208 protein-coding genes, 1 tRNA gene and 2 pseudogenes (1 of these 211 cut by a window edge) are annotated in these 209,957 nt (G+C 60.3%); 87 read left to right on the forward strand and 124 right to left on the reverse strand.

What is annotated here, in order from left to right:
• Window positions 1-174, reverse strand: the start of a protein-coding gene (locus ACQZ60_RS11120) for a LysR substrate-binding domain-containing protein (protein ID WP_020808472.1). Its footprint begins 780 nt before the window's first position; the window shows 174 of its 954 coding nt (coding positions 1-174); its start codon is at window positions 172-174; its stop codon lies beyond the left edge, outside the window.
• An 87-nt stretch (window positions 175-261) separates the two neighbouring features.
• On the opposite strand from ACQZ60_RS11120, the gene ACQZ60_RS11125 reads away from it, so the two are divergent.
• The gene (locus ACQZ60_RS11125) at window positions 262-1,227 is read left to right on the forward strand and encodes an MBL fold metallo-hydrolase (RefSeq protein ID WP_448735230.1); all 966 of its coding nucleotides are present in this window, start codon (window positions 262-264) and stop codon (window positions 1,225-1,227) included.
• 59 nt (window positions 1,228-1,286) lie between these two features.
• On the opposite strand, the gene ACQZ60_RS11130 is transcribed toward ACQZ60_RS11125, so the two are convergent.
• Window positions 1,287-2,600, reverse strand: a complete 1,314-nt coding sequence (locus ACQZ60_RS11130) for an MFS transporter (protein WP_448735231.1) — start codon at window positions 2,598-2,600, stop codon at window positions 1,287-1,289.
• A gap of 303 nt (window positions 2,601-2,903) precedes the next feature.
• Window positions 2,904-3,473 carry a GNAT family N-acetyltransferase gene (locus ACQZ60_RS11135; protein ID WP_035220162.1) on the reverse strand — a complete coding sequence of 190 codons (570 nt, stop codon included), beginning with the start codon at window positions 3,471-3,473 and terminating at the stop codon, window positions 2,904-2,906.
• A gap of 296 nt (window positions 3,474-3,769) precedes the next feature.
• Here ACQZ60_RS11135 and ACQZ60_RS11140 point away from each other — a divergent pair, with 296 nt between their 5' ends.
• Window positions 3,770-4,762, forward strand: a complete 993-nt coding sequence (locus ACQZ60_RS11140) for a glutathione S-transferase family protein (RefSeq protein WP_448735232.1) — start codon at window positions 3,770-3,772, stop codon at window positions 4,760-4,762.
• A 13-nt stretch (window positions 4,763-4,775) separates the two neighbouring features.
• Here ACQZ60_RS11140 and ACQZ60_RS11145 read toward each other — a convergent pair whose 3' ends face one another.
• Entirely contained in the window at window positions 4,776-5,267 is a 492-nt protein-coding gene (locus ACQZ60_RS11145) for an NUDIX domain-containing protein (RefSeq protein ID WP_448735233.1), read from the reverse strand.
• Between the two features lie 66 nt (window positions 5,268-5,333).
• Here ACQZ60_RS11145 and ACQZ60_RS11150 point away from each other — a divergent pair, with 66 nt between their 5' ends.
• Window positions 5,334-6,284, forward strand: coding sequence for a metallophosphoesterase family protein (locus ACQZ60_RS11150; protein WP_448735234.1), 951 nt, complete (start codon window positions 5,334-5,336; stop codon window positions 6,282-6,284).
• Between the two features lie 213 nt (window positions 6,285-6,497).
• On the opposite strand, the gene leuA is transcribed toward ACQZ60_RS11150, so the two are convergent.
• The 4 genes from leuA to ACQZ60_RS11170 form a co-directional block, all read right to left on the reverse strand.
• Window positions 6,498-8,207 (reverse strand): 2-isopropylmalate synthase, encoded by a 1,710-nt coding sequence (gene leuA / locus ACQZ60_RS11155; RefSeq protein ID WP_020808479.1) that lies wholly within the window; start codon window positions 8,205-8,207, stop codon window positions 6,498-6,500.
• Between the two features lie 317 nt (window positions 8,208-8,524).
• The gene (gene brnA, locus ACQZ60_RS11160) at window positions 8,525-8,767 is read right to left on the reverse strand and encodes a type II toxin-antitoxin system BrnA family antitoxin (RefSeq protein WP_020808480.1); all 243 of its coding nucleotides are present in this window, start codon (window positions 8,765-8,767) and stop codon (window positions 8,525-8,527) included.
• A complete protein-coding gene (locus tag ACQZ60_RS11165; protein ID WP_031233333.1) occupies window positions 8,724-9,017 on the reverse strand; it encodes a BrnT family toxin in 294 nt (97 codons plus the stop codon). Before ACQZ60_RS11165 ends, brnA begins: the two co-directional genes overlap by 44 nt.
• 36 nt (window positions 9,018-9,053) lie before the next feature.
• Window positions 9,054-10,232 (reverse strand): benzoate/H(+) symporter BenE family transporter, encoded by a 1,179-nt coding sequence (locus ACQZ60_RS11170; RefSeq protein WP_448735235.1) that lies wholly within the window; start codon window positions 10,230-10,232, stop codon window positions 9,054-9,056.
• A gap of 277 nt (window positions 10,233-10,509) precedes the next feature.
• Here ACQZ60_RS11170 and ACQZ60_RS11175 point away from each other — a divergent pair, with 277 nt between their 5' ends.
• The gene (locus ACQZ60_RS11175) at window positions 10,510-11,592 is read left to right on the forward strand and encodes an esterase-like activity of phytase family protein (protein WP_448735236.1); all 1,083 of its coding nucleotides are present in this window, start codon (window positions 10,510-10,512) and stop codon (window positions 11,590-11,592) included.
• 63 nt (window positions 11,593-11,655) lie between these two features.
• Here ACQZ60_RS11175 and ACQZ60_RS11180 read toward each other — a convergent pair whose 3' ends face one another.
• Window positions 11,656-12,300, reverse strand: coding sequence for an NrsF family protein (locus ACQZ60_RS11180; RefSeq protein ID WP_448735237.1), 645 nt, complete (start codon window positions 12,298-12,300; stop codon window positions 11,656-11,658).
• The gene (locus ACQZ60_RS11185) at window positions 12,297-12,845 is read right to left on the reverse strand and encodes a sigma-70 family RNA polymerase sigma factor (protein ID WP_448735238.1); all 549 of its coding nucleotides are present in this window, start codon (window positions 12,843-12,845) and stop codon (window positions 12,297-12,299) included. The genes ACQZ60_RS11180 and ACQZ60_RS11185 overlap by 4 nt, the downstream gene beginning before the upstream one ends.
• A 185-nt stretch (window positions 12,846-13,030) precedes the next feature.
• On the opposite strand from ACQZ60_RS11185, the gene ACQZ60_RS11190 reads away from it, so the two are divergent.
• On the forward strand, window positions 13,031-13,300 hold the full coding sequence (locus ACQZ60_RS11190; protein ID WP_448735239.1) for a pentapeptide MXKDX repeat protein: 270 nt from the start codon (window positions 13,031-13,033) through the stop codon (window positions 13,298-13,300).
• 72 nt (window positions 13,301-13,372) lie between these two features.
• On the opposite strand, the gene ACQZ60_RS11195 is transcribed toward ACQZ60_RS11190, so the two are convergent.
• Complete coding sequence (locus ACQZ60_RS11195; protein ID WP_003523060.1) at window positions 13,373-13,954, reverse strand: ATP-dependent Clp protease proteolytic subunit; 582 nt, start codon at window positions 13,952-13,954, stop codon at window positions 13,373-13,375.
• A gap of 236 nt (window positions 13,955-14,190) precedes the next feature.
• On the opposite strand from ACQZ60_RS11195, the gene ACQZ60_RS11200 reads away from it, so the two are divergent.
• The gene (locus ACQZ60_RS11200) at window positions 14,191-14,781 is read left to right on the forward strand and encodes a HupE/UreJ family protein (protein ID WP_448735240.1); all 591 of its coding nucleotides are present in this window, start codon (window positions 14,191-14,193) and stop codon (window positions 14,779-14,781) included.
• Window positions 14,782-14,881: 100 nt separating this feature from the next.
• Entirely contained in the window at window positions 14,882-15,625 is a 744-nt protein-coding gene (locus ACQZ60_RS11205) for a DUF2076 domain-containing protein (protein WP_448735241.1), read from the forward strand.
• 25 nt (window positions 15,626-15,650) lie between these two features.
• Here ACQZ60_RS11205 and queF read toward each other — a convergent pair whose 3' ends face one another.
• The 4 genes from queF to ACQZ60_RS11225 form a co-directional block, all read right to left on the reverse strand.
• Window positions 15,651-16,115: a preQ(1) synthase gene (queF, locus tag ACQZ60_RS11210; protein WP_174057156.1), complete on the reverse strand. Its 465-nt coding sequence runs from the start codon at window positions 16,113-16,115 to the stop codon at window positions 15,651-15,653.
• A gap of 16 nt (window positions 16,116-16,131) precedes the next feature.
• A complete protein-coding gene (locus ACQZ60_RS11215; RefSeq protein ID WP_448735242.1) occupies window positions 16,132-17,034 on the reverse strand; it encodes a cation diffusion facilitator family transporter in 903 nt (300 codons plus the stop codon).
• A gap of 155 nt (window positions 17,035-17,189) precedes the next feature.
• A complete protein-coding gene (locus tag ACQZ60_RS11220; protein WP_304981521.1) occupies window positions 17,190-17,591 on the reverse strand; it encodes a glyoxalase superfamily protein in 402 nt (133 codons plus the stop codon).
• A 67-nt stretch (window positions 17,592-17,658) separates the two neighbouring features.
• Window positions 17,659-18,765 (reverse strand): branched-chain amino acid ABC transporter substrate-binding protein, encoded by a 1,107-nt coding sequence (locus tag ACQZ60_RS11225; RefSeq protein ID WP_065655678.1) that lies wholly within the window; start codon window positions 18,763-18,765, stop codon window positions 17,659-17,661.
• A 285-nt stretch (window positions 18,766-19,050) separates the two neighbouring features.
• On the opposite strand from ACQZ60_RS11225, the gene ACQZ60_RS11230 reads away from it, so the two are divergent.
• On the forward strand, window positions 19,051-20,226 hold the full coding sequence (locus ACQZ60_RS11230) for a DUF3095 domain-containing protein (protein ID WP_448735243.1): 1,176 nt from the start codon (window positions 19,051-19,053) through the stop codon (window positions 20,224-20,226).
• A gap of 130 nt (window positions 20,227-20,356) precedes the next feature.
• On the opposite strand, the gene ACQZ60_RS11235 is transcribed toward ACQZ60_RS11230, so the two are convergent.
• The 4 genes from ACQZ60_RS11235 to ACQZ60_RS11250 form a co-directional block, all read right to left on the reverse strand.
• On the reverse strand, window positions 20,357-20,677 hold the full coding sequence (locus ACQZ60_RS11235) for an ArsR/SmtB family transcription factor (protein ID WP_003524068.1): 321 nt from the start codon (window positions 20,675-20,677) through the stop codon (window positions 20,357-20,359).
• A gap of 545 nt (window positions 20,678-21,222) precedes the next feature.
• On the reverse strand, window positions 21,223-22,269 hold the full coding sequence (gene choV, locus ACQZ60_RS11240) for a choline ABC transporter ATP-binding protein (protein ID WP_035260963.1): 1,047 nt from the start codon (window positions 22,267-22,269) through the stop codon (window positions 21,223-21,225).
• Window positions 22,266-23,117: a choline ABC transporter permease subunit gene (gene choW, locus ACQZ60_RS11245; protein ID WP_059754593.1), complete on the reverse strand. Its 852-nt coding sequence runs from the start codon at window positions 23,115-23,117 to the stop codon at window positions 22,266-22,268. Before choW ends, choV begins: the two co-directional genes overlap by 4 nt.
• A 285-nt stretch (window positions 23,118-23,402) precedes the next feature.
• Window positions 23,403-24,305 carry a choline ABC transporter substrate-binding protein gene (locus tag ACQZ60_RS11250; protein WP_371259706.1) on the reverse strand — a complete coding sequence of 301 codons (903 nt, stop codon included), beginning with the start codon at window positions 24,303-24,305 and terminating at the stop codon, window positions 23,403-23,405.
• Here ACQZ60_RS11250 and ACQZ60_RS11255 point away from each other — a divergent pair.
• From ACQZ60_RS11255 to ACQZ60_RS11270, 4 genes are all read left to right on the forward strand, one after another.
• On the forward strand, window positions 24,304-24,594 hold the full coding sequence (locus tag ACQZ60_RS11255) for a hypothetical protein (protein ID WP_174056934.1): 291 nt from the start codon (window positions 24,304-24,306) through the stop codon (window positions 24,592-24,594). The genes ACQZ60_RS11250 and ACQZ60_RS11255 overlap by 2 nt on opposite strands.
• A gap of 98 nt (window positions 24,595-24,692) precedes the next feature.
• The gene (locus tag ACQZ60_RS11260; protein WP_020812127.1) at window positions 24,693-25,274 is read left to right on the forward strand and encodes a thymidine kinase; all 582 of its coding nucleotides are present in this window, start codon (window positions 24,693-24,695) and stop codon (window positions 25,272-25,274) included.
• Between the two features lie 113 nt (window positions 25,275-25,387).
• Window positions 25,388-25,840, forward strand: coding sequence for a pseudoazurin (locus ACQZ60_RS11265; RefSeq protein ID WP_020812128.1), 453 nt, complete (start codon window positions 25,388-25,390; stop codon window positions 25,838-25,840).
• A gap of 238 nt (window positions 25,841-26,078) precedes the next feature.
• Complete coding sequence (locus ACQZ60_RS11270) at window positions 26,079-27,230, forward strand: DUF2333 family protein (RefSeq protein WP_059754200.1); 1,152 nt, start codon at window positions 26,079-26,081, stop codon at window positions 27,228-27,230.
• Window positions 27,231-27,260: 30 nt separating this feature from the next.
• Here ACQZ60_RS11270 and ACQZ60_RS11275 read toward each other — a convergent pair whose 3' ends face one another.
• Together ACQZ60_RS11275 and ACQZ60_RS11280 are read right to left on the reverse strand one after the other, a co-directional pair.
• Complete coding sequence (locus ACQZ60_RS11275; protein WP_448735244.1) at window positions 27,261-27,977, reverse strand: helix-turn-helix transcriptional regulator; 717 nt, start codon at window positions 27,975-27,977, stop codon at window positions 27,261-27,263.
• Between the two features lie 100 nt (window positions 27,978-28,077).
• Window positions 28,078-28,599 carry a TIGR00645 family protein gene (locus ACQZ60_RS11280; RefSeq protein WP_003524933.1) on the reverse strand — a complete coding sequence of 174 codons (522 nt, stop codon included), beginning with the start codon at window positions 28,597-28,599 and terminating at the stop codon, window positions 28,078-28,080.
• 358 nt (window positions 28,600-28,957) lie between these two features.
• Here ACQZ60_RS11280 and ACQZ60_RS11285 point away from each other — a divergent pair, with 358 nt between their 5' ends.
• Window positions 28,958-31,225, forward strand: coding sequence for a TonB-dependent hemoglobin/transferrin/lactoferrin family receptor (locus ACQZ60_RS11285; RefSeq protein WP_035262489.1), 2,268 nt, complete (start codon window positions 28,958-28,960; stop codon window positions 31,223-31,225).
• A gap of 55 nt (window positions 31,226-31,280) precedes the next feature.
• Here ACQZ60_RS11285 and ACQZ60_RS11290 read toward each other — a convergent pair whose 3' ends face one another.
• The gene (locus ACQZ60_RS11290) at window positions 31,281-32,204 is read right to left on the reverse strand and encodes an extensin family protein (protein WP_448735245.1); all 924 of its coding nucleotides are present in this window, start codon (window positions 32,202-32,204) and stop codon (window positions 31,281-31,283) included.
• 335 nt (window positions 32,205-32,539) lie between these two features.
• On the opposite strand from ACQZ60_RS11290, the gene ACQZ60_RS11295 reads away from it, so the two are divergent.
• Entirely contained in the window at window positions 32,540-34,729 is a 2,190-nt protein-coding gene (locus tag ACQZ60_RS11295; RefSeq protein ID WP_142779583.1) for an anthranilate synthase, read from the forward strand.
• On the forward strand, window positions 34,726-35,238 hold the full coding sequence (locus ACQZ60_RS11300) for a GNAT family N-acetyltransferase (protein ID WP_162935835.1): 513 nt from the start codon (window positions 34,726-34,728) through the stop codon (window positions 35,236-35,238). The genes ACQZ60_RS11295 and ACQZ60_RS11300 overlap by 4 nt, the downstream gene beginning before the upstream one ends.
• Here the strand turns inward: ACQZ60_RS11300 and ACQZ60_RS11305 are convergent.
• The gene (locus ACQZ60_RS11305) at window positions 35,235-36,179 is read right to left on the reverse strand and encodes an HD-GYP domain-containing protein (protein ID WP_448735246.1); all 945 of its coding nucleotides are present in this window, start codon (window positions 36,177-36,179) and stop codon (window positions 35,235-35,237) included. The genes ACQZ60_RS11300 and ACQZ60_RS11305 overlap by 4 nt on opposite strands.
• A 278-nt stretch (window positions 36,180-36,457) precedes the next feature.
• On the opposite strand from ACQZ60_RS11305, the gene ade reads away from it, so the two are divergent.
• Complete coding sequence (ade, locus tag ACQZ60_RS11310) at window positions 36,458-38,152, forward strand: adenine deaminase (protein ID WP_448735247.1); 1,695 nt, start codon at window positions 36,458-36,460, stop codon at window positions 38,150-38,152.
• Window positions 38,153-38,218: 66 nt separating this feature from the next.
• Here the strand turns inward: ade and ACQZ60_RS11315 are convergent, their stop codons facing one another.
• The 3 genes from ACQZ60_RS11315 to bglA all read right to left on the reverse strand — a co-directional run bounded on the left by ACQZ60_RS11315 (window position 38,219) and on the right by bglA (window position 41,195).
• Window positions 38,219-38,770: a hypothetical protein gene (locus ACQZ60_RS11315; RefSeq protein ID WP_448735248.1), complete on the reverse strand. Its 552-nt coding sequence runs from the start codon at window positions 38,768-38,770 to the stop codon at window positions 38,219-38,221.
• Between the two features lie 305 nt (window positions 38,771-39,075).
• A complete protein-coding gene (gene aac(6'), locus ACQZ60_RS11320) occupies window positions 39,076-39,534 on the reverse strand; it encodes an aminoglycoside 6'-N-acetyltransferase (RefSeq protein ID WP_448735249.1) in 459 nt (152 codons plus the stop codon).
• Window positions 39,531-41,195 carry a beta-galactosidase BglA gene (gene bglA / locus ACQZ60_RS11325; RefSeq protein ID WP_448735250.1) on the reverse strand — a complete coding sequence of 555 codons (1,665 nt, stop codon included), beginning with the start codon at window positions 41,193-41,195 and terminating at the stop codon, window positions 39,531-39,533. Before bglA ends, aac(6') begins: the two co-directional genes overlap by 4 nt.
• Window positions 41,196-41,348: 153 nt before the next feature.
• Between bglA and ACQZ60_RS11330 the strand changes: the two genes are divergently transcribed.
• Both ACQZ60_RS11330 and ACQZ60_RS11335 read left to right on the forward strand, forming a co-directional pair.
• Window positions 41,349-42,269 (forward strand): sugar kinase, encoded by a 921-nt coding sequence (locus ACQZ60_RS11330; protein ID WP_035259392.1) that lies wholly within the window; start codon window positions 41,349-41,351, stop codon window positions 42,267-42,269.
• A gap of 386 nt (window positions 42,270-42,655) precedes the next feature.
• Complete coding sequence (locus ACQZ60_RS11335) at window positions 42,656-43,705, forward strand: bifunctional monoglucosyl/glucuronosyl diacylglycerol synthase (protein ID WP_448735251.1); 1,050 nt, start codon at window positions 42,656-42,658, stop codon at window positions 43,703-43,705.
• Window positions 43,706-43,892: 187 nt separating this feature from the next.
• On the opposite strand, the gene ACQZ60_RS11340 is transcribed toward ACQZ60_RS11335, so the two are convergent.
• The 5 genes from ACQZ60_RS11340 to ACQZ60_RS11360 form a co-directional block, all read right to left on the reverse strand.
• Window positions 43,893-44,504 (reverse strand): hypothetical protein, encoded by a 612-nt coding sequence (locus tag ACQZ60_RS11340; RefSeq protein ID WP_035259630.1) that lies wholly within the window; start codon window positions 44,502-44,504, stop codon window positions 43,893-43,895.
• 121 nt (window positions 44,505-44,625) lie between these two features.
• Window positions 44,626-45,234, reverse strand: coding sequence for a DUF2026 family protein (locus ACQZ60_RS11345; RefSeq protein ID WP_448735252.1), 609 nt, complete (start codon window positions 45,232-45,234; stop codon window positions 44,626-44,628).
• A 203-nt stretch (window positions 45,235-45,437) separates the two neighbouring features.
• Window positions 45,438-46,868 carry a ribosome biogenesis GTPase Der gene (gene der, locus ACQZ60_RS11350; RefSeq protein WP_059765522.1) on the reverse strand — a complete coding sequence of 477 codons (1,431 nt, stop codon included), beginning with the start codon at window positions 46,866-46,868 and terminating at the stop codon, window positions 45,438-45,440.
• Between the two features lie 132 nt (window positions 46,869-47,000).
• Entirely contained in the window at window positions 47,001-47,672 is a 672-nt protein-coding gene (locus tag ACQZ60_RS11355; RefSeq protein ID WP_035261549.1) for a tetratricopeptide repeat protein, read from the reverse strand.
• 155 nt (window positions 47,673-47,827) lie between these two features.
• The gene (locus tag ACQZ60_RS11360; protein WP_060727455.1) at window positions 47,828-48,412 is read right to left on the reverse strand and encodes an NnrU family protein; all 585 of its coding nucleotides are present in this window, start codon (window positions 48,410-48,412) and stop codon (window positions 47,828-47,830) included.
• Window positions 48,413-48,561: 149 nt separating this feature from the next.
• Here ACQZ60_RS11360 and ACQZ60_RS11365 point away from each other — a divergent pair, with 149 nt between their 5' ends.
• Window positions 48,562-49,545, forward strand: a complete 984-nt coding sequence (locus ACQZ60_RS11365; protein ID WP_113083077.1) for a polysaccharide deacetylase family protein — start codon at window positions 48,562-48,564, stop codon at window positions 49,543-49,545.
• Between the two features lie 84 nt (window positions 49,546-49,629).
• On the opposite strand, the gene sbmA is transcribed toward ACQZ60_RS11365, so the two are convergent.
• The 4 genes from sbmA to ACQZ60_RS11385 form a co-directional block, all read right to left on the reverse strand.
• A complete protein-coding gene (gene sbmA / locus ACQZ60_RS11370; protein ID WP_111792589.1) occupies window positions 49,630-50,898 on the reverse strand; it encodes a peptide antibiotic transporter SbmA in 1,269 nt (422 codons plus the stop codon).
• A gap of 183 nt (window positions 50,899-51,081) precedes the next feature.
• A complete protein-coding gene (locus ACQZ60_RS11375; protein WP_448735253.1) occupies window positions 51,082-52,272 on the reverse strand; it encodes an MFS transporter in 1,191 nt (396 codons plus the stop codon).
• 260 nt (window positions 52,273-52,532) lie between these two features.
• Complete coding sequence (map, locus tag ACQZ60_RS11380) at window positions 52,533-53,285, reverse strand: type I methionyl aminopeptidase (protein WP_003510360.1); 753 nt, start codon at window positions 53,283-53,285, stop codon at window positions 52,533-52,535.
• A 53-nt stretch (window positions 53,286-53,338) separates the two neighbouring features.
• Window positions 53,339-54,400: an LLM class flavin-dependent oxidoreductase gene (locus ACQZ60_RS11385; protein ID WP_003510358.1), complete on the reverse strand. Its 1,062-nt coding sequence runs from the start codon at window positions 54,398-54,400 to the stop codon at window positions 53,339-53,341.
• A 220-nt stretch (window positions 54,401-54,620) separates the two neighbouring features.
• Here ACQZ60_RS11385 and ACQZ60_RS11390 point away from each other — a divergent pair, with 220 nt between their 5' ends.
• The 5 genes from ACQZ60_RS11390 (at window position 54,621) to ACQZ60_RS11410 (ending at window position 61,562) form a co-directional block, all read left to right on the forward strand.
• Window positions 54,621-55,397: a 3-hydroxybutyrate dehydrogenase gene (locus ACQZ60_RS11390; protein WP_003510356.1), complete on the forward strand. Its 777-nt coding sequence runs from the start codon at window positions 54,621-54,623 to the stop codon at window positions 55,395-55,397.
• 137 nt (window positions 55,398-55,534) lie between these two features.
• Window positions 55,535-57,004: a xanthine dehydrogenase small subunit gene (gene xdhA, locus ACQZ60_RS11395; protein ID WP_448735254.1), complete on the forward strand. Its 1,470-nt coding sequence runs from the start codon at window positions 55,535-55,537 to the stop codon at window positions 57,002-57,004.
• Between the two features lie 3 nt (window positions 57,005-57,007).
• A complete protein-coding gene (gene xdhB, locus ACQZ60_RS11400; protein WP_448735255.1) occupies window positions 57,008-59,347 on the forward strand; it encodes a xanthine dehydrogenase molybdopterin binding subunit in 2,340 nt (779 codons plus the stop codon).
• Between the two features lie 193 nt (window positions 59,348-59,540).
• Window positions 59,541-60,395, forward strand: coding sequence for a xanthine dehydrogenase accessory protein XdhC (gene xdhC / locus ACQZ60_RS11405; protein ID WP_448735256.1), 855 nt, complete (start codon window positions 59,541-59,543; stop codon window positions 60,393-60,395).
• 237 nt (window positions 60,396-60,632) lie between these two features.
• On the forward strand, window positions 60,633-61,562 hold the full coding sequence (locus ACQZ60_RS11410) for a LysR substrate-binding domain-containing protein (RefSeq protein WP_020810938.1): 930 nt from the start codon (window positions 60,633-60,635) through the stop codon (window positions 61,560-61,562).
• Here ACQZ60_RS11410 and ACQZ60_RS11415 read toward each other — a convergent pair.
• Complete coding sequence (locus ACQZ60_RS11415) at window positions 61,538-61,876, reverse strand: hypothetical protein (RefSeq protein ID WP_162936601.1); 339 nt, start codon at window positions 61,874-61,876, stop codon at window positions 61,538-61,540. The two genes, ACQZ60_RS11410 and ACQZ60_RS11415, sit on opposite strands and share 25 nt — an antisense overlap.
• 506 nt (window positions 61,877-62,382) lie before the next feature.
• On the opposite strand from ACQZ60_RS11415, the gene puuD reads away from it, so the two are divergent.
• From puuD to ACQZ60_RS11435, 4 genes are all read left to right on the forward strand, one after another.
• Window positions 62,383-63,645: a urate hydroxylase PuuD gene (gene puuD, locus ACQZ60_RS11420; protein WP_035260082.1), complete on the forward strand. Its 1,263-nt coding sequence runs from the start codon at window positions 62,383-62,385 to the stop codon at window positions 63,643-63,645.
• Window positions 63,642-64,952 carry a guanine deaminase gene (gene guaD / locus ACQZ60_RS11425; protein ID WP_035260080.1) on the forward strand — a complete coding sequence of 437 codons (1,311 nt, stop codon included), beginning with the start codon at window positions 63,642-63,644 and terminating at the stop codon, window positions 64,950-64,952. Before puuD ends, guaD begins: the two co-directional genes overlap by 4 nt.
• A gap of 306 nt (window positions 64,953-65,258) precedes the next feature.
• On the forward strand, window positions 65,259-65,978 hold the full coding sequence (locus ACQZ60_RS11430; protein WP_080707242.1) for a sulfite exporter TauE/SafE family protein: 720 nt from the start codon (window positions 65,259-65,261) through the stop codon (window positions 65,976-65,978).
• Between the two features lie 79 nt (window positions 65,979-66,057).
• Window positions 66,058-67,197 (forward strand): alpha-hydroxy acid oxidase, encoded by a 1,140-nt coding sequence (locus ACQZ60_RS11435; RefSeq protein ID WP_035260933.1) that lies wholly within the window; start codon window positions 66,058-66,060, stop codon window positions 67,195-67,197.
• A 192-nt stretch (window positions 67,198-67,389) separates the two neighbouring features.
• Here the strand turns inward: ACQZ60_RS11435 and ACQZ60_RS11440 are convergent, their stop codons facing one another.
• Entirely contained in the window at window positions 67,390-67,734 is a 345-nt protein-coding gene (locus ACQZ60_RS11440) for a DMT family transporter (protein ID WP_003524247.1), read from the reverse strand.
• Window positions 67,731-68,315, reverse strand: coding sequence for a TetR/AcrR family transcriptional regulator (locus tag ACQZ60_RS11445; protein ID WP_035260931.1), 585 nt, complete (start codon window positions 68,313-68,315; stop codon window positions 67,731-67,733). Before ACQZ60_RS11445 ends, ACQZ60_RS11440 begins: the two co-directional genes overlap by 4 nt.
• Before the next feature lie 189 nt (window positions 68,316-68,504).
• Between ACQZ60_RS11445 and ACQZ60_RS11450 the strand changes: the two genes are divergently transcribed.
• Window positions 68,505-69,797: a D-alanyl-D-alanine carboxypeptidase gene (locus tag ACQZ60_RS11450; protein ID WP_035260929.1), complete on the forward strand. Its 1,293-nt coding sequence runs from the start codon at window positions 68,505-68,507 to the stop codon at window positions 69,795-69,797.
• A 3-nt stretch (window positions 69,798-69,800) separates the two neighbouring features.
• Here the strand turns inward: ACQZ60_RS11450 and ACQZ60_RS11455 are convergent, their stop codons facing one another.
• The 11 genes from ACQZ60_RS11455 to ACQZ60_RS11505 form a co-directional block, all read right to left on the reverse strand.
• The gene (locus tag ACQZ60_RS11455; RefSeq protein ID WP_206696310.1) at window positions 69,801-70,085 is read right to left on the reverse strand and encodes a Txe/YoeB family addiction module toxin; all 285 of its coding nucleotides are present in this window, start codon (window positions 70,083-70,085) and stop codon (window positions 69,801-69,803) included.
• A gap of 51 nt (window positions 70,086-70,136) precedes the next feature.
• The gene (locus ACQZ60_RS11460; RefSeq protein ID WP_035260938.1) at window positions 70,137-70,388 is read right to left on the reverse strand and encodes a type II toxin-antitoxin system Phd/YefM family antitoxin; all 252 of its coding nucleotides are present in this window, start codon (window positions 70,386-70,388) and stop codon (window positions 70,137-70,139) included.
• Window positions 70,389-70,440: 52 nt separating this feature from the next.
• Window positions 70,441-71,190: a metallophosphoesterase family protein gene (locus tag ACQZ60_RS11465; protein ID WP_035260927.1), complete on the reverse strand. Its 750-nt coding sequence runs from the start codon at window positions 71,188-71,190 to the stop codon at window positions 70,441-70,443.
• Window positions 71,191-71,195: 5 nt separating this feature from the next.
• The gene (gene uraH / locus ACQZ60_RS11470; protein WP_035260925.1) at window positions 71,196-71,552 is read right to left on the reverse strand and encodes a hydroxyisourate hydrolase; all 357 of its coding nucleotides are present in this window, start codon (window positions 71,550-71,552) and stop codon (window positions 71,196-71,198) included.
• Window positions 71,549-72,049, reverse strand: a complete 501-nt coding sequence (locus ACQZ60_RS11475; protein WP_035260923.1) for an ureidoglycolate lyase — start codon at window positions 72,047-72,049, stop codon at window positions 71,549-71,551. Before ACQZ60_RS11475 ends, uraH begins: the two co-directional genes overlap by 4 nt.
• Before the next feature lie 3 nt (window positions 72,050-72,052).
• Complete coding sequence (locus ACQZ60_RS11480) at window positions 72,053-72,415, reverse strand: HepT-like ribonuclease domain-containing protein (protein WP_035220083.1); 363 nt, start codon at window positions 72,413-72,415, stop codon at window positions 72,053-72,055.
• The gene (locus ACQZ60_RS11485; protein WP_035220685.1) at window positions 72,412-72,702 is read right to left on the reverse strand and encodes a nucleotidyltransferase family protein; all 291 of its coding nucleotides are present in this window, start codon (window positions 72,700-72,702) and stop codon (window positions 72,412-72,414) included. The genes ACQZ60_RS11480 and ACQZ60_RS11485 overlap by 4 nt, the downstream gene beginning before the upstream one ends.
• A 53-nt stretch (window positions 72,703-72,755) precedes the next feature.
• Window positions 72,756-73,253: a 2-oxo-4-hydroxy-4-carboxy-5-ureidoimidazoline decarboxylase gene (uraD, locus tag ACQZ60_RS11490; RefSeq protein WP_035260921.1), complete on the reverse strand. Its 498-nt coding sequence runs from the start codon at window positions 73,251-73,253 to the stop codon at window positions 72,756-72,758.
• The gene (gene puuE, locus ACQZ60_RS11495; protein WP_035260919.1) at window positions 73,253-74,176 is read right to left on the reverse strand and encodes an allantoinase PuuE; all 924 of its coding nucleotides are present in this window, start codon (window positions 74,174-74,176) and stop codon (window positions 73,253-73,255) included. Before puuE ends, uraD begins: the two co-directional genes overlap by 1 nt.
• A 204-nt stretch (window positions 74,177-74,380) precedes the next feature.
• Window positions 74,381-75,088, reverse strand: coding sequence for a DUF1045 domain-containing protein (locus tag ACQZ60_RS11500; RefSeq protein ID WP_003524263.1), 708 nt, complete (start codon window positions 75,086-75,088; stop codon window positions 74,381-74,383).
• Between the two features lie 96 nt (window positions 75,089-75,184).
• Complete coding sequence (locus ACQZ60_RS11505; protein ID WP_448735257.1) at window positions 75,185-76,393, reverse strand: NAD(P)/FAD-dependent oxidoreductase; 1,209 nt, start codon at window positions 76,391-76,393, stop codon at window positions 75,185-75,187.
• On the opposite strand from ACQZ60_RS11505, the gene mnmD reads away from it, so the two are divergent.
• Window positions 76,392-77,156, forward strand: coding sequence for a tRNA (5-methylaminomethyl-2-thiouridine)(34)-methyltransferase MnmD (mnmD, locus tag ACQZ60_RS11510; RefSeq protein WP_448735258.1), 765 nt, complete (start codon window positions 76,392-76,394; stop codon window positions 77,154-77,156). The two genes, ACQZ60_RS11505 and mnmD, sit on opposite strands and share 2 nt — an antisense overlap.
• Before the next feature lie 82 nt (window positions 77,157-77,238).
• Here mnmD and ACQZ60_RS11515 read toward each other — a convergent pair whose 3' ends face one another.
• Window positions 77,239-80,910, reverse strand: coding sequence for a response regulator (locus tag ACQZ60_RS11515; RefSeq protein ID WP_448735259.1), 3,672 nt, complete (start codon window positions 80,908-80,910; stop codon window positions 77,239-77,241).
• 507 nt (window positions 80,911-81,417) lie between these two features.
• Here ACQZ60_RS11515 and ACQZ60_RS11520 point away from each other — a divergent pair.
• Window positions 81,418-82,890: a DEAD/DEAH box helicase gene (locus tag ACQZ60_RS11520; protein ID WP_035261393.1), complete on the forward strand. Its 1,473-nt coding sequence runs from the start codon at window positions 81,418-81,420 to the stop codon at window positions 82,888-82,890.
• Window positions 82,891-83,155: 265 nt separating this feature from the next.
• On the opposite strand, the gene ACQZ60_RS11525 is transcribed toward ACQZ60_RS11520, so the two are convergent.
• The 4 genes from ACQZ60_RS11525 to ACQZ60_RS11540 form a co-directional block, all read right to left on the reverse strand.
• Window positions 83,156-84,064, reverse strand: coding sequence for a DMT family transporter (locus ACQZ60_RS11525; RefSeq protein WP_448735260.1), 909 nt, complete (start codon window positions 84,062-84,064; stop codon window positions 83,156-83,158).
• A gap of 162 nt (window positions 84,065-84,226) precedes the next feature.
• The gene (locus ACQZ60_RS11530; RefSeq protein ID WP_031234117.1) at window positions 84,227-84,616 is read right to left on the reverse strand and encodes a DoxX family protein; all 390 of its coding nucleotides are present in this window, start codon (window positions 84,614-84,616) and stop codon (window positions 84,227-84,229) included.
• A 241-nt stretch (window positions 84,617-84,857) separates the two neighbouring features.
• Entirely contained in the window at window positions 84,858-85,475 is a 618-nt protein-coding gene (locus ACQZ60_RS11535) for a L,D-transpeptidase (protein ID WP_137003900.1), read from the reverse strand.
• A 180-nt stretch (window positions 85,476-85,655) separates the two neighbouring features.
• Window positions 85,656-86,552, reverse strand: a complete 897-nt coding sequence (locus tag ACQZ60_RS11540; RefSeq protein ID WP_448735261.1) for a DMT family transporter — start codon at window positions 86,550-86,552, stop codon at window positions 85,656-85,658.
• Window positions 86,553-86,996: 444 nt separating this feature from the next.
• On the opposite strand from ACQZ60_RS11540, the gene ACQZ60_RS11545 reads away from it, so the two are divergent.
• The 6 genes from ACQZ60_RS11545 (at window position 86,997) to ACQZ60_RS11570 (ending at window position 91,838) form a co-directional block, all read left to right on the forward strand.
• Entirely contained in the window at window positions 86,997-88,406 is a 1,410-nt protein-coding gene (locus ACQZ60_RS11545) for a circularly permuted type 2 ATP-grasp protein (RefSeq protein WP_003520532.1), read from the forward strand.
• Window positions 88,407-88,409: 3 nt separating this feature from the next.
• Window positions 88,410-89,351, forward strand: a complete 942-nt coding sequence (locus ACQZ60_RS11550; RefSeq protein WP_020810909.1) for an alpha-E domain-containing protein — start codon at window positions 88,410-88,412, stop codon at window positions 89,349-89,351.
• A 21-nt stretch (window positions 89,352-89,372) separates the two neighbouring features.
• The gene (locus tag ACQZ60_RS11555) at window positions 89,373-90,194 is read left to right on the forward strand and encodes a transglutaminase family protein (RefSeq protein ID WP_003520534.1); all 822 of its coding nucleotides are present in this window, start codon (window positions 89,373-89,375) and stop codon (window positions 90,192-90,194) included.
• 4 nt (window positions 90,195-90,198) lie between these two features.
• Window positions 90,199-90,795: a class I SAM-dependent methyltransferase gene (locus ACQZ60_RS11560; protein WP_448735332.1), complete on the forward strand. Its 597-nt coding sequence runs from the start codon at window positions 90,199-90,201 to the stop codon at window positions 90,793-90,795.
• 117 nt (window positions 90,796-90,912) lie between these two features.
• Window positions 90,913-91,377, forward strand: coding sequence for a GNAT family N-acetyltransferase (locus tag ACQZ60_RS11565; protein ID WP_448735262.1), 465 nt, complete (start codon window positions 90,913-90,915; stop codon window positions 91,375-91,377).
• Window positions 91,378-91,427: 50 nt separating this feature from the next.
• A complete protein-coding gene (locus ACQZ60_RS11570) occupies window positions 91,428-91,838 on the forward strand; it encodes a VOC family protein (protein WP_448735263.1) in 411 nt (136 codons plus the stop codon).
• 202 nt (window positions 91,839-92,040) lie between these two features.
• On the opposite strand, the gene araD1 is transcribed toward ACQZ60_RS11570, so the two are convergent.
• From araD1 to chvE, 4 genes are all read right to left on the reverse strand, one after another.
• Entirely contained in the window at window positions 92,041-93,036 is a 996-nt protein-coding gene (gene araD1 / locus ACQZ60_RS11575; RefSeq protein WP_448735264.1) for a 2-keto-3-deoxy-L-arabinonate dehydratase AraD1, read from the reverse strand.
• 119 nt (window positions 93,037-93,155) lie between these two features.
• Window positions 93,156-94,352: a sugar ABC transporter permease GguB gene (gguB, locus tag ACQZ60_RS11580; RefSeq protein ID WP_059754318.1), complete on the reverse strand. Its 1,197-nt coding sequence runs from the start codon at window positions 94,350-94,352 to the stop codon at window positions 93,156-93,158.
• The gene (gguA, locus tag ACQZ60_RS11585) at window positions 94,349-95,887 is read right to left on the reverse strand and encodes a sugar ABC transporter ATP-binding protein GguA (protein ID WP_003520541.1); all 1,539 of its coding nucleotides are present in this window, start codon (window positions 95,885-95,887) and stop codon (window positions 94,349-94,351) included. Before gguA ends, gguB begins: the two co-directional genes overlap by 4 nt.
• 90 nt (window positions 95,888-95,977) lie before the next feature.
• Window positions 95,978-97,042 (reverse strand): sugar ABC transporter substrate-binding protein ChvE, encoded by a 1,065-nt coding sequence (chvE, locus tag ACQZ60_RS11590; RefSeq protein WP_003520542.1) that lies wholly within the window; start codon window positions 97,040-97,042, stop codon window positions 95,978-95,980.
• 255 nt (window positions 97,043-97,297) lie between these two features.
• On the opposite strand from chvE, the gene ACQZ60_RS11595 reads away from it, so the two are divergent.
• Both ACQZ60_RS11595 and ACQZ60_RS11600 read left to right on the forward strand, forming a co-directional pair.
• Entirely contained in the window at window positions 97,298-98,302 is a 1,005-nt protein-coding gene (locus tag ACQZ60_RS11595) for a LysR family transcriptional regulator (RefSeq protein WP_020808912.1), read from the forward strand.
• Between the two features lie 71 nt (window positions 98,303-98,373).
• Complete coding sequence (locus ACQZ60_RS11600; protein ID WP_448735265.1) at window positions 98,374-98,856, forward strand: hypothetical protein; 483 nt, start codon at window positions 98,374-98,376, stop codon at window positions 98,854-98,856.
• A 55-nt stretch (window positions 98,857-98,911) separates the two neighbouring features.
• On the opposite strand, the gene ACQZ60_RS11605 is transcribed toward ACQZ60_RS11600, so the two are convergent.
• Complete coding sequence (locus ACQZ60_RS11605; RefSeq protein ID WP_020808914.1) at window positions 98,912-99,175, reverse strand: hypothetical protein; 264 nt, start codon at window positions 99,173-99,175, stop codon at window positions 98,912-98,914.
• Between the two features lie 258 nt (window positions 99,176-99,433).
• Window positions 99,434-99,940 (reverse strand): MarR family winged helix-turn-helix transcriptional regulator, encoded by a 507-nt coding sequence (locus tag ACQZ60_RS11610; protein ID WP_003520548.1) that lies wholly within the window; start codon window positions 99,938-99,940, stop codon window positions 99,434-99,436.
• A 521-nt stretch (window positions 99,941-100,461) separates the two neighbouring features.
• Here ACQZ60_RS11610 and ACQZ60_RS11615 point away from each other — a divergent pair.
• Window positions 100,462-100,538: transfer RNA gene (locus ACQZ60_RS11615), tRNA-Arg, on the forward strand.
• Between the two features lie 248 nt (window positions 100,539-100,786).
• Here the strand turns inward: ACQZ60_RS11615 and uppW are convergent.
• A complete protein-coding gene (uppW, locus tag ACQZ60_RS11620; protein ID WP_049832264.1) occupies window positions 100,787-102,109 on the reverse strand; it encodes a Wzy-type polysaccharide biosynthesis protein UppW in 1,323 nt (440 codons plus the stop codon).
• A gap of 564 nt (window positions 102,110-102,673) precedes the next feature.
• Between uppW and ACQZ60_RS11625 the strand changes: the two genes are divergently transcribed.
• Window positions 102,674-104,224 (forward strand): glycoside hydrolase family 16 protein, encoded by a 1,551-nt coding sequence (locus ACQZ60_RS11625; protein WP_020808874.1) that lies wholly within the window; start codon window positions 102,674-102,676, stop codon window positions 104,222-104,224.
• 223 nt (window positions 104,225-104,447) lie between these two features.
• Window positions 104,448-105,431, forward strand: a complete 984-nt coding sequence (uppZ, locus tag ACQZ60_RS11630) for a polysaccharide biosynthesis acyltransferase UppZ (RefSeq protein ID WP_020808873.1) — start codon at window positions 104,448-104,450, stop codon at window positions 105,429-105,431.
• 34 nt (window positions 105,432-105,465) lie between these two features.
• Here uppZ and ACQZ60_RS11635 read toward each other — a convergent pair whose 3' ends face one another.
• Window positions 105,466-106,431, reverse strand: a complete 966-nt coding sequence (locus ACQZ60_RS11635) for an alpha/beta hydrolase (RefSeq protein WP_020808872.1) — start codon at window positions 106,429-106,431, stop codon at window positions 105,466-105,468.
• A 138-nt stretch (window positions 106,432-106,569) separates the two neighbouring features.
• Between ACQZ60_RS11635 and ACQZ60_RS11640 the strand changes: the two genes are divergently transcribed.
• Both ACQZ60_RS11640 and ACQZ60_RS11645 read left to right on the forward strand, forming a co-directional pair.
• Window positions 106,570-107,463 (forward strand): LysR family transcriptional regulator, encoded by an 894-nt coding sequence (locus tag ACQZ60_RS11640; RefSeq protein ID WP_020808871.1) that lies wholly within the window; start codon window positions 106,570-106,572, stop codon window positions 107,461-107,463.
• Between the two features lie 147 nt (window positions 107,464-107,610).
• On the forward strand, window positions 107,611-107,751 hold the full coding sequence (locus ACQZ60_RS11645) for a hypothetical protein (RefSeq protein ID WP_020808870.1): 141 nt from the start codon (window positions 107,611-107,613) through the stop codon (window positions 107,749-107,751).
• 244 nt (window positions 107,752-107,995) lie between these two features.
• Here the strand turns inward: ACQZ60_RS11645 and ACQZ60_RS11650 are convergent, their stop codons facing one another.
• The 8 genes from ACQZ60_RS11650 to ACQZ60_RS11685 all read right to left on the reverse strand — a co-directional run bounded on the left by ACQZ60_RS11650 (window position 107,996) and on the right by ACQZ60_RS11685 (window position 116,205).
• Window positions 107,996-109,945, reverse strand: coding sequence for a methyl-accepting chemotaxis protein (locus tag ACQZ60_RS11650; protein WP_031233422.1), 1,950 nt, complete (start codon window positions 109,943-109,945; stop codon window positions 107,996-107,998).
• A 382-nt stretch (window positions 109,946-110,327) separates the two neighbouring features.
• Complete coding sequence (locus ACQZ60_RS11655) at window positions 110,328-111,530, reverse strand: MFS transporter (RefSeq protein ID WP_448735266.1); 1,203 nt, start codon at window positions 111,528-111,530, stop codon at window positions 110,328-110,330.
• Between the two features lies 1 nt (window position 111,531).
• The gene (locus tag ACQZ60_RS11660) at window positions 111,532-112,104 is read right to left on the reverse strand and encodes an NADPH-dependent FMN reductase (protein WP_448735267.1); all 573 of its coding nucleotides are present in this window, start codon (window positions 112,102-112,104) and stop codon (window positions 111,532-111,534) included.
• A gap of 131 nt (window positions 112,105-112,235) precedes the next feature.
• On the reverse strand, window positions 112,236-113,147 hold the full coding sequence (locus ACQZ60_RS11665; protein ID WP_448735268.1) for a homocysteine S-methyltransferase family protein: 912 nt from the start codon (window positions 113,145-113,147) through the stop codon (window positions 112,236-112,238).
• A 19-nt stretch (window positions 113,148-113,166) separates the two neighbouring features.
• Window positions 113,167-113,856: an ABC transporter permease gene (locus tag ACQZ60_RS11670; RefSeq protein ID WP_448735269.1), complete on the reverse strand. Its 690-nt coding sequence runs from the start codon at window positions 113,854-113,856 to the stop codon at window positions 113,167-113,169.
• Between the two features lie 12 nt (window positions 113,857-113,868).
• On the reverse strand, window positions 113,869-114,591 hold the full coding sequence (locus tag ACQZ60_RS11675; protein WP_448735270.1) for an ABC transporter permease: 723 nt from the start codon (window positions 114,589-114,591) through the stop codon (window positions 113,869-113,871).
• Window positions 114,592-114,613: 22 nt separating this feature from the next.
• Window positions 114,614-115,384 carry a transporter substrate-binding domain-containing protein gene (locus ACQZ60_RS11680; RefSeq protein ID WP_020808862.1) on the reverse strand — a complete coding sequence of 257 codons (771 nt, stop codon included), beginning with the start codon at window positions 115,382-115,384 and terminating at the stop codon, window positions 114,614-114,616.
• 41 nt (window positions 115,385-115,425) lie between these two features.
• Window positions 115,426-116,205 (reverse strand): ABC transporter ATP-binding protein, encoded by a 780-nt coding sequence (locus ACQZ60_RS11685; RefSeq protein WP_448735271.1) that lies wholly within the window; start codon window positions 116,203-116,205, stop codon window positions 115,426-115,428.
• A gap of 737 nt (window positions 116,206-116,942) precedes the next feature.
• On the opposite strand from ACQZ60_RS11685, the gene ACQZ60_RS11690 reads away from it, so the two are divergent.
• Window positions 116,943-118,013, forward strand: a complete 1,071-nt coding sequence (locus tag ACQZ60_RS11690) for a GNAT family N-acetyltransferase (RefSeq protein WP_448735333.1) — start codon at window positions 116,943-116,945, stop codon at window positions 118,011-118,013.
• Window positions 118,014-118,055: 42 nt separating this feature from the next.
• Here ACQZ60_RS11690 and uppG read toward each other — a convergent pair whose 3' ends face one another.
• Together uppG and uppI are read right to left on the reverse strand one after the other, a co-directional pair.
• Complete coding sequence (gene uppG / locus ACQZ60_RS11695; protein ID WP_448735334.1) at window positions 118,056-119,135, reverse strand: polysaccharide biosynthesis glycosyltransferase UppG; 1,080 nt, start codon at window positions 119,133-119,135, stop codon at window positions 118,056-118,058.
• Window positions 119,136-119,137: 2 nt separating this feature from the next.
• Window positions 119,138-120,208 (reverse strand): polysaccharide biosynthesis UDP-hexose transferase UppI, encoded by a 1,071-nt coding sequence (gene uppI / locus ACQZ60_RS11700; protein ID WP_020813672.1) that lies wholly within the window; start codon window positions 120,206-120,208, stop codon window positions 119,138-119,140.
• Between the two features lie 177 nt (window positions 120,209-120,385).
• Here uppI and uppH point away from each other — a divergent pair, with 177 nt between their 5' ends.
• The gene (gene uppH / locus ACQZ60_RS11705; RefSeq protein ID WP_245267414.1) at window positions 120,386-121,297 is read left to right on the forward strand and encodes a polysaccharide biosynthesis endo-1,4-beta-xylanase UppH; all 912 of its coding nucleotides are present in this window, start codon (window positions 120,386-120,388) and stop codon (window positions 121,295-121,297) included.
• A gap of 8 nt (window positions 121,298-121,305) precedes the next feature.
• Window positions 121,306-122,250: a polysaccharide biosynthesis UDP-hexose transferase UppJ gene (gene uppJ, locus ACQZ60_RS11710; protein WP_448735272.1), complete on the forward strand. Its 945-nt coding sequence runs from the start codon at window positions 121,306-121,308 to the stop codon at window positions 122,248-122,250.
• A 17-nt stretch (window positions 122,251-122,267) separates the two neighbouring features.
• Here uppJ and ACQZ60_RS11715 read toward each other — a convergent pair whose 3' ends face one another.
• Entirely contained in the window at window positions 122,268-122,516 is a 249-nt protein-coding gene (locus ACQZ60_RS11715; RefSeq protein WP_174057267.1) for a hypothetical protein, read from the reverse strand.
• Window positions 122,517-122,706: 190 nt separating this feature from the next.
• A complete protein-coding gene (uppL, locus tag ACQZ60_RS11720; protein WP_448735335.1) occupies window positions 122,707-123,507 on the reverse strand; it encodes a polysaccharide biosynthesis UDP-hexose transferase UppL in 801 nt (266 codons plus the stop codon).
• A gap of 245 nt (window positions 123,508-123,752) precedes the next feature.
• On the opposite strand from uppL, the gene ACQZ60_RS11725 reads away from it, so the two are divergent.
• Window positions 123,753-123,962, forward strand: coding sequence for a hypothetical protein (locus ACQZ60_RS11725; protein ID WP_003509414.1), 210 nt, complete (start codon window positions 123,753-123,755; stop codon window positions 123,960-123,962).
• Between the two features lie 22 nt (window positions 123,963-123,984).
• Here ACQZ60_RS11725 and uppM read toward each other — a convergent pair whose 3' ends face one another.
• Window positions 123,985-125,607 (reverse strand): polysaccharide biosynthesis protein UppM, encoded by a 1,623-nt coding sequence (gene uppM, locus ACQZ60_RS11730; RefSeq protein WP_448735273.1) that lies wholly within the window; start codon window positions 125,605-125,607, stop codon window positions 123,985-123,987.
• A 257-nt stretch (window positions 125,608-125,864) separates the two neighbouring features.
• Here uppM and uppO point away from each other — a divergent pair, with 257 nt between their 5' ends.
• The 5 genes from uppO to ACQZ60_RS11755 all read left to right on the forward strand — a co-directional run bounded on the left by uppO (window position 125,865) and on the right by ACQZ60_RS11755 (window position 128,865).
• Window positions 125,865-127,280, forward strand: coding sequence for a polysaccharide biosynthesis phosphomannomutase UppO (uppO, locus tag ACQZ60_RS11735; RefSeq protein WP_448735274.1), 1,416 nt, complete (start codon window positions 125,865-125,867; stop codon window positions 127,278-127,280).
• Between the two features lie 38 nt (window positions 127,281-127,318).
• Window positions 127,319-127,615, forward strand: coding sequence for a nucleotidyltransferase family protein (locus tag ACQZ60_RS11740; RefSeq protein WP_003520575.1), 297 nt, complete (start codon window positions 127,319-127,321; stop codon window positions 127,613-127,615).
• Window positions 127,615-127,968, forward strand: a complete 354-nt coding sequence (locus tag ACQZ60_RS11745) for a HepT-like ribonuclease domain-containing protein (protein WP_448735275.1) — start codon at window positions 127,615-127,617, stop codon at window positions 127,966-127,968. Before ACQZ60_RS11740 ends, ACQZ60_RS11745 begins: the two co-directional genes overlap by 1 nt.
• Window positions 127,969-128,071: 103 nt before the next feature.
• Window positions 128,072-128,473, forward strand: a complete 402-nt coding sequence (locus tag ACQZ60_RS11750; protein WP_035220023.1) for a group II truncated hemoglobin — start codon at window positions 128,072-128,074, stop codon at window positions 128,471-128,473.
• The gene (locus tag ACQZ60_RS11755) at window positions 128,470-128,865 is read left to right on the forward strand and encodes a DUF423 domain-containing protein (RefSeq protein WP_020813662.1); all 396 of its coding nucleotides are present in this window, start codon (window positions 128,470-128,472) and stop codon (window positions 128,863-128,865) included. Before ACQZ60_RS11750 ends, ACQZ60_RS11755 begins: the two co-directional genes overlap by 4 nt.
• Before the next feature lie 105 nt (window positions 128,866-128,970).
• Here ACQZ60_RS11755 and ACQZ60_RS11760 read toward each other — a convergent pair whose 3' ends face one another.
• From ACQZ60_RS11760 to rutR, 3 genes and pseudogenes are all read right to left on the reverse strand, one after another.
• Window positions 128,971-129,261, reverse strand: a complete 291-nt coding sequence (locus ACQZ60_RS11760) for a hypothetical protein (RefSeq protein WP_020813661.1) — start codon at window positions 129,259-129,261, stop codon at window positions 128,971-128,973.
• Window positions 129,242-129,565, reverse strand: a pseudogene (locus ACQZ60_RS11765) (DUF2325 domain-containing protein); the annotation flags it as partial. The gene ACQZ60_RS11760 and the pseudogene ACQZ60_RS11765, both read right to left, overlap by 20 nt.
• 254 nt (window positions 129,566-129,819) lie before the next feature.
• Entirely contained in the window at window positions 129,820-130,461 is a 642-nt protein-coding gene (rutR, locus tag ACQZ60_RS11770) for an HTH-type transcriptional regulator RutR (protein WP_003520582.1), read from the reverse strand.
• 260 nt (window positions 130,462-130,721) lie between these two features.
• Here rutR and ACQZ60_RS11775 point away from each other — a divergent pair, with 260 nt between their 5' ends.
• The 11 genes from ACQZ60_RS11775 to ACQZ60_RS11825 all read left to right on the forward strand — a co-directional run bounded on the left by ACQZ60_RS11775 (window position 130,722) and on the right by ACQZ60_RS11825 (window position 144,911).
• A complete protein-coding gene (locus tag ACQZ60_RS11775; RefSeq protein WP_003520583.1) occupies window positions 130,722-131,969 on the forward strand; it encodes a Zn-dependent hydrolase in 1,248 nt (415 codons plus the stop codon).
• Window positions 131,970-131,971: 2 nt separating this feature from the next.
• A complete protein-coding gene (locus ACQZ60_RS11780) occupies window positions 131,972-132,952 on the forward strand; it encodes a hypothetical protein (protein ID WP_448735276.1) in 981 nt (326 codons plus the stop codon).
• Between the two features lie 14 nt (window positions 132,953-132,966).
• On the forward strand, window positions 132,967-134,424 hold the full coding sequence (gene hydA, locus ACQZ60_RS11785; protein WP_448735277.1) for a dihydropyrimidinase: 1,458 nt from the start codon (window positions 132,967-132,969) through the stop codon (window positions 134,422-134,424).
• Entirely contained in the window at window positions 134,421-134,864 is a 444-nt protein-coding gene (locus tag ACQZ60_RS11790; protein WP_448735278.1) for an NUDIX hydrolase, read from the forward strand. Before hydA ends, ACQZ60_RS11790 begins: the two co-directional genes overlap by 4 nt.
• Complete coding sequence (locus ACQZ60_RS11795) at window positions 134,861-135,655, forward strand: ABC transporter ATP-binding protein (RefSeq protein ID WP_003520586.1); 795 nt, start codon at window positions 134,861-134,863, stop codon at window positions 135,653-135,655. Before ACQZ60_RS11790 ends, ACQZ60_RS11795 begins: the two co-directional genes overlap by 4 nt.
• A 225-nt stretch (window positions 135,656-135,880) precedes the next feature.
• The gene (locus ACQZ60_RS11800; RefSeq protein WP_448735279.1) at window positions 135,881-136,756 is read left to right on the forward strand and encodes an ABC transporter permease; all 876 of its coding nucleotides are present in this window, start codon (window positions 135,881-135,883) and stop codon (window positions 136,754-136,756) included.
• A complete protein-coding gene (locus ACQZ60_RS11805) occupies window positions 136,753-137,625 on the forward strand; it encodes an ABC transporter permease (RefSeq protein ID WP_137003920.1) in 873 nt (290 codons plus the stop codon). Before ACQZ60_RS11800 ends, ACQZ60_RS11805 begins: the two co-directional genes overlap by 4 nt.
• A 20-nt stretch (window positions 137,626-137,645) precedes the next feature.
• Window positions 137,646-138,638 carry an ABC transporter substrate-binding protein gene (locus ACQZ60_RS11810; RefSeq protein ID WP_080835737.1) on the forward strand — a complete coding sequence of 331 codons (993 nt, stop codon included), beginning with the start codon at window positions 137,646-137,648 and terminating at the stop codon, window positions 138,636-138,638.
• Between the two features lie 585 nt (window positions 138,639-139,223).
• Complete coding sequence (locus tag ACQZ60_RS11815; protein ID WP_448735280.1) at window positions 139,224-140,417, forward strand: efflux RND transporter periplasmic adaptor subunit; 1,194 nt, start codon at window positions 139,224-139,226, stop codon at window positions 140,415-140,417.
• Window positions 140,418-140,430: 13 nt separating this feature from the next.
• Entirely contained in the window at window positions 140,431-143,751 is a 3,321-nt protein-coding gene (locus ACQZ60_RS11820; protein ID WP_448735281.1) for an efflux RND transporter permease subunit, read from the forward strand.
• 470 nt (window positions 143,752-144,221) lie between these two features.
• Entirely contained in the window at window positions 144,222-144,911 is a 690-nt protein-coding gene (locus tag ACQZ60_RS11825) for a Crp/Fnr family transcriptional regulator (protein WP_003520592.1), read from the forward strand.
• Between the two features lie 81 nt (window positions 144,912-144,992).
• Here ACQZ60_RS11825 and aidB read toward each other — a convergent pair whose 3' ends face one another.
• The 21 genes from aidB to ACQZ60_RS11930 all read right to left on the reverse strand — a co-directional run bounded on the left by aidB (window position 144,993) and on the right by ACQZ60_RS11930 (window position 162,354).
• Entirely contained in the window at window positions 144,993-145,808 is an 816-nt protein-coding gene (gene aidB / locus ACQZ60_RS11830; RefSeq protein ID WP_448735282.1) for an AidB family quorum-quenching N-acyl homoserine lactonase, read from the reverse strand.
• A gap of 3 nt (window positions 145,809-145,811) precedes the next feature.
• On the reverse strand, window positions 145,812-146,423 hold the full coding sequence (gene ureG / locus ACQZ60_RS11835; protein WP_003520595.1) for an urease accessory protein UreG: 612 nt from the start codon (window positions 146,421-146,423) through the stop codon (window positions 145,812-145,814).
• An 89-nt stretch (window positions 146,424-146,512) separates the two neighbouring features.
• On the reverse strand, window positions 146,513-147,184 hold the full coding sequence (locus tag ACQZ60_RS11840) for an urease accessory protein UreF (RefSeq protein ID WP_020808774.1): 672 nt from the start codon (window positions 147,182-147,184) through the stop codon (window positions 146,513-146,515).
• Window positions 147,185-147,187: 3 nt separating this feature from the next.
• On the reverse strand, window positions 147,188-147,673 hold the full coding sequence (gene ureE, locus ACQZ60_RS11845) for an urease accessory protein UreE (protein ID WP_003520598.1): 486 nt from the start codon (window positions 147,671-147,673) through the stop codon (window positions 147,188-147,190).
• 308 nt (window positions 147,674-147,981) lie between these two features.
• On the reverse strand, window positions 147,982-148,518 hold the full coding sequence (locus ACQZ60_RS11850; RefSeq protein ID WP_003520599.1) for a peroxiredoxin: 537 nt from the start codon (window positions 148,516-148,518) through the stop codon (window positions 147,982-147,984).
• A gap of 143 nt (window positions 148,519-148,661) precedes the next feature.
• Window positions 148,662-149,351, reverse strand: coding sequence for a TIGR02117 family protein (locus ACQZ60_RS11855; RefSeq protein ID WP_448735283.1), 690 nt, complete (start codon window positions 149,349-149,351; stop codon window positions 148,662-148,664).
• A gap of 9 nt (window positions 149,352-149,360) precedes the next feature.
• Window positions 149,361-151,070 (reverse strand): urease subunit alpha, encoded by a 1,710-nt coding sequence (gene ureC / locus ACQZ60_RS11860; protein WP_020808771.1) that lies wholly within the window; start codon window positions 151,068-151,070, stop codon window positions 149,361-149,363.
• A gap of 4 nt (window positions 151,071-151,074) precedes the next feature.
• A complete protein-coding gene (locus ACQZ60_RS11865; protein WP_448735284.1) occupies window positions 151,075-151,719 on the reverse strand; it encodes a Urease operon accessory protein in 645 nt (214 codons plus the stop codon).
• 4 nt (window positions 151,720-151,723) lie between these two features.
• Window positions 151,724-152,140 (reverse strand): lysozyme inhibitor LprI family protein, encoded by a 417-nt coding sequence (locus ACQZ60_RS11870; RefSeq protein ID WP_448735285.1) that lies wholly within the window; start codon window positions 152,138-152,140, stop codon window positions 151,724-151,726.
• Window positions 152,141-152,149: 9 nt separating this feature from the next.
• On the reverse strand, window positions 152,150-152,506 hold the full coding sequence (locus ACQZ60_RS11875) for a GFA family protein (RefSeq protein WP_448735286.1): 357 nt from the start codon (window positions 152,504-152,506) through the stop codon (window positions 152,150-152,152).
• Between the two features lies 1 nt (window position 152,507).
• Window positions 152,508-152,813, reverse strand: a complete 306-nt coding sequence (locus ACQZ60_RS11880; protein WP_059754488.1) for an urease subunit beta — start codon at window positions 152,811-152,813, stop codon at window positions 152,508-152,510.
• Between the two features lie 18 nt (window positions 152,814-152,831).
• A complete protein-coding gene (locus tag ACQZ60_RS11885; RefSeq protein ID WP_142779660.1) occupies window positions 152,832-153,089 on the reverse strand; it encodes a DUF1272 domain-containing protein in 258 nt (85 codons plus the stop codon).
• Between the two features lie 10 nt (window positions 153,090-153,099).
• Window positions 153,100-153,402, reverse strand: coding sequence for an urease subunit gamma (locus ACQZ60_RS11890; RefSeq protein WP_031233386.1), 303 nt, complete (start codon window positions 153,400-153,402; stop codon window positions 153,100-153,102).
• A gap of 105 nt (window positions 153,403-153,507) precedes the next feature.
• Entirely contained in the window at window positions 153,508-154,359 is an 852-nt protein-coding gene (locus ACQZ60_RS11895; protein ID WP_269832724.1) for an urease accessory protein UreD, read from the reverse strand.
• Window positions 154,266-155,519 (reverse strand): alpha/beta hydrolase family esterase, encoded by a 1,254-nt coding sequence (locus tag ACQZ60_RS11900; protein ID WP_448735287.1) that lies wholly within the window; start codon window positions 155,517-155,519, stop codon window positions 154,266-154,268. Before ACQZ60_RS11900 ends, ACQZ60_RS11895 begins: the two co-directional genes overlap by 94 nt.
• Window positions 155,520-155,774: 255 nt before the next feature.
• Entirely contained in the window at window positions 155,775-156,470 is a 696-nt protein-coding gene (gene urtE, locus ACQZ60_RS11905) for an urea ABC transporter ATP-binding subunit UrtE (protein ID WP_031233384.1), read from the reverse strand.
• A 196-nt stretch (window positions 156,471-156,666) separates the two neighbouring features.
• Window positions 156,667-157,428, reverse strand: coding sequence for an urea ABC transporter ATP-binding protein UrtD (gene urtD, locus ACQZ60_RS11910; protein WP_080850989.1), 762 nt, complete (start codon window positions 157,426-157,428; stop codon window positions 156,667-156,669).
• Between the two features lie 7 nt (window positions 157,429-157,435).
• Window positions 157,436-158,611: an urea ABC transporter permease subunit UrtC gene (gene urtC / locus ACQZ60_RS11915; protein ID WP_174057288.1), complete on the reverse strand. Its 1,176-nt coding sequence runs from the start codon at window positions 158,609-158,611 to the stop codon at window positions 157,436-157,438.
• On the reverse strand, window positions 158,608-160,221 hold the full coding sequence (gene urtB / locus ACQZ60_RS11920) for an urea ABC transporter permease subunit UrtB (protein ID WP_448735288.1): 1,614 nt from the start codon (window positions 160,219-160,221) through the stop codon (window positions 158,608-158,610). Before urtB ends, urtC begins: the two co-directional genes overlap by 4 nt.
• A gap of 292 nt (window positions 160,222-160,513) precedes the next feature.
• Window positions 160,514-161,803: an urea ABC transporter substrate-binding protein gene (gene urtA / locus ACQZ60_RS11925; protein WP_035219970.1), complete on the reverse strand. Its 1,290-nt coding sequence runs from the start codon at window positions 161,801-161,803 to the stop codon at window positions 160,514-160,516.
• A gap of 344 nt (window positions 161,804-162,147) precedes the next feature.
• Window positions 162,148-162,354 (reverse strand): DUF2735 domain-containing protein, encoded by a 207-nt coding sequence (locus tag ACQZ60_RS11930; RefSeq protein ID WP_196380298.1) that lies wholly within the window; start codon window positions 162,352-162,354, stop codon window positions 162,148-162,150.
• Between the two features lie 480 nt (window positions 162,355-162,834).
• Here ACQZ60_RS11930 and ACQZ60_RS11935 point away from each other — a divergent pair, with 480 nt between their 5' ends.
• From ACQZ60_RS11935 to ACQZ60_RS11955, 5 genes are all read left to right on the forward strand, one after another.
• A complete protein-coding gene (locus tag ACQZ60_RS11935; protein ID WP_035260390.1) occupies window positions 162,835-163,869 on the forward strand; it encodes a glutamine synthetase beta-grasp domain-containing protein in 1,035 nt (344 codons plus the stop codon).
• 218 nt (window positions 163,870-164,087) lie between these two features.
• The gene (locus ACQZ60_RS11940) at window positions 164,088-164,858 is read left to right on the forward strand and encodes an SDR family oxidoreductase (RefSeq protein ID WP_448735289.1); all 771 of its coding nucleotides are present in this window, start codon (window positions 164,088-164,090) and stop codon (window positions 164,856-164,858) included.
• A gap of 31 nt (window positions 164,859-164,889) precedes the next feature.
• A complete protein-coding gene (locus ACQZ60_RS11945; RefSeq protein ID WP_448735290.1) occupies window positions 164,890-168,285 on the forward strand; it encodes a hybrid sensor histidine kinase/response regulator in 3,396 nt (1,131 codons plus the stop codon).
• Window positions 168,282-169,211, forward strand: a complete 930-nt coding sequence (locus tag ACQZ60_RS11950; protein WP_035260385.1) for a response regulator — start codon at window positions 168,282-168,284, stop codon at window positions 169,209-169,211. The genes ACQZ60_RS11945 and ACQZ60_RS11950 overlap by 4 nt, the downstream gene beginning before the upstream one ends.
• A 280-nt stretch (window positions 169,212-169,491) precedes the next feature.
• Complete coding sequence (locus ACQZ60_RS11955) at window positions 169,492-170,016, forward strand: AAA family ATPase (RefSeq protein WP_448735291.1); 525 nt, start codon at window positions 169,492-169,494, stop codon at window positions 170,014-170,016.
• Window positions 170,017-170,040: 24 nt separating this feature from the next.
• On the opposite strand, the gene ACQZ60_RS11960 is transcribed toward ACQZ60_RS11955, so the two are convergent.
• From ACQZ60_RS11960 to ACQZ60_RS11990, 7 genes are all read right to left on the reverse strand, one after another.
• Window positions 170,041-170,757 carry a polysaccharide deacetylase family protein gene (locus tag ACQZ60_RS11960; protein ID WP_448735292.1) on the reverse strand — a complete coding sequence of 239 codons (717 nt, stop codon included), beginning with the start codon at window positions 170,755-170,757 and terminating at the stop codon, window positions 170,041-170,043.
• Between the two features lie 124 nt (window positions 170,758-170,881).
• Window positions 170,882-172,000: a branched-chain amino acid ABC transporter substrate-binding protein gene (locus ACQZ60_RS11965; RefSeq protein ID WP_003522916.1), complete on the reverse strand. Its 1,119-nt coding sequence runs from the start codon at window positions 171,998-172,000 to the stop codon at window positions 170,882-170,884.
• 119 nt (window positions 172,001-172,119) lie between these two features.
• Complete coding sequence (locus ACQZ60_RS11970) at window positions 172,120-172,473, reverse strand: DUF6867 family protein (protein WP_003522917.1); 354 nt, start codon at window positions 172,471-172,473, stop codon at window positions 172,120-172,122.
• 182 nt (window positions 172,474-172,655) lie between these two features.
• Window positions 172,656-173,384, reverse strand: coding sequence for an ABC transporter ATP-binding protein (locus tag ACQZ60_RS11975; protein ID WP_003522918.1), 729 nt, complete (start codon window positions 173,382-173,384; stop codon window positions 172,656-172,658).
• On the reverse strand, window positions 173,384-174,262 hold the full coding sequence (locus ACQZ60_RS11980; protein WP_003522919.1) for an ABC transporter ATP-binding protein: 879 nt from the start codon (window positions 174,260-174,262) through the stop codon (window positions 173,384-173,386). Before ACQZ60_RS11980 ends, ACQZ60_RS11975 begins: the two co-directional genes overlap by 1 nt.
• Complete coding sequence (gene livM, locus ACQZ60_RS11985) at window positions 174,262-175,614, reverse strand: high-affinity branched-chain amino acid ABC transporter permease LivM (RefSeq protein WP_371259707.1); 1,353 nt, start codon at window positions 175,612-175,614, stop codon at window positions 174,262-174,264. The genes ACQZ60_RS11980 and livM overlap by 1 nt, the downstream gene beginning before the upstream one ends.
• Before the next feature lie 49 nt (window positions 175,615-175,663).
• Window positions 175,664-176,566: a branched-chain amino acid ABC transporter permease gene (locus ACQZ60_RS11990; RefSeq protein WP_059754529.1), complete on the reverse strand. Its 903-nt coding sequence runs from the start codon at window positions 176,564-176,566 to the stop codon at window positions 175,664-175,666.
• A gap of 334 nt (window positions 176,567-176,900) precedes the next feature.
• On the opposite strand from ACQZ60_RS11990, the gene cysQ reads away from it, so the two are divergent.
• From cysQ to ACQZ60_RS12010, 4 genes are all read left to right on the forward strand, one after another.
• Window positions 176,901-177,689 (forward strand): 3'(2'),5'-bisphosphate nucleotidase CysQ, encoded by a 789-nt coding sequence (gene cysQ, locus ACQZ60_RS11995; RefSeq protein ID WP_065656759.1) that lies wholly within the window; start codon window positions 176,901-176,903, stop codon window positions 177,687-177,689.
• A gap of 335 nt (window positions 177,690-178,024) precedes the next feature.
• Window positions 178,025-179,065 carry a DUF2793 domain-containing protein gene (locus ACQZ60_RS12000; protein WP_448735293.1) on the forward strand — a complete coding sequence of 347 codons (1,041 nt, stop codon included), beginning with the start codon at window positions 178,025-178,027 and terminating at the stop codon, window positions 179,063-179,065.
• Between the two features lie 191 nt (window positions 179,066-179,256).
• A complete protein-coding gene (gene sciP / locus ACQZ60_RS12005; protein ID WP_003491799.1) occupies window positions 179,257-179,532 on the forward strand; it encodes a CtrA inhibitor SciP in 276 nt (91 codons plus the stop codon).
• 225 nt (window positions 179,533-179,757) lie between these two features.
• A complete protein-coding gene (locus tag ACQZ60_RS12010; RefSeq protein WP_003522924.1) occupies window positions 179,758-180,039 on the forward strand; it encodes a GNAT family N-acetyltransferase in 282 nt (93 codons plus the stop codon).
• A 217-nt stretch (window positions 180,040-180,256) separates the two neighbouring features.
• Here the strand turns inward: ACQZ60_RS12010 and ACQZ60_RS12015 are convergent, their stop codons facing one another.
• Both ACQZ60_RS12015 and ACQZ60_RS12020 read right to left on the reverse strand, forming a co-directional pair.
• The gene (locus tag ACQZ60_RS12015) at window positions 180,257-180,460 is read right to left on the reverse strand and encodes a DUF1059 domain-containing protein (RefSeq protein ID WP_003522925.1); all 204 of its coding nucleotides are present in this window, start codon (window positions 180,458-180,460) and stop codon (window positions 180,257-180,259) included.
• Between the two features lie 287 nt (window positions 180,461-180,747).
• Complete coding sequence (locus tag ACQZ60_RS12020) at window positions 180,748-181,098, reverse strand: flagellar export protein FliJ (RefSeq protein ID WP_003491821.1); 351 nt, start codon at window positions 181,096-181,098, stop codon at window positions 180,748-180,750.
• A gap of 480 nt (window positions 181,099-181,578) precedes the next feature.
• Between ACQZ60_RS12020 and ctrA the strand changes: the two genes are divergently transcribed.
• Window positions 181,579-182,283, forward strand: a complete 705-nt coding sequence (gene ctrA / locus ACQZ60_RS12025) for a response regulator transcription factor CtrA (protein WP_003522926.1) — start codon at window positions 181,579-181,581, stop codon at window positions 182,281-182,283.
• 290 nt (window positions 182,284-182,573) lie between these two features.
• Window positions 182,574-183,089 carry a GNAT family N-acetyltransferase gene (locus ACQZ60_RS12030; RefSeq protein ID WP_448735294.1) on the forward strand — a complete coding sequence of 172 codons (516 nt, stop codon included), beginning with the start codon at window positions 182,574-182,576 and terminating at the stop codon, window positions 183,087-183,089.
• 50 nt (window positions 183,090-183,139) lie between these two features.
• Here ACQZ60_RS12030 and ACQZ60_RS12035 read toward each other — a convergent pair whose 3' ends face one another.
• The 3 genes from ACQZ60_RS12035 to chpT form a co-directional block, all read right to left on the reverse strand.
• Window positions 183,140-184,186: an alpha/beta hydrolase family protein gene (locus ACQZ60_RS12035; RefSeq protein WP_448735295.1), complete on the reverse strand. Its 1,047-nt coding sequence runs from the start codon at window positions 184,184-184,186 to the stop codon at window positions 183,140-183,142.
• Between the two features lie 254 nt (window positions 184,187-184,440).
• Complete coding sequence (locus ACQZ60_RS12040) at window positions 184,441-184,968, reverse strand: GNAT family N-acetyltransferase (protein WP_425646903.1); 528 nt, start codon at window positions 184,966-184,968, stop codon at window positions 184,441-184,443.
• Between the two features lie 83 nt (window positions 184,969-185,051).
• Complete coding sequence (chpT, locus tag ACQZ60_RS12045) at window positions 185,052-185,699, reverse strand: histidine phosphotransferase ChpT (RefSeq protein ID WP_003522930.1); 648 nt, start codon at window positions 185,697-185,699, stop codon at window positions 185,052-185,054.
• A 251-nt stretch (window positions 185,700-185,950) separates the two neighbouring features.
• Between chpT and ACQZ60_RS12050 the strand changes: the two genes are divergently transcribed.
• Window positions 185,951-186,547, forward strand: coding sequence for a DUF1134 domain-containing protein (locus ACQZ60_RS12050; RefSeq protein WP_003522931.1), 597 nt, complete (start codon window positions 185,951-185,953; stop codon window positions 186,545-186,547).
• Window positions 186,548-186,819: 272 nt separating this feature from the next.
• Window positions 186,820-188,037, forward strand: coding sequence for a hypothetical protein (locus tag ACQZ60_RS12055; protein ID WP_448735296.1), 1,218 nt, complete (start codon window positions 186,820-186,822; stop codon window positions 188,035-188,037).
• 195 nt (window positions 188,038-188,232) lie between these two features.
• Here the strand turns inward: ACQZ60_RS12055 and ACQZ60_RS12060 are convergent, their stop codons facing one another.
• Both ACQZ60_RS12060 and ACQZ60_RS12065 read right to left on the reverse strand, forming a co-directional pair.
• A complete protein-coding gene (locus ACQZ60_RS12060; RefSeq protein WP_448735297.1) occupies window positions 188,233-189,087 on the reverse strand; it encodes a TrmH family RNA methyltransferase in 855 nt (284 codons plus the stop codon).
• Window positions 189,077-189,469 (reverse strand): hypothetical protein, encoded by a 393-nt coding sequence (locus tag ACQZ60_RS12065; protein WP_448735298.1) that lies wholly within the window; start codon window positions 189,467-189,469, stop codon window positions 189,077-189,079. The genes ACQZ60_RS12060 and ACQZ60_RS12065 overlap by 11 nt, the downstream gene beginning before the upstream one ends.
• A gap of 38 nt (window positions 189,470-189,507) precedes the next feature.
• Between ACQZ60_RS12065 and ACQZ60_RS12070 the strand changes: the two genes are divergently transcribed.
• The 3 genes from ACQZ60_RS12070 (at window position 189,508) to rpoH (ending at window position 192,699) form a co-directional block, all read left to right on the forward strand.
• Window positions 189,508-190,530: an RluA family pseudouridine synthase gene (locus ACQZ60_RS12070; RefSeq protein ID WP_035259711.1), complete on the forward strand. Its 1,023-nt coding sequence runs from the start codon at window positions 189,508-189,510 to the stop codon at window positions 190,528-190,530.
• A 275-nt stretch (window positions 190,531-190,805) separates the two neighbouring features.
• A complete protein-coding gene (locus ACQZ60_RS12075) occupies window positions 190,806-191,630 on the forward strand; it encodes a class I SAM-dependent methyltransferase (protein ID WP_448735299.1) in 825 nt (274 codons plus the stop codon).
• A 166-nt stretch (window positions 191,631-191,796) separates the two neighbouring features.
• A complete protein-coding gene (rpoH, locus tag ACQZ60_RS12080; RefSeq protein WP_003522581.1) occupies window positions 191,797-192,699 on the forward strand; it encodes an RNA polymerase sigma factor RpoH in 903 nt (300 codons plus the stop codon).
• Between the two features lie 438 nt (window positions 192,700-193,137).
• On the opposite strand, the gene ACQZ60_RS12085 is transcribed toward rpoH, so the two are convergent.
• Together ACQZ60_RS12085 and ACQZ60_RS12090 are read right to left on the reverse strand one after the other, a co-directional pair.
• Window positions 193,138-195,432 carry a hypothetical protein gene (locus ACQZ60_RS12085; protein WP_448735300.1) on the reverse strand — a complete coding sequence of 765 codons (2,295 nt, stop codon included), beginning with the start codon at window positions 195,430-195,432 and terminating at the stop codon, window positions 193,138-193,140.
• A 70-nt stretch (window positions 195,433-195,502) separates the two neighbouring features.
• A complete protein-coding gene (locus tag ACQZ60_RS12090; RefSeq protein WP_004429984.1) occupies window positions 195,503-196,801 on the reverse strand; it encodes an adenylosuccinate synthase in 1,299 nt (432 codons plus the stop codon).
• A gap of 241 nt (window positions 196,802-197,042) precedes the next feature.
• Here ACQZ60_RS12090 and ACQZ60_RS12095 point away from each other — a divergent pair, with 241 nt between their 5' ends.
• A complete protein-coding gene (locus ACQZ60_RS12095) occupies window positions 197,043-197,930 on the forward strand; it encodes a DMT family transporter (RefSeq protein ID WP_448735336.1) in 888 nt (295 codons plus the stop codon).
• A gap of 92 nt (window positions 197,931-198,022) precedes the next feature.
• On the opposite strand, the gene ACQZ60_RS12100 is transcribed toward ACQZ60_RS12095, so the two are convergent.
• The gene (locus ACQZ60_RS12100; RefSeq protein ID WP_060723664.1) at window positions 198,023-198,556 is read right to left on the reverse strand and encodes a transglutaminase-like cysteine peptidase; all 534 of its coding nucleotides are present in this window, start codon (window positions 198,554-198,556) and stop codon (window positions 198,023-198,025) included.
• Between the two features lie 665 nt (window positions 198,557-199,221).
• Here ACQZ60_RS12100 and ACQZ60_RS12105 point away from each other — a divergent pair.
• Window positions 199,222-199,806, forward strand: coding sequence for a transglycosylase SLT domain-containing protein (locus ACQZ60_RS12105; RefSeq protein ID WP_004429977.1), 585 nt, complete (start codon window positions 199,222-199,224; stop codon window positions 199,804-199,806).
• Between the two features lie 168 nt (window positions 199,807-199,974).
• Here ACQZ60_RS12105 and ACQZ60_RS12110 read toward each other — a convergent pair whose 3' ends face one another.
• The 5 genes from ACQZ60_RS12110 to ACQZ60_RS12130 all read right to left on the reverse strand — a co-directional run bounded on the left by ACQZ60_RS12110 (window position 199,975) and on the right by ACQZ60_RS12130 (window position 204,234).
• A complete protein-coding gene (locus ACQZ60_RS12110) occupies window positions 199,975-200,589 on the reverse strand; it encodes an alpha/beta hydrolase (RefSeq protein ID WP_060723665.1) in 615 nt (204 codons plus the stop codon).
• A gap of 256 nt (window positions 200,590-200,845) precedes the next feature.
• Window positions 200,846-201,790 carry a VOC family protein gene (locus ACQZ60_RS12115; RefSeq protein WP_112593150.1) on the reverse strand — a complete coding sequence of 315 codons (945 nt, stop codon included), beginning with the start codon at window positions 201,788-201,790 and terminating at the stop codon, window positions 200,846-200,848.
• A 163-nt stretch (window positions 201,791-201,953) separates the two neighbouring features.
• Complete coding sequence (locus ACQZ60_RS12120; protein ID WP_020809731.1) at window positions 201,954-203,030, reverse strand: siderophore-interacting protein; 1,077 nt, start codon at window positions 203,028-203,030, stop codon at window positions 201,954-201,956.
• Between the two features lie 71 nt (window positions 203,031-203,101).
• On the reverse strand, window positions 203,102-203,815 hold the full coding sequence (gene ung, locus ACQZ60_RS12125) for a uracil-DNA glycosylase (RefSeq protein WP_448733936.1): 714 nt from the start codon (window positions 203,813-203,815) through the stop codon (window positions 203,102-203,104).
• A 23-nt stretch (window positions 203,816-203,838) separates the two neighbouring features.
• Window positions 203,839-204,234, reverse strand: a complete 396-nt coding sequence (locus ACQZ60_RS12130) for a VOC family protein (protein ID WP_003522591.1) — start codon at window positions 204,232-204,234, stop codon at window positions 203,839-203,841.
• 270 nt (window positions 204,235-204,504) lie between these two features.
• On the opposite strand from ACQZ60_RS12130, the gene ACQZ60_RS12135 reads away from it, so the two are divergent.
• Window positions 204,505-204,861 carry a YbaN family protein gene (locus tag ACQZ60_RS12135; RefSeq protein ID WP_020809733.1) on the forward strand — a complete coding sequence of 119 codons (357 nt, stop codon included), beginning with the start codon at window positions 204,505-204,507 and terminating at the stop codon, window positions 204,859-204,861.
• A 15-nt stretch (window positions 204,862-204,876) separates the two neighbouring features.
• On the opposite strand, the gene ACQZ60_RS12140 is transcribed toward ACQZ60_RS12135, so the two are convergent.
• Genes ACQZ60_RS12140 through ACQZ60_RS12150 form a run of 3 tightly spaced genes read right to left on the reverse strand, consistent with a single transcriptional unit; the run spans window position 204,877 to window position 207,634 of the window.
• Window positions 204,877-205,659 (reverse strand): heme ABC transporter ATP-binding protein, encoded by a 783-nt coding sequence (locus tag ACQZ60_RS12140; RefSeq protein ID WP_020809734.1) that lies wholly within the window; start codon window positions 205,657-205,659, stop codon window positions 204,877-204,879.
• Window positions 205,656-206,744 carry a FecCD family ABC transporter permease gene (locus ACQZ60_RS12145; protein WP_020809735.1) on the reverse strand — a complete coding sequence of 363 codons (1,089 nt, stop codon included), beginning with the start codon at window positions 206,742-206,744 and terminating at the stop codon, window positions 205,656-205,658. Before ACQZ60_RS12145 ends, ACQZ60_RS12140 begins: the two co-directional genes overlap by 4 nt.
• Complete coding sequence (locus tag ACQZ60_RS12150; RefSeq protein WP_031233725.1) at window positions 206,741-207,634, reverse strand: heme/hemin ABC transporter substrate-binding protein; 894 nt, start codon at window positions 207,632-207,634, stop codon at window positions 206,741-206,743. Before ACQZ60_RS12150 ends, ACQZ60_RS12145 begins: the two co-directional genes overlap by 4 nt.
• A 187-nt stretch (window positions 207,635-207,821) precedes the next feature.
• Here ACQZ60_RS12150 and ACQZ60_RS12155 point away from each other — a divergent pair, with 187 nt between their 5' ends.
• The 4 genes and pseudogenes from ACQZ60_RS12155 to purU form a co-directional block, all read left to right on the forward strand.
• Window positions 207,822-208,169: an antibiotic biosynthesis monooxygenase family protein gene (locus ACQZ60_RS12155; RefSeq protein WP_003522597.1), complete on the forward strand. Its 348-nt coding sequence runs from the start codon at window positions 207,822-207,824 to the stop codon at window positions 208,167-208,169.
• 9 nt (window positions 208,170-208,178) lie between these two features.
• Window positions 208,179-208,703, forward strand: a complete 525-nt coding sequence (gene hutX / locus ACQZ60_RS12160; protein ID WP_020809737.1) for a heme utilization cystosolic carrier protein HutX — start codon at window positions 208,179-208,181, stop codon at window positions 208,701-208,703.
• Between the two features lie 180 nt (window positions 208,704-208,883).
• Window positions 208,884-209,660, forward strand: coding sequence for a YbaY family lipoprotein (locus ACQZ60_RS12165; protein WP_448735301.1), 777 nt, complete (start codon window positions 208,884-208,886; stop codon window positions 209,658-209,660).
• 205 nt (window positions 209,661-209,865) lie between these two features.
• A pseudogene (purU, locus tag ACQZ60_RS12170) lies at window positions 209,866-209,957 on the forward strand (formyltetrahydrofolate deformylase); the annotation flags it as partial.

Consider the following 209,957-nt stretch of genomic DNA (forward strand, 5'->3'; position numbering starts at 1 on the left):
AAGCTCATCCTGAAACAGGGTGCGCAGGGTGGAGAGATTATGGCTCATGGCCGGTTGCTGGATTTTCAGCCGCCGCGCGGCGCGCGTAACGTTCATCTCCTCCATCATCGCATCGAAAGCGATGAGAAGATTGAGGTCGAAGGAACGGAGATTGAAATGGTCGATAGTCTGCATAAGTCACATCGATTTGATTGCTGGCCTGCCTACACTTAGCTGGAGTGCGGAAAGTTTCAAGACATTCCCTCAACCCAGGAGCTCCCAATGCCGTCCCGTCGCTCACTTCTCAAAGGCGCCGCCAGCGCCATCTTCGCCGCCCCTTTCGTTGCCCCCACCGTCGCATTCGCCAAGGCGCCCTTGGCCGCCACACAGGCACCCGGCTTTTATCGGCTGATGGTCGGCAAGGTGGAAGTCACCGCCCTTTCGGACGGCGTCATCGCGCTGCCGCTCGCCAAGATTTACACCAACACCACGCCGGAACATGCGGCAAAGGTCTTGCAGAATGCCTTCCTGCCGGAAGAGACACCTACCTCGGTCAACGCATTTCTCGTCAACACCGGAGACAGGCTGGTGCTGATCGACGCCGGCACCGGTGCCTATCTCGGCCCATCCCTCGGCAGGCTCGTCGCCAATATCGAGGCCTCCGGTTACAAGGCCGAGGAGATAGACGACATTGTCCTCACCCATATCCACACAGACCATTCCGGCGGACTGTCAGCCAATGGCAAACGCGTCTTTGCCAATGCGACCCTGCACGTCAACGAGCGTGAAGCCGCTTTCTGGCTCGATGCGGCAAAGGCCGAGGCGGCCCCTGAAGCGCTGAAGAAGGGTTATGCCGAAGCGAAGGAAAGCATCCAGCCCTATATCGATGCCGGCAAGTTCAAGACATTCGGCGATAATGCTGCACCGGTTCCCGGTCTCGGCTCTATCCTTTACGCCGGCCACACGCCCGGCCACAGCGCTGTCGTTCTTGAAAGCGACGGCCAGAAAATCGTCTTCTGGGGCGATATCACCCATGGCGATATCCTCCAGTTCGATGAGCCTGACGTGGCCATCGAATTCGACGTCGACCAGAAGGCCGCCGTCGTGGCGCGCGATCTGGCATTCCGGCAGGCGGTGGAAGGCAGATATCTGGTGGCCGGCGCGCATATCGCCTTCCCCGGCATCGGCCATGTGCGCACCGACAGCACCAATTACGATTGGCTACCGGTCAACTACACGGCGCTGTAAGGTGCGAAACAGCCTGGCCTGATCCTCAACGGGTCAGGCCATTGCGCGGGAAGGGCGCGTCAGGTCAGCGCCACCTGCCGCGTTTCCGCATTGATCATCGTCGCCGCAAGGGCGGCAAGCACCAGCAGACCGGCAAAAATGCCGATTGCGACGCCAAAACCCTGCGCTATGGCATAACCAAGCAGAGACGGCGCCAGCAGGCCGCCGAGCCTTGCCATGGCGCCCGCAGCCCCCATGCCGGTCGCCCGCGATTCCGTCGGGTAAAGCTCCGGCGTGTAAGCATAAAGCGCTCCCCAGGTGCCGAGCAGCGCAAAGCTCATGATCAGAAGCGAGGCGGCGATCATCGCGCCCGCCGAGGCCAGCGTGAAGAGCAGGCACCCGAGCGCAGAGAGCAGGCAGAAACCGATCAGCGTCGGCTTGCGGCCCCATTTTTCGACGCCATAGGCGGCAAGCGCATAACCGGGGATTTGCGCCAGCGCCACCAGCACCAGAAAACCGTAACCGCGCACGAAACCGAAACCGTCACCCGCCAGCTTTGCCGGCATCCAGGTGAAGACGCCGTAATAGGAAACGGAGACGAGGAACCAGATGGCGAGGATCATGATGCTGCGCTGCCTAAGCGCCGGTGAAAATATCCCCTGCCCCTTCCCCACGTCAGGCTGGAAAAGCCCGGTCCCGGCATCGAGCGGCGCGCGGCCATTCGTCACCAGCATGTGGTTGACGACGGCCTTGGCTTCCTCCAACCGCCCGCTGCGCAGCAGGTAAAGTGGCGATTCCGGCACCAGAAAGCGCAGGCCAAGGCCGAGAACCGCCGGAAAAGCCGTCACGGCAAAAATATAACGCCAGGCGTCGGCGACACCAGCAAGGCTGGCGCCCCAAGCCGCCAGCGCCACGATCAGCGTGCCGACTGCCCAGAAACCCTCCAGAAAGACCAGCCAGCGGCCGCGATTTTTGGCGGGCAGGAATTCCGCCATCATCGCATAATCCACCGGCAGCGTGCCGCCCACGGCAGCACCAGTCAAAAAACGCAGAACGAGCAGAATGGTGAAATCGGGGGCGAACACCGAAAGCACGCCGAACAGCGCATCGCAGGCCACGGTGACGATCAGCACACGGCGACGCCCGTAACGATCCGCCAGCCGCCCGAAACCGGCAGCACCAAGCAGCATGCCGAAAAAGAACGCCGTGCCGGTCTGCAGCGCCTGCGGCACCGTCAGCCCGAAGGTTGCGGCAATCGAGGCGGCGGTGAAGCCAACGGCCAGAACCTGCATGGCATCCGCGGCCCAGACGAGGCCGAATATGCCCATCAGCCGCCGCTGATAGGCGCCTGCGCCCGCGCGCTCCAGCGCATCATTCATGGTGATAGCCGTCATGCCCCGCCCCTTTGCAGAAATCGACTTTGACTTGCTATCGTATAGGGGGAGGAAACGGAATTGAATTCTGTGCGGGATGCGATCGGTTGAAACGAAATGCTCGGCGCACCGATAGTCGCGCCCCTGCACCTCCCCCTCATCCCTGTGCTTGTCACAGGGATCCAGCCAGCCCAAGTCCTTGGGCTGAAAAGAGTCCTCGCGTCGCGCAGACGCGCGTCGGCTGGATTCCTGTGACAAGCACAGGAATGAGGGAAGACAGAAGCGCTGGCGAGAAAAGGCAAAGCTGCCCCTTCGGATACCCCCTCAGCCGTAAACCCTGAGCGGCTCCTCAAAACCCTCATCTTCCGCCGTGGCGGCCGGCATCACGGCCTCGCATTTGCGCCAGCCGATCTTGCCCTTCAGCCGCTGGTGCACGTCATCGCCAATCGGCACGACAAGCACCCGGTTCGGGTCGACCGGGCCGGGAAAATCGAGCGCCGCATAAGCGACCTTCTCGAAACCGAGCGGCATGTAATAGGGCGGATCGCCGATCAGGATTACCGCTTCGGAGCCCTTCCGCCGGGCGGCGGCAATGGCGATCCGGACGAGTTCCCGGCCGATGCCCTTGTTCTTGTGCGAGGGCCGAACCGCAAGGGGCCCGAGCATATGGCCCTTCACCCCACCCGCCAGAACCGGCGTCATGCGCACCGAAGCAATGGTTTCGCCATCGTCGGCACAAACGAAGGACAGCGACCGGTCATGCGGCCCCTGCTCACGGATGCGCGCTGCGGCACGGGTATGCCGGCCGGGACCGAATGCTTCTTCGTTGATGACGTCGATGATGGCGTCGTGCGACGCGTCCTCGGTGAGGTAGACAAGATCGTGCTTGGACATGAAGAGACCGAAACTTCCAGAATGCGGATGCGACAATAGGTGACGGCTGCGCCGGTAAGGGCGTTCAGGAGCGTCAGCGTCGTCGGAGCATCCGTGGTTCGATCATAGTCAGCAATTTCCTCAGATTTGTGAAAATTGCAGTTATCAGGAAAATTCCCACCCGTCCAGAACAAATCTCTGCACTATCCCATTCAGTTTCCACAGGACCGGAAACGCATTGTTCAGCGCCTTGCGGGTTCGCGGGAGAGTGCAGAACGGTTAGGATCGCTCAAAAGGAAACAATCAAGGAGATCATCATGGGCATGCTGGTGGAAGGCGTATGGAAAGACGTCTGGTATGACACCAAGGAAACCAAGGGGCACTTCAAGCGTAGCGCCTCGCAATTCCGCAACTGGATCACAGCGGATGGCGCAGCCGGCCCTTCCGGAGAAGGCGGGTTCGAAGCGGAGAAGGACCGTTACCACCTCTATGTCTCCTTCGCCTGCCCCTGGGCGCACCGCACCCTGATCTTCCGCAAGCTGAAAAAGCTGGAGAACCTGATTTCCGTTTCCGTCGTCGATCCGCTGATGCTCGAAAACGGCTGGGAATTTAAGCCTGAGGGCGAGCGCACGCCGAGCGCGACCGAGGATCACCTCTTCGGCTCCTCGACGCTCTGGCAGGTCTACACCAAAGCAGACCCCAAATATTCGGGGCGTGTCACCGTGCCAGTGCTGTGGGATAAAAAACGCGGCACCATCGTCTCCAATGAATCGGCGGAAATCATCCGCATGTTCAATTCCGCCTTCAACGATCTCACCGGCTCGCAGGCCGATTATTATCCCGAAGCGCTGCGCGCCGAGATCGATGCGATGAACGACGTTATCTACGACACCGTCAATAACGGCGTCTACAAGGCCGGTTTCGCCACCACGCAGGACGCCTATCAGCAGAATGCCGTGAAGGTGTTCGAAACGCTGGATATGCTGGAGGACCGCCTGAAGGACCAGCGTTTCCTGTTCGGTTCAGAACAGACGGAAGCGGACTGGCGCCTGTTCACCACGCTGGTGCGGTTCGACCCCGTTTATGTCGGCCATTTCAAATGCAATATCCGCCGCATCCATGACTATCCGCACCTGACGGATTACCTGCGCGATCTTTATCAGACGCCGGGCGTGCCAGAGACGGTCGATATGCGCCACATTAAGGAGCATTATTACCGCAGCCACCGCACCATCAACCCGACCGGCATCGTGCCCGTCGGCCCGGAACTGGACCTGACCATGGCCCATGGCCGCGAGGCGCTCTCCTGACGGAAAGCCGTTACTACCAGTGGTCGGCGATCGCCGCTTCGCCGGCAAGCTCGGCAAGGCGGCGGCGGGTTGCGGCCGTCACCCCTTCCGGTAGCTCCGACAACTCGAAAAAGCCGCTTTCGGCAATTTCATGATCCGGCTTTTTCGGCTTGGTCTGAGTGACGTCAAGCCGGTAGAGCGCCACATGATCGCGATTGCTACCTTCCAGATTGAGATAGACATGGAAAAGCTCCGGTTTGGAGGCAGCTTCGAGATTGCCTTCTTCACGGATTTCCTTGTGCAGTGCCATCAGCAGGGTTTCACCACGCTCCACACCGCCGCCCGGCAGATACCAGCCCGGCAGATAGGTGTGCCGCACCAGAAAAATCCTGCCTTTTTCATCGAAACAGGCCGCACGCACGCCAAGAGTTGCGCCGCGCGTGAACAGAAAAACGAAATGCAGCAGGCGAATGAGGACGCGCATATGGAACGGACGGGCCTGCCGCCCGGTTGTTTCGTCATTCACCCTGGTTTCTCCCCGCCTGCCGGCTTTTATTGGACGCGCGGCATATCATAGGTTATCTCTGCCGCCATGTTCAAACTTGCGCATATTTCAGACGTCCATTTGGGGCCACTGCCAAAACTCACTTTCCGGGAACTTGCATCCAAGCGTATCACCGGTTTTGTCAACTGGCACCGCAACCGCCGCAAGCATCTCTTCACCGATACGCTGGAAAAACTGCTCGACGATCTGGAGACAAAGTCACCGGATCATCTGGCTATTACCGGCGATCTCGTCAATCTTGCGACCGGCATTGAAATCCGCGCCGCCGCCGACTGGCTGGAGGAGGTAGGCGATCCCGAAAGAACCTCCGTCGTTCCCGGCAATCACGACGCCTATGTGTCCGGCGCGCACGACAAGGCCATGCAGGCTTGGTATCCTTACGTGCGCGGCGATGGCGACCCGCTGGAATGGGACGACGACCGCAAGATTTTTCCCTATATGCGCGTGCGCGGTCCCGTCGCACTGATCGGCTGCTCCACCTCGATTGCGACGCCGCCCTTTTCGGCAACCGGCTACTTCGGCAACCGGCAGGCCCGCGCCACGGCGGAGCTTTTGAAAAAAGCTGGTAAACAGGGGCTATTCCGCGTGGTGATGATCCATCACCCGCCGATCCGGGGCGCCACTGCCGCCCATAAACGCATGTTCGGCGTTCGTCGCTTTGCCGCCGCTCTCGGCGTCGGTGGCGCGGAACTCGTGCTGCACGGTCATACGCATTTGAATACGGTCTACTGGCTGAACACCCACCATGGGGAAGACCACATCCCGGTCGTCGGCATTTCCTCCGCCAGCCAGGGACCGGGCGGTGAAAAACCGCGCGCGGCCTATAATCTCTTCCATATTTCCGGTGGCCCCGGCACCTGGAATGTCGCCTGTGAGCGCCACAGCCTCAATGAGACGGGGACGGGTGTGGCGCTGGAGGATGTGCGGGTGTTTTATGAAAACGGCCGGCCGCTGGGGTTCTCGCTGCCGAAGGAATAGCGTCCGGAGCGGTTGTGTCGGTGGGTGGGGCTTTACCCCCCTCTGCCCTGCCGGGCATCTCCCCCTCAAGGGGGGAGATCGGCAGGAGGCGCTACCGCCACTTCATTTGCAAATGTTGAGATGGGCGAGACCCAACCACGAGTCGATCTCCCCCCTTGAGGGGGAGATGCCCGGCAGGGCAGAGGGGGGCAAAGCCCCACCCTCAAGGCAAACTTACTTCGCCCGCTCTTCCAGCACCCGATTGGCCGCCGAAACAATCGCCTCCAGCGACGCCGCCACGATATTCGTATTGACGCCCGCCCCGAACAGCTTGCCGCCCGGATGCTCCATCTCGACATAGGCGATGGCCGAAGCGTTCGAGCCATGCTGCAGCGAATGCTCGGAATAATCATTCACCGACAGGTCTATGCCGAGATAAACCGACAGCGCATTGATGAACCCGTCGATCGGACCGGTGCCCTTGCCCTCGATACGCTTCACCTCGCCATTATCGGTGATTTCGGCAGCCACGATGCGCACGCCCTTGAAATCGCCGGCCGGATAGGTGTGGTGATCGACGAACTTGATGCGCGCATTCGGCTGCGTCACGTAACGCTCGATAAAGCGCTCGTAGATGCGCTTGGCCGGCAGCTCCACGCCCTCTTCATCGGTGATGCGCTGAATGTCCTCGCGGAATTCCACCTGCAGGTTGCGCGGCAGGTTGATGCCGTAATCCTGCTGCAGAATATAGGCGATGCCGCCCTTGCCGGATTGCGAGTTGATGCGGATGATCGCCTCATAGGAGCGGCCGACATCCTTCGGATCGATCGGCAGATAGGGCACTTCCCAGACGGGATGATTGGCGACCTTGATCGCCTTCATGCCCTTGTTGATCGCATCCTGATGCGAGCCGGAGAAGGCGGTGTAGACCAGTTCGCCGACATAAGGATGACGCTCGGGGATCGTCATCTCGTTGGAATATTCGTAGACATCCTTGATGCGCTCGATATCGCGGCAATCCAGCTCAGGGTCCACACCCTGCGTATACATGTTCAGCGCCAGCGTCACGACGTCGACGTTACCCGTGCGTTCGCCATTGCCGAACAGCGTGCCTTCCACGCGGTCAGCACCGGCCATCAGGCCCAGTTCGGTCGCGGCAATGCCCGTGCCGCGGTCATTATGCGGATGCAGCGAGATGATGACGTTTTCGCGATTGTCGATATTGCGGCACATCCATTCGATCTGGTCGGCATAGATGTTCGGCGTCGCCATTTCCACCGTCGACGGCAGGTTCAGGATCAGCTTGTTGTCGGCCGTCGGCTTCACAACCTCGACCACGGCGTTGCAGATTTCCAGCGCCACTTCCAGCTCGGTGCCGGTAAAGCTCTCGGGCGAATATTCGAAGCGATAACCGCCGCCGGCCTTCGCCGCCATGTCGGTGATCATCTTGGCCGCATCGACGGCGATCTGCTTGATGCCGTGCACATCCTTGCCGAACACCACGCGGCGCTGCAATTCCGAGGTGGAATTGTAGAAGTGGATGATCGGCTTGTTGGCGCCTTCCAGCGCCTCGAAGGTGCGGGTAATCAGCTCCGGGCGGCACTGCACCAGCACCTGCAGGGAGACATCGTCAGGCACATTGCCCTCTTCCACGCACCAGCGGGCGAAATCGAAATCCGTCTGCGAGGCGGAAGGAAAACCGATCTCGATTTCCTTGAAACCCATTTCGAGCAGCAGCTTGAACATGCGGGCCTTGCGGTCGTGGCCCATGGGGTTGACCAGCGACTGGTTGCCGTCGCGCAGGTCCACCGAACACCAGATCGGCGCCTTGTCGATGGTCTTGCCCGGCCATGTACGGTCGGGGATATTGATGGTCGGGTAAGGGCGATACTTCACGCTCGCGTCAGCCATGCCCTTGGAAATATTGGTGATCTTGCCGTCCATTTCGCTTCCTCCTTGCGCAGTCCGCGGGCGTCTTTCGCCATCGGCGGATGCGCGACCCTTGAGGGCCTAAATCCAGTATAAAATGAGATTTCGAGATGAGGAGCGTTTGCACCAGCGGGCTTTCGGCCGCCGGGCGCTCCTCACTGGACCCGGCAACCGCGTGTAAGGTCGAGGCTAAGAAGCGAGAGTGCACCGCACGGCGAGGCCTTCGCAGAAATCTGCGCGCTCATGCCGAAAATGGTTGCGATGCTGTTGCTCATGGCGATGTGTATAAACAGCGGCTGGCGGTCTGACAAGTGATCTTGTGATGCGCAGGCTTATTTTGCTTGACGGCCAGTCTCCAGCCTTTCAGCGATCCACAATTTGACTAGCGATTGCCGGGTCACACCGAGACGACGTGCTTCGTTGTCGAGATCGTTGACGACCCACGTCGGAAAATCGATGTTCACGCGCTTGGGTTCGATGTTCAGATGGCGCGCCGTCGACCAGTCGAGATATTCGCTGATGTCTTCGCCATCATCGGCCATCCTGTCGAATTCTTCTGCGCTTATTGTCTTCATAATGATACCTCTCTAATTTTCGGACACGGCGCACGGAAATGATGCGAATACGGCCACCCCGCACTGTATGGACAGCCAACCACAACTTCTCCCCGAGAAGTGCGATGAGGGCGAACCGCTCTTCTCCAATATTGTGCGCTGTAACCGTCAAACCGTATTTATCGTGCCACAATGCCTGTGCATCGACAAAATCGATGCCGTGTTTGTCTTTATTGCCAGCGCTCTTTATCGGATCAAATTCGAATACCATGAGAATATAATATAAAAACTATACCATTTCCACTATCTAACCACGCTTCACCACCCGCTGCAACGCCATCATCAGTCCCCCACCGATCAAACCCCAGAAGGCCCCGGAAATACCGCCGAAGGAAAGGCCGGAAGCCGTGATGAGGAAAGTAATGGCCGCCGCCTCGCGGGTTTCCGGCTCCCTGAAGGCTGCGACAGCGGAGCCGGAAAAGGCGCCGACCAGTGCCAGCCCCGCCACAGCCTGAATGAGAATGGGCGGCGCCAGCGCCACGAAGGCCGTGACCACGCCCGCCAAAAGACCGAAAATAATATAGCCGACACCGCCGATGATCGCCGCCCAGTAACGCCGCTTCGGATCAGGATGGGCGTCCTCGCCAGCGCACATCGCCGCCGTAATCGCCGCTAGATTGACGGCATGGCCGCCAAAGGGTGCGGAAAGCAGCGAGAAAAAGCCGGTCGAGGCGAAAAGCGGTCCGGGCTGCGGATCGTAATGATTGACCTTCAGCACCGCGATACCGGGAATATTCTGCGAGGCCATGGTGACGATGAAGAGCGACAGAGCGATGGAAACAACCGCGTGGAGACTGAAGACGGGCGTTACCCACTCCATCGGCGGCGTCAGCGATTGCGCCACGCTATCAAATGCACCCGCCGGAATTTCGACACCGAAAATCATCACCAGCACGAAGGCCGCAAGGGCGGCGGGCACAGCGAACAGCCGTTTAAAAGCTCCCACCACGATCCAGGCGAGGATGATCGGCAATCCGAGCGCCGGGTTGAAGCCGATCGCCTTGATCGGTGCAAAACACAGGCCGATGATGACGCCGGAGAGCATGGCATTGGCAAGCGGCGCTGGAATGGAGGCGACCGCCTTTCCAAGCGGCCGGAACAGGCCTGCGATGATGATCAGGATGGCGCAGATGATGAAACCGCCGACGGCCGCCGGAAAGCCGCCCTCAATGACGCCGGTGGTCGCAAGCAGTGCCGCACCCGGCGTCGACCAGGCGATGCTGATGGGAAGCCGGGTGGCGGCGGAGAGAATAATGGCGCAAAGCCCCATCGCCACCGAAAGCGCCATCAGTCCCGACGCCGCCTCGAAATCCGTCGCACCGACAGCTTTCAGGCCCTGCAGCACGACGGCGAAGGAGCTGGCGAAACCGACAAAGGCGGTGAGGCAGCCCATGAACAGGCTCTGGACGGAAAAATCTTTCAGCATGAAGCACTCTGCGGCCTGCTGCCTGTCGCAAACAACCGCAGCGGTCCGCATTGGCGACAGGCAGAAACAAAACTGAAGCGTGACGCGGGAATCCGGGGATGGCGACACGCTTTGGATGAAGCGTGATTATATTCAGGATCAAAAAAGACGCGGCTTGGCAAGATGAGCCGCCAGACTTCAGGTACGGCAACAGGGAAAACGTCATCAAAGTTTAGCGGCACGGCGCTAATCCTCCCTGCATCGCAACCGGTCATCCGCCACAAGAGGGACCCTCGCCATGCTCCGCATCGTCACCACCGTCGCCTGCTGTTTTGCGGCTTTGCCCGCCGCGGCCCAGACCCCGCCGCCACCGGCCTTTCTCGGCCAGATCGTCGTTCCATCGGGCCTCTCCATCGATGGCGTCACCTTCGGCGGCATTTCCGATCTCGCCTTTGACAGCGAAACCGGGCGTTATCTCGCAATTTCCGATGACCGCGTGGAAAAAGGGCCGGCCCGTTATTACGAGCTGGAGCTGGCCGTGACGGAAGGCGCCGCCACGCTCAACATCGCCGCCACGCGCGAATTGAAGGACGAGACCGGCGCTGTTTTTGCGCCGAAGGGCATCGATGCGGAAGGCATCGCGCTCGACCGCAAGGGCGGCAAGCTCTACTGGTCCTCCGAACGTGACCTGAAGAACCAGCCGGCGCTTTACGTCTCGGACCTCGACGGCAGCAATGTGAAGCAGCTGGAACTGCCAAACGCCTATCTCGTCGATGACGCCAAGACCAGGGGCGTTCAGAACAACCTCGCTTTCGAAGGCCTGACGCTGATGCCCGGCCGGCTGATCGCCGCCACCGAAAATGCGCTCACCCAGGACGGCCCCAAGGCGACGCCGCAGGCGGGCAGCCCGGCCCGTATCCTCGTCATCGACACGGCGACGCTGAAGCCGGTCGCCGAGCATGTCTATGTCACCGAGCCTATCTCGAAGACCCCGACCGCCGCCGAGCCGAAATATAACGACAACGGCCTTTCCGCCATCGCGGCCCTGCCGGATGGCCGTTTCGTCTCTGTCGAGCGCAATTTCGCCTCCGGCGTCGGCAATCACATCCGCTTCTTCATCGCCGACATGTCCCGCGCCGACAATATTCTCGGCAAGGACAAGATCGATCCGGCATCCGTGGCCGCCGTGTCCAAATCGGCCTGGTTCGAAATCAACGAAGGCGATTTCGGCCTCGATATCGACAATATCGAAAGCTTCGCTTTCGGTCCGGTAGTGGATGGCAAGCAGCTCTTCGTCATCGCCTCCGATGACAATTTCAACACCGGCAAGCAGTTCACCCAGTTTGCCGCATTCGCAATTCCCGCCAATCTGGGTCAATGAAATCCGCATGAAGCAGAATGCCGGCTCTGGACCATGTCCGGGCCGGCATCGGCAATCTTGCCTTCACCAGCGGAGCAGACGTGAACCGGCAAAAGCGCCGATGATGCCGGTCAACAAGATGCCCAGCGAATACCAGATCAACACGAAAGCCATGCCGTTTTCGGTGCAGAACCACGAATAGACCCACGCCCCGGCCGCACCCCCGGCGATGCCCGCGGCAAAGCCCGCAAGCCTGGGATCAGCGGGAGCCGAACGCTTGAGAGCCGCGAAATTTGCGATAAACAGTGGCAGCGCGAAAGCAACGATCAAAAACGGGCAATGCAGCGCCGACGATCCGAGAATGAGGGTCCTGTAGGTGCCGGGCATGGCAAATCCAAGCTGGACGAGCGCGATCACCGCCATGGCCACAAAAATCACCGCAAGCCACGCGAACAGGCCCCCCCTGTCGCCCTCCGGCCGCGCAAGACGCATGAGGGCGAAAAATGCGACCACGGCCAGCAGGGCATTATAGGCGGATTTGACCCAGAAGCCCGGCTCGGTCATGGCGTCATTCATATCGCTGCGAAGCCCCAGAATGACGACCATCAGCAGCAGCGAAACGCCGAGCGCGGGCAGGGCCACGAACGCCAGCCTCCGCTCCAGCGCAAAAGCTCGTACGGGTTTCAGATCGCCCGCCAGTTGGTCGATGATGTCTTCCGTCTTCCTCACGTGTCCCCCCGCAACTTTGCCGCCAGGACTTTCAGCGTTCTGTGAATACCGACCCTCGCCGCAAGCTCGGTCTGGCCGGATTTTTGCGCCGCTTCGGCAATTGAGTGACCTTCGAGCTTCACCTTTCGAATGAGATCCCGTTGCCGTTCCGGCAACTCGTCGAGCAGCCGCTCCACATCCATGCGGGCCGTGACCGCATCGACGGACGGTTCCGCCTCCAGCGTTTCATCGAGTTCCACTTCCGCCAGCAGGCGAGCACCCCGGCCCCGATAGTGATCGATGAGCTTGTAGCGCGCGATCGAAAAGAACCAGGCCGTGAAGGGTCGCGCACGGTCATAGGTCTCCCGCTTGGCGTGAAGCGACAACAGGGTTTCCTGCACAAGATCTTCGACATCGCCTCTGGCGGCGGCGGCCATGCGCCGGCCGTAATAGGCGATCAGCAGCCGTCTCAGGGCATGAAGCAAATGCCTGTAGGCGCCTTCGTCCCCATCGAGGGAACGCAGCATCAGCATTTTCAGTGTTTCTTCCGAAGGGCTGCCTGTCATCGTCACTATCGGGTTATTCGCAATCGGCAGGATATTGTTACATAGTGGCTTTAAAAAAATCTCGCCCGAACTTGTCGTCACAAGCGCGTGAAGATGTAACGGCCGGCCTTTCCCGGCCGAATGGACAATCGTGAGCCCCGGCACGATGCCGGCGGACATTCAACGACGTCCAGAGGAGACCCTTCATGACCCGCATTTTCACCGCCATTGCCGCCGCTTCCCTTCTGTCCGCTCTTTCATTCGCAGGCATCGCCCATGCCGAGAGCATGAAAACCGATACGATGAAGAAGGATACCATGCATAGCGACACCATGAAGACGGAGACGATGAAAAAGGATGGCATGTCCATGACCGGCAAGAAGGCCAGCAAGAAGGACTGCATGCACAAGGCCGGCATGGAAATGGACAAGATGAAAAAGGCCGACATGATGAAGGCCTGCGACATGATGAAATAACCCCGGCCTGAAAGGAAAAAGCCCGCACCGGTTTTCACCGATACGGGCTTTCACAACTGAAAAATCGAAAACTCAGAGTTCCGACTGGCTTTCGACGATCTTGCCGACGAGGCCGTAGTCCTTGGCCTCTTCCGCACCAAGCCAGTAATCGCGATCGATATCCTTGGCGATCTTTTCTTCGCTCTGGCCGGTGGCCTTGGAGAAGATCTTGATCAGGCGCTGGTTCATCTTGATGATTTCGCGGGCCTGGATTTCGATGTCGGACGCCATGCCGCGCGTACCGCCGGAGGGTTGGTGCAGCAGGAAGCGGGTGTTCGGCAGGCAGAGGCGACGTTCCTTCGGCACCGAAACGTAAATCAGCGCGCCGGCGGAAGCGACCCAGCCCGTACCGATGATATAGACCTTCGGCTTGATGAACTTGATCATGTCGTGGATGGAATCACCCGATTCGACATGGCCGCCCGGCGAATTGACGTAAACGCGAATGTCGTCGTCGCTGGCGGCGGCGAGAGCCACGAGCTGCGTGCAGACCTTCTGCGCCAGTTCCTGCGTGATGCCACCATAGATGAAGATCGAACGCGACTTGAAAAGATTCGCTTCCGTTTCCTTGCCGATCGGCAGTTCCTTGCTCTTGTCGTCTTCGTCTTCGTTCATCAACGGCTCTCTCCAGCAAAATTCGTGCATGCCCTTCGGACATAGTGCGACTTGTTACGTAAGGCAATGAGAGAAAAAGGCAAGGTTTGCCCGCCAATAATAAACAGCACCCCCGGCAGATGACGCATGGACAGCCTGTCGGCCTTCGCGATATCGTTGACGCCTCATTGCAGCGCCGCCTGCTGCGGGAAGCCCCAAGATTCCGTTGCGGACGGCCATAATTTCAAGAGGGAACCATGCTGAAAAGACTAAGCCTCACTGCCGCCGCACTGGGCATTACCACCCTGCCGGCTTTCGCCCATCTGAACCCGGAAGAACACGGTTCCTTCATGGCCGGTGTCTCCCACCCCTTCTTTGGTGCGGACCACATTCTGGCGATGGTGGCCGTCGGCATCTGGGCCTCGCAGATCGCCGTGGCGCAGGGCGACCGCAAGGCGCTGTGGATCGTGCCTTCCGCCTTCGTCGGCACCATGGCCGCCGGCTTCCTGATGGCGGTCTACGGTATCGAGCTTCCGTTCGTCGAACCTGCCATTCTCGCTTCCGTCATCGGCCTCGGCCTGCTGGTTGCCATGGCTGCAAGGCTTCCGACGGCCGCCGCCGCTGCAGTGGTCGGCGCTTTCGCCCTTTTCCACGGCCACGCCCATGGCGGTGAACTCGGCAGCGCTGGCGCATGGCAATTCGGCATCGGCTTCATGATCGCCACCGCCATCCTGCATGCGGCCGGAATTGCGCTCGGCCTCGGCATTGCCCGTTTCGGTTCGGTAGCCAGCCGCACCGTCGGCGCCTTGACGGCGATTGCGGGTCTCTCGCTCGCCTTCGGCGGCTGACGATCATTACCGAAATTTAAAATTCGGACCGCTTTGAAAAGCCGGAATTGAGGCCTACCTCCTTATCGTGGATTTTCGCTTCACGGTAAGGAGGCATCATATGTCACCGGAAGAAAGCCAGCTTCTCAAGGCCCTGTTCGACAGAACCAGAACCGCATCCGCCACCCCGCGCGACCGCGAGGCGGAAACATTGATCGCCGACGCCGTGCGCGATCAGCCCGCAGCGCCCTATTATCTCGCCCAGGCGGTCATCGTTCAGGAAAAGGGTCTGGAGGCGGCGGCAGCCCATATCAAGCAGCTCGAAGACCGCATCCACGCGCTGGAAAGCGGCAATAGCGCCCCGCAGGCCGCAGCGCAGGGCGGCTTTCTGAGTTCCATCTTCGGAACCGGCCAGTCACAGCCGCCAGCGCCGACACCCGCCCCTGCCCAGCAAACCTCATGGCGCAACGATACCGCCGGCCAGACGGCGGGTCCCTGGGGATCGCCAGCCGGCCAGCAATCCGGCGGCCCCTGGAGCCAGCAATCCGCCGCATTCGGGCGTTCTTCCGGCGGTGGTTTTCTGCAGGGTGCGCTTGGGACCGCTGCGGGTGTCGCCGGCGGCATGCTGCTCGCCAATTCGCTGAGCGGCATTTTCGGCAGCCACATGTCGTCGCTCGGCCTTGGCTCGCCCTTCGGCGGCGGCAATGCCGCGGGTAACGCGCCTGTCGAGGAAACCGTCATCAATAATTATTACGGCGACAACGCCAGCCCGCAGAACAACGACGACGACGATATCCGGCAGGCCGATGACGACAGCGCCGACGACGCGGATTTCGATTCAGGCGACGACGGTTCGTTCGCCTGAACCTTTAATCTCGTAGAAGCCCGGATCAGCCCCGACCGCGATAGGTGGGAACACCCTGATCCGGCAGCCACACGCCTTCGGGCGCCGGTCCGGTCTGCCAGAAGACGTCGATCGGAATGCCGCCGCGCGGATACCAGTAAGCGCCGATTCTCAGCCACTTCGGCTGAAGCAGGTCCACCAGCCGCCTGGCGATATAGACCGAGCAATCCTCATGGAATGCGCCGTGGTTGCGGAAGGATTGCAGGAACAGCTTCAGCGACTTGGATTCCACCAGAAAGTCGCCGGCGATATAGTCGATGACGATATGGGCGAAATCCGGCTGGCCGGTCATCGGGCAAAGCGAGGTGAATTCGGGTGCGGTAAAGCGCACCACGTAATCGGTGCCGGCATTGCCGTTCGGCACCTTTTCGAGAACGGCCTTTTCCGGGCTCTCTGGCGTATCGACCTTCGTGCCCAGCTGCGACAGGCCGGAAACATCCGTCACGGACATGGAAAACTCCTGTTTTTCAAACAATCACTTTGACGCCATGCGCCTTTTCGCCTTCCGGCTCGACGTGAATGGCAAGGCTGGCGCCCGGTATGACGTCCCTTATGGCATCTTCAAGGCGGTCGCAAATATCATGCGCCTCGCGCACCGTCATGACAGCTGGAACAACGACGTGAAAATCGATGAAGGCGGCCGAGCCGGCCCGGCGTGTCCTCAGATCATGGACGCCAATGACGCCGCCGCAATGTTCGGCGATGGCCTTCTTGATCGCCTCGTCCTCTTCCGGCTCCACGGCCCGGTCCATCAGCCCGCCAAGCGAATGCAGAATGACCTTGGAACCCTGGAACAGGATGTTGATGGCCACCAGGATGGCGAGCAGCGGATCGAGAATGGCATAACCCGTCAAAAGCGCCAGAACGAGGCCGACGAGAACGCCTGCCGAGGTCACGACATCGGACATGATGTGATGGCCGTCCGCGGCCAGCGCCGGTGAGGCGTGTCTTTTGCCGACACGGATCAGGGTCGTCGCCCAGATGGCGTTGATGACGCCCGCCGCCGCATTGATGGCAAGACCAAGGGCCGGCGCTTCCGGCAGCCTCGGGTTGAAAAGACCGCCCCAGGCCTCCTGCACGATCAGGAGCGCGGCAACGACGATCAGCACACCCTCCACGACGGCGGAAATATACTCCGCCTTGTGGTGGCCGAACTGGTGGTCGTCATCGGCGGGCTTCTGCGCATAGCGAATGACGAAATAGGCGATGAAGGCCGCGACCACGTTGACGGTCGATTCCAGACCGTCCGATAAAAGCGCGACCGAGCCCGTGACCCACCAGGCCACGAGCTTGAGGCCCAGCACGCCGAAAGAAAGCGGAATGCTCCAGAATGCGAGCTTCCGGACCAGCATATTGCCTTCACTGTTCATTTTTGCCCCCGTGCGGATGCGAACGAATTGCATGACCGATTGCCAAAACGCACGAACCGCGCGCACGGGGTCTCCGTGCGCGCGGTTCGCTATTTGCGCGTTCTATCGTTCAAACGGAGAACAAGGTCAAGGGCCTTGCGCTCAGGCCCAAAACATCACTCTTCGCTTTTCTGCTCGCAGAAACGAATGCGGTTGCCGAACGGATCGGTCACTTCCATCACATCGCCCCATGGCAGTTCTTCGACGCCCGGCTTCATGAAGCGATAGTCTTTCGCCGCCAGTTCCTGTTGATAGGCGTGAACGCCGTACATGGTGGCAAAGATGTTGGAGCCCGGCGTCGCATCGCCGTGATGGCCGCTGAGGTGAAGCCCCATCCCTGCCCGTGAAACCTGCATGTAAAGCGGGAAATTATCGCCGAAGCGGTGTTCCCAGTCGATCTCGAAACCGAGAAAATCGACATAAAACTCGCGCGCCTTCGCCTCATCGAAAATTCTGACGATCGGAAATATCCGCTCGAAGCCGATTTCCCCGCCCGTTTGCGTTCCCGCATCGGCCATGCTGCCCTACCTTGTTTCAGACCGTAAAATGAAACCGGCCGCACAAGGTGCGGCCGGTAGGATCAGCTTATTCGGCTGCGACGATCTTGCCGTCCTGCCACTTGAACAGCGAGAAGGCCTGCGAGGTCAGGTCGCCGTTTTCGCCGTAGGTCACCTTGCCGATTGCGGTCGGGAAAGCGTCGCCGCTTTTCAGGGCCGTGGCGACCGCTTCGGAATCCTTGGCGCTTCCGGCCTTCTCGATGCCGGCCTTCAGCACTTCGACGGCAGCGTAAGCATTGAGCGTGAAGGCTTCCGCCGGAATGTTGGCGGCCTTCAGCGCTTCGGCAGCAGCCTTGGAATCGTCGTTCTTCAGCGCGTCGGAAGCGTTGGTGAAGATCGTGCCTTCGCCAGCCTGCGAACCGATGTTCCAGAACTCGCTGTTCGACAGGCCGTCACCGCCGATGACGGCAGCCTTGGAGCCGATATCCTTCAGCTGGCGCACCAGAAGACCCGCTTCCGGATGGTAACCGCCGAAATAGACGATGTCGGCATTGTCGGACTTCAGACGGGCCGTCAGCGCGCCGAGATCTTTTTCGCCGGGCGTCAGCGCATCGTAGAGAACTTCGGTCACGCCGCCGGCATTCAGCGTGGTCTTGAAGGCGTCCGCCAGACCTTTGCCGTAGGCGCCCTTGTCGTGAATGATGGCGATCTTCTTGTCCTTGAGGTTGGCGAGAACATATTTCGCCGCAACCTCGGCCTGCTGGTCGTCACGACCGCAGGTACGGAAAACGTTGGCAAGGCCACGGTTGGTCAGGCCCGGCGCGGTCGCCGTCGGCGTCACCATCAGCACGCCGTTTTCGGCAAAGACATCCGATGCCGGAATGGCGACGCCGGACGTCACCGGACCGACGACGAAGTGGATGCCTTCGGCAACCAGCTGGTTGGCCGCGGAAACGCCCTGCTTCGGCTCACCGCCGTCATCGGCAAGCTTCAGCACGACCTGTTCGCCGAGGATGCCGCCCTTCTTGTTGATTTCATTGACTGCCGTCTGGGCGCCGTTCTTCACCTGGTCGCCATAGGCGGCGACAGGACCGGTGAGCGGCGCAATCAGGCCGATGACGATCTCGGCATGAGCAAGGGGTGCGAATGCGAAGGACGCTGCAAGCGTCACGCTGGTCAATGTCTTCAGTTTCATCCTGGTGTCTCCTTAAAGGGGGTCGCGGGACCCGGTGAGCGCCATGGGGCGCCGACCGAATGAAACTATCGGACGCCTCCCGGCGAAAACTCGTTCCATTTTTGAATTCCGAGCCTTCCACTCAACTCATACGGAAGGTTTGATGATTTATGCAAGTCACTTTGCTGGATTAGCTCTATTAGCGGTAAATCAATCGCCGGATCGGCCGTGATTGCGCCGCCTGAATGGACGCATCGACCTTCCGTAAACGCTTGGCGTTTGGCCGCCGCTGGAGGATAATACGCCATGATCGCAGCAGATGAAGAATTTCTGACGGGCCTGCCCGTCTTCCGGCATTTTGAAGACGTGGCCGACCCGGCGCTTTATCGCGCCCTGCCGCCGGGATGGGGGCTGGCCATCGCCGATATCGTTGATTCGACCTCGGCAATCGGCACCGGCCGCTACAAGGCCGTCAACATGGCCGGTGCGGCGGTCATATCGGGCGTATCGAACAGTCTCGGACGTCACGACCTGCCCTTCGTTTTCGGCGGCGATGGCGCCGCTGTCGCGGTGCCGCCACAGGGGCTGTCTGTCGCACGCACTGCGCTTTCGAATGTGCAGCGCTGGGTGAAGGACGATCTCGATCTTGCCATGCGCGTGGCGCTGGTTCCCGTCGAGGATATTCGTGAAAATGGCTTCGATATTCGTGTCGCGCGCTTTCAGGCGAGCGAGGATGTTTCCTACGCCATGTTCTCGGGCGGCGGCAACAGCTGGGCGGAAGCGCGGATGAAGGAGGGGCAATATGCCCTGCCCGCAGCCGAAACGGGCGAGCGTCCCGATCTCACCGGTCTTTCATGCCGCTGGAACCCCATTCCGGCCACCCATGGCAAGGTGGTGTCGATCATCGCCGTGCCGGGGCCATCGCGGGACATGCCGGCATTTCGCCAACTGGTCGTCGATCTTGTCGATCTCGCCGAACAGGACGCAAGACACGGCCACCCCGTGCCGGAAGATGGGCCAAAACTCGGTTTCGTGCGCGAGGGTCTCGGCCTCGAAGCCCGGGCCGGCGCTGCCTATCACGATGTCTGGGGCAAGATGCGCCGCTCGTTTCGCATTCTCGGCGAATCCCTGCTCGTCAATCTCTTGAGCGTGACGGGGCTCTCATTCGGGCCGTTCAATGCGATACGCTACCGGCGTTCGGTCGCGAGCAATACGGATTTCAGGAAGTTCGATGACGGCCTGAAGATGACGGTGGATATCGACGCCGCACGGCTCGAAAAAATCCGCGCGCGGCTGGAACAGGGCCGCCTCTCGGGAAGCTGTTATTACGGCCTGCACGAACAGGATGCGGCATTGATGACCTGTATCGTCCCGTCTCCGCTTTCGAGAGACCATATGCATTTCGTGGATGGTGCCGACGGCGGATATGCGGCTGCGGCAAGCCGTCTCAAGCAGCAGATGCAGACTACCGCGCCGGCCTGAAAACCGCGCCAGACGCAGCCCCGATCCCTGTGCCGAATGCACCCGCAGCGAAGGCCGCTGAAAAGAAAAACCGGCGTCGTGCGCCGGTTTCAATCGAGTGATGCTGCCGGGCCTTAACAGGGCCGTGGGATCACGCAGCGGTCTTGCTGCTCTTCTGCGCCTGGCAGTAAATTTCCTCGAGGGAGGCGAGGATCTTTTTCACGGATTCGGAATTGCTGGAATAGTAGATGGTCTGCGCATCCCGTCGTGTCTTCACCAGCCGCTGGGCACGCAATTTCGAAAGATGCTGCGAGAGAGCGGACTGGCTGAGACCAACCTGTGAAGCGAGAACACCAACCGGCACTTCCGTATCCACCAGCGTGCACAAGATCATCAGGCGCTTGGGATTCGCCATGGCTGAGAGCAAGTCTGCAGCGGCGATGCTATGTTCCGACAGAGATTGGTTATCCATACGCTCAAGTCTCCTGATGACAGTCGAAAAAGACGGTCATGGTGGCTATTATAGGTGTTCCAAAAGGTGTTTTTATAATTCAGTCGATACGTTGTATATACCTAAATCTTGCTTATATCGTGTCCCTTTCAAAGACTATTCTTCACCGGTTATTTACTTAAAATATTGTGACCAAATTATCAGCTTTTTGCCTGTTTTTTGTCAATTTGATGATAAACACATGTATTAGCGGCAGTATTTATAAGCAATAAACGATCAAAAGTTGAGCGCCGAAATCTTGTTACCCAATGCCGGATTTTGAGGATGCAATCTATTACCACCTTAAATTTAGCAGCGAGCTAAAGAATCTAGATTAACTTTGCGCAATTTTCTCTAAGTTTGCAATATGATTTTTATTAGTAATTATTTTCATGCATAACTTGTGATATCAAAAATATTCTTTGCTACCGTGGGAAGGTATAACTTGCGCCGCAAAGACCTTGCCGGAAAAGACAAAGGGCCCTCCACGCGGGAAGGCCCTTTCTCTTTTTCAGACAGGCGAATCGTTATTTCTTGCGGTGACGCGTCAGCCCCGCCACGACTTCATCGGCCGAAATCGTGCCGACGATCGCACCGTTGTCGACGACGCCGATAGCGCCGGAGTGTTTTGACAGCGCATCGAGAATATCGATCAGCGGCGATGACGGGCGGGCGGTGGCGGCGACTGTCATCTGCCCGTTGCGTTCGTCCACCCCACGCTTCATCACATCGGCGGCGGTCAGCATGGAGATCGGGTTCATGTTCTGCACGAAATCCGCGACATAGGGCGTGGCCGGCTGCTTGACGATCTGCTGCGGCGTTCCGCACTGGATGATGCGTCCGCCCTCCATCATGGCGATGCGGTTGCCGATGCGGAAGGCCTCGTCCAGATCGTGGCTGACGAAGAGAATCGTTTTCTTCAGCCGGCTCTGGAATTCCAGAAGCTCGTCCTGCAGGCGGCTTCTGATAAGAGGGTCGAGCGCCGAGAACGGCTCGTCCATCAACAGGATCGGCGCGCCCGTGGCAAAGGCTCTCGCCAGCCCCACACGCTGCTGCATGCCGCCGGAAAGCTCTCCCACCTTGCGGTCGGCCCAGGCGGAGAGATTGACCAGTTCCAGCTGCTCGGCCACCATGCGCTTGCGCTCGGCTTCCGGCACGCCGGAAAGCTCAAGCCCGAAGCCGACATTGTCGGCCACATTGCGCCAGGGCAGAAGGCCGAATTGCTGGAAGACCATGGAAACCGTGTGCATGCGCAGATCGCGCAGCGCTTTCGCCGTCGAGCGATAGGGATCGACATAGCCTGACTTGGTCTTCACGCCGACATTGCCGCGCACCACGGGCGCAAGCCCGTTGACGGCCCTGAGCAGGGTCGACTTGCCCGAACCGGAAAGCCCCATGAGCACGAGTATCTCGCCCTCGCTGACCGAGAGCGAGGCATTGGCGACGCCGAGAACCAGTCCGGTTTCGGCATTGATCTCGTCACGCGTGCTGCCCTTGTCGATCAGCGGCAGCGCCGCATCGGGCCGGTCGCCGAAAACGATATCGACATTTCCAAAGATGATGGCGTCACTCATAGATCATCCTCCGCGCCGGGAAGGCGGAAAAGTCGGTCGAGAACGATCGCCAGTATGACGATGCACAGTCCCGCTTCGAAGCCCATAGCGATGTTGACGGTGTTCAGGGCGCGCACCACGGGTACGCCGAGACCATTGGCGCCGACGAGGGCGGAAATGACCACCATCGACAGCGACAGCATGATCGTCTGGGTAAGGCCGGCCATGATCTGCGGCGCGGCGAAGGGAAGCTCCACCTTGCGCAGAACCTGCGACGGCGTCGCGCCAAAGGCGACGGCCGCCTCCACCAGCGCCGGCGGCGTCGAAACGATGCCGAGGCGGGTGAGCCGCACGGGAGCCGGAATGGCGAAGATGACGGTGGCGATGAGCCCCGGAACCATGCCGAGACCGAACAGCACCAGCGCCGGGATGAGATAAACGAAGGTGGGGATGGTCTGCATCAGGTCCAGCACCGGGCGCATGCCGGCATAAATCCATTTGCGCCGCGCCGCCAATATGCCGAGCGGTATGCCGATGATCATGCAGACGGCGCTGGCGGCGATGACGAGCGCCAGCGTTTCTGTCGTCGCCTTCCAGTAGCCCAGATTGATGATAAGCAGCAGGCCGAGCGCGGTGAAGACCGGCATGCCGACGGAGCGGCGCGTCCAGGCGGAAAGCGCCGTCAGGATCGCCACGATGATGAGCGGATGCGGCGCCTGCAGCACATAAAGCAGGGCGTTGATGACGCTTTGGAAAATGAAGGAAAGCCAATCGAAGAAAAAAGCGAGATTGCCGGTCAGCCAGTCAATGGCCTCCTTGGCATATCGGCCGACGGGCAGGCGGTTTTCAGGAGCGCTGAGCCATTCCACGGTAAGAAAAGACCTTTCGTGAACTAAAACAATTCCGGCAAAAGTGCAGAGCGGTTTTGCGTCCGGAATTGCGCAGACAACAAAGAAATAGAGCATCGTCATCCCGTTTCACCGGGATTGCTCCAATGCAGAAATGACGGCCGGCAGCGGAACTGCCGGACGCGGTGCTGGCGCATGACCCTCAATGTCTGAAAATTCACAGGCAAGGTCATGCATGGGCATCGTTATTTCCCGCTGATCCGGCCTGCCGCGCAGGCCGGATGCAGTCATGCATCGTCTTGCGGCTTAGAGGCCGAGAGCCTTCTTGGCGGCAGGCAGGGCGTCGGCGCTACCGTCCTTGGTCTTGACGTTGGCGAGCCAGGGCTCGATCGCCGTCGGATTGGCCTTCAGCCAGGCGGTTGCAGCCGCCTCGCCCTCAAGGCCGTCATTCAGGATCTTGCCCATGATCTCGTTTTCCATGGGCAGGGAAAATTGCAGGTTCTTGAGGAAGGCGCCGACATTCGGGCACTCCTCGACGTAACCCTTGCGGACATTGGTATGGATCGTCGCACCGCCGAGATTGGGACCGAAGACCTCGTCGCCGCCGGTCAGATAGGTCAGCTTGAAATTCGCATTCATGGGATGCGGTTCCCAGCCGAGGAAGACGATGGGCTCGCCGGATTTTTCAGCACGCGCCACCTGGGAGAGCATGCCCTGTTCGGACGACTCGACCACCTCGAATGACTTCAGACCGAAACTGTCCTTGGCCACCATGTCGAGAATCAGGCGATTGCCGTCATTGCCCGGCTCGATACCATAGATCTTGCCGCCGAGATCGGCGCTATGGGCGGCGATGTCCTTGAAATCCTTGATGCCGAGTTCGGCGCCCTTGGCGTTGGTCGCCAGCGTGTATTTCGCGCCGGTCAGGTTTTCCCGCAGCGTTTCCACGGATTTGTCTTCGCGGTAGGGCGCGATATCGCCTTCCATGGTCGGCATCCAGTTGCCGAGGAAGACGTCGATGTCCTTGTTTTTCAGGGATGTGTAGGTAACGGGTACGGAGAGAAGCTTGACGTCGGTTTCATAGCCAAGGCTTTTCAGAAGCACGGTGGCGGTGGCCGTCGTGGCGGTGATGTCGGTCCAGCCCACATCGGAAAAGCGCACTGTGCCACAGCTTGCCGGTTCCGCAGCACCGGCCGCACTGAACGTCATGGAGGAGATTGCTGCGGCCAAGGCCAGACAGCGGCTTCTATTTGCAAACATATGGCTTGCTCCCTGTTTTTTCGTTCCCTTGCCATTATCAATATCTGCCGGACACAATCAACTCGCGCGCATTTGCGTGCTTTGGCGCACCGTTTGCGACAAAATCGTGAAAATCACCGGCTTTCAACGCCCGAATGCGACAAACAGTCCGGTTGCGGAAATCTGTGTTTTTCCCACTGCGGCACTTTTCAATCCGCTTCTTCGCCGTCAAAAGACGCTGGCTGCAGCATCGGCATAAACGACAATCGGCTCTGTGAGTCGCGATGTGCCGATTCAACAGGTTGGAGCATTGTTGAGAAGCGTCCGAAGGACGCAAGGGCGCTCCGGGAGTGGATAATGGCAAAACTCTATTTCAATTATTCGACGATGAACGCCGGCAAATCGACCATGCTGCTGCAGGCATCCTATAATTATCAGGAGCGCGGCATGCGCACACTGATCTTCACGGCTGCCTTTGACGACCGGGCCGGCGTCGGCCGTGTCGCCTCGCGCATCGGCCTCTCCTCCGACGCCCTGACCTTCGATGACAATACCAACCTGTTCGCCGAGGTATCGGCCCTCACAGCCGAAGCGCCGGTCGCCTGCGTTTTCATCGATGAAGCCAACTTTCTCTCCGAACACCATGTCTGGCAGCTTGCCGACATTGTCGACAGGCTGAACATCCCGGTCATGACCTATGGCCTGCGCACGGATTTTCAGGGAAAGCTTTTCCCCGCCTCGAAAGAACTGCTCGCCATTGCCGACGAGCTTCGCGAAATCCGCACCATCTGCCATTGCGGCCGCAAGGCGACGATGGTCGCCCGCTTCGACAATGAAGGAAAGGTCGTGACGGAAGGCGCGCAGATCGATGTCGGCGGCAACGAGAAATATGTTTCCTTCTGCCGCCGCCACTGGGTGGAGACGTTCAAGGGCGAGTGAACATCTGCGTCCGGTTGCCGCATTTGATTTTCCGCAAAGATGGCTCCCCCGCTCCTGGGCTAAGACGACGGCGACACATTCGCGTGGATGTGCTTTCTCTCAGGAGCAAAACTATGCAGAACAGAACTGCCAAATTCGCCGGCCTCGCCATTCTCGCAGGTCTTTTCGCCTTTCCCGTCCTTGCTGCCGAAATCGAAGTGAAGATGCTCAACAAGGGCAGCGACGGTCAGGCGATGGTCTTCGAGCCCGCAACCGTCAAGGCCGCCGTCGGCGACGTCATCACCTTCGTCCCGGTCGACAAGGGCCATGATGCGGCAGCCGTGAAGGACATGATCCCCGAGGGTGTCGCAGACTTCAAGGGCAAAATGAACGAGACGGTGAAGTTGACGGTCGAGAAGGAAGGCGCCTACGTCGTCAAATGCACACCGCATCTCGGCATGGGCATGATCGCGCTCGTTGTCGTCGGCGATGCCGCGCCGGCCAATCTCGACGCCGTCAAGAACGGCAAACTGCCGAAAAAGGCACGCGACCGGCTGAACGACGAGATCGCCAAGCTCGGCCTCTAGGCGCATATCCCTTCGGTTCCGCGGCGGCTATTGCTCCACAATCGGCGTGGAAAGCCACAATGGCCGGCGCGGACCGCAGGTTGAGAAAAGTTTCGCAATCATGTTGTATCCCGGTTGACCGGGACATATCTGGAAGACAGTAAATGACCGCGGTTTATACGAAGCGCCGAAGGGCGCGGGCGGGCCGCGTGTTTTTCTTCCGGCGTCCAGCCCCACGGGCAGAGGAGACTATGACGACATGATCGACCGGATCACCGCTTTGATTCAGGCAGCCTTCAGCGCCATCGGCAGGGCCGCCGGTCTTCTCGTCGCCTGGCTTTTGTGGCCCTTCATGGCCGCCCACGGCTGGTACAGCGGCCGCAACTGGCTCATCAAGGGTCCGATCGCCCTCATCGTCATTCTTCTTGCCGGCTTTTACGGATATTTCATCTGGCAAACCCAGGTCTGGACGAATTTCGACCCGGATTACGTCGCGCGCTACAAGCTTGAAGAGCGCACCGTGCCTGCCGGGCAGGAATTGCCCGCCGCCGCCCCGGCGGGTGGCGCAACGGGTGCCGCCGCAAACACATCGGCGCCGGTCTGCCAGCGTTCGGCCATCGTCGACGCAGCCGCCGATCTCACCGATTTCAACGTCAACCAGAACGCATGGATTTCCTCCATGCTGCTCTATCGTCTCGGCCTTTTCGGCATGGACTGGGACAGCACGCCGTTTCTGGACAACAAGGCGTCTTTCCAGCGTGGCGTAAACCAGGCCGTGCGCCGCACCTCGGTGGAACTGGTGGATACGCTCGGCCGCGTGCGCGGAACATCCGGCATCAACAACAATCTACAGGAAGCACGCGGGAACATGCAGTTCAGCGAATATTCCTGGTATTTCGGTCTCGATCCGTTCGGCCCGAAGACGCCGACGCCGGCCTATTATCGCGCCGCCATCCGCAGCTTCCAGGCCTTCAACGGCGAGCTTGCCGCCTGCAAGGCCGTCTTCGATACCCGCGCCGACAACCTCATCCAGTTCATCGACCGTATCGCCGGCGATATCGGCTCCACGTCTGCAATTCTGCGCGAACGTTCGGAAAATTATAATGGCGGCTGGTTCGATACGCGCGCCGACGACCGCTTCTGGTTCGCTTATGGACAGCTCTACGGCTATTACGGCGTGCTTTCCGCCGCCGGATCGGACTTCGCACAGGTCATCCGCGAGCGTAACCTGACCAATCTCTGGAACGACACGCTGTTGCAGACCCGCGCAGCCCTGCGTATTCAGCCGGCGATCATTTCCAATGGTGAGGAAAGCGGCTGGATCATGCCCTCGCACCTCGCCACCATGGGATTTTACGTTTTGCGGGTTCGCTCGAATCTCGTTGAGCTTCGCTCGGTTCTCGACCGGTAAGGCGAAGCCTGCCGGGAACGACAGGATCGATCAGTCTATGAGGCCAAGGCGTATGGTCTTGGCCACGAGCTGGGTGCGGTTGACGCAGTCGAGCTTGCGGATGGCGTTGTTCATATAGGCATTGACGGTATGTTCCGAGATGGACAGAAGCTCGGCGATCTCCACGGAGGTCTTTCCCTGCGCCGTCCAGCGCACCACATCGAGTTCCCGCTTCGTCAGCGGCGACGGACCTTTTGAGTTGGTGCGGCAAAGCCGGTCATAAACCTCCAGCGCATGCAGCACGATCATGCTCAGCTCGTTGAGCGCGGCTTGCGGCAGGATATCGCGATCGCCTGCGAAATTCATCAGATGCCGGTTGCCGTACATGCCGTGCACCGGCACCATCAGACCAGCCGTAATGCCCATGCTGCTCAGCGAGGCCGCCGCATCCACCAGCGGTCCGCAGGCAATATCCGGATCCTGCAGCGACCAATATTGCGGCATCATCGACGACGCGCCGCGCTTGATGACGGGACAGTCCCCAAGCGCGCCGTCCCTGGTCATCGCATTCACGACCCAGATCGGCAGGCTGCTTTCGACAACCGTTGGCAAGGCATAGGCATTCTGTCCGCCGGGCAACCGCAAAAGGGTCACATAGGCGTAACCGAAGGCGCGCATCACTTCCCGCAGCGCCTCCAGCCATTGGGATTTGTCGGCAGCAGCCGACAGATCGTCGCAAAGTCTGGCCTGACGCTCCGTCTTCACCATTCACGCACCCTCGACACGCCGGGACGCAGCGCCCGGAGCGTAAAACATGCGGCATGGCCAGAACGGGGTTGCGACCTTCATATCGGCTGGACCATCCTGATCAAAGCACCGGCTTTTCGGATTTGTCCTTCGGCTTGGCCATCAGTTTTTCCAGGAAACCGAGCATGACCGCCGAGACGACAAAAGCCAGATGGATGATGGTGAACCACATCAGCTTGCTGTCCGAATATTGACTGGCGTTGAGGAAGATTTGCAGCAGGTGGATCGACGAGATCGCCACGATCGACGACGCGACCTTGATTTTCAGGCTGCCGGAATCGAGCTTGCCCAGAAAGGAAACCTCGGCATCGGCATCGTCGAAGCGGCTGACGAAGTTCTCGTAACCGGAAATCATCACCATGACGATCAGGCTGGCGACCAGCGCCGCATCGATCAGACCCAGCATGGCGAGGATCATGTCCGCTTCGTCGTAGGTGAAAACGTTCTTCGCAACTTTCAGAAACTTGAGCGCGAAGGAAAACGCATAAACCGCCAGTGCCGCGACGAGCCCGAGATAAAAAACGACGAGCAGCCAGCGGCTGGAGAGGATGATCCGCTCGACGAGCAGTTCAAGAGACTTCATTTCCGTATCCGATTAATAATCTGTTTATTGTTGGGGCATGGTTTGTTTCGCCATGTAAACTGGCTGCGAATATCCTAGCAAGCGGCAATGTCGGGACTTTGACCGTACCGTGGCGTTTTCGCACCCCATCCACCAGTGAGTTTCGAGAGCGGATAAGCGTCATATTTTTGCAACATACTGTTATGCTTTAAAACATGATGTAAAAAGTCATATATAATATGTTGACAGTTATCGTCATGTTTTTTAGTCCTCGCTTATCGGCTCGCCCGTAACAATCAAAACAGTTTCAGCCGCGGCGGCAAGCGCGGCGTGCCTTCGCACGCCGTGGCCCATTCGCGCGCCTACCTGGGGGTACTTAATGTCCATTTCGCGCACGCATTCCGCGCTGCTTCTGTGCACTGCCATCTCTCTTCTGCCGCTTGCCGGCCCCGCGCTGGCACAGGATGCCGCGTCGCAGGCGGACGGCGCCACCACGCTTGAAAGGATCGTCGTCAAGGGCAAGCGCGTCAAAAGCGCCAATGCCGCCGCCGACACGCCGCTGGCGAGCCAGACCACGGCGGAAGACATCCGCAAGAAGGAGATCAACAATGTCCGCGATCTGGGCAATACCACCGAGCCGGGCGTCGATTTCATCGAATCCAAGCCCGGCAAGCCGGGCGGCCTGTTCATCCGCGGTCTGGGCGGTGCGCGCGTCACGACGCTGATCGACAATATCCCCGTTCCCTTCTTCGAAAACTATGCACGCGGCACCACCGCAACGACCAGCACAAGCGACACCAACAACAGCTATGATTTCTCGTCCCTCTCCACCGTCGATGTGGTGCGTGGCGCGGATTCGAGCCGTATCGGGGCCGGCGCTCTCGGCGGCGCGCTGGTGCTGCGCACGCTTGAGCCGGAAGACCTGATCGGACCGGACAAGGATTGGGGCGGCGTTGCCAAGCTGACATATGATAGCGAAGACAAGAGCTTCGGCGGCTCCGTCGCCGTCGCCAAGAAAATCCAGAACACCTCCATCCTGTTCCAGGGCGGTTACAGGAAGGGCCATGAGCGCGACAGCCAGGGCACGGCCGATATTATCGGCGTGAACCGTACCAAGGCCAATCCCCTCGACTACGACCAGTACAATCTGCTGTTCAAAATCCGCCAGGACCTCGAAGGCGGACACCGCATCGGGTTCACCGCCGAGCGCTTCAACCTCGACAGCGATTCCAACCTGAAAACGTTGCACGGTGTCAGCGCCGGCGGCGCCAATACCTACGCTCGCGACAATTATTGGGGTTACGACGACACCCGCCGCGAACGCCTCTCCCTCGACTATAGCTACGAGGCGCCGTCCACCGACGCGCTGATCGATGCTGCCAATCTCACCCTTTATTGGCAGCGGCTGATCAAGGATGCCGGCTCGTTCGGCGCACTGTCGAACAATACCCGCTACGAGCGTCACAACGAGATGGACGAAAGCTCTTTCGGCCTTGCGGGCGATACGTTGTCTGAGTTCACGACAGGTAATTTCAACCATCAGATCCGATTCGGAGGCAATCTGCAGTTTTCCGATACGGAACAGTTCATCAACGCTATTCCCGTCACCGCCTCGCAGGCCGATATCCCGAAAGTTGACGGCAGAAGGCTCGGCCTTTACATTGATGATCGGATCGGTTTCGGTGATAGCGGCTTTGCACTGACTCCCGGTGTGCGTTTCGACTGGTACGATTACGATCCGAAGCAGACCAGCGATTTCAGCCGCAACACCGGCTCCACCCGGTTTGCCTTCCCCGACGGACAGAGCGATTCCCGCATTTCGCCGAAGCTTCTGGCAACCTATCAGCTGACACCGGAAGTGGAACTGTTCGGCCAATGGTCAATGGCCTACCGTCCGCCGACCATCAACGAAGCCTATATAAACTTCACCAATGCCAACGGCGGATATGCCAATGTCGGCAATCCCAACCTGAAGCCGGAAACCGGAAACGGTTTTGAAATCGGCGCGAACTACGCCGCCGACGATCTGACCGGCAGCCTTACCCTGTTCCATAACCAGTACAAGAACTTCATCGACGTCTATCGCACCACGACGACAGCGGTGACGACACCGGGCGTCGGCACGCCCGGCATGCTGATTACCTGGCGCAACCGCGCCGAAGTCGAAATTTCCGGCGTGGAAGCCAAGGCCCGCAAGGACTTCGCCAACGGCGTCTTCCTGCACGGCTCGCTTGCCTATGCCTATGGCAAGGACAAGAACACCGGCGAATTCATCCGCAGCGTCGCACCTTTCAAGTCCATTCTGGGCGTCGGCTACGAACAGGAGCAATGGGGCGTCGATCTGTCGACCATCATCTCCGCCGGCATGCGCGAAGATGGAACGGCGACAAGCATAACCGGCTCCTCGTATCAGACCTTCGATGCACCGGGATACGGTATCGTCAACCTCACCGGCTGGTGGGAGCCGGAACAAACCAAGGGCCTGCGCATTCAGGCGGGCATCTACAACGTCTTCGACAAGACCTATTGGAATGCAGTCGGCGTTCGCGATATCAGCACCACCGCGACCTCCTCGACGAACCAGCCGGTCGCCTTCTATTCCGAACCCGGACGCACCTTCAAAATCTCTCTGACCCAGAAATTCTAAACCCGGGCAGAAACATCATCTCCAGTCGGGGCGGCCTTCGGGTCGCCCTTTTTTATCAGCGGCAATAGAGATAACCGCCCTTGCGCTCCAGCACGTCGAGATGCAGGTGATCCTGATGGGTGGCGTCGCTGCCGGGCGAAAGCACCGTGCGGAAGAACAGGCAGGCGGCGGCGGTGATGGTGCGCTGGAAAGCGCCTTCCGGCGTTCCGTCCTCACCGCGCGGCTTCATCACCAGCGGCTCGCCCTTATCGAAGGCGATCGTGGAAATATCGACGGCATTGCCCTTGGCATGTTCGGAAATCTTGCCGTTTTCCGCGCTGTTGCGGTTGCGGCAGATATAGGTCGAGGCATTGGCGATGGCCGTCACCTTTCTCTCAGGCAAAGCCAAAGCCGCAGCCGGCAGCATCATTTCCTTTGTCCAGCGGGAAAGCGCGAGCGCGGTTTCGCAACGCATGGTGCCCGATGGTTCCAGCTTGATGCCGGGCAGAACCACGGAAAGCTCGACAGGCGCTTCGATGCCGCAGCCCTGCTCTGCATCGCGGATCGGTTCAAGCTGCTTGAACTCGGCGCCGATATCCTTCAACGCGCCAAGGCATGCCTGAAGCGCGGCCGGATCTTCCGGCCTCACCGGCTCGGGCGGCTTCTCCTCCGGTTTTGCGGCGTCAACGTCCGGTTTCCGTGGTTCGCCCTCCTCTTTGCCCTCACCCGCCTTGCCTTCGACGCCTTTCTTGCTGTCATCGGACCCCTTGTCTGCCGGCGTCTTGCCGTCATCCGGTTTCCGCTCTTCCGGGACCTGCGGTTTCGGGGCCGGTTTCGGCGCCTCCGCCGGGCTTTGCGGCGGCTCGTCCGATGGCTTGTCCGAGGGGGTGGCGGATTGCCCCTCGCCCGGTTTCGGTTGCGGCACCGGCACCTGTGCCGGCGGTTCAGAGGCGGAAATCAATGCGAGGGTGGTTACCAGAAGACACAGGCGATGAAGCATTTTTCGGGGCACTCCTGACCGTTTCGGCAGGAGTGCAACGCCGCGACGGCCCGTAAGGTTCATTCCCTCACCGAAATCCGCTTGCCAAGGCGGATCGTGCACGCTAACAATTTTCCCATGAACATCGTGTCTAAGAACATTGCTAACTGGTGGTGGGGCAGCTTTTCGCGGCCTTGACCAGTCATGTCTTCAGACAAAGTCCAAGCCGCCCGAATTTTCAGGCGGCTTTTTTGTTATTTTGCCGCCTGTCATCGGGCTTGAACAACAGAAAGCATGCGCGCAAAAGTGCTTGACGGTTTTGCGATAACGACATGCGAAAAACGAGTACGAAAGAAATGGTAACGATCATTCAGGATGACGGAGCGGAAACCTACGAGACGAAAGGCGGCATCAAGGTCAGCCGAAAGCGTCGGCCCGCCGATTACGCCAGCGCCATCGATAATTATATCGAAAAGCTCGATTCCCATCGCGGCGCGGTTTTTTCGTCCAACTATGAATATCCGGGCCGTTACACCCGCTGGGATACGGCCATCGTCGATCCGCCGCTCGGCATTTCCTGTTTCGGCCGCAAGATGTGGATCGAGGCCTATAATGGCCGCGGCGAAGTGCTGCTTTCCTTCATCACTGAAAAGCTGAAGGCGACGCCAGATCTCACGCTTGGCGCTTCCACCACGCGCCGTCTCGATCTGACCGTCAACGAACCGGACCGCGTTTTCACCGAGGAAGAACGCTCGAAAATCCCGACCGTCTTCACGGCGCTGCGCGCCATCGTCGACCTCTTTTATTCGAATGCGGATTCGGCCATCGGCCTGTTCGGCGCCTTCGGTTACGATCTCGCCTTCCAGTTCGACGCCATCAAGCTGTCGCTGGCGCGCCCGGAAGACCAGCGCGACATGGTGCTGTTCCTGCCCGACGAAATCTTAGTCGTCGACCACTATTCCGCCAAGGCCTGGATCGACCGCTACGATTTCGAAAAGGGCGGCGTGACGACGGACGGCAAGTCCTCCGACATTGCGCCCGATCCCTTCAAGACCACGGACACGATCCCGCCGAAGGGGGATCACCGTCCCGGCGAATATTCCGAACTGGTGGTGAAGGCCAAGGAAAGCTTCCGCCGCGGCGATCTGTTCGAGGTCGTTCCCGGCCAGAAATTCATGGAGCGTTGTGAAAGCAATCCGTCGGCGATTTCGCGCCGCCTCAAGGCGATCAATCCCTCCCCCTATTCCTTCTTCATCAATCTCGGCCATCAGGAATATCTGGTCGGCGCGTCGCCGGAAATGTTCGTGCGTGTCTCCGGCCGCCGCATCGAGACCTGCCCAATTTCCGGCACCATCAAGCGCGGTGACGACCCGATTGCCGATAGCGAGCAGATCCTGAAACTGCTCAATTCGAAGAAGGACGAATCCGAACTCACCATGTGCTCGGATGTGGACCGTAACGACAAGAGCCGCGTCTGCGAGCCGGGTTCGGTGAAGGTCATCGGCCGCCGCCAGATCGAGATGTATTCGCGCCTCATCCACACGGTCGACCACATCGAAGGCCGCCTGCGCGATGACATGGACGCCTTTGACGGTTTCCTCAGCCACGCCTGGGCCGTCACCGTCACCGGTGCGCCGAAACTCTGGGCCATGCGCTTCATCGAGGGCCATGAAAAGAGCCCGCGCGCCTGGTATGGCGGCGCGATCGGCATGGTCGGCTTCAACGGTGACATGAATACGGGGCTCACGCTGCGCACCATCCGCATCAAGGACGGCATTGCCGAGGTGCGTGCGGGTGCGACGCTGCTCAACGATTCCAATCCGCAGGAAGAAGAAGCCGAAACCGAACTGAAGGCCTCCGCCATGATCGCCGCCATTCGCGATGCCAAAGGCACCAACGCCGCTTCCACCAAGCGTGATGCCGCCAAGGTGGGCACCGGTGTGAAAATCCTGCTTGTCGACCACGAAGACAGTTTCGTGCACACGCTGGCGAACTATTTCCGCCAGACGGGCGCGACCGTCTCCACCGTCAGAACGCCGGTTGCGGCAGAAGTGTTCGATCGCTTCCAGCCCGATCTCGTCGTTCTCTCTCCCGGACCGGGCAGCCCGACGGATTTCGACTGCAAGGCGACGATCAAGGCCGCCCGCGCCCGCGAATTGCCGATCTTCGGTGTCTGCCTCGGCCTTCAGGCGCTGGCGGAAGCCTATGGCGGCGAACTTCGCCAGCTTGCGGTGCCGATGCACGGCAAGCCCTCGCGCATCCGCGTGCTGGAACCGGGTCTCGTCTTCTCCGGTCTTGGCAAGGAAGTAACCGTCGGCCGTTACCACTCGATCTTCGCCGACCCCTCCACCCTTCCGCGTGATTTCATTATCACGGCGGAAAGCGAGGACGGCACGATCATGGGCATCGAACACGCCAAGGAACCGGTGGCCGCCGTTCAGTTCCACCCGGAATCGATCATGACGCTCGGCCAGGACGCCGGCATGCGCATGATCGAAAATGTCGTGGTGCATCTGACCCGCAAGGCGAAGACGAAGGCGGCATGATGGCTGCTGCCGACGCCATCAGCATCGAACCCATCCGGGCGGAGCACGTTGAAAGCTTTCACCGTGCTCTCGATGCCGTATCGCGCGAGCGGAAATATCTGAGCTTCCTGGAGGCGCCGCCGCTCGATTCGGTCCGCGCCTTCGTTCTCGACATGATCGAAAACGACCATCCGCAATTCGTGGCGATTGCGGATGGCAAGGTGGTCGGCTGGTGCGATATTCGCCGCGAGAGCAGGCCCACCCATGCCCATCGCGGCACGCTCGGCATGGGCATCCTGCCCGCCTATCGCGACAAGGGGCTGGGTGGACGGCTGATGCGGCAGACGCTCGATGCCGCCCGTCAATGCGGGCTGCACCGTGTGGAGCTGAGCGTGCATGCGGACAATGCCAGAGCAATCGCGCTTTATGAAAAGATCGGCTTTGTGCATGAAGGCCGGGGCCGTGACACCGTTCTGATCGACGGCCGTTACATCGACAGCCTGAACATGGCGATCATCTTCGGCAACTAGCCCCTCGGCAGCGAGGCGGAAATGCATAGCGCGAATTTCTTCAGCAGCTGCATGTCGAAATGCCCTTCCCGCCGCAGCATCCAGGTCAGCGCGTCATTCGCCGTCCACGGCTTCTTGTAGGGCCTGACCGAGGTGATGGCGTCATAGACGTCGCAAATCGCCGCGATACGCGCATAGAGGCTGATCTGGCTGCCCGCACGGCCGCTCGGATAACCGCCGCCGTCCATCCGCTCATGATGATTGAAGCAGACATCGAGCACCATCTCCGGCATCTGCGCGTTGCGCGACAATATATCCCGGCCGAATGCGGGATGGAGATTGATGATTTCCCGCTCGCTGGCGCTCAACCCTTCCGCCTTGTTGAGGATCGATGAGGGGATTTCCACCTTGCCGATATCATGCAGCAACCCGCTGATGCCGAGCAGATTGACCGTTCCCCTGTCGAGCCCGAGATAATTACCGAAGAGGATCATCAGCCCGCTGACGGAGACCGAGTGCACGAAGGTCGTTTCGTCTTTCGATTTCAGGCGGGTGACGCCGATGAAAATCGCCGGGTTCGACTGCACGGCATCGGAAATCTTGCCCGCCGCCGCAGCCATGCCCTTCAGCGAAATAACGCCGCCGGCCTCTGCGGAAGCAAAGGTCTCGGCAATCGTATCGGCGGCTGAGCGCACGGCATGGGTAACCGCAGCGACGGTTTCCGGGCAATTGCCCGGTTGCGGCGAAACGGCCGCAGAACGCGCGCTGCCTTCGGTATCGTATCCCTTGGCCGTGTTGATGACGATGCTTTCGGCGCCGCTTGATTTCAATTGACGCATTAATTCCTCGTGCCGCAAAAGAAAGCGGTGCCGTTTTAAAAATCCCTGGTTCGAAAGCGTTCCTTCGACCGCTTCGATAAACATGCCAATCGTCAGTTGCTGGGTGGAAATTCGTTTGAGCATCAGATGCTTTTATTTTCCTTCCCGGGAATGATAACCTGAAACCGTAATTCGTAAAAATGTCGGCACGCAACCGGCTAAACTATAAAGGTGAAGTCAAGCCTTCCCAAACCTGCCTAAACTTGCACCTCGGAAGATTAGATAACACAAATATGAAAATTTTTTACTCTGGATATATTTAAAACTCAAAGAATCAATCCGAATAGACCAAGAAACAACCGTAGAATGTAAATAGTGAAAATTCTCGCATACGACGTAAATCAGGAGCCGAAGAGACCCGCATGAATTCCAGACTTGAAACGCGCATCGATCAGGGTACGGGCCGTGAACCGGCGGACATGGTTCTCAAGGGCGGACGCTTCTTCGACCTCGCCACCGGAGAACTCGTCGCTTCGGATATCGCCATCTGTGGCGACACCATCGTCGGCACCTGCGAGAACTACAAGGGGCGACAGGAAATCGACATTTCCGGAAAGATCGTCGTTCCGGGTTTCATCGATACGCATCTCCATATCGAATCGTCGCTGGTCACACCGCACGAATTCGACCGCTGCGTTTTGCCCTATGGCGTTACCACCGCCATTTGCGACCCGCATGAGATCGCCAATGTTCTGGGCGTGGAGGGACTTCAGTTCTTCCTCGACAGCGCCATGGAAACCATCATGGACATCCGCGTGCAGCTCTCCTCCTGCGTGCCCGCCACCCATCTGGAAACCGCCGGCGCCGATCTGCCCATCGAAAAGCTGCTGCCGTTTCGCAATCATCCAAAGGTCATCGGCCTTGCCGAATTCATGAATTTTCCGGGCGTCATCCACAAGGATCCGGTGTGCATGGCGAAGCTCGAGGCGTTTCAGGGCCAGCATATCGACGGGCATGCACCGCTTCTCTCCGGCACGGCGCTGAACGGCTATCTCGCCGCCGGCATCCGCACCGAACATGAATGCACGAGCGCGACTGAGGCGCTGGAGAAAATCCGCAAGGGCATGCATATTCTGGTGCGCGAAGGCTCGGTCTCGAAGGACCTGCACGCCCTGATGCCGATCATCACCGAACGCCTGTCGCCCTATCTGGCCCTCTGCACGGATGATCGCAACCCGCTCGACATCGCCGAACAGGGCCATCTCGACTATATGATCCGCACTGCGATCGCCAGCGGCGTGGAACCGCTCGCCATCTACCGCGCCGCCTCGATTTCCGCCGCAAAAGCCTTTGGCCTGCGGGATCGTGGCCTTGTCGCACCGGGCTGGCGGGCCGATCTCGTGATCGTCGACAGCCTGCAGAACTGCAAGGCCAGCATGGTGCTTTCCGGCGGCCGGATCGTCGATGACGCCCTTTTTGCCACGCGTAAACCGGTCGCACCCGTCGGCCTCGACAGCGTCAAGGCAAGACCCGTGCTCGCTTCCCATTTCGGCGTGCCGGTCACGGAGGGCGAAAGCCCTGTCATGGGCGTGCTTCCCGGCAAGATCATTACCGAGCACCGCCGCTACAGGCTGCCGACGGATGGTAACCAGACCACCGTCGATCTTGCGAACGACATCATCAAGGTCGCCGTCATCGAACGCCACGGCAAGAACGGCAACCATGCCAATGGTTTCGTTCAGGGCTTCGGCCTGAAAAAGGGCGCCATCGCCTCCACTGTCGGCCATGACAGCCACAATATCTGCGTTGTCGGCGTGAGCGAGGAAGACATGGCGCTGGCCGCCAACCGGCTCGGCGAAATCAAGGGCGGCTTCGTGGTGGTGGAAGACGGCAGGGTGATGGGCGAGATCGCTTTGCCCGTCGCAGGGCTGATGAGCCTCGAACCCTATGAGACCGTTCGAGACACGCTGCACACGCTCAGAAAAGCAGCCTATGCGCTCGGCACGACGCTGGAAGAACCCTTCCTGCAGGTCGCCTTCCTGCCCCTGCCCGTCATCCCGCATCTGAAAATTTCCGATATGGGTATGGTGGATGTGGACCGGTTTGCGCTGATCTGACGGTGGATTGCCGACCGGAGGCAGCGGAAAACGCTCAATCCGCGTTTTGAGGCCGCAAGAGCGGCCTCATGCTTTCGTCTCCGAAGGCCAGGTGACGTAATAATATTTGCCCGCGACCCTGCCAAAATAGGCGTGTTTTCCCGTCGCATTGTCGACATAGCTGCCGCTTCCATCCCTGGAAAGCGCACCGTCTTCGCTGCGCTTCAGCTGCGTGTTGAGGAAATCCACCCAGTTGGTCTTGGCGATGTCAGTGGCTGTCGTCGGCTTGGCGTTTTTCTGGTTCGGATCCCACGCATTGATCGTTTTGCCCTGGGTGGGGTTCGAAACCTGCAAGGCCCCACGCTCGAGAGCACTCATCATCGACCGGGCGCGCAGATATTGCGCCGGATCGTCCCCCGCCAGGGAAAGCTTGGCCCTCAGATTCCGCATGAAGGCGGGCGATGCGATATAATCGGCTGACGAGGTTTTGGGGGCTGGTTTCGGTGTCGATGCGCGGGCCGCCGATTGTCCGGAAAGAAAGACCTCGCGGATGGATGGAAGGGCGGCCTTAGCTTTGGCGCGTGGCGAGGTGGAATTCGCGGTATTGGACTGATTGAAATTCTTGATTGAAACGGACATGACAATCCTTGCTTCACTTTATGGGTGGAGACCGAAAAATCTGTAGGTTTCAATGATTAATACTGGAAGCTTGCCCAAGGCTCGCCAAAAGTGAATTAAATATGAAAAAATTACTTCATTGCTGCTATCAATACTAATATATATAAGTTTTAATCGTGAATTAATTAAAATTGAAGATATTATAAAATTCAACAATACTTAAATAGTACTATCAACATCCAAGGCGCGATCATGACGCCGCATTCGATAGTCAGAACGCACCCGTAGTGTCTGATATTATTCAATGGCTGAACAATGCCGAGAGGTCATGAACCCAGAGGCAGAGACTTGCGAAAATAAACCACCCGCTGCGTTTCCTCAAATCCCAGCGCCGCATGCATGTGGTGTGAATCGACATTGGAAATATCGGCATCGGAAGCAAGTTCGCTCACACCCTTGCTGGTCGCCCAACGGGTTACTTCGGCAATCAATGCAGCCGCAACGCCCTGTTTGCGAAAGGCCTCCTCCACATAAACGCCTTCGAGAAACGCCACGGGCGAGGTGTCGCATCCGTTGACATAATCGTGCCGCAGGCTGGCTTCGGCGAAACCGATGGCCATGCCCGCCGGATCATAGGCAATAAATCCAACCTCATTGTCAGAGACGTCCTGCAATTCCGCCCGGTGTTCGGCGGGTGAAGCATCCGGCCACAAGCGGTGCCGCAGAAGGGACCACTCATCGAGCGATGCTTCGCCAGCCGTCTCGATGGCAAATTGCCCGCTCATGCAACGACCCCGCAAAACACATCCAGCCCCTCGAGCTTCACGATCCCCGCATCGAATAACGGTGCGAAACTCGGCATCGGCAATATATCGGTGACCCGAATGGCCTTCGGTATCGGGAATTCCACCGCTTCGCGGGTGAGGTTGAAAACGAAGAGCAGCTTTTCATCGCCCTTCTGGCGCGTGAAGGCCAGCACATCGCGATTGGTCTTGATAAAGTGCATGTCGCCATCGCGCAGCGCGCCGTGACCTTTGCGGAAGGACAAGACGGCGCGGTAATGGTTCAGAACCGAGTCCGGCTTGCGCTCCTGCGCATCCACAGCCTGCATGGCATGAACATAGGGCACCGGCAACCATGGCTTTTCAGCACTTGAAAAACCGGCATTCGGCTTGCCGGTTTCCCACACCATCGGCGTGCGGCATCCGTCCCGCCCCTTAAAGGCGGGCCAGAAGCGGATGCCGTAGGGATCGCGCAGATCCTCGAAGGCGAGTTCCGCCTCGGTCAGACCCAGTTCCTCGCCCTGATAAAGACATATGGAACCGCGCAGGCTGGCGAGAACGCAGATGGCAAGCTTCGCCACCCGCACCTGCTCCTCCGCACTTTCGGAAAAACGGCTGAGGTGGCGCACCACATCGTGGTTGGAAAAGGCCCAGCACACCCAGCCATCCGTCACCACCTTGCCGAAGGTCTCGACCGAGGCGCGCAGATGCTTCGCGCTGAAATCCGGCCCCAGCAGGTCGAAAGTGTAGCACATGTTGAGCTTGTCATTGCCGGACGTATAGGCCGCCACCGTCTTCAGCGACCGCGCCCCGTCTCCCACCTCGCCCACCGTGGCGCGGCCCTCATAGTCGTCGAGCAGCGCGCGAAAACGCTTCAGGAAGGCCACGTTTTCCGGCCGCGTCTTGTCGTAGAGATGGTCCTGCATGCCATAGGGATTGACGTCGGAGGCATCGAGACCGAAACTTTCCTCGTCGAAAAGCGGCGGGTTGTCGCGCAAAAGCTTGTCATGGAAATAATGGTTGACGGTATCGAGCCGGAAACCGTCCACGCCGCGATCCAGCCAGAAACGCACGGTTTCGAGAAGCGCATCCTGAACCTCGCGATTGTGGAAATTGAGATCCGGCTGCGAGGCGAGGAAGCTGTGCATGTAATATTGCTTGCGCACGCCGTCCCATTCCCAGGCCGGGCCGCCGAACACGGAAAGCCAGTTGGTGGGTGCCGTGCCATCCGGCTTGGGATTGGCCCAGACATACCAGTCGGCCTTGCTGTTGGTGCGGCTCGCCCGGCTGTCCACGAACCAGGGATGCTGGTCCGACGTGTGCGAGATGACCTGATCGATGATGACCTTCAGCCCCAGCCGGTGCGCCTCTGCCATCAGCGCGTCGAAATCGGCAAGCGTGCCGAACATCGGATCGACATTGCAATAATCGGAAACGTCATACCCCATATCGGCCATGGGCGAGGTGAAGAAGGGCGAGAGCCAGATGCCGTCGACACCGAGCGAGGCGATATAGGGCAGGCGTTTCGTCACCCCGGCAAGATCGCCGTAACCGTCGCCGGTCGTATCCTGAAACGAGCGCGGATAGACCTGATAGATCACCGCTCCCTTCCACCAGTCCGATTGCGCTTGGGGTTTGTGGACCGGGGCATGGGTTAGCAACATGGGCGATCTCCTGATGGTTTGAGCGGAGAATATAAAGCTGTCGCGGCCGCGTAAACCGGAACTTCGCACATGCACAAACGGCCACAACCGCCCTTGTCAGCGGCGCGCACTCGTCGTAAGCCGCATGGCTAGAAAAAACGGGAGGATGACGGCGTGGGCGGACGGTTTCTGTCGATTGGCGAATGCATGGTGGAACTGTCGCAGGCCGGCAACGGGCTGCTGCGCAAGGGTTTTGCCGGCGATACGTTCAATACCGCATGGTATGCCCGGGCCTGCCTGCCAGGCGACTGGTCGGTCGATTATTTCACCGCGCTTGGCGACGATCCTCTCTCTGAAGACATGCTCACCTTCATCGCCGATGCCGGCATCGGCACCGAAAAAATCCGCCGCATCAAGGGCGGCACGCCCGGCCTTTACCTCATCAACCTGAAGGACGGCGAGCGCACCTTCAGCTACTGGCGCAACGCCGCCGCCGCAAGGCAGCTCGCCGCCGATGCGGATCATCTGCGCAGGACGGTGGAAAGCGCCGATGTGGTCTATTTCTCTGGCATCACGCTCGCCATTCTCGCCTCCGCCCATGATGTCGATACGTTCCTCGCCGAACTTCGCCGCGCTAAGGCGGCGGGCAAGCTGGTGGTCTTCGACCCCAACATCCGACCGCGCCTGTGGGCCGACAGGGATACGATGCTCGAGACCATCTCCAACGGTGCGCGCGCCGCAACGCTTGTCATGCCGAGCTTCGATGACGAGGCGGGCCATTTCGGCGATGTCTCCGTGGAAGCGACCATCGACCGCTACCTTTCGCTTGGCGTCGAAAACATCGTCGTGAAGGACGGAGCCAAGGGCGCGACGCTCGATTTCGGCGGCAGCCGTAGTCATGCCCCGGCAGTGAAGGCCGTGGACGTGGTGGACACGACAAGCGCCGGCGACAGCTTCAACGGCGCTTTCCTCGCCCGTTATGTGACCGGGAGTTCGCCGGAAGAAGCGGCCACCTTCGCCGCAAGGGCGGCGGCAACCGTCATCGGTCACCACGGCGCGCTGATCAGCCCCGAGCTGCTGCCGCTGGTGGGATAACGTTCAGCCAAACTGGGCGATCGCGGATTTTCGCGGGTAGGCTACCCCGCCCGCCCTCATTCCTGTGCTTGTCACAGGAATCCAGCCGACGCGCGTCTGCGCGGCGGGAAGAGTCCTTTCAGCCCAAGGACTTGGGCTGGCTGGATCCCTGTGACAGGCACAGGGATGAGGATAGAAGAAAACATTGCGGACAACCGCAAACTTCAAATGTACCGCGCTGATACCAATAATTACGTCACCCGCCATGTGCCTTGAAGCTACACACAGAGGCCGCTTCCCCGCCGTCACACACCCTGACATGATCCTGTAACACGCACGCCGCATATACGGGCAGAAGCCGGGCAATGGGGATTCGCCCGCGCGCAGATGAGCAGGATCAGTGTTTCATGACGAGAATCACGATTGTCACAGATGCCTGGCACCCGCAGGTCAACGGCGTGGTTCGCTCCATAGAAAACACCAATACCGAACTCGCGCGGCTCGGCGTCGATGTGCGCATGGTCACGCCGCAGAGTTTTTACAGCATCCCCTGCCCTACCTACCCGGAAATCCGCCTTTCGGTTGCCGGTTATCGCCGTGTGGCGGCGGAGATCGAAAAAAGCCAGCCTTCCTTCGTGCATATTGCGACGGAGGGGCCGCTGGGTTTCATGGCGCGGCGCTGGTGCGTGAAGAACCGCATGCGTTTTTCCACCAGCTATCACACCCGCTTTCCCGAATATGTGGCGGCGCGCTTCCCTGTGCCGGAAAGCTGGCTCTACGCCTTCGTGCGCTGGTTCCACAATGGCGGCAATACCTGCATGGTGGCGACACCGAGCCTTGAGACCGAACTGGAAGCGCGCGGCGTGCGCAACCTGAAGCGCTGGAGCCGCGGCATCGACGCCGAGCTTTTCCACCCCCGCCCGAAAGCAAAACTGCCTTTCGACCTGCCGCGCCCGATCTTCATGACGGTGGGACGTGTGGCGGTGGAGAAGAACCTGCCGGAATTTCTGGAACTGGACCTGCCGGGTTCGAAGGTCGTTATCGGCGACGGTCCCGCCCGCCATGAATTGCAGGAGAAATATCCTGATGTGCTGTTCACCGGCGTCAAGACCGGTGAGGAGCTGGCCGATGCCTATGCGCAGGCCGATGTCTTCGTTTTCCCCTCGAAGACCGATACGTTCGGCAACACCATTCTGGAAGCGCTGGCAAGCGGCGTGCCCGTGGCAGCCTTCCCCGTCACCGGGCCGATCGACATCCTCGGCGACAACCCTGCCGCCGGTGCGCTGGATGATAATCTGCGCGATGCCTGTCTCGCGGCCCTTAATTGTTCGCCGCAGGAGGCGCTGGCGCTTTCCAGAAGCTACAGCTGGGAAAAAGCCTCGCGGCAATTCCTCGACAATGTCATTCACGCGGCGGGAAAATCCCTGCCGCTGCTGTCGCGTTCTAAACTTGCATGAGGCGATCCCCGAAATTCTGTTCGGGAACGGTGGACGAAACGAAGCGGGAATGCCACAAGGCAATCAGGACGCGACTGCCGTTATCTTTAGAACGGGGTCGGGCTGCTGATTGACGTCAGGCGGCTGCCGCGAGAACACGCTGGCCGTCCTCTGTTTCCGGATGATACCGCCATTTTCAGATGCCGCTTCAGGATAAGGGCAGAAGCTCTTTCTGCTGGGCTGCGCACCATTGATTGATTTTCTCGATGATGTCCTTTGCAGCAATCGGCAGGGCGCTGTTGGGTATGACAGCCACCGTCCCGTGGAAAACCAGCACCAGGCTGTCCGGCGGCGTGAGTGCGAGATGGTAGCACGCCCAGCTCAGCTGCACGGTGTCCAGTCTTGTGACCTGCTTGTAACCCTCGGGTCCTATCTCGACCTCTGTGTGAGGCGAATACATCCGATCATTGGCAATATTCCAATGTGCCAGGACCTCGTAATAGGATTTCATCTCCTTTCTCGAGCCCCGCGCGATAATGAACCATATGGCGAGGGCCACAAACGGTGCGGGTGCAAACACCCAATAACCGACCACCGGCCAGACGCCCGGAAACCACGGCAGGCTTAAGGAATAGATGAAACCGGCAGCAAGTCCCGCAAACGAGGATAGATGCGCTCTGGCCGAGGCAAAATGGCGCTTCCAGGACTTGTCGCAAATCATGCTGTAATTTTCATAGGCCTGATTTTGATAGCCGTGGACATAGTCAGGCACATGTTTCGGATCGGGCGTGAAGCTTATTGAAATGGTGTCATCGGCCATAGGAACACGTCAATCCCGTCGCTGTTGAAGCCCAGTCTGCGTAGCAACATTGCCCTTATAAATCAAAAGACCTTTTGCTGACAAAACCTTCGGAATCGACACTGCGCGGCGTAATCTGCCTTCACCACGCTCCGGTGAGCATCTGGCCGGAAAGCGGCACGGTCCGCGCCTTGCCGTCGCGATCCGTTACCGAAAGCGAAGCGGCCATCTGTTTCGGCGACTTGCGGAACCAGTTGGCGGCAACGCTCGCCATATCGCCGATCATCGCCTGCCTGCGCCAGTCGGCGAAGCGCTTGGCCGTGGCTTCAGGCTCGGAGCGATAGAAGAAATCGCCGGATTGCCCGAGATCGTTGATGGACGCCGCCATGGCGACAAGCGGCCGCTGGAACATTTTCGCCGGCACCGAAAGCCCATCGGCACCTTCCGAAAATGCCGGTGCCATGAAATCGATCGCCCAGCCATCCGCCTCGATCCAGCAATGGAAATTCTCACCCGCGCCCGTCACATAACCGTCTTCACGGTGATCGGCGAATAGCAGGACCGTTCCACCGAGATTATAGGCCACAAGCCCGCCCTTCGGCACGGCCTTCACCTTGTAATGCTGCTGCAGGATAAAGGCGCCGAAGGTACTGAAATACATCGAGGCCGATGCGGGATCGGCATTCTGGCTGATGAGCAGGCTGTTGATGACGCGGTAAATCCGGTGATAGTCGGTCTGCTTGATCAGCATGGTCTTTTACTCTTCAAAACCGGACAGTGAAATTGGAACGAGCGGATGCCGCTTGTTTCTTCTCCCCGTCGGGGAGAAGTCCGCGGCAGCGGGATGAGGGGGCGAGGCCAGCGATATGCGGAGAGCTTGCCCCCTCATCTGACCCTTCGGGCCATCTTCTCCCCGGCGGGGAGAAGAAACAGGCCGCGACGCCCTGCGTCAGATCACCGCCTCTTCTTCGCCTTGCTTTCGAACGGATTATCCGAACCCCGATAGTGCACACGGATCGGCACGCCCGGCATGTCGAAATCCTTGCGCAGACCGTTCACCAGATAACGCGTATAGCTTTCCGGAATAGCTTCCGGCCGCGTGCAGGAAATCATGAATGCCGGCGGGCGGGCCTTCACCTGCGTCATATATTTCAGCTTGAGACGACGGCCGGAAACGGCCGGCGGCGGATGCTGCGTCGTCTGCGAATCCAGCCAGCGGTTCAGCTTGGCCGTGGAGATGCGGCGGTTCCAGATCTTGTCGGTATCGATGATGTTCTGCATCAGCCGGTCGAGACCATAACCCGTCTGGCCGGAAATCGGCACGGCGCGGATGCCGCGCGCCTGCGGCAGCAGACGCTCGGTCTTTTCACGCAGATCAGCCAGATAGGCCTGCGGGTCTTCCACCAGATCCCATTTGTTGAAGGCGAGCACGGCGGCGCGGCCTTCGCGGATGACGAGATCGACCAGCTGCAAATCCTGCTTTTCGAAGGGAATGGTGCTGTCGAACACGATGACGACCGTTTCCGCAAAGCGGATGGAGCGCAGCGAATCCGCCACCGAGAGCTTTTCCAGCTTCTCCGTCACCTTGGCCTTGCGGCGCATGCCGGCCGTATCGAACATCTTGATGGTGCGGCCGCGCCAGTCCCATTCGACCGAAATACTGTCGCGAGTAATGCCCGCTTCCGGACCGGTCAACAGGCGGTCTTCACCGAGGAAACGGTTGATGAGCGTGGACTTGCCCGCATTCGGCCGGCCGATAATGGCGACGCGCAGCGGCTTGGTCTCGTCATAAACCGGCTCTTCGTCTTCCTCGTCCTCGCTGCCCGGTTCGCTGCGCGGCAGAACGATATCCGTCTCTGCCTCATCCACTTCCGGCGGGAAAGCGACGTCTTCGCCGATTGCCTCGACAATGGCGTCGCGCAGGTCGATCATGCCCTGACCGTGTTCGGCCGAGATCGGGCAGGGGTCACCGAGGCCGAGCGTGAAGGCGTCGTAGAAACCGGCGTCCGAGCCGCGCGCCTCGGACTTGTTGGCCACCAGCACAACCGGCTTGCCGCGACGGCGCAGCATTTCGCCCAGCGTTTCATCGGCGGGCGTCAGGCCGGCCTTGGCGTCGACGACGAACAGCGTCACATCGGCTTCGTCGATTGCCGCTTCGGTCTGCGCCCACATGCGGCCCTGAAGCGTTTCCGGCCCGGATTGCTCCAGACCGGCGGTATCGATGATGGTGAAACGCAGGTCGACCAGCTTCGCCTCGCCGGGGCGGCGGTCGCGGGTCACACCCGGCGTATCGTCCACCAGCGCCAGCTTCTTTCCGACGAGACGGTTGAAAAGCGTGGACTTGCCGACATTGGGGCGCCCGACTATGGCGACGGTGAAGCTCATTGATCCTGGTTCCTTAAAGCACGTCTGCCCAAAACGTTACCTGTTTTGGGCAAAGGACATGCGTAAAATAATGAGTTGGATCGCTTTGGCAATGCGGAGAATACCGGCGCGATCCTGCGTGGCGCAGCGGCGTTAAGCAGCCTTGCCCGAAGCGGTGATATTGTCGAGCATGATCTGCGCGCGGTTCGTCACGTTGCGCGGCGCCTGCGCGTCGCTGACGATCTGCTCGAACCATTGTTTAGCCTTGGCGAAATCGCCGGCCTTGTAGGCGGCAAGACCCAGCGCCTCACGGGCGGAAGCGCGCATGGTCTGGCCCTCAGTGCTGAGCGGCTCGGCCAGTGCGACGACCTGATCATAGGTGCCGTTATCCACCAGCAGCCACGCCGCGCGCACCTTGGCGGTATCGCGGAAGACCTGCGGTGCAGATGTGTCGTTGCCGATGGCGGTGAAGGCGGCGATCGCGCCGGCCGCATCACCCTTCTGCGACAGCAGCGTGGCCGAGCGGAACTTCGCCAGAACCGGATAATTGCCATGGCCGGAGGTTTCGAGATCGGCGAAGGCCTTCAGCGCCTCATCCGTCTTGTTGTCCGAAGCAAGCTTTAGCGCCGCAAGGAACTGGTCGCCGGAATTGGAAGCGCGGCTGGTGTTCCAGTATTCGTAGATGCCGGCACCGGCAGCGCCGAGAACCACGAGAACGGCCGCACCCACGACCACGATACCGTAACGGCCCCAGAAGCGCGACAGCTGCTCGGAACGGATCTGCTCGTTCACTTCGCGGATAAAGGTATCATTTTCGTTTGCCATCAAATTCTCCGTTACCCGCGCGGAGATCGTCGCCGATCCATCCGTTCGCGGACATACCAAGCCGCTTACCCGGGTCAGCGAAAGTCAGGCCAACCGGGTCATGGTCGGCCTTCTAGCCTATTTTGCCTGATATGTAAGGGGGAAACGTTGATTTCCTACATGGCGATGGGCTGAACGCCGATCAACCATTCGTGCAGTTTCAGGATGAAAGCACCCCACAGAACGACGCCGCCAACAACGGCCACCAGATCATAGCGGCTTGAAACGAAGTCGCGGACCACTTTTTCACCCGCGCGTTCCCGGCGCTTGAGCGAAATCCGCATCACCACGCCCCAGGCGAGAAACGATGCGAAGAGGAGGATCGAAGACGTCTCGCCATTGGCCAGAAGATGGGCGAGCGCCCAGATCTTGACGGAAAGGACCATCGGATGCTTGGTCTTCGTCGCAATGTGGCCAGCCGGGATGAGGCTGGCGATAAGACAGATCATCGCGGGCAGCATCAGGGTCACGGCGATGTGGCTCATCCAGACCGGCGGATACCACAACATGCCTGTCTCCTGCCGCGCTTCGCCGAAGGCATAGATGACAAGGCCGAGCGTGACGAGGCTGACAACGGAATAGACGCCCTTGAAAGGGCCTTCGCCCATCGTCGCGATCATACGGGCGCGAAATTGCGGCGCGACCACCTTCAAAAGATGCGTCAGCAGGAACAAGGCAAGACAGAGTGCGAGAAAAAGCATGGAACACGGTCCCCCGATGGAACGAAGCGGCCCTATCACCGCAAGTGAGAACAGGAATTAGGCCGAAAGTCATGAAAACGCCAGACTATTCAAAGCTTCGCCTTATTCCACCCGCAAAAGGCCACGGTGTTTCATATGACGGATAACTGATGTTTCGCCCATTTACCGCTTTTTCCCTGTCGTTTCTCGCCGCCCTTCCCGCATTTGCCGAAGAGGCGCAGAAGCCGAAGCAACTCGTCATCGTGTCCTTCGACGGTGCGGGCGACAATACGCTGTGGGAAAGAAGCCGGGCGACGGCGAAGGAGGTCGGCGCGCATTTCACCTATTTCCTCGCCTGCACGCTGGTGATGGACAGGAAGACCAGCGCCAAGACCTATCAGGGTCCCGGCCAGAAGGCCGGCCGTTCCAATGTCGGTTTCGGCCAGTCGCCGGAAGAGGTGGAGACAAGGCTTAGAAACATCTGGGCCGCCTATCGCGAAGGTCACGAGATCGGCAACCACACCTGCGGCCATTTCGATGGCGGCCAGTGGACCGCGGAACAATGGGACGGCGAATTCACCACATTCACCAGCACGCTGGAAAACGCCTGGCAGATGATCGGCAAGAAGGGAGAGGAGCCCGAAGGCTGGCGCGAGATGGTCAAGAACATCAACGGTTTCCGTGCGCCCTATCTCTCACAGGGGCCGGCGCTGACCGCCGCACAGAAAAAACACGGCTTCGTTTATGACGCCACCAGCATCACCAAGGGGCCGGAATGGCCGGTGGAGCGCGAAGGCATCGAACATTTCGGCCTGCCCCTCGTTCCCGAAGGACCGGGCAACCGCCCGATCATCGCCATGGACTACAATCTCTTCATCCGCCACTCCATCGGCATCGAGACGCCGGATCGTTCGAAGGAATTCGAGGAACGCGCCTATGCCGCCTTCCGCAATGCATTCGACAGGCAATATAATGGCGAGCGCATTCCGCTGCAGATGGGCTTTCACTTCGTGAAGATGAATGGCGGCGCCTATTGGAATGCCTATGAGCGGCTGCTGCGCGAGGTCTGCCACAAGACCGATGTCGCCTGTGTGAGCTATGCCGAAGCCATGCCGATGATCGAGGCGCGCAAGAAGCAGAAGACCGAAGGTTAAACTCGACCGCGGATCATCCTCGGGCTTCTTCCTTGGACCGAAGCAACAGGTGCAAAAGGCGGCCGAGGGGCCGCCTTTTCTTACTCAGGGCTTGTTGGCCGCCAGTTCACCGGCTTCCGCTTCCCGCTTCAGATAACGCTCATCGATATCCGGCAGGGGCTTGTCGTCAATCGCAGCCTCAAAGGCCACAAGACGCTTGTGGATTGAAAGCAGCTCGATGATCGTCGTCCAGGAATTGACGAGATACTGGAACGAATTACTGACCTGACCGAAGGCCGTGGCGATCTGCTGGTAGATACCATAGGTGATCTTGCCCGCCACAATGGTGGGAACGAGCATCAGGAGCAGGAACACCGCATCGGCCTGAATGTAGAAATACCGGGCGACATTGAAATAGAGATAGTGCCAGTACATGCGGAAATAATTCTTCCGCACATTGGAGTAGAGTTCCTTGACTGTCGGCGGCTGAGCGCGGTCGGCGTGGTCCTCGCCATAGACGAGCTCCTTGCGGTAAGCCGCTTCCACACGCTGGTTGCGGAAGTTCAGGCCGGGCAGTTTGATGCCGACTGTCGCCAGAAGGACCGTACCGAAGATGGACCAGACGATCGCCAGCCAGAACAGCGCATGCGGCACTTCGCCGAGGATCGGCAATTCAGAAACATAGGACGACAGCGCAAACAGGATCGGCAGGAACACAACGAGCGTCATCACCGAATTGATCAGCGTGATGCCCAACCCTTCGAGCGTCGAGGAGAACCGCATCGTATCTTCCTGAACGCGCTGGGAAGCACCTTCGATGTGACGCAGCTTTTCCCATTTCGACATGTAGAAGTCGTTCATCGCGGTTCGCCAGCGGAAGATATAATGGCTGGTGAAGAAATCCGTCAGGATCGAAACGGCCATGCTGAGAAAGGCGATCTTGGCAAAGACGATCTGGAGGCTGTAAAAATCCCAGACCTCGATACCCGGCTGTTTCGAAAGGGCATTTTGCAGAAGATCGCCGAAAGGCCGCCGGAAATTGTTGATCACGACGGAAATCTGAACACCGAAATAGGTCACCGCGATAATCAGCAACGATCCCCAGATGGACCAGTATTTCCAGGGATGATCCTTGGCGATAACGGTCCACACGCCGCCGAACGCCGCCAGGCACAAGGCGAGATAGCCATAAAAGAACAGGTTAGCCGGCACCAGGAAGTAGCTGAGATCGTAGGGTTCCTGTTCAGGCATTACATAGCCCCAAGACCGACCTAACCCTTCAACGATGAAGTACCATCCAAGAATGGCGAAAAAAGCCCAGATAATGGCCGACGTGAAGAAGATTTTCGGTTTGGGAAAGAAGGAATGAAACACGTTTCGAACTCACGCGCGTTTGAAATCAGCCATTATTGGCGAAGCACTAGATGGCCCGAACCTAGGGCAGAAATTTGTGCACAGCAATGAAGAAGCGCTGACCTTAACAAGATGTAAGGCGTGCGCGGCGGACAATCCCCAAGGGAAACACCAGATTAAAGGCAGGAAAAGACGGCCCGCGGCCTAGCTCCGCCGCTCCGTGGCGAGCACCGGCAGCATCAGGAGAATGCTGACGACGAGCACGGCGGAAGCGAGAATGCTGGGCGCGGTAAAACTTCCCGTCACCTCAGCAATCCAGCCAGCGGCAAGCGGCCCGACAATCTGGCCCGTGCCAAAAGCGGCCGTCATCAGCGCAAAGGCGCGGCGCGGGCTCGGCCCGGCAAATTCCCGGCCGAGCTGCAGGCCATAGGCGGTGATGACCATGAAGGTCAGCCCGAGAAGCAGGCCGCCGGCGAGAACACCCGGCACGGGCGGCAGCATCACCGAAGCGAAGACGCCGACGGCTTCCAGCGCCAGCACGATCACGAAAGCACGTTTCAGCCCCTGCGATTTCAGCACCGGTTTCCAGAGGAAAAGCGAAATGGCGGCGGCGCAACCGGTGATGAACCAGGCGAGAAACTCAACGAAAGCACCGGCGGCGGCCATGCGCGCTATCGCCACGATGAAAGTGGCGGTGATGACGTAACCGAAGCCGAAAAGCCCGTAGGCGAGCGTCGTCAGAACCAGCGGCCGTGTCCAGCGAAGCGGCGGCTCCGCCACCGCGGATGCATGCCGCGGCGGGCCAGCGGGAAGCACGCGAAAGACGAGAAGAAATGTGACGAAGGAAAAGACCGCGCCCGCAATCCATTCCTCTCTCCACGAGGAACCACCGCCGTCAAAAACGACGCCGATCAGATAGACCGCAAGCGAAGAAATCGCGATACCCGCGCCGACGCCGCCATAATGCAGCGCCTGGATCGTGTCCCTGCCCGCCTTCATGGCGTGGCCAATAACGATCTGCGAGGTGAAGATCATGGTCATTGCACTGGCGACACCGGCAAGAAACCGGATGACGGTGAAGGCCGCGACGGAACTGAAAGCGGCCATGGCAAGAAGCAGCGCAGCGGTGGAAAAGAGGCCGCAAAGGGCCACCAGCCGCTCCCGCCCCGACCCCCATGAATAGGCGGCCAGAACCGCACCCGTCAGATAACCGGCGAAGTTGCCAGCAGCCACGATCCCCGCATCCCCCGCCGAAAGCGGAACATCCGCCATCATGCCGGGCAGGATGGGCGTGAAGGAAAAACGGCCGAAACCCATGGCGGAGGCCATCATCAGCGCCCCGGAAAATCCGAGTGCGGTCAGATGTTTGGCGGAAAGTGGCTTGTCGATGGTCATGCATGGCTTATCGCAACGGGGCAGATAAGGGACAAGCGAGTTATTTTGATCGGCGTCATAAGCGGTCGTTATCGGTGCGAGACCTCAGGTGAAGGATACGGCGCCGCGCCCTCCAACCCTCACTCCCGTGCTTGTCACAGGAATCCAGCCGACGCGCGTCGGCGCGACGAGAGGGCTCTTTTCAGCCCAAGGACTTGGGCTGGCTGGATCCCTGTGACAAGCACAGGGATGAGGAGATGGAAACCCGACAGCCCACACCCTCACTCGGCCAGCGTCAGCACCAGCGGCCCGTTCTTGGTCGCCACGACCGTATGTTCATACTGCACCGTCGGCGCGCTCGGATCGCTATAGAGCGTCCATGGATCGTCATCGCCATCCTCGGCCCAATAAGCTCCCGTCGACAGGAAGGGCTCGACGGTGAACACCATGCCTTCCTGCATGATGCGGCGCTCGTCCTTGTCCGGCCAGGTCGCCAGCTCCTTCGGCTCCTCATGCAGCGAGCGGCCGATGCCGTGGCTCGCCAGATTGGTGATCAGCGTATAGCGGTTCTTTTTCGCGAAAGCGCCGATGGCATTGCCGATATCGGCAAACGGCCTGCCGGTCTTCACCTGCTGAAGACCCGTCCACATGGCGCGTTTGCCATCGCGGCAGAGGCGCTCGATTTCCTTCTTCACCGGCGGCACGGCAAAAGACGAACCGGTATCGCCGAAGAAACCGTTCTTCACGGCCGAGACATCGATATTGACGAGGTCACCCGCCTTGATGATACGCGGTCCCGGAATGCCGTGGGCCACTTCCTCGTTGACGCTGATGCAGGTTGCCCCGGGGAACTTGTAGCAGAACTCCGGCGCCGATTGCGCGCCATTATCCTCCAGCACCTTGCGGCCGATAGCATCCAGCTCGGCCGTGGTGATGCCGGGTTCCAGCGCGTCCGCCATGGTCTGCATGGCCACGGCGCAAAGGCGACCGATATCCTTCAGCAGAACCAGTTCTTCTTCGGTGGAAATGACCATGTCTCTGTCCGTCGTTCTGTCTGGCGGGTCTGAAAGCGCCCGCCTTGTAATAATCAGGCCGTGGCTTTCACCGGATCGGCGCTCCCCGTCAATTCTTTTCTGACGATCGGGGCGACTTTCGTACCATAAAGCTCGATGCCGCGCATGATCTGGTCGTGCGGCATCAGGCCGATGGCCATCTGTAGCAGGAAGCGATCATTCCTGAACACGCCATGCGCCTTGATGATCTTTTCCGCCACCAGCTCCGGTTCGCCGAGGAAGAGATTGCCCTCCGGTCCGCGCGCCGCATCGAAATGGGCACGGTTCGTCGGCCCCCAGCCGCGTTCGCGACCGATGCGGTTCATCACCTCCGCCTGCGGGCCGTAAAACTGGTCGGCCGCCTTGTCGGTGGTGTCGGCAATGAAACCATGCACGTTGATGCTGGTGCGCAGCTTGGTCTTTTCCTGACCCGCCCTGCGCGCAGCCTCATGGTAAAGATCAAACAGCGGCGCAAAGCGACGATATTCACCGCCGATGATGGCAAGCGCCACCGGCAGGCCCATCGCGCCAGCCCGCGCCACCGATTGCGGCGTGCCGCCGACGGCGATCCACACCGGCAGACGCTCCTGCAACGGACGCGGATAAACCCCACGCCCATTGATGGCCGGGTGCTTGGTGCCGGACCAGGTGATGATTTCCTGTTCGCGCAGCGCCAAGAGCAGATCGAGCTTTTCAGCGAAGAGCACGTCGTAATCTTCGAGATCGTAACCGAACAGCGGATAGGATTCGATGAAGGAACCACGCCCGGCCATAATCTCGGCCCGGCCGTTCGACAGGAGATCGACGGTTGAGAATTGTTGGAACACCCGCACCGGATCATCCGAACTCAGCACCGAAACGGCGCTCGTCAGGCGAATGTTCTTCGTCTTCACGGCGGCTGCCGCCAGCACAGTTGAGGGCGAGGACACGACATAATCCGGACGGTGATGTTCCCCGAGGCCAAAAACATCGAGCCCGACCTGATCGGCAAGCTCGATTTCCTCCAGCAGATGTTTGAGACGGCGCGCGCCTTCCGGCCCGCGACCATCGGCGGGGTTGGGATTGACATCCGCGAATGTGTAAAGACCGAGTTCCATAAACAATACCTCTGTTTGCTTGCCTCAGAGATAGGGGCCGACGCCCCCGCAGGCAAATGCAAAATCTGGCGCAAAATCTGGATGCTTAGCTTCGAAAAAATGGATGGGCGTGGCCGGATTCACCCCTCTGTCACCCTCACCCGAAATCGCGATTGCCAGCCCGCCCCCTTTGGGCATACGCTGCTTAAACATGTGCGAAGTAATGCAAAAAGGGGAAAGCATGCATCGGACAGTTATCGTGACAGGCTCTACAAGCGGTATCGGTCTTGCCATCGCGCAGAGATTTGCGCGGGAGGGCGCCAATATCGTACTGAACGGCTTCGGCGACGAAGACGAGATCGAAAAACTGCGGCTGTTGCTGGAAGCCGAAAGCGGCGGGCGTGTGCTTTACCACCCCGCGGATATGACGAAACCGGACGAGATCGCCGACCTCATCCAGTCCTCGCACGAAAAACTCGGCTCGGTGGATGTGCTCGTCAACAATGCCGGCATCCAGCATATCGCGCCCATCGAGGAGTTTCCGACGGAAAAATGGGACTGGATCATCGCCATCAATCTGACCAGTTCCTTCCATACCATGCGCGCCGCGATACCGCTGATGAAGAAGGCCGGCAAGGGCCGCATCATCAACATTTCCTCGGCCCACGGTCTCGTCGCCTCACCGTTCAAATCGGCCTATGTGGCGGCCAAACACGGTATCATGGGCCTGACGAAGACGGCAGCGCTTGAGCTTGCCCAGACCGGGGTTACCGTCAACGCCATCTGTCCCGGTTATGTACTCACGCCGCTCGTCGAAAAGCAGATACCTGAGATGGCCAAGGTGCGCGGCATCAGCGAAGAAGCGGTGAAGAACGACGTGATGCTGGAGCTGCAGGCGACCAAGCAGTTCGTCACCGTCGATGACGTCGCCGCCGCCGCCATATTTCTGGCCAGCGACGCCGCAAGCAATATCACCGGCACCCACATTTCCGTGGATGGCGGCTGGACGGCGCAATAATTGCCAGATTTTCTTTCCGTTATGGAGACAATGAATTGCCAAAACGGAAATCGATATGCGCGCAAGAGCGTGCATAGATACGTCAAGATAATCACAAGAAACCGGCTCGGCAGCCGGTCAAAACAGCAGGGCATTGCATGAAGGACGCGATCAGCTTCATCCTCAACAACGAAACGGTTTCGTTGAAGGATTTCGGACCGACGGACACGCTTCTCGATTACCTCCGCCTCAGCAAGCGGTTGACCGGGACCAAGGAAGGCTGCGCGGAAGGCGACTGCGGCGCCTGCACGGTGCTGGTCGGGCGGCTGCTTGATGGTTCTCTGCGTTATGAAAGCGTCAACGCCTGCATCCGCTTTCTGGGCTCGCTGCACGGCACCCATATCGTGACCGTTGAGCATCTGGCCGCCCGCGACGGCACGCTTCACCCCGTGCAGCAGGCGATGGTGGATTTCCACGGCTCGCAATGCGGTTTCTGCACGCCGGGCTTCATCATGTCGCTTTACGGCCTTTGGCTTTCCAGTGAAAACCCCGGCCGCGCCGACATTGAAAAGGCGCTGCAAGGCAATCTCTGTCGATGCACGGGGTATGAGCCGATCGTGCGCGCCGCCGAAAAAATCGCCGCTGCCCGCCCGAGCGCCCTCTTCGACCCGCTGCAACGCGACCGCACCGATATCATGGCAAGGCTCTGGGCGATCCGTGCCAATGAGACGATCACCGTTACCCACGGCGAGGACCGCACCATCATTCCGGCGACACTGGCCGAACTGACCGAGATTTACGCTGCTGAACCGAAAGCGACCATCGTTGCTGGCTCCACCGATGTCGGCCTGTGGGTGACGAAGCAGATGCGGGCGCTGAACCCGGTGATCTTCATTAACAATCTCGGGGATTTGCAAACCATCACTGCGGATGAGGACGGCATAACACTCGGCGCCGGCGTCACCTACAGTCAGGCCTTCAAGACCATTGCGGAACACTTCCCGCCGCTTGCCCGGCTGTTCGACCGCCTCGGCGGCGAGCAGGTGCGCAATATGGGCACCATCGGCGGCAATATCGCCAACGGTTCCCCCATCGGCGATACGCCGCCGGCGCTGATCGCGCTCGGGGCGACGCTGACCTTGCGATCCTCCTCCGGCAACCGCAGCCTGCCGCTGGAAAGCTATTTCATCGATTACGGCAAACAGGACCGGCTGAGCGGCGAATTCGTCGAAAAGCTCTTCATTCCGTTCCGGAAGCCGGAAAGCCTCTATGCCGTCTACAAGATTTCCAAGCGCCGCGACGAGGATATTTCCGCGCTCTGCGGCGCCTTCAACCTGACGCTCGATGCCGACGGCGCGGTCGAAGACATCTGCATCGCCTTCGGCGGCATGGCCGGCACGCCGAAACGCGCCGCGCATCTGGAGGCAGCCCTACTCGGCAAGCCCTGGCGCCAAGAAACGATCGATGCGGCGCGCGATGTGCTGGACGAGGATTTCACCCCGCTGACCGACTGGCGCGCGACTGCCGAATATAGGCAGCTGACGGCTAAAAACCTGCTGACGCGGTTTTTCCTCGAGACTTCGGGGCAAAAGCAGGAACTTATGCGTTTTGCACTGGAGGAGGCTTGAACCATGGACACCACAAGCTTCGACAAGACCAAGACCGAAATCGACGGCCCGATGCACGCTTCGCTCAGGCATGATTCCGCCCATAAGCATGTGACCGGCAGCGCCGAATATATCGACGATATTCCCGAACCCGCCGGACTGATCCACGGCGCTCTCGGCCTTGCTGACCGGGCACATGCCGAAATCGTCTCGATGGACCTCTCGGAAGTGGAAAAAACACCCGGCGTGCTCTGGGTCATGGTTGGCAAGGACGTACCCGGCGAAAACGACATTTCTTCCGGCGGCCGTCACGACGAACCGCTGCTTGCCGAAACCAAGGTGGAATTCCACGGCCAGCCGATCTTCGCGGTTTTTGCCGAAACCCGCGATATCGCCAGAAAGGCGGCCCGCAAGGCGAAGATCACCTATAAAGACCTGCCGCATTTCACCGATATCGACACGGCGATTGAAAATGGCGGCGCGCTGGTCATCGATCCGATGACGCTTAAGCGCGGCGATGCCAAGATCGAAATGGATGTCGCACCGCGCCGCCTCACCGGCACCATGCGGATCGGCGGACAGGAGCATTTTTATCTCGAAAGCCACATCGCCATGGCTGTGCCGGGCGAGGATGACGAGGTAACGCTGTGGAGCTCCACCCAGCATCCGAGCGAAATCCAGCATATCGTCAGCCATATGCTTCAGGTGCCGTCCAATGCCGTCACGGTGCAGGTGCGCCGCATGGGCGGCGGTTTCGGCGGCAAGGAAACGCAGGGCAACCAGTTCGCCGCCCTCTGCGCCATCGCCGCCAAGAAGCTGAACCGGGCCGTGAAAATCCGCCCGGACCGCGACGAGGACATGACGGCCACCGGCAAACGCCACGATTTCCGCGTCGATTACGAACTGGGTTTCGATGAGGAAGGCCGCATCCACGCCGTCGACGCCACCTATGCCGCCCGCTGCGGCTTTTCCTCCGATCTCTCCGGTCCGGTCACGGATCGCGCCCTGTTCCATGCGGATTCCAGCTATTTCTACCCGCATGTGCATCTCACCTCGCGGCCGCTGAAAACCCACACGGTCTCCAACACCGCCTTTCGCGGTTTCGGTGGCCCGCAGGGCATGCTGGGCGCGGAACGTTTCATCGAGGAAATCGCCTATGCGGTGGGCAAGGACCCGCTCGATATCCGCAAGCTGAATTTCTACGGCGAGACCGGCTCGGGCCGCACCACGACGCCCTATCATCAGGAGGTCGAGGACAACATCATCGCCCGCATCGTCGAGGAGCTGGAAACCTCCAGCGACTACCGCGCGCGACGTGAGGCGATCATCGAGTTCAACAAAACGAGCCCGATCATCCGCAAGGGCATCGCGCTCACGCCCGTCAAATTCGGCATCTCCTTCACCATGACCGCCTTCAATCAGGCGGGTGCACTGGTGCATATCTATAATGACGGCTCCATCCACCTGAACCATGGCGGTACCGAAATGGGCCAGGGCCTTTACACCAAGGTGGCGCAGGTGGTGGCCGATGCCTTCCAGGTGGATATCGGCCGGGTGAAAATCACCGCAACGACCACCGGCAAGGTGCCGAACACCTCGGCCACCGCCGCCTCCTCCGGTACGGACCTGAACGGCATGGCCGCCTATGACGCCGCCCGCCAGATCCGCGAAAGGCTCGTCAAATTCGCCGCCGAGAACTGGAACGTCCCCGAAGAAGAAGTCGTCTTCCTGCCGAACCGGGTGCGCATCGGCCTTGAGGAAATCGCCTTCAATGATTTCATCAAAAAGGCCTATTTCGCCCGCGTGCAGCTTTCCGCCGCCGGTTTTTACAAGACGCCGAAAATCCACTGGGATCGCGCCGCCGGCCGGGGCACGCCGTTTTATTATTTCGCCTATGGCGCGGCCTGCTCGGAAGTATCGATCGATACGCTGACCGGCGAATACCTGATGGAACGCACCGATATCCTCCATGATGTCGGCAAATCGCTGAACCCGGCCATCGATATCGGCCAGATCGAGGGCGCCTTCGTGCAGGGCATGGGCTGGCTGACCACCGAGGAATTGTGGTGGGACGGCAAGGGGCGGCTGCGCACCCACGCGCCTTCCACCTACAAAATCCCGCTCGCCTCCGACCGGCCGAAGAGTTTCAACGTCAGGCTGGCGGAATGGGCGGAAAATGCCGAACCCACCATCGGCCGCTCCAAGGCCGTGGGCGAACCGCCCTTCATGCTGGCGATCTCGGTTCTCGAAGCCCTCTCCATGGCGGTCGCCTCCGTCGCCGATTACAAGGTCTGCCCGCGCCTCGATGCACCGGCAACGCCCGAGCGGGTTCTGATGGCGGTGGAACGGCTGAAGAAGGTGTGAGGGGGAGTATCCATGCGGCCAAGCCCCCTCATCCGGCCCTTCGGGCCACCTTCTCCCCGGCGGGGAGAAGAAATCTGCCGCGCCGTCACGGCAATTCAAAAGTGTTGCGGTCGTAGTGCGGAGCTTGCGGGAACTTTCTTCTCCCCGCCGGGGAGAAGGTGGCCCGAAGGGCCGGATGAGGGGGCCAGCACCAATGCCTGACACCTCCCTGCCCTCTTTCCTCACCCGCTCCCCCGCCACGATCCTCGTAGAAATCGAGGCCGTGAAAGGGTCCTCCCCGCGCGAGGCCGGAACCTTCATGCTGGTCTCGCAAGACGGCCTGTGGGAAACCATTGGCGGCGGGCAATTCGAATATATGGCCATAGACCACGCCCGGGCGATGCTGCGGAGCGGTTCTACCGAAGACCGCATGGATATTCCGCTTGGCCCGGAAATCGGCCAGTGCTGCGGCGGCCGCACCCTGCTGCGGTTCCGGCTGATAACGGCGGAAATCGCGGCAGCGCTGGAAGCGAGAGTGAAGGGCGAGGCCGAGCAACAGCCCTCCGTCTTCATTTTCGGGGCGGGCCATGTCGGCAAGGCACTGGCCGAGGTGCTGTCGCTGCTGCCCCTGACGCTGACAGTGGTGGAAACGCGGGAAAACGAGCTGCACGATCTTCCAGTGAACGTCGCATCCGTACTCACCCCCATGCCGGAAGCGCTCGTCGCGAAAATTCCGGCAAACGGGGCAGCGATCATCGTCACCCACGATCACGCGCTCGATTTCCTCATCGCAAAGGAAGCGCTTGCCCGCGACGATCTCGCCTATGTCGGCATGATCGGCTCGAAGACCAAACGCGCCACCTTCGCCCATTGGCTGGAGCGGGAGGGAGAGCCCATGTCCCGCCTTGCAAAGCTCATCCTGCCCATCGGCGGCAACAGCGTCAGGGACAAGCGGCCTGCGATCATAGCGGCCCTTGTGGCAGCCGAGTTGTTGCAAGCATTTTCCGCTGCCGAAATCCGTCGCAGCGAAAATCGACACGACCATCCTCAAGGCCAAGATCACGCCTGAGCCCGTCCGGCAGGCTTTCATCCGCCAGATTGTCCGGTGCAAGGCTTTCAAGGGTAAACCGTTCCGCTGTCCGCAGACCCGCACGCAGGCGGGACCACGCGCGCAAGAGTGCTGTGCGCATGTTCGTCTCCATTCAAAAATGTCAGAAGCTCAGTTGATGAATTGAGCTAAAAATGCTCTGTTTTTCGGAGAAAAACCAATGAAACCTTCGGCAATTGGCATAAAGAGAACTTATCCATGAAAATGTCCCGCCAGTTTCCCCTGAACGCCCTGCGGGTGTTCGAAGCTGCCGCAAGGCATCTGAGCTTCACCAAGGCCGGCGAAGAGCTGGGCATGACGCAGACGGCGGTCAGCTATCAGGTGAAGCTGCTGGAGGAGAATATCGGCGAGCCGCTCTTCATCAGAAAGGCGCGGCAGGTCTCGCTGACCGAGGCCGGGCAGAAACTTGCGCCGAAAGTCGCGGAAGCCTTCAACAATCTGCGGGAGGCCGTCGACAATGTGCGTGACACGTCCGACGCGACCCTGACAATCCATTCCACCGCTACCTTCGCCTCGCGCTGGCTTTCGCGGCATCTGGGTGCTTTCCAGCTTGAACATCCCTCGATTGCCGTGCGGCTCGACACATCAAGCGCTTTGATCGATTTTTCCCAGTCGGACTGCGATGTCGCCATTCGCTGGAGCAAAGATAATGGCAAAGGGCTGATCTACCATCAATTGCTGCGCGGCGTTTATACGCCGATGCTGCATCCGGGCCTTGCCGAAAGCATCGGCGGATTGCACAAACCGGAAGACCTGCTGCGCCTGCGCATCATCGATCCCGGCGATATCTGGTGGAGCCAATGGTTTCGGGAAGTGGGTGTTGAAAATCCCGGCCTCGACCGTTATCCCCGCAGCCGCCTCAATGTGCAGGCCTTCGAAGCCGCCGCAGCAATCGCCAGCCAGGGGGTGGCCATGCTCACCCCTGAACTCTATGCCGATGAGATTGCGCTCGGCCGCCTTTATCAACCCTTCGAGCACCTTAGCAGCGAAGGCAAGAACTATTGGCTGGTCTACCCCGAAAACCGCAGGAACATTCGCAAGATCAGGCTGTTCCGCGACTGGATATTGAAGCGGATCGAGGAAAGCCGGCCGCAGCAACTGCCTCAAAACCCCATGTCCGGCGCATAAAAACAGCGCGGCGTGTCCTCATCCGGAAACAGGCAGAGATGATATTCGCCGTCCTCGGATCGTCTTGCCTCGCGCTGCGACCAGTTGAAGACATGGCGTCGGGTGACCATGCGGTGATCGCCGGGTGCGAGCGAGACCTCGTAACCGTCAGGCGTGACACGAACACTGCGCGTGGGAATCATCTGGCAGTCGCCGGTTTCGGCGTCGCCATTGCAGCAATAGCTTTCATATTTGAACCCCTTATGGGATTCATGGGCAAGCGCGGTGGCGCTGAACGCCAAAAGCAGGAAGAGGACCGTCAGAACAAGGCGCATCGGCATGGTCTCCGTTGAAACAACGGCGGCTGCCGGAAGATCATTGCGTCCCTTTATTCAAATTTCACATCAACACCCACCCGGACACAACGGCGCCGGGAACTGCGATACCTGCCCCCTGATCTGCCCCCACCCAGGGTTCGCAGCGCCCGCTTTCGGAAGAACCGCCAGCGAAACATGTCATGGAAGCCCTGCGCATCGGCGTAAAACCGGAATGGATTTCCGGCAAGGCGCCCCGCAGGACTCCGCAGCCTTATATTTTAGCACATCGGCAGACTGCACAAAGGATAATAGCTGAGTCGCGTTAGCCAGCTAAGCACAAACTATGCGACAGGAATGAGCGGCTGCAACTTTACCGGGCCAACCCACCTGCACGGGCGAACTCAATTGAGATTGCGGACACAACGGCGTCAGATTGTGAACAATCGCGCCCCGACCTCTGCTTTTCCCTTTCCTAACGGTCAAATTTCTCGCAAGGTGCGCTGCACAAGGATCAGGGGAACCGCATGTACGAATATGCCATTGCGTGGGAATGGATGGCCTTTGCCGTCCGCTGGCTCCACGTCATCACCGCCATCGCCTGGATCGGCTCATCCTTTTATTTCATCGCGCTCGATCTCGGGCTGGTCAAACGGCCGCATCTGCCGCCGGGAGCCTATGGCGAGGAATGGCAGGTGCATGGCGGCGGCTTTTACCACATCCAGAAATATCTGGTTGCGCCTGCCCAGATGCCCGAGCACCTGACATGGTTCAAATGGGAAAGTTACGTCACCTGGCTTTCCGGTTTCGCCATGCTCTGCATCGTTTATTATGGCGGCGCCGATCTCTTCCTCATCGACCATTCCGTGCTGGCGCTCACCCAGTTTCAGGCCATCTGTCTGTCGCTCGCTTCGCTTGCCATCGGCTGGCTGTTTTACGATTTCCTCTGCAAATCGCCGCTCGGCAACAATACCTGGGGCCTGATGATCGTGCTCTATGTCGCGCTGGTGGCGATGGCATGGGGTTATACGCAGGTCTTCACCGGCCGTGCCGCCTTCCTGCATCTCGGTGCCTTCACCGCCACCATCATGTCGGCGAATGTGTTCTTCATCATCATCCCCAACCAGAAGATCGTCGTCGCCGACCTGATCGCCGGGCGCACGCCGGACCCGAAATATGGCCGCATCGCCAAGCAGCGCTCGCTGCACAACAACTACCTGACGCTGCCCGTCATCTTCTTCATGCTGTCGAACCATTATCCGCTGGCCTTTGCCACGCAGTTTAACTGGATCATCGCGGCACTCGTCTTCCTGATGGGCGTCACCATCCGCCACTGGTTCAACACCACCCATGCCCGCAAGGGAAAACCCACATGGACCTGGCTGCTGACCGCCCTCATCTTCATCGTCATCATGTGGCTTTCCACCGTGCCGAAGGTGCTGACCGGCGAGGAGGAGCAGAAGGCCGCCACCCTCTCCCCCATGCAGCAGCAATTCGTCAGCGACGCCCATTTCGCCAAGGCGCGCGATGTGGTTCAGGGCCGCTGTTCCATGTGCCATGCGGCCGAACCTGTGTGGGAAGGTGTGCCCTTCACGCCGAAATCGGTAAAGCTCGAAACCGACGAACAGATCGCCGCCCATGCCCGCGAAATCTATTTGCAAGCCGGCCGCAGCCATGCCATGCCTCCCGGCAACATCACCGCCATCACCCCGGATGAGCGCAAGCTGCTGACCGCCTGGTATGAAAGCGCGGTTTCCGGGGCAGGAAAAGCCGAAGGAAAGACCGAATGAGCATGGTTCTGCTGCGTGGCCGCCTGCTGAGCTTCCGCCGCGCGCCGCTCGCAATCGACGATACGCAAAGCTACCTTTATATCGAAGACGGAGGCCTGCTGATCGAAGACGGCAAGATCGCCGCCATTGGCGAATACGCCGATATCCGCAAGCAAGCCCCCGAAGACGTCGAGGAAAAGGATCACCGGCCGCATCTCATCGTGCCGGGCCTGATAGACATGCACCTGCATTTCCCGCAGATGCAGGTCATTGGCTCCTACGCCGCCAATCTGCTGGAATGGCTGAACACCTATACTTTCCCGGAAGAATGCCGTTTCGTCGAAACCGCCCATGCCCAGCGCATCGCCACGCATTTCTACGACGAGCTTCTGCGCCACGGCACCACCACGGCCGCCGCCTATTGCTCCGTGCACAAGACCTCCGCCGACGCCTTTTTTACTGAGGCCATGAAGCGCAACATGCTGATGGTGGGCGGCAAGGTGATGATGGACCGCAACGCCCCGCAGGGCCTGCTGGACACGCCGGAAACCTCCTATGACGAGACGCGCCAGGTCATCGCCGACTGGCACGGCAAGGGCCGCAACCACGTCGCCATCACGCCGCGCTTCGCCATCACCTCCACCCCGAAGCAGATGGAAGCCGCACAGGCGCTGGCGCAGGAATTTCCCGATCTCTTCATCCAGACGCATCTCTCGGAAAATCTCGACGAGATCAAATATACCTGCGAACTCTACCCGGAAGCGACCGACTATACCGATATCTATGTGCGTTACGGACTGATGGGCAACAAAACCCTGCTCGGCCACGCCATCCACCTCTCCGAGCGCGAGGCGGACGTGCTGTCGGAAACCGGCGCGGTGGCCGTGCATTGCCCCACCTCGAACCTCTTCATCGGCTCCGGCCTCTTCCCGATGAAAAAGCTGCAGCGGCGCGAAAAGCCGGTGCGCATCGCGGTTGCGACCGATATCGGCGGCGGATCGAGCTACTCCATGCTGCGCACCATGGACGAGGCCTACAAGATCCAGCAATTGCTGGGCGAGCGCCTCAACCCGCTGGAAAGCTGGTATCTGATGACCCGCGGCAATGCTGAGGCCCTTTCCATGGTCGACCGCATCGGCACGCTGGAGGCCGGCACGGACGCGGACATCACCGTGCTCAACGCCTCCTCCACCCCCGCCATGGCGCTGAAGATGGAAGTGGTGAACAGCCTGACGGAAGAACTCTTCCTGATGCTGACCATGGGCGACGACCGCACGGTGGTGGAAACCTATGTGGCCGGCAGGGCGATGAAGAGCACGCTTGCATAGTTCGGCTGCGGCCGAAACATAAAGCTACGGCCTCATTTATATCGGTCACATATTGGAGTGAGCGGGTGCCGCGTCTTTCTTCTCCCCGAGGGGGAGAAGTCCGCGGCAGCGGGATGAGGGGGCAAGGGTAGAGATATGCGGCAACGTTGCCCCCTCATCCGACCCTTCGGGCCACCTTCTCCCCGGCGGGGAGAAGAAACCGTGCCGCACCCGCTCGCTTCTAGTGACAAGCTGACGCCATCCCGGCCGAAATGCAAATGACCTCTGGAGTGCACCGTGCCGGATCTGGACACAACCACCATGCTGATGGTCTTCGCGACCTTCACCGTCGCGGGCATCGTCAAGGGCGTGACCGGCATGGGGCTGCCCACCGTCGCCATGGGCGTGCTCGGCCTGTTCATGCCTCCCGTCCTTGCCGCCGGCCTGCTGATCCTGCCCTCCTTCGTTACCAATATCTGGCAATTGCTTGCCGGGCCGGATTTCAGGGCCATCGTCGCGCGGCTGTGGCCGATGATGATCGCCATCGCCGCCGGCACTCTCATCGGCATCCGGCTGATGACGGCAGGCACCGGCGTCTGGACCACCTCGGCTCTCGGATTATGCCTTGCTGCTTATGCGGCCTACAGCCTCTTCGCCAAACCCCTCTCCGTTCCGGCGCGGCTGGAATCCAGCCTCTCACCGGCCATAGGGCTGACAACCGGCCTGCTGACCGGCGGCACCGGAATTTTCGTCGTGCCCGCCGTGCCCTATATCCAGTCGCTCGGTTTCAACCGCGACGATCTCGTGCAAGCGCTCGGCCTTTCCTTCACCGTTTCGACCGTTGCGCTTGCCGCCGGCCTTGCCTCGCAAGGTGCCTTCCGCGTCGAGCATCTATCGCTTTCCGCACTCGCCGTGCTGCCCGCGCTTCTCGGCATGTGGCTCGGCCAGAAGATCCGTAACATCGTCAGCCCGGCAACATTCCGGCGCTGGTTTCTCATCTGCCTGCTTTTATTGGGTGCCGAGCTGTTTTTGCGGGCTTTCTGGTGATCACCCCCGTCGATTTTAATGTCGCAGCCGTCCCATTCATGTTATGTGAAGCCATCATTCAAATGTGAAGGCTTTATCCATGGGCAAAATCCTGACCATAGCGGACCTGAAGCAACAGGCTCAGCGCCGCGTGCCAAAAATGTTTTTCGACTATGCCGATAGCGGCGCATGGACGGAAAGCACCTACCGCGCCAATGAGGATGATTTTTCCAAGATAAAGCTGCGTCAGCGCGTGCTGGTGGATATGACCGATCGGTCGCTTGCCACCGAAATGGTCGGCGAGAAGGTTTCGATGCCGGTAGCCCTCTCCCCCACCGGACTGACCGGCATGCAACACGCCGATGGCGAAATGCTTGCCGCCAAAGCAGCCGAAGAATTCGGCGTGCCTTTCACGCTTTCCACCATGAGCATCTGCTCGATCGAAGATGTCGCTTCCGTCACCTCGAAACCCTTCTGGTTCCAGCTTTACGTGATGAAGGACCGGGACTTCGTCAACAATCTCATCGACCGGGCGAAGGCCGCCGGCTGCTCGGCGCTGGTGCTGACGCTCGACCTGCAAATTCTCGGCCAGCGCCACAAGGATTTGCGCAACGGCCTCTCCGCACCGCCGAAATTCACCCCGAAACATATCTGGCAGATGGCGACCCGGCCGAAATGGTGCATGGACATGGCCAGCACCAAGCGCCGCAGCTTCGGCAATATCGTCGGCCACGCCAAAAATGTCTCCGACCTCTCCTCACTCTCCTCCTGGACGGCGGAGCAGTTCGATCCGCGCCTGTCGTGGAAGGATGTCGAATGGATCAAGGAACGCTGGGGCGGCAAGCTTATCCTCAAGGGCATCCTTGACGAGGAAGATGCACGCGCCTCGCTCGATACCGGCGCCGACGCCATCATCGTCTCCAACCATGGCGGCCGCCAGCTCGACGGCGCGCACTCCTCGATCGCCATGCTGCCGAAGATCGTCGATGCCGTCGGCGACAGGGTCGAGGTGCATATGGATGGCGGCATCCGCTCCGGTCAGGACGTGCTGAAAGCCGTGGCGCTCGGCGCCAAAGGCACCTATATCGGCCGCCCCTTCCTCTATGGCCTCGGTGCCGATGGCAAACAGGGCGTGACGACGGCGCTGGAGATCATCCGCAAGGAGATGGATGTCAGCATGGCGCTTTGCGGCAAGCGGCTGATTACGGATGTGGACCGCAGCGTTCTGGCTTCATGGTGACGCTGTAGCAGGTGAGGTGATGCCTCAGAGCCGGCGTCTCAGAAAGTCCCGTACGCTGCCTCCCTCATCCCTGTGCTTGTCACAGGGATCCAGCCAGCCCAAGTCCTTGGGCTGCAAGAACTCCTTCCGTCGCGCAGGCGCGCGCCGGCTGGATTCCTGTGACAGGCACAGGAATGAGGTGGAGAGGCCCTATCAATGCCCCACCGTCTTCGAAAATACATTCACGATCACCACCCCCGTCACGATAAACCCGAGGCCGACAACGGCGGCGATATCCAGCGCCTGGCGGAACACGAAATAACCGATGCCGGAAATCAGCACGATGCCGAGCCCGCTCCAGATCGCATAGGCCACGCCGACCGGCAGCGCCCGCAGCGTGAACGACAGCAGATAAAAGGCCGCACCGTAAAACAGCGCCATCAGCACCGTCGGCAACAGCCGGGTGAACTGCTGCGACTGCTGCAGGAACGAAGTGGCGATGACCTCGCAGACAATGGCCGCGACGAGCGCCCCGTAGGTGAAGATAGCCGCGTTCATTGTTCCATTTCCTTTTTCGTCTGCGCGATCATCCGGGCTCTGAGAGCCGCCCTGTCGCCACCTGCCCTGCCGTCATCGGCCAGAAGATCGGCAAACCAGATGCCGTCAGCCGCAAGCCTTACGAGTTCCAATACCACCCCCTCATCCGTTTCCTTATGACGGATGAGACGTCCTTCGAACCAGCTGGTCCACATGCGCCTGAGCGACGGTTCACCGACCATCGACACCGATAACGCCGCCCATTGCCTGCCCGATTCCCGGTCGCGATCGGCGAAAACCGCGTTCACATAGGCCCTCGTGAAGCATCCGTAAGCTTCACAATCCTGTGAGATGAACACGTCGATTTCCGCGTCCAGCGCCGAAAGAAGGTCCGCCATCACCGCCTCCAGCAAAGCCTGCTTGGAGGCGAAATGATGAAACAACCCGCCCTTCGTCACCCCGGCGGCATCCGCCACCGCCTGCACGGAAAGTGCTGCAACACCCTGCTCGGCAGCGAGTTTCGCCGCGCAATCGAGAAGACTGCGGCGAACGATCTCAGGCTGCTTTTTCCGTTCATGTGCATTTTTCATGTTTCGGAACATACCGGACGGTTGGTTTCTTTGCAAGGAAATTGTGAGGGCTGCCGCCAGCTTGAAATTCATACTTAATTAAGCATGAAAGCGATCTCTAAAGTTTTAGCGGTTTTGTTGCCGGAAAGTGTCAGTAAAACTTCGCTCATCGCGGCGGCCGAACAAAAGGGGTGAATTATGTCGGGAACGATCAAACGGGGAATGGCGGGCGCATGGGTCTTCGCACTCGCCTTCTTTTGCGCGATCCTCTCATTGCAGGCGTCGCCTGCACAGGCCGGCTACGCCCACTTCATCATGGACGCCAATACCGGCAAGGTTCTGGCCGCGCGCAATGCCGATGTGCTGAACCACCCGGCCTCGCTCACCAAGATGATGACGCTTTACATGACCTTCGAGGCGCTGCATTCCGGCCGGCTTCGCTGGGACCAGAAGATAAAGATGTCCAAGAACGGTGCAGCCGTTATCCCCTCGAAGCTTTATGTGCGCCAGGGGCAGACCTTCACCGTGCGCGAGGCGGTCTACGGCATGATCGTCAAATCCGCCAACGACATGGCGGAAGGCATGGGCGATCATCTCGGCGGCTCCGAGGCAAGGTTCGCCGAGATGATGACCCGCAAGGCCCGCCAGCTCGGCATGACGAAAACGGTGTTCCGCAACGCTTCCGGCCTGCCCAGCAAATCGCAGGTGACGACGGCGCGCGACATGGCGAAACTCGGCCTGGCGCTGCAGCGCGACTTTCCCAAGGAATACGGCCTCTTCGCCATGGAATCCTTCAGCTTCCGGGGAAAACGCGTCCGCGGTCATAACAATCTGATGTATCGCTATCAGGGCATGGACGGCATCAAGACCGGTTATACCAATGCTTCCGGTTTCAACCTCGTCAGCGCCGTCAATCACAATGGTCGCCGCGTCGTCGGCGTCGTGCTGGGCGGCAAGACCGCGCGCAGCCGCGATGCGCAGATGGCCGCCCTTCTCGACAAGGCCGTGCCGCAGGCATCGAGAAGCCGCAACACCGAACAGCTCGTCGCCAGCGCCAATGTCAGCCGCACCTTTGCTGTGACGCCCGCAGCCGCGCCCGCCGCCTCAGTACCCCCCGCCTCTGTACCATTGCCGATGTTCGCCGAACGCCGCCAGGATCCGGTCGCCATGCAGATCGCCACGGCGAATAACCAGATGGCCGACATGATGCAGGTTTCGGCCATCCCGCGGCCGGCCCCCGCTGCCGTCTCCGCCGGCCAGAGAAGCCGCTGGGAAGTGCAGATCGCCGCCACCGACAGCGAAGCCGCCGCCCGCTCGCTGCTCGCCAATGCCCGGTCCAACATCGCCGGAAATTATGCCGGGATCGCTCCCTATACCGAAGCCGTGCAAAGCGGATCGGCAACCCTCTACCGCGCCCGTTTCACCGGCTTCGAAGACCAGTCTTCGGCGGTTTCCGCCTGCAAGGAACTGAAGGCGCAATCTTATTCCTGCGTGGTGATGACCAGCGAGGGGTGAGGATCAATAGTGGAAACGGCACTGGTGAATGATCAGAACCGTCTTTTCCGCTTCGCCGCGCAACTCGTAGACAAGCCGATGCTCCTGCGAAATCCTGCGTGACCATAGGCCCTTCAACTGAAAACGCAGTGGCTCAGGTTTTCCGATCCCTTCAAATGGATGCCGTCGACAATCCTTGATGAGTTCATTGATGCGTTCGAGCATCTTGCGATCATATTGCTGCCAGTGAAGATAGTCTTCCCAGCCCTGATGGCTCCAGCCGAGAGCAATCGCGCCCTTTTGCTGCAAGAGAGTTTCTCCTGATGGAAGCTCGCACTCATGCGCGATGGGTTTGAAAAATCAGTCGATAAGATCATGGCTTTCGAAAGTACCGGCGTCCACATCGGACATCGACTTTCTAAGTCTGGCGAAATTCTCCGGCGACGAGCAGAGATGCAAGGTTTCCATCAAGCCTTCATACTCGTCCTTATCGATAAGAACGGCGGACGGCTTGTCGCGGCGCACGATTTCCACAGTCACCCGGTCCTGCGACACTTCATCCAGAAGCGATGCAAGGGATTCGCGTGCTTTTGAAAACATAACGGTACGCATGGATGAACCCCAATGAAAGTTGTACAACAAATAGTACAACTCCCTAGGCAATTCAAGCCCGTTTGCCAAGCCAACCGCCCGCCAGCGCATCGGAGAGACGAGGCATGCCGTTGACCTTCGCCATCTCGGCCATTGCCATATTGTCGTAACGGATGTTGCGGAAATAGACCTGCCAGCCGCGCCCGGCCTCTTCCAGCACGGCATAGGTGGCAAGCGGATGGCCGGCCTCGACGTGATGGTCGAAAGGCGTGTCGTCCTTCCAGCCGGGGCAGCCGACGCTGCCGGGATTGACGATCAGCCGGCCGTCGGAAAGCTGCACGGTGCGGGGAATATGGGTATGGCCACACAGCATCAGCGGCTGGGTGATGCCCTCCGCCATGGCTTCGATTTCGGCCAGCGGCCGCAATTTCAGAACGCCTTCCGGCGACAGCGTTTCCAGCCAATATTCCAGATCGTCACGCGGCGAGCCATGGCAGCAATAGGCGACATCCTTGAACACCATGCTGAATGGCAGGGTTTGCAGCCAGTCCAGATGGGCGGCGCTCAGCTGCGCATGTGCCGGCCTTTCCCAGCTTCCCATCTCCTCCGGGGCACGGTCGATCAGTTCCCGGTCATGATTGCCGCGAATGCTGGGAATCCAGTTGCTAACAAGTACGTCGCCGGTAAACCCCGCTTCCAGCGGGCCGCTGAAACAATCGCCGAGATTGACGATGTCCTTGATGCCAAGCCTCGCGATATCCTCCAGCACGGCTTCGAGCGCGGCGCAGTTTCCGTGAATATCGGCAATGGCGGCAAAGATCATGGCAATCAGCTTCCTCGATAGGTGGAGTAACTATAGGGCGAAAGCAGAAGCGGCACATGGTAATGGCCGCTCTCATCGGCAATGCCGAAACGGATCGGGATAATATCGAGAAAGGCCGGCTCCGGCAGCGCCACACCCTTGCCGCGCAGATAATCGCCGGCATGGAAAACCAGCTCGTATTGACCCACCTTGAAACTCTCTCCGGCGAGCAGAGGCCCGCCATCCACACGGCCGTCGCTATTGGTCTGCACCGTCTTCAGCTTCTCGCGGCGATCGCCGGAGAGCCGGTAGAGCTCGATCGTCAGCCCTTCTGCGGGCGTGCCCTGAGCGGCATCGAGGACATGGGTGGTCAAACCGGTCATGGCTTGGGCTCCGCGATCATATAGGGCTCATCGAAAAAATACTCTTCCAGATTGTTACCCGGTCCATCGCGGTCGGCAACCAGAAAATCCGAAACCGCCTGCAACGGCATCAGCGGATAATGCCAGACATTGCGGCGGTAATTCACGCCCTGATCGCCCCGCGCCAGAAATACCCGCGGCCGGCCGGGCCGGCCGCCATCATCATCGGCGACGACCACGAGGAAGGGTCGGCCGGAAAGCGGCGAAAAACTCTGGCTGCCGAGCGGATGCCGCTCCATCATCTCGATTTCATGCGGAAAGGCGCGCGGCTGCCCGCGGAAAATATTGAGGATGACACGCGCCCCCTCACCCGCCGCTTCCGGTGCTGCGAGCGCATGGTGCCGCTCGGTCTGGCCGCCATTGATATGCCGCATGGAAGAGGGTGTCGTTTCGATCACATCGCCGAAGGATGCGAACGCCTCTTTGGTGAGAGGTTTTATGTCGAGAAAATCAGTCAAATGTCATTCACCTTGGGCATGCCAGTTTCGGAGGAGGGAGAGACGCGCCTGCAGATCCGGAATGCTCTGCGTTATCGTTTTCCAGACGACCGAAAGCTCCGCCCGGAAATAATCATGCACGATCAGATTGCGCATTCCCTTCATCTTGATCCAGGGGATCTCCGGGTGCTGCTGTAAAAATGCGGGGTAGTGCTTGTCCAGCTTGGCGACCGCCTCGCCAATCAGGGCAAGCCCCATCATGACCGCCATCTGCGTCCGCGTGTCGGAAGAAAAAGCGGCCTCATCCATATCCTGAATGAAATCCTGTATTCTGGAGGCGGCAACATCCATCTCCTTTAGATAGAGCAGAAGCCGATCCGTACTCATACCGCTTTGGCTTCCTTCAGAACGCGCGCCCGTATATCCGAATGCAGGCCGCCTGAGGTGACGACGTCAACCTCCACACCAAGCAGCGCCTTCAATTCCTCCAGCAAACCACCGAGATCGAACAATGTCGTGCCCGGCAGCGCATCCACCAGAATGTCGAGATCGCTGTCCGGCCGGTCCTCGCCGCGGGCGACGGAGCCGAACACGCGCGGGTTCGCCGCGTTGAAGCGTTTCGTCGCTTCGCGGATCGCTTCCCTGTTCTTTTCCAGCACCTCGGAAGGTCTCATGATCTTCATCTCCAGACGGCGCGATTCTAGCAGAACGGCCACCGCTCGCCAATTCAGCCTTCCGGCAGCATCGAGGAAAGGCGAAGCCAGGCGATCTTCTCCACCTGCGCCGTCGCCGTCTCAAATTCTTCGGCTGCACCGTTGCCGATGCGCGTCTCGAAGGCAGCTAGAATATCGTGCCTGTTCAGCCCCTTGACCGCGATGATGAAGGGAAAGCCGAATTTTTCGGTATAGGCGCCGTTCAATTCGGTAAAACGGGCGTGCTCTTCCGGGGTAAGACGGTCCAGCCCCGCACCGGCCTGTTCGTTACGGCTGTCGGCCGTCAACTCGCCCGCAATCGCCAGCTTGCCGGCAAGATCGGGATGCGCCCGCAATACGCCGACCCTTTCCGCCTCGGAAGCGGCGCGAAACTGCGCGCTAAGCGCGGCGTGAACCGCCTTCGCCGTCAGTTCCAGGCCGGCTCCTCCGGCGTCATAGGCCCGTTCGGCGATGAAGGGCGAATGTTCGAACACGCTGCCGAAACGGGTGACAAAGTCCTCACGCGTCACCATCAAAGCACCTCCGGCTTATGATGTTCATGCCAGTGACGGGCAATCTCGATGCGCTGCGGGATCCACACTTTCTCGTGGCCGAGCACATATTCGATGAAACGGCGAAGTGCTGCCGCGCGGCCGGGACGGCCGACAAGGCGGCAATGCAGGCCGACGCTCATCATCTTCGGCGCGCCCTCGACACCCTCCTGATAAAGCACATCGAAAGCGTCCTTCAGATAGGTGAAGAACTGGTCGCCGGAATTGAAGCCCTGCGGCGTGGCGAAACGCATATCGTTGGTTTCGAGCGTATAGGGAATAATCAGGAAAGGCGCGTCGCCTACGCCCTTCACCCAATAGGGCAGATCGTCGGCATAAGAATCCGACGAATAGAGGAAACCGCCCTCTTCCATGACAAGGCGCAGCGTATTGTCCGAAGGCTTGCCCTGATACATGCCGTAAGGACGCTCGCCGGTAACCTCCGTGTGCAGACGCACGGCTTCGACTATGTGCTTGCGCTCTTCCTCTTCGGAAAAATCCTTATATTCCAGCCAGCGATAACCATGGCTGGCGATTTCCCATCCCGCTTCCTTCATCGCCGCAACGGCTTCCGGGTTACGGGCCATGGCGGCGGTCACGCCATAAACGGTGGTGGTAACGCCGAGACCGGTGAACATGCGCCACAACCGCCAGAAACCGGCGCGCGAGCCATATTCATAAATCGATTCCATGTTCAGGTTGCGCTGGCCGGGCCAGGGCTGGGCGCCGACGATTTCCGACAGCAGCGATTCCGACGCCTTGTCATTGTCGAGAATGCAGCTCTCGCCGCCCTCCTCGTAATTGATGACGAATTGCACGGCGATGCGCGCGCCGCCCGGCCATTTCGGATCGGGAACATTGCGGCCATAGCCCACCAGATTGCGGGAGTAATTTTCGGAAATCATTCAGCCACCCAGAACATCTCTCCCAAGGCGGAAACCGATTTCGGGAGACATAAAACAGACCTCCGAAGCGCGATGACCCGGAAGGGGCGCAACACACGCTTCAGATATGCGATATCCGAACGGTAGCATCCGCATCCGGAATGTCGAGATCAATCTTGCCGACATTCCGATGCTTTTTTGTATACGATTACTCCGACGTGCTCTTCAGGCGATCTTTCGGGCGGAAACGCGACCCATGGGGTGAAGCGAGTGTACCCGGAAAGGCGCGCCCGGTTCATCCTCGATGAAAAGCGCAAGGCTGGAAAACTGCAGGGACCGGGTGAGCAGCGGCTCGAAAACCTTGCGCACGGCCCGCTCTATCCTCTGGCTGCTGGAAGCTTCCACACCGCCCGTCAGCGACATCTGGAACCGGAACTCATCCATCACGTGCGGGCTGCCCCAGCGATGCAGATTGGTGAGCTGCGAGGCCGAAAGCCGGTCCGGATCCGCGCGCTCGATTTCCGCGTCGGAGAGCGGCGCCCGGTAACGGTCGAATTCCTGCACCACCCGGGCGGCAAAGAAATGCAGCACTTCGCAGGGGCGCTCGGGAACGAGGCTGAAGACATTCTCCTGCCTTGCTACCACCAGTTGCGGCAGTGTGAAGGGCTCCTGCCTGCCGGAAAAATACATCAGGTCGCGCAGAAGCGCGGCCTCGGAATGGCCCTCCGCAAGACGGAAGGGAGCCTTGATCGTGCCATGGAAACCGTAACGGCGCGGCAGCGCCGTATGGTAGGAAATCTCCTGCATGCCGAGATCGATCATGCCCGGCGGCTCCACCGCCTGACCGGAATAGGCATCGCGCCCCAACCACGCGGCGGCCGCCTGCGTCAGGGGGTCATTGGGGGAAGGCGTGAAATGAATGGCGTATCGCATGCGCTGTCACCTCGCCGCAAAAGCGGACAAACCGGCCTCGTTGCAGGCCAGCAGATAAGTGATTTGCGTGACAGATTAACGACGTGGACGACCTGATCAGAACTTTCTAAAGTCCGCGACGGCAATACTCACGTGTTGTTGAAGGTGAAAGCCCGAGGGGATGACAGGCGTGTGACCGCACACGGTCTGCAGCGCCGCATCGGCAAGAAAATGCGCAAGCCCGAAGCTGACCTTGAAGCCGCCGGTCAGCGCAACGAGCTTCGGATGGCCGGGGATCCTGCCCACCATCGGGTCCCTCCCCACCGCCTTCGGGCGCAGCCCGGCCCAGCGTTCCAGCACCGGCGCGCCGGCAAGCGAGGGAACAACGGCAGACGCATCGGCAAGCAGTTTTTCAAGCTTTTCATCGGTACTGAAGGGATCGGAAAAACAATCTTCGCTGGTACTGCCGATCGCGACTGTGCCATCCTCATGCGGCACGATATAAAGACCATTCAGGAACACGACCGGCATCGCCGGATCGGCTGCCGCATTGAGAAGTGCTGCCTGCCCCTTCACCGCCTGCCCCAGCGTCACACCGGCCTCCAGGCCGAGGGCATCGCGGATCAGGGGGAAGGAACTATGGCCGTTGGCGACGATGACATGGCCAAAAGAAACCTCATCGCCCGACGACAGCACCGCCCGCCCGGCAACCGCGTCGAGCGAAATGACGCGGCAACCTTCCGCCAGCCGCACATGCCGCGCCTTGCCGAGAAAAGCCGAAAGAAGGGCGATCATCGCGCGTGGCGAGACCCGCGCCGCCAGCGTATCGAACACGAAACCCGCCTCACCCGCCGCATCATCCACCCAGCCCGCGACCGAAGGGCTGTCGCCGACATGCCAATGGAACCGGCGTTCGCCCGACACCCAGTTCTCCAGCGCATCCCGTTCGTGCCGTTCGGCAATGGCGCGCAGATGCGGCTTCGGCAGCGGAATGATACGGCCGGAACGGCGGTAGCCGGCGGAAAGCCCGGTCTCCGCCTCCAGCCCGGCAATCTCTTTTTCCAGCGCAACCAGGGCATCGAACTGGAACTGCTTCTTGTCCGACCAGCGGTCCGGCATATGCGGCATCAACGCGCCCAGCAGCCCGCCGCTGGCGCCGCCGCCGGGGCGATCCGCCTCCACCAGCAATGTCTCGATGCCGAGCCGTTCCGCCTTGACGGCGGCCCACAGCCCCATGATGCCGCCGCCGCCGACGAGAAGCGGCACGGAGGCCGGCAATCTTGGAGATTGACCCTGTTCGAAAGCGGGATTATCGGCTTTAGCCATGAAACATTCCAACGAAAATATCACAGAGACCGGCGCAGCGGCCGGTTCACCGGCCGGGCAAGCCCCCACCGCGCTCGACTGGCGTGACGGGGATATGCCCTATTCACTGGCCTTTGACGACCATTTTTATTGCCAAACGGATGGCCGGCTGGAATGCGGCCATGTCTTCCTCTCCGGAAACGGCCTGCCAGAACGTTGGCTCGAACGGGAGGGCGCCTTCCGCATCGGCGAACTGGGCTTCGGCACCGGGCTTAACCTCTGCGAGACATGGCGCCAGTGGAAAGAGATGCGCAACGGCCGCTCCAGACTGCATTTCATCTCCTTCGAACTCTACCCGATGAAGGCGGAGGAAATCGACCGGGCGCTTTCCCGCTGGCCGGAAGTGGATGCCGAACGCCAGGCGCTCACCGCCCTCTGGCCCGCCGAGCCGAAAGGACGGGTCGAAATCCAGCTCGATGACGAAACGCGCCTGACAGTGGTTTGCGGCGAAGCGCTCGCCGGCATTTCCGCAAGCGAGGAAACTTTCGACGCCTGGTTTCTCGATGGCTTCGCACCCGCGCGCAATCCGGACATGTGGTCACTGGAAATCATGCAGGCGCTTTTCGCAAAGACGGCGCCGGGCGGCACATTCGCCACCTATGCCGCCGCCGGCTTCGTTCGCCGCAACCTCATCGCCGCCGGTTTTGAGCTGGAGCGCCGGAAAGGTTTTGCCGGAAAGCGGGAAATGCTCTGCGGGGCCAAAGCATTTTCAGCAAAAGCGTGAAGCGGTTTTGCGTCTGAAAATGCGTCATGGAAGATAACGCTCCGGCTGAAGCAATTCGGAGACCCGCAGTCGCGGCGGATAGTCACACGCCCGGCACGTCGCGGCGCGGCATGTTTTCGCCCAGCCATTGCGCGATCTTGTCTTCGAGCGTTTCCGGGCTGATGGGCTTCGACAGATAGTCATCCATGCCCGCCTCCAGGCATAGTTCCCGATCCGCCTCCTGCGTATGGGCGGTAACGCCGATGATCGGCACATGCCGGCCATCGGCGGCGGTCTGTTCCGCGGCGCGGATGGCCTGCGTCGCCTGATGTCCGTTCATGACCGGCATCGAGACATCCATCAGTATGATGGCGGGATTGTTCTCCTGCCATGCCTGCACGGCTTTCTTGCCATTGCCGACGATCAGAAAGCGCAGACCCGCCTGCTGCAATATCTGGGTGAAGACAATCTGATTGACGTCATTGTCCTCGGCCACCAGCACATCGACAAGGCTCGGCCGATGCCGCGCCGGCACCGCCGTCGATGCGGCATCGCGCTGCTTTCTTTCGATGGAGCCTTTTTCCGGCCGGACGGCGCCATCACCGCGACCTTCACGCGGGACCGGAGCTTGCCGGGCGCGTTTCAGCCGCACATCCCGCACCACGTCAAACAGGGTGGAACGCAGGAGCCGCGCCCGCGCCGGCTTCATCAGATGCGCCTGCACATTGAGATCGGTGAACAGCGTCTCGTCGCCGACGACATCCATGGAGGTCAGGAAAACAATGGCAATGTCGTCAAAGCGCGCATCCGCCCGGATCCGCTCCACCACATCCAGCCCATTCATGACAGGCATATGATAATCGAGAACGATGGCGTCGATGGAAAAACCGAGCGACGCCGCCTCCTCAAGCACGGCGATGCCGGAAGGCCCGTCTTCCACCGCGTGGCCGTCTATGCCCCAACTGCGCAACTGCTCCGTCAGGATGCGGCGATTGACGTCGTTATCGTCGATGACGAGCACGCGGATATCGTCGATCGCCACGGAAAGAAGCGGGAGGTCGCGCTGCCTCTCGGTCACCTGAAACGGAATATTGACCTCGAAGGTCGATCCCCTGCCGACATCGCTGACGACCTTGATCGCGCCGTCGAACAGGCCGACGAGACCGACCGTGATCGCCAGTCCCAGCCCCGTTCCCTCGTGCCGGCGCGTGGCGGAGCCGTCGACCTGGCTGAACTTGTCGAAGATGGTTTCGAGCTTGTCGGCCGGAATGCCGATGCCGCTGTCTTCGACGCGCAGCGACAGGATGGCCTCGGAGGCTTCCGCCGAACGTGCCGAAAGCTCGACCAGCACATGCCCCATTTCCGTGAACTTGACGGCGTTTCCAACGATATTGGTGACGATCTGCCGAAAGCGGCCGGCATCGCCGATGACCTTGCCGAACACGGAAGCATCGATCCGGACGATCAGCTCTATGTCCTTTTCAAGCGCCGCTGAGGACAGCAGCGACACCACATCCTCGACCGCCTCCGCCGGATCGAAGGGCACGCTGCGCAGCCTCATCTGCCCGGCCTCGATCTTCGAGAAATCGAGAATGTCGTTGATGATCGTCAGAAGCGCATTGCCGGATTTGACGATGATATCGGTAAAGGTCTTCTGGCGCGTATCGAGATTGGACTTGGCCAGAAGCTCCGCCATGCCGAGAACGCCGTTCATCGGCGTGCGGATTTCATGGCTCATATTGGCGAGGAATTCCGATTTAGCCCGATCCGCCGCTTCCGCGCGTGACAAAAGCCGCTGCAATTCCTCTTCACGCAGCTTCATCTCGGTCACATCGGTGACGATGATGAGCCAGTAATTGCCGGAACTGTTGGTGGCCTCCAGATTGAGCCAGCTTTTGCCGGCGACATGGATGAGCCAGGAAAACGGTCGGTTAGCGGCGATATTCTCCCTCCAGGCGCGCAGCGTCTCGGAAGCCTCCCCGGCCGTGCCGAAATCGCCGCGCCCGGCGCAGTGGGCGAAGAAACCCGACCAGTTGCAACCTTTTTCCAGAAGATGCGGCGGCACGTCGAACATACGCGCCATCGCCTCGTTGGACATGATGATGGTGCCCTGCTCGACCAGCACCAGCCCCTGCGCCATGGCGCGCGTGGCGCCCTGCATATATTCGCCGACCCGCTCCAGCTCGGCCTTCGCCTTGCTGATCTCAACATCGCGCATGCGCACATCGGTGACGTCGGCATAGGTGCTGAGGATTTTCCCGCCTTCGAGCCGGGTTTTCGAAATGACCGTGACCTTGCCGCTTTTGCTGCGCACCTCGCGGGGCGCAAAGACCTCCTCCTTCAGAAGCCGCTGCACCCGCTCGCCATAGACCTCATCGAAAGGCCTGTCGCCATAGTCATAAAGGCCGCTGTCGAAATTCATCTCCATGAATTCGCGATAACTTTTGCCGACAAGCGACTTCTCGCCGCCGATCTCGCCCCAGACCTCATAAAAGAACGGATTGACATATTCGATGACGAGATCGGCGCTGAGCAGCAGCACGCCCACCGGCAGGGCATGGAGAACCGCTTCGAGCTGGCGGTGCAGCGCCTCAGCCTCGGCCTGCGCGGCGATCAGCGCCTTTTCCCGGTCCTGCAGCAGGCTGGCATCGGTGACCGAGCCCACCAGATAATAGTCGTCGTCCGGCGTCGCGACCCGGCCGAGCCTTGTGATGACGGGAATGGTGCCGCCATCCGAAAGCGGAACGCTTCCGGTCTTTTCAATGGCTTCCCCGGTTTGCAGAATATGCTCGTTTTCCCGCTGGAACTGCGGGCCTTCCTCCGGAAACATCTCGCATTCGGTCTTGCCGATATGGTCGGCGAGGCTGCCGCCCAGAAATTTCTCATAGGCCGCATTGGCAAAGGTCAGCCGCCTGTCCTGATCTCTCAGGAACACGCCGACCGGCAATTGCTCAAGCGCGGCACGCAGAAGCCAGGTCTCGCGGATCTGCGTGCTCAGAAGCGTCTCATGCGCCTTGAACTCGGTGACATCCACCCGCAGCCCCACCAGCATGCCGTTTTCCAGCCGCTTGTTGACCATGCGCACCCAGCGGCCATCGGCAAACTGCTCCACCCTTTCGAGATAGGGCAGGGAAAAATCCCGTAGCTGCTCCTGCATCCACCCTTCGAACGCCGGATCGCCGTCCTTCGCATCGCGGTAGCCGCTCGAAAAATAAATCGCCCTCATCAGCGTCTCGAGCGGGACGCCGGCCTTCAGGTCGACACCGAGCGCACTGTAGAATTCCCTGAAGCGGGTATTGCAGTAGACCAGCCGGTTTTCGCGGTCATAAATCACGATACCCGCATCGACGAGATCGATCACGCCGCTGCCGAACAGCAGCTCCGAAGCGCTGTCGGCTGCCGGAAAAACCTCCACGGTGGCGGACGGCATATCCTCGAACGCTTCGAACAGGAACAGATTGCCGTCGTCACCGGTGAAACGTTCGCAGCGAAGCGTGTATGGCCCGGACGCGCCCCCACCATGGCAGGCAATCATCTCATCCGTGGCGAAGACCAGCGAACGGCGCTCCCTGTCCTCTCGCTCGGCATCGCGAATATCGGCGGAAAGGGAAAGGCTGGTGTGTCCTTTGAATGCCCCGGACGGACGCCCCATGAGCCGGGCATAGGCGGAATTGACCGCGATATAGCGAAGCTCGCTGTCCTTGATGCACGCGGGCAGGTCCAGGGCGGCCACGGCCCTGCAAGCCTTTTCCAGCAACCCGCAGCCTTCGGTCAATCGATACTCCACACCTTGCAGTCCATTCCTGTCGAATCAAATATTTCCGGACGCCGTCGCAAAAAACGTTATGTGAGAAAATCGATCTTTGCTATGTATCCGAGGGTGCCGTTACCCTTTTTTAACCATAATTCTTCGCTGGCACCCGCGCCGTCCCGGCAATCGCCGGCTACCGGTACGCATGGCTGCCATGCGCCCTCCAGCGGCGGCGTTACAAAACTATCGCTTGACTTTGACGCACAAAACGCCCACATGGCCCTCAAGCTTTCACCTTCGGCAGCCGCGTGAGCTGCAGCGTATGACCGGAAAGACGTCCTTAAAATAAGGAATCTGGCCCGCATGAAGGAAAAGCGCAAAGAATACAGAAGACGGCATGTGCCGCACTGATGCGCAGAAAGTTATTCCAACCCACAAGTTCCCAATTCACGCGGGGTTCTTGACGCCGAAACCGCCGGACAGCAGCCCTGTTCCGGACGATTGGTTTTTGGCGCCCCGAAAGGCATTATATTGACCAGTTTTAGCGAACTCGGCCTCTCCGAAAAGATCGTGGCCAGCGTTACCCAGCTTGGCTATACGACCCCTACTCCCATTCAGGCAAAGGCCATTCCGCTGCTGCTCGAAGGCCGTGACCTGATCGGCCTCGCACAGACCGGCACCGGCAAGACCGCCGCTTTCGGCCTGCCCATCATCGAAATGCTGATGAAGCAGGCGGACCGCCCGGCAAACCGCACCTGCCGCACCCTCATCCTCGCCCCCACGCGCGAGCTGGTGAACCAGATCGGTGAAAACCTGCGCTCCTTCGTGAAGAAGACGCCGCTGCGCATCAACCAGGTGGTTGGCGGCGCGTCGATCAACAAGCAGCAGCTCCAGCTCGAAAAGGGCACGGACATTCTGGTGGCGACCCCCGGCCGCCTGCTGGACCTCATCGCCCGCAACGCCATCTCGCTCTCCAAGGTCACCTATCTGGTGCTCGATGAAGCGGACCAGATGCTCGATCTCGGCTTCATCCACGATCTGCGCAAGATTTCGAAGATGGTGCCGGCCAAGCGCCAGACGCTGCTCTTCTCGGCCACCATGCCGAAGGCGATCGCCGATCTCGCCCACAGCTACCTGACCGATCCGCTCAAGGTGGAAGTAACTCCGCCCGGCAAGGCAGCCGACAAGGTGGAGCAATATGTTCACTTCGTCGCCGGCAAGAACGACAAGACCGAGCTTCTGAAGAAGTCGCTCAACGAAAACCCGGATGGCCGCGCCATCGTGTTCCTGCGCACCAAGCACGGCGCCGAGAAGCTCTACAAACATCTCGAACATATCGGCTTCAAGGTCGCCTCCATCCACGGCAACAAGAGCCAGGGCCAGCGCGAGCGCGCTCTCAAGGGCTTCAAGGACGGCGAGATCAAGGTGCTGGTGGCAACCGACGTCGCTGCCCGCGGCATCGACATTCCGGCCGTCACCCACGTCTTCAACTACGACCTGCCGGAAGTGCCTGACGCCTATGTTCACCGCATCGGCCGTACCGCCCGCGCCGGCCGCGACGGCATCGCCATTGCGTTTTGCGCACCGGACGAAACCCGCCTGCTGCACGACATCGAAAAGCTGATGAAGATCGATATTCCGGTCGCCTCCGGCGAACGTCCGGCCGGTCTTGCGAGCCCAACGCGCCCCAACAACAACCGCGGCGGCCGCAACAACAATGGCGGCCATCAGCGCGGTCCCCGCGAAGGCGGACGTCACAACGGCGAATCCCGTCCGTCGCGCCACCACGCACCGCGCGACGCGGACAACGATCTGGAAGTCACCTCCGACTTCAAGCGCGTCAAGCAGGCTGAAGGCGACGCAGGCCGCCCGGCCGGCCCGCGCAAGCACCGCCGCCCGGCCCGCAAGCCCGGCGGCAGCGGCGCCAACCGCCACGCCCCTGCCGGCGGCAACGGCCAGGAAAAACGCGCTTCCGGCAACGGCCATCGCGGCCGTAACCGCTAAGAGACGTTAATCGTTAAGCCGGGCTTTCGCCCGGCTTTTTCGTTTGTAAGGCGGAGAAGTCCGGTCTCAACCTGGTGTCTGTAGGAGATTGCCACGACGCTTCCTCCTCATCCCTGTGCTTGTCACAGGGATCCAGCCAGCCCAAGTCCTTGGGCTGAAAGGACTCTTCCCGTCGCGCAGACGCGCGTCGACTGGATTCCTGTGACAAGCACAGGAATGAGGGAGTGCATGCAGAGGCCGCCCGGCAGCGGGCTTTTCTTTCCCCTCACCCGCCCTGTGCGACCGGACGACGCCGTGACGGCAGGGTCATGGCCAGCACGCCGGCAATAACGCAGACGAGCCCCACCCACATGGCAGGTGTCGGCATTTCCCCCAGAAACGCCATGCCGATGGCGACGCCGACCGGCACCCTGAGATAGGCCTGCGAGGTGGTGCCGACGGAACCCAGCGTCTGCATCAGCCGGAAATAGATCATGAAGGCGAGCGCGGTCGAAAAAACGCTGAGGCACAGGAGCGCCGTCAGTGACGCCGCCGAAGGCGACAATGTCCAGGGCCGGTCAACGATCAGGCTCACGGGCAACAGGAAAACAGCGCCGCAGATAAGCGAGCCGGCGGCCGGCATGATCGGGTCGAGCCCTTTGAAATTTTTACTGAAAATGGCCGCGCAGGCATAGGAAAAAGCCGCCGTCAGCACGGCGAGCTGGCTCCATATCGCCTCGCCCGCGCCGCTCAGCGCTTCGACACCGATGATGAGGCACACGCCCATCATGCCGGCAATGGTGCCGAACAGCTTGCGCCCGCTGACCGGCTCGTGCCGGATAACGAGTGCGGTGAGAAGAAAGGTGAAGATCGGCGTCGTTGCATTGAGAATGACGGCGAGACCGGCATCGATGCTCTGCTCCGCCCAGGCGATCAATGTGAAGGGCAGAACGCTGTTGATGCAGGCCTGAATGAAGAACAGCCGCCACGTCGCCAAATCCGTGGGCAGGCGCAGCCCGCGTAGGCGGATAACTGCGTAGAGCAGCAGACCGGCAATCAGGGTTCTCGATGCGATGAAGGTGATCGGCGGTATCGTCTCCACCCCGATCTTGATGAAAGTATAGGATGCGGCCCACAGCGTGGACAACAGGGCGAGAAACAGCAATTCGCGGGCGATGGGGTTCTGGGAGGTCACGGATCGATTTTCCAACTGCGTTCAGGATGACCCGTTCTTAACCCGAAAACAAGCATCTATGCTTCGGCCACGGCCGAAGTTTCAATCATTCTCTAAAAAAAAGCTCCGCACGGCGTGACCATGCGGAGCTTCTGCAAAAAAGATCGATGACGGGTCGGGCAATCAGGCCCGGCGCTCATCCACCGAGAAGGCGCCCGGACCGGCAACGAACAGATAGAGGAAAATGAAGCAGAACAGGATGGCGGCGTCGCCACCGTTCAGGGCCGGGAAGAAATTGCTCGGCGCATGCGCCATGAAATAGGCGACCGCCATCTGGCCGGACAGGATGAAGGCGACGGGTCGTGTGAACAGGCCGATCAGCACGAGAATGCCGCCGACGAATTCCAGCAGTGCGGCTACAAGCATCAGGGTCGGCAGCGAGCCTTCCATCTGCGATGCCGGAAAGCCGAACAGCTTCTGCGTTCCATGCGCCATGAAAAGCAGCGCCGTCATGATGCGCAGCGCCCCGAGTGCCTGCGGGCGATAGCGGGAGAGAGAGTCGAAAGTTGCCATGTTCATGTGTCCCCGTTGAAGTGGTGCCGCGCTCGATACAGTGCATTTACGCCTTTATGGATACACGTCTCGAACACCGGAAATCACGTTTCCGATATAGCAGAACTCCCTTAAATACAGAAAGGGAGGCATTCTACACATGGTTGATTTTCAAGCATAAAATTGACCGTCTGCCGAAAAAATCAACTCAAGGATACAGGCATTTTCTGGCGTGGCAAAGGCGGAAAAATCCGCCTCTTCCTCACGCCTGCAAGACGACGACCTTCGAACCGACCGGCACGCGGCTGTAAAGATCGATGATGTCGTGGTTCAGCATGCGGATGCAGCCGCTCGACATGGCGTGGCCGATGGATTGCGGCTGGTTGGTGCCGTGCAGACGGAACATGGTGTCGTTGCCGCCGCGATAGAGATAGAGCGCGCGTGCGCCGAGCGGATTGTTCGGGCCGCCCGCCATGCCGCCGGCGAATTTCAGATTGCGCGGATCGCGGCGCATCATATTCGCGGTCGGTGTCCAGGACGGCCATTCCGCCTTGCGGCCAATATAGGCATCGCCCTTCAGCGCAAGACCCTGCCGGCCGACACCGACGCCGTAACGCATGGCGCGACCATCGCCCAAAACGTAATAAAGCCGCCGCGCCGGCGTATCCACCACAACCGTTCCGGCCGGGTGCCTGGTATCGTAGGTGACTTCCTGCCGGCGAAGTTCCGGCTTGACCTTGTCGAGATGCATGGCGGGAAGCGGGAATTTCTCCTCCGGCTTTGCCGCATAATTCAGCCTCTGCTGGCCGATGCCGGTATTCGCGCAGCCGGCCAGAAACAGCGGCAATCCGAACAGAACACCACGACGTGAAATAGACATGTAACCCCCGCCAAATCATGTGATTAACGAGAGGTATAATTTTATGGTTAACAAACCCCTAATATGCGGTTGTGGTAATTAGAGCATTTCCAGGAAAAGTGGAGCCCGGTTTTCCGTCCGGAAATGCAGCAAAACAAAGAGTTAGAGCGCTTTCGCTACTCGAAGAAAAGCGAAAACGCTCTAACGTGCGGCAATCGCTGCGGCAGGTCTGCGATTGGCGAGATAAACCCCCGTCACCGCCAGAACGGTGCCGGCAATCATGGCGGGTGTCAGCGTTTCCCCGAAAAGCAGTGCTGCTTCCACGGCCGCAAGCGGCGGCACCAGATAGATGAGCGAGGCGGCCCGCGAGACCTGCCCGCGCCGGATGAGATAAAGAAGCAACGCCACGGCGCCGATGGAGATCGCACCCACCGACCAGGCGAGCGTGGCGGCAAGGCCGAGGCTCCAGTCCACATGCCCATCCTCCAGCAGAAGCGCGAAGGGCACGGTGACCAGCAGCGCACCGACATATTGCAGCGTGGCCACCGCCATGATGTTTCCGCCATGGACATATTTCTTCTGGTAGAGCGTACCATAGGTAACCGAAGTCATGCCCAGCACATTCACCGCCACGGCGTAGAGCGGCACCGACAGGCCGACAGCACCGGTGGCCATGACCTTCGGCAGCACGGCAATGGCGATGCCAGCAAAGCCGATGAGCAGGCCGGCGCGCTGCAAGGGCGAGATCCTTTCGCCGATCATGTAGCGGGCGGCCACCGCCGTCATCAGCGGCTGCAGACCGGCGATGATGCCGCCGATCGCCGCCGGCACGCCCTGCCCTATCGCCCACCAGATCATGCCGAGATAAAGACCGTGCAGGAAGACGCCGGACAGGATCGCCCGGAAGAGATCGACACGCCGCTCAGGCCACTGGATGGAGGAAAAGCGGCAGATCGCCCACAGCAGCGCCCCCGCCAGCAGATAGCGCAGACAGAGAAAGGTCAGCGGTCCGGTATAATAGACCGCATATTTGGCGGTGACCCAGCCGGTCGACCAGAGAAAGACGAAGATGGCCGGAGCCAGACGGTCGAGCGACATGGGAACATCCCCTGTGCCGCACGAACCCCGTAACCGGACACGGCGCGGGAAAGGCGGCGAATTGATATTTCTGCGGCTTCACGCAAACCGGCGAAGGATCGAACCGGGTTATTCAGCAAGGCGGTATCCGCATCCCGGCGAAAGGTCAAAGGTGTTTTCGTGATCGCATCTTTCAGATTTTCTGATGCGACGCCCGATATTCATCAACCGAAAGCGACCGACTAAAATTTATGCATTCGCCCACGGCGCACACAGCACCGTCACCCCGATACGCGCCTCATCCCCGCGCAACCAATTTGCCAATGCCGCATTTATAGGCTGAAACCGAAAAAACGCTTCTTTTTTAAAACTCTAGAGCGGTGAAAAATCTTCGCAGGGAGCTCCGCATAGTTCTTGCATTGCATTTGGCGTTGTATTCATATGGCAAAAAAGGGGACATCGAAGTTGGCATTTGACGAAATGATAAATGCGGACGACACGCCGCGAAGCCCATATGAAAACTATAACGAGTGGTACAGCCGACAGGACAGGGCGCACCTGATCCAAAAATCAAAAGACGCGGAAAACATCTTTCGAAAAACCGGTATTACTTTCGCAGTCTACGGCCATGCCGACAGTTCAGAAAAACTGATCCCCTTCGATATCATCCCGCGCATCATCTCCGGACGGGAGTGGCGCAAACTGGCCCAGGGCATCGAACAGCGCGTCCTCGCCCTCAATGCTTTCCTCGACGATATCTACCACAAGCAGGAAATCATCCGCGCCGGGCGTATTCCCCGAGAAATCATCGAGAAAAACGAAGCCTTCCTGCCGGAAATGATCGGTTTCACCCCGCCCGGCGGCGTCTACACCCATATTGTCGGCACGGATATTGTCCGCACTGGCGAAGACCAGTTCTACGTTCTGGAAGACAATGCCCGCACACCGTCCGGTGTCAGCTACATGCTGGAAAACCGCGAAACGATGATGCAGATGTTCCCGGAGCTCTTCCACGAAAACCGGGTGCGGCGGGTGGAGGATTACCCCTATCTGCTGCGCCAGTCGCTCGCCTCGCTCGCCCCGCCCGGCTGTTCCGGCAAGCCGCGCGTCGCGGTGCTGACGCCCGGCATCTACAATTCCGCCTATTACGAACATTCCTTCCTCGCCGACATGATGGGCGTGGAGCTTGTGGAAGGCTCCGACCTGCGCGTCATGGACGGCAAGGTCAAGATGCGCACCACCCGCGGTTATGAGGCCATCGACGTGCTTTACCGCCGCGTCGATGACGACTTCCTCGATCCGCTGACCTTCCGGCCGGATTCGGCGCTCGGCGTGCCCGGTATCATGGATGTCTACCGCGCCGGCAACATCACCATCGCCAATGCCCCCGGCACCGGCATTTCCGACGACAAGGCGATCTATTCCTACATGCCCGAAATCGTCGAGTTCTATACCGGCCGCAAGCCGCTTCTGGAAAACGTGCCGACCTGGCGCTGTTCGGAGCCAGACAGCCTGAAATACGTGCTCGACAACCTCGCCGACCTCGTCGTCAAGGAAGTCCACGGTTCGGGCGGTTACGGCATGCTGGTCGGCCCCACGGCGACGAAAAAGGAACGGGCGCTGTTTGCGGACAAGCTGAAAGCCCGCCCCTCCAACTACATTGCGCAGCCGACGCTTTCGCTTTCCACCGTGCCGATCATGGTGAAGAACGGCATTGCGCCGCGCCATGTCGATCTGCGTCCCTATGTGCTCGTCTCGGACAAGGTGAAGATCATTCCCGGCGGACTGACCCGCGTTGCTCTCAAGCAGGGCTCGCTGGTGGTCAATTCCAGCCAGGGCGGCGGCACCAAGGATACCTGGGTACTGGAGGATTAAGCCATGCTGGGCAGAACGGCAAACGGGCTCTACTGGATGTTCCGGTACATCGAGCGCGCTGAAAACATCGCCCGGCTGATCGATGCGGGCCTGCGCGTTTCACTGACGCGCAGCGGCAGCGGCGATGAGGACTGGGACGGCGTATTGCAAAGCGCGGGCGTTCATGAAGCCTTTCTCGAAACGCGCGAGAAGGTAACGGCGGCCAATGCCATCGATTACCTCCTGCGGGACAAGGCGAACCCTTCCAGCGTCATGTCGTGCATCGAGGCGGGCCGCAACAATGCCCGCATGGTGCGCACGGCGCTGACGCGCGAAACATGGGAAGCCACCAACGAATTCTGGATCGAGCTGAAGAACATTCTCGGTCGCAAGCTCAACCATGCCGAACTGCCGCAGACCATCGATGTCATCAAACATCGCGCCGGTCTGGTGCGCGGCGCCTTCCACGGTTCGATGCTGCGCAACGATCTCTATAATTTCTCCCGCATCGGCACCTTCATCGAGCGTGCCGATAACACCGCCCGCATTCTGGACGTCAAATATTACGTGCTGCTGCCGGCGGTGGCCCATGTCGGCTCCTCGCTCGACAATGCGCAGTGGGAATCCATCCTGCGTTCGGTCTCGGCCCACCGTTCCTATGGCTGGGTCTACGATGCGGAATACAAGCCCTCCAACATTGCCGACTTTCTCATTCTCAATGGCCGCATGCCGCGCTCGCTGGCCTATTGTTATGAAAAGATCGCCAGCAACCTCAATTACATCGCCGAGGATTACGGCGAGAGGCACAAGGCGCACGACACGGCCGAGAGCATTCGCGACAGCCTGCGCGCGACCACCATCAGCCGGGTGATGGATGAAGGCTTGCACGAATTTCTGGAGAGATTTGTCAACCGCAACGGACAATTGGGACAGGAAATCACGGAAGGCTACCGCTTTTATCAATAAGCGCGTGGACGGGGACAGCTTATGCGTCTGAAAATCACCCATACGACGGAATATGTCTATGACGAGCCGATGCCCTATGCGTTGCAGCGGCTGCGCCTGACGCCGCAGACCGGCCCCGGCCAGACGGTGGAGAACTGGGATGTCTCGGTCGATGGCGCCACCGTCGAAGTGACCTATGACGACCATTTCGGCAACCGCGTTGCGCTGGTGGAAACGGAAGGCCCGCAGCAGCGGGTGAAGGTGGTGGCGAGCGGCACCGTGAACACCGAGGACAAGGCGGGCGTGTTCGGTTACCACATCGGCAATGCGCCGCTGTGGCTTTTCCTGCGCGAGACGCCGCGCACCAAACCGGGAAAGCTCGTGCGCGAACTGGTGAAGGTGAGCGCCGGCGACAGCGAGCTGGCCCGCCTGCATGACCTCATGGAGAATATTCACCGCAAGGTGGAGTATGTGCCGGGCGCGACCGATATCGAAACCACGGCGGAAACAGCGCTGGAAGCGGGCAAGGGCGTGTGCCAGGACCACGCCCATATCCTGATTTCCGCCGCCCGGCTGATGGGCCTGCCCGCCCGTTACGTTTCCGGTTATCTGATGATGGAAGAGGTGGAGGAACAGACGGCCACCCATGCCTGGGCCGAAGTGCATCTTCAGGGACTTGGCTGGGTGGGTTTCGACGCCGCCAACAATATCTGCCCCGACGACCGCTATGTGCGCATCGCATCGGGCCTCTGCTACCGCGATTGCGCGCCGATATCGGGCATGCGCATAGGCCCGGCGGGCGAGACGCTGAATGTGTCGGTCACCGTGCAGCAATCGCAGGGCCAGAGCCAGTCGCAGAGTTGAGATGATGGCCGGCAGGGACGACGACACAATCGGCTTTTATACGGGTAACGCCGCGGCCTACACCTCGCGTGGACAGGCGGCGGATCGCCCGCATCTGGAAACATTCCTGAAGCGGCTGCAAGAGGGTGCAAGCATTCTCGAACTGGGATGCGGCGGCGGGCAGGACAGCGAATTCATGCTGGCCGCCGGTTACGATGTCCACCCCACCGACGGAACGCCTGAAATCGCCAAAGCCGCGCAAGCCCGGCTCGGCATTCCCGTCCGGACATTGCTGTTCGAGGATATCGACGAGAGTGCGCGATATGACGGCGTCTGGGCCAATGCCTGCCTGCTGCATGTGCCTCGCCCTGCCCTGCCGGGCATTATCGGCCGCATCCACACGGCGCTGAAACGGGGCGGCGTTTTTTATGCCAGCTTCAAGGCAGGAGAAGTGGAAGGCCGCGACATGTTCGGCCGTTATTACAATTACCCTTCGAAGCCCTGGCTGGAAGACGCTTACGGACGGTTTGACTGGGCGGCGGTGGAGATCGAAGCGCGGCAGGGCAGCGGTTACGACCAGCTCCCGACCGCATGGCTGCATGTGACGGCAACGAAACCCTGATCCGGCGCGACAACTTGACGGTTGCGAAACCCCGTCCCACCCGGTTTAATCCCTGCATCGATTTGAAAGCATGATCCGGCTTCAGCCTGCGGGAGGAAAGCCGGCCGGGAGACGACGTTGTACAGCATTTCCGACTATCGCGACTGCCAGTCGCATGGCCCCGTCATCGCCGAACGGGTCTGGACGGCATGGTGGCAGGATAGCGGCCTTCAGGTGGGCGACGTCGCCGAGCACCTAAAGGACATGACCAACCCACATGCGCTGCCCACCGGCTTTGTCGCCCATGACGGCGGCGATTATGTCGGCTCCGCCTTCCTCATCCATTGCGATCTGGAAGAGCGTCCGCAATATCTGCCCTGGGTCGCAGCCCTGTGGGTGGAAGAAGACCGTCGGCGCTCGGGCGTGGCGCGAGCCTTGATGCAGGCCGCGACGCAAAGGGCGGCTGAACTTGGCCACGAGACCAGCTATCTCTGCTGCCAGCGGGGTCTCGAAGCCTATTATGTCAACTGCGGCTGGACCGTTCTGGAACGTGGCGTCGGCAAACACGACCTGACGGTGCTGACCTACACAACAGGCAAATAGGTTTCCGCCGAGATCCGCGGCCGGAAACCCCTGAAACGACGGGAGGAACCATGCGACCGCCAGCCGCCATTATGGAAACCGCGCTCTACGCCGACGATCTCGACGCCGCCGAAGCCTTTTACCGGGATGTCTTCGGGCTGGAAGTGGTGCGCAGGCTGCCGGGGCAATTCATCTTCTTCAAATGTGGGCAGCAGATGCTGCTGATCTTCGACCCCGAGCAATCCCGCCGCGCCGACCCCGACAATCCGATCCCCCGCCACGGCGCGGTGGGGCAAGGTCATTTCTGCTTTTACGCCAAGGACAAGTCGGAGGTGGACGGCTGGAAGGTGCGCTTCGAAGCGCTCGGAATTCCAATCGAACATTATCACCGCTGGCCGAATGACAGCTATTCCGTCTATATCCGCGATCCGGCGGGTAATTCGGTCGAGGTTGGGGAAGGCAAACTGTGGGGGATTGATTGATGGAGCGCAGAGGTTTTCGCGCGAAAACCATCGTTTCCGTTATTCCGGCCTCGAGCCGGAATCCAGGCGGCGCGCGTCGGCGCAGCAGGAAGACTCTTTTCAGCCCAAGGACTTGGGCTGGCTGGATACCGGCTCAAGGCCGGTATGACGGATAGAGGGAGCAAAATTGCCCCCTCGACCATTAGCATGTCCGGTCCGCAGATCAGATCTGGCGAACGGTGATCTCTTCTTCCGCATCCACGGCCAGCGGGTTCTTCAGCGGCAGGCCGAAGCCGGCAGCTTCGATCTCGAAGACGTCGCCCGCTTCGGGCTTGATGCCTTCTGCGAAGGAAAGCGTCGCGGTGCCGAACATGTGCACATGCACGTCGCCGGGCGCGCGGAACAGGCCATATTTGAAGTGGTGATATTCGAGGTTCGCAAAGGTGTGGGACATGTTGTCCTCACCCGAAACGAACGGCTTTTCGAAGATGACCTTATCGCCGCGCCGGATGCGCGAGGTGCCGCGAATATCGGACGGCGGGGCGCCGACGCGGATTTCCGGACCGAAGCTTGCCGGGCGCAGCTTGGAATGGGCGAGATAGAGGTAGTTGATCCGCTCGGTGACGTGATCGGAAAACTCGTTCGAAACGGCAAAACCGATGCGCATCGCTTCGCCCTTGTCGGAGATCACGTAGATGCCGGCCATTTCCGGCTCTTCACCGCCATCCAGCGCGAAGGAGGGAGAGGTGAGCGCAGCACCTGGTGCCGCCGCCACATGGCCGTTGCCCTTGTAGAACCACTCGGGCTGAACGCCCTTTTCGCCGGCCTTCGGCTTGCCGTTTTCGAGACCCATGCGGAACATCTTCATGGAGTCCGTCAGGCTTTCTTCCGCCGCTTCCGTGGTCTTCTTGTGCATGCTGTCGCGGGTTGCGGCCGAGCCCAGATGGGTAAGGCCCGTGCCGGTCAGATGCAGATGCGCGGGGTCGGGATGGGTGATCGGCGGCAGGAAACGACCTTCGGCATAGGCCTTTTCGAGATCGACGGCATCGCCGAGACCGTGGGCGGAAATGACATCGGCAAGGCTCTTGCCGCCATTGGCGGCTTCCATGGCAAGCGTATAAACCGACGCCGCACCCTTGACGGCCTGCGCCTGCCCGCCTTCTTCGCGAACGGCTACGGTGATCTTGCCACTGGCATCCTTGATCTGTGAAATAAGCACGGGATTTCCTTCCTCCGGCGCAACGCGCCTTGTCTCTTCTAAGCGGCGCATAACGCCTGCACCTTATGAAAGTGGCCGGAAACCGGCCACTTTTTTGACTTGCTATGTGGGTTGGGCAATCAGCCCTTGTTCTTGTTGTAAACGTCGAAGAACACGGCGGCGAGCAGCACGAGGCCTTTGACCATCTGCTGGAAGTCGATGCCGAGGCCGACGATCGACATGCCGTTGTTCATGACGCCCATGATGAAGGCGCCGATGACCGCACCGGTGATCTTGCCAACGCCGCCGGATGCCGAAGCGCCGCCGATGAAGCAGGCCGCGATAACGTCAAGCTCGAAGCCCACACCCGCCTTCGGCGTCGCCGAATTGAGGCGTGTCGCGATGATCATGCCGGCAAGGCCGGCCAGTACGCCCATGTTGACGAAGGTGAGGAAGCTCAGACGCTCGGTATTGATGCCGGAAAGCTTGGTCGCCTTTTCATTGCCGCCCATGGCGTAGATGCGACGGCCGATGGTGGTGCGGCGGGTCACGAAGCTGTAGAGCGCAACGAGAACAAGCATCACGATCAGCACGTTGGGCAGGCCGCGATAGGTGGAAAGCTGGTAGCCGAGGAACAGGATCGCAGCCGAGATCAAAAGGTTCTGGGCGATGAAGAAACCGAAAGGCTCGACATCGATACCGTGCTTCACGTTCACGACGCGACGGCGCCATGCGAGATAGAACAGCACGACCGTAATCAGTACCGTCAGGATCATCGAGGTGGTGTTGAGACCTTCAATGCCGCCGATATCGGGCAGGAAGCCAGTGCTGATGATCTGGAAATCGGTCGGGAACGGACCGATATTCTTGCCGCCGAGCACGAACAGCGTCAGACCGCGGAACACCAGCATGCCCGCCAGCGTCACGATGAACGACGGAATGCGGTGATAGGCGATCCAGTAACCCTGTGCAGCACCGATGATACCGCCGATGACGAGACAAATCAGCGCCGCAAGGAACGGGTTCATGCCCCATTGCACGGTCAATATGGCCGCTATCGCGCCGACAAAGGCGACGATGGAACCGACCGAAAGGTCGATATGCCCGGCCACGATGACGAGCAGCATGCCCAGCGCCATGATGACGATGAACGAGTTCTGCAGGATGAGGTTGGTCAGGTTCACAGGGCGGAACAGGATGCCGCCGGTGTAGAACTGGAAGAAAACCATGATGGCGACGAGCGCGATCAGCATGCCGTATTCGCGGATATTGGAGCGAATATACGACCCGACCGAGATGACGTTACTTTCTTCGTTTGTTGTGTTTGCCGAACTCATGAGTTCTTCTCCCCTGAGCGCATGATAGCGCGCATGATGCTTTCCTGGCTCGCCTCTCCCTTCGGCAATTCAGCGACGATGCGGCCTTCGTTCATGACGTAGATGCGGTCGCAATTGCCGAGCAGTTCGGGCATTTCCGATGAGATCATCAGAACGCCTTTGCCGTCGGCAGCGAGCTGGTTGATGATGGTGTAGATTTCATATTTCGCGCCGACATCGATACCGCGGGTCGGTTCATCGAGGATCAGCACGTCGGGATTGGAGAACAGCCACTTGGAGAGCACGACCTTCTGCTGGTTGCCGCCCGAAAGATTGACCGTTTCCTGAAAAATCCCCGACGAGCGGATGCGCAGGCGCGTGCGAAAATCGCTCGCTACCTTCATTTCCTTGATGTCGTCGATGATGCTGGCACTCGACACGCCGGCCAAATTGGCAAGCGTGGTATTGTGCAGAATATTGTCGTTGAGCACGAGACCGAGATGCTTGCGGTCTTCCGTGACATAGGCAAGACCGGCATCGATGGCCTTGCGCACGGTGCTGACATCGACCGGCTTGCCGTCGATCAGCACTTCGCCGCTGATCTTGTGGCCATAGGACTTGCCGAACACGCTCATGGCGAATTCGGTGCGCCCGGCACCCATCAGACCGGCAATGCCGACGACTTCGCCCTTGCGCACGGTAACGTTGATATCGTGCAGAACCTGGCGGTCGCGGTGCTGCTGGTGATAGGCGTTCCAATTCTTCACTTCGAGAATGGTCTCGCCGATCGGCACGTCGCGCGGCGGATAACGATCCTCGAGATCGCGCCCCACCATGTTGCGGATGATGACATCCTCGCTGATTTCTTCCTGATGACAGTCGAGCGTCTTCACCGTCATGCCGTCGCGCAAAACGGTGATCTGGTCGGCCACCTTGCGCACTTCGTTCAGCTTGTGGGTGATGATGATCGAGGTCATGCCCTGCTTGCGGAATTCCATCAGCAGGTTCAGCAGCGCCTCGGAATCGCTTTCGTTGAGCGAAGCCGTCGGCTCATCGAGAATGAGCAGCTTCACGCTCTTCGACAGCGCCTTGGCGATTTCGACGAGCTGCTGCTTGCCCACACCGATATCGGTGATCAGCGTCTCCGGCGATTCCTTCAGACCCACCTTCTTTAAAAGTTCGCGGGTACGGTTGAAGGTCTGCTGCCAGCTGATGACGCCGCTCGAAGCGACCTCGTTGCCAAGGAAGATGTTTTCCGCAATCGACAGGAGCGGCACGAGCGCCAGCTCCTGGTGAATGATGATGATACCAATATCTTCACTGTCGTTGATGGCGCGAAAATTCCGCACAGCGCCTTCATAGTGGATTTCGCCCTCATAGGTGCCGGCGGGGTAAACACCGGAAAGGACCTTCATCAAGGTCGACTTCCCCGCGCCGTTCTCACCGACGAGTGCGTGGATCTCACCCTCTTTAACCTTGAGGTTGACGTTCTCAAGCGCTTTCACGCCCGGAAACGTCTTGGTGATGTTCCGCATTTCGAGAATGGTATTGGCCATATCGCAATCCAGCGCCCGATTAATTCCGGCGTTTTTATTTTTATGGAAAAACGGGGATGACGCCAAGTCATCCCCGCATGTGTGTCGAGCTTATTTCAGCTGGTCTTCCTTGTAGTAACCGCCATCGACGAGAACCTGCTTGTAGTTCTCCTTGGTCACGGCAACCGGCTTCAGCAGGTAGGACGGAACGACCTTGACGCCATTTTCATAGGTCTTGGTGTCGTTCACTTCCGGCTCCTTGCCCTGCAGAACGGCGTTGACCATGTTCACGGTCACCTTGGCGAGTTCGCGGGTGTCCTTGAAGATGGTGGAGTACTGTTCGCCGGCAATGATCGACTTGACGGAAGGAACTTCAGCGTCCTGACCGGAAACGACCGGCAGCGGCTGGTCCTTCGTGCCATAACCAACGCCCTTCAGCGAGGAGATGATGCCGATGGAGAGACCGTCGTAAGGCGACAGAACGGCGTCAACCTTGGCGTCGGTGTAATAGGCCGACAGCAGGTTGTCCATGCGGGCCTGGGCCGTTGCCGGGTCCCAACGCAGCGTACCGACCTTGTCCATGCCGGTCTGGCCGGACTTCACGACGAGCTTGCCGCTGTCGATGTAAGGCTGGAGAACCGACATCGCGCCGTCATAGAAGAAGAAGGCGTTGTTGTCGTCCGGGGAGCCGCCGAAGAGCTCGATGTTGAACGGGCCCTTGCCATCCTTCAGGCCGAGCTTGTCGACGATCGAAGTCGCCTGCAGAACGCCAACCTGGAAGTTGTCGAAGGTGGCGTAGTAGCTGACGTCGCCGCTGTTGCGGATCAGGCGGTCATAAGCGATGACCTTGATGCCCTGCTCGCCGGCCTGCTTCAGGACGTCCGACAGCGTCGTGCCGTCGATCGATGCGATCACGAGGACCTTGACGCCCTTGGTGACCATGTTTTCGATCTGGGAAAGCTGGTTCGGAATATCGTCATCGGCATATTGCAGGTCGGTTGTGTAACCGGCTTCCTGAAGCTGCTTCACGATGTTGTTGCCGTCGTCGATCCAGCGTGCGGACGACTTGGTCGGCATGGCGATACCAACGGAACCCTTGTCCTGTGCGAAAGCCGGCACTGCGAAAGAAGCAGCACCGATGGCACAAGCTGCCATCAGCGAAATAATGGACTTCATTAACTCTCTCCCTTGAGCCCTTCTCTGGAGCCCGCATGCTGCGGTGCACCATGAAATTCATGCCGTCAGAGGAAGAAGCCGCATTGCGCTCACTCCGATTTCGCAATTGCGAAATGGACCAGCTGCCGCTCCTCCCCGGCATTCCGCAAATTGTTCTGAATCCATATAACTGTCAAATAGAATAAATCAGTTTCCATATATCAATTGTGATATATTAAATCGATACAAAAACCGATGAGGGGTATAAAACCACGGATGAACAACCAAAAAGTGTATGAGCAGGCGCAAACAACGGATGCCCTTTTCGTCTTTGAGGACAACCCTTTGCTGCGGGCCGGATTGAAGATGAGCCACCTGCGCATGCTGGTCATGATCGAGGAGCACGGGCAGGTCAGCGCGGCCGCCGCCGCCATGAACATGACGCAGCCCGCAGCCTCGCGCATGCTCTCGGAAATGGAGGCGATCGTCAAATCACCCCTTTGTCAGCGGGCCTCGCGCGGCGTGGTGCTGACGAAATTCGGCGAGGCGCTGGCGCGGCGGGCACGCACCATATTGCTGGAACTGCGCGAGGCGAGCCGCGAGCTGAACCAGATGAAATCCGGCAGCGGCGGCTCGGTCTATATCGGCGCCGTCACCGCGCCGGCCATCAGCCTCGTGGTTCCCGCCATCAGGCGCGCCATGGACACCTATCCCGGCATCGAAATCAACGTGCAGGTGGAAAGCAGCAACGTGCTGGCCCGCGAACTGCTGGCGGCCCGGCACGATTTCATCATCGGCCGGATACCGGACGATTTCGACCCCGGCCTCTTTTCCATCCATGAAATCGGCATAGAGCGCGCCTGTCTGGTGGTGCGCGAAGGCCACCCGCTGCTTCGCGGCGAGCCCGTGACCCTGCAGGATCTCTCCGGTTACGACTGGGTCTTCCAGCCGCCCGGCGCGCTTTTGCGCAGAACCATGGAGGATGTCTTCCTCACCCATGGCGTCGCCATGCCGCGAAACGTCATCAATACGCCATCCGTGGTGCTCACCCTTGCGCTTGTCTGCAACACGGATGCCATCGCCCCGATCGCGCAGGACATGGCCGAATTCGTTGCCGGCCAGCAGGCCGATATCGGCCGAACCCGGATATTGCCGACGGATTTCGAACTCGTCGTAAAGCCATATAGCATCATCACCACCAAGGGCCGTGTTTTGCCGCCCAGCGCCCGCCTGCTTTACGATCTGGTTCTGGATGAAAGCCGCAAGCTGACCGGCCCGTGACGACGGCAAGCCAGACACCACCTTCATGATCCATAAAGGCCGGATAGTCAGACCGGCGAAGGAAAAGCCGCATGCTCTTCGGACAATCCGTCTTCCAGTCGGTCGTCGACAGGCTGAAACACGAAAAAGAAACGGAAGAGGAAGGCGCGGATCCGTCACCGCCCACCGGTCACCGCATTGCCGGTTTCAGCTCGGGCTTCGTTATCGATACACATATTGAAACGCCGCCGCCCGCGAACGGCAATCTCGATGCCTATCTCGCCTTCCTGGCCGACCCCGCGCAACCGCCGGAACCGGAGCCGGAGCCCGAACCGGAACCGATGCCGGCCCATCTCGAAAAGACGTCGCTTGCCGATGTTTCGGCGGAACTGGCAATCCACGACACCGACACGGCCGCAACGCTTGCGGAAAAGCGCCGCGCCTTTGCCCGCCTCAATCATCCCGACCGGGTGAAACCGCAGTTCCGGCACAATGCGACGCTGCGCATGACGGCGGCCAATCTCCTGATCGACCAGGCGATCCGGATGCTGCGGGCGCGGGAGCATTTCCGGTAAAAGTGCCGGACGGCCTTATCTCGCAAAATACATGAAACGAAAGACAGGAGGCGCTTCAGCCCGCATCGTTCTTGTCGGTGGGCGCGCTTTCGGCGGCAGGCTCATCCGCGCCATTTCCGCTTTTGGGAGCATCGCTTGCGGGTTTGAACTTCAGCAGCAATTCATAGGCCGCATAAGCCCCGATGCCGGCAACGATGGTTCCCCAGAAAAACTCGCGATTGACGAATTCGATGACGGCCCATGCGGCGCAAAAGCCGACGATGAGCAACCGGACCCACAGGGGACGATAAAGCGGATGACTCGTATCGATATTCAGCATGGCGTTCCCGTCCCGGGCCTTTCCCGTCGATCGCATGATTGCGGTTCCACACCCAAAGGCGTGAAGATGCTTATGCGTCTTGGCGGTTTCACAGGAAAATTGCAACGCAATTCAGCCCCGCCGCCGATCAGGCTGGCGTGAAAGACCAGCGCAGGAAGATCGTCGCCGGTGCCGCAGGCAATGGCAAGACGGAACACCCGCGTCACAGGTCGCACACTGCGGCGGCCTGCGCCTGGATTGCCCCGCTCTCTTCGAAGCTCAGTCGCGCAGGCGTCCGAGCAGCGCCAGAAGCTGATCGCGGGCCTTCTTGCCGCCGATCCTGTCGATCAGCTTTTCCTCACGATCCCGCCAGGTGTTGGAAAGCCGGTCGAGAAGGCTGCTGCCCTCCTCCGTCATGTCGAGGAAATGAACGCGCCTGTCCTCTTCCGATTTGCGGCGGACGAGCAGTCCCTTCTCTTCCATGCTGTCGACGATGGCGACGAAATTGGCGCGCTGTATGCCGAGCGCTTCCGCCACATCGCTCTGCTTGAGACCCGGATTGCCGCCGACGATGACGAGAACGGAAAAATCGGCCGGCCGCAATCCCTGCTCCGCCAGCACATCGGCAAAACCGTTTGCCACGGCAAGTTGCGAGTGCCGCAAATGATAGCTGATCGCAGTCGTCAGCAACCCATAGTCGATAGCCGTGATATGCGCCGCTTCCGCGCTGCCGCTTTCGGCCTTTTCCGTCCGCGGCCCGTTGCTGTGTGCCAATCGCAAAGCCATCCGATCCCCCGCCTGATTCGTTCCTTTACCTTGTCGAAATCATAACCGACAACGTCACGAAACTGTATCCCAAATAAATGTAGATGATACTAATATTGTATAATAATTTGACAGTTAATCGCCGGCAAAGCAAACCCGGACTCCGGATCGCCACCCGGCGAATGAAAAAAGTATGACTATTTACCCGCCAATTTTGAGGGGATAAAATCGCGTCCCGCGCCGCATTTGAAAGGCATTGCCCTCATCCGACCGCCTCTTCGTGAAAGGGGCAAAACAGCGGCCCGACCCGGCAATAACATACTACTTATAAGGGAAACCCTATTGCGGCAAAAAGACAATACGTCAAACGACGCATCGCCCCGCCATCGCACAAGGGGCCCACAACCACCCCAAAACAGCCCCCACGCCGGGCTCCGCCCAAAAACAGGCAACGTTTCGCAAATCTCTGATTTTTAGACATTGATGCGAAAACAAAGCTGGGGTATGAACCAACCGCTGCACGCGATTCAAGCGTGACCGCTGCACCCGTAGCTCAGCTGGATAGAGTGTTGGATTCCGATTCCAAAGGTCACAGGTTCGAATCCTGTCGGGTGCGCCATTAAAATCAACTATTTATTGATTTTCGAGTAACCAAGCATGAAGCCTTGAGCAGCTTGCTCTTCGATACGTTTGGAAGCCAACGCTTCTGAGGCCAGGGTATAAGCAATTTCAGACATCGTCATATGGCTTCAGGAAACATCGCTGATCGCACATTTACTGTACGCGCTCGCGCTCGACACAGCCGATGGGTCGCATCTGCTCGAAGCCGCGCCGCGTAATCCAGGCGACATTGAATCAAGCTTTTAATTACATAACCACATCGCTGCCGGTCAGGACAGGTTTCGCCTCCACCTCGTCTTCTGCAAGGCTGGCATTCGCCTGCAGATGCAGGCCCATTACCGCCACGAGGAGAAAAAACCAGACGAAGCCCGAGCTGAGCAAGAATAGCGTTTCCAGAAAGCCGTAGAGCAGGACATAAAGCCAGACGCCGACATAAAGCCGCGTCAGCGGGCTGTTGCGCATGGTATCATCCATTTTGCCGAGATAGTGAAGCGGCAGCAGGCAAATCCACATCAGCACTAGCCCAAGGCCTGGGATGCCGCCTGCAAGCAGCAGGTCGAAATAGCCACTGTGGGAAGCCGGCGCGGTCGTCGCCCAGGTATTGTTTTCGGTGAAGCTCGACATCAAGGCGTCGCTGCGCCAAAAGGCCTGATAGCCGTATCCGAGGATCGGACTTTTGCGGATGTAATCGATGGCGACCACCCAGATATCGGTTCTGCCCGTAAAGCTGGCATCGACACCCATCCTCGTCAGCATCTGCGAAAACACCGGGTCGACCGTGGTGCCGACGGTCACGACGGTGAAGACCAACAGAAGCAGGGCCAAGACCACATAACGCCACTGGGGCCAGTGCACGATGAACCAGCCCGACGCGACGACGATCGGCATCAGGCCGAGCACCGTCTTGCCGCCTGACTTGATCAGGAAGAACAGCGATAACAGCAGCACCAGCAGGCCGCCGATGAAGGACCAGCGCCGGCAGAGATAAATCGCCACGATGATCAGCACCGCCATGACCGAGGCAGCCTCGTTCTTGTGCTGGAAAACCCCGCGCCAGTTACCCGCCAGAAGCGGCTCCAGCGCGTCGCTTGCCTGATGGATAGATCGTGATGGCAGGACGATGACGCCGAAGTAACACAGAAACAGGATAATCATCACGCACCCGGCAAGCAGCGTGGTGAAATGCCGCTCCGTGCGTGGCAATTGCAGAAAGCCGCCGGCAAGCACACAGATGATGGCGCACATGGCAAGCCGCCGCAGCGAAAACGCCGGCGCCTCGCCTACCAGCGAGGTGAAGACAAACCAGCCGAAAATCGCCGCCATCAGCAGGCGCGGCGTGAAGACGAGGGAAAGCGAACGTTCCCTCGCCATGAATACCATGAAACTGAAAAGCAGAATGATCGCGGTGAGTTGGTTCAGCAGGTTGGACCCAGCCGCCATGGCAGAGCCCTGATAGGTCGAGGAAAGCGAAACATAGGGCGAGAAGCCGACCGTGAAATAAAGGAACGTCACATAGAACAGTGTATTCCGCCAATATCCACGCGCCTGTTCTTCGTGCGCTGCAGCCATAAGGGGGGCTTCTCTGTCTTTTTTCATGCGCGCCACATCGTACCCGATGCTTCATTCCGGTAACATGAATATCCCGCCAAAATCCTATTTTTTAGTTATTCCGAATGCACGGATGAATAGCAATGCCTTCATGAAAGAAAGAAGTGTAAGCGGAGAAGCAGGCGCTTTTTTGCAATCAAACAGTGTGCAGATCAGGAGTCGAGTTAGCCCTTTTAGGCCTCTAAATAAAAAGTGGCGCCTTTGCGACGAACTCCCAACTCATCACTTGACTGGAAGATATCAGTTCGGGCTTATTGGATTTCAACTAGGGGATGTTTTTTATTAGGGGGTATCGTGAAGGGCTCATTATTAGCCTGGCTGCTTGCCATGGTTTTGTACGCTGTGGGCTCTCCAGCTCAGGCTGTAAGTATAGACTGCGGAGAGAACCAGTCATTTTCGGCCGGGCTCGGAGGCTGGGGACCATGGTGGAGCGGGTCAGCTCCGGTCGTGGACACGTCCGTCGGCCACACGGATTCACAATCCTTGCGCTTACAGGGCGGTCCTGGCACGGCAAGCAGATACATATTGCCCACCGAATGCCCGCTCGGCATCGCTTATGTGAATTATTGGGTGCGTACCCAAACGGGTAGCGCTCGTATTTACACAAAGCTCGTTGATCAGGTGACCGACGCCGTCCTGTACGATTCGGTCAACGCCGGACCGACCATTGTGGGGACGACTTGGACAAGGATTTCGATTCCCGCCATGATCACCAATGAGACACTCATTGGCATTACCGCCGAGCCGGTTTCGCCGGCAACCAACACAACAGTTTATATTGATGACGTCGTCGTTGCGAATGATGCCTGCGCAAACCAGTCTTTCACGCAAGACACGGGCGGGTTTGTGGTTTGGTGGAGCGGCAATGCGGTGGCCAGAACCTCCCCCGGACGAACAGATAACTGGTCGCTCAAACTGAGCGGTTCTCCATATGGCACCGCCAAGCGAGATATAAGCCCCGGCGAATGCCCTCAGCCATTAACCCGAGTTGCTTATTATGTCCGAGCGGAGACGGGAAGCGCTCTTGTTCACACAAAACTCGTCGATCAGGTAACTGACGAAACACTATGGGATACCAACACCGGCCCGATTGCCGTTTCTTCAACGGCCTGGACGCGCGTCGTTATTGACGTTCCCATGCCGAATACAACATTGATCGGTATTACAGCCGAAAGACAGGATGGCGGTGCGGTCTCGGTGCTGGTCGACGATGTCATGCTGAATCCAGGCATCGCCGCCTCCCCCCCAACGCAGCCAGACAACGTACCTGTTCCCGTTCGCGATGGTTGGGCCCTGACTTTTTCGGATGAATTCTCGAATGGTACACTTGATCCCGCAAAGTGGGTGGCAATCACCACGGGCCCAACATACGGATCTAGCACGGAGGGTTTTGGCGAGACCTGGGGAACGGAGTGCTATAACGCTTCGCAAGTAGCGATCCAAAACGGATCGCTACAGTTGACCGCAAAGCAGCAGTCCGTGAGCTGCCTGGGGATCACGAAATCGTGGCTCAGCGGACTTGTCATCTCGAAGGATCGCTTTTCGCAGGCTTTTGGCCGTCTGGAGGCACGGATCAGAATGCCAGTCGCAAGGGGATCTTGGCCAGCGTTCTGGATGATGCCGCAATTGCAAAAGAACTGGGGAACCTGTGGCATGTACTGGCCCTGCGGAGGCGAAATCGACATTCTTGAATATGTGGGGCAACTCAACTCGACGACCAATGCCACTGAAGACAAAACAGTGCACAGTACTTTGCACTGGGGTACATCGACTGGTGGGCATACACAGGACTCCGGTTCGGCAAATGTTGTCCCCAGCGTCGACCGTTGGACGGTATACGCGGCTGAATGGGATACGACAGGCATCTCGTTCTTCGTCGATGACACCTTTGTCAAAAAGGTCGCGTTTCCCCTGCCCAACAGTTCAGGACTTTACACCGGGGCAGAGCCATTCAATGTTCCATTCTACTTTATATTGAACCAGTCCGTGGGAGGCGCTTGGCCGGGGACACCAGATCCCGCAGATTATCCTAACACTGTCAAAATCGACTATGTTGCGGCATATAAACGTCCATGACCGGTACGTTTATTCAATTGCATGTGCGATGGCTGTATCCAGGAAGAACAACTCTAATCACGTGTTCTTCAGATTTTAGGTATTTTTTGAACGTATACATCATAAATTCTTGTGAGCATCGTAACTACGATAATCCGGTGACTTTTTCGACATGATGCGCCGCGTTGCCTCTATCTGCATTTGAGGCGAAGGACGTGAACGGTTGAGTACTTCAGGAGTGGCAATGCAAAAGGTTTATTCCATCCAGTCTCTGAGGGCGCTCGCGGCGTTTTCGGTCTTGCTGTTTCATATAATCGGCGAACCGTTTACGATTGGAGCGGCAGGTGTGGATGTCTTTTTTGTCATCTCCGGCCTCATCATGGGATCGTTCGCGGCAACGGCGGGGCCGGGAGCGTTTTTATATCATAGGCTGGTCCGTATTGTGCCCCTATACTGGGCCGTGACCCTGGTAATGTGTGTCGGTGCGATGGCGGGCGTTTTTTCAACCTTCACCTTCACGCTCGAACATTTATGGAAATCGCTGTTTTTTATTCCATATGCAGGCGACAACGGCGAGGTGGTTCCCCTGTTGGTCGTGGGCTGGACCCTCAATCTGGAAATGTTCTTCTATATTGTCTTTGCACTTGGACTTGCTTTGCGCGCGCCGCTGGCTGTGACGGTCGGCATCCTGTCCGCCATGGCTTTGGCAGGACAGGTTTTCAACTGGCAATCCCCCTTCATGCAGACCTGGACATCGCCGCTTTTGCTGGAATTTCTTGGCGGCCTCCTGCTGTCGCGCTTCATGTTCCAGGGAATGCAAGCGGGTATCGCTGCGCTTGTCGTATCATTGACGGGTTTCGTTGCCGCAGCCCTGATAAGCGAGCAATCCGGAATGCTGCGCCTGATGACGTGGGGCGTGCCTGCCTTTTTCCTTGTGGCCGGATGCGTGTGGCTTGAGAATGCCGGATCGTGGCCAAAACGCCTGTTTAAACCCATCGAGATTGTCGGGGATTCATCCTACGCCCTTTATCTTCTGCATGGCCTGGTGATTTCAATCGTCCATAAGATACTGGCGCCCGGACTTCTCGCAGGGGTCGTCATCATCATCGTTGCGCTGACGGTGTCGGTCTTTGCGCATTTCCTGTTCGAACGGCCGCTGATCAAGCTTTTCAGACGCAGGTATGGCGGCGGGCCGCGCCGGCAAGACCAAGCCGTACCGGTGCGCTGACGCGAGGATTGGCCGGCATCGCGCATGAACAGCGTCATGCCGATACCATCATCGCCCGCAATATCCTGCACGACCTGGCGTTAGTGGAGAGCTTCGCCTTGAAGAACGGCGCCAGAACCGAAACCGCCTCATCGACGAACGTCTGTCCGTCATAGAGGTCCATGTGATTGGCCCCTTCGACGATGTGAAACGCCTTGTCCGTGCTCGCAGCACGGTCGAAGAGGTCGTCGCTCATCCACTTGCTGCCCGCCACGCTGCCGGCGACGATCTGGATCGGCTGCGTCAGATAGACGTCGGCCATGTGATAGGCATCGTAGGTGATGATCTGATTGAGGCTGCGCAGCGTTGCGAAGCCCGGCGCGGTCGCGCACTCGGCGCGCGGCGTGTGGTAATATTCCCAGGCCTGCCGCAGCTCTTCGTTCGGCGCGTCCTTTTCGGTCAGCGGCGCCAGCGGCATGGTGGCGTAACCCTTGCCTGCGGCGTCCGTCGTGCGGGCGTTCGATCCCGCCTCGACATAGGGCAGCGCGTCGATAGACCTGACGGTGTTTTCCCAGCCATTGCGGAACATCGAACCGATATTGACCGCGCTCACCGTGCCGACCGCCTTGATGCGGCGATCCTGAATGGCGGCATTGGCGGTGTAGCCCGCACCGGCGCAGATGCCCATCGCGCCGATCCGATCCCTGGCGACGTAAGGCAACGTGGTCAGATAATCGATGACGGCGCTGACATCCTCGGTGCTGACATAGGGATTTTCGAGCTGGCGCGGTTCACCGCCGCTCTCGCCCTGATAGGAACGGTCGAAGGCGATGGTGACGAAACCCTGTTCGGCGAGCTTCCTGGCGTAGGTGCCAGCGGTCTGCTCCTTCACGCCGCCGCCGGGATGCGAAACGACGACAGCCGGCCAGGTTTTCGTTTCATCGAAACCTTCGGGGAAATTGATCACGGCCGACATGACGATGGTCGGGTTGTTCGAATTGCTGAAGCTGATCTTGCCCATTTCCAGTCTCCTTCTGTTGAGCCAGCGGCGGTTTGAAATTCTTTCCGGGTATCCGCTTGCCGATGGAGGTAATCTACGTCAGAAAGATTGTGTCGATTAGACAGGGAATTCATATTGGGCCTATCACTGGAGTGATGAATGAGGCGGGATGAGATTGCCGATCTGGCGGCGTTCGTCGTCGTCGCCGAGGAGCGCAGCTTCACCAAGGCGGCAGCGCGTCTCGGCATGGCGCAGTCCGCCCTCAGCCAGATCGTGCGGCGGATCGAGGAAAGGCTCGGTGTGCGGCTTTTGTCGCGCACGACACGGAGCGTCGCGCCGACCGAAGCGGGCGAGCGGCTGATCGCGACGCTCGGTCCCATGCTGCACGATCTCGATGTGGCCGTCGCGTCGCTCGGCGATCTGCGGGATCGACCGTCTGGCACGATCCGCATCACCACCGTGGAGCACGCGGCCAAGACAATCATCGTTCCGGCAATGAAGCGGCTGCTGCCGGACAATCCCGACATCAAGGTGGAAATCACCATCGACTACGGTCTGGCCGATGTCGTTGCCGACCGCTTCGACGCGGGTGTCAGGCTCGGCGGCGACATTGCGAAGGACATGATCGCTGTGCGCATCGGACCGGACACGCCGATGGCGATTGCCGGTTCACCCGATTACTTTCAGAAACATCCGGCGCCAACGTCGCCATCGCAACTCGTCGATCATCGTGCGATCAATCTGCGGCTGCCGACATCCGGCACGCTGAACGGCTGGCGTCTCACACCCGGCGGCCGGGAGACGCGCGTTCGCATCGACGGGCCTCTGGTCCTCAACACCATCGATCTTATTCTGGACGCGACACTGGACGGGCACGGCCTCGCCTATCTGCCGCTCGATCAGGTTCAGCCGCATCTGGATGCAGGCCGACTGATGCGGGTGCTCGGCAAGTTCACGCCCGACCTGCCTGGCTATCACCTCTATTATCCCCACCGGCGGCATCCATCCGCCGCCTTCAGCCTGTTCGTCGAGACCCTGCGGTTTCGCGGGTAACATTGAGAGCGCCGGATGAAACGATCCGGCTGGGGCTGCGTCAAAAGGCCCCTGCCCGAGGGCATGAATTGGCGTTGTTGAAGCAGCCGGTTTGAGGTAGCCCTATCCTCGATAGATTGTATCAAGTAACAGACTGGAAATACTCAAATGATGGATTGGGATTGGGTAGATTTGTTCCCCTTGGTCTTCTTTCCGTTCAAGATTATCGTGTTGGGCACGGGCATGTTCTTCGCCATCAAGTGGCATCACGATCAGGCGAAGAAGGAAAAGGGCCCCAGCGGCCCGTAAGCGCCCGCCGGTCGGGCAGCGAAAAGTTCAGATTTCATCGGATGGATGTTTTCGCGCGTGAACCGGTGCCGGGGAACCCCATGGCGATGGTTGCCGATGCGGATGATCCAGCCGTCGCGAAGATGTTGCGTCTCGCACGGTGGACATCGATTTTGCCAGAACGGCTTTCGATTGCGCCACATCGTCGTTGAACGCCGGCGGGGATGCCTCCCCGCCGAAACGCATGCTGGAAGCGGACCGCCGCTTAGAACTCCTGCCAGTCGCCCTTTGCCGTATCCACAGCAGCATTGCCCGAAAAGGCCGAGGCGATCTTGCGGCCCAGCGCGCGGACCGGGGACGCCACATATTTGTCGCTGCCACCGGCGCTGCGGACCGGCGCAGGCTGGCTCTTTGGCTGATACGCGCCGTCGGCGAGCCGGAACTGGGAGAGCAGCTGGTTGAGCGACGCCACTTCCTTGGCGAGGCTGTGGCTTGCGGCATTGGTTTCTTCCACCATGGCCGCATTTTTCTGCGTGTCCTGATCCATCTGGTTGACCGCCGTATTGATCTGCTGCAGACCGGAAGACTGTTCCTGCGCAGCCTCCACGATGGAGACGACGTGCCGGTTGATTTCCTGCACTTCCGAAACGATGGTCGCCAGCGCCTTGCCGGTGTCGCCCACCAGCTGAACGCCCTGCTGCACCTGATCGTTCGAGGTGTTGATCAGCGCCTTGATCTCCTTGGCGGCATGGGCGGAGCGCTGGGCAAGCTCGCGCACTTCCTGCGCGACGACGGCAAAACCCTTGCCGGCCTCGCCCGCACGGGCGGCTTCCACGCCGGCATTCAGCGCCAGAAGGTTGGTCTGGAAGGCTATTTCGTCGATGACGCCGATGATATTGCTGATCTCATTGGCGGATTTCGCAATCTGCTCCATGGCGACCACGGCGCGGCGCACCACCTCGCCGGATTGTTCGGCGCCCGCCTTGGCACGGCTGACGATCAGGCCCGCCTCCTGCGCACGCTTGGTGGAATCCCTGACCGTCGTGGTGATTTCTTCCAGAGCGGCGGCGGTTTCCTCGACAGCCGCAGCCTGCTGCTCGGTGCGCTTGGCCAGATCGTCGGCGGCAGATTTGATCTCATCCGCACCCGCGCCGATGCCGCTGGCGTTCTGGGCCACCTTGGTCAGGGCCGCCTGCAGCTTTTCGGCGGACATGTTGAAATCGTTACGAACGGCGTCGAGCGTGGCGGTGAACGGCTGGCCGATGCGATAGGAAACATCGCCTTCCGAAAGCTTCGAAAGACCGGCTGCGAGATTGTCGACGGCGAACTTGACGTCGGCCGCTTCCCTTGCCTTCTGCTGCTCGCGCTCCATCCGGTCTTTCTCCGAGAGGCTGCGATTGGCTTCGGTTTCCTGCTCGAGACGAATGCGCTCGATGGCGTTTTCGCGGAAGACCTGCACGGCCTTCGCCATCTGGCCCACCTCGTCGCGGCGCGCCATGCCGTCGATTTCCGTCGCCGTCTCGCCGCCGGCAAGCGACACCATCCGCTCGCGCAGGCGGGCGATAGGGGTTGTGATGCCGCGGGACGCCACGAACAGCGCCAGAATGATGCCGACCGCAAAAGCGATACCGACAACCACCAGCGAGGTGAAGATGGTCGAGTTCGTCTGATCCGTCAGTTCGTCGCTTCCCTCAACGACGCCCTTGGCGAGCTTGTCCAGCAGCGCCGTTAGGGCAACCGAAGTCGCCTGAATGGAGGCGTCCGCCTTGAGCAGCTGGGCAGCGGATTCCTCATTACGGTTTGCCATACCAAGTTCGACAGCCTTGTCCGTCATGGCGGTTATGGCCTGCGACTGCGCGATGAAGGCGTCCATGGCGGCGGACTCTTCGGGAAAAACAGTCTTCACATTATTGAGACGCTGCAGGAGCGCGCCCTTGCTGTCACTGTAGGCCTGCTTGGCGGCCTTTATCTCCGGCCCGTTCACGTCATACGCCATGACCTGATAGGCGCCATAGGCCAGGGCAACCAGATTTCGGTTGGCACGCGCAAGCTCCACCAGAGCGGCGTTGTCGTTGGCGATAAAGAGCGAGTAGGCCGTGTCCGCTTCCTTGTAGCGGGTGGACATGAAGGCGGCTGCGCCAAGGCCGACGATGCAGAGCGGCAGAATGAGCGACAGGATTTTGGTGCGGATACTGGCGTTTTGAAGAAAAGACACGGAAAGCCTCACGTCATTGAAAAAACCGCTCCTTCCCCGTGCCGGAGGTGTTCGGCAAGACTGACATTGCACGTCGAACGCCCCGATCATCGAGACTTCGCTAGCCACATCATAGGCTCTGGCCGCATCTGCATCATGCATGCGCCGCAGAAAGCCGCCTGTCCCTTCCAATACGGGGAGGCCGCTCACCACGGTTGGCGCGGCGGCCCGCCAGCAGGCGGGAACGCCAGGCCAAATTCCCTGAAAAAAGCGGAAGCGAGCGAATTTTCAGCCGTCGCTCCCGGTTTATTTTCCAGTAAAATGATTATAGTCAAAAACTTTACAATTCCTTCACGCCACGGTGGGCAAAGCACGGGTGTTTTTTGCCCCCGGAGACCGGTCGTCAACTGCCCGGCGCAAAGGGCCGCGCCCTTCGCGTGGCCGCCCATCGCTGCAAAATGGCGGCCATGACGGCAAGTCCGGCCATGGCGGCGAATATCATGGCGATGTCGCGATAGGCGGCGGCAAAACCGAAGCGGGCAATCCATGGCTGGCTTGCCAGCGGCGAGATGAAATGCCCGAGAAACATCGAAGCGGTGACGATGCCGGCGATACGCCCGCGCAGTCTGAGCGGCGCCAGCATGATGGTGGTGGACATGATGCCCGGCATCACCACGCCGAGGCCAAACCCCACCACCGCAAGCGATGACAGCATGGCGACCAGCCCCTCGGCCATGGCGAGCAACGCAAAACCCGTCGCCATCGACACCAGCCCGGCGGCAATGATGGCGGTCACGCTGGCCCTTGCCCGCAATCGCCCGAAATTGAGCGCCGCCAGCGCCCCGGCCAGATTGAAAATGCCGATGGCGTATCCCGCAATGCTGCCGGAAAACACTCCAAGCTCCCGCAGGAAGAACGGCAATTGCGAGGGAATGGTGTAAAACAGGGCATTGACGAGAAACACCGCCAGCGCCAGCACACCCACCAGCAGCCAGTTGACCGCAAAGTCCTGTTCGCCGCCGGCTTTTATGCGGCTGTCGCTCCTCACCGGTTCCGTCAGAAAGAACAGGGCCGCCGGCAGAATGAGCAGGGCGACGGCATAGACCGCGAAGGGCGCGCGCCAGTGCAGATCCGCCAGCAAACCGCCCGCCACCACGAAAACCACGCCGCCGATCTGGGTAAAGGCCTGTTGCAGGCCGAGATAACGCTCCCGCGCCGGGCCTTCGAAATAATCGCCCACCAGCGCCGTGCCGATCGTCATGATGGCGCCGATCGCCAACCCCAGAAAAGCGCGCCCGACGAGCAGGCCGACAAGGCTATCGGCAAAAAGGCCGGACATGCCGGAAAGGCTGTAGAGCAGGATCGCGCCGAGCAGCAACCGCTTGCGGCCGAAGCGATCCGCCAGCACCCCGGCAATGGGCGCGCAGAAAGCCACGAAGACCGAGGGCAGCGTCAGCACCATGCGGCTCATGATATCCACATGCGGCGTCGACAGGAAAGTCTGCTCGATGGCCGGCAGCGAAGGTGCGACCGTGGTTCCGGCCATGATGGTGAGCGTGGCGACGAACAGCAGCGTCACTTTCAAGGCGAAGGATTTTTCGGCCATCTCACGCCCCCTTGTAAGGCGTTGCGGACCGCGCCTGTTTCAGCGCACGCGCCCACCAGCCAAGCTTGTTCATCATCGTCTCCAGCGCGCCCGCCGCCGGCACACCGGCGTCGAACTGGCCCGTAGCATCGACACGATCCCAGGGATTGGCGAAGCTGACGACATCGCGGATCGTCACCGCATGCAGTTCCGCAAAGACGGGACGAAGCTGCTCGGCGGCGCGCAGGCCACCGGAAATCCCGCCATAGGATACGAAAGCCACCGGTTTGGCGCCCCATTCGTCATAGGCGGAATCGATCAGCACCTTCAGCGCACCGGGGTAACTGCGGTTATATTCCGGTGTGACGACGATGAAGGCATCCGCGCCATCGAGGCTTTGCCGAAGCTCCCGCACCGCGGCGCGCTCGGGCGCGTGATCCTGCGGCAGATCGAGTTCGCGCGGATCTATGACCGCAAGCTCCAGTCCCGGCAGGGCCTCGAGCCGCTCCAGCAGCCATTTGCCGATGACATCGCAGAAGCGCGGATTGCGGGCGCTGCCGAAGATGATGCGGATGGAAAGTGTATTGTCGCTCATGGAACGTCCTTCAACAGTGTGTTCCATGTCCTGATAATTCCTCAACTATAGTTGAGGTCAATAGCTGCGCATAAAAAAAGCGGCAGGTTCAAAACCTGCCGCATCCGTCTCTTGCAGTGGCGTAGGGCGCTTCAGGCCGCCGCGCGCCGCAGCGCTGTCGCAACCGTGTGGATATGCGCCGCACCGATGCCGCAGCAGCCGCCGATCATGGTCGCGCCCGCATCCGCCCAGGAGCAGGCAAAACGGGAATAGACATCGCCGGTCAGATCCGCGCGCGTGCCATGTAGCCCTTCATTGGCGGCGGAATCGCCCTGCTCGCCTTCGAAGGCATTGGCGTAGACGCCGATTTCCAGCGACACAGCCTTTTCCGCGAAGACGGAGGCGGCCGTCTCGACGGCGGCCTTCATGACTTCCGGCTTGCTGCAATTGAACAGAAGCGCGGCGGCACCCGATTGCGCCGCCCATTCGGCGGCCGCCCTGACCGTTTCACCGGAGCGAAGCGCGGGCTCGCCGCCGGCCGCAGCCGCATCGTCGTTGAGCGTGAAGGAAATCCAGAACGGTTTGCCGCTCGCGGCAACGGCCTCGCGCACCGCCTCACCCTCGGCGATCAGGCTGAGGGTCTCGCCGAGCCAGACATCGACATGAGGCGCGAGATTGTCGACCAGCACCTTCAGATAGGCCTGCACCCGCGTGGCATCGAAATTCTGCGGCTCATAGGAACCGAAAATCGGCGGCAGCGAACCCGCCACCAGCACCCTGCGACCGGAAGCATCCGCCGCCTCGCGCGCCAGCCTGCCCGAAAGGGCGATCAGCGATGCGCCATCCTTCTGGAAACGCTCTTCGCCGATGTGGAAGGGCACCAGCGCATAAGAATTGGTGGTGACGACATCGGCGCCGGCTTCGATGAATTCCGCATGCACCTGCCGCACGATCTCGGGCGCGTCGATAAGCGCCAGCGCCGACCATTCCGGCTGTTTCAGCTCGGCCCCGAGCCGCTGCAATTCGCGGCTCATGCCGCCGTCGAGGATACGGATTGTGCTCATGGTCATACTCCCTGAATGTTTATCGCCTGACCGGCACCTGCTGTTCGACAAGGCCGAAACAGCGGGCGATGATGGCGGTGAGAATGAGATAAAAGACGGTGACGACGATCAGCGGCTCATAGACCAGAAGCGTATCCTGCCGCACCTTGTAGGCGACGGCGTAGAGGTCCATCACCGTCACGGTGAAAGCAAGCGGCGTGGCTTTAAGCTGCATCACCACCTCGCCGGCAATGGTCGGCAGCGCGATGCGGATGGCGCGCGGCAGCCAGATGCGGCGAATGAGGGTGAAACGGCCCATGCCGAAAGCCCTGCCCGCCTCCAGCTCGCCTTTCGGCACCGCCAGCAGCGCGCCACGCAGAACTTCCGCCTCATAGGCCGCATAGTTCAGCGTGAAGCTGACGGCCGCAAAGAAGAACCCTTCGCGCAGCACCGGCCACATGAAACTCTGGCGCAGGCCGGGGATCATCGGCAGAAGCGAGCCGACGCCGTAATAAAGCAGCCAGAGCTGGATGAGCAGCGGCGTGCCCCGGAAGAAGGTGCAATAGGCCCGCGCCAGGATTTTCGTCACCCGCCCGCCGCTCACCTGCGCAAACGCGAGCCCGATGGCCAGAAGAAACCCGATGCTGACGGAGATGAAGAGCAGCGCCACCGTCTGCCATGCACCCGAAAGAAGCAGCGGCCAATATTTTGCGACCCATGAAAAATCCATGCCGTCCCCTCCTCAGGCCAGGGCCGGCTGGCCGCGCCGCACGCGGCGTTCGATCAGCGAAAAAACGAGGTTCGAAACGAGCGTGATGGCGAGGTAAAGCAGGGCGGCGGCAAGGAAGAACAGGAAATATTGCTTGGTGCTGGCCCCGGCGAGACGCGTCGCCAGCGCCAGTTCCTGATAACCGACGACCGCCACCAGGGCGCTGTCCTTGGTCACAGCAAGCCAGAGATTGCCAAGACCCGGCAAGGCGTTCGGCAAAAGCGCCGGCAAGACCACCCGGCGGAAACGTAAGGCCGGCGACATGCCGAAGGCGCGCGCCGCCTCTATCTGGCCGCTCGGAATGGCAAGGATCGCCCCGCGCAGCACCTCGGTCATATAGGCCCCCTGCACGAAACCCAGAACCGCAACGGCAGCGACGAAACCGTTCACCTCCAGCGGCGGCATGCCGGCGAGCAGCAGCAGCCGGTTGATACCGTCAGTCCCGGCATAATAAAGCCCGACGATAAGGATCAGCTCGGGAACGGCGCGGATCGCGGTGGTATAGAGATTGAGCAGCAGGCCAAGAGGCCTGTTGCCCGAAAGCTTGCCGAGCGCCCCGGCCATGCCGATGGCAAGGCCGATCAGATAGGCGCCAGCGGAAATGGCAAGCGTCGATGCCGCACCCTTCAACAGGGTGCCGCCCCATCCCGGAGGATAGGGAGACAGAAGTTGCAACGTGGTTTCAAGGCTTGCCATATGCGTGACCGATCAGACCGAATTACTGCCCGTAAATATTGAAGCTGAAGTACTTCCTGGTGATCTCGTCATATTTGCCGCTGGCGCGTACGGCGGCGATTGCCGCATTCAGCTTGGCCTTGAGTTCGGTGTCTTCCTTGCGCAGGCCACCCGAAACGCCGAGACCGAGGATTTCCTTGTCGTCGGCGACATCGCCCATGTCGGCGCAGCAATCCTTGCCCGCATCGCTCTTCACGAAAGCGTCGAGAACGATGGAGTCGCCGAAAACATAATCGATGCGGCCGGCCGCGAGATCCTGAAACGCCTCGTCCAGCGTCTGGTAGGTCTTCTCATCGGCGACACCGGCGAAATATTTCTTGTAATATTCGGACTGGATGGTGGCCACCTGAATGCCGATGGTCTTGCCCTTGACGTCCTCGGCCGTAGCACCCGCCTTTTCGCCCTTGGCGCCGATCAGCTTGCTCGGCGTGTTGTAATATTTATCGGTGAAATCGATGATCTTCTGACGCTCTTCCGTGTTCGACATGGATGACCAGATAACGTCGAATTTCTTCGTCTGCAGCGCCGGGATGAGGCCATCCCAGGAGAGCTCCACGATCGAGCATTTTTCCTTCATTTCCGCGCAGACGGCGTCCATGAGGTCGATTTCCCAGCCCTGCCACTTGCCGCTCGCATCCTTGGCGAAGAAGGGCGGATAGGCCTCGTTCATGATGCCGAAGCGCACCTCGGCGCTGGCGGTGAAGGCGGAAAACGCAAATGCCGTTCCGGCAAGCAGCGTGGCGAAGAATTTCATTCAAGTCTCTCCTGTTAAATACGGACTGTCGGGCAAAAGGGTCAATTGGCGAGCGCGCCGGTAAATTCCCGGCAGCGGGCGCTCAAGGGGTTTCCGAACACCTGCGCCGGCGGCCCCGCCTCCTCCACCCGGCCCTGATGCAAAAACACGACCTGCGAGGATACATCGCGCGCAAAGCGCATTTCGTGGGTGACGAGCAGCATGGTGCGGCCTTCCTCGGCCAGATCCCGAATGACCTTCAGAACCTCGCCCACCAGTTCCGGATCGAGCGCTGAAGTGGGTTCGTCGAACAGCATCACCGCCGGCTCCATGCAGAGCGCACGCGCAATGGCGGCGCGTTGCTGCTGCCCGCCGGACAGGAATGCCGGATAGGCGTTTTTCTTGTCATAAAGCCCGACCTTGTTCAGCAGGGCTTCGGCCTTTTCGACCGCCTCCTGCCGCCTGACGCCGAGAACATGAACGGGCGCCTCGATGACGTTTTCGAGAACGGTGCGATGGGCCCAGAGATTGAAATTCTGGAACACCATGCCGAGACCGGTGCGCAATTTTTCCACCTGCCGCCAGCTTTTCGGCACGGCCTTGCCGTCGCGGCCGGTTTTTGTGGCGATTTCCTCGCCATTGATGATGACACGGCCGCGATCCGGCGTTTCGAGAAAATTCATGCAGCGCAGAAAGGTGCTTTTGCCGGAACCGGAAGACCCGATGATCGAGATGACATCGCCCTTATGGGCCTGCAACGAAACGCCCTTCAAAACTTCATGCGTGCCGAAGCTCTTGTGGATGTCATCCGCTTCGAGCGCGCAGGCGCCTGTATCTGCCATCGATTGACCTAGCCGATCCGTTTTTTGAGTGCCGCCACGCCAATAGCCGGGATTTCGCGGTGCGACGTGCACAATAACAAAGACTTGAGCCGCGCATGTTTAGCGAAAATAGCCGCAGACGCGCGCAACAATCGGCTCTTTTACATATTTATGACGAAAAATCATTTCAAAATATCATCTGGAGCGAACGCCCTTGCAAGGACGTCGGGACGATGCCCGCTCCACCGCCGGCTCTCTCCGGTTCCCCTCCGCCTCGCCCTCCACGGGGCTGGTCCGCGCAAATCCTATTTTTTAGTTATCCATGATGCACGGGAAAATAGCACCGCGATTGTGCGCTTTTCCTCGGGAAATCGGAGCCCGGAGACAAAGGACAAGACGGAAGCTTGCCAAAATTGACGCCAGACCCCAAAAAATCGCCTACAAAAATTTATCCATATTTCACCCAAAGGTTGCTTGCTTGAGCGTATTTTGTTAACCTCAACCGATACGCTTGATACAGATTAATATATTGATATTAATATGATTTATTCCAAATCCGATACTTTCGATCCCACCGGATTGCAGGTTTTATATCTATATTAATACATTCAAATATACGCTGCCTATGGTTGATTTCGTCAATGCACAAAAGGTGGGGGCCGACGGTGGACGTTCCGATACACACCCATATGGACGATGGCGATAGCGGTCACTTGACACAACGCCCGGTTCAAATCGGTGTGTCCGGCATCCGCCCCATGCGCAGGGAAGACGTTCCGGCTGTCGAGGCCGTGCTCAACAGCGCTTTCAGAAAGACCGGGCAGGAGCGGAACTTCGATTTCGGCTCCTATATAGAAAAACTGTTTTTCGGCAGTCCCGCCTTCAGTCCGGAAAACGGCAGCGTTGTCTACGACGCCGGAGAGAACGGGGTCACCAGCGTCATTCTCGCCGTGCCCATGCGCTTCGTTGCGAATGGAAAAACCATTACTGCACGGCTGCTCTGCGCCTTCGCATCGGACGGGAAACGCGGCGCACTCGGCGCGGCGCGCCTGTCCCGCGGCATGCGGGCATCCAAACACGACATGTTGTTCTCGGATACGGCTTCACCCGTCAGCGCCGATCACTGGGTGGCGACCGGCGGCAACATGCTGCCGATTGAAAGCCTGCAATGGCACAAGGCGCTCAAGCCCTTCTGCACCATCGCGCTGCGCATGCCGCGTCGTTCGAAACTGGCAAAGACCACGCTGGCGCTCACCGCGCTCGGATTTGTGGATGGAATCCTGCGGCGGTGGAAAAAGGGTCTAAGGCCGCAGGAGGCCGCCGGCGCTACGGTGAGAACCGTGGATTACGAAACCTTCCGCCGCAGGGCGCTCGCGATGATCGAGCGTTTTTCCATTCGCCCGGAATGGTCTCACGAGGAATTCCACTGGCTGATAGAGATGAGCAGGACCAATGAAAGCCTCGGCGAACTGAAGGGCGTGGTGATCGAGAATGCCGAAGGCCATGCCATGGGCGCTGCGCTGTTTTTCGGCCAGCGGGGGAGAACGGCCTATGTGCTCAATCTCGTCTGCGATGCCGGTTGCGAAAACGATGTGCTCAACACCCTGTTCCGCCATTTCGATGACGAGAACTATGCCCATGTCACCGGCATGGCGCAGCCCTTTCTCATCAACGCGCTTTACCGCCAGAACCACATGAGCTTCCGCCACGACGGCTATTTCTGCATGGCGACGCGCGATGACGCCCTGCGGGAAAGGGCGCTGGCCGGCGACATCTATATTGGCGGACTGTGCTCGGAGAGCTGGAGCAAGCTCATCACCGACTATTGAGCCCCCCCGCCCCGCCTCACGACGGAAGACGGATCGAAACCCTCAAGCCTTGCTGAACCGTCCGACATTGGCCGAGATGAGATGGCGCAGCGCTTTCGCATAACGTTTGGAGCGCGTCTTGGCCGCCAGCGCGCTGGTCCAGTCCACCATCGACCCGTTAATATCGAAATCGCCGAGCTGGCCTTCGGGAATATCGCCCTTTTCGATGCGCTCGACGATGGAGGCGAGCGCCGCATAAAATTCCGGCGAACGATAGGGCGGATGCAATGAATACATGCCCTTGCCCGTGCCGAGAAAATCGAGGCGATAAACACCCGTGCGCATCATGTTCGTGCTCAGCACCTCCTCGGCGGGCATCGAGACAGGCTGCTGGTTATAGGCATAGGAGCGGATGCGCCGTTTGACATCGGGCTTGAGCAGTTCCAGCGAGCCGATGCGTTTCGCAAAGCGTTCCATGTCGATCATGAAAAGCCGGGTGGAAACGGTGGCGAAACGCCAGGTGGGAATGCGCGACGGCAGCTTGCGCGGCGCAGGAATATTCTTCACGCCGGGCATGCCGACATGGCGGGAAATATCCAGATCGCCGCGCACCGTCGGCGGCCCGGAAAAGGGCGTGATGCACAGCGCATCCGGATTGGCCTTCTGAAGCGCGATAGCCTCGCCGAACCAGCTCTGGCTGCCGCCGCCGAACATCATGTCGCTGTCCATATGCAGCACATAACGGGCATTGGCGCGTTTCAGCCCGTAGAAATAGACATGGAAAGGCCCGCCATCGAAAGCCTTGGCAGGATAGAGGATCGGCGAGCGGGGAAAGAAGGTTTCCGTCACGGCGCTGCGCGCCGCATCGCTGTAATCGACGATATCCACATGCAGATGCGGATAATTGGTCTGCATTTCCTCCAGCATGTCGAAGAGACGCTGGCGCGCCGCATCGAAACCGTTGCCCTTGTAGCGGCCGGCCCCCACCTGGCCCGTATCGACGGTGAGGAGAATGCGGTCCACCTGTCCGCCCCAGACCCTGAGCTGATGCGGCAGGGTCAGGGCCGCATGCGGGGCATCGAAGGGGTGCAGGTTGATTTGCAGCGCCTTTTGCACGGGAGGAAGCGGCATTTCAGCATTCATAGTCATGCACCACGGTTCCGGAATTCATTGATGATGGCCATCATGGGTTTTTGGTTGAAACTCCAGTCCAGCGGCAGCGGCCGGTTGGCGGTGCCATCCCGGCGCGGATAGGCCCAGCGGATCCAGCTATATTGATCCGAGATGCCCCATGTGGTGATGGAGGAAAGCGCGCCGCCCGCCGAGGCAGCCTCCAGAAACTCGCGGACCTGGCCGTTGATCAGCATATCGCGTTCGGCCTCCGGCGCGGGCAGCGTCTGGTCCATCACATCCAGCTCCGTCACCAGAACGGCAAGACCGTAACTGCGCATTTCCGTCGTGAAGGCGGCAAGCTCGTCCTTGGCGATCGGCCAGCCGCCGCGCAAATGCCCCTGCAGGCCGACGGCGTTGATCGGCGCGCCCTTCTCCAGCAGTTCGAGAATGAGATTGCGGAAGGCCGCGCGCTTGGCCGGCGATTTCTCGGCGGCAAATTCCACATCATATTCGTTGAGCACGAGCTGCGCCTTCGGATCGACCGCATGAGCGATCTCGAAAGCTTTCTTGATGGCGTCCGGCCCGGCGCCGTAATACCAGGCATCGCGCCGCGCGCGCACATTGCCCGGCACGTCGGGGATCGGCTCATTGACCACGTCCCAGCTATGGATCACGTCCTTATAACGCTCCATCACCGTGACGATATGGGTCTCCATCAGCTTCTCGACCTTCACGCCGCCGCCGATGCTCGCAAGCCAGGGCGCGTTGGAGGCATACCAGATCAGCGGATGGCCGTGCATGGAAAGCTTGTGCTGACGGGCGAAATTGGCGATTGCATCGGCGGCGGCGAAATCGAACGCCTCCGCCGAAGGCCGCAGGACCTCCCATTTCATTTCGGTAACGGGGGTGATACGCGAGCAATATTTCACCACCGCCTCGCCGATGCGGCTATCGGCGGTGAGATCCGGCAGGTAAACGGCCGCGCCATACGGGGCGGTTTTGCTCGCCGCTTTCTTCTGCGCGGCAAAGGCCGGGCCGGCCACGGCATGCAGCAGGCCAGCGCTTGCCGCACCGCCCATAAAATTCCGCCGCCCGATCCGCATGCACCCGCCTCCGCAACCTTTATTCCCAAAACATAACATTCCGATCATAGGAAAAGGATATTAAAGATTTGCAAGGTTAACCGACGTTATACCACGTCATAATTGGCCAGACCCGCTTAATGCGGTAGTAACTTCGCTGTGCGAATTCTTGGCCCACGCCGCATGGAGTTTGAAGTCTTGGTTTCCGTTTCGATTGTCATTCCCGTTCGCAATGGCGAGCGTTACATCGTGGAAGCGATCGAAAGCGTGTTGCTGCAGGGCGAGACCATCGGCGAAGTGCTGGTGGTCGATGACGGCTCCACCGACACCACCGCACAAAAGGTGGAAAGTTTTTCCGACCCTCGCGTCAAATTGCTGGCCCGGCCGCAGGGAAGGCAGGGCGTTTCCGCCGTGCGCAATTTCGGCCTGTCGCAGGCGCGCGGCGAATGGACGATGTTTCTCGATGCCGACGACCGCCTGAAACCGGGCGCCATCGCGGCCCTTTGCGCCGGCATTTCCGGGCCGGATGTCGTCGCCGTTTATGGCGATTACGAGCGCATCGATGAAAACGGCGTCAAGATCGGTCGGCGCAATCTCATTCGCCGCCGGGAAAAGCCCGATGGTTTCATTCTCCAGCCGCTGCTCGGCGGCAACTTCATCGTCAATGGCGGCATCATGCTGGTCAGGACCCGCATCTTTCAGGAATTCGGCGGTTTCGACGAGACTTTGCGTTATGCCGAAGACTGGTATGGCTGGTGCAGGCTCGCCGCCGCCGGCCGCTTCGTTTACCTGCCCGGCTGCCATGTGCTGGATTACCGCGTGCACAGGACGAGCGTGATGATGAACCGGCTTTTGACCTTCCGGGATTGCGAACCGGCAATCGAGGCCGTGTTTTCCGACCCGGCCATCGTCGCTGCCGTTTCGCCGCCGGAGTTGCGACGGCTTCGCCGCCGATCCGAAAACCATATGAATGCCTATACCGTGGCGCAGGCCTTCCGCGCCCGCCGCTACCGCGAGGCCTTTTCGGCGCTGGCCGATACCTTCCTCAATCGCCCGCGCCAGAGCCTCAGGGCCGTCGTTTTTTCCGCCGCAGCGCTTGCCGGAATTTAGGAGTTTCCATGTCCGAGATCATGCCGGAAGCGGTGGTGTGCATTCCGAGTTTCCGCCGGCCGGAAGGCCTGAAAAAGACGCTTCGGTCACTCGCAGCCCAGAAGGTCGATTTTCCCTTCGCCATCGTCGTGGTGGATAATGACGGCGCGGGCCAGGCGGGCCTTGCGGTCGCGCGCGCCTTTTTCGCCGAAAGCGGCATGGCCGGCGAGGCATTGGTCGAACCGACGCAGGGCAATTGTTACGCCATCAACACCGCCTTCCGCACCGCCCGGCAAAGCTATGCTTCGGCTGAGTGGTTCCTGATGATCGATGACGACGAGGCCGCCTCCCCCGGCTGGCTTGCCGAAATGGTTTCGGCGGCGAAATCCTTCGACGTCGATATCGTCGGCGGCCCGGTCAACCGGGAATTCGACGCGCCGGCTTCGAAGGCGGTTCTCTCGCATCCGCTGTTCGGCTCCATTGAAGCGCCGACCGGCCCCGTCGAGCAAATCCACGGATCGGGCAACTGCCTGATCTCACGGCGGGTTTTCGAGACGCTGGCGAAACCGGAATTCGACGTGCGCTTCAACTTCCTCGGCGGCGGCGACATGGATTTCTTCACCCGCTGCCGCAAGGCCGGTTTCAAATTCGCCTGGAATGCGCAAGCGCTCATCATCGAATATGTGCCGGAAAACCGCATGGCGCCGCGCTGGATCATGGAGCGCTCGCTCCGAACCGGCATCATCAATTACAGCATCGACCGCGCCCGACGCCCCGGCCTGAAAGGTGGGCTGCTGCTTGCCGCCAAAAACGCCGTCAGCCTGTGCCTGTCTCTTGTCCGCGCCGTTTCCGCCTTCGTGAAAACCGGAACCCTGCTGCCAGCCACGCATCCGCCGCTGATGTCCATCGGCCGCGTGATGGCAAGCCTCGGCATTACGCTCACGCCCTACAAGGCGCCGGCGAAGAAGAGCTGAAGCAGGATAGTTTCGGCTCAGCTAAGCGTTTTTTGCCTGCCGAGCGAGATCGTATTCGTGAACCGTTTCTGGAAACCGAACGACGCCAAGGCCGTCGCGAGGACGAGGAGCGGCACGAGCACCGGCCAGAAGAAACAAAGGACAATGCCGGTGACGCGATAAAAATCCCAGTCCTTGTCGCGGCGGGCGCCTTCGATATAGGTCATGGCGAGAGAGGTAACGGTGCCAATTCCATATATAAAAAGAGAAATGGACGTAATCACCATTGGTGGCCTCAATAAATCTATGATTCGAATAAATTTGTAATATTGATGCAGTGTAGCGCAGATGTTCGCCGTTGCAACGGATTTCAGCGACGCAGCGCATCCATTCAATAAGTTAGGAAAATCTTATATTGTCGGGCGGGAGGCGCACGCGCGCTTTATTCTTCGCGTAGCAGCAGCTTGTCGCGATGATCTAGCGACCTTGTCCCGAAGCTCCGAAGCGATACTTCAGCAGCGAATATATGGCGATAGGATTGGTCAGCAGGTAACGTTTTCCGAGCCGCTTCGGCTCGAGCATGGCCCGGTAAAGCCATTCCAGCCCCATATCCTGCATCCATTGCGGCGCCCGGCTGTTCTTGCCGGCGAGGAAATCGAAAAGGCCGCCGCAGGTCTTGATCACGGCGATGCCGGAAAGCCTGTCCAGATTGCGCGAGACGAAACGCTGCTCCAGCGGTATGCCGAAGCCCACCCAGAGAATATCCGTCCCGGATGTCGCGATATCGGCGAGGATCGCCTCTTCCTCGGCCCGGCTGAAATAACCGTTGCGCCGCCCCGCAAATATAAGGCGCGGATAAAGCCTCTGCATTTCCTCGACCGCCGCACGGTTCACCTCTTCGGAGCCGCCGAGGAAATAGAATCGGCTACCCGTCTCTTCGGCGCGCTTCGCAACCGCATGAACGAGATCCGTGGTCGCAACCCGTTCTCTCAATGCCTTCGGGCAGAATTTGCGGGAGAAAATCACCAGCGACATGCCATCGGCATGAATCTGGTCCGCCTGCCGCAGCATGGCGTCGAATTCCCGGTCGTGATGGCAGAGCGCGATGACCTGACCGTTTGCCGATGTCGAATAAAACGGTCTTGCACCGGCCGCACGCGCCGTCGTCGCGCGCAGGATGAAATCCCGCGCCGTTTCGTCGATAGTCGCGTCAGTAATGGGCAACGCCGCAAGCGGAATAACCGGCCAGACCTGGCCAGTCCCCTCCGCATCCGGCATCTCTCTCCCTGTCATAATCTGTCCGGTGTCCAAGATAGGCATCGTTTCATTGTTATATTCACGCTTATGCTTAGGGTATAAGGCTTCAAACACTACGAAGAACTATCATTAATATTTTTATAAATCCCCGTATGCGGCAGCCATTTTACACGCCTGAAGGTTGTGCGCCACATTTTCTGCCTATTCCGGTTTTCCAGCCGATGGGTTAAGGGACGCGGAAATCAAACCACGGAAGGGCTCCGGCCATGGAAACAATCTCGATCGACAATCGCGGCGATTTCGGCCTCTGGGCGATAGAACGGGCGAAAGAAATCGTCGCCAACGAGGCGTCCGATCTTGCCATTTCGGTTCGCGACGGCGACGAGGCGGGCATTCGCGATGCCGGCAATGCGCTGGGCGCGGCCATCGCCGCCGCCCTGCTCGAAGTTTATGACGGTCTGATTTCGGAAGAATAAGGCGACGCGCAGCCGCCTTGTCTTACCGCGCCGCGACATCCGCGTGATCGTCCCGGCGAAGATAACCCCAGAGGCCGAGCGCCACGGCAATTGCCAGACCAAGGAACAGGCCGCCCATGCCGCCGGCAATCAGGAAGGTCAGCTTGCCCGGCGGCCAGCTTCTGGAATTGGGCGCAACCGGCTGCGAAATCACCCGCACATTGGTGGAATCGATCGACTGCTGTTCGGCAAGCTGGCGTGAGCGCGTGAGATAAGTCTCATAGATCGCCGCCGCCGAGCGGGCGTCACGATCGAGATCACGCAGCCGCACCTGCGCCTCATTGTCGGTAAAGACATTGGCGCGTTCCGCCACCGCTTTCAGCCGCAGGGCATCGAGTGAGGAGCGCGCCTCCGCGACATTGATCTTTGCCGCTTGAAGGATACGCCGCGCCTCATCCGCCATTCCCTGTTCCAGCATCGCCCGCTCCGCACCCGCGGTCGCAAGACGCGGATGGCGCGCGCCATAGGTCAGCGTCATCGCACCGATCTGCTGTTGCAGCGTGCTGTATTGTGCGCGGATCGTATTCATCGTTTGGCTGTCGAATATGGCGTCGCTCTGGGTGCGGTTCTGCGCAATCGCCGCCTCCATCTGCTTGAGGCGCGATTCTTCCTGAATGAGGCGCTGCTGGGTCGCAAGCACCTGAGCGTTCAGCTCACCGGAAGCCAGATTGCTGACGAGCTGGCCGTTATTTTCCTGTAGGCCGTTCTCGCGGCGGAAATCGGCCACGCGCTTTTCGGCGGCGGTCACATTCTCGCGCATTTCCTCGAGCCGCTTCCTGAGATCGTCAACGACGCGTTGACTGCTGTCGGAGTTTGTCTGGAACAGTTCGCTTTCGAAAGCCTTCACGATGGCCTTGGAGACAGTCACCGATTTTTCGGCATCATTGGTCCAGACCGAAAGCGTCACGACAAAGGAGCGCGGGTCGCGTTCCGCCGCCACCCGATCGCCAAGCGAACGAAGCGCGCCGACCCGGTTGTCGTCATCTTCCGGTTTCGATGAGAACATAGCCTTCAGCCGGGCGAGCGGCGGCGGGCTGATGAATTCAGGATCCTGATCGAGCTTCAGCTCGTCCACCACCCGCGCCAGCACGTTGCGCGAGGTGATGGTGCGCAACTTGCTTTCCACCTCGAGGATTTGCGTGTCGCGCTGCTGGTTGGGCGAAAACACCCCGTCATTGACGACGTTCAGGTTGGAGGGATTGACGACGATATCCGTATAGGCCTTGTAGCGCGGCGGCGTCATAGAGGCATAGGTCAGCGCGCCGGCGACGCAGAGAACGATTGCCAGCACGATCCAGACGATGCCTTTGCGAAGCCAGAGGATGACGTCATCCACACCGATCCTGTCGATATGTTTCAGGCCCGGCAGCGCGGCCGCCAGACTGCCGCTCGGCGAAGCCGCCTTCACCGGCGTCTCGGCCGCGGCCGGCTCGGCGACGGTCTTCGCCGGTTTCGGCTCCAGATGCTCCTTCAGCACCGTGCGCTCGAAAACCTCGTCCTCATCCACCAGATCGTCCAGCAGGGAACCATGGGGTCTCGCGGCAGGCGCCGTTTTTTCATCGAGCGGACGTGCCTGCTTATGTCCCGCCTTTTGAAGCCTGTACATCAGCCAATCCAACTCGAACGAACCACAAAAAGGCCGGCAACAGAGGGTTCCCATCGTCGCCAGAGCCGCTATCGACGGACAATTTTAAATATGACGGGTGAATTTTAGGTTACCCGCATCGGTCCCGCCATCATCGCCTATTCGCGGCCACGTTGAAAGGGATGATTGACTCGAATGGATCGATACGGTTCTTTCAACCGTTATATTTTTGCATTATCCATTTGACCCTCAAAGATTTTATCGAAACGGAGTTTGGAATGAGCCTGAAATTTGGAACGAGCGGCCTTCGCGGCCTCTCCGTCGATCTGAAAGGAAAAGCCTCGGCCGTCTATGCCACGGCATTTGCGAGACACCTTCTCACATCGGGCCAGGCAAAGGCGGGCGATCCCATTCTCGTCGGCCGCGATTTCCGCGATTCGAGCCCGGATGTTTCCGCCACCTGCATCGCCGCGCTCAAAAAAGCCGGCCTGACCCCGTTCGATTGCGGCACGGTGCCGACACCGGCGCTGGCGCTTTATGGCCTGTCTCTGAAGGCCGGCGCGCTGATGATCACCGGTTCGCATATCCCGGCCGACCGCAACGGCATCAAGTTCTACCGCCCGGACGGTGAAATCGACAAGCAGGACGAGACGGCGATTGCCGCTCTTGCCGCCGAAATCGAAGCGGAAGGCATCAGCGACGAGGCGGCGACCGCCGAAGACCATTCCGCCACCACAGCCGAACTTTTCTACGAGCGCAACATCGCGCTGCTGCCGGAAAAGGCGCTCTCCGGCCTCAAGATCGGCGTTTACCAGCACAGCACGGTGGCGCGCGATCTCTTTGTCGACGTGCTTGCCCATTATGGTGCGGATGTCGTTCCGCTCGGCCGCTCCGAAACCTTCATCCCTGTCGATACCGAAGCGGTCTCGCCGGAAACGCTGGCCCTTCTCAAAAAATGGTCGCCAGAGCACGGTCTCGACGCCATCGTTTCCGCCGATGGCGACGGCGACCGCCCCCTGCTTACCGATGAAAACGGCGTGCCGCTGCGCGGCGACCTCATCGGCCTGATCACCGCCAATTTCCTCGGCGCCGGCGTGGTCGTCACCCCCGTCACCTCCAATTCCGGCATCGAGGCGAGCGGTTCGTTCGACGTCATCCGCACCAAAGTCGGCTCCCCCTTCGTGATCGCGGGCATGGCTGAGGCGCTCGCCGCCGGCAAGAACGGTGTCATGGGCTTCGAAGCCAATGGCGGCCTGCTGACGGCCTCCGCCTTCACACTTAATGGCAGGGCGCTTTCGCCGCTGCCGACGCGTGACAGCTTCCTGCCGGTTCTCGCCGTGCTGCTTCTCTCGGCGGAACAGAAAAAGCCGCTGTCGCAGATCGCCGCCGCTTATAACCTGCCGGTCGCCGCCGCCGACCGTCTGGAGAACTTCGCGCAGGAAAAGAGCGCCGCCCTGATGACGCATCTGCGCGCCTCGCGCAGCAATCTCGAGGCATTCCTCGCACCGGTCGGCACCGTGAAGGCGCTGAGCGACATCGACGGCCTGCGCGTCGCGCTCACCGATGGCAGCACCATCCATTTCCGCCCTTCCGGAAATGCTCCCGAAATGCGCTGCTACGTCGAAGCGGCCAATCAAGATGAGGCCGAAACGCTTCTGAACAAGGGGCTCGATCTCATCCGCAATTTTGGGTGAGAGTGGATGCCGCATACACGATGGTGTAAGCTGCGCGCATGAAAAGAACGGACGCAATCAGGAAACTCAAGCGCCACGCCCATGCAGTGAAAAGCATGGGCGCGACGTCGCTCTATCTTTTTGGATCGACGGCCCGCGATGAGGCCCTTGCCTCCAGCGATCTGGACATCTTCATCGACTATGATCCGGGCCGCCGTTTCTCGTTGATCGATCTCGTCGGTATCAAGCAGTTTCTGGAAGAAGAATTGGCCGTGGAAGTCGATGTGACGACACGCAACAGTCTCCACCCACTGTTGCGGAATGACATCGAGCAATCCGCCGTACGGATATTTTGATGACCAGACGCAGGGTCGGGCCGGTTCTCGCCGAAATTCTGGAGGCCATAAACGGCATTGAGACCCACACCGCAGGCCTGTCACTCGCTGATTTCCAGCAAAATTGGCTCCTCAAACTCGCCGTGCAACGCGCCCTCGAAATCGTTTCCGAGGCGTCCCGTCACCTACCCGATGACTTGCTGGAGCTTACGCCGGACGTACCGTGGAAACAGATTCGCGGAATCGGCAATATTCTGCGTCATGAGTACCACAAGATCGCGGATGACGTCGTTTGGGCCGTGGTCACCGAACATGTGGCGCCGCTCAAAATCGCTGTTGAGGCTCTTCAACGATCCGTCGAAAGTGAAAACTGAGGACTTATCAGCGCGGTGTCGCAAATGTCGCACCCCGCCCGTGCCCTGTTGCTCTTCCGGCTCCATGGAGCGATAAGGACCGGAGGGCCACAAGAGGCGGATTATGAGCGGCGAGACCATTACCCTTTATGAAGCGATAGGTGGCGATGCGACCGTCAGGGCGCTGACCCGGCGCTTCTACGAATTGATGGATACCCTGCCGGAAGCGGCGCGCTGCCGCGCCATCCATCCCGCCGATCTTTCCGGCAGCGAGGCGAAGTTTTACGATTATCTGACGGGATATCTTGGCGGACCGCCCGTTTATGTCGAGAAACACGGCCATCCGATGTTGCGGCGGCGCCATTTCGTCGCCCCGATCGGCCCCGCCGAGCGGGATGAATGGCTGCTCTGCTTCCGCCGCGCCATGGACGAGACCATCGAAAACCCGAAGCTGCGCGAGATCATCTGGACGCCGGTCGAGCGGCTGGCCTTTCACATGCAGAACCAGGAGGCGGACAGCCAATGACCACGCAGAGCGCGACCATCGCAAGCCTGCCCCGCGAAAGATTGCGGGCCTTCATTCTGTTGCTAGGCGGCCTGCTGGGCGCGGCCGGTGTGATGCTTGCAGCCGCCGCCACCCATACCGGCGAAACCTATATGCTCGGCAATGCCTCGGCCATGGCGCTGGCCCATGCGCCGGTGCTGGTGGCGCTCCATATCGGCGCGGATCGCATCAGAACCGCCATTCCGGCAGGCCTGATCCTCGGCCTCGGCACGGCGATCTTTGTCGGCGATCTCGTCACCCGGCATTTTTCCGGCCACAGCCTCTTTCCCTACGCCGCACCCACGGGCGGCCTCGGCATGATCGCCGGATGGCTGGTGCTGTGCGCCGGAGCATTTCTGAAGCCGAAGGGCTAGAACGCGTTCGGTTTAAACCGAACCGTTGGGCGTGCCCTACCTCTCTGTTTTACGCATTTTCCGGACGTAAAACCGCTTCGCACTTTGACTGGAAATGCTTCAGCTTTAGCCCTTACGCCGCGTCCAGCGAAACGACAGGATATTGCGGCCCTCTTCGGCCGCCGCGCCGATCTCGAAGGACGGCGTTTCACCGGGCTGGCGGGTGCGCAAATAGGGAAAAGTCACGACATTGCCGCCGCTTCTGGCAAGGCGGTTGCGCCTTTCGCGTTCACCGATGATTTCATAGATATCCGTCAGGGCCGGATCGGCAGCCTGCTCGGCCATCTTGTGCAGTTCCACGCGGCAGGCTTCCGCCGCCGGCTCTTCACCCTTAAAATTATTGCGCTCGTCGCTCATCGCTGGAGGTCCGTTCATTCATGGTCTGCAGCGCCCGCTCCAGACTGGATTTGCTGCCGTTGCGCAGCGGAATGAACGTCTTGCCGAATTTCTTGCAACCGGACTTCACCCGCAGACACGCATCGTGGCTGATACAGTCGATCGGGCAGAAAACGCAGTCGACGGAGGGAAGCACGGTATCTATGCGGGAGACGGCTTCACGCAGGCCGCCATCGTGATGAATGAGCTCCGCGCCGAAATTGCTGGCGATCTGGCGAAGATGCGCAACCTGACAGTCACGGCCGCCGACATAAAGAAAGCTTTTCGGACCGGAAAGCTGCTGTTCGGCCACATCCCGCTCGGCCTGGGGAGCGCCCTTGCCCTGCTTGCCGCCACGTTCGGCCTTCTTCTTTTCCTTGCGTGCCATTCCCTCACCTGCCGGTTGATTTTTCAATGCCCCGGACGTTCGGGATGCCGGCACCATAATAAAGATGAGTTTTGGAGTAAAGTATAAAGGTGATAATTTTCCTCATGTTTTGACATAAAGAATCGATCACATATTCGCGAGAACGGTTCCGTTCAGCCGTTTATCCGCAATCCGCCCATGAAAAGCTGCTCCAGATGCCGGGCCGCATCCTCAAAACGGCCCTCGCCGCCATTCTTCTCGCCGAGCACTGCCCGCACCTGCACATCGAAATCCGCATAATGCTGGGTGGTCGACCAGATGGAAAAAATAAGATGATAGGGATCGCATTTGGCCATCCGTCCGGCCTTCACCCAGGCGCGGATGACCTCGGCCTTTTCATCCACCAGTTGTTTCAGCGGCCCCTTCAGCTCATCCTCGATATGCGGCGCGCCCTGCAGGATCTCATTGGCGAACAGGCGGCTTTCACGCGGGAAATCGCGCGACATTTCCAGCTTGCGACGAATATAGGAGCGAATCTCGCTTTCAGGATTTCCCTCGGCATCGAAAGCGCGTAGCGGGTCGAGCCATGTGTCCAGCACCCGCTCGATCAGCGCGCGATGCATCGCCTCCTTGGTGCGGAAATAATAAAGCACGTTCGGTTTCGACATGCCGGCCGCCTCGGCGATCTGATCGATAGTGGAACCGCGAAACCCGTTTGTGGAAAAAACACTGAGCGCGGCTTCAAGAATCGCTTCCTGCTTTTCTTCCTGAATGCGGGTCCGCTTCTGTGTTTTCGCTGCGCGCGGTATGGCCATTCTTAGCTCTCTGTTTCTTTTCCATGCAATTGCCGTTACAGTATGCTTAAAAAATAATCTACGCGTACAGTTTAGGCAAAATTACTGCGATTCGTCACGAAAATCCCTTGCTGACGCCACCGCGAATTTGCAATGTTTACCAGCCGGTCAATTTATCCCCCATCGCCATCACAAGGCAATGGCTGTTATCTTAACCGGCAAAAAAGGGAACGGCACAAGCTTTGCTTCGATAAAAACAAAACAGGTGAGGACGACACTTCATGGCGGCGGGTAAGAACTTGACGGTCAATGGCGACCGTCTGTGGGACAGTCTGATGGATATGGCGAAGATTGGCCCCGGCATTGCCGGCGGCAATAATCGCCGCACGCTGACGGATGAGGATGCGGAAGGCCGCCGCCTGTTCCAGCGCTGGTGCGAAGCGGCGGGCCTGACGATGGGCGTCGACCGCATGGGCACCATGTTCGCCACCCGCCCCGGCGAGGACCCGGACGCGCTTCCCGTTTATATAGGCAGCCACCTCGACACCCAGCCGACCGGCGGCAAGTTCGATGGCGTGCTCGGCGTATTGGCCGGGCTGGAGGTGGTGCGCAGCCTGAATGACTTGAACATCAAAACCAAACACCCGATCACCGTCACCAACTGGTCAAACGAGGAAGGCGCGCGCTTTGCCCCGGCCATGCTGGCCTCCGGCGTCTTCGCCGGCATTCACGATCTCGATTATGCCTATGGCCGCACCGATACCGACGGCAAGACCTATGGCGAAGAGCTGAAGCGCATCGGCTGGCTGGGCGAGGAAGAGGTGGGCGCGCGCAAAATGCACGCCTATTTCGAATATCACATCGAACAGGGGCCGATCCTTGAGGCGGAAAGCAAACAGATCGGCGTCGTCACCCATTGCCAGGGCCTCTGGTGGCTGGAAGTGACGCTGACCGGCAAGGAAGCCCATACCGGCTCCACCCCGATGGCCATGCGCGTCAATGCCGGCCTTGCCGCCGCCCGCATTCTCGAAAAGGTGCAGGAGGTGGCCATGGCCCACCAGCCGGGCGCCGTCGCCGGCGTCGGCCAGATGATCTTCACACCCAATTCCCGCAACGTGCTGCCCGGCAAGGTGGTTTTCACCATCGACCTTAGAACCCCCTCACAGGCGAAACTCGACAGCATGCGCGCCATCTTCGAACGCGAGGTGCCGCAGATCGCCGAAGAACTCGGCGTCGGCTGCTCGATCGAGGCCATCGGCCATTTCGATCCCGTCACCTTCGATCCGGTTCTGGTCGGCCGCGTGCGCTCTGCCGCCGAAAAACTCGGCTACAGCCACATGGACATCATCTCCGGCGCCGGCCACGATGCCTGCTGGACGGCACGGGTCGCCCCCTCCACCATGATCTTCTGCCCCTGCGTAGACGGGCTTTCCCACAACGAGGCCGAGGAAATTTCGCCAGAATGGGCCGCAGCCGGTTGCGATGTGCTGCTGCATGCGGTGCTGGAGACTGCGGAGATCGTGGAATAACGATGGACCTAGGCACCATAATCGCAGGAATGACTCTTCTGTCAGGCGTTCTGGCGTTCTTCTACAAGAAGGATGGCGCTGTAGACAAAGTTGGTGGCGTGGGCGTTCTACTGATTATGCTCATTATAGTAACTGGTAGCGTCAACATCTTCATCAGCCGGGAAACGGCCTATCAGGCAGATCAGGCGAAGAGGGAGACGGAAACGCTCAAAACTGAAAACCGACGAGCGCAAACCACCATTCAGCTACAGTATCTGGATATAGAAAAGCCTTTTGACGGCGGACATATCTCCTTCTCGGTCTTCGAGAAAAGCGACGACTTTCCTGACAGGCAAGCGCACCCACTCGGAGAGCAAAACCTGATCATATTCCGTAACCCAGCGAATGATGGCCCAATCGGCAAACTATGGTTGGATGCGGCAGACATGGGGTTTACGAGCGCGGAACTGGTAAAGGAGAAAGGCAGAATAAAAGTCACGCAGGAAGGCTCAAAGCGAGGAACATTCGTCTACGATCTCGAAGAAGGAAACAACTGCGCGATGGCCGGAGAATGCCCGAAACAATTCGGGCGGGACGATTATCTCTTCTTTACAGAGGCACTGGCCGGGATCGACGGTGATTTTCATATCGGATTGAACATTCCGGACTTCGTCGAGCAACCTGCCCTAATGTCGGTTTCAAAAATTCTACAAAACCCGGTGATCGGTTATTTCAAGACAAACGTTGAGTATAAAATTAATGTTGAAAAATTTGAGAAATATTATTCGGATAATATAAATGGGAAAATCTACCTCACGCAGTCCAACGCCAAAAACTCTTCTCTTGCCAATTGCAAGAGAACAGCCACACTTCCTATTAAAATCGAGAAAATCGAAAAAACCGAACAAGATATAGATGCAGCCTGCGCGGGATCAGGAACATGCTTCCGGATGATTCATGAGAGTAATTTTACAATAAACGCTTGTCAGATCTCAGAATTCTAGCAGGGAACGGGCCTATGAAGAGCACACTCGTCAAAAACGGCACCATCGTCACCGCCGACCTCACCTACAAGGCCGATGTGAAGATCGAAGGCGGCAGGATCACTGAGATCGGGCCCGATCTGACGGGCGGCACGGTACTCGACGCCACCGGATGTTACGTCATGCCCGGCGGTATCGATCCGCATGTGCATCTGGAAATGCCCTTCATGGGCACCTATTCCGCCGATGACTTCGAGAGCGGCACGCGCGCGGCGCTTGCCGGCGGCACCACTATGGTGGTGGATTTCTGCCTGCCGGAGCCCGGCCAGTCGCTTCTCGATGCCCTGCAAAGATGGGACAACAAGGCGACGCGGGCCAATTGCGATTATTCCTTCCACATGGCCGTCACCTGGTGGGGCGAGCAAGTCTTCAACGAGATGAAGACGGTGGTGCGGGAAAAAGGCATCAACTCCTTCAAGCACTTCATGGCCTATAAGGGCGCTTTGATGGTGAATGACGACGAGATGTTCGCCTCCTTCTCGCGCTGCGCCGAACTGGGCGCCATTCCCTTCGTGCATGCGGAAAACGGCGATATCGTCGCGCAGATGCAGGAAAAACTGATGGCGGAAGGCAATGTCGGGCCGGAGGCGCATGCCTACTCCCGCCCGCCCTCGGTGGAAGGCGAGGCCACCAACCGCGCCATCATCATCGCCGATATGGCGGGCGCCCCGCTTTACGTCGTCCACACCTCCTGCGAACAGGCGCATGAAGCGATCCGCCGCGCCCGGCAAAACGGCATGCGGGTCTATGGCGAACCGCTGATCCAGCATCTGATCCTCGACGAAAGCGAATATGCCAATGCCGACTGGGATCATGCCGCCCGCCGGGTGATGTCGCCGCCCTTCCGCAACCGGCAGCATCAGGACAGCCTCTGGGCGGGTCTCGCTTCCGGCTCGCTGCAATGTGTGGCGACCGACCATTGCGCCTTCACCACCGAGCAGAAACGTTTCGGCCTTGGCGATTTCCGCAGGATTCCGAACGGCACCGGCGGGCTGGAAGATCGCATGCCGCTGCTCTGGACCCATGGCGTGGCGACCGGCCGGCTGACGATGAACGAATTCGTCGCCGTCACCTCCACCAACATCGCCAAGATTCTCAACATCTATCCCAGAAAGGGCGCGATCCTCGTCGGCAGCGATGCCGATATCGTCGTCTGGGATCCGGCGCTAGAAAAGACCATCAGCGCGGCGAGCCAGCAATCGGCCATCGATTACAACGTGTTCGAAGGCCAGAAGGTCAAAGGCCTGCCGCGCTACACCCTGTCGCGCGGTCTCGTCAGCATCGAGGAGGCCACCATCGAAACGCAGCCAGGCCACGGCCAGTTCATCGCCCGCGATCCCTATCCCGCCGTCAGCCGGGCGCTTTCCACCTGGAAGGAACTCGTCGCGCCGCGCAAGGTGGAGCGCAGCGGCATCCCGGCATCGGGTGTATGACCGTGAGCGCCGGGCCGAAACGCGAAATCGTCATCGCCGCAGCCGTTCTCATCAATGAGCGGCGGCAGATGCTTGTCGTGCGCAAGCGCGGCACCACGCAATTCATGCAGCCGGGCGGCAAGATCGATCCGGGCGAAACGCCGGAACAGGCGCTTCACCGCGAACTTGCCGAGGAAATCGGCCTGACGCTGCCCGAAAATGCCGCCCGTTATGAAGGCGTCTTTCGCGAGGAGGCCGCCAATGAGACGGGGGCCGACGTCGTCGCCCATACATTCATCGCCAGACTTCAGACAGAGGTCGCCCCGCAGGCGGAAATAGAGGAAGTGCGCTGGCTCGATCTCGACCGCCACCCCGGCATAACGATCGCAAGGCTCACGGAAACCCAAATGCTGCCGCTGGCGCGCGCGGCCCTGACGGAAAGCGAAACCAAGCCCAGATGAACCAGGCCTCCCCCTATTCCGTCGTTTCCGCCAGAAATCTCGGCCTCACCTTCGAAACGGGCGATGGCCCGGTGCACGCACTCTCCAATGTCGATCTGGAGGTCGGCAAGGGCGATTTCGTCTCCTTCATCGGCCCTTCCGGCTGCGGCAAGACCACCTTTCTACGGGTCATCGCCGATCTTGAAAAACACACGTCGGGCGATATCACCGTCAACGGCACGACGCCGGAAAACGCCCGCCGGGACCGCTCCTACGGTTACGTTTTTCAGGCCGCCGCCCTTTATCCATGGCGCAGCATCGAAAAGAACATTGCGCTACCGCTCGAAATCATGGGCTATACCAAGGCCGAGCAGCGCGAGCGCATCGAGCGCACGCTCGATCTCGTCAACCTCAACGGTTTCGGCAAGAAATATCCATGGCAGCTTTCCGGCGGCATGCAGCAGCGCGCCTCCATCGCCCGCGCGCTCGCCTTCGATGCCGACCTGCTGTTGATGGACGAGCCCTTCGGCGCGCTGGACGAGATCGTTCGCGATCACCTCAACGAACAGCTTCTGAAACTCTGGGATACGACCGGCAAGACCATCTGCTTCGTCACCCATTCCATTCCCGAAGCGGTGTATCTTTCGACCAAGATCGTCGTCATGTCGCCCCGGCCAGGCCGGGTGACGGATGTGATCACATCCACCCTTCCACGGGAAAGGCCGCTCGAGATTCGCGAGACGCCGGAATTTCTGGCGATTGCGCATCGGGTGCGTGAGGGGTTGAAGGCGGGGCATAGCTATGAGGGGTGAGGCTGGAAAAGACGCCGTTGCGGCAAGCGTTACCCCCCTCTGCCCTGCCGGGCATCTCCCCCACAAGGGGGGAGATCGACCTGCGGCGAGGTATCGCCCATCTCGAGGCTTGAGGGCAAAACGGCGAGCGAGCCTCCTGCTGATCTCCCCCCTTGAGGGGGAGATGCCCGGCAGGGCAGAGGGGGGTAAGCCGCACCCTCGCAGTGAGCGACGGAGCAAAAACCCATGACCCTCCTCCGCCACCGCATCCTCCCCATCCTCACCGTCCTCCTCGCCATCCTCATCCTCTGGCACCTTGCGGTCGTCTACCTCAACATGCCCTTCGCCCGCGACCAGGCCATCCGCGCCGGGCAGACGCCGGGCTTCTTCGAACTCCTGCCGCAAACCTTCGCCCAGGAGCGCCCGGTTCTCCCCGCCCCGCACCAGATTGCCGCCGAACTGTGGGACACCACGGTCAAGAAGGCCATCACCTCCAAACGCAGCCTCATCTATCACGCCGGCGTCACGCTCTCGGCCACCCTGCTCGGTTTCGCCATCGGTGCGGTACTCGGCATCCTGCTTGCCGTCGCCATCGTGCATAACCGCGCCATGGACCGCTCCGTCATGCCGTGGATCATCGCCAGCCAGACCATACCCATCCTCGCCGTCGCGCCAATGATCATCGTCGTCCTGAATTCCATCGGCATTTCCGGGCTGCTGCCGAAGGCGCTGATCTCCACCTATCTTTCCTTCTTCCCCATCGTCGTCGGCATGGTGAAGGGTCTCAGAAGCCCAGAGACGATCCAGCTCGACCTGATGCACACCTATAACGCCTCGCCCGGCCAGATATTCTGGAAGCTGCGCTGGCCCGCAGCGCTGCCCTATCTCTTCACCTCGCTGAAGATCGCCGTTGCCATTGCGCTGGTCGGCGCCATCGTCGGTGAATTGCCGACGGGCGCTGTTGCCGGGCTCGGCGCGCGCCTGCTTTCCGGCTCCTATTACGGCCAGACGGTGCAGATATGGGCGGCGCTGTTCATGGCCGCCGGTGTGGCTGCCCTTCTCGTATCCATCATCGGCATCGCCCATGCCGCCGTCCTCAAGAGAATGGGAGCCCGGCCATGACCCATCCCGGCTGGTTTTTCGGCGCGATCCTGTTCTGGCTTGCCGCCTGGGCCTTCAACGAATGGCTGGTGCGCCGCCACGTCTCCACGCCAGCGGCAAAACGTATCGGCCGCATCGCCGTGCCGCTCCTCTTCGGGCTGGCGATCCTCGCGCTCTGGGAAGGCGTGGTGCGCGGTTTTTCCGTGCCGCCCATCCTGCTGCCGGCCCCAAGCGCCATCCTCGCACGGCTCGCCGGCTCCCTGCCGATCCTCTGGGCCGATTTCCGCCAGACCTTCATCAAATCGGTACTGACGGGTTATGTGCTCGGCTGCGGCCTCGGCTTTGCCGTCGCCATCCTCATCGACCGCTCGCCTTTCCTCCAGCGCGGGCTGCTGCCCATCGGCAATTTCGTCTCGGCTCTGCCGGTCGTCGGCGTAGCACCGATCATGGTCATGTGGTTCGGCTTCGACTGGCAGTCGAAAGTCGCCGTCGTCGTCATCATGACCTTCTTCCCCATGCTGGTGAACACGGTGCAGGGGCTTGCCGCTTCCAGCCACATGGAACGCGACCTGATGCGCACCTATGCCGCCGGCTGGTGGCAGACATTGGTGAAACTGCGCCTGCCCGCCGCCTGGCCCTTCATCTTCAACGCGCTGAAGATCAATTCCACGCTGGCGCTGATCGGCGCCATCGTCGCGGAATTTTTCGGCACGCCCATCGTCGGCATGGGTTTCCGCATCTCGGCGGAAATGGGCCGCAGCAATGTCGATATGGTCTGGGCCGAAATCGCGGTCGCCGCGCTCGCCGGCTCCGGCTTTTATGGTCTCGTGGCGCTCGCGGAGCGGGCCGTCACTTTCTGGCATCCGTCCGTCCGTGGGGGACGTACGTAATAACGAAAAAGGGAACAGCGATGAAAATGAAACTTGCATCCATGCTTCTTGCCGGCGCGTCACTTCTGACCGCATTCGGAGCGCAGGCCGCCGACAAGATCACCCTTCAACTCAAATGGGTCACCCAGGCGCAGTTCGCCGGATATTACGTCGCCAAGGACAAGGGTTTCTATGAAGCCGAAGGCCTCGATGTCGACATCAAGCCCGGCGGCCCGGACATTGCGCCGGCACAGGTTCTGGCCGGCGGCGGCGCTGACGTCATCGTCGACTGGATGCCATCCGCACTCGCCACCCGCGAAAAAGGCGTGCCGCTGGTCAATATCGCCCAGCCGTTCAAATCATCAGGCATGATGCTGACCTGCCTGAAAGAAACCGGCATCACCAAGCCGGAGGATTTCAAGGGCAAGACGCTGGGCGTCTGGTTCTTCGGCAATGAATATCCGTTCCTGTCCTGGATGGCGCACCTGAAAATCCCGACCACCGGCGGGGCGGACGGCGTGACTGTTCTCAAACAGGGCTTCAATGTCGATCCGCTGCTGCAGAAACAGGCCGCCTGCATTTCCACCATGACCTATAATGAATATTGGCAGGTCATCGATGCCGGCATCAAGCCGGAGGAACTCGTCACCTTCAAATACGAGGCGGAAGGCGTGGCGACGCTGGAAGACGGGCTTTACGTTCTGGAAGACAAGCTGAAGGACGCCAAGTTCAAGGAAGACATGGTCAAATTCGTCCGCGCTTCCATGAAGGGCTGGAAATGGGCGGAAGAAAACCCTGACGACGCCGCCGATATCGTTCTCGAAAACGACGCCTCCGGCGCCCAGACCGAAAAACACCAGAAGCGCATGATGGGCGAAGTGGCAAAACTGACCGCCGGCTCGAAGGGCGCACTCGACAAGGCGGACTATGACCGCACGGTCAAGACGCTGCTGGGCGGCGGTTCCGACCCGGTCATCACCAAGGAGCCCTCCGGCGCCTTCACCACCGAAATCACCGATGCGGCGCTGAAATAGCCGGACCGACCGCCAAATCACCGAACGCGCGGTATTTCCGCGCGTTTGGATTCACAAAGAAATTTAAGACCTCTCCTCCGTCATGCCGGACTAGATCCGGCATCCAGCCACGGCGTGTCTGCGCCGTTATAAGAGTCTCTCGCGATCAAGGACTTGATCGCGCTGGACCCCGGATCTAGTCCGGGGTGACGGTATGCGGATGATACGTTTTGCCAAAACGCACAGATTTTGCGAAACTTTACGAACAATGCGAACATGCAGCCGGCCGGACACTCCATTGGTAACCCATTTGACGAATTACAATATCCCGACCTATACAAAAATGTATATCAACCATCGCGGCTATGCGGATTGATTTGTACGACAACAAGAATTACAGTCCCGCCCACAAGACTGCCAAATTTGATCTTGTAAAATAAGCACAGGGCAAAGGTGCTTAAGATTCGCGTTGAGGGGCGTTTGAATCGGGAGGATCGAAAAGGAAGTATTGTGATCCCTTGTTTCACATTCGCTATCGCATGACCTTTTAAAAATGAGCCCTGGGGCTGCAGGACATGCGATCGGATATTGCGCGAGCCAAGACACATGCAGCATAAAGTCACGTTTAACCGCTTTGTATTCCTTCTTCTTTCCGCAACGGCGCTTCCCCTCTCCGCAGCCGCCGAGGGAGAGGCGCAGGCGCCGGTCAAACAGCAGAACCTGCCTTCCATCATCGTCGCCCATGCGGCAAAACGCGATCTCGTGGACCGCATCATCGCCACCGGCACGATCCGTCCCGTGGACGAGATCTACGTCCAGCCGCTGGTCGACGGCCTGTCGATCGACACGCTGAACGCCGATATCGGCGACCGGGTGGAAGCGAATGCGGTTCTGGCCGTGCTTTCCTCCGACAGCCTCGTGCTGCAAAAGAGCCAGCTTGAGGCCAACCAGGCCAAGGCCGAAGCCTCCGTCACCCAGTCGAAGGCGCAGGTGCTGGAAGCGCAAGCCAATCTCAATGACGCCCTTCGCCAGCGCGACCGCGCCGCCAAGCTCGGCCAGAGCGGCTCCGGCTCCGTCTCCGAGACGGAAAAGACCGAAGCGGCCGCTCAGGTGGCGCAGGCCCGCCTCGATGCGGCCAAACAGGCCGTTTCCGCCGGCGAAGCCGACATCAAGGTCGTCGACGCGCAGATCGACGATATCGATCTGAAGCTGACGCGCACCGGCGTGAAAACCCCGGTCGCCGGCATCGTATCCGCCAAGAACGCCAAGGTTGGCGCAATCGCCAGCGGTGCGGGCAATCCGCTGTTCACCGTCATCAAGGATGGCGCGATAGAACTCGTCGCCGATCTCTCCGAGACCGATATCCAGAAGGTCAAGGCAGGCCAGAAAGCCTATTTGACGGTTGCCGGCGGAGCTGAGAAAATAGAGGGCAAGGTGCGCCTCGTTTCACCCACCGTCGACCCGACGACGCGCCTCGGCTCCGTGCATGTGGTTCTGCCGACCGACAGCCCGGCGCGTTCCGGCATGTATGCCAGCGCGGCGATCATCGTCGAGGAGACGAATGCGCTCGCTTTGCCGCTGTCGGCCGTCACCTCCGGGCGTGAAGGCTCGACCACCCGCAAGGTGGAAGGCGACGTCGTCAAGCAGGTGAAGATCGAGACCGGCATCGAAGACGGCGGTTTTATCGAGATTGTCAGCGGTCTTGCCGCTGGAGACAAGGTTGTCGAGAAAGCTGGAGCATTCGTGCGCGATGGTGACCGGATAAGACCGGTGGAAGCCCAGACGGCTGCGTCCAACTGACTGAGGGAATGAGATGAACTTTTCCGCATGGTCAATCCGTAACCCGATTGCGCCGCTGCTCGGCTTCGCGCTTTTGATGATCCTCGGCATGCAGGCGTTCAACACCCTGCCCATCACCCGTTTTCCGAATATCGACGTTCCCGTCGTGGCCGTTACCGTGACCCAGAGCGGCGCTTCGCCGTCTGAGCTGGAAATGCAGGTGACGAAGGAGATCGAGGACGCCGTCGCAGCCATCAGCGGCGTCGACGAAATCCAGTCCACCGTGGTCGACGGACAGTCGACGACAACAGTTGTCTTCCGCATCGAAAAGCCGACGGAAGAGGCGGTTCAGGACACCAAGGACGCCATCGACAAGATCCGCAGCGATCTGCCCGCCGATATCGAAGTGCCCGTCGTCAGCAAGATCGACGTCGAGGGACAGGCGATCCAGACCTTTGCCGTCTCTTCGCCCAACATGACGCTGGAAGAACTGTCCTGGTTCGTGGATGACACGATCAAGCGTTCGCTCCAGGGCCAGTCCGGCATCGGCAAGGTTGACCGCTACGGCGGTGCGGACCGCGAAGTTCGCGTGTCACTGAGCCCCGAAAAGCTCGACGCCTATGGCATCACCGCAACCGAGGTGAACAGCCAGCTGCGCGGCACCAATATCGATCTCGGTTCCGGCCGCGGCCAGGTCGGCGGCAACGAGCAGACCATCCGCACGCTCGGCGACACGCGCGATGTGAGCCAGCTCGCCAACACCACGATTGCGCTTTCCAACGGCCGCTTCGTCAAGCTCTCCGAGCTCGGCACGGTCACCGACACCTATCAGGAACAGAAATCCTTCTCGCGCTTCAACGGCAACCCCGCCGTCACCTTCGCGGTGTTCCGCTCCAAGGGCGCGAGCGAGGTCTCGGTCGCCGAAACCGTGGCGGCAAGCCTCGATGAGGTGCGCAAGAATCATCCGGATGTGTCGATCGAAATGGTCGATGACGCCGTCTATTTCACCTATGGCAACTACAAGGCCGCACTTGATACGCTGATCGAAGGCGCGATCCTCGCCGTCATCGTCGTCCTGCTCTTCCTGCGCAACTGGCGCGCAACCCTGATTGCCGCCGTGGCGCTGCCGCTTTCCGCGATCCCGACCTTCTGGATCATGGATATCATGGGCTTCTCGCTCAACCTCGTCAGCTTTCTGGCCTTGACGCTCGCCACGGGTATTCTCGTGGACGACGCCATCGTGGAAATCGAGAACATCGCCCGCCATATCAAGATGGGCAAGACGCCCTATCGGGCGGCGCTGGAAGCGGCCGATGAAATCGGCCTTGCCGTCATCGCCACCAGCTTCACCATCATCGCGGTCTTCGTGCCGGTGTCGTTCATGCCCGGTATTCCCGGCCAGTACTTCATTCAGTTCGGCCTCACCGTCGCCTTCTCGGTGTTCTTCTCGCTCGCCGTGGCCCGTCTCATCACACCCTTGATGGCGGCCTATCTGATGCGCGCTGAAGATGCGATGGACGATCACCAGGACAATGACAGCCGGTTGATGAAGGCCTATACGCGCATGGTGACCGCCACCACCCGCAAATGGTGGGCGCGATATCTGACAATGCTCGGCGCCATCGGCTTCCTCGTCGCTTCCGTCATTCTGCTCGCCGGCGTTCCGGGCAGCTTCCTGCCGCCGGACGACGCCTCACGCGTGACGCTTTCGGTGGAACTGCCGCCCAATGCGACGCTCGACGAAACCGACCGCACGACGACGCAGATTTATCATGCCCTGCGTGACATCAACGGCGTCGAAAGCGTCTTCATCCTCGGCGGCGCTTCGCCGAAGGGCGATCTGGAACTTCGCCGCGCCACCGTCAACGTCATCCTCCAGAAAATCGACCATTCGTTGCTGAAGGTGCTGGTCAACAAGGGGCTGGGCTCCATTCCGCTCATCGGCCAATATCTTCCGAAGGTGGAGGAAAAGGGTCGCACACGTCCGCAATGGGATGTGGAACGGGATATTTTCGCACAGGTGCGCGGCATTCCGGATGTCCGCATCATCAAGCTGAACGACCGCGCGGAACGCGAGCTCTCCTTCAACTTCCTCTCGACGAACGAGAAGGATCTGAACGATGCCGTCGGTATTCTCGAAAGCCGCCTGCGCGCCTCGCCCATCCTTGCCAATGTCAGCTCGGAAGGTGCATTGCCCCGCCCCGAACTGCAGATCCGCCCGCGCAAGGATGAAATCGCCCGTCTCGGCATCACGCCGCAGCAGATTTCGCAGACCGTGCGTGTCGCCACCATCGGCGATATCGATGCGCAGCTGACGAAGATTTCGCTGGATGACCGGCAGATTCCGATCCGCGTGCAGGCCTCGCTCGATACCCGCCGCGATCTCGCCACCATCCGCGCGCTGAAGATCAAGACCGCCTCCGGTTCGCTGGTGCCGCTCTATAGCGTTGCCGATATCGACTATTCGGAAGGTCCAAGCTCGATAAAGCGCAACGACCGCAACCGCGTCGTCTCCATCGGCTCCGACGTTCCCTTCGGCACCGCGCTCGACACCTCCACGGCCGAATTCAAGCGCATCGTTTCGGAAACCGATCTGCCGGCAAGCGTTCGCCTTGCCGAAAGCGGCGACGCCAAGGTGCAGGGCGAAATGCAGCAGGGCTTCGTCAACGCCATGCTGCTCGGTCTGATGCTGGTGCTGGTGGTGCTCATCCTGCTGTTCAAGGATGTCATCCAGCCCTTCACCATCCTGTTCTCGCTGCCGCTTGCCATCGGCGGCGTGGCGGTCGCGCTCATCATCACGCAGAACGCGCTGTCCATGCCCGTTCTCATCGGCATCCTGATGCTGATGGGCATCGTGACGAAGAACGCCATCCTGCTCGTGGACTTCGCCATCGAAATGCGCCGCCATGGCATGGAACGGGTGCATGCCATGGTGGAGGCCGGCCGCAAGCGCGCCCGCCCGATCATCATGACCTCCATCGCCATGTCGGCGGGCATGTTGCCCTCCGCACTCGGCGTCGGCGAAGGCGGTTCGTTCCGCGCGCCGATGGCGATTGCGGTGATCGGCGGCATCATCGTCTCCACGGTGCTGTCGCTCATCGTGGTGCCGGCCTTCTTCCTCATCATGGACGACCTGTCGCGCCTGCTCGCCCACCTCTTCGGCCGCTTCGTCGGCAAGAAGGAAGAGGAGGAAGAGGCCCTCTCCAACGAGAAACTCTCGGAGATCGCCCGCGAAAACAGCCTGGCGCTCTCCTCGCTGGAGGCGCGCGTCGCCAGCATGGAAAAGGGCACCGGCGACAAGGCCGCGGACAAGGGCAGCAACATATTGCGGCTGCCGCCGCTTGCTGCGGAGTGAAGCTTGCAGAATAACGATTGAGACGCCGGGCCCTGTGCCCGGCGTTTTCTTTTGGGGTGTTTAAAGGGCAAAACGTCGCCGCTTCTTTCTTCTCCCCGAGGGGGAGAAGGTGGCCCGAAGGGTCGGATGAGGGGGCACCTTCTCCGAACATCTCAACCCTCGCCCCCTCATCCCGCTGCCGCGACCTTCTCCCCCTCGGGGAGAAGAAATATGTGGCACTCGCCCGCTCCATCTGCTCCACCGTGCTTTGAAGCACGAATGGCCCAGTCATTTCCTCCCCGTAACGACTGCAATCCTGTTTGATCGAAATCAATTCGCTTTCCAGGTGAACTGCTAATCTCCCTCGCATCGGGAATTGCCGGTCGAAGGATAATGCGATGAGCTCTTTTCAGATAGGCGTGCGGGAACACGAACATCCCCGGTTTCGTATCGCTTCGGACAGCCCGGCAAAAGGTATGAGCGGGAGCCGGATGGACGTGAACAAGACCGTGAAGCTGAGCAACAGGGACAGGAACATTCTGCTGCGTGCACCCTTGATCGGGATAGCGGATGATGCGGCGGCGTTGAAGCTGATGGAGGCGGCGACCATCACCAATGTGAACGCCCGCCATGTGCTCTTCAAGGAAGGCGAAGCGGCGCAGCATTTTTACTGCGTGCTGTCGGGTTATATCAGGCTTTACCGGCTGGACCGGCATGGGCGCGAGGCGGATGTGCGCGTCAGCGGTCCCGGCGATACCTTCAATGAATGCCTGATTTTCGGCAGCGATACCTATCGTTACAGCGCGCAGGCGGCGGAAAGCTGCACCGTGGCGCGGTTCGAACTTGCGAGAATCCGCAGCCTGATCGATCAGGAGCCGGCCATCGCCAAGGCCGTCATGCGCTGCCTGTCCAACAGCCTGCTGGCCACCATGGACTGCATTGCCAATGACCGGCTGCAGACCGCGCCGCAGCGTGTCGCCCATTACCTCATCAATCAGGGCCCGCGCGACGCGACATCCTTTTCGCTCCGGCTGCCCTTCCAGAAAAGCCTGCTCGCCGGCAAGCTCGGCCTCGCGCCGGAAGCGCTGTCGCGCGCCTTTTCGGCACTGAAAAAGGCTGGCGTTACCGTGCGCGGACGCATCGTGCAGGTCAATGACGTCGCCGCACTGAAGCAGATCTGAAAATACCGGGAGAGGATGAAGGGCGGGATGCCATCAGGCATTCCGCCCTTCTGCATGTCCGAAATCGGAAAATCAGTCCGGTTACGGCACGAAGCGGAAGCTGTCGCCCTGCCGCTCGACACGGAAAAATCCGCCGAGATGACCGCCGGAAACCAGCCAGCCATGGTCGGCGGCCTCGGCCAGCGCCTTGAGGCGTGTTTCATAAGCAAGCGCGGAATCGATATCGTAGACGAAGCCGACGCCGGGATCTTTCACCTGCAACGCGCTGACATGCAGCACATCGCCCCATAATAACAGCCGCTCATCGCCATTGCCGATCAGATAACCGGTATGCCCCGGTGTATGGCCGGGCATGGCGACGGCCTCGATACCCTCGGCGACCGCGCCCATGGGGATCGGCCGCAGCATCGGGCCGCAAATGTCGAGCAGCCGCGCGGCAAGGTCGAAACCGCCCTGCCGGGCTGGCGGCAGGCTCTTGCGCGCCTCCGCGCTGCTGAAAAAGCCGAGATCGGCCTCGGGAACCCATATGTCGGTATTGGGAAAATAAGGCTGGTCGCCGTCGATGAGGCCAAGCGCATGGTCGCCATGAATATGGGTGAGGATGACACGCCTCACATCGGCCGGCTGAATCCCGGCGGCAATCATCGCCGCGCGGGCATGGCCATAGGCCGCACCCCAGGCTGTGCCGCAACCGGCATCGATCAGCCAGATGCCGTCAGGCCCGGACAGCGCGAAACAGTTGACGTCCATGTCCACCGTTTCGCCCTGATGGCCGGCAAGGACCGCAGCCAGCGCTTCGGCACCCTGACGGTGAATGAGATGGCCGACCGGCGCCTTGTAGACACCGTCGACAAAACGGGAAACCTCGTAAGCGCCGAAACGGCGGGAGATAGCCATATTTCAGAGACCGCCCTGCTCTTTCAGGAAACCGACGATGCGATCCACGCCGTCGCCGCGTTTCATATCGGTGAAGACGAAGGGCATGGCGTTGCGCATGCGGGTCGCGTCGCTGTCCATGACGGTGAGGTCAGCGCCGACATAGGGTGCAAGGTCCTTCTTGTTGATGACCAGCAGGTCCGAGCGGGTGATGCCCGGCCCGCCCTTGCGCGGAATTTCCTCACCCTGGCAGACGGAGATGACATAGATGGTGATATCGGCCAGATCGGGCGAAAAGGTCGCCGCGAGATTGTCGCCGCCGGATTCGATGAAGACCACGTCGAGATCGGGAAAGCGCGCATTGAGCCCGGCAATCGCCTGCAGATTGATCGTCGCATCCTCACGAATGGCGGTATGCGGGCAACCGCCCGTCTCGACCCCGACGATACGCTCGGACGGCAGCGCCTGCATGCGCACCAGCGCCTCGGCATCTTCCTTGGTGTAGATATCGTTGGTGACGACCGCGACCGAATAATCCGCGCTCATCGCCTTGCAGAGCTTCTCCGTCAGCGCCGTCTTGCCAGAACCGACCGGCCCGCCAATGCCGACGCGCAGCGGCCCATTACCCGATTTCATCACTCTGTTCCCTTCGATATGCTTTGGTCTTGTTTCACCATAGTCCCTCAACGGGACGCTTCAATATATGCAAGGACCGTGCCGCCCTTTCATGACCGGAAAAGCCGGGTGCCCTGCGTTTCATGGCGCATGGCTGCCGTATCGGCGATGATCGTCGCGCTGCCGAGATCGTCGAGCGTGGATTGCATCGCCCGCGCCGCCATCGCCGCGATGATCGCCTCGCTTGCGGCCAGAATGGTAACGCCATCCTTCTGTCCCGCGACCCCGAGGCGGATGCCCGCTGAAACGATCTGCGAAGCGCCGCCATGCAAAAAGGCGGCAATCGTTTCCCTGAGCGGCACCGCATGGCCGGCGGCGACCGCGCCGACGGCGATGGGATAGGGAACGTCTTTCGGCAAGAGGTCCAGAACCGCATGCGGCCATGCCCCGGCGGCGGCAACGAAAGCATCGCCCAGAAGCACCGTCTCGCGGTATCGCTCCGCCGAACCGGCCAGCGCCCGCGCCAGATCGGTGGTTTCGCTCAAGACGGCCGCATCCCCGGCGCTGCGCCAGGCATGCGCCAGAAACACCGCATCGTTCCACAGGCTGCCGTGGCGCAGCAGCGTTTCGAGCCAGTCGCGCAGGGCCGCCGCATCGCCGACGCGCCGATCCTCCACCGCCTTTTCAAGCCCGCCGGAATAGGAAAAACCACCGACGGGAAAAGCCGGCGACATCCAGGCCATCAGCCGCAGCAGCGCGGCGACGCCGCGATCTTCACTCACGGCTCAGCCGTGATCGTGATGGTGATGCCCGTGGTCATGACCATGGGAATGGCCGCCATGGGCGTGGTAAGCGCCGCGCGCCGGCTGGAATGGCTCTTCCACCTCACGCACGGTGGCGCCCAGACCTTCCAGCATGGCGCGGATGACGTGGTCGCGCAGGATGAGAATGCGTTCCTCCTCGATCTGCGCGGAAAGGTGGCGGTTGCCCAGATGCCAGGCAAGTTCGATCAGGTGAAGACGGTCCTTCGCCTTGATTTCGAACAGCTTTTCATCCGCCGCGCGGACCTCTATCAAGTCGCCGTTCTCCACCACCAGAAGATCGCCATGGGCAAACAGCACGGCTTCCTTCAGGTCCAGCATCACCATCTCGTCATTTTGCAAATGCAGCAGCTTGCGGCGCAGATGCCGCTGGTCATGCGCCAGGGTGACATAGCCGGAAGCTTCGTCGGCGGGAGTTCCGGCCGGATGATAGGAGGTGACGCGCAGCATGGGATGATCCGTTTCAGAAACAGTCTTGGGGGTCTGATTTTTGCCGGATAGGCGGGGTGATTTCAAGGTGAATGAATGCAAGGTATGAAAAAGGCCGGCATTGCCGGCGTAAAGACTTGAGGCGTCCGGCAACTTCTCCTCCGTCATGCCGGACTGGATCCGGCATCCAGCCACGGCGCGTCTGCGCCGTGAGAGTAGTCCGAGATGACGGTGTGCGGATAAGGCGGCACCGCGAAAGACAAGCACGTCCCAGAAAACGAAAAAGCCCGGCATTGCGGCCGGGCCTTCGTAAAATCGCAAAACCAAAATCAGGCCGCAGCGCGTGCCTTCAGGTTTTCCAGAATGTTCTGCGGCGCGGAAACGCCATAGGGGTCGGATTCGCAATTGTCCGAATAGCCCTCTTCCTCGAACCACTGCTCGACGACGCCATCGTTGACGACGGCGGCGTAACGCCAGGAACGCATGCCGAAACCGAGATTGTCCTTGGCGACCAGCATGCCCATCTTGCGGGTGAACTCACCCGAACCATCCGGAATGACCTTGACGTTTTCGAGGTTCTGGCCCTTTGCCCAGGCATTCATGACGAAAGCATCGTTGACCGACAGGCAATAGATGTCGTCGACGCCGAGCGCGCGGAACTCGCCCGCCAGCTTTTCGAAATCGGGCAGCTGGTAGGTCGAGCAGGTCGGCGTGAAGGCGCCGGGCAGCGAAAACAGAACGACCTTCTTGCCCTTGAAATAATCGTCGGAGGTCATGTCCTGCCAACGGAACGGATTGGGGCCGCCGACGGCCTCATCGCGAACGCGCGTGCGGAAGGTTACGGCGGGCACTTTTTTGCCGAGCATGTCTTGTCTCCTGTTCTGGCGTTTTACGAGGATCGCTTGGGATCGATCCGCGCGGAATTCTTTTGCCGTTTCCATAGCGCAAGACGCGCTGCGGTGCAGCATAAAAATAGGCTTTGCCGGAGGAAAACCGCAGCTTGCGAGGATCAATTATGCAGCGCCACCGACCAGCGCAGAAATGGCGGCAACGGTGTCCACCAGCCGGTGCGAATGCCGGCCTCTCGCAACATGGCGGCCGACCATGTGTTGCAGCCGACAAGGGCGTTGAACCGGCCATTCGCCTCGAAAAACGCATCGGTCAGACCATAGGAAACGCCGGGTATCAACCGCACCTTGCCCCCGGGCCCGCCCCCGCCATCGTCCCGCAGGAAGCTTGCGCGAATGGCGGCCACGAGGCGCCGATAACCCGCTTCGGAAACGCGAAGGCGCTTTACCCCGGCAAGATCGGCGGCAAAATCCCCCGTCACATCCACATGCATCACCGACCGGTCGAGCGTCAGCGAACGCAGGACCGGCATGGGTTTCAGATCGGCCCAGGTGGGTGTCTCGGTATAAAACGACCGGCCGCCCCAGCCGACCACCAGATAGGCCGCCGCCGGATGGTTGACGGCAATGCCGCCCTCCTGCAATTCGGAAAAGTCCCGCCGCAGATCGTCGTCAACCGGTAGGGCGATATCGGTGTGAATCGGGTTGGATAACAGCAGGATTTCGCGACCCGCCGCGCCGCCGCTCACATCCCCGGCGAAAAACGGGCGCGGCACGATAGTGCCGAGCAGAAGCAACAGGAGGATCAGCAGCATGCCGCCGCCGATCCACCTAGTAAGAATTCTCAACACGAAATGCCGTCAGAACAGGAAATAACGCTGCGCCATCGGCAGCACCGTTGCCGGTTCGCAGGTCAAAAGCTCGCCATCGGCGCGCACTTCGTAGGTTTCCGGATCGACCTCGATATGTGGGGTGAGCGAATTGTGGATCATCGACGCCTTGGAGATGCCGCCGCGCACATTCTTCACCGGCAGCAGCTTCTTGGCAACGCCGAGGCGCTGGGCAAGGCCCGCATCCAGCGACGCCTGCGACACGAAAGTGACCGAGGAATTGGTGCGCAGCTTGCCATAGGCGGCGAACATCGGCCGGTAGTGCATCGGCTGCGGCGTGGGAATGGAGGCGTTCGGATCGCCCATCGGGGCAGCGGCAATCGAGCCGCCGAGCAGCACCATCTCCGGCTTCACCCCGAAAAAGGCCGGGTTCCACAACACCAGATCGGCGCGCTTGCCGACTTCGATGGAGCCGATCTCGTGGCTGACACCCTGGGCGATGGCGGGGTTGATCGTATATTTGGCGATATAGCGGCGGACACGGAAATTGTCGTTTTCGCCGGTCTCTTCCTTCAGGCGGCCGCGCTGGCGCTTCATCTTGTCGGCCGTCTGCCAGGTGCGGATCGCCACTTCGCCGACGCGGCCCATGGCCTGGCTGTCGGAAGAGATGATCGAAAACGCGCCGATATCATGCAGAATATCCTCCGCCGCGATGGTTTCCTTGCGGATGCGGCTTTCGGCGAAGGCGATATCTTCAGGGATGGACGGCGACAAGTGGTGGCACACCATCAGCATGTCGAGATGTTCGGCGAGCGTGTTGACGGTATAGGGCCGTGTCGGGTTGGTGGAAGACGGAATGACGTTGGGATTGCCGCAGACCTTGATGATATCCGGCGCATGCCCGCCGCCCGCCCCTTCGGTGTGGAAGGCATGGATGGTGCGGCCCTTGATGGCGGCGACCGTATCTTCCACGAAACCGCTTTCGTTCAGCGTATCGGTGTGGATCATCACCTGCACATCGTATTGATCGGCGACCGTCAGGCAATTGTCGATGGCGGCCGGCGTCGTGCCCCAGTCCTCATGCAGCTTCAGCGACGACGCGCCGGCAAGGATCATTTCCTCCAGCGGTGCCGGCAGCGAGGCATTGCCCTTGCCCGCCAGCCCGAGATTCATCGGGAAGGCATCGAAGCTCTCGATCATCCGCTCGATGTGCCAGGCGCCGGTGCAGGTGGTGGCGAGCGTGCCATGCGCCGGGCCGGAGCCGCCGCCCAGCATGCAGGTGATGCCGCTCATCAGCGCTTCTTCGATCTGCTGCGGGCAGATGTAATGGATATGCGCATCCATGCCGCCGGCCGTCAGTATCCTGCCTTCGCCGGCAATCGCCTCCGTCGAGGGGCCGACGATAATCGTCACGCCCGGCTGCGTATCGGGGTTGCCCGCCTTGCCGATGGCGTGGATGCGGCCGTTCTTCAGGCCCACATCCGCCTTGTAGATGCCGCTATGGTCGACGATCACCACATTGGTGATGACGGTATCGACCGCGCCTTCGGCCCGCGTCGCCTGGCTCTGGCCCATGCCGTCGCGAATGACCTTGCCGCCGCCGAATTTCACTTCCTCGCCATAGATCGTGTGGTCCTTCTCGATCTCGATAAAGAGTTCGGTATCGGCAAGACGCACCTTGTCGCCAACGGTCGGGCCGAACATGCCGGCATAGGCGGCGCGGGAAATCTTGTAAGGCATAGGCTCAGGCTCCTTCGGACGCGGAGAAAATCGATGTGGGAGAAATTCGTGTCAGCCGGCCCTCGCCCGCAAGGGCTTCGACCAGCTGTTGTTCGGCGGTAAATGGATGGCCACTCCAGCCCTGATGGCCGAAACCGGCAATCGCCACCTCGTCGCCATCGTCGCTCACGCTCTCAAGAACATGGGCGATGGCGAAAAGGCCGGTGCTGGGGCAGACATAGGGCGCGGGCGCATAGGCCTCGAGCGCGGCATCGAGCCTTTCATGCACACCGCGCGGAATGACGATGTGCCCCTTGCCGGCTTCTCGTGCGATGGCGGCAAAACCGGCGGTATAGTCGGCGCAGAAATCGGTCAGTGCCGGCCAGCGTGCGCGGATATCCGGTTCCATTTCGGAAAATTTTGCGGGATCGCGTACCGACCAGATGGCGGAGGCCTGCCGCACGCCGTCGCTCTCGCGCCAGTCTGTCCCTTCCGCCATTTCGCGGCCAGGCCGCCCGGTATTGCACACCGCCACCACATCGGTGCGCGTGCCGCCCGGTCCCAGCGACCGGCAATCATTGAAGCGGATGACGATATCGGAACAATCGATGAAATCAGCAGCACCCGGCGGCAGTTCCCCGTTTCCAACGATCGTGATGCGCCGCCCCATGCGTTCAGAAACCTTCCGACAACTGACGCAGCTCTTCCGCCCGCTTGCCGCTCATTTCGGCAAGGCAGGAGGAAATCAGCATCGGCTCCATCGAGCCGCCGCGCGCCTGAAAGCCTGAAAGCGCGCAATTGGCGTCACGAAACGCCACCCAGGCGCGCTGGGCAGTCACCAGCGCGTCGGTCGCACCCTTGCCGTCTGCATCCGCCGTCTTGTCGCGCTCGGTGAGCAGCTTGCGCAGCTTCTGATATTCGACGTTCAACTGCTTGTCGGCCTTTTCGTAATCCTTGCCGGCGCAGATGGTCATGTCCGCCTGCGTCTGCGGGGCTTTGCAATCCGGCTCGCCTTGCGCAACGGCCGGCATGGACAGGCCGGCGGTCGCGCAGAGAAGCACGGCCGCCAGAAGGACGTTTTTTCGGCTCATCTCCATCGCTCAGGCCGCCGCGCCATCGAAAGCCTGCGGCTTCAGCGCCCGGGGATCGACACCATCGAGACAATTGGCATTGACCGCCACCATCGGCGTGCCATCCGGCCCGTCGGCATAAGCAAAGCTCTCGATGCCGCAGGTGGAGCAGAAAAGATGATGGATCCTGTGTTTGTTGAAGAGATATTCCGCCAGCTTGTCCTCGCCGGAAAGCAGCGTGAATTTCTCACGCGGCGCAAAGGCCAGCGTGGAGCCGAGACGCTTGCAGCGCGAACAATTGCAGATGACGGTATGGTCGAGATCGGCATCGACCTCGAAGCTCACATCGCCGCACTGGCAGCTTCCATGATAATGCGCCGTCGCCATTTCATAACCTCCCCATGACCTGTTGACGGAAACCGTAAACCTCGCGCTTGCCGGAAAGCGGCACCAGCGTCACCTCCCGTTTCTGGCCCGGTTCGAAACGAACCGCCGTGCCGGCGGGAATATCGAGACGCATGCCGCGTGCCTTGTCGCGGTCGAACAGGAGACCCGCATTGGTCTCGAAGAAATGATAGTGGCTGCCCACCTGCACCGGCCGGTCGCCCGAATTGGCGACTTCGATGGTCACGGTCGGCTGGCCGGCATTGAGTTCGATGCTGCCCTCTGCGGTAATGATTTCACCGGGTTTCATGGTATTTCCCCTTTTGTCTCAGGCAGCGTTGGCCGCCGTGCAGCCTTCGGCCTTCAGGACGCGCCGTGTCGACGCGGGATTATTGACGAGTTTCGCCGCCGGGCGAACGGGCCTGCGAACCAGCTCACCGCCGCAATTCGGGCAGGCGCCGTGAAGCACATCCGTCACGCAATCGACGCAGAAGGTGCATTCGAACGAGCAGATCATCGCATCCCGGCTGTCGGGAGCAAGATCGCGGTCGCAGCATTCGCAATTGGGCCGAAGCTCCAGCGCCATATTCGCCCCCTCACCGTATCGGTTCGTGAACGGTCACCAGCTTGGTGCCATCGGGAAACGTCGCTTCCACCTGCACATCATGGATCATCTCGGCCACACCTTCCATCACCTGATGGCGGGAAATGACATGCGCGCCGGCTTCCATCAGCTCGGCCACGGCACGGCCGTCGCGGGCGCCTTCGACCACGAAATCGGTAATCAGCGCAATCGCCTCGGGATAGTTCAGCTTCACGCCGCGTTCCAGCCGGCGGCGCGCCACCATGGCGGCCATGGAAATCAGCAGCTTGTCTTTTTCTCTTGGGCTAAGGTTCATCGTCGTCCCGCAGCTTGGAACCTGTTCCGCAAGCATGGTTGCGGCAAGCAGATCCGACATGTTGACAGACCCCGAAGGCCGCCGGTTGCCGACGATCCGAAGGGTTTACAGATTCCAGACTTTCGGCACTGGCGCGCCGTTTCGCAAGAGCGAAATGATCGGAAAAAGCAATTTTCTCAAGGAGAAACCATCGGCGGCAGAGACGCGCACAACAAGCTTGCCCTGCCATTCGCTGGCGCCGCCGCTTTCCCCGGCAATAGCCCGGATTTTAGGCAGAAGCGCCTCGGCCAGCGGCCCGATATAAAGCAGCGTCGCAAAGGCGACCTGACCGGCCAGAACCGCCGGTTTCGCGGTCAGTGCCGCTACCTCGCCTTCCAGCAGAAGCTCTTCGGCATGAACCAGCTTACCCCCGTGGCGAATGCGCCAGCGGTCGCGGAAAAGACCGTGCGCCATCGCCTCGCCCATGGCCTGGCGGCCGAGCAATACAGCTTCGACGGCGATGAATTCGGAAGACTGGTCGAGATCGGCTTCCAACCGGCGGGTCAGCGACGCCCGGTCGAAAAGGATGGTTTCCTGCGGCAGCCAGTGCAATCTGGCGCCCGGCCCGGCGGAAACGCGGGCGGTAACGGTGGCTGTGCCGGAGGATGCCTTGTAGACCTTCTCGCAGGCCTGCGTGGTCACCACCAGCGAGGTGCCGGCACCGGCAACCGCCTGCCATTCGAGTTCGTCTCCGCCGGTCAGACCGCCGGAGGAATTGATGAGAATGGCTTCGGCTTCGTTCGAAAAGGTTTCCGGCAGGCGGATTTTGGCGCAGCCTTCCTGGAACAGTTCCTCCAGCCGGCTGCGCCCTTCAACCGCTTTGGTTACAATGCGTCCTCTGCCACGGGCGCGCTGCTGCCGGACAGGTTGAGCGTCTTGGCGACCGGAAGGGCCGATGGCTTGCTGTTCTGGCTGCACGCGGTCTCCGAAGCGGTTGCGGAAGCGGATGAGGCCTTTGCGCCGCAATCCTTCTTGACGACGGCATCCACGACCAGCTGCCCTTCCGTATTGCGGAAGAAATCCCACATTCTTTCGGCCGCATCAACCGTGCGCGTCACTTCGCCTGTGGGCATCTTGCGCTCCACGGCCGGTTCCGCCTTCGGCGTCTGTTCGCCGCCCGGCTTGCGGGTGACGACAGCGCTTGCGGCCAGCACTTCCGCCTTCATGGTGGCGCGCGGCCAGGCATGGTCCCAGTCGTTGATGACATAGGACTGAATGCGTGCGCCGGCCTTGCAGACATCATAGGAATTGACGGTGAAACTTTCGCCCACCTTGCTTTTGGCAGCGCCCTTGCAGCCGTCCATCTCGGCCCAGCGCTTCAGCGCCGTCTCGCCGCCATATTGCCAGTAGGATTTGCCGCCGCCCTGATAGGGGTTGGCGGGATCCTTCAGCCCGGCAAAGGCGATGATCGACATCGGCCGCGCCGGCGTGCAGCTTGCCGCATCCGGTGCCCATTTGCCCTCGGTCTCCAGCGGATAACCCGCGCGCAGCGAGGCGACGAAACCGGCAGCGGTGAAATCGGCGCTGCCATTGCAGATGAATTGCGACAGCATGCGTCCGCCGCCGGAATAACCGGAACCGTAAAAACGCTCCTCATCCACGCAGAACTTGCCCTTCACCATGGTGATGGCATCGCGAATGAAGCCGACCTCGTCCAGCCCGCCCGGACGCTTGGTGACACCGGGAACATTCCAGGCATGGGTGCCCGGCAATTCGCCATTCAGGCTGCCGGCCAGCGCCACGACCACCAGACCGTCACGTTCCGCCAGCTTGTCCCAGCCGCTGCGGTTCAGCTGGCCATGCGGATTGCTGTTGGAGCCATGGAAATCGAACACCACGGGCAGCGGCTTTTTTCCGTCATAGGCCGAGGGAACAAAATAGACGCCGTCGCGTTTTTCTCCGTTGGAGAGAATGGAAAAATCATGCCTGCCCGGTTCCATGCCGGGTCCGGGCAACTGACCGCAGCTCGATGCCGACGCTGCGACACCGGCGCTCGCGCACATCGCAAGACCCAGAAAGAGGGTGCGGGCGGAGCGGAACAGCCGGGCGGCCCGGCCAATGGCAAAGTCTTGATGCATTGACACGCCTTTATTGGGCACGGTTTTCCCGACGATACGTCGGACGCGCGTGGAATGTAAGGGATCAACTGTCACGGCGTGCGAATAGACTTTTCCTGTGTCTCGCATGCAGCATTTGCGCTGCCAATATCACAGGCAATTATTCAATGAAATGCTAAAATTACGCATGAAAGCCATGTCGAGACGCATAGGCTTTCAAAATATTAATCGGCCGTTTGCACGCCGTGATCGGTGCGCAAGGGTTTTAGTCTCGATTTATACTGTCAGGTGACGCCGCGCCTCCGGCGTATCCAGCGTTTCGGCCAGCCCCTGATGCACGATTTCGCCGCGGTCCATGATGTAAACGTAATCGGCAAGCTCGCGGCAGAAATCCAGATATTGCTCGACCAGCAGGATCGCCATGCCGGTGGAATCGCGCAGATATTTGATCGCCCGGCCGATATCCTTGATGATCGACGGCTGAATGCCCTCGGTGGGCTCGTCGAGAACGAGAATTTTCGGCCGCGTCACCAGCGCCCGACCGATTGCGAGCTGCTGCTGCTGGCCGCCGGAAAGATCGCCGCCGCGTCTTCCCAGCATGGATTGCAGCACCGGAAACAGGCTGAAAATATCGTCCGGGATGAACCGTTCCTTACGCGGCAGCGGCGCATAGCCGCTTTCGAGATTCTCCTGCACGCTGAGCAGCGGAAAGATTTCCCGCCCCTGCGGGACGTAGCCGACGCCGCGCTTGGCCCGGTGGTAAGGCGCCAGCCCATCCAGCGCCGCCCCTTCAAAGCTGATCGTCCCGGCACTGATGGCGTGCTGGCCGGTAACGGCCCGCAGCAGTGAGCTTTTGCCCACCCCGTTGCGGCCGAGGACGCAGGTGATCTTGCCCATCTCCGCCGTCAGCGAAACGCCGCGCAGGGCCTGCGCCGCGCCGTAATGGAGGTTGATGTTGTCGACGTTCAGCATGGTGAAACTCCATTGGCGCATTGGTGGGAGGCGCTACCCCCCTCTGCCCTGCCGGGCATCTCCCCCTCAAGGGGGGAGATCGGCAAGCGGCGAAAACTCTGCCCATGGAACGGGCGGGTGCGGCATCTGATCTCCCCCCTTGAGGGGGAGATGCCCGGCAGGGCAGAGGGGGGTATGGCGAACACAGACGCTTCCATCACCGCCCCAGATAATTCTCGATCACCTTCGGATCGTTCGACACAAAATCGATCGATCCCTCCGCCAGCACCGAGCCTTCGGCAAGGCACGTCACCTTCACCCCCAGCTCGCGGATAAAACCCATGTCGTGTTCCACCACCACAACCGAACGGGTCTTGGCGATTTCCTTCAAAAGCACGGCGGTTTCGGCGGTTTCCGCATCCGTCATGCCGGCCACCGGCTCATCCACCAACAGCAGCTTCGGCTCCTGCGCCAAGAGCATGCCGATTTCCAGCCATTGTTTCTGGCCGTGCGAGAGGTTCGCGGCGAGATCGCCGCGGCGGTGGCCGAGGCGCACGGTGGCGAGGATTTCCTCGATGCGGGCCTTGTCTTCCTCCGTCAGCCGGTAAAACAGCGTCGCGAAAACGCCGCGCTTGCGGTTGAGCGCCAGTTCCAGATTGTCCCAGACGGTATGGCTTTCGAACACTGTCGGCTTCTGGAACTTTCGCCCTATGCCGAGCTGGGCGATATCCGCCTCGTCCTTTTTGGTGAGGTCGATGCTGTCTTCGAACAGCACCGTGCCCGTATCCGGCCTTGTCTTGCCGGTGATGATGTCCATCATCGTCGTCTTGCCCGCACCGTTCGGGCCGATGATGGCGCGCAGCTCACCCGGTTCCACCACGAAGGAGAGGGAATTGAGCGCCCTGAAACCATCGAACGACACCGAGACGCCATCGAGATAAAGCAGGCTTTTCGTTCTGTTTTCGGAAACCGTGTTCATATCCGCCTCACTCCGCCGCCTGTTGCGCCACTGTCGAGCCGCTGTCATTGCCCGGCTGGGCGTCGCCTGCCGCAAGCGCGACCCGCTTTTCGCGCCGCCGGGCCAGATAGTGTTGCAGCGTGCCGACGATGCCCTTGGGGAAGAATAGCGTCACCGCAATGAAGAGCCCACCCAGCGCAAACAGCCAGAATTCGGGGAAAGCGCCGGTGAAATAGCTCTTGCCGCCATTGACCAGGACAGCGCCGATTATCGGTCCGATCAGCGTGCCGCGCCCGCCCACCGCCGTCCACACCACCACTTCGATGGAGTTGGCGGGCGAAAATTCGCCGGGGTTGATGATGCCCACCTGCGGCACGAACAGCGCACCGGCAATACCCGCCATCATGGCCGAAACGACGAAGGTGAAGAGTTTGATGTTTTCCACCCTGAAACCGAGAAAACGCACCCGGCTTTCGGCATCGCGCACGCCCACCAGTACCTTGCCGAATTTGGAATTGACGATGCCCGATGCGATCAGCAGCGACAACGCCAGCATCACGGCCGTCATGGCAAACAATACGGCCCGCGTGCCATCCGCCTGCACGGAAAAGCCGAGAATATCCTTGAAATCGGTAAGGCCGTTATTGCCGCCGAAGCCCATGTCGTTGCGGAAAAAGGCAAGCAGCAGCGCATAGGTCATGGCCTGCGTGATGATGGAAAGATAAACGCCGTTGACGCGCGAGCGGAAGGCGAACCAGCCGAACACGAAGGCCAGCAGCCCCGGCACCACCAGCACCATCAGCGCCGCAAACCAGAACATGTCGAAACCCTGCCAGAACCACGGCAGTTCCTTCCAGTTGAGGAACACCATGAAATCAGGCAGCACCGGATGACCATAGACCCCGCGCGTGCCGATCTGCCGCATCAGATACATGCCCATGGCATAACCGCCGAGTGCGAAGAAGGCGGCATGGCCGAGCGAGAGAATGCCGCAGTAACCCCAGACGAGATCGAGCGCGAGCGCCAGCAGCGCATAGGCCAGATATTTGCCCAGCATCGACATGATATAGGTCGGGATGCGGAATGCGCTATCGGCCGGCAGTAGCAGGTTGGAGGCCGGGACCAGCACGGCAATGGCCAGAATGATGCCGATGGCGATGGAGATGCGGCGGTCGAGCGCGCGCAGGAGGAAGCCGGTAATCATGCTTCGATCGCCCTTCCCTTGAGTGCGAAGAGACCGCGCGGCCGCTTCTGGATGAACAGGATGATGAGAACGAGCACGAGGATCTTGCCGAGCACGGCGCCGACCGTCGGCTCGAGGAACTTGTTGAGCACGCCGAGAGACAGGGCGCCGACCAGCGTTCCCCAGAGATTGCCGACGCCGCCGAACACCACCACCATGAAACTGTCGATGATGTAGCTCTGGCCGAGATTGGGCGAGACATTGTCGATCTGCGACAGCGCCACGCCGGCGAGACCGGCGACGCCCGAACCGAGCGCGAAGGTGAAGGCATCCACCCAAGGGGTGCGAATGCCCATGGAAGAGGCCATGCGGCGATTCTGGGTCACGGCGCGCATCTGCAGGCCGAAGGAGGAGCGCTTCAGGAGAACCAGCAGCGCGAAGAACACCGAAAGCGAGAAGCAGACGATCCACACCCGGTTCCAGGTGAAATTGAGATAACCGACGCTGAAGGAGCCGGACATCCAGCTCGGGCTGCCGACCTCACGATTGGTAGGCCCGAAGATGGAGCGCACGCCCTGTTGCAGGATGAGCGAAATGCCCCAGGTGGCGAGAAGCGTTTCGAGCGGTCGCCCGTAAAGGAAACGAATGACGCCGCGCTCCATCACGAGGCCGACGAAGGCCGTCACCAGAAAGGCGGCGGGCAGAGCGATGGCGAGCGACCAGTCGAACAGGCCGGGGAAATGCGTGCGGATCACCTCCTGCACCATGAAGGTGGAATAGGCGCCGATCATCACCATCTCGCCATGCGCCATGTTGATGATGCCCATGACGCCGAAGGTGATGGCAAGGCCGATAGCGGCGAGCAGCAGAACGGAACCGAGCGACAGGCCGTACCAGACGTTCTGCGCATAGTCCCAGAAGGCAAGGGAGCTTTCGATGCTCGATATGGCGCTGTCGATATCCGACTTCAGGCTCTGATCCACCGACGAGGAAGCCGCCATGAGAATGCCGATGGCATCGCGCCCGCCAAGGCTCTTGATGGTGGCGATTGCCTCTTTCTTTTGTTCGAGCGACCGTTCGGAGGAGAGCAGCGAGACAGCCCGCGCCTCCTCCATCCGGGTCCGCACCTCAGTATCGGTCTCCTTGGCGATGGCCGCTTCCAGCAATTCGAGATTTTCCGCGCTCGGCGCTTTCAGAACGGCGTCTGCCGCGGAAAGCCGCACGGATTTTTCCGGGCTGAGCAGGGTCAGCCCGCCAAGTGCGGCGCGGATGACCCGGCGCAGATTATTGTTGACCTTGATCTTGCTGACAGCCGCCTTCGGCGCTTCACCCGCACTTTCGCCCGTCAGCGGGTCGATCAGCGTGAAATTGGAGCCTGCCGGTTTCGTCATGAAAACCAGATTGTCGGCCTTGCGCACGTAAAGATCGCCCGCCGCAAAAGCCTCGAGCGCCGGCACGACACGCGCATCGCCCGTGGCGGCAATCTGCCCGATCAGCACTTCGGCCTGCTTGAAATCCGCCGTGCCGAGCGCATCGATCAGCGCCTTCGGCTCGCTTTGCGCGAAGGATTGGGCTGCGATCCCCAGGGTGAGCCAGAGGAAGATGGCTCCGAGAAAAGATCGGATCGTCATGTCGGGTTCCTTGGGCGTTTTACGACAGGGCGTTTGTGGGTAATGCCACTTGAGTATGTGGTTTACCCCCCTCTGCCCTGCCGGGCATCTCCCCCACAAGGAGGGAGATCGGCAAGGTGCGCTCGCATCGCTCTATCTCGACCGAAGAGAAATGCGGGGCCTAGCCACGAGTCGATCTCCCCACCTGTGGGGGAGATGCCCGGCAGGGCAGAGGGGGGCACGCTTGTTCAGTTTTCAACTATTGAAGCACCGCCCCCAACGAAGAGGGAGCGGCACCATCCCCCGAGGCTAATCAGCTACCCTTGCCGCCGCACTTCCCACTGGCCACATTGAAGTTGCCGCAAGACATCGGCTTCCGCCAATCCGAGATCAAATCCTTCGAGTCCGGCAGATAATCCGACCACTCGTCACCCACGACCTGCGGCGTCTGCTGCACGATTTCGAACTGGCCATCGGCCTGGATTTCGCCAATCAGCACCGGCTTGGTGATGTGGTGGTTCGGCATGACGGTGGAGTAACCGCCCGAAAGGTTCGGCACGGAAACGCCGATAATCGAGTCGAGAACCTTGTCCGTATCCGTCGTGCCGGCGGATTCGACGGCCTTTACCCAGGCGTTGAAGCCGATATAGGCGGCTTCCATCGGGTCGTTGGTCACGCGCTTGTCGTTCTTGGTGAAGGCATGCCAGGTCTTGATGAATTCGGCATTGACCGGCGCATCGACGGACTGGAAGTAGTTCCAGGCGGCAAGGTGGCCGACCAGCGGTGCGGTATCGAGACCGGCAAGTTCTTCTTCGCCGACCGAGAAGGCGACGACGGGAATGTCTTCAGCCTTGATGCCCTGGTTCGCCAGTTCCTTGTAGAAAGGCACGTTGGCGTCGCCGTTGATGGTGGAGACCACGGCGGTCTTCTTGCCGGCCGAGCCGAATTTCTTGATGTCGGACACGATCGTCTGCCAGTCGGAATGACCGAACGGCGTGTAGTTGATCATGATGTCCTCTTCCTTGACGCCTTTCGACATCAGGTAGGCCTTCAGGATCTTGTTGGTGGTCTGCGGATAGACATAGTCCGTACCGGCCAGAACCCAGCGCTCGACGCCTTCGGTATTGGCGAGGTAGTCTACGGCCGGAATGGCCTGCTGGTTCGGCGCCGCACCCGTGTAGAAGATGTTGCGCGAGGATTCCTCACCCTCATACTGAACCGGATAGAACAGGATCGAATTCAGTTCCTCGAAGACCGGCAGAACCGACTTGCGCGAGGAAGACGTCCAGCAGCCGAAAACGGCGGCGACCTTGTCCTGCGAAATCAACTGGCGGGCCTTTTCGGCAAAGAGCGGCCAGTCGGAAGCCGGATCGACCACGACGGCTTCGAGTTTCTTGCCAAGCACGCCGCCCTTCTTGTTCTGCTCGTCGATGAGCATCAGCATGGCGTCCTTCAGCGTCGTTTCTGAAATCGCCATCGTACCGGACAGCGAATGCAGCACGCCGACCTTGATGGTGTCGTCAGCGGCAAAAGCGCCGTGGAAGGCGGTGGTGGACAGGATCGCGCCAAGCAGCGCGGCACTAAGCGTCTTGCGGAATATCATCGGAAGAACCCCTCTCCTTGTTTGGCCTCTCGTGGAGGCTCAGCGGCATCTGCGGCCGCTGCTGGGAGGGACTATCGATCTCGTGGGAGCGAAACCGTATACGTCAATTGACGTAGGCGGGGTGGCGAAAGATGCAGGGGGGTGTTTGGGAATAAGCTGAACCTGAAGGGGCATGTCTGTGAAGCAGGAGGCCTCAGCTTGTTTCTTCTCCCCGCCGGGGAGAAGTCCGCGGCAGCGGGATGAGGGGGCGAGCGCCGCGATATACGGAGGGGTTGCCCCCTCATCCGACCCTTCGGGCCACCTTCTCCCCGCCGGGGAGAAGAAATGCGCGGCACGGTCTCACATCAGGAATGCGGCTTGTCGTTCCGCTCTTCGTCGCGGATCGCATCGTCGTGATACCACGAACCGAAATCGATATGCGGCTCCTGCGCCTGACGCTCAAGCTCGCTCAGCGCGCTGTTACGGAACTTGGAAAGACCCGCGCGCCCGCCGACCGGGAATTGATAGATCGTTGCCGTCTCGCGATGAATGCCAGTTGCCATTTCGATCATCTCACTCTGTTTGCATCGAAGCACTTTATGTGTGGAGCTAACCCGCAAAGGCCAGATTCGCTCCGTTTGATTAAAAAAAAATCACCTTGCGAAAAATATAGGCATTAATCGTCTCATCTACAAGAAAAACCATTCCGAAAGCGCCGGTTTTTGGGGCAAATGCCAATCCCTCGCGCGCAACCGAAATCATTGCACCGCAGCAGGGCATTCCGCCGGGAGACGCCGGCTATCTATCAGGATTCAATGATGAAACATGAGGGGTGAATTTGCCTGCCGCAGTGCAGCAGAACCAGCCACGCGTGATATCCAGGCTCCTGCGCGACAGGGGGCCTGAAAGATTTTTCGAAAAAATCGCCTGATATCGCCAATCTGGCACGCGGCATGCATCTAAGGGGTCAGCCCTTGAACGCGAATGCGCTTCGGTGGCCAAAGCCACGGGAGGCCTCAAGGCTTCGCATTGTTACCTATGAGAGGTTCGTAATGACTAAGTTCAAACTCGAGTACATCTGGCTGGACGGATACAAGCCGGTCCCCAACCTGCGCGGCAAGACCCAGATCAAGGAATTCGACGAATTCCCCACACTCGAGCAGCTGCCGCTTTGGGGCTTTGATGGCTCGTCCACGCAGCAGGCCGAAGGCCACTCGTCGGATTGCGTGCTGAAGCCCGTCGCGATCTATCCCGACCCGGCCCGCTCCAACGGTGCACTCGTCATGTGCGAAGTCATGATGCCCGATGGCGTCACCCCGCATGCTTCGAACAGCCGCGCAACCATCCTCGACGACGAGGACGCATGGTTCGGCTTTGAACAGGAATATTTCTTCTACCAGGACGGCCGCCCGCTCGGCTTCCCGGAACAGGGTTACCCGGCTCCGCAGGGTCCTTATTACACCGGCGTCGGCTTCAAGAATGTCGGTTCGGTTGCCCGCGAAATCGTTGAAGAGCACCTCGATCTCTGCCTCGAAGCCGGCATCAACCACGAAGGCATCAACGCCGAAGTGGCCAAGGGCCAGTGGGAATTCCAGGTATTCGGCAAGGGCTCCAAGCGTGCCGCCGACCAGATCTGGATCGCCCGTTACCTGCTGCTGCGTCTTTGCGAACAGTACGGCATCGACGTCGAATTCCATTGCAAGCCGCTCGGCGACACCGACTGGAACGGTTCGGGCATGCATTGCAACTTCTCCACCAAGTTCATGCGCGAAGTTGGCGGCAAGGAATATTTCGAAGCCCTCATGGCCGCTTTCGCCAAGAACTGGAAAGAGCACATCGACGTTTACGGTCCGGACAACCATCTGCGCCTGACCGGCAAGCACGAAACCGCTCCGTGGAACAAGTTCTCCTACGGCGTTGCCGACCGTGGCGCGTCGATCCGCGTTCCGCATTCCTTCGTCAACAACGGTTACAAGGGTTACCTCGAAGACCGTCGTCCGAACTCTCAAGGCTGCCCTTACCAGATCGCTTCCGTCGTTCTGAAGACGATCGCAGAAGTGCCGCTCGCAAAGTCGGCTGCTGCCTGATAAGCCAAGACATGGCGTCGCCCGCAACCGGGCGACGCCATTTTTCTGTCCACCGAACGGCCGGGCCGGTCAGGCGACCTTTCGCCGAGTGCCGCACACGGCATAGTCTTCCCATACGCAAGCTCAAACAAGCGGCGTGGCTTTGACCAACAGCCTCGGATTTTCCGAAAACCGCACCGTCGTTTTCGGTTCGACGCTCTAAAGCAAGAAGGTGAGCGATGGGCATTCTCCAGAAATTCTCTCTCGAAAACCGCACGGCCATCATCACCGGCAGCGGCCGCGGCCTCGGTTTTGAAATTGTCAGCGCCTTTGCCGAAGCGGGCGCGCATGTGTGGCTGACCGGCCGCAATGCCGAAACGCTGGAACAGGCGGTCGACACGTTGCGCAAGGCTGGCGGCAAGGCCGATTACGCCGCCTTCGATATTGCCGATACCGCAGCCGGCAGCGCCCTCGTCCGCCGTATCATGGACGAGTTCGGCCATCTCGATATCCTCGTCAACAATGTCGGCGCGCGCGACCGCCGCCCGCTTGCCGAATTCAGCGACGAGGACGTGCTGGAATTGATCCGGACCGATCTTACCTCCTCCATCTCGCTATCGCGCGATGCGGCGGAGGCCATGAACACCAATGGTTACGGCCGCATCATCACCATCACCTCCATTCTCGGCCATATCGTCCGGCCGGGGGATGCGATCTATCCCGTCGCCAAACAGGGGCTGACCGGGCTGATGCGCGCCATTGCCGTGGAATATGGCGCGCGCGGCGTCACCAGCAACGCCATCGCACCCGGCATGTTCGCCACCGAAACCAATGCCGCCCTTGCCGAAAATCCTGAGATGGTGGCCTTCGCCAAGCTGCGGGTGCCGCTGGAGCGCTGGGGCCGGCCGGATGAAATCGCCGGTGCTGCCCTGTTTCTGGCGAGCGACGCGGCCTCCTTCGTCAACGGCCATGTGCTGACGGTGGATGGCGGCATGTCGGTGCGGCTGTGAGAGGCCCGTTGCGGAAAGGCGCTAGATAGGCATGGCCGCACGGCAACGCATCATCCCCGTCAGGCGCGAATATAACCGCTGGGTCGCCAACCAGACGCTGGAAGATTATGCGCTGCGCTTCACCGCCAAGAGCGCCCGGCAATTTTCCTCCAACCGCATTTCCCACACCGCCATCGGCGCTATTTCTTTTCTGGCGCTGGAAGCCATCGGCGGCGCCATCACGCTCTCCTACGGCACCACCAACGCCTTTTACGCCATCCTCGTCGCCGCCATCGCCATGCTCGCCGTCGGCCTACCGATCAGCCGTTATGCCATCCGCCACGGCGTCGATATCGATCTTCTGACGCGCGGCGCAAGCTTCGGTTATATCGGCTCCACCATCACCTCGCTGATCTATGCCGCCTTCACCTTCATGCTCTTCGCCATCGAGGCGTCGATCATGTCCGGCGCGCTGGAACTGGCGCTCGGCATTCCCCTGTGGATCGGCTATATCATCTCCGCCGTCATGGTCATTCCGCTCGTCACCCATGGCGTGCGGCTCATCAGCCGTTTCCAGATCGTCACCCAGCCCTTCTGGATCGTGCTGAACATTTTGCCCTTCGTCTTCATCGCTTTGATGGACTGGGAGAAATACGATCTTTGGCGTGCCTTTGCCGGTATTCACCACGCCTCCGGCCCGCCGGGAACGGTCGCGGATTTCAATCTGGTGGAATTCGGTGCGGCCTCCGCCGTCATTCTGGCGCTGATGTCGCAGATCGGCGAACAGGTGGACTTCCTGCGCTTCCTGCCGGCCGAGGGGCAAAGCCGCCTGCGCCACCGCATTGCGGTTTTCCTGGCGGGCTCGGGCTGGGTCGTCGTCGGCGTGCCGAAGCTGCTCGCCGGCTCCTTCCTCGTGGTGCTCACCTTCAGTTCCGGCGTCTCGGTGGATCGCGCCGCCGATCCGGCGCAGATGTATCTCACCGCCTTCGGTTACATGATCCCCAACGAGACGGCCGCCATGCTTTTGATGGTCGCCTTCGTGGTCGTCTCGCAGCTGAAGATCAACGTCATGAATGCCTATGCGGGTTCGCTCGCCTGGTCGAACTTCTTCTCGCGCCTCACCCACAGCCACCCCGGCCGCGTCGTCTGGCTGGTCTTCAACGTGGCGATCGCGCTGCTTCTGATGGAGCTCGGCATTTACCGGCTGCTGGAAGAAACGCTCGGCATCTTCTCCATCATCGCCATGGCCTGGCTCTGCACCATTTCCGCCGATCTCTTCATCAACAAGCCGCTCGGCCTTGCCCCGCCCGGCATCGAATTCAAGCGCGCCCATCTTTACGACATCAACCCCGTCGGCGTCGGCTCCATGGCGCTTTCGGCCACCATCGCGCTGATGGCGCATTTCGGCGCCTTCGGCCCGCTCGCCGCATCGCTCGCGCCCTATCTGACGCTGATCGTCGCCTTCATCGCCTCGCCGCTGATTGCCTGGGGCACGAAGGGCAAATTTTATCTCGCCCGCAAACCGCGCCAGAAGTGGCGTGAGGAGAGCAGCATCACCTGCTCCATCTGCGAACACCCTTTCGAGCCGGAAGACATGGCCTGGTGCCCGGCCTATGCCGCGCCGATCTGTTCGCTCTGCTGCTCGCTGGACAGCCGCTGCCATGACATGTGCAAGCCGAAAGCCAAGCTGAACTATCAGGTCGCCACCGTCGCGAAATCCTTCCTGCCGGATCAGCTGGTGGCCAAACTCGCCACCCGGCTCGGACGCTACGGCATGGCGGCGGCGATTGCCGTCACCGCCATCGGCGGCATATTGGCGATGATCGCCCATCAGGTCGGCACCGCCTCGCCGGAAACGGCCGATGTGGTGAACCGCACCATCCTCATCGTGTTTTTTGTCTTCGCCGTCATTGCCGGCATCGTCTGCTGGTTCCTCGTGCTTGCCCATGACAGCCGGGTTGTGGCGGAAGAGGAATCCTCGCGCCAGAACACATTGCTGCTCAAGGAAATCGCCGCCCACAAGAAGACCGACGCCGCCCTTCAGGACGCCAAGGAAACGGCCGAGGCCGCCAACCGCGCCAAGAGCCGTTATGTCGTCGGCCTCAGCCATGAATTGCGCACGCCGCTCAACGCCGTTCTGGGTTATGCCCAGATTCTCGAGCGCGACGACACCATCCCCCCGCCACGGCAATCGGCAATCAAGGTCATCCGCCGCTCGGCCGATCACCTGTCCGGCCTGATCGATGGGCTTCTCGATATTTCCAAGATCGAGGCCGGGCGGCTTCAGGTCTATTCCAACGAGATCAATATTCAGGATTTCCTCGACCAGATCGTCGACATGTTTCGCCCGCAGGCGCAGGCCAAGGGGCTGGAGTTCCGCCATGACCGGTCGCGGGCCCTGCCGCAATATGTCCGCACCGATGAAAAGCGGCTGCGCCAGATCCTCGTCAACCTCATCTCCAACGCCATCAAATTCACCGATGAGGGCGCCGTTACCTTCGATGTCGGTTATCGCAGCCAGGTGGCAAGCTTCACCGTTTCCGATACCGGCCGCGGCATTGCCGAAAAAGACCTCGCCCGCATCTACGAACCCTTCCAGCGCGGCGAGGCAGACAGCGTGCGCCCCATGCCGGGCCTCGGCCTCGGCCTGACCATCACAAGGCTCCTCACCAATACGCTCGGCGGCGAAATTTCCGTTTCCAGCGCAAAGGATGAAGGTTCCACCTTCCGCGTGCGCCTCATGCTCTCTGCCGTGCACCGGCCAAGCACGGCGCCGGCGGCGGAAAAGACCATCCGCTCCTATTCCGGCCCGCGCCGCACCATCGTCGTGGTCGATGACAACGAGGATCATCGCGAGCTGATGCGGCAGGTGCTGGTGCCGCTCGATTTCGTGGTGCTGACCGCGCAAAGCGGGCCGGAATGCCTGACGCTCATCGAAGGCGTGAAGCCGGACCTTTTCCTCATCGATATTTCCATGCCCGGCATGACCGGCTGGCAGCTTGTGACCAAACTGCGTGAAGCCGGCCAGACTGCACCGCTCATCATGCTCTCGGCCAACATCGGCGACGGGACAGTGGCGGGTGCTGGAGAAGACAATCACAATGACGCCATCGCCAAGCCCGTCGATATCCGCCAGCTTTGCGACAGGCTTGCCGTGCATCTCGGCCTGAAATGGATCTACGAGGCGGATATGCCGCCCCCGCCATCGCCGCCGCCCGTAGCGCAGATCGTGCATCCCGGCGCAATTCACATTCAGGATTTGCAGCGGCTCGGCGAAATAGGCTACATACGCGGCATCGAGGCGAAACTCGCCGATCTTGCCCGCAACACGGAAAACCTGCCCTTCACGCAGGAGCTCGGCACCTATGTGCAGGCCTTCGATCTGGCCGGTTACGCGCATTTTCTCAAACGGTTTGCAGATAGCGACATGGGAGACGGCAAGGCATGAGCGGTCAGGCGGCGGCAGCCCCGAGAGACATCGTATTGCTGGTGGATGACAGCCCGGAAGCACTGGGATTCCTCACCGATGCGCTGGAACAATCAGGCTTTTCCGCCCTCATCGCCACCTCCGGTCAGGCCGCGCTCAACATTGCCGAACGCATCACGCCCGATATCATCCTGCTCGACGCCGTCATGCCGGCCATGGACGGTTTCGAAACCTGCCGCCGCCTGAAGGCCAATGCGGCGGTGGCGCAGGTGCCCGTCATCTTCATGACCGGGCTGACCGAGACCGAACATGTGGTGCGGGCGCTCGAATCCGGCGGCGTCGATTATCTGACCAAGCCGATCAATATAGACGAGCTGCGCGCCCGTATCCGCGTGCACCTTTCCAATGCCCGTTCGGCGCAAAGCGCCCGCGTCGCGCTCGACGCCGCCGGCCGCCACCTGCTCGCCGTCCGCGCCAATGGTGCCATCCACTGGTCGACACCGCAGGCGACGCGGCTCGTCAACGCCGCCACCGGCCGCGATGACGGCATGGAAATCGTCACCAGCCATATTGGCCGCTGGCTCGCAGAACGGGCGGCGGCGGAAACCGGCCGCGACGTGCCGCTGACGATCACCGAGGCCGGGCGACCCGCCCTGCAACTGTCCTTCCTCGGCGCCATGGGGCCGGATGAATTCCTCTTCCGCCTCACCGCCGCCAATGAGAAATCCGGCGACCACCTGCTGCGCGAGCATTTTTCCCTCACCGCCCGGGAATCGGAAGTGTTGCTGTGGATCGCCAGGGGCAAGTCCAACCGCGATATTGGCGATATTCTCGGCCTTTCCGCGAGAACGGTGAACAAGCATCTGGAGCAAATCTATGTGAAGCTCGGGGTGGAAAACCGCGCATCGGCGGCCGTGAAGGCGGCGCATATATTGCATCAGGGGTGACGACAGCGCTGAGTGTGGTAAGGTTCGGCCAACATATATTTTCTCCTTGAGCGCAGCGTCCGCTCATTGGTGGAGCGGCGGCCCCTTGTTTCTTCTCCCCGAGGGGGAGAAGTCCGCGGCAGCGGGATGAGGGGGCAAGCTCTCCGAAATCCGGCAACGTTGCCCCCTCATCCGACCCTCCGGGCCACCTTCTCCCCCTCGGGGAGAAGAAACAAGTGGCAACCCCCACCCAAAAATCACCGTTCGAACCACCTGAACCCTATCACAGGATAGAAATCCAATGGACCGTTTCATCATCCTTTCCGGCTGCTCCGGCGGCGGAAAATCCACGCTTCTCGCCGAGCTTGCCCAACGCGGTTTCGCCACCGTGGAAGAGCCCGGCCGCCGCATCGTCATCGAAGAAACCCGCAATGGCGGCACGGCCCTGCCGTGGATCGACATCGAAGCCTTCGCCCGCCGCGCCATCGCCATGGCGCTCGAAGACCGGCAAAAAGCCCCTCCGGAAGGCCCGGTCTTCTTCGATCGCGGCCTGATCGACGCCGCCTCAGCGCTTCGCCATGTAAGCGGCGATGCCTTCATCGAGACGCTGCGGGTTGCACACCGCTATAATCGTCTGGTCTTCCTCACCCCGCCATGGCTGGAAATCTACAGGGGCGACAGCGAGCGCAAGCATGGCTTCGATGCGGCGGTCGAGGAATATGAGCGTTTGCTCCGCGACTATGACGAGCTTGGCTACGATATTTCCGTGCTTCCGAAATCCGGCATAGGGGAACGTGCGGACTTTATTCTGACGCGGATCGACTGAAGCGTCCTGGCAAGAGAATGGGCTTCAGCGGTTTTCGAGCAATTGCGAGACGGTGACAAACTCAAACCCGCGTTGACGCAGACCGTCGATGATCAAGGGCAAAGCCTGCCTGGATATCTCGCGGCTTCGATACATGACATGCATGATGATGATGGAGCCGTTTCCGGTCCGCTCGATGACGTGTCTGGCGAAGGCGGCAGCATCCTCGGCGACATCGGGAAAGGATTCCGGCTCGACATCCCACATGATGGTTTTCCGGTCATGCCGGGAAAGATACCAAGGCAAGGTGAGCAGCTTCTTGCCATAGGGCGGGCGGAACATGATCTCGCCTTCATAACCCGCAGCCCGAATGGCCGCATCGGTGCGCTCGATCTCGTCCCCGATCCGCGCCGGCCCCATCAGCATCATGTTGGAATGCGTGTAACTATGGTTGCCGATCTGATGCCCGTCGCTGACGATCATGCGCGCCTGCGGCAGATTTTCTTCGGTCTCCTGACCCGTCAAAAAGAAAGTCGCTTTTACCCCGCGCTCCCTCAGAAGAGTCAAAACATCAGGCGTGAAACGCACCGACGGCCCGTCGTCGAAAGTCAGCGCCACCATCGGCCTCGCTGTTTCGACCCTTGCGATGATGCCGCCGAATAATTGCGTCGTCCGGGATTTGCTGAAGAAATGCAGGCCAACGAGCGCCGTCGCCAGCACGGCGAAAACAAGGAAGAGCGACACGGCTCGCTTTGTCGTCATTGCCATCCCTCATTGCAGTTCCCGAGAGGATTAGTTTCCTGCCTTGTTGTCCCTAGTATGGCCGAGACCGCAAACAAAAAGCCCGGCATCGCTGCCGGGCTTCGATAGGGTGTCGCAGAAGGGCTTAGCTGCCCTGCTGGATGTAGGTGAACTTGCCGTCCGGACCCTTCTTCCATTCGTACATGACGTAGCCGGGAAGCTTCGGGTCGCCCTTCTCGTCGAAGGAGATCTCGCCGAGCGCGGTCGGGAAGGTGCCGGACTTCAGGGCCTCGGCAACCTTTTCCGGCTCCACGGAGCCGGCGGCCTTCGCCGCACCGGCAATCGCCTGCATCGCGGCATAGGAGTAGAGCGTGTAGGCTTCCGGGTTGAAGCCGGCGGCCTTGAACTTCTCTACCAGTTCCTTGTTTTCCGGGCGCAGCGTCGGATCGGGGCCGAAGGTGTTGAGCGTGCCTTCGACGGCGTCGCCGGCGATGGAAGCAAGTTCGTTCGAGACGATACCGTCGCCCGAAACGAGCTTGGCCTTCAGGCCCTGGTCAGCCGCCTGACGGATGATGAGGCCGGCTTCGGTGTGCAGGCCGCCCCAGTAGATGATGGAAACGCCGGCTTCCTTCATCTTGGAGATCAGCGCGGAGAAGTCCTTGTCGCCGACGTTGACGCCTTCATACATGACTTCCGTCACGCCAGCCGCATTGGCAGCCTTCTTGGTTTCATCGGCAAGGCCCTGACCGTAAGGCGTCTTGTCGTGAATGATGGCGACCTTGGCGTCCTTGAAATGATCGGCCAGGTACTTGCCGGCAATGCCGCCCTGCTGGTCGTCACGGCCGCAGGTACGGAACGTGTTCCACAGGCCGCGCTCGGTGAAGACCGGGTTGGTTGCGGCGGGTGTGATTTCGAGAATGCCGTTTTCGGCGTAAACTTCAGAAGCCGGAATGGAAACGCCGGAGTTGAAGTGACCGACAACGAATTTCACGCCGTCAGCGACGAACTTGTTGGCAACCGAAATACCCTGCTTGGGGTCGGATACGTCGTCGCCCAGCACGATCTTGATCTGCTCGCCATTGATGCCGCCGGCGGCATTGATGTCTTTCGCGGCCTGTTCGGCACCCTTCTGGATCTGAGCGCCGAAAGCAGCGTTCGGGCCGGTCAGCGGTGCGCCGACAGCGATCACGACATCGGCCCAGGCCGAACCGCCAAACGCGACCATGGCGGTCAGCGCAACAGCGGAAAGAAGAGACTTCTTCATTACTTTACTCCCAGTTCCTTTGGATGGGTTGATTGCAAGGACCTGTTCAGTACCCACCTTCACTGAACAGGAAACTGTTCCACTCTGACGAGCATTGTGCAGCCGGAAAAATCCGCCTGTCAATCTTTCTTCTTGTAGGAAAATGCCGATGTCCGGTCGTAAAGCCAATAGTAGTTATTGACCATCTGGCTTGTCCGGCGCGTGCGGAAACCGACGCTGGAAAAAACCAGAAGAAGAACGACGTCAAACACGTAATAGAAGCCGTTGATGAACGGCCCGTTGAACAGCGCGTGATGCAGAAACCGCATCACCACACCCAGAGCGAGCGTATAGATCACCACCCGCGTATAACCGCCCCAGCCATCGGCCACGGACTTGCCCGTGCGCCATGCCGTCCAGAAACCCAGAAGAACAACCAGCGCGCGCAGAACATACCGCACGCCGTTATCCGTTTCGAAAAAAAGGCCCTGCATCTCTTTCCCCATCAGTGCCGGGCTGAAACGCCCTGACCCTGCCTTGTCTGTCGTCCCGTCGTTTTCCCGCCGGGCATTTTATTGTTTGCACCCCGCCATGGATCCTTAAGGTTTGGCCGAAAGGACGACAGGTCGCCGTTTGCAGTCTTGCGCCGCAAAATTTCCGGCGCAAGTAAAATCTTTCAGTGCCGTCCGCCTTCGAGATAGGCGGCGCGCACCTGCGGATCGGCGAGCAGTTCCCTGCCCGAACCGCTCATCGTTACCTTGCCGTTGACCATCACATAGGCGCGGTCGGAAAGCTTGAGCGCGGCAAAGGCGTTCTGCTCCACGAGGAAGACGGTCAGCCCCTCTTCCTGGTTGAGTTTCTTGATCGCCTCGAAAATGCCCTTGACGATCAAGGGTGCGAGACCGAGCGACGGCTCGTCCAGCAGCAGGAGCTTCGGCCGCGCCATCAGCGCGCGACCGATGGAGAGCATCTGCTGCTCGCCGCCGGAAAGCGTGCCGCCGCGCTGGCTCTGGCGCTCCTTCAGGCGCGGGAACATCACGAAGATCTTCTCGACGTCTTCCTTGAAATATTTCAGGTTGTCGAGATTGGCGCCCATCTGCAGGTTTTCCAGCACCGTCATGCGCGGGAAAATCCGGCGGCCTTCGGGCGACTGGGCAATGCGCTTGCGCGCGATCAGATGGGTCGGCAGATGGGTAATATCCTCGCCGTCGAAGATCACCTGGCCGGCGCGCGCCTGCGGGCTGCCGCAGATGGTCATCATCAGCGTCGACTTGCCGGCGCCGTTGGCGCCGATCAGACTGACGATCTCACCCTTTTTGACCTCGACATCGACACCGGCCAGAGCACGGATATTGCCGTAATAGGTTTCGACACCCTGGACTTTCAGAAGCGGTTCACCGGACATCAGGCCGCTCCTCCGTCGAGTTCTTCCGCAATCACGTCTTCCACTTCATCATCCTCGACACCCAGATAGGCGGCGATGACCTTCGGGTCGTTCTTCACATGGTCCGGCGTGCCGTCGGAAATCTTCTGGCCATATTCCAGAACCACCACATGGTCGGAAATCTGCATCACCACGGACATGTCGTGCTCGATGAGGAGCAGCGACGTGCCCTCGTCGCGAATGCCGCGCAGGAGCGCGTTGAGCGCCAGCGATTCCTTCGGGTTGAGGCCGGCGGCCGGCTCGTCGAGGCACAAAAGCTCCGGCCCCGTGCACATGGCGCGGGCGATTTCCAGACGGCGCTGCGCACCATAGGGAAGGTCGCCGGCCGGGTCGTCGGCGCGGTCGATCAGATCGGCCTTTTCCAGCCAGTATTTGGCCTTTTCGATAGAGGCATCCACCGCCCGCCGGTAAGCGGGCAGGCCGAGAAGACCGAGGATCGTGTAACCCGAAGCCTTCATCAGCGCATTGTGCTGCGCCACCAGCAGGTTTTCCAGAACCGTGAGGCCAGAAAACAGGCGGATGTTCTGGAAGGTGCGCGCCACCTTGGCCTTCTTGGTGATTTCGAAATCCGGCAGGCGCTCGAGAAGATGCGCCTCGCCGCTTTGCTGGCGCATGGTGATCATGCCCATGGTCGGCTTGTAGAAGCCGGTGATGCAGTTGAAGACCGTGGTCTTGCCCGCACCGTTGGGGCCGATCAGCGCCGTGATCTCGCCGCGCTTCGCCTCGAACGAGAAGTCGTTGATGGCCATCAGGCCGCCGAAGCGCATCGAGAGATGTTCGACCTTGAGGATCGTATCGCCAGTCGTATTGGGTGTCATTGTTGCCGTTCCGGAAGCCATCAACCGTGACCTTCCTTGGTAAAGCTGCCGGAGACGGCCTTGCGTTCCTTGAGGAAGGCCGTGGGTTCACGCGAGCCGACGAAGCCGCGCGGCTTGAACAGCATGACGATGACCATGGCAAGGCCGAAGAGCAGCATACGGTAAAGTTCAGGCGTGAAGTCGGGCCCGAAGACATGCTTCAGGAACTCCATTTCACGCAGAAGCTCGGTGCCGCCGACCATGACCAGCGCCGCAATGGCGATACCAGTCAGCGAGCCCATGCCGCCGAGAACGACGATGGCGAGGATGACGGCGGATTCGAGGAACACGAAGCTTTCCGGCGAAACGAAACCCTGACGCGCGGCGAAGAAGGAGCCGGCGAAACCGCCGAACATCGCGCCCGTCGCAAAGGCGGTGAGCTTGGTGATGACGGTATCGATACCGAGCGAACGGCAGGCGATTTCATCCTCGCGCAGCGCTTCCCAGGCACGGCCGATCGGCATGCGGCGCAGGCGGATGGTCACATAGGCCGTCAGCATGCAAAGCAGCAGGATCACGTAGAACAGGAAGATCTTGTAATAGGCCGACGACATCGACAGGCCAAAGGCCTTGGCGAAATTGTTCGACGCGCCGACATCGAAGGACCAGATGCCGAAGACCGAGGCCTTGGCGATGCCCGAAATACCGAAGGTGCCCTTGGTCACATCCGTCCAGTTCAAAAGCACGAGGCGGATGATTTCACCGAAGGCGAGCGTCACGATTGCCAGATAGTCGCCGCGAAGACGAAGCACCGGGAAACCGAGGATGATGCCCCAGAAACCCGCGAGAATGCCGGCGACCGGCAGGAGCACCCAGAAGGACAGGCCGAAATGACTGGAGAGCAGCGCATAGGAATAGGCGCCGACCGCATAAAAGGCCACGTAACCGAGATCGAGCAGGCCGGCGAGGCCGACGACGATGTTGAGGCCCCAGGCCAGCATCACATAGATCAGGATCTGGATGCCGAAATTGTCGACGAATTTCAGCGAACCCTGAAAGCCGAACAATTGCACGGCGATAACGGGATAAAGCAGCAGCAGGACCAGCGCCAGCTTCAGGAAGTGCTTGTGGAAAAAGCCCTTCTCTTCGGAAATCTCCAGCACGCCGCTCTTGGCCTTGGCCAGCTTGCGACGGTCCAGCGACGGCTTGATGAAGCCAACGACGAGGAAACGGCCGACAGCGGCAATGCCGACGAAGACCGCCAGAAGCCCCCAGCGGGTGCCCCAGATCAGCTGGTTGTTGATATCCTGATAGGTGACGATGCCGACATAAAGAATGAACATGCCGAACGAGATGAGGCCCGCAATCAGGCCCTCCTTCACAGCCGCCGCCATCAGGCTCGGGCTGGAAGCAGCGTTGTCGGAAGCGATATTGGTCATGGGATCACACCTTCTCGACTTCCGGACGACCGAGAATACCGGTCGGCTTGAAGATCAGCACGAAAGCCAGGATGCCGAATGCAGCGACATCCTTGTAGGCGATGGAGAAATAGGCCGACCACAGCGATTCGATGAGGCCGATCAGCAGGCCGCCGAGAACAGCGCCCGGAAGCGAGCCGATGCCGCCGAGAACGGCTGCTGTAAACGCTTTGACGCCGGGGACGAAACCATCGCTGAACGAGGCCACGCCATAATACATCAGATACATCGTACCGGCGACGGCGGCCAGCGCCGCACCCATGATGAAGGTGATGGAGATCGTCTTGTCGACATCGACGCCCAGCAGCGCCGCCATCTTGCGGTCCTGTTCGGTGGCGCGCTGCGCCCGGCCGAGCGGTGTCTTGTTGACGATATACCAGAAAGCGAAGAGCAGCACCGAGGTGACGACCATGATGATGAGCTGCTTCAGCGACACGGTGACGGCGCCGAAATGATAGCTTTCCGTCACCATCGACGGGATCGGCTTGTTGCGCGGACCCTGCGTCACCTGAATGAAGTTGGACAGCGCGATCGACATGCCGATGGCCGTGATCAGCGGTGCAAGACGGAAGGAGCCTCTGAGCGGGCGATAGGCGACGCGTTCGATCACCCAGTTCCACAGGCCGGTCATCAGCATGGCGACGACCATCATCAGAAGCAGAAGAAGCGCCACCGGAATGCCGGCGACAAAGGATGTCACGATCAGGAAAACGATCAGCGCGGCGAAGCCGCCGAGCATGAAAATATCGCCATGGGCGAAGTTGATCATGCCGATGATGCCGTAAACCATCGTATAGCCGATAGCGATGAGGCCGTAGATCGATCCAAGAGTCAGCCCGTTGATGAGCTGCTGGATAAAATACTCCATGTCTTTCCCCCGGGCACGACCTCGAATGGGCCACGCCTCGTTATGTTAATTATAGGAGCGCCCTTGCAGGCAGGCCCCCACCCCCAAAATGCATATCGTGTTCGTTAAAAATGTGAAGTCAAAAACGGGCGATCCTGCACAAAATTTGGAATTTCCACATGGACTGCCGCTTTCCCGGTCAAAAGAGCCATGATTTTGGCAGGAAGTGCTGAAAAAATGACGGCCGGATGCTTATTTCAGCATTGTCCGACGCCATTATTTGACGGGCAGCGGGCAAAGGAGTAGCGAAGATCAGAACGGCGATATCCCGCAGACGGGATCAATTGGCAAAGAGATGATCGACATATTGACGAAAGCGGCGCTGGACGCCGGGCAGGCCATCATGGCGGTCCACCGTGCCGGCCCGCATGTGTCGTATAAGGACGACTGCTCGCCGGTGACCGAGGCCGATCAGCGCGCCGAGGCGATCATTCTTGCGGCCCTTGCCGCCCATTTTCCCGACATCCCCGTGGTTGCCGAAGAGGCGGTATCGAGCGGCATCCTGCCGGAAACCGGCGCGGAATTCTTTCTCGTCGACCCGCTGGATGGCACCAAGGAATTCATTTCCGGCAAGGACGATTTCACCGTCAACATCGCGCTCATCCGCAATGGCGTTCCCGTGGCCGGCGTGGTTTACGCCCCCTGCCGCGGGCAGGCATGGACGGGCGAGGACAACGCCGCCGAAAAGCTCGCCATTTCCGGCGAAGGCGCCATCCTGTCGCGCCACCCCATCCGCGCGCGCCAGCGCGGCGCCTCCCCCGTGGCGCTGATCAGCCGCTCGCATTGCACGGCGAAAACGGAAGCCTTCGTGGCCGAACACGGGCTGAAGGACTGCATCTCCGTCGGCTCCTCGCTGAAATTCTGCATGCTGGCGGAGGGCGCTGCCGACATCTACCCCCGCTTCAGCCGCACCATGATGTGGGACACGGCCGCCGGCGACGCCGTGCTGCGCGCTGCAGGCGGCAGGACGCTCGATTGCGAGGGCAGGCCGCTTGCATATGCGGTAAGGGGTGACGGCGAGGATGCGCTGGCCAATCCGGATTTCATTGCCGAAGGGGCGATGGCGGTGGAACACGCGGGGTAACAGGCGCTCGGGGTTTCCTGCGGCTCTTGTGACGTGCGGCATTGATGAGTTTCCGTGTGTGCGGTTTACCCCCCTCTGCCCTGCCGGGCATCTCCCCCACAGGTGGGGAGATCGGCAAGGCGCACCGTCACCACTCCATACTCAAAGATCGAGATGACCGAGACATCGCCGCAAGTCGATCTCCCCCCTTGTGGGGGAGATGTCCGGCAGGACAGAGGGGGGTGAAGCCACACACACCAAGGCCCCCCAAAAATAATCCATCCCCACTCATCCCCACCCCAACCCACCGCCCCACAATGCCCCGCAACGAAACACCGCAGCGCGGAAGGCACATCATGACGGAACAGACGGCGAGACTTCGGCTTCCCTATATTCTCCCCTCGCAGGCACAGAAACACGTCACCCACAACGAAGCCCTGCAAAGGCTGGATGCGATCGTGCAACTGGTCATCAAGGCCATCGTCACCGCGCCGCCCGATAACGGCGCGGAAGGGGATTGTTTCCTCCTCTCCGCCGATGCCACGGGCGACTGGGCCGGCAAGGGCGGCAGGCTCGCCTTCCGGCAGGATGGCGCCTGGCTCTCTATCGCGCCGCAACCGGGCTGGACGGCGTGGTTTGCGGCCGAGAGCAAATATCGCATCCTGCGCGACGGCAACTGGCGCGACATGCCGCTGCCGGCCGCCGGCCGGCTGGAAAGGCTGGGCATCGGCACGGAGGCCGACGCCACCAACCGGCTGGCGCTCACCGCCCCCGCCAGCCTCTTCACCCACGCCGAAGAAGGTGGCAGCCACCGCATGACGATCAACAAGGCGGGCAAGGCCGATACCGCCTCGCTGCTGTTCCAGTCCGGCTGGAGCGGCCGGGCGGAAATGGGCCTTGCCGGCAATGACGGGTTTTCGATCAAGACCAGCAAGGATGGCGCCTCATGGCACACCGCACTTCTCTGCAGCGGCGATGGCCGGGTCTCGATGCCGAACCGCCCGCTCGCCGTCGCCGGCCTGCCGGCGGGCACGACGAAACCCGCCAATGGCGCGGCGGCAGGTTTTTCCGTGCTCTCCATCGCCGAGGGCGGCTTTGCGCTCGGCGATGCGGTGAGCGGCGGCGGGCGTGAACTCGTGGTTCCGGCAAAGGGCCCTTATCTGGCGGCCCTGACGCTCGCCGTGGTCTCCTCCTCCGGCCACCGGGTGACGCTTTTCATCAATGGCGCGGCGGCCAGCTTCGGCATCGCCGGCAATGCATCGACATCAGGCACATCGCAGTCGGCAACCTCCATCCTTTCCCTCGACGCCGGTGACCGCCTGCGGCTGCAGCATGAGGGAACGGCGGAATTTACCCAGGGCAGCGGGAAAACGTGCCTTTCGCTTGCGGCACTCTGACGGAAACAACCGATGAGAGAGAAAAATTGCGATTTTTGGAAAAATTTTTTCCCGGCAAAATAAGGCGACTCGAACAAATCAGGCGAAACCGTTCAAATTCTTAATAAATTGTCTAGAGCTGCTTAGGCAATTTTTAAAGGTACCGGGATAGAGTTCCCGTCATATGGTCTTGAGTTTGTATAGAGTGTCCAATGACCGAAATGATACGCCCACGAGTTAAATATGTCATCGGCCCCGATGGCAGCCCTCTGACGATCGCGGATCTTCCGCCTGCCAACACCCGTCGCTGGGTCATTCGCAGAAAGGCGGAGGTGGTTGCAGCGGTACGCGGTGGACTGTTGAGCCTCGAGGAAGCCTGCGAGCGTTATACGCTCACCGTCGAAGAATTCCTGTCCTGGCAGTCCTCGATTGCCGATCATGGCCTTGCCGGCCTGCGCACCACGCGCATTCAGCAATATCGCCACTAAAACAGTGCGCCGGCGCGAAAACGCGCCCAGACCGAGTTTCCAGAACGCCCCGCCGGATTATCGACGGGGTTTTCGGTTCGATTTCGGATTTCCTCCTGAGAACTGCCCAACAAAGCCGGCGATTGTCGCCGGTTTGTGTCCGCTGCGTTCGCTATCCCGCTGTTTCAATTCAGGCTGAAGCCGGTACAGTGGCGACAACGAACAGCAATGCGGAAGGCGCTCATCATGGACATCAAGACAACCGAAACCGGATCGCACGGCGAATATTCGGCGACCATCGACGGCCACAAGGCCGAGATGACCTATTCGCGCACCTCCCCTTCCCTCATCATCATCGACCATACCGGCGTGCCCGATGCGCTGCGCGGCAAAGGCGTCGGCCAGGCACTTGCCGCCCATGCGATCGATGAAGCCCGCAAGGGCGGCTGGAAAATCATTCCGCTCTGCCCGTTCTTCAAGGCCCAGACATTGCGCCATGCCGAATGGGCGGATGTTATTCAGGGGTAAATGGGCAGACATAACGAGCGTTATGTCAGTTATCTACGTATCGACGGATGTTTTGGCCAAAACGGAGCATCCACACGCCGTCACCCCGGCCTTGAGCCGGGGTCCAGCAAGCTCAAGTCATTGAGCTGAAAAGACTCTTCTCGTCGCGCAGACGCGCGCCGACTGGATGCCGGATCAAGTCCGGCATGACGGCGGAGATATTCGGGTGTGCCAGCAATCACGCCACCTTCAACGGCGGCGTCCCGGCATGCATGCTCCGGCGGACTTCTTCACGGAATTCAAGCGTATCCTTCGCGCCGTGCACGGCCACGGCGTGTTGCACGGCCGCTTCCATAAGTTCCTCCGGAGAATCGGCGGAGATGGCGACGGTGCATCTGCTGTCACTGGGGAATTCGCGGCAATCGATATATTGGCGGGCCATTTTTTCCTCCCTGCAAGTGCCGCCCGCACCCGCACGGGGTGCGTGCGCGTAAAAGCCTCCGGCTCACGGTCGGAACCTCCGTAAAATACGCCTTTCCCCACGCCCGGACAATCGAAATCAGGCCTGACCTTCCCGGCGGGAAACACCGGCGACGCGGCAAAACAAAAGGCCGCCCTTAAGGAGCGGCCTTTCGAAAAAATGCATGGCGTCCCGTCATTGAAAGCCGCCTCCTGATCCACCGGCAGCCGTCAATGAGGACGATCTTCGTAAATTCCTGCGCCTATAGGTCAGGCGCGGGCGCGGATGGCTCCGTCGCGGTTTTCGAGGGCAGCGGCCTTTTCATATTCGGCCTGCACCTCTTCCAGCGAAGCTTCGGCGGCTTCCTGCTGGGCCTTCAGCTCACGGATCGAGACCTGAAGATTATCCGCCCGCTGGCGCGCGGCTTTGGCGAAGGTCGGATAGGCGAAATGCGTCGGATCGGTAATGCCCGACTTGCTTTCTTCCAGAGATATCTGATGCACCAGTTCCTTTGCCATCCGCTCGAACTCGGACATCATCTGCTGCAGCTGGTTAAGCTGCCGGCGTTTTTCATTGACCTGAAATTCCTTCAGGCGAACCAGGCTGTCACGCGACTTCATACGCAATACTCCATGGATAGCGAGACCCGGATCAAAAAGGCACTATGCCACCCTGATCGGCCCGTTTAACCCGCCCGTTTTTCCGTAAGGGTTGACCCCTGTCCCGGAATGATTCCCAAAAGTTACCCGACGTTAATAAAAAACCGCCGTCGTTAACCTTTCGTTTACGGGCATCGTTAATGATAACGACGATCATTTAAGGGTCGGTAAATGCCAGGTCCAAAAAAATGGACCCGACGATGTAAGAGTCGATTGAATCACTTAACGGGATTTCCTCACGTTAAGCTTCAATTTTGGCGATGGTGGATTCACGTGCAAAAACAGCGAAATGCCTACTTTGCTTAATAAATTCGATACACCTTGCCAAAGGCAATTAGAATTTGTTAACCATTTGGTGGCAGCCTGCAAATCAGGCAACGTCTGGATCCGCATCGCGCGAGGCAATGATTTACCGGTTCGCGGGCGGCAAAGGGGATAATTATGCGGGTTCTACTTATTGAAGACGACAGCGCGACAGCGCAGAGCATTGAACTGATGCTCAAGTCGGAGAGCTTTAACGTCTACACGACCGACCTCGGTGAGGAAGGCGTGGACCTCGGCAAGCTCTATGATTACGACATTATTCTTCTCGACCTCAACCTGCCCGACATGTCGGGTTACGAGGTTCTGAGAACGCTTCGCCTCTCCAAGGTCAAGACGCCGATCCTCATCCTGTCCGGCATGGCCGGCATCGAGGACAAGGTTCGCGGTCTCGGCTTCGGCGCTGACGATTACATGACGAAGCCGTTCCACAAGGACGAGCTTGTTGCCCGCATTCACGCCATCGTCCGCCGTTCCAAGGGCCATGCACAGTCGGTCATCGCCACCGGCGAGCTGATCGTCAATCTCGATGCCAAGACGGTTGAAGTGGGCGGCCAGCGCGTTCACCTGACCGGCAAGGAATATCAGATGCTCGAGCTGCTTTCGCTGCGCAAGGGCACGACGCTGACCAAGGAAATGTTCCTCAACCACCTCTATGGCGGCATGGACGAGCCGGAACTGAAGATCATCGACGTCTTCATCTGCAAGCTGCGCAAGAAGCTGGCAAACGCCGCCGGCGGCGCAAACTACATCGAAACCGTCTGGGGCCGCGGCTATGTTCTGCGCGAGCCGGATGGCGCGACGGAATTCCTCGAAACCGCCTGATCCATTCCGGAACAGGACAGTTTTTAAAAGACCCGCTGGAAACGGCGGGTTTTTTGTTGCGATTTCAAGGTCGCAGGTAACGGTGTCATTGGCATATCACGACACACGATCATATTCCGGCGCATGGATACTCCCTCATTCCTGTGCTTGTCAGAGGACTCCAGCCGATGCGCGTCTGCGCAGCGAGAGACTCTTTTCAGCCCAAGGACTTGGGCTGGCTAGATTCCTGTGACAGGCACAGGAATGAGGGAAGAAGAGCTAGGCTACGCGCCGCAAAAGGATAACGGCACATGAACCACCCTACCCCTACCCTCAAGACCGAACGCCTGACGCTGCGCCCGCTGATGATCACAGACTTTCCCGCCTATCGAGACTTCATGGCGTCGCCACGCTCCATCGGTGTCGGCGGGCCTTACGACCTGCCCTCGACATGGGGCGTGTTCTGCCACGATCAGGCCAACTGGTACTTTTTCGGCCATGGCGCGCTGATGATCGAGCTTGGCGAAACGGGGCAATGTGTCGGCCAGGTCGGCATCAATCACGGTCCGCTGTTTCCGGAAAAGGAACTGGGCTGGCTGCTTTACGAAGGCCATGAAGGGCGCGGCTATGCGGCGGAAGCCGCCTCGGCGCTGCGCGACTGGGCCTTCAAGACCCTGAACCTGCCAACGCTCGTCAGCTACGTCTCGCCGCAGAACCGCAAATCCGCGGCCGTCGCCGAACGAATCGGCGGCAGGCTCGACCCGGCGGCACCCCGTTCCGATCCCGAAGACCTCGTTTATCGGCACCATCCGGTAAGTGCCGTTTGAAAAGGGACGCCTCAGGACCATCCGGCCACGAGGCGTCCGGAAAACCCGCCCTAGCGCATTTCCGCTTTCAGAAAGCCGAGGATCGCCTGCGCGATCTGCGCATGGATGGCCGCGCGGTCCCTGCCGCCGCCATCCCGGCAGACGAAACCTTCGCCCGGTGAAAGCTCCTCCACGATCTTTTCGCCGTTCGGCCTGCAAATCTGCATGAAGCTGAAATGGCTGGCATCCGGTATTTCCCGATAAACGGTCGTCGCCTTTGGCAGATGCCGGGCAATATAGTCGGAATCGGCCTTGATGGCGGCGATCTCTGGTGTTTCCACACCCGCGGCCAGAACCAGAACCGGGACGCCGACGGCTTGCAGCGTCTCCGGCAGGAAACCGGCGGCCGGCCCGAGATCCAGCGCGATGGCGGCGCGGATGCGGGTATCCTTCAAATCCATCGAAAGACGCGGATCGGCCCTGCCGTCACCGACAACCCCGACTTTGGCGAGCAGCCGCGGAGCCTTGCATTGCGGCGGGCGCTTCTCCCCGCGGCAATCCTTGAGGGCAAGATCGGCGCTGTATCGCGCGCCAACCAGCTCCATTGCGGTCCAGCCGCCAAGGGAATGGCCGATTACGGCGATGCGCGTCGCGTCGATCCCGCCGGCGAATCGGTCATCGCCGAGCAATGCGGTCAGCGTTCTGCTGATGTCGCGCGGCCGTTCCCACAATGGAACGATCTCGGTCGCATTTTCTTCGGTGAACGATTCGCCGCCGTGATCCGGGGCGGCCACGACATAACCTTCCCGAACAAGCTCACCGGCAATCCAGTTCAGATTGCGCCAGCTTCCGCCGAAACCGTGCGACAGCAATATGAGAGGACGTGAACCGGCAAGAAGGGAAGCGCCCGGTTGAACCTCAAGGCCGTAAAAGGCGGCATTTTCGCCGACGATCTCGCTTTTGCCCGACGGCGCGGCCGGGTACCACAATGAAACGGCTAGCGGTCTCGAACCGGCCTCATCCGGCAATTCGATCTGTTTAAAACCGATGCCGCTTTCCGCCATTGCGGACTGGACAGTGGAAAAAATGACGATGACCGCCAGAAGAAGATAGCGCATGGGATGCTCCGGAGTTGATATGGACCAACTCCTGGTTCAATCCGCCGCCCGCCGAGACCTCGAACAGGTTTCAGGTCGTCCTGAAACGCGATTGGAGACAGCAACACCGGGCGCTGGAGAAACCCGCGTCGAACTCTTACTGGAAATGCTCTAGAGCACGTCCGATTTAAACGGAATCGGTGGACGTGCTCTACCTCTTTGTTTTCACGCATTTTCCGGACGTAAAACCGCTTCGCACTTTTACTGGAAATGCTCTAGATATCCGCGATCCGCTCGAAAAGCCGAACGGGGCTGTCGCGGAACGCCGTATCGCGAAATGGCCGGAAGCCGAATCGGGCGGCTATGGCCAGCGACGGGCTGTTGAGCGGATTGATCATGCAGACGGTCCGTTGCGAAATCCCGCGATCATCGAACCATCGCAGCGCCGCCTCCACCGCCTCGGTCGCGACACCCTTTCCCGCCAGCGCCCCGTCGATTTTCCACATCGCCTCGGGCACGCCGTCGAAATCCTCACCGTTGCCACGGCGCATATGGGCAAAACCCACCTCGCCCACGATGCGCCCCGTGGCAAGCTCTTCCACCACAAAGGGGCCGAAGCCGAAAGCGGACCAATGGCCCAGAAAACGCAAAAGCCGGGCGAAGGCGAGTTCCGGGTCCAGCGGCGCAATCGATACGACCCCTTCGATCTGCGGAACATCCGCGCCCCAGAAGGCGCGATAAAGCGCTTCATCCGCGATGGCATGCGGCCGCAGGACAAGGCGAGCGGTTGTCAGACGTGTCATGAACATGCTCCCCAAACGAAAAAGGCCGGCGCGTCGGCAGACGCGGTCCGGCCCTTCACAAATTCAGATCGGCGATTGAACGGTCACTCGGCAACCGTCTTGGCGGTAAACACGATGCGGTCGTCATGCACCTTGTATTCCACCGCCATATTGGCCTCCTCGGCCAGAAGCAGCGTGTAATAGGGCTGAACGGAATGGGCGTCGACCGCCTCTTCCAGCCTGCCCTCGTAAATTTCCACGAACTTGGCCGGCACGCGCATCATCCGGCCCTTGACGGTGATTTCGAACCTGGCGTCGCCGTCGGGGCTTTCCAGCAGCACATCCACATTGCCGCCGCGCGGAATGGCGCCATAAGCCACGAGGAAGAGATTGAGCAGAAGTTTGACACGATTCTTCGCAACGATGGCGCGCGGGCCGTTCCAGCTCACCTCCGCCTTCTTTTCGGCGGCGGCGAAATCCTGGGCGGCTTTTTCGGCCTCGCCGGTGTCGATGGACGCGCCGGCGGAGCCGGAAGCGCCGAAAGCAAGGCGGGCGAACTTCAGCCGCACGGATGCGTTAAGGGCTGACGTGCGGATGAGATCGAGCGCATCGTCATCCGTGCCGCCCTCGTCCAGGAGTTCGAGGCCGTTATTGATGGCGCCGACAGGAGAAATCACATCATGGCACACACGGCTGCACAGAAGAGCCGCCAGATCGGGACCGGACAGCGTGATATTGAGTTTGCTGGTCATAAAATTCTCTCCTGCGCAAGGGAGGCGCGGACGGTGTGGAAATTGTTAAGCCATAATGACACCATATTTGGTAAACCGATTGTTAATAGGATGGTTTCAAAATGCCAAATGCCTTAACAGGCCACACTGGAGCCCCGTGTATCCGCAAGGATGCGCGAAACATGCTGTAGAACTTTGACTCTGGGCATCGGCCCTTTCGAAAACCGATTCGGATTTTCGAACCGATGCGCTAACGAAACAGACGGACGGACATGACGATGCGCCTTACGAAAACCCGCACCATTGCACGCCTCGGACTGGGAAAGATTGTCGCGCTCCTTGCGAGCCTCCTGATATGGGTCGCACCGGCCGCGGCCCAGAACAGCGATCAATATTCTTTCCAGGAAGTCGTGGATGCAGGCCACGGATTCTTCGGTGAAACCACCGGCGGCCTTGCCAAGGTGGTGGAGCGCGCCTTCCAGCAATACGGCCTTCCGAACGGTTACATTCTGGGCCAGGAAGGCTCCGGCGCCTTCGTCGCGGGCCTCACCTATGGCGAAGGCACGCTTTACACCAAGAATGCCGGCCAGCACCCCGTCTTCTGGCAGGGCCCCTCCCTCGGCCTCGATTATGGCGGCCAGGGCACCCGCGCCATGATGCTGGTCTACAACCTGCCCTCCGTCGATGCGCTTTACCGCCGTTACGGCGGTGTGAGCGGCTCCGCCTTTATAGTCGCCGGCGTCGGCATGACCTATCTGAAGAGCAGCGACGTGACCCTTGCCCCCATCCGCACCGGCATCGGCGCGCGCCTCGGCATCAATGTCGGTTACCTGAAGCTCACCCAGCAGCCGACCTGGAACCCCTTCTGATTATGCGAGGGTGCCGCGTCTTTCTTCTCCCCAAGGGGGAGAAGGTGGCCCGAAGGGTCGGATGAGGGGGCAACGTTGCTGTATCTCACCGCCCTTGCCCCCTCATCCCGCTGCCGCGGACTTCTCCCCCTCGGGGAGAAGAAACAAGTGGCGCCGACACCGCCTGTGCAATTGCCGGGAGCCCCCTCCCCACGGTTGCAATAATAGCGTAACGTGCTTTCGCGCCCCTCTTTCCGAATGCGCGCGTATCTGAGTTTCGGAGACTGTCCCGCGTGATCGAATATGCCATTCTCTTCGGATTGGGTTTTCTCACCGCAACCCTGCTGGCCCTGTTGATCGCACCCGCGATCCACCGCCGCATCGTCGCCTATACGGAAAACCGCATACGCGCGACAATGCCCATCAGCCCGCAGGAAGTGCGCGCCCAGAAGGACATGGCGCGTGCGCTCTACGCCGCCGAAAATGCCAAGGTCCGCCAGGAACTGGATACGGAACGGGAAAAGAACACCTCGCTGCGCCTCGCCAACGAGGCCGCCTCCAGCGATGCATATCGGCTGGGCGAACAGAACCGCAGCTTCTCCCTGAAAATCGAGGAGCTGACGCTGGAAATCGGCGAATTGCGCGCGGCCCTCGATGCCGCCGAAGAACATGCCGGCGCCGTACAGGCGAACCTCGCACAACAGGAGCAGGCCGCCAACGAGCGCGCCGGCCAGATGTCCGATCTCACCGCCCGCCTCACCAATCTGACGCGCGAGCTGGATGATTCGAAAATCCTCGCCGCCACCCGCGATCTGGAGGCCGAGCAGGCCAAGCAGAGCGCCACGCGTTTCCGCAAGGAAGGCGAGACCGCGACCCGCGAATTGCAGGATGTGGCGGCCCGCAACAAGGAAGCGATGACGGCGGTTGCCCGCGAAAGCCGCAAGGTCACCCGGCTCGAGGAACAGGTCGCGACCGTCATGGCGAAAAATGCCGATCTCGACACGATGCTGACGCTGCGCAACCAGGAAGTCGCCCGCCTCAAGGAACAGCTTGCCGCAACCGGCGGCCGCGCCAACGACATGATCATCCGCCTGCCGAACCCGGCCGTGCCGGTCGAGAAAACGGTTAGCCCATCGCAACCCGCTGCCCCTGCCCCAGCCGCCGCGCTTGAAACCGCACCCGCCGCCGAAGAAGAGGCGGCACCGGAGGAACCAGCCCCCCCGGTCGTGACGGAGCCAGCGGCGTCGCAAGGTCTGGAGCAGGAAATCGAGGATATCCGCAATCAGGGCACCGCGCTCACCGAACGCCTGCTGAACGTGCGCGGCACCGGCAATGACGAACCCATCCGCCGCGAAATCGCAAGGATCGCCGCCGAGATGATCGCGCTCACCGCCGCGCAGGAGGGCGAAAAATCGCCCATTCCGGCGCTGCTCGCCAAGGCCTCCGGCTCATCGGGGCGGGAGAGCCTTGCGAAGCGGGCGAAGGTGGTGATGGAGAAGCGGGAACATTAGGTCCTCGGTGGGTGTGGCCTACCCCCCTCTGCCCTGCCGGGCATCTCCCCCTCAAGGGGGGAGATCAGCTGGGAGCTACCGCTCGCTCATTCGCAACGTTAGAGATGGGCTGAAGAGTACCGCATATCGATCTCCCCCCTTGAGGGGGAGATGCCCGGCAGGGCAGAGGGGGGTGAAGCCGCATACGCCTCGGCATCATACCCGCCCCATAACCCCCGCCATCTGATAAAGCGCCAGCCCCGAAGCCGTCCCCGCATTCAAGCTATCCAGCTGCGGCGATTGCGCAATCCGCGCCGTATGAAACCGTGAGAGCACCGATTGCGGCAGCCCCTCGCCTTCTGTGCCGATCACCAGCGCCATGCGCTCGGATCGGGGAATATCGCGGATCTCGGTCTCGCCACCCGGCGAAAGGCTCCAGATAGCAAACCCGGCCTCGGAAAGCCGCTCCAGCATCTCCACCGCCCCGCCGCCACGATGCCAGGGAACCGAAAGCACCGAGCCGACGGAAACGCGTAGCGCCTTGCGATAAAGCGGATCGCATGAGGTCTCGTCCAGCAGCACCGCATCGGCATAAAACGCCGCCGCGTTACGGAACATCGCACCCAGATTGTCGTGATTGGAAATGCCGCAGCCGACAAGCACCAGCGACGAGGCGGGAAGTGCCGCCGTCATCTCTTCCAGTCCGCGATCCTGAACCCGCCGCCCGAGCGCCAGAATGCCGCGATGCAGGTGAAAACCGACAATGCCATCCAGCACGGGCGCTTCGGCCACATAAACCGGAACATCCGGCGGGAAATCGGCAAGGATATCGGCAACGCCGGAAAGCCGGTTGCGAAGGATGAGGATGCTTTCCGCCGCGAAGGCGCCGCCCGCTTTATGGGCGGCGGCCAGCATGCGCAGCACCACCGTTCCTTCGGCAATGAAGCGGCCCTGACGCCCGGTCAGGTCGCGCTCGCGAATATCGCGAAAGGCGGCGATGCGCGGATCGGCCGGGTCCTCGACCGGGATCAGCACCCGCCCGTCCAGCAGCTTATTGGCCTCACTGGCCATCGACCGTCACATCGGCGAGGAACCGGCCGGCCGCGACGTTGAAGACCAGCGCCTTGCGGGTGCCGTTGGCGAGCCGCCCGTAAAACAGCATGTCGCCGCCGGAATAGCTGACATTGTCGATGACGAAGCCCTGCGGCAGGCTGGCGGTGACGGCAACCGGCCCGTTGCCGGTTGGAACGGCGAGGTTCGGCGCTTCGCTCTGCGTCTGGACGGCCTTCGACGGCCCCATCGCCTTGTAGACAACCGCACCGAAGACGGCCATAAGGCTGATAAACATCACGGAGCCCGACACGATCTGCAAACGGATCATCTTGCGGCGAACTTTTTCCATGGCCGGATCAAGCGGCTTGTCTTCCTGTTCGTCTTGCTCGATCTGCGTCATCGGGTTCCCTGAAATGCTGATGGATCGGAAAAATAAGAATGAACGACCCCTTTAAACAAGGCGGAGACGCAAGGAAAGTCCTGATTGCCGGGGAAAACGCCGAAGGCCGCCTCGATTCATGGCTGGCAGGCGAAGTGGGCGGCGACTTCTCCCGCAGCCGGCTGAAAGCGCTGATCGAGCAGGGCGCGGTCTCCATCAACGGCCAGCCGGTGACGGAGCCGAAAAAGAAGGTGCATCCCAAGGACCGCATCGAAATCGTCATGCCCGAGCCGGAAGACCCGGAACCCAAGGGCGAGGACATTCCGCTCGACGTGGAATATGAGGATGAAGACCTGATCGTGCTCATCAAGCCCGCCGGTCTCGTCGTGCATCCGGGCGCCGGCAACTGGACCGGCACGCTGGTCAACGCCCTCATCCACCATTGCGGCGACAGCCTCTCCGGCATTGGCGGTGTCAGGCGGCCGGGCATCGTGCACCGGCTGGACAAGGAAACCTCCGGCGTCATGGTCGTGGCGAAGAACGACAATGCCCACCGCCATCTCGCCGCGCAATTTGCCGACCATGGCCGCACCGGGCCGCTGGAACGCGCCTACAAGGCCGTTGTCTGGGGCCGCCCGCGCACCCTGCGCGGCACCATCGACGCAGCACTCGGCCGCAGCGCCGACCGCACCAAACGCGCCGTCAAGCACGAGGATTCGGACGATGCCCGCGAGGCGATCACCCATTACGAGGTAATGGAGCGTTACCATGAGCGGCCGGATGCGACCTGCCTCGCCTCCATGGTGGAATGCCGGCTGGAAACCGGCCGCACCCACCAGATCCGCGTTCACATGGCCCATATCGGCCATCCGCTGATCGGCGATCCCGAATATGGCGCGGCCTTCCGCACCAAGGCGAACCTTCTCGAAGAACCGGCAAAGAGCACCGTTCGCGGCTTTCCGCGCCAGGCCCTGCATGCCTATCTGCTCGCTTTCGAACATCCGCGCACCGGCGAGGTGATGGAATTCGAAACCGACCTGCCGGATGACATGGAAGCGCTGACCGCCGCATTGCGTGGCTGAAAACCTGCATGGCGCGGTCAAAAAAACTGCGCCATGCATTTCGCCGGAAGCCCCGGATAATAAAAAAAGATTAGCGGATAGCGATATTCCGCAGTCGGTCCTTTTTATAGACCGCCCCAATTTCGCTTCAATCGTCACACCTCCTCGGCCCCGCAAAGCCTGAAATCGCCGCCATTGAACCGTGGCGATTTCAAGCCTGCCAAATAAAACCGCAGGGACGCCATTCGTTCGATCCGCCCCCCGAACGGAACCGGCATGATGACGGGATCTATCGCATGAATATCGAAGACCGCCGGTTTATCTTTCAGGAGTTGCGCAGCGTCGAAGGCTATATCGACCCGCCCGATGCGCTCGTCTTCAAGGCGCTGTTGCAGGCCCAGACGAAAAGCGGCCTCCATGGCGGCATGGCGGAAATCGGCGTTTATTACGGCCGCTCCTATTTCCTGCTGCGCAAATTCGCCGGGAGGCAGGAAAAGGTGCTGGGCGTCGATCTTTTCGATCTCGATCCGCCCGAAGATGGCAGTCTCGACCAATATGAACGCCTGATGGAAAACGGCCGTCGGCTGGGTTTCGCCATGGATGAAGACCTGATCATCAGGGGCGACAGCACGCGGCTGGCGCCCGCCGACATCACCTCCCGCATCGGCCCCGCCCGCTTCTTCAGCATCGATGGCGGCCACAACCTGCACCACGTTCTGGCCGATGCGAAACTGGCGATGGAGGTGATCGCGCCGCATGGCGTCATCGTCTTCGACGACACTTTCAATCCCGCCTGGCCGGAAGTGACGGTGGGTGTCGCCGATTTCCTGCGCACCCATGGCCACAGCCTCGTCTGCTTCGGCATGACGAAATACAAAACCTATGTCTGCCGCCGGGAATTTCACGCGACCTATGCGGACGCGATTGCCGCCGATCCCGATCTGCAGGCGCTTGCCCATGTGGAGACGCAGTTCCTTGGCTCGAAGGTTGTGCGCCTGCACAATCCCATGCGCCGGCGGGTGATGTATGAGCTGATGGTGCGCTCCGGCCTTGGCGGTTTTTCGGAACGAATCTACCGTTCGAAAGTTAAACAGGTCAAGGAAGGTGTCACTGGAACATAACGCATGTGTGAACGCAGCGTTCGCTTGAAACGCGGCGGGCGCGTACATATCTGTCACATGGGTTCGTGCGGGGTCGGTAACGACCCGCAGCTTACGGTGTGCCTCCGGCGGGTCAGTCGCCGATCAAAGAGGGTACCGTTCCAGACCATAGATAAGGGGGTGCTTTATGGCCCGCAATAGTTTGCCTACGATTACAGCCGGCGAAGCCGGTCTCAATAGATATCTCGACGAAATCCGTAAATTTCCGATGCTGGAGCCGCAGGAAGAATACATGCTTGGCAAGCGTTATGCCGAGCATGGCGACCGCGACGCCGCGCATAAACTCGTCACCAGCCACCTGCGTCTCGTCGCCAAGATCGCCATGGGTTACCGCGGTTACGGCCTGCCGATCGGCGAAGTCGTCTCCGAAGGCAATGTCGGCCTGATGCAGGCGGTGAAGAAATTCGATCCGGAGCGCGGTTTCCGCCTCGCCACCTATGCCATGTGGTGGATCAAGGCCTCGATCCAAGAATATATCCTGCGCTCGTGGTCTTTGGTGAAGATGGGCACGACCGCCAACCAGAAGCGCCTGTTCTTCAACCTGCGCCGGCTGAAAGGCCGCATCCAGGCAATCGACGATGGCGATCTGAAGCCGGAGCATGTCAAGGAAATCGCGACGAAGCTTCAGGTGTCGGAAGAAGAAGTCATCTCGATGAACCGCCGCCTGCATGGCGACGCCTCGCTGAATGCGCCGATCAAGGCGTCCGAAGGCGAGTCCGGCCAATGGCAGGACTGGCTGGTGGACGACCATGACAGCCAGGAAGACGTGCTGATCGAACAGGACGAACTGGAAACCCGCCGCCGCATGCTGGCGAAAGCCATGGGCGTGCTGAACGACCGCGAGCGCCGCATCTTCGAAGCCCGCCGGCTTGCCGAAGACCCGGTGACGCTGGAGGAACTTTCCTCCGAGTTCGACATCAGCCGCGAACGCGTGCGCCAGATCGAGGTTCGCGCCTTTGAGAAGGTGCAGGAAGCGGTGCAGAAGGAAGCGCTGGAAGCTGCGCGTGCGCTGCGCGTGGTGGATGCGTGAGTGGACGCGCTCCTGACGCCGATGCGCTGACCGTGAATCATCCTCGGCCTCCGGCCGGGGATTTTTTATTTGTAAAAGGCGGGCGGGGAAATGCTCTGTCTCTGAGACCCACGATTGTGCTGGAGGAGAAGCGGTAGGGAAAATATCCGCATTTCGGAGTATGCCGCTTACCCCCCTCTGCCCTGCCGGGCATCTCCCCCACAAGGAAGGAGATCGGCAAGACGCGCTGCGTTGCGCTATCTCCGACCGTCAAGAAAAGCGAAACCTCGCCGCGAGTCGATCTCCCCACCTGTGGGGGAGATGCCCGGCAGGGCAGAGGGGGGTGAGCCGCACCCACCCACATCACCCGACAAAGCAAAGACAACGCCGCAGCCATTCCACAAGCACGTCGCCCTTTGCCATATAACAAAAAGGGCGGCCTAAGCCGCCCTTAAATCATCACTGCCCGGTCGCCGGCGTTGCCGCCGCCCATTCGCTGAGCGCCTTGTCGAAGGCGGCGATGCCGTCATTGCCCTTTTGCAGGGTCAGCAGCGCACGCCGGCCGTTGCGGTAGGAAACCGGGATATCGATCCAGTTGCGGCTCTTCAGAAGCTCCAGATTGGTCTTCATCGCATCCGGGAAGTCGTTGAGCGCGATCATGTGGAAATCGTCGGTGATCTTGGCCGGAACCGCGATCAGCGCGTTGCCGCGATCCTGCTCGGTGCTCTTCATCGCGATGCGCTGGACGCTGTCGATAGCGCCGCCTTCGAAGCCGGGCGAAACCGAGAAGACGATCTCGATCAGATGGCTGGCCGGCAGCGACGGATCGGTATTGCGCTTGAAGGTGATCAGCGCGCTGAGGCCACGGCCGGGAACGGTGATCTGGCCCTGCACGGTCGGAGAAGGTTTGCCCTCACCGTCGTTTTCCTGCTGCAGCGACCAGGAAACGCTGCCCTGAATGGCGGTCGGCACCGTCTGGCCCAGCACTTCCTCATAAAGGAACATGCGGTCGCCGGCAGCGGCGGCAGGCTGCTGCGCCGGCGGCGTGCCAGCCGGGGTTCCGGCGGGCGCACCGGCATTATTGGCCGGAGCCTCGCCCGCAGGCGGCGGCGCGACATTCTGCTCATAGACCGACTGGCCTTCGGCGGTGACCGGCTGGCCGTTCGCACCGGCGGCAGGTCCCTCGTCACGCTCGGTGCCGTCGGCCAGAAGCCGCTGGGTGAACTTGGTGCCGCTGACGGAGCCGTCATCGCCATGGGTCGGGGTCTGATGGTTGGTCGGGGTTGTCGGCTGCTGCCCCGTGGCGGGCGGCTGCTGGGTCGCCGGCGGTGTCGAGGTCTGCGCCTCACCCGTGCCGTTCGAAGCCGTCTGGCTGGTGCCGCCGTTCTGTGCGGAACTGACCAGCCCGCCGACCATATCGTTCAGCGCGTCGCGGTTCATCCACACGGCATAACCGCCGCCGGCAAGCAGCGCCACGCCGACAAGGGCCAGCACCAGCGACGCATAATTGCGGCGCGGCTTCTTCTTGACCATATAGGCGGGCGTCGCGGCGGCAGCGCCCACGCCATTCGTTTCGCCCGAAGCCTGACGGGTGGAGGACGACGCGCCGTCATAACCGATCAGCTCGTCCAGATCGTCCCAGGGCGTGCGTTCCTTATTGTCCTTTGCCGCTGCCTGATCGCCGAAGAGATCGTTATCCGCACGCGGCAGCGCCGGCGCGTCCTTGGCGGGAATGGCAATATCCGCATCCTGGAAATAGGACGAGAAATCCTCGACCACGGCCGCCTTTTTCGGAGTCTGCTCTTCCGGCTGGCGATGGTCGTCAAAATCGTGCCGGCCGCCAAACGCCGGAGCATGCTCCACGGCGGCGGGGCCGAAATGGTCGTCCGTCTCGCGCCGCTCATCCTTTTCGTAAGGGGCGGGCTCGAAACTTACTTCCGGCTCCTGGTAATGCTGCGCGGCATAACCGGCAACGAGCGGACGTTCGTCGGTCTCGTTGCGAACCTCTTCATATTCCTCGGCGGCCGGACGCACATCGTCGTCCTGCGCTTCATCGAGCTTGCGCCAGTCATCCTCATCCACCGGCTGCGCCCAATGGGAGGGAACGGAATCATCGGCAGCGCCGAGCGCCGTTTCAGGCTCCGGCTGGTGAGCCGGCTCTTCATCCGTCCGTGTGAAATAGGTGCCAACTGTTTCGTCGGAGCCGTGTGCCGGGGCGGGAACGGCATGAACCGTTTCCGGCGCATCATAAAGCTCTTCCGGCTCGTGTTCGCCGTGACGCTGCTCCTCAGCAGCAACGGCTTCGACGTGCCGGGGCTCTTCCTCTTCAGCCGGTTCTTCGTAAACCGGCTCCGGCTGTGCAGGCGCGGCGGGTGCGGGCTCTTCATAGACCGGCTCGTGCCGTTCCTCTTCCTGCTCAGCCTGTTCCACAGGTTCGGCGGCGCGCGCCTCGTCTGCGTCGGCAGCATCCTGCTGGTAGTAGGATGCCGCCGTCTCTTCGGCTGCCGGGGAGATAGCGTCATCATCCTCAAGCGCGGGAAGCGCCTCGGCATATTCGCTGTCGACCTCGGCAATGGCGGCGTCCAGCTTGGCGATCTGCCGGCGCAACAATTCTTCCGGCGGACGTGGCTTCATATTCTCGAGTTGGCGCACAACCGCACTGCGCGCCTTGTCGTAAACCTTCGCCCGGTTTTCGGGAGTATTGTTCGCCAAGCCATCCACGGCCTTGCGAATGACTGCTACAAAATCCGCCATAAGCACTTTCTCGTCGTGACCGGCGACGTACCGGCCCGATATGGTTTATGAATCTAGATCGCCGAGGACATTAATCCTCAAACGGATCAGTCACAAGTATGGTGTCGTCACGCTCCGGACTTGTCGACAGAAGCGCGACAGGCGCCCCGATCAATTCCTCGACCTGACGGACATATTTGATTGCCTGAGCAGGCAAATCCGCCCATTTTCGGGCACCGACGGTAGATTCTTTCCAGCCTTCCAGCGTGACGTAAATCGGCTCGACGCGCGCCTGCGCGCCCTGGCTTGCCGGAAGATGATCGATTTCCTGGCCGTCGAGCTTGTAGCCGACGCAGATTTTCAGCTCGTCGAGACCGTCAAGCACGTCAAGCTTGGTGAGTGCGATGCCGGTAATACCATTGGTGGCGACCGACTGGCGCACCAGTGCGGCGTCGAACCAGCCGCAGCGGCGCTTGCGGCCGGTGACGGTGCCGAATTCATGACCCTTTTCGCCCAGGAACTGGCCGATCTCGTCATTCAGTTCGGTCGGGAACGGGCCTTCGCCAACACGGGTGGTGTAAGCCTTGGTGATGCCGAGAATGTAACCCAGCGAACCCGGCCCCATGCCCGAACCGGCAGCGGCCTGGCCGGCAACCGTGTTGGAAGAGGTCACATAAGGGTATGTGCCATGGTCGATATCGAGCAGCGAGCCCTGCGCACCTTCAAACAGGATGCGCGCACCGGCGCGGCGCTTCTTGTCGAGCAGCAGCCACACGGTTTCGCTGAACGGCAGGATGCGCTCGGCGATAGAGCCCAGCTCTTCCATAATCGTCTCATGCGAGACTTCGGCCGCGCCGAAACCACGACGAAGCGCATTGTGATGCGTCAGGATACGATCGACCTTGGCGGAAAGCGCCTCCATGTCGGCGAGATCCATGACGCGGATGGCGCGACGGCCAACCTTGTCTTCATAGGCCGGGCCGATGCCGCGGCGGGTGGTGCCGATCTTGGTGCCGCTGTTGGAGGCGGCGTCTTCGCGCATACCGTCCAGCTCGCGGTGCAGCGAAAGAATGAGGGTGGCATTGTCGGCGATACGCAGGTTTTCCGGTGTCACCTTGACGCCCTGCGCTTCCAGACGGCCGATTTCAGCGATCAGCGCATGCGGATCAACGACGACGCCATTGCCGATGACGGCAAGCTTGCCGGGACGCACGACGCCGGACGGCAGAAGCGAAAGCTTGTAGCTGACACCGTCGATGACAAGTGTATGGCCGGCATTATGGCCGCCCTGATACCGCACGACGACATCTGCCCGCTCGGACAGCCAGTCGACAATCTTGCCTTTGCCTTCGTCGCCCCATTGCGAGCCGACCACCACAACATTCGTCATTTCTTGCTTTCCTGCTCATGGCGCTTGCGCGCCCGATAACCCGATGGGAAACCCAAACCCGCGAATGTATACTGTGTTGTTTTACGGAAAGCGACCCTGTTTCTTATGGAGAATTTTGCTTTTTCCGTGACAAGGCGCGGATTTCCCGCATTATCTCGCCCCGTGGGGGCCAAGCGCGGGCGCAAGACCGCCATTCACCCCTTAGCCGTTTTCCCGCCCCGTGAAGAAGCGAAACATCAGCGTGCCCTCCAAAGCCTATATCGCCCTCATCATCGCCACGCTCTGCTGGGGCGGCAACACCGTTGCCGGCAAGCTCGCCGTCGGCCACATCAGCCCCATGGCCTTCACCTTCCTGCGCTGGGTCTTTGCCGTCGCCATCATCTTCGCCATTTCCGTGCCGCAGCTCATCAAGGACTGGCCGGTGGTGAAAAAGCGCCTGCCCTATTTCCTCGTGCTCGGCAGCGTCGGTTACACAGCCTTCAACGTGTTTCTCTACACGGCCCTGCAGCACACCTCGGCCATCAACGCCGCCGTCATCCAGGCCGGCATTCCCATGGTTATCTTCGTGCTGAACTTCATCCTGTTCCGCACCCGCGTGCTGTTCGGCCAGATCGCCGGTTTCTGCCTCACCATTTCAGGCGTGGCGCTTCTCGCTTCGCATGGCGATCCGGTCTCGCTGCTGCAGCTGGAAATGAATGTCGGCGACGCCGTCATGCTGCTCGCGGTTCTGGTCTATGCCATCTACACCGTCATCCTGCGCTGGAAACCGGCGGTCGACTGGCGCACGCTGATGGCCATCCCCGCCTTTTTTGCCCTTCTCACCTCCGTCCCGCTGGTTTTCTGGGAAATGTCGCGCGACAGCGTCATCTGGCCGGATCAAAAGGGCTGGGTGCTGGTGGTCTATGCCGCCATTTTTGCGTCGCTCATCGCGCAGATCCTCTACATCAAGGGTGTGGAACAGATCGGCGCCAACCGCGCCGGCCTCTTCATCAACCTCGTGCCCGTCTTCGGCACGTTGCTGTCCGTCTTCGTGCTCAGCGAAACCCTGCACACCTATCAGATCATGGCGCTCATCATGGCGCTGGCCGGCATTGCCGTGGCGGAACGAAAAAAATCGCCGGTTTCCTGAACCCATAAGGGTCAGGAAAACCGGCGTAGTCTGGCAGGCATGAAAGAATGGAGCATCGGATCGAAAACTGTTTCCGATGCTCGAACGAAAGGTCAGAGCGCGGTTTCTCGCTCAGCCGGAGAAAGGACGGCGTTGCCGAGGACGATATCGCCCTTGTCGGTGGTAACGATCAGCACTTTTTCGAGCGATCCGTCATTGTTCAGCGAAAAGGCAAGGCGCAGGGCGCTCGAAGACCAGCCGGCGCCGGCGAGCGCAGCACGCTTGATCGCGGCGCAATCACCGCAATCGCCAAGGCTTAACGACGGCGTTGCCGGAACATCGGCTGCAAAACCGGAAAAATAATCATCGAGCGCGCCCATTGTGGCGTTCACATCGCGGTTGACGCGCAGCAGTTCCTCGCGGCGCTCGCCGGTCAGCGGCGCGGCGATGGTGGAAACGCATTGGCCGGCGGAAAGAACGCAGCCATCAAAACCACCCGGCGCGGAAATGCCGATCTGGGTGACAGCGCTTTTCTCGACGGCGGCAAAACCACGGGCAAAACCGGCAGCACCGGCCGCATCGGCATGGGTGGACATGGAAGCAACGGCAATTCCGCAGATGGCGGCAGCAATAATCTTCTTCAGCATTTCATACCCCGTTTTGCGATCCGCCGGCTTGTGCCGGTCTCGATTTCTGTTTCGTGGAAGCGTCTCTTTCAAAGGCCGCTCCCCGTCTGTGATCCCACAATGGCACAGCACTGTTTTCAGCCGCTTTAAGCCGATTGCTACAATTTTATCGGTTTTCATTTTTGTACAGAGAACGCTTTTTTTCGAATATGCGCCGGTATCGTCGCCGCGAATTCCGGGGCAACGTCGGGAAGCGATAAAGGGGCCGCATCGCTGCGGGGGTATCAAAGGGTAGTGCAGGGTTTTGCAGACGATGCGGCCCCGGCTTCAAACATATGACCCGCCCGCCAAACCGGTTCCTGTTTGGAGGATGGGCATATGCCGGCCGCCTCAACCGTGACATCGGGAAACTCCCCGGTTTCGGCCGCCTGCCCCGCCCATCCTGCGCCGCGCGCACGCCTGATAACCGGGATGGGCCGAGTATAGCCGGGCCGGCGGGACCGGGGATGCGCGGGGATAAACGCATCTTGAAAAAGGCGCTCGGGGGGCGGTTTCGCCCCATCCCGGACACAGGAATTTTCAGCGGGTTAACAGGCCCTTGATCGGCGGCATTTGAATTAACCTTGTCTTAAAACCCGACGTTAATGGTTAGCAATTTAAGAATAGCGGAACGAAAGGGTTCCGTTATGCGTGGCGTATCTGCCGTTGTTTTCCTGATGCTCGTTCTCGCCGGCTGCGCCACCGCACCGTCGCAGGTGACCAATGCCTGTGCGATTTTCGAGCAGCGGAACGGCATCTTCAACAATTGGCGGCGCGACGCAAAGGCGGCCGAGCGGGAGTTCGGCGTGCCGGTGCCTGTCATGATGGCGACGATCTACACCGAATCCGCCTTCCGCCCCTATGCACGGCCGCCCCGCACCAAGCTTCTCGGCTTCATTCCGTGGAAACGCCAGTCGACGGCCTATGGTTATGCGCAGGCGCTTGATGGCACATGGAGTGTTTACCAGCGTGAAACAGGCCGCTGGTCGGCAAGCCGCACCGATTTCACCGACGCCATCCACTTCGTCGGCTGGTATCACGCCAAGAGCCGTCGCGAAAACGGCATTTCGCTGAACGACCCCTACAATCTCTACCTCGCTTATTATTCCGGCCATGGCGGTTATGCGAAGGGCAGCTGGCGCAACAATTCCGCGGTCCAGAAGGCCGCCCGCCGCTCCGCCAACATGGCGATGCGTTACGAGGCGCAGCTGCAGCAATGTGGATATCGCTGAGGCTGGGGCGGGAATAGCCCAGCCTGCGGTTGCTAGTGCCTAAACCTCTCCTCCGTCATCCTCGGATCAAGCCCGAGGATGACGTCGAGTTTGTGCGACGCTTTTTCAGGAACTGACATGCGCCTGAGTTCCCCACCTGAGGGAGAAAGCCGATAGTAGCGGCGCACTTTACGCCCCATAAGCCGCCAGAAAACCCCTGACCGCATCGATCTCGACGGAGCGGATTTCATGCCCGCCCGGGTGCCACACGGTTTCCACCGTGCCGCCCTGCGCCTTGAGGCTCTGTTCCAGCGCCTTGGTCAGCGGCACCGGGCAAATCGGATCGCGTTCACCGGCCGTGATCAACACCCGGCGCGTGGCTTTGGCGGGGGAGATCTTCGGCTCGAACGGGATGAGCGGATGCATCAGCACCGCAGCGTCGAAAAGCTCGGGCTGTTCGATCAGCACATTAGCAAGAATATTCGCGCCATTGGAAAAACCGAGGCCGATGACCGGACCGGCCTGATAATGCTCCCGGTTCGCCTTGACGAAATCGGCGAGCTTTTCGGTTGCGCGCTGAAGGTCGGCCATGTCGTAGACGCCCTCGCCCGTACGCCGGAAAAACCGCGCCGCGCCGTGTTCGGAAACATCGCCGACCGGCGAGAGAATGGTGGCCTCAGGCAACAGACGCGAGCCGAAATCGAAGAACTGGTTTTCATCACCGCCGGTGCCGTGCAGCAAGACGAAAAGCGGAGCACCCGCAACGCCGGCGCGGGATTTGTGGAAATAGCTGTCCTTGGTCATGGGAGAATCCTTTCTGAAAGGAGGAGATTCAACGGCTTCCGCGCGGCCTCTTCGGCCAGGCGGAGCGATCAGATGGAGCAAACGGATGCGGCTTGTTTCTTCTCCCCGCCGGGGAGAAGGTCGCGGCAGCGGGATGAAGGGGGCAAGAGTGCGATCTATAGCTGACGTTGCCCCCTCATCCGACCCTTCGGGCCACCTTCTCCCCAAACGGGGAGAAGAAATACGTGGCAATGTCCTGCCAAACGCTATCGAGCGGTTAAACCGCCTTCTCATCGCCCAGCGGCTCCAGATGCTCTTCCAGCACGGAGCGCAGATGCGCATGCTGGGTCGGCAGCTTCAGCGCCTCGCCGAGATGGGCGGTGTCCTCGTCGCGGTCGAAACCGGGCTCGTTGGTGGCCACCTCGAACAGCACGCCGCCCGGGGTGCGGAAATAGATCGCCCAGAAATAATCGCGGTCGATGACAGGCGTCACCTGATAGCCGGTATCCATCAGCGCTTTGCGCACCTCCAGCTGCTTTTCGCGGTTTTCGACCGCAAAGGCGATGTGGTGCACGGACCCTGCACCCAACCGCGCGCCAGAGATATTCGGCATGGTTTCGATGTCGATAAAGTCAGCACCGTTACCGCCGGGCATACCGAGGCGCAGAACGCCGTCCTGGCGATCCACTTCCTGATAGCCCATGAATTTCAAGAGCTCGGCGGTCGCACCTTCATCGCGAAGTCGCAACGAGGCACCCTGAAAACCATGGATCGCCTGATCCGCGCCGACGCCGTTGCCGATCCACTGCGCACGGTTGTCATCCCTGACCTCGACCAGCGCAAAGCCGTCGCCATCGGGACCTGCGAAATGCAGGCGCTTGTTACCGAAGGCTTCATCGGCCTTCAGGCCATCCACGCCGGCCTTGGAAAGGCGGTCCTGCCAGTAGCCGAGCGATCCTTCCGGAACGGAAAACAGCGTCGTGCCTACCTCACCGGTGCCGGGACGACCGCGGGCGATATGCGGGAACGGAAAATAGGTCATGACGGAGCCAGGCGTGCCGACTTCATCGCCATAATAGAGATGATAGACGTCAGGCGCGTCGAAATTGACCGTCTTTTTCACCCGGCGCAGGCCGAGCGCATCGGTGAAAAAACTGTTGTTCTGGCGCGCGCTCGCCGCCATGGACGTGACGTGGTGCAGGCCCTTGATCTGGTTGAGCATGATAAACCCCTTTTGCCTGGCGGGCCTCACGGTTGGGGCCTGCCCTGTTCATGGCGTAAAGATGGGGTAACAGCGCTCTCAGGCATAGAGAGGACAACGGGAACGGATTGTTCCCGAATGATGAACGATAAAACCGACTGTTCAACGAGCCCGATAGGGCAGCTCAATGATCGTCGGCGACGCCCAGGGTCCAGTAGCCGACAGCGCGCAGCGATGCTTTCGGGAAAGAAATCTCGTCGGTAAGGAAGGATTTTGCCGCCCTCGCCTCGGATTTTTCGCAGGCGACAAAGACATGCAGGCCGTCATGATCCGCGCTCCAGCCATGGTCGCGCAGCGCCTTTTCGATGAGGCCGGATGTGCCGGCGGGCTTGCCGCGGCGATAAAGCCATGTCCACTCGACATTTGCCGCGCAGACGATCTCCTGCCGCTCGGCTTCATCGTCGATTTCCGCATAGACGCTGAGCTTTTTGCCGGCCGGCATTTCGGCCGCCATGCGCAGCATCACCGGCAGCGCCGTCTCGTCACCGGCAAAGACATAACGCTCGGCTTCCGGGCAAACACCGCTCGGGCCGATGATGCCGAGAACATCGCCGGGCTTCGCCGTCGCGCCGAAGGTTGCGCCCGGCATGTGGTCGCCCTCATGCATGACGAAATCGATATCGACTTCACCGCGCGCGATATCGCCGGAACGGATGGTGTAGACACGCCGTGTGAGAAGATCGTCGCCCGCCGGCCAGACGATGGCCCCGGTGGGCGCAAGATAAGGCCAGACCGGCGCGCGGGCCTGATCCGGCACCAGAAGCAGGCGCACATGCATGCCGCCGGTCAGCAGCCTTTCGATGCCGCTTTCGACGGAAACCACCAGCCGGCGCATATGCGGCGTCAGATTATAGGCGCGGGCGACCTTGCCGACGAAGAGATTGGGCAGCTCACGCTGTTGCGCGCCATGGCCGCTCCAGCGGAAATCCAGCCCCGTCTCGCCGGAGAATTCGACGATATGCTCGGCCACCATGGCCTTTACCGACATCAATATATGTTCGGAAATGCAGCTCACCCTTGCGGCGAAACGGCCGCCCTCGGCGCTGAAGCTGCCATGGCCGTATTCCGTCCTGAACCGCACTGTCGCGCCTTCGCGTTCCATCTCCATATGCTCGGAAAAATGATCCTCGAAAGCATCGACGATCGACAGCGGATCGGGCAGCGAGACGGAGGTTTCGGCAGACAGGAGAGACACGGGCATAATCCTTCACTTTGCAGTCCGGTTATCTTTAATCCCGACAACCGCGAAGCGTAAAGGTATTTTATGAGTGTCTAGAGAAGGTTTTTGTCGCTTCCCACCGTTTCCGGCAATTGCCAGTCGATCGGCTGGCGGCCATGGGAGGCGAGAAAGGCGTTTGCCTTGGAAAAATGGCCATTGCCGAAAAAGCCGTTATGGGCCGAAAGCGGGGACGGATGCGGCGAGCGCAGCACGAGATGCTTGCGCTGGTCCACGAAGGCCGCCTTTTTCTGGGCATAGGAACCCCAAAGCAGGAAGACGACATGGTCGCATTCGTCGTTGACGGCGCGAATGACGGCGTCGGTGAATTTTTCCCAGCCCTGCCCCTGATGCGAGGCGGCGCGGGATTCTTCCACCGTCAGCACGCTGTTGAGCAGAAGCACGCCCTGTTTCGCCCAGCTTTCCAGAAAGCCGTGACCCACCGGGCGAATGCCGAGATCGCTCTGCAATTCCTTGTAGATATTGACGAGCGAAGGCGGAATGCGCACGCCGGGCTGGACGGAAAAGCACAGCCCATGCGCCTGACCGAGCCCGTGATAAGGGTCCTGGCCTAGAATGACGACCTTGACCTCATCGAGAGGCGTGAGATCCAGCGCCCGGAAATATTCCGCACCCCTGGGGAAAATGCGCTTGCCGGCGGTCTTTTCGGCAAGCAGGAACTCCTTCAGCTTGAGCATATAGGGGCTGGCGAATTCGCCGGAAAGAACGCGTTTCCAGCTATCCTCGAGTTTGACGCCTGCCTCTGCCATGCCCGCCTCTCCCATAATCGCGCTTATTTGAACCGGTTGCCGCGTTGCAGCACTTCGATCTTGTAACCATCCGGATCGCAGATGAAAAAGTATTTCGCGAAAGGCTGGCCCTTATAATCGGCTTCGATGATTTTTCCGGGGGAAAGGCCGATCTCGGTGAAGCGCTGGTGCTCGCCATCCACATCGGCCACACTGACCGCAAGGTGACCATAGCCGTCGCCCAGCGCATAGGGCACTTCGCGACCCCGGTTAACGGTCAGTTCCAGCTCGAAATCGCCCTCGGCATTGCTGAGATAGATCAGCGTGAAGTTTTCGAACTCGGCGCGTTCCGCAACCTCAAGCCCGAAAGCCTGTTTGTAAAATTCCACCGAACGCTTTTCGTCCAGCACCCGGACCATCGAGTGGATCAGCTTGGCCATGGTGTTTTCCTTCTTCTTCTCAACCTTTGACGGCCCGGTTATGCTCCGGGCATCGCGGCCCAAGGGGATAAAGACTGCGTGCTTCGCTTTCAACCCTAAAGGCGCTTTTAGACCGACGGGCCAAACGCCGATCACGATAAATGTGATGGAGAAAACCTCTGCTTCGCCCCGTGCGGTAAGGCTCTGCGACAACGACCTGCGGCAACAGGGATGACAGATTCAATGCCGCCGCTCTATCATGAGTAGAGAACTCATGATACCGGCTTATGCATGCGCCTTCTTTATCTCTGTCTTGGCTGGCTTATGGTCGCGACCGGCATTGTCGGCGCGTTTCTTCCCGTTTTGCCCACCACGCCGTTCCTGCTTCTGGCGCTCTGGTGTTTTTCCCGCTCCTCGCCAAGACTCGAGGCATGGCTGCTGGCCCACCCCAGATTCGGCCCTTCGCTGCGGCGATGGCGCGAACGCGGCGCAATCGCCCGCAACGCCAAGGTCGCAGCACTTTCTGCCATGTCTGTCAGTTACGCCGCTTTCTGGTTTCTGAGCGAGCCGCCGCCGCTGCGGGCCGCCATCGTCGCCGCCGTCATGCTCGGCTCCGCGCTCTTCATCGCCACCCGGCCGGAAAGCTGAGGCGAAGGACGGTCCTTAACGGTGGCGCGACTGCGGCAGCACGTAAGGAATATGCCGCGCCGGCAGCCGGCCGACGACACCGCCAATGCCATAGACCCTTGCAATCGTCTCGTCGCTGATCGTTTCCAGCGAGGGGCCGCTCGCCGTCACCCGGCCGCCATGCATGACGATAAGTTGATCGGCAAATTCCGCCGCAAGGTTGAGGTCGTGCAGGATGGCAAGCACCAGCCCGCCGCCGCCTGCAAAGTCGCGCGCCGTTTCCAGCACCGCGATCTGGTGGCCGATATCGAGACTCGCGGTGGGCTCGTCGAGGAAGAGCGCCCGCGCCTCGCCATTTTCCATCGGGTTCGGCACCTGCGCCAGCGCCCGGGCAAACTGCACCCGCTGCTGCTCACCGCCGGAGAGCATGTTGTAGGACCGCTGCTCGAAACCGCGCAGCCCGGCCTTGGCGAGCGCGCGGCGTGCCTGCTCTTCCGGCGCGCGAGACCCCTGTGCGACAGCCCCCATCCGCACGATTTCGAGCGCGGTGAAGGGGAAAGCAAGCTGGGTGCTCTGCGGCAGCACGGCCCTGAGACGGGCGAGCTGGACCGGCGTGAAGGCCGGCAGGTCGATGTCGTTATAGGTCACCGAACCGCCCTCGGCGCGCATTTCGCCCGAGAGAACCTTCATCAGCGTGGATTTGCCCGCACCGTTGGGGCCGATGATGACATTGACCTTGCCGGGCTTCAGATCGACGCTGACCGCATCGAGAAGCCGGCGGCCGGAGCGGATGAGAGTGAGGTTTTCGGCCCGGATCATGACATGTTCCGCATGGAAAAACCGCCGCGTCCCAATAGCAGGAACAGGAAGACCGGCGCGCCGATGAGCGCCGTGACGACGCCGATGGGCAGTTCCGCCGGTGACGCGACGGTGCGGGCGAAACTATCGGCCAGAAGCAGAAGTGCTGCCCCGCCAAGTGCGGAGGCCGGCAGCAGGAAGCGGTGCGACGGGCCGATGGCGAGCCGCAGAAGATGCGGCACGACGATGCCGACGAAACCGATCGAGCCGGCCGCCGCCACGCTTGCCCCGCAGGCGGCGGCAACGGCCAGAATGACGATCCGCTTCAGCCGCTGCACCGGAATGCCCATGTGAAAGGCGGCGGCATCGCCCAGAATGAGCGCATCCAGCCCGCGCGCGACGAAGGGAATGATGGCCAGCACGATGACGATGAAGGGCAAGGTGGCGAGCACCTTGGCGGGCGTGGCCCCGCCGAGCGAACCGAGCGACCAGAAGGTAATGTCGCGCAGCGCCCGGTCATCGGCCATGAAAATCATCAGCCCCGTCAAAGCACCGCTGATCGCCGCCACCGCGATGCCGGCCAGAATGAGCGTGGTGGTGGAGGTGGCGCCATCCTTCGTCGCGATCAGGTAAAGTACCCAGGTGTTCAGCAACCCGCCGAAAAACGCCATCAGCGGCAGAAAATGCGGGCCGAAAAACACGGCGACGGTGGCAAGCGCGCCTTCCCCGAGAGAAATGGCCGCGACCGCGAAGAGCGCTGCACCCGAGGTGACGCCGACAATGCCGGGATCGGCCAGCGGATTGCGAAACAGGCCCTGCATCATCGCCCCCGAAACGGCAAGCCCCGCGCCGATCAATATGCCAAGCGCCGTGCGAGGCAGACGAACCGCCTCGAGAATGACCCTGTCGCGCGCATCGAGCTGATCCGCGCCGCCGGTGAAATAAGCCCAGAGTTCGGACATGCCGACGCCCGTGGGTCCGCTGACCAGCGACACGCCACAGGCAAACAGCAGGATGCCGACGAGCACGGCGAGGGTGACGACCCCCTGACGGGATCTGTCGCCCGCAACCCTGCCTTCAGCGGAACTCAAGGCTGCAAGGCTCACGGCTTCACCACCTCAGGATAGAGCTTGGCTGCCAGCTCGCGGCCCGCAGCGGGCGTGCGCGGGCCAAAACCGATGAGATAAAGCCCATCCATGCTGATGAGCGCCTTGCTGGCAGCGGCAGGCGTGGACTGGAAGGCCGGCAGCGCGAAAGTCTCATCCGCCTTGGCGGCGTGGTCGCCGCGCGCCATGGTCAGCACCACGTCGGGTGCCGCGGCAATGACCGCCTCATCCGTCAGCGGCTTGTAACCCGTGATCTCCTGAGCCGCATTGATGCCACCTGCCATTTCGATGATCGCGGCGGCTTCTGTATCCTTGCCCGCCGCCATGATGCGGCCACCGGCGGTGGAAAGCACGAAGAGAACCCGCTTCCTGCCCTTTTCCGGCACGGCGGCGACATCTTTGGCGAGCGCATCGAGCCCGGCCTTGGTCTCGGCAGCCAGCGCCTTCGCCTTGTCAGAAAGACCGACTGCCGCGCCGACATCCTCGATCTTTTTGGGGATGGCGTCGCCGCTCGGCGGCGTATCGACGGTGACGAACGGCACCGCACTTGCCTTCAGGATGGCGATGACATCCGCCGGGCCGGACCCGTCTTCGGAGAGGATGAGATCGGGCTTTTGCGACAGGATGCCTTCCGACGAGAGCGCCCGCATGTAACCGATATCCGGCTTGGCAAATGCATCGGCCGGATAGCTGCTGGTGCTGTCACGCGCAACGACGCGGTCTCCTGCGCCCAGCGCATAAAGGATTTCGGTGACCGTGCCGCCCACCGCGACGATGCGTTTCGCTTCCGGATTGCCCTTGTCCGAAGCCATGGCGGCAGGTGCGGCAAAGGCGATTGCGGCGGGCACGAGAGCGGCGAAAACGAAGGAACGAAGGCGGGAATTCAACATGGCGCTATCCTGAAACACGACCCGGCGCGGCTTTCCCTGCGCCAATTAATCTTGAGTTCTTTACACATGTTTATGGGCGGCGCAATCGATAAGTGGAGTAAATTTGTTCGCTTTGTCGTGAACCCCTTTCCAACCTCCCCGCGGCTGGATATCCTGACTCAAACTGGAAACTTAAAGGGAGAATTTCATGTTTATCGCAATGAACCGTTTTCGTGTCGTGCCGGGTTATGAAGAAACCTTCGAATCCATCTGGCGCGAGCGCAAATCGCATCTGAGCGAATTGCCGGGCTACATCGAATTTCACATGCTGAAAGGCCCGAAGGCAGATGACCACACGCTTTATGCCTCGCACACCGTCTGGGCCACCAAGGACGATTTCCTCGCCTGGACGAAATCCGAACAGTTCCGCGCCGCCCACGCCAAGGCCGGCGAAAATCGCGGTAAGGTGGAATATCTCTCCGGCCCGCATTTCGAAGGCTTCGACGTCATCATCCATGAAGACAAGAATGGCGAACGCCGTTCGATTGCCGCCTGAGGCCGCCCGATGAGCATTGCAGCCCAAAAGACCGACGACGACAGGCAGGCCCGCGCCGCCGCTGCGCTCGCCGAAAAGCCTGATGGTATCGTGGAGGCCATCGCCGCCAAGGCCGAGGTGACGCCGGCCGAAATCCTGGCGATCCTGCCGGAAGGTGCCGCCGTTTCCGCTGCCGCCGACCGCTTCGACGCCATCTGGAACGAGATGCGCGGGTGGGGCGAAGTCCTGATGATCGTGCAGACCGGCGATATCGTGTTCGAAGTGCCGGGCCACCTGCCGGAAGGCAGCGAAAGCCACGGCTGGTTCAACATCCACGGCGACAGCCCCATCGGCGGTCACATCAAGAAGGACAATTGCGCCGGCATCACCTTCGTCGACCGCGGCTTCCACGGCCGCCGCTCCTGTTCCGTCTGGTTCATGAACGCCGCCGGCAGCGCCATGTTCAAGATTTTCGTCCGCCGCGACGAGAACAAGGAACTGCTGGCCGGGCAACTGGCGAAGTTCGAAGCGCTGCGGGACGGTTTCCGCGGCTGAGACCCGTGGGGAGGCTGCCAGCAGCCTCCCCACTGCTTTCATAATCGCACGCACGCGTCATCATTCGCCTGGGACCTCACCGGCTCACGCGTGAGAAAACAACCACCGGTTCATCGCCCGTTCAGTGCCGTTTTTTATCATCCGCTGAAATTTGATCGGCACCAGCACGGAGCAAGCACCATGACCGACCGCCAACCTCTTCTTTCGCGCCGCAGTTTCGCCGGGCTTGTTGCGCTTGCGCCGCTTTTTGCAGCGGGCGGCGCGGCTGCCGCACCGGCAAGCCTGCGCGGCAGCGTTTCCTATCGCGAGCGCATCGCCCTGCCGCCGGGCGCGACCGTTACCGTGCGGCTGATCGACGTTTCGCTGGCGGATGCGCGGTCGCAGACGATTGCCGAGACCACCATCCGCCCGCGTGGGCAGGTGCCGGTGCCCTTCGTGCTGCGTTATGATGACCGCGACATCCGTGGCCGCCGCTCCTATGCGCTGAGCGCCGAAATCCGCGACCGCGACCGGCTGCTCTTCACCACCACCCGCCGTTATTCGGTGCTGACCGGCGGTCGCGACGATACCGACCTCGTGCTTGAGCGCGTCGGTGCCGGCCCGGGCCGGCCGGAGCCGGAAGCCGGTATCGATGGGCGCTGGCTGGTACAGGACATCCTTGGCGAGCGGGTTCGCGGCCGCCGTCAGGCGACGCTGGAAATTACCCGCGAGGGCCGCGTTTCCGGCAATGCCGGTTGCAACGGCATCGGCGGCGAGGTGAAGATCAGCCGCAACCGCGTCGATTTCGGCCGGATGATTTCCACCCAGATGGCCTGCGCGCCTGACATCATGCGCCAGGAACGGCAGTTCATCGAAGCGCTGGAGGGCGCCCGCTCCTTCAGGCTGGAGCCGCGCCGCGGCACGCTGGAACTGCTCGACGGTCGCGGCCGCACCGCGATGCGCCTGCGCCGCGCCTGAGGCCGGAACGGCCCACAGAAACAGCTGGCGTCGCTGTGCTGGCCATGGAACATTCCATGTCGCTTCCGGCACGGCGCGCTGCCCTTTCCCGCACTATGACTTTGGCTGCGTTCGTCTTGACGCTTTGCTCCGCCGCAGAGCTGCGCTATGGAACGCGCCGAACTGCGCCGGCTGATGCCGGCGCGACGTCTTTGAGGGAAAACGAATGACATCCTATGTTCTGACCGTAGCCTGCAAATCGACCCGTGGCATTGTGGCTGCGATTTCCGGTTATCTGGCGGAAAAAGGCTGCAACAT

The organism is Agrobacterium sp. 22-223-1, from assembly GCF_053522385.1.

What these genes read in the sequence shown, in the direction of transcription:
- ACQZ60_RS12155 (WP_003522597.1), top strand. Translation starts at nt 207,822, where the DNA reads ATGTTTATCGCAATGAACCGTTTTCGTGTCGTGCCGGGTTATGAAGAA.
- ACQZ60_RS11260 (WP_020812127.1), top strand. Translation starts at nt 24,693, where the DNA reads ATGGCAAAACTCTATTTCAATTATTCGACGATGAACGCCGGCAAATCG.
- urtA (WP_035219970.1), bottom strand. Translation starts at nt 161,803, where the DNA reads ATGATATTCCGCAAGACGCTTAGTGCCGCGCTGCTTGGCGCGATCCTG.
- ACQZ60_RS11225 (WP_065655678.1), bottom strand. Translation starts at nt 18,765, where the DNA reads ATGAAACTGAAGACATTGACCAGCGTGACGCTTGCAGCGTCCTTCGCA.
- ACQZ60_RS11670 (WP_448735269.1), bottom strand. Translation starts at nt 113,856, where the DNA reads ATGGATTTTTCATGGGTCGCAAAATATTGGCCGCTGCTTCTTTCGGGT.
- ACQZ60_RS11215 (WP_448735242.1), bottom strand. Translation starts at nt 17,034, where the DNA reads ATGAACAGTGAAGGCAATATGCTGGTCCGGAAGCTCGCATTCTGGAGC.
- ACQZ60_RS12070 (WP_035259711.1), top strand. Translation starts at nt 189,508, where the DNA reads ATGAACGACCCCTTTAAACAAGGCGGAGACGCAAGGAAAGTCCTGATT.
- puuD (WP_035260082.1), top strand. Translation starts at nt 62,383, where the DNA reads ATGTACGAATATGCCATTGCGTGGGAATGGATGGCCTTTGCCGTCCGC.
- ACQZ60_RS11285 (WP_035262489.1), top strand. Translation starts at nt 28,958, where the DNA reads ATGTCCATTTCGCGCACGCATTCCGCGCTGCTTCTGTGCACTGCCATC.
- ACQZ60_RS11140 (WP_448735232.1), top strand. Translation starts at nt 3,770, where the DNA reads ATGGGCATGCTGGTGGAAGGCGTATGGAAAGACGTCTGGTATGACACC.
- hutX (WP_020809737.1), top strand. Translation starts at nt 208,179, where the DNA reads ATGAGCATTGCAGCCCAAAAGACCGACGACGACAGGCAGGCCCGCGCC.
- ACQZ60_RS11195 (WP_003523060.1), bottom strand. Translation starts at nt 13,954, where the DNA reads ATGAACGAAGACGAAGACGACAAGAGCAAGGAACTGCCGATCGGCAAG.
- ACQZ60_RS12050 (WP_003522931.1), top strand. Translation starts at nt 185,951, where the DNA reads ATGACGATGCGCCTTACGAAAACCCGCACCATTGCACGCCTCGGACTG.
- gguB (WP_059754318.1), bottom strand. Translation starts at nt 94,352, where the DNA reads ATGAGTTCGGCAAACACAACAAACGAAGAAAGTAACGTCATCTCGGTC.
- ACQZ60_RS11250 (WP_371259706.1), bottom strand. Translation starts at nt 24,305, where the DNA reads ATGACGTTCAGTGCGGCCGGTGCTGCGGAACCGGCAAGCTGTGGCACA.
- ACQZ60_RS11505 (WP_448735257.1), bottom strand. Translation starts at nt 76,393, where the DNA reads ATGGCTAAAGCCGATAATCCCGCTTTCGAACAGGGTCAATCTCCAAGA.
- livM (WP_371259707.1), bottom strand. Translation starts at nt 175,614, where the DNA reads ATGGCGGCGGCTGTGAAGGAGGGCCTGATTGCGGGCCTCATCTCGTTC.
- ACQZ60_RS12010 (WP_003522924.1), top strand. Translation starts at nt 179,758, where the DNA reads ATGGACATCAAGACAACCGAAACCGGATCGCACGGCGAATATTCGGCG.
- ACQZ60_RS11365 (WP_113083077.1), top strand. Translation starts at nt 48,562, where the DNA reads ATGTTTCGCCCATTTACCGCTTTTTCCCTGTCGTTTCTCGCCGCCCTT.
- ACQZ60_RS12030 (WP_448735294.1), top strand. Translation starts at nt 182,574, where the DNA reads ATGAACCACCCTACCCCTACCCTCAAGACCGAACGCCTGACGCTGCGC.
- urtB (WP_448735288.1), bottom strand. Translation starts at nt 160,221, where the DNA reads ATGACGATCCGATCTTTTCTCGGAGCCATCTTCCTCTGGCTCACCCTG.
- ACQZ60_RS11930 (WP_196380298.1), bottom strand. Translation starts at nt 162,354, where the DNA reads ATGATCGAAATGGCAACTGGCATTCATCGCGAGACGGCAACGATCTAT.
- ACQZ60_RS12165 (WP_448735301.1), top strand. Translation starts at nt 208,884, where the DNA reads ATGACCGACCGCCAACCTCTTCTTTCGCGCCGCAGTTTCGCCGGGCTT.
- ACQZ60_RS11970 (WP_003522917.1), bottom strand. Translation starts at nt 172,473, where the DNA reads ATGCAGGGCCTTTTTTTCGAAACGGATAACGGCGTGCGGTATGTTCTG.
- ACQZ60_RS12090 (WP_004429984.1), bottom strand. Translation starts at nt 196,801, where the DNA reads ATGACGAATGTTGTGGTGGTCGGCTCGCAATGGGGCGACGAAGGCAAA.
- ACQZ60_RS11665 (WP_448735268.1), bottom strand. Translation starts at nt 113,147, where the DNA reads ATGAGCACAATCCGTATCCTCGACGGCGGCATGAGCCGCGAATTGCAG.
- ACQZ60_RS12040 (WP_425646903.1), bottom strand. Translation starts at nt 184,968, where the DNA reads ATGACACGTCTGACAACCGCTCGCCTTGTCCTGCGGCCGCATGCCATC.
- ACQZ60_RS11975 (WP_003522918.1), bottom strand. Translation starts at nt 173,384, where the DNA reads ATGTCCGGTGAACCGCTTCTGAAAGTCCAGGGTGTCGAAACCTATTAC.
- ACQZ60_RS11960 (WP_448735292.1), bottom strand. Translation starts at nt 170,757, where the DNA reads ATGACGACAAAGCGAGCCGTGTCGCTCTTCCTTGTTTTCGCCGTGCTG.
- ACQZ60_RS11230 (WP_448735243.1), top strand. Translation starts at nt 19,051, where the DNA reads ATGATCGCAGCAGATGAAGAATTTCTGACGGGCCTGCCCGTCTTCCGG.
- ACQZ60_RS11990 (WP_059754529.1), bottom strand. Translation starts at nt 176,566, where the DNA reads ATGGAGTATTTTATCCAGCAGCTCATCAACGGGCTGACTCTTGGATCG.
- ACQZ60_RS11570 (WP_448735263.1), top strand. Translation starts at nt 91,428, where the DNA reads ATGCGACCGCCAGCCGCCATTATGGAAACCGCGCTCTACGCCGACGAT.
- ACQZ60_RS11600 (WP_448735265.1), top strand. Translation starts at nt 98,374, where the DNA reads ATGCTCTTCGGACAATCCGTCTTCCAGTCGGTCGTCGACAGGCTGAAA.
- ACQZ60_RS11885 (WP_142779660.1), bottom strand. Translation starts at nt 153,089, where the DNA reads ATGGCGCTGGAGCTTCGGCCCAATTGCGAATGCTGCGACCGCGATCTT.
- cysQ (WP_065656759.1), top strand. Translation starts at nt 176,901, where the DNA reads ATGATCGACATATTGACGAAAGCGGCGCTGGACGCCGGGCAGGCCATC.
- xdhB (WP_448735255.1), top strand. Translation starts at nt 57,008, where the DNA reads ATGGACACCACAAGCTTCGACAAGACCAAGACCGAAATCGACGGCCCG.
- ACQZ60_RS11800 (WP_448735279.1), top strand. Translation starts at nt 135,881, where the DNA reads ATGACCCTCCTCCGCCACCGCATCCTCCCCATCCTCACCGTCCTCCTC.
- ACQZ60_RS12035 (WP_448735295.1), bottom strand. Translation starts at nt 184,186, where the DNA reads ATGCGCTATCTTCTTCTGGCGGTCATCGTCATTTTTTCCACTGTCCAG.
- ACQZ60_RS11880 (WP_059754488.1), bottom strand. Translation starts at nt 152,813, where the DNA reads ATGAAACCCGGTGAAATCATTACCGCAGAGGGCAGCATCGAACTCAAT.
- ACQZ60_RS11850 (WP_003520599.1), bottom strand. Translation starts at nt 148,518, where the DNA reads ATGCTCGGCAAAAAAGTGCCCGCCGTAACCTTCCGCACGCGCGTTCGC.
- ACQZ60_RS11300 (WP_162935835.1), top strand. Translation starts at nt 34,726, where the DNA reads ATGATGGCTGCTGCCGACGCCATCAGCATCGAACCCATCCGGGCGGAG.
- ureC (WP_020808771.1), bottom strand. Translation starts at nt 151,070, where the DNA reads ATGCCTTACAAGATTTCCCGCGCCGCCTATGCCGGCATGTTCGGCCCG.
- ACQZ60_RS11950 (WP_035260385.1), top strand. Translation starts at nt 168,282, where the DNA reads ATGAGCGGTCAGGCGGCGGCAGCCCCGAGAGACATCGTATTGCTGGTG.
- mnmD (WP_448735258.1), top strand. Translation starts at nt 76,392, where the DNA reads ATGAAACATTCCAACGAAAATATCACAGAGACCGGCGCAGCGGCCGGT.
- ACQZ60_RS11235 (WP_003524068.1), bottom strand. Translation starts at nt 20,677, where the DNA reads ATGGATAACCAATCTCTGTCGGAACATAGCATCGCCGCTGCAGACTTG.
- ACQZ60_RS12130 (WP_003522591.1), bottom strand. Translation starts at nt 204,234, where the DNA reads ATGGCCAAGCTGATCCACTCGATGGTCCGGGTGCTGGACGAAAAGCGT.
- urtE (WP_031233384.1), bottom strand. Translation starts at nt 156,470, where the DNA reads ATGCTGAACGTCGACAACATCAACCTCCATTACGGCGCGGCGCAGGCC.
- ACQZ60_RS11485 (WP_035220685.1), bottom strand. Translation starts at nt 72,702, where the DNA reads ATGAGACCTTCCGAGGTGCTGGAAAAGAACAGGGAAGCGATCCGCGAA.
- uppL (WP_448735335.1), bottom strand. Translation starts at nt 123,507, where the DNA reads ATGCCGGATGCGGAGGGGACTGGCCAGGTCTGGCCGGTTATTCCGCTT.
- ACQZ60_RS11480 (WP_035220083.1), bottom strand. Translation starts at nt 72,415, where the DNA reads ATGAGTACGGATCGGCTTCTGCTCTATCTAAAGGAGATGGATGTTGCC.
- uppZ (WP_020808873.1), top strand. Translation starts at nt 104,448, where the DNA reads ATGCAAAAGGTTTATTCCATCCAGTCTCTGAGGGCGCTCGCGGCGTTT.
- ACQZ60_RS11685 (WP_448735271.1), bottom strand. Translation starts at nt 116,205, where the DNA reads ATGGCAGATACAGGCGCCTGCGCGCTCGAAGCGGATGACATCCACAAG.
- ACQZ60_RS11435 (WP_035260933.1), top strand. Translation starts at nt 66,058, where the DNA reads ATGGGCAAAATCCTGACCATAGCGGACCTGAAGCAACAGGCTCAGCGC.
- ACQZ60_RS11660 (WP_448735267.1), bottom strand. Translation starts at nt 112,104, where the DNA reads ATGAGCGACAATACACTTTCCATCCGCATCATCTTCGGCAGCGCCCGC.
- ACQZ60_RS11945 (WP_448735290.1), top strand. Translation starts at nt 164,890, where the DNA reads ATGGCCGCACGGCAACGCATCATCCCCGTCAGGCGCGAATATAACCGC.
- ACQZ60_RS11740 (WP_003520575.1), top strand. Translation starts at nt 127,319, where the DNA reads ATGAAAAGAACGGACGCAATCAGGAAACTCAAGCGCCACGCCCATGCA.
- ACQZ60_RS11340 (WP_035259630.1), bottom strand. Translation starts at nt 44,504, where the DNA reads ATGGCCGATGACACCATTTCAATAAGCTTCACGCCCGATCCGAAACAT.
- ACQZ60_RS11775 (WP_003520583.1), top strand. Translation starts at nt 130,722, where the DNA reads ATGGCGGCGGGTAAGAACTTGACGGTCAATGGCGACCGTCTGTGGGAC.
- ACQZ60_RS11815 (WP_448735280.1), top strand. Translation starts at nt 139,224, where the DNA reads ATGCAGCATAAAGTCACGTTTAACCGCTTTGTATTCCTTCTTCTTTCC.
- uraH (WP_035260925.1), bottom strand. Translation starts at nt 71,552, where the DNA reads ATGACCGGTTTGACCACCCATGTCCTCGATGCCGCTCAGGGCACGCCC.
- ACQZ60_RS12135 (WP_020809733.1), top strand. Translation starts at nt 204,505, where the DNA reads ATGCGCCTTCTTTATCTCTGTCTTGGCTGGCTTATGGTCGCGACCGGC.
- ACQZ60_RS11385 (WP_003510358.1), bottom strand. Translation starts at nt 54,400, where the DNA reads ATGGAACTCGGTCTTTACACATTCGCGGATGTCAATCCCAACCCCGCC.
- ACQZ60_RS11415 (WP_162936601.1), bottom strand. Translation starts at nt 61,876, where the DNA reads ATGCGCCTTGTTCTGACGGTCCTCTTCCTGCTTTTGGCGTTCAGCGCC.
- ACQZ60_RS11335 (WP_448735251.1), top strand. Translation starts at nt 42,656, where the DNA reads ATGACGAGAATCACGATTGTCACAGATGCCTGGCACCCGCAGGTCAAC.
- ACQZ60_RS11345 (WP_448735252.1), bottom strand. Translation starts at nt 45,234, where the DNA reads ATGCTGATCAAGCAGACCGACTATCACCGGATTTACCGCGTCATCAAC.
- ACQZ60_RS11500 (WP_003524263.1), bottom strand. Translation starts at nt 75,088, where the DNA reads ATGCGATACGCCATTCATTTCACGCCTTCCCCCAATGACCCCCTGACG.
- ACQZ60_RS12085 (WP_448735300.1), bottom strand. Translation starts at nt 195,432, where the DNA reads ATGGCGGATTTTGTAGCAGTCATTCGCAAGGCCGTGGATGGCTTGGCG.
- ACQZ60_RS11820 (WP_448735281.1), top strand. Translation starts at nt 140,431, where the DNA reads ATGAACTTTTCCGCATGGTCAATCCGTAACCCGATTGCGCCGCTGCTC.
- hydA (WP_448735277.1), top strand. Translation starts at nt 132,967, where the DNA reads ATGAAGAGCACACTCGTCAAAAACGGCACCATCGTCACCGCCGACCTC.
- ACQZ60_RS11170 (WP_448735235.1), bottom strand. Translation starts at nt 10,232, where the DNA reads ATGCTGAAAGATTTTTCCGTCCAGAGCCTGTTCATGGGCTGCCTCACC.
- ACQZ60_RS11165 (WP_031233333.1), bottom strand. Translation starts at nt 9,017, where the DNA reads ATGGTATTCGAATTTGATCCGATAAAGAGCGCTGGCAATAAAGACAAA.
- ung (WP_448733936.1), bottom strand. Translation starts at nt 203,815, where the DNA reads ATGGCAGAGGCAGGCGTCAAACTCGAGGATAGCTGGAAACGCGTTCTT.
- ACQZ60_RS11755 (WP_020813662.1), top strand. Translation starts at nt 128,470, where the DNA reads ATGACCACGCAGAGCGCGACCATCGCAAGCCTGCCCCGCGAAAGATTG.
- ACQZ60_RS11965 (WP_003522916.1), bottom strand. Translation starts at nt 172,000, where the DNA reads ATGAAGAAGTCTCTTCTTTCCGCTGTTGCGCTGACCGCCATGGTCGCG.
- ACQZ60_RS11130 (WP_448735231.1), bottom strand. Translation starts at nt 2,600, where the DNA reads ATGACGGCTATCACCATGAATGATGCGCTGGAGCGCGCGGGCGCAGGC.
- ACQZ60_RS11200 (WP_448735240.1), top strand. Translation starts at nt 14,191, where the DNA reads ATGCTGAAAAGACTAAGCCTCACTGCCGCCGCACTGGGCATTACCACC.
- ACQZ60_RS11125 (WP_448735230.1), top strand. Translation starts at nt 262, where the DNA reads ATGCCGTCCCGTCGCTCACTTCTCAAAGGCGCCGCCAGCGCCATCTTC.
- ACQZ60_RS11825 (WP_003520592.1), top strand. Translation starts at nt 144,222, where the DNA reads ATGGACGTGAACAAGACCGTGAAGCTGAGCAACAGGGACAGGAACATT.
- ACQZ60_RS12065 (WP_448735298.1), bottom strand. Translation starts at nt 189,469, where the DNA reads ATGACGCAGATCGAGCAAGACGAACAGGAAGACAAGCCGCTTGATCCG.
- ACQZ60_RS11450 (WP_035260929.1), top strand. Translation starts at nt 68,505, where the DNA reads ATGGCGGGCGCATGGGTCTTCGCACTCGCCTTCTTTTGCGCGATCCTC.
- urtD (WP_080850989.1), bottom strand. Translation starts at nt 157,428, where the DNA reads ATGAACACGGTTTCCGAAAACAGAACGAAAAGCCTGCTTTATCTCGAT.
- map (WP_003510360.1), bottom strand. Translation starts at nt 53,285, where the DNA reads ATGGTCATTTCCACCGAAGAAGAACTGGTTCTGCTGAAGGATATCGGT.
- chvE (WP_003520542.1), bottom strand. Translation starts at nt 97,042, where the DNA reads ATGAAGTCCATTATTTCGCTGATGGCAGCTTGTGCCATCGGTGCTGCT.
- ACQZ60_RS11980 (WP_003522919.1), bottom strand. Translation starts at nt 174,262, where the DNA reads ATGGCTTCCGGAACGGCAACAATGACACCCAATACGACTGGCGATACG.
- rpoH (WP_003522581.1), top strand. Translation starts at nt 191,797, where the DNA reads ATGGCCCGCAATAGTTTGCCTACGATTACAGCCGGCGAAGCCGGTCTC.
- ACQZ60_RS11360 (WP_060727455.1), bottom strand. Translation starts at nt 48,412, where the DNA reads ATGCTTTTTCTCGCACTCTGTCTTGCCTTGTTCCTGCTGACGCATCTT.
- leuA (WP_020808479.1), bottom strand. Translation starts at nt 8,207, where the DNA reads ATGGACGGCAAGATCACCAATATTTCCAAGGGCATGGCTGACGCGAGC.
- ACQZ60_RS11535 (WP_137003900.1), bottom strand. Translation starts at nt 85,475, where the DNA reads ATGTCTATTTCACGTCGTGGTGTTCTGTTCGGATTGCCGCTGTTTCTG.
- ACQZ60_RS11220 (WP_304981521.1), bottom strand. Translation starts at nt 17,591, where the DNA reads ATGGCCGATGCGGGAACGCAAACGGGCGGGGAAATCGGCTTCGAGCGG.
- chpT (WP_003522930.1), bottom strand. Translation starts at nt 185,699, where the DNA reads ATGACCAGCAAACTCAATATCACGCTGTCCGGTCCCGATCTGGCGGCT.
- ACQZ60_RS12115 (WP_112593150.1), bottom strand. Translation starts at nt 201,790, where the DNA reads ATGCTCAACCAGATCAAGGGCCTGCACCACGTCACGTCCATGGCGGCG.
- ACQZ60_RS11690 (WP_448735333.1), top strand. Translation starts at nt 116,943, where the DNA reads ATGCGCAGGGAAGACGTTCCGGCTGTCGAGGCCGTGCTCAACAGCGCT.
- uppI (WP_020813672.1), bottom strand. Translation starts at nt 120,208, where the DNA reads ATGCGGATCGGGCGGCGGAATTTTATGGGCGGTGCGGCAAGCGCTGGC.
- ACQZ60_RS11560 (WP_448735332.1), top strand. Translation starts at nt 90,199, where the DNA reads ATGGCCGGCAGGGACGACGACACAATCGGCTTTTATACGGGTAACGCC.
- ACQZ60_RS11805 (WP_137003920.1), top strand. Translation starts at nt 136,753, where the DNA reads ATGACCCATCCCGGCTGGTTTTTCGGCGCGATCCTGTTCTGGCTTGCC.
- ACQZ60_RS11790 (WP_448735278.1), top strand. Translation starts at nt 134,421, where the DNA reads ATGACCGTGAGCGCCGGGCCGAAACGCGAAATCGTCATCGCCGCAGCC.
- ACQZ60_RS12120 (WP_020809731.1), bottom strand. Translation starts at nt 203,030, where the DNA reads ATGCCCGTGTCTCTCCTGTCTGCCGAAACCTCCGTCTCGCTGCCCGAT.
- ACQZ60_RS11680 (WP_020808862.1), bottom strand. Translation starts at nt 115,384, where the DNA reads ATGAAATTCTTCGCCACGCTGCTTGCCGGAACGGCATTTGCGTTTTCC.
- ACQZ60_RS11295 (WP_142779583.1), top strand. Translation starts at nt 32,540, where the DNA reads ATGGTAACGATCATTCAGGATGACGGAGCGGAAACCTACGAGACGAAA.
- ureE (WP_003520598.1), bottom strand. Translation starts at nt 147,673, where the DNA reads ATGCTGCGCGTCACCTCCTATCATCCGGCCGGAACTCCCGCCGACGAA.
- ACQZ60_RS11270 (WP_059754200.1), top strand. Translation starts at nt 26,079, where the DNA reads ATGATCGACCGGATCACCGCTTTGATTCAGGCAGCCTTCAGCGCCATC.
- ACQZ60_RS11530 (WP_031234117.1), bottom strand. Translation starts at nt 84,616, where the DNA reads ATGGCAACTTTCGACTCTCTCTCCCGCTATCGCCCGCAGGCACTCGGG.
- ACQZ60_RS11760 (WP_020813661.1), bottom strand. Translation starts at nt 129,261, where the DNA reads ATGAGCGACGAGCGCAATAATTTTAAGGGTGAAGAGCCGGCGGCGGAA.
- ACQZ60_RS12105 (WP_004429977.1), top strand. Translation starts at nt 199,222, where the DNA reads ATGCGTGGCGTATCTGCCGTTGTTTTCCTGATGCTCGTTCTCGCCGGC.
- ACQZ60_RS11150 (WP_448735234.1), top strand. Translation starts at nt 5,334, where the DNA reads ATGTTCAAACTTGCGCATATTTCAGACGTCCATTTGGGGCCACTGCCA.
- ACQZ60_RS11255 (WP_174056934.1), top strand. Translation starts at nt 24,304, where the DNA reads ATGGAGGAGATTGCTGCGGCCAAGGCCAGACAGCGGCTTCTATTTGCA.
- ACQZ60_RS11795 (WP_003520586.1), top strand. Translation starts at nt 134,861, where the DNA reads ATGAACCAGGCCTCCCCCTATTCCGTCGTTTCCGCCAGAAATCTCGGC.
- ACQZ60_RS11445 (WP_035260931.1), bottom strand. Translation starts at nt 68,315, where the DNA reads ATGTTCCGAAACATGAAAAATGCACATGAACGGAAAAAGCAGCCTGAG.
- ACQZ60_RS11280 (WP_003524933.1), bottom strand. Translation starts at nt 28,599, where the DNA reads ATGAAGTCTCTTGAACTGCTCGTCGAGCGGATCATCCTCTCCAGCCGC.
- ACQZ60_RS11810 (WP_080835737.1), top strand. Translation starts at nt 137,646, where the DNA reads ATGAAAATGAAACTTGCATCCATGCTTCTTGCCGGCGCGTCACTTCTG.
- ACQZ60_RS11875 (WP_448735286.1), bottom strand. Translation starts at nt 152,506, where the DNA reads ATGGCGACGGCGCATTATCATGGAAGCTGCCAGTGCGGCGATGTGAGC.
- choV (WP_035260963.1), bottom strand. Translation starts at nt 22,269, where the DNA reads ATGAGTGACGCCATCATCTTTGGAAATGTCGATATCGTTTTCGGCGAC.
- ACQZ60_RS11305 (WP_448735246.1), bottom strand. Translation starts at nt 36,179, where the DNA reads ATGCTCAAACGAATTTCCACCCAGCAACTGACGATTGGCATGTTTATC.
- uppM (WP_448735273.1), bottom strand. Translation starts at nt 125,607, where the DNA reads ATGTACAGGCTTCAAAAGGCGGGACATAAGCAGGCACGTCCGCTCGAT.
- ACQZ60_RS11750 (WP_035220023.1), top strand. Translation starts at nt 128,072, where the DNA reads ATGAGCGGCGAGACCATTACCCTTTATGAAGCGATAGGTGGCGATGCG.
- ACQZ60_RS11555 (WP_003520534.1), top strand. Translation starts at nt 89,373, where the DNA reads ATGCGTCTGAAAATCACCCATACGACGGAATATGTCTATGACGAGCCG.
- aidB (WP_448735282.1), bottom strand. Translation starts at nt 145,808, where the DNA reads ATGGCTATCTCCCGCCGTTTCGGCGCTTACGAGGTTTCCCGTTTTGTC.
- ACQZ60_RS12015 (WP_003522925.1), bottom strand. Translation starts at nt 180,460, where the DNA reads ATGGCCCGCCAATATATCGATTGCCGCGAATTCCCCAGTGACAGCAGA.
- ACQZ60_RS11205 (WP_448735241.1), top strand. Translation starts at nt 14,882, where the DNA reads ATGTCACCGGAAGAAAGCCAGCTTCTCAAGGCCCTGTTCGACAGAACC.
- ACQZ60_RS11870 (WP_448735285.1), bottom strand. Translation starts at nt 152,140, where the DNA reads ATGAGCCGAAAAAACGTCCTTCTGGCGGCCGTGCTTCTCTGCGCGACC.
- ACQZ60_RS11640 (WP_020808871.1), top strand. Translation starts at nt 106,570, where the DNA reads ATGAGGCGGGATGAGATTGCCGATCTGGCGGCGTTCGTCGTCGTCGCC.
- ACQZ60_RS11460 (WP_035260938.1), bottom strand. Translation starts at nt 70,388, where the DNA reads ATGCGTACCGTTATGTTTTCAAAAGCACGCGAATCCCTTGCATCGCTT.
- rutR (WP_003520582.1), bottom strand. Translation starts at nt 130,461, where the DNA reads ATGGCCATACCGCGCGCAGCGAAAACACAGAAGCGGACCCGCATTCAG.
- xdhC (WP_448735256.1), top strand. Translation starts at nt 59,541, where the DNA reads ATGCCTGACACCTCCCTGCCCTCTTTCCTCACCCGCTCCCCCGCCACG.
- ACQZ60_RS11185 (WP_448735238.1), bottom strand. Translation starts at nt 12,845, where the DNA reads ATGACAGGCAGCCCTTCGGAAGAAACACTGAAAATGCTGATGCTGCGT.
- ACQZ60_RS11275 (WP_448735244.1), bottom strand. Translation starts at nt 27,977, where the DNA reads ATGGTGAAGACGGAGCGTCAGGCCAGACTTTGCGACGATCTGTCGGCT.
- ACQZ60_RS11715 (WP_174057267.1), bottom strand. Translation starts at nt 122,516, where the DNA reads ATGGTGATTACGTCCATTTCTCTTTTTATATATGGAATTGGCACCGTT.
- ACQZ60_RS11865 (WP_448735284.1), bottom strand. Translation starts at nt 151,719, where the DNA reads ATGGGGCGGCGCATCACGATCGTTGGAAACGGGGAACTGCCGCCGGGT.
- ACQZ60_RS12110 (WP_060723665.1), bottom strand. Translation starts at nt 200,589, where the DNA reads ATGACCAAGGACAGCTATTTCCACAAATCCCGCGCCGGCGTTGCGGGT.
- ACQZ60_RS11550 (WP_020810909.1), top strand. Translation starts at nt 88,410, where the DNA reads ATGCTGGGCAGAACGGCAAACGGGCTCTACTGGATGTTCCGGTACATC.
- ACQZ60_RS11290 (WP_448735245.1), bottom strand. Translation starts at nt 32,204, where the DNA reads ATGCTTCATCGCCTGTGTCTTCTGGTAACCACCCTCGCATTGATTTCC.
- ACQZ60_RS11540 (WP_448735261.1), bottom strand. Translation starts at nt 86,552, where the DNA reads ATGTCGCTCGACCGTCTGGCTCCGGCCATCTTCGTCTTTCTCTGGTCG.
- ACQZ60_RS11635 (WP_020808872.1), bottom strand. Translation starts at nt 106,431, where the DNA reads ATGGGCAAGATCAGCTTCAGCAATTCGAACAACCCGACCATCGTCATG.
- ACQZ60_RS11675 (WP_448735270.1), bottom strand. Translation starts at nt 114,591, where the DNA reads ATGGCAAGCCTTGAAACCACGTTGCAACTTCTGTCTCCCTATCCTCCG.
- ACQZ60_RS12020 (WP_003491821.1), bottom strand. Translation starts at nt 181,098, where the DNA reads ATGAAGTCGCGTGACAGCCTGGTTCGCCTGAAGGAATTTCAGGTCAAT.
- uppG (WP_448735334.1), bottom strand. Translation starts at nt 119,135, where the DNA reads ATGAATGCTGAAATGCCGCTTCCTCCCGTGCAAAAGGCGCTGCAAATC.
- ACQZ60_RS11355 (WP_035261549.1), bottom strand. Translation starts at nt 47,672, where the DNA reads ATGGCAAACGAAAATGATACCTTTATCCGCGAAGTGAACGAGCAGATC.
- ACQZ60_RS11175 (WP_448735236.1), top strand. Translation starts at nt 10,510, where the DNA reads ATGCTCCGCATCGTCACCACCGTCGCCTGCTGTTTTGCGGCTTTGCCC.
- ACQZ60_RS12100 (WP_060723664.1), bottom strand. Translation starts at nt 198,556, where the DNA reads ATGCTGAAGAAGATTATTGCTGCCGCCATCTGCGGAATTGCCGTTGCT.
- urtC (WP_174057288.1), bottom strand. Translation starts at nt 158,611, where the DNA reads ATGATTACCGGCTTCCTCCTGCGCGCGCTCGACCGCCGCATCTCCATC.
- ACQZ60_RS11955 (WP_448735291.1), top strand. Translation starts at nt 169,492, where the DNA reads ATGGACCGTTTCATCATCCTTTCCGGCTGCTCCGGCGGCGGAAAATCC.
- ACQZ60_RS12060 (WP_448735297.1), bottom strand. Translation starts at nt 189,087, where the DNA reads ATGGCCAGTGAGGCCAATAAGCTGCTGGACGGGCGGGTGCTGATCCCG.
- ACQZ60_RS11940 (WP_448735289.1), top strand. Translation starts at nt 164,088, where the DNA reads ATGGGCATTCTCCAGAAATTCTCTCTCGAAAACCGCACGGCCATCATC.
- queF (WP_174057156.1), bottom strand. Translation starts at nt 16,115, where the DNA reads ATGTCCGTGACGGATGTTTCCGGCCTGTCGCAGCTGGGCACGAAGGTC.
- ACQZ60_RS11440 (WP_003524247.1), bottom strand. Translation starts at nt 67,734, where the DNA reads ATGAACGCGGCTATCTTCACCTACGGGGCGCTCGTCGCGGCCATTGTC.
- guaD (WP_035260080.1), top strand. Translation starts at nt 63,642, where the DNA reads ATGAGCATGGTTCTGCTGCGTGGCCGCCTGCTGAGCTTCCGCCGCGCG.
- ACQZ60_RS11645 (WP_020808870.1), top strand. Translation starts at nt 107,611, where the DNA reads ATGATGGATTGGGATTGGGTAGATTTGTTCCCCTTGGTCTTCTTTCCG.
- ctrA (WP_003522926.1), top strand. Translation starts at nt 181,579, where the DNA reads ATGCGGGTTCTACTTATTGAAGACGACAGCGCGACAGCGCAGAGCATT.
- brnA (WP_020808480.1), bottom strand. Translation starts at nt 8,767, where the DNA reads ATGAAGACAATAAGCGCAGAAGAATTCGACAGGATGGCCGATGATGGC.
- ACQZ60_RS11430 (WP_080707242.1), top strand. Translation starts at nt 65,259, where the DNA reads ATGGTCTTCGCGACCTTCACCGTCGCGGGCATCGTCAAGGGCGTGACC.
- ACQZ60_RS11315 (WP_448735248.1), bottom strand. Translation starts at nt 38,770, where the DNA reads ATGTCCGTTTCAATCAAGAATTTCAATCAGTCCAATACCGCGAATTCC.
- ACQZ60_RS11410 (WP_020810938.1), top strand. Translation starts at nt 60,633, where the DNA reads ATGAAAATGTCCCGCCAGTTTCCCCTGAACGCCCTGCGGGTGTTCGAA.
- ACQZ60_RS11390 (WP_003510356.1), top strand. Translation starts at nt 54,621, where the DNA reads ATGCATCGGACAGTTATCGTGACAGGCTCTACAAGCGGTATCGGTCTT.
- uppO (WP_448735274.1), top strand. Translation starts at nt 125,865, where the DNA reads ATGAGCCTGAAATTTGGAACGAGCGGCCTTCGCGGCCTCTCCGTCGAT.
- bglA (WP_448735250.1), bottom strand. Translation starts at nt 41,195, where the DNA reads ATGTTGCTAACCCATGCCCCGGTCCACAAACCCCAAGCGCAATCGGAC.
- ACQZ60_RS11190 (WP_448735239.1), top strand. Translation starts at nt 13,031, where the DNA reads ATGACCCGCATTTTCACCGCCATTGCCGCCGCTTCCCTTCTGTCCGCT.
- ACQZ60_RS11135 (WP_035220162.1), bottom strand. Translation starts at nt 3,473, where the DNA reads ATGTCCAAGCACGATCTTGTCTACCTCACCGAGGACGCGTCGCACGAC.
- ACQZ60_RS11890 (WP_031233386.1), bottom strand. Translation starts at nt 153,402, where the DNA reads ATGAACCTTAGCCCAAGAGAAAAAGACAAGCTGCTGATTTCCATGGCC.
- uppW (WP_049832264.1), bottom strand. Translation starts at nt 102,109, where the DNA reads ATGGCTGCAGCGCACGAAGAACAGGCGCGTGGATATTGGCGGAATACA.
- ACQZ60_RS12150 (WP_031233725.1), bottom strand. Translation starts at nt 207,634, where the DNA reads ATGTTGAATTCCCGCCTTCGTTCCTTCGTTTTCGCCGCTCTCGTGCCC.
- ACQZ60_RS11780 (WP_448735276.1), top strand. Translation starts at nt 131,972, where the DNA reads ATGGACCTAGGCACCATAATCGCAGGAATGACTCTTCTGTCAGGCGTT.
- xdhA (WP_448735254.1), top strand. Translation starts at nt 55,535, where the DNA reads ATGAAGGACGCGATCAGCTTCATCCTCAACAACGAAACGGTTTCGTTG.
- ACQZ60_RS11265 (WP_020812128.1), top strand. Translation starts at nt 25,388, where the DNA reads ATGCAGAACAGAACTGCCAAATTCGCCGGCCTCGCCATTCTCGCAGGT.
- der (WP_059765522.1), bottom strand. Translation starts at nt 46,868, where the DNA reads ATGAGCTTCACCGTCGCCATAGTCGGGCGCCCCAATGTCGGCAAGTCC.
- ACQZ60_RS11605 (WP_020808914.1), bottom strand. Translation starts at nt 99,175, where the DNA reads ATGCTGAATATCGATACGAGTCATCCGCTTTATCGTCCCCTGTGGGTC.
- ACQZ60_RS12140 (WP_020809734.1), bottom strand. Translation starts at nt 205,659, where the DNA reads ATGATCCGGGCCGAAAACCTCACTCTCATCCGCTCCGGCCGCCGGCTT.
- ACQZ60_RS12000 (WP_448735293.1), top strand. Translation starts at nt 178,025, where the DNA reads ATGACGGAACAGACGGCGAGACTTCGGCTTCCCTATATTCTCCCCTCG.
- gguA (WP_003520541.1), bottom strand. Translation starts at nt 95,887, where the DNA reads ATGGCCAATACCATTCTCGAAATGCGGAACATCACCAAGACGTTTCCG.
- ACQZ60_RS11935 (WP_035260390.1), top strand. Translation starts at nt 162,835, where the DNA reads ATGACTAAGTTCAAACTCGAGTACATCTGGCTGGACGGATACAAGCCG.
- ACQZ60_RS11465 (WP_035260927.1), bottom strand. Translation starts at nt 71,190, where the DNA reads ATGATCTTTGCCGCCATTGCCGATATTCACGGAAACTGCGCCGCGCTC.
- uraD (WP_035260921.1), bottom strand. Translation starts at nt 73,253, where the DNA reads ATGGTGACGCGTGAGGACTTTGTCACCCGTTTCGGCAGCGTGTTCGAA.
- ACQZ60_RS11725 (WP_003509414.1), top strand. Translation starts at nt 123,753, where the DNA reads ATGGAAACAATCTCGATCGACAATCGCGGCGATTTCGGCCTCTGGGCG.
- ade (WP_448735247.1), top strand. Translation starts at nt 36,458, where the DNA reads ATGAATTCCAGACTTGAAACGCGCATCGATCAGGGTACGGGCCGTGAA.
- ACQZ60_RS11900 (WP_448735287.1), bottom strand. Translation starts at nt 155,519, where the DNA reads ATGCATCAAGACTTTGCCATTGGCCGGGCCGCCCGGCTGTTCCGCTCC.
- ACQZ60_RS11745 (WP_448735275.1), top strand. Translation starts at nt 127,615, where the DNA reads ATGACCAGACGCAGGGTCGGGCCGGTTCTCGCCGAAATTCTGGAGGCC.
- ureG (WP_003520595.1), bottom strand. Translation starts at nt 146,423, where the DNA reads ATGAAATCGGGTAATGGGCCGCTGCGCGTCGGCATTGGCGGGCCGGTC.
- puuE (WP_035260919.1), bottom strand. Translation starts at nt 74,176, where the DNA reads ATGATTTCCGAAAATTACTCCCGCAATCTGGTGGGCTATGGCCGCAAT.
- sciP (WP_003491799.1), top strand. Translation starts at nt 179,257, where the DNA reads ATGACCGAAATGATACGCCCACGAGTTAAATATGTCATCGGCCCCGAT.
- ACQZ60_RS11595 (WP_020808912.1), top strand. Translation starts at nt 97,298, where the DNA reads ATGAACAACCAAAAAGTGTATGAGCAGGCGCAAACAACGGATGCCCTT.
- uppJ (WP_448735272.1), top strand. Translation starts at nt 121,306, where the DNA reads ATGTCCGAGATCATGCCGGAAGCGGTGGTGTGCATTCCGAGTTTCCGC.
- ACQZ60_RS11610 (WP_003520548.1), bottom strand. Translation starts at nt 99,940, where the DNA reads ATGGCTTTGCGATTGGCACACAGCAACGGGCCGCGGACGGAAAAGGCC.
- ACQZ60_RS11655 (WP_448735266.1), bottom strand. Translation starts at nt 111,530, where the DNA reads ATGGCCGAAAAATCCTTCGCCTTGAAAGTGACGCTGCTGTTCGTCGCC.
- ACQZ60_RS11375 (WP_448735253.1), bottom strand. Translation starts at nt 52,272, where the DNA reads ATGACCATCGACAAGCCACTTTCCGCCAAACATCTGACCGCACTCGGA.
- ACQZ60_RS12075 (WP_448735299.1), top strand. Translation starts at nt 190,806, where the DNA reads ATGAATATCGAAGACCGCCGGTTTATCTTTCAGGAGTTGCGCAGCGTC.